204 protein-coding genes, 2 tRNA genes, 3 rRNA genes, 2 pseudogenes and 1 riboswitch (1 of these 212 running past the window's edge) are annotated in these 230,686 nt (G+C 30.9%); of the genes and pseudogenes, 124 read left to right on the top strand and 87 right to left on the bottom strand.

What is annotated here, in order from left to right; all coding sequences use genetic code 11:
* Positions 1 to 44: 44 nt before the first annotated feature.
* Positions 45 to 896 (top strand): VOC family protein, encoded by an 852-nt coding sequence (locus AXE85_RS01250; RefSeq protein WP_062172673.1) that lies wholly within the window; start codon positions 45 to 47, stop codon positions 894 to 896.
* An 85-nt stretch (positions 897 to 981) separates the two neighbouring features.
* Here AXE85_RS01250 and AXE85_RS01245 read toward each other — a convergent pair whose 3' ends face one another.
* The 3 genes from AXE85_RS01245 to nrdD all read right to left on the bottom strand — a co-directional run bounded on the left by AXE85_RS01245 (position 982) and on the right by nrdD (position 8,382).
* Positions 982 to 1,614 carry a hypothetical protein gene (locus tag AXE85_RS01245; protein ID WP_062172262.1) on the bottom strand — a complete coding sequence of 211 codons (633 nt, stop codon included), beginning with the start codon at positions 1,612 to 1,614 and terminating at the stop codon, positions 982 to 984.
* 305 nt (positions 1,615 to 1,919) lie between these two features.
* Positions 1,920 to 5,144 (bottom strand): Spy0128 family protein, encoded by a 3,225-nt coding sequence (locus tag AXE85_RS01240; RefSeq protein ID WP_062172260.1) that lies wholly within the window; start codon positions 5,142 to 5,144, stop codon positions 1,920 to 1,922.
* Between the two features lie 1,054 nt (positions 5,145 to 6,198).
* The gene (nrdD, locus tag AXE85_RS01235; RefSeq protein ID WP_062172258.1) at positions 6,199 to 8,382 is read right to left on the bottom strand and encodes an anaerobic ribonucleoside-triphosphate reductase; all 2,184 of its coding nucleotides are present in this window, start codon (positions 8,380 to 8,382) and stop codon (positions 6,199 to 6,201) included.
* 367 nt (positions 8,383 to 8,749) lie between these two features.
* On the opposite strand from nrdD, the gene AXE85_RS01230 reads away from it, so the two are divergent.
* The 3 genes from AXE85_RS01230 to AXE85_RS01220 all read left to right on the top strand — a co-directional run bounded on the left by AXE85_RS01230 (position 8,750) and on the right by AXE85_RS01220 (position 12,017).
* Positions 8,750 to 9,481, top strand: coding sequence for a GTP pyrophosphokinase (locus tag AXE85_RS01230; RefSeq protein WP_072520099.1), 732 nt, complete (start codon positions 8,750 to 8,752; stop codon positions 9,479 to 9,481).
* A gap of 417 nt (positions 9,482 to 9,898) precedes the next feature.
* Complete coding sequence (locus AXE85_RS01225; RefSeq protein ID WP_062172256.1) at positions 9,899 to 10,744, top strand: aldo/keto reductase; 846 nt, start codon at positions 9,899 to 9,901, stop codon at positions 10,742 to 10,744.
* 433 nt (positions 10,745 to 11,177) lie between these two features.
* Positions 11,178 to 12,017, top strand: a complete 840-nt coding sequence (locus AXE85_RS01220; protein WP_062172254.1) for a DegV family protein — start codon at positions 11,178 to 11,180, stop codon at positions 12,015 to 12,017.
* Positions 12,018 to 12,102: 85 nt separating this feature from the next.
* Here the strand turns inward: AXE85_RS01220 and AXE85_RS01215 are convergent, their stop codons facing one another.
* The 9 genes from AXE85_RS01215 to AXE85_RS01175 form a co-directional block, all read right to left on the bottom strand.
* A complete protein-coding gene (locus AXE85_RS01215; protein ID WP_062172252.1) occupies positions 12,103 to 12,714 on the bottom strand; it encodes a sugar O-acetyltransferase in 612 nt (203 codons plus the stop codon).
* 12 nt (positions 12,715 to 12,726) lie between these two features.
* The gene (locus AXE85_RS01210; protein ID WP_062172250.1) at positions 12,727 to 14,454 is read right to left on the bottom strand and encodes an ABC transporter ATP-binding protein; all 1,728 of its coding nucleotides are present in this window, start codon (positions 14,452 to 14,454) and stop codon (positions 12,727 to 12,729) included.
* Positions 14,447 to 16,204: an ABC transporter ATP-binding protein gene (locus AXE85_RS01205; RefSeq protein WP_062172248.1), complete on the bottom strand. Its 1,758-nt coding sequence runs from the start codon at positions 16,202 to 16,204 to the stop codon at positions 14,447 to 14,449. The genes AXE85_RS01210 and AXE85_RS01205 overlap by 8 nt, the downstream gene beginning before the upstream one ends.
* Before the next feature lie 181 nt (positions 16,205 to 16,385).
* A complete protein-coding gene (locus tag AXE85_RS01200) occupies positions 16,386 to 17,387 on the bottom strand; it encodes a glycosyltransferase family 2 protein (RefSeq protein ID WP_062172247.1) in 1,002 nt (333 codons plus the stop codon).
* A 59-nt stretch (positions 17,388 to 17,446) separates the two neighbouring features.
* Complete coding sequence (locus AXE85_RS01195; protein WP_062172244.1) at positions 17,447 to 19,132, bottom strand: glucosaminidase domain-containing protein; 1,686 nt, start codon at positions 19,130 to 19,132, stop codon at positions 17,447 to 17,449.
* A 387-nt stretch (positions 19,133 to 19,519) separates the two neighbouring features.
* Complete coding sequence (locus tag AXE85_RS01190) at positions 19,520 to 20,209, bottom strand: sugar phosphate nucleotidyltransferase (RefSeq protein WP_062172240.1); 690 nt, start codon at positions 20,207 to 20,209, stop codon at positions 19,520 to 19,522.
* 14 nt (positions 20,210 to 20,223) lie between these two features.
* Complete coding sequence (locus AXE85_RS01185) at positions 20,224 to 21,099, bottom strand: DMT family transporter (RefSeq protein ID WP_062172238.1); 876 nt, start codon at positions 21,097 to 21,099, stop codon at positions 20,224 to 20,226.
* Positions 21,089 to 21,958 carry a choline/ethanolamine kinase family protein gene (locus AXE85_RS01180; RefSeq protein WP_062172234.1) on the bottom strand — a complete coding sequence of 290 codons (870 nt, stop codon included), beginning with the start codon at positions 21,956 to 21,958 and terminating at the stop codon, positions 21,089 to 21,091. The genes AXE85_RS01185 and AXE85_RS01180 overlap by 11 nt, the downstream gene beginning before the upstream one ends.
* 313 nt (positions 21,959 to 22,271) lie before the next feature.
* Positions 22,272 to 23,003 (bottom strand): hypothetical protein, encoded by a 732-nt coding sequence (locus AXE85_RS01175; RefSeq protein ID WP_114889575.1) that lies wholly within the window; start codon positions 23,001 to 23,003, stop codon positions 22,272 to 22,274.
* 134 nt (positions 23,004 to 23,137) lie between these two features.
* Between AXE85_RS01175 and AXE85_RS01170 the strand changes: the two genes are divergently transcribed.
* Positions 23,138 to 24,121: a DDE-type integrase/transposase/recombinase gene (locus tag AXE85_RS01170; protein WP_062174648.1), complete on the top strand. Its 984-nt coding sequence runs from the start codon at positions 23,138 to 23,140 to the stop codon at positions 24,119 to 24,121.
* 603 nt (positions 24,122 to 24,724) lie between these two features.
* On the opposite strand, the gene AXE85_RS01165 is transcribed toward AXE85_RS01170, so the two are convergent.
* The 4 genes from AXE85_RS01165 to AXE85_RS08810 form a co-directional block, all read right to left on the bottom strand.
* The gene (locus tag AXE85_RS01165) at positions 24,725 to 24,931 is read right to left on the bottom strand and encodes a hypothetical protein (protein ID WP_062172227.1); all 207 of its coding nucleotides are present in this window, start codon (positions 24,929 to 24,931) and stop codon (positions 24,725 to 24,727) included.
* A 25-nt stretch (positions 24,932 to 24,956) separates the two neighbouring features.
* Positions 24,957 to 25,955, bottom strand: a complete 999-nt coding sequence (locus AXE85_RS01160) for an acyltransferase family protein (RefSeq protein ID WP_062172225.1) — start codon at positions 25,953 to 25,955, stop codon at positions 24,957 to 24,959.
* Between the two features lie 237 nt (positions 25,956 to 26,192).
* Positions 26,193 to 27,551, bottom strand: a complete 1,359-nt coding sequence (locus AXE85_RS01150; RefSeq protein WP_062172221.1) for a hypothetical protein — start codon at positions 27,549 to 27,551, stop codon at positions 26,193 to 26,195.
* Between the two features lie 1,016 nt (positions 27,552 to 28,567).
* Positions 28,568 to 28,690 (bottom strand): hypothetical protein, encoded by a 123-nt coding sequence (locus AXE85_RS08810; protein ID WP_256386960.1) that lies wholly within the window; start codon positions 28,688 to 28,690, stop codon positions 28,568 to 28,570.
* Between the two features lie 188 nt (positions 28,691 to 28,878).
* On the opposite strand from AXE85_RS08810, the gene AXE85_RS01140 reads away from it, so the two are divergent.
* Positions 28,879 to 30,351: an oligosaccharide flippase family protein gene (locus AXE85_RS01140; RefSeq protein WP_062172217.1), complete on the top strand. Its 1,473-nt coding sequence runs from the start codon at positions 28,879 to 28,881 to the stop codon at positions 30,349 to 30,351.
* Between the two features lie 11 nt (positions 30,352 to 30,362).
* Entirely contained in the window at positions 30,363 to 31,775 is a 1,413-nt protein-coding gene (locus tag AXE85_RS01135; protein ID WP_231723789.1) for a ComEC/Rec2 family competence protein, read from the top strand.
* Positions 31,776 to 32,028: 253 nt separating this feature from the next.
* On the opposite strand, the gene AXE85_RS01130 is transcribed toward AXE85_RS01135, so the two are convergent.
* The 8 genes from AXE85_RS01130 to AXE85_RS01095 form a co-directional block, all read right to left on the bottom strand.
* Positions 32,029 to 33,387, bottom strand: a complete 1,359-nt coding sequence (locus AXE85_RS01130) for an ISL3 family transposase (RefSeq protein WP_062172215.1) — start codon at positions 33,385 to 33,387, stop codon at positions 32,029 to 32,031.
* A gap of 161 nt (positions 33,388 to 33,548) precedes the next feature.
* Positions 33,549 to 34,469, bottom strand: a complete 921-nt coding sequence (locus tag AXE85_RS01125; RefSeq protein ID WP_231723788.1) for an acyltransferase family protein — start codon at positions 34,467 to 34,469, stop codon at positions 33,549 to 33,551.
* Positions 34,470 to 34,529: 60 nt separating this feature from the next.
* On the bottom strand, positions 34,530 to 35,246 hold the full coding sequence (locus AXE85_RS01120) for a LicD family protein (RefSeq protein WP_062172213.1): 717 nt from the start codon (positions 35,244 to 35,246) through the stop codon (positions 34,530 to 34,532).
* Positions 35,246 to 37,396: a LicD family protein gene (locus AXE85_RS01115; protein WP_062172211.1), complete on the bottom strand. Its 2,151-nt coding sequence runs from the start codon at positions 37,394 to 37,396 to the stop codon at positions 35,246 to 35,248. Before AXE85_RS01115 ends, AXE85_RS01120 begins: the two co-directional genes overlap by 1 nt.
* A gap of 9 nt (positions 37,397 to 37,405) precedes the next feature.
* Positions 37,406 to 38,368, bottom strand: a complete 963-nt coding sequence (locus AXE85_RS01110) for a glycosyltransferase family 2 protein (RefSeq protein ID WP_062172208.1) — start codon at positions 38,366 to 38,368, stop codon at positions 37,406 to 37,408.
* A complete protein-coding gene (locus AXE85_RS01105; RefSeq protein WP_062172207.1) occupies positions 38,358 to 39,194 on the bottom strand; it encodes a LicD family protein in 837 nt (278 codons plus the stop codon). Before AXE85_RS01105 ends, AXE85_RS01110 begins: the two co-directional genes overlap by 11 nt.
* Positions 39,187 to 40,404 carry a DegT/DnrJ/EryC1/StrS family aminotransferase gene (locus AXE85_RS01100; RefSeq protein ID WP_062172205.1) on the bottom strand — a complete coding sequence of 406 codons (1,218 nt, stop codon included), beginning with the start codon at positions 40,402 to 40,404 and terminating at the stop codon, positions 39,187 to 39,189. Before AXE85_RS01100 ends, AXE85_RS01105 begins: the two co-directional genes overlap by 8 nt.
* A 486-nt stretch (positions 40,405 to 40,890) precedes the next feature.
* Entirely contained in the window at positions 40,891 to 41,574 is a 684-nt protein-coding gene (locus AXE85_RS01095) for a sugar transferase (RefSeq protein ID WP_062172203.1), read from the bottom strand.
* Between the two features lie 197 nt (positions 41,575 to 41,771).
* Between AXE85_RS01095 and AXE85_RS01090 the strand changes: the two genes are divergently transcribed.
* Complete coding sequence (locus AXE85_RS01090; RefSeq protein WP_062172201.1) at positions 41,772 to 42,479, top strand: IspD/TarI family cytidylyltransferase; 708 nt, start codon at positions 41,772 to 41,774, stop codon at positions 42,477 to 42,479.
* Position 42,480: 1 nt separating this feature from the next.
* The gene (locus AXE85_RS01085) at positions 42,481 to 43,503 is read left to right on the top strand and encodes a ribitol-5-phosphate dehydrogenase (protein WP_062172199.1); all 1,023 of its coding nucleotides are present in this window, start codon (positions 42,481 to 42,483) and stop codon (positions 43,501 to 43,503) included.
* 314 nt (positions 43,504 to 43,817) lie between these two features.
* Here AXE85_RS01085 and AXE85_RS01080 read toward each other — a convergent pair whose 3' ends face one another.
* The 17 genes and pseudogenes from AXE85_RS01080 to AXE85_RS01005 form a co-directional block, all read right to left on the bottom strand.
* Positions 43,818 to 45,227, bottom strand: coding sequence for an oligosaccharide flippase family protein (locus AXE85_RS01080; RefSeq protein WP_062172198.1), 1,410 nt, complete (start codon positions 45,225 to 45,227; stop codon positions 43,818 to 43,820).
* 218 nt (positions 45,228 to 45,445) lie between these two features.
* A complete protein-coding gene (gene glf / locus AXE85_RS01075; RefSeq protein ID WP_062172195.1) occupies positions 45,446 to 46,546 on the bottom strand; it encodes a UDP-galactopyranose mutase in 1,101 nt (366 codons plus the stop codon).
* A gap of 53 nt (positions 46,547 to 46,599) precedes the next feature.
* A complete protein-coding gene (locus AXE85_RS01070; protein ID WP_062172193.1) occupies positions 46,600 to 47,601 on the bottom strand; it encodes an acyltransferase in 1,002 nt (333 codons plus the stop codon).
* Between the two features lie 13 nt (positions 47,602 to 47,614).
* Positions 47,615 to 48,805: a hypothetical protein gene (locus AXE85_RS01065; protein ID WP_062172191.1), complete on the bottom strand. Its 1,191-nt coding sequence runs from the start codon at positions 48,803 to 48,805 to the stop codon at positions 47,615 to 47,617.
* On the bottom strand, positions 48,802 to 49,647 hold the full coding sequence (locus tag AXE85_RS01060; RefSeq protein ID WP_106388761.1) for a LicD family protein: 846 nt from the start codon (positions 49,645 to 49,647) through the stop codon (positions 48,802 to 48,804). The genes AXE85_RS01065 and AXE85_RS01060 overlap by 4 nt, the downstream gene beginning before the upstream one ends.
* Before the next feature lie 13 nt (positions 49,648 to 49,660).
* Positions 49,661 to 50,533 (bottom strand): annotated as a pseudogene (locus tag AXE85_RS01055) (Gfo/Idh/MocA family protein); the annotation flags it as partial.
* Between the two features lie 75 nt (positions 50,534 to 50,608).
* A pseudogene (locus AXE85_RS08525) lies at positions 50,609 to 50,986 on the bottom strand (adenylyltransferase/cytidyltransferase family protein); the annotation flags it as partial.
* A 13-nt stretch (positions 50,987 to 50,999) separates the two neighbouring features.
* Positions 51,000 to 52,073 carry a pyridoxal-phosphate-dependent aminotransferase family protein gene (locus tag AXE85_RS01050; protein ID WP_062172187.1) on the bottom strand — a complete coding sequence of 358 codons (1,074 nt, stop codon included), beginning with the start codon at positions 52,071 to 52,073 and terminating at the stop codon, positions 51,000 to 51,002.
* Positions 52,066 to 52,923 (bottom strand): LicD family protein, encoded by an 858-nt coding sequence (locus AXE85_RS01045; protein ID WP_062172185.1) that lies wholly within the window; start codon positions 52,921 to 52,923, stop codon positions 52,066 to 52,068. Before AXE85_RS01045 ends, AXE85_RS01050 begins: the two co-directional genes overlap by 8 nt.
* Entirely contained in the window at positions 52,904 to 53,767 is an 864-nt protein-coding gene (locus tag AXE85_RS01040) for a LicD family protein (protein WP_062172183.1), read from the bottom strand. Before AXE85_RS01040 ends, AXE85_RS01045 begins: the two co-directional genes overlap by 20 nt.
* Before the next feature lie 11 nt (positions 53,768 to 53,778).
* Entirely contained in the window at positions 53,779 to 54,846 is a 1,068-nt protein-coding gene (locus tag AXE85_RS01035) for a glycosyltransferase (RefSeq protein ID WP_062172181.1), read from the bottom strand.
* A 214-nt stretch (positions 54,847 to 55,060) separates the two neighbouring features.
* The gene (locus AXE85_RS01030; RefSeq protein WP_062172180.1) at positions 55,061 to 56,422 is read right to left on the bottom strand and encodes a sugar transferase; all 1,362 of its coding nucleotides are present in this window, start codon (positions 56,420 to 56,422) and stop codon (positions 55,061 to 55,063) included.
* A gap of 24 nt (positions 56,423 to 56,446) precedes the next feature.
* On the bottom strand, positions 56,447 to 57,142 hold the full coding sequence (locus AXE85_RS01025) for a polysaccharide biosynthesis tyrosine autokinase (protein WP_062172178.1): 696 nt from the start codon (positions 57,140 to 57,142) through the stop codon (positions 56,447 to 56,449).
* Positions 57,143 to 57,151: 9 nt separating this feature from the next.
* Positions 57,152 to 57,850, bottom strand: coding sequence for a Wzz/FepE/Etk N-terminal domain-containing protein (locus AXE85_RS01020; RefSeq protein WP_062172176.1), 699 nt, complete (start codon positions 57,848 to 57,850; stop codon positions 57,152 to 57,154).
* A gap of 17 nt (positions 57,851 to 57,867) precedes the next feature.
* The gene (locus AXE85_RS01015) at positions 57,868 to 58,617 is read right to left on the bottom strand and encodes a CpsB/CapC family capsule biosynthesis tyrosine phosphatase (RefSeq protein ID WP_231723787.1); all 750 of its coding nucleotides are present in this window, start codon (positions 58,615 to 58,617) and stop codon (positions 57,868 to 57,870) included.
* 3 nt (positions 58,618 to 58,620) lie between these two features.
* Positions 58,621 to 60,093, bottom strand: a complete 1,473-nt coding sequence (gene cpsA, locus AXE85_RS01010) for an LCP family glycopolymer transferase CpsA (protein ID WP_062172174.1) — start codon at positions 60,091 to 60,093, stop codon at positions 58,621 to 58,623.
* Between the two features lie 236 nt (positions 60,094 to 60,329).
* Positions 60,330 to 61,181 carry a diacylglycerol/lipid kinase family protein gene (locus AXE85_RS01005; RefSeq protein WP_062172172.1) on the bottom strand — a complete coding sequence of 284 codons (852 nt, stop codon included), beginning with the start codon at positions 61,179 to 61,181 and terminating at the stop codon, positions 60,330 to 60,332.
* 574 nt (positions 61,182 to 61,755) lie between these two features.
* Between AXE85_RS01005 and AXE85_RS01000 the strand changes: the two genes are divergently transcribed.
* On the top strand, positions 61,756 to 62,955 hold the full coding sequence (locus AXE85_RS01000) for a DUF805 domain-containing protein (protein WP_062172170.1): 1,200 nt from the start codon (positions 61,756 to 61,758) through the stop codon (positions 62,953 to 62,955).
* Positions 62,956 to 63,344: 389 nt separating this feature from the next.
* On the opposite strand, the gene AXE85_RS00995 is transcribed toward AXE85_RS01000, so the two are convergent.
* Both AXE85_RS00995 and AXE85_RS00990 read right to left on the bottom strand, forming a co-directional pair.
* On the bottom strand, positions 63,345 to 64,271 hold the full coding sequence (locus AXE85_RS00995) for a DUF561 domain-containing protein (protein WP_062172168.1): 927 nt from the start codon (positions 64,269 to 64,271) through the stop codon (positions 63,345 to 63,347).
* Between the two features lie 32 nt (positions 64,272 to 64,303).
* Entirely contained in the window at positions 64,304 to 65,290 is a 987-nt protein-coding gene (locus AXE85_RS00990) for a YeiH family protein (RefSeq protein WP_062172165.1), read from the bottom strand.
* A 221-nt stretch (positions 65,291 to 65,511) separates the two neighbouring features.
* Here AXE85_RS00990 and AXE85_RS00985 point away from each other — a divergent pair, with 221 nt between their 5' ends.
* From AXE85_RS00985 to AXE85_RS00975, 3 genes are read left to right on the top strand one after another with little or no spacing between them, the layout of a single operon-like run.
* Positions 65,512 to 66,441 (top strand): SAM-dependent methyltransferase, encoded by a 930-nt coding sequence (locus AXE85_RS00985; protein ID WP_062172163.1) that lies wholly within the window; start codon positions 65,512 to 65,514, stop codon positions 66,439 to 66,441.
* Positions 66,434 to 66,991 carry a tRNA 5-(aminomethyl)-2-thiouridylate-methyltransferase MnmM gene (locus AXE85_RS00980; protein ID WP_062172161.1) on the top strand — a complete coding sequence of 186 codons (558 nt, stop codon included), beginning with the start codon at positions 66,434 to 66,436 and terminating at the stop codon, positions 66,989 to 66,991. The genes AXE85_RS00985 and AXE85_RS00980 overlap by 8 nt, the downstream gene beginning before the upstream one ends.
* A gap of 3 nt (positions 66,992 to 66,994) precedes the next feature.
* Positions 66,995 to 67,576: a CYTH domain-containing protein gene (locus AXE85_RS00975; RefSeq protein ID WP_062172159.1), complete on the top strand. Its 582-nt coding sequence runs from the start codon at positions 66,995 to 66,997 to the stop codon at positions 67,574 to 67,576.
* Positions 67,577 to 67,726: 150 nt separating this feature from the next.
* Here AXE85_RS00975 and AXE85_RS00970 read toward each other — a convergent pair whose 3' ends face one another.
* The 3 genes from AXE85_RS00970 to AXE85_RS00960 all read right to left on the bottom strand — a co-directional run bounded on the left by AXE85_RS00970 (position 67,727) and on the right by AXE85_RS00960 (position 73,014).
* Positions 67,727 to 69,271 carry a thiol-activated cytolysin family protein gene (locus AXE85_RS00970; protein WP_062172157.1) on the bottom strand — a complete coding sequence of 515 codons (1,545 nt, stop codon included), beginning with the start codon at positions 69,269 to 69,271 and terminating at the stop codon, positions 67,727 to 67,729.
* Between the two features lie 408 nt (positions 69,272 to 69,679).
* Positions 69,680 to 71,293 carry an ABC transporter ATP-binding protein gene (locus tag AXE85_RS00965; protein ID WP_062172155.1) on the bottom strand — a complete coding sequence of 538 codons (1,614 nt, stop codon included), beginning with the start codon at positions 71,291 to 71,293 and terminating at the stop codon, positions 69,680 to 69,682.
* On the bottom strand, positions 71,293 to 73,014 hold the full coding sequence (locus AXE85_RS00960; protein WP_062172153.1) for an ABC transporter ATP-binding protein/permease: 1,722 nt from the start codon (positions 73,012 to 73,014) through the stop codon (positions 71,293 to 71,295). The genes AXE85_RS00965 and AXE85_RS00960 overlap by 1 nt, the downstream gene beginning before the upstream one ends.
* Positions 73,015 to 73,338: 324 nt before the next feature.
* Between AXE85_RS00960 and AXE85_RS00955 the strand changes: the two genes are divergently transcribed.
* Positions 73,339 to 73,632: a PspC domain-containing protein gene (locus tag AXE85_RS00955; protein ID WP_062172151.1), complete on the top strand. Its 294-nt coding sequence runs from the start codon at positions 73,339 to 73,341 to the stop codon at positions 73,630 to 73,632.
* 216 nt (positions 73,633 to 73,848) lie between these two features.
* Here AXE85_RS00955 and AXE85_RS00950 read toward each other — a convergent pair whose 3' ends face one another.
* Entirely contained in the window at positions 73,849 to 74,409 is a 561-nt protein-coding gene (locus AXE85_RS00950; RefSeq protein WP_062172149.1) for an ECF transporter S component, read from the bottom strand.
* Between the two features lie 148 nt (positions 74,410 to 74,557).
* Positions 74,558 to 74,670: riboswitch (FMN riboswitch) on the bottom strand.
* Positions 74,671 to 74,944: 274 nt separating this feature from the next.
* Positions 74,945 to 75,376 (bottom strand): Dps family protein, encoded by a 432-nt coding sequence (locus tag AXE85_RS00945; RefSeq protein ID WP_062172147.1) that lies wholly within the window; start codon positions 75,374 to 75,376, stop codon positions 74,945 to 74,947.
* Between the two features lie 359 nt (positions 75,377 to 75,735).
* On the opposite strand from AXE85_RS00945, the gene yidD reads away from it, so the two are divergent.
* Together yidD and hemH are read left to right on the top strand one after the other, a co-directional pair.
* A complete protein-coding gene (yidD, locus tag AXE85_RS00940) occupies positions 75,736 to 75,978 on the top strand; it encodes a membrane protein insertion efficiency factor YidD (RefSeq protein WP_021753478.1) in 243 nt (80 codons plus the stop codon).
* 408 nt (positions 75,979 to 76,386) lie between these two features.
* Positions 76,387 to 77,460: a ferrochelatase gene (gene hemH / locus AXE85_RS00935; RefSeq protein WP_231723786.1), complete on the top strand. Its 1,074-nt coding sequence runs from the start codon at positions 76,387 to 76,389 to the stop codon at positions 77,458 to 77,460.
* Between the two features lie 632 nt (positions 77,461 to 78,092).
* Here hemH and AXE85_RS08805 read toward each other — a convergent pair.
* On the bottom strand, positions 78,093 to 78,221 hold the full coding sequence (locus AXE85_RS08805; RefSeq protein WP_256386959.1) for a hypothetical protein: 129 nt from the start codon (positions 78,219 to 78,221) through the stop codon (positions 78,093 to 78,095).
* A 715-nt stretch (positions 78,222 to 78,936) separates the two neighbouring features.
* Here AXE85_RS08805 and AXE85_RS00925 point away from each other — a divergent pair.
* The 10 genes from AXE85_RS00925 (at position 78,937) to AXE85_RS00880 (ending at position 90,205) form a co-directional block, all read left to right on the top strand.
* Entirely contained in the window at positions 78,937 to 79,455 is a 519-nt protein-coding gene (locus AXE85_RS00925; protein ID WP_062172144.1) for a rhodanese-like domain-containing protein, read from the top strand.
* 448 nt (positions 79,456 to 79,903) lie between these two features.
* Entirely contained in the window at positions 79,904 to 80,236 is a 333-nt protein-coding gene (locus AXE85_RS00920; protein WP_062172142.1) for a PadR family transcriptional regulator, read from the top strand.
* A gap of 378 nt (positions 80,237 to 80,614) precedes the next feature.
* Entirely contained in the window at positions 80,615 to 81,520 is a 906-nt protein-coding gene (locus AXE85_RS00915; RefSeq protein WP_062172140.1) for an ABC transporter ATP-binding protein, read from the top strand.
* 1 nt (position 81,521) lies between these two features.
* Entirely contained in the window at positions 81,522 to 82,721 is a 1,200-nt protein-coding gene (locus AXE85_RS00910) for an ABC transporter permease (protein ID WP_062172138.1), read from the top strand.
* A 356-nt stretch (positions 82,722 to 83,077) separates the two neighbouring features.
* Positions 83,078 to 84,271: a dicarboxylate/amino acid:cation symporter gene (locus tag AXE85_RS00905; protein WP_062172136.1), complete on the top strand. Its 1,194-nt coding sequence runs from the start codon at positions 83,078 to 83,080 to the stop codon at positions 84,269 to 84,271.
* A gap of 211 nt (positions 84,272 to 84,482) precedes the next feature.
* On the top strand, positions 84,483 to 85,109 hold the full coding sequence (locus AXE85_RS00900) for a superoxide dismutase (RefSeq protein ID WP_062172134.1): 627 nt from the start codon (positions 84,483 to 84,485) through the stop codon (positions 85,107 to 85,109).
* 174 nt (positions 85,110 to 85,283) lie between these two features.
* Entirely contained in the window at positions 85,284 to 86,381 is a 1,098-nt protein-coding gene (locus tag AXE85_RS00895; RefSeq protein WP_156439977.1) for a metallophosphoesterase, read from the top strand.
* 190 nt (positions 86,382 to 86,571) lie between these two features.
* Complete coding sequence (locus AXE85_RS00890) at positions 86,572 to 87,327, top strand: DeoR/GlpR family DNA-binding transcription regulator (RefSeq protein ID WP_062172132.1); 756 nt, start codon at positions 86,572 to 86,574, stop codon at positions 87,325 to 87,327.
* On the top strand, positions 87,327 to 88,244 hold the full coding sequence (locus AXE85_RS00885) for a 1-phosphofructokinase family hexose kinase (RefSeq protein ID WP_062172130.1): 918 nt from the start codon (positions 87,327 to 87,329) through the stop codon (positions 88,242 to 88,244). The genes AXE85_RS00890 and AXE85_RS00885 overlap by 1 nt, the downstream gene beginning before the upstream one ends.
* A gap of 17 nt (positions 88,245 to 88,261) precedes the next feature.
* Positions 88,262 to 90,205 (top strand): PTS fructose transporter subunit IIABC, encoded by a 1,944-nt coding sequence (locus tag AXE85_RS00880; RefSeq protein WP_062172128.1) that lies wholly within the window; start codon positions 88,262 to 88,264, stop codon positions 90,203 to 90,205.
* Positions 90,206 to 90,298: 93 nt separating this feature from the next.
* Here the strand turns inward: AXE85_RS00880 and AXE85_RS00875 are convergent, their stop codons facing one another.
* From AXE85_RS00875 to AXE85_RS00850, 7 genes are all read right to left on the bottom strand, one after another.
* Positions 90,299 to 90,979: a CHAP domain-containing protein gene (locus AXE85_RS00875; protein ID WP_062172126.1), complete on the bottom strand. Its 681-nt coding sequence runs from the start codon at positions 90,977 to 90,979 to the stop codon at positions 90,299 to 90,301.
* A 2-nt stretch (positions 90,980 to 90,981) separates the two neighbouring features.
* Complete coding sequence (locus AXE85_RS08840; protein ID WP_082729109.1) at positions 90,982 to 91,137, bottom strand: YvrJ family protein; 156 nt, start codon at positions 91,135 to 91,137, stop codon at positions 90,982 to 90,984.
* 39 nt (positions 91,138 to 91,176) lie between these two features.
* The gene (locus tag AXE85_RS00870; RefSeq protein ID WP_062172124.1) at positions 91,177 to 91,389 is read right to left on the bottom strand and encodes a DUF2922 domain-containing protein; all 213 of its coding nucleotides are present in this window, start codon (positions 91,387 to 91,389) and stop codon (positions 91,177 to 91,179) included.
* A gap of 17 nt (positions 91,390 to 91,406) precedes the next feature.
* Entirely contained in the window at positions 91,407 to 91,601 is a 195-nt protein-coding gene (locus AXE85_RS00865) for a hypothetical protein (protein ID WP_062172122.1), read from the bottom strand.
* 204 nt (positions 91,602 to 91,805) lie between these two features.
* Positions 91,806 to 94,166 carry a V-type ATP synthase subunit I domain-containing protein gene (locus AXE85_RS00860; RefSeq protein WP_062172120.1) on the bottom strand — a complete coding sequence of 787 codons (2,361 nt, stop codon included), beginning with the start codon at positions 94,164 to 94,166 and terminating at the stop codon, positions 91,806 to 91,808.
* A gap of 26 nt (positions 94,167 to 94,192) precedes the next feature.
* A complete protein-coding gene (gene ytpR, locus AXE85_RS00855; RefSeq protein WP_062172118.1) occupies positions 94,193 to 94,801 on the bottom strand; it encodes a YtpR family tRNA-binding protein in 609 nt (202 codons plus the stop codon).
* A 25-nt stretch (positions 94,802 to 94,826) separates the two neighbouring features.
* Entirely contained in the window at positions 94,827 to 95,627 is an 801-nt protein-coding gene (locus AXE85_RS00850; RefSeq protein ID WP_062172116.1) for a DUF1444 family protein, read from the bottom strand.
* A 435-nt stretch (positions 95,628 to 96,062) separates the two neighbouring features.
* On the opposite strand from AXE85_RS00850, the gene AXE85_RS00845 reads away from it, so the two are divergent.
* From AXE85_RS00845 to rpmF, 6 genes are all read left to right on the top strand, one after another.
* Positions 96,063 to 96,779, top strand: coding sequence for a YebC/PmpR family DNA-binding transcriptional regulator (locus tag AXE85_RS00845; protein WP_021753449.1), 717 nt, complete (start codon positions 96,063 to 96,065; stop codon positions 96,777 to 96,779).
* Between the two features lie 9 nt (positions 96,780 to 96,788).
* Entirely contained in the window at positions 96,789 to 97,349 is a 561-nt protein-coding gene (locus tag AXE85_RS00840) for an RDD family protein (RefSeq protein WP_062172114.1), read from the top strand.
* Positions 97,350 to 97,366: 17 nt separating this feature from the next.
* Positions 97,367 to 98,116 (top strand): DeoR/GlpR family DNA-binding transcription regulator, encoded by a 750-nt coding sequence (locus tag AXE85_RS00835; RefSeq protein WP_082729108.1) that lies wholly within the window; start codon positions 97,367 to 97,369, stop codon positions 98,114 to 98,116.
* 926 nt (positions 98,117 to 99,042) lie between these two features.
* On the top strand, positions 99,043 to 100,212 hold the full coding sequence (locus AXE85_RS00830) for a CD0519/CD1768 family membrane protein (RefSeq protein ID WP_062172110.1): 1,170 nt from the start codon (positions 99,043 to 99,045) through the stop codon (positions 100,210 to 100,212).
* Positions 100,213 to 100,358: 146 nt separating this feature from the next.
* Positions 100,359 to 100,862, top strand: a complete 504-nt coding sequence (locus tag AXE85_RS00825) for a YceD family protein (protein WP_062172108.1) — start codon at positions 100,359 to 100,361, stop codon at positions 100,860 to 100,862.
* A 36-nt stretch (positions 100,863 to 100,898) separates the two neighbouring features.
* Complete coding sequence (rpmF, locus tag AXE85_RS00820) at positions 100,899 to 101,075, top strand: 50S ribosomal protein L32 (RefSeq protein WP_021753442.1); 177 nt, start codon at positions 100,899 to 100,901, stop codon at positions 101,073 to 101,075.
* A 130-nt stretch (positions 101,076 to 101,205) separates the two neighbouring features.
* Here rpmF and AXE85_RS00815 read toward each other — a convergent pair whose 3' ends face one another.
* Complete coding sequence (locus AXE85_RS00815) at positions 101,206 to 102,582, bottom strand: ISL3 family transposase (RefSeq protein WP_062171995.1); 1,377 nt, start codon at positions 102,580 to 102,582, stop codon at positions 101,206 to 101,208.
* A 278-nt stretch (positions 102,583 to 102,860) separates the two neighbouring features.
* On the opposite strand from AXE85_RS00815, the gene AXE85_RS00810 reads away from it, so the two are divergent.
* Both AXE85_RS00810 and AXE85_RS00805 read left to right on the top strand, forming a co-directional pair.
* Positions 102,861 to 104,186: an FAD-containing oxidoreductase gene (locus AXE85_RS00810; RefSeq protein ID WP_062172107.1), complete on the top strand. Its 1,326-nt coding sequence runs from the start codon at positions 102,861 to 102,863 to the stop codon at positions 104,184 to 104,186.
* A gap of 190 nt (positions 104,187 to 104,376) precedes the next feature.
* On the top strand, positions 104,377 to 104,643 hold the full coding sequence (locus tag AXE85_RS00805; RefSeq protein WP_062172106.1) for a hypothetical protein: 267 nt from the start codon (positions 104,377 to 104,379) through the stop codon (positions 104,641 to 104,643).
* A gap of 134 nt (positions 104,644 to 104,777) precedes the next feature.
* Here AXE85_RS00805 and AXE85_RS00800 read toward each other — a convergent pair whose 3' ends face one another.
* From AXE85_RS00800 to AXE85_RS00780, 5 genes are all read right to left on the bottom strand, one after another.
* Positions 104,778 to 106,763, bottom strand: coding sequence for an ABC transporter permease (locus tag AXE85_RS00800; protein WP_062172105.1), 1,986 nt, complete (start codon positions 106,761 to 106,763; stop codon positions 104,778 to 104,780).
* A 1-nt stretch (position 106,764) separates the two neighbouring features.
* Positions 106,765 to 107,517 (bottom strand): ABC transporter ATP-binding protein, encoded by a 753-nt coding sequence (locus AXE85_RS00795; RefSeq protein ID WP_062172104.1) that lies wholly within the window; start codon positions 107,515 to 107,517, stop codon positions 106,765 to 106,767.
* A gap of 193 nt (positions 107,518 to 107,710) precedes the next feature.
* Positions 107,711 to 108,697 (bottom strand): sensor histidine kinase, encoded by a 987-nt coding sequence (locus AXE85_RS00790; RefSeq protein ID WP_062172102.1) that lies wholly within the window; start codon positions 108,695 to 108,697, stop codon positions 107,711 to 107,713.
* Entirely contained in the window at positions 108,697 to 109,365 is a 669-nt protein-coding gene (locus AXE85_RS00785; protein ID WP_062172100.1) for a response regulator transcription factor, read from the bottom strand. The genes AXE85_RS00790 and AXE85_RS00785 overlap by 1 nt, the downstream gene beginning before the upstream one ends.
* A gap of 509 nt (positions 109,366 to 109,874) precedes the next feature.
* Positions 109,875 to 111,152: an O-acetylhomoserine aminocarboxypropyltransferase/cysteine synthase family protein gene (locus AXE85_RS00780; RefSeq protein WP_062172098.1), complete on the bottom strand. Its 1,278-nt coding sequence runs from the start codon at positions 111,150 to 111,152 to the stop codon at positions 109,875 to 109,877.
* Positions 111,153 to 111,797: 645 nt separating this feature from the next.
* On the opposite strand from AXE85_RS00780, the gene AXE85_RS00775 reads away from it, so the two are divergent.
* Positions 111,798 to 112,082, top strand: coding sequence for a GNAT family N-acetyltransferase (locus AXE85_RS00775; RefSeq protein ID WP_062172096.1), 285 nt, complete (start codon positions 111,798 to 111,800; stop codon positions 112,080 to 112,082).
* Between the two features lie 296 nt (positions 112,083 to 112,378).
* Here AXE85_RS00775 and AXE85_RS00770 read toward each other — a convergent pair whose 3' ends face one another.
* The 7 genes from AXE85_RS00770 to rpmH all read right to left on the bottom strand — a co-directional run bounded on the left by AXE85_RS00770 (position 112,379) and on the right by rpmH (position 117,166).
* The gene (locus AXE85_RS00770; RefSeq protein ID WP_062172094.1) at positions 112,379 to 112,906 is read right to left on the bottom strand and encodes a GNAT family N-acetyltransferase; all 528 of its coding nucleotides are present in this window, start codon (positions 112,904 to 112,906) and stop codon (positions 112,379 to 112,381) included.
* Positions 112,907 to 112,908: 2 nt separating this feature from the next.
* Complete coding sequence (locus tag AXE85_RS00765; RefSeq protein ID WP_062172092.1) at positions 112,909 to 113,673, bottom strand: exodeoxyribonuclease III; 765 nt, start codon at positions 113,671 to 113,673, stop codon at positions 112,909 to 112,911.
* A gap of 41 nt (positions 113,674 to 113,714) precedes the next feature.
* Complete coding sequence (mnmE, locus tag AXE85_RS00760) at positions 113,715 to 115,097, bottom strand: tRNA uridine-5-carboxymethylaminomethyl(34) synthesis GTPase MnmE (protein ID WP_062172090.1); 1,383 nt, start codon at positions 115,095 to 115,097, stop codon at positions 113,715 to 113,717.
* A 129-nt stretch (positions 115,098 to 115,226) separates the two neighbouring features.
* Positions 115,227 to 115,595, bottom strand: a complete 369-nt coding sequence (locus AXE85_RS00755) for a response regulator (RefSeq protein ID WP_062172088.1) — start codon at positions 115,593 to 115,595, stop codon at positions 115,227 to 115,229.
* 18 nt (positions 115,596 to 115,613) lie between these two features.
* A complete protein-coding gene (gene jag, locus AXE85_RS00750; RefSeq protein ID WP_062172086.1) occupies positions 115,614 to 116,396 on the bottom strand; it encodes an RNA-binding cell elongation regulator Jag/EloR in 783 nt (260 codons plus the stop codon).
* Positions 116,397 to 116,409: 13 nt separating this feature from the next.
* A complete protein-coding gene (rnpA, locus tag AXE85_RS00745) occupies positions 116,410 to 116,742 on the bottom strand; it encodes a ribonuclease P protein component (RefSeq protein ID WP_062172084.1) in 333 nt (110 codons plus the stop codon).
* A gap of 289 nt (positions 116,743 to 117,031) precedes the next feature.
* Positions 117,032 to 117,166, bottom strand: coding sequence for a 50S ribosomal protein L34 (rpmH, locus tag AXE85_RS00740; RefSeq protein WP_062172082.1), 135 nt, complete (start codon positions 117,164 to 117,166; stop codon positions 117,032 to 117,034).
* A gap of 523 nt (positions 117,167 to 117,689) precedes the next feature.
* Between rpmH and dnaA the strand changes: the two genes are divergently transcribed.
* The 9 genes from dnaA to rrf all read left to right on the top strand — a co-directional run bounded on the left by dnaA (position 117,690) and on the right by rrf (position 130,213).
* Positions 117,690 to 119,162, top strand: coding sequence for a chromosomal replication initiator protein DnaA (gene dnaA, locus AXE85_RS00735; RefSeq protein WP_062172078.1), 1,473 nt, complete (start codon positions 117,690 to 117,692; stop codon positions 119,160 to 119,162).
* Positions 119,163 to 119,302: 140 nt separating this feature from the next.
* Positions 119,303 to 120,442: a DNA polymerase III subunit beta gene (gene dnaN / locus AXE85_RS00730; protein ID WP_062172074.1), complete on the top strand. Its 1,140-nt coding sequence runs from the start codon at positions 119,303 to 119,305 to the stop codon at positions 120,440 to 120,442.
* Between the two features lie 137 nt (positions 120,443 to 120,579).
* Positions 120,580 to 121,770 (top strand): MFS transporter, encoded by a 1,191-nt coding sequence (locus tag AXE85_RS00725; protein ID WP_062172073.1) that lies wholly within the window; start codon positions 120,580 to 120,582, stop codon positions 121,768 to 121,770.
* 614 nt (positions 121,771 to 122,384) lie between these two features.
* Complete coding sequence (locus AXE85_RS00720) at positions 122,385 to 123,338, top strand: L-lactate dehydrogenase (RefSeq protein ID WP_062172069.1); 954 nt, start codon at positions 122,385 to 122,387, stop codon at positions 123,336 to 123,338.
* A gap of 348 nt (positions 123,339 to 123,686) precedes the next feature.
* Positions 123,687 to 124,727: a LacI family DNA-binding transcriptional regulator gene (locus tag AXE85_RS00715; protein ID WP_062172064.1), complete on the top strand. Its 1,041-nt coding sequence runs from the start codon at positions 123,687 to 123,689 to the stop codon at positions 124,725 to 124,727.
* Positions 124,728 to 125,184: 457 nt separating this feature from the next.
* Positions 125,185 to 125,258: transfer RNA gene (locus AXE85_RS00710), tRNA-Gly, on the top strand.
* Between the two features lie 118 nt (positions 125,259 to 125,376).
* Positions 125,377 to 126,932, top strand: a 16S ribosomal RNA gene (locus tag AXE85_RS00705).
* Positions 126,933 to 127,145: 213 nt separating this feature from the next.
* Positions 127,146 to 130,026, top strand: a 23S ribosomal RNA gene (locus tag AXE85_RS00700).
* A 72-nt stretch (positions 130,027 to 130,098) separates the two neighbouring features.
* Positions 130,099 to 130,213 (top strand): 5S ribosomal RNA (gene rrf, locus AXE85_RS00695).
* Together the 16S, 23S and 5S rRNA genes with 1 tRNA gene alongside form the textbook arrangement of a ribosomal RNA operon.
* 131 nt (positions 130,214 to 130,344) lie before the next feature.
* On the opposite strand, the gene nagB is transcribed toward rrf, so the two are convergent.
* Together nagB and nagA are read right to left on the bottom strand one after the other, a co-directional pair.
* Positions 130,345 to 131,064: a glucosamine-6-phosphate deaminase gene (gene nagB, locus AXE85_RS00690; RefSeq protein WP_062172059.1), complete on the bottom strand. Its 720-nt coding sequence runs from the start codon at positions 131,062 to 131,064 to the stop codon at positions 130,345 to 130,347.
* Positions 131,065 to 131,068: 4 nt separating this feature from the next.
* Positions 131,069 to 132,223, bottom strand: coding sequence for an N-acetylglucosamine-6-phosphate deacetylase (nagA, locus tag AXE85_RS00685; protein ID WP_062172057.1), 1,155 nt, complete (start codon positions 132,221 to 132,223; stop codon positions 131,069 to 131,071).
* A gap of 217 nt (positions 132,224 to 132,440) precedes the next feature.
* Between nagA and AXE85_RS00680 the strand changes: the two genes are divergently transcribed.
* The 11 genes from AXE85_RS00680 to AXE85_RS00630 all read left to right on the top strand — a co-directional run bounded on the left by AXE85_RS00680 (position 132,441) and on the right by AXE85_RS00630 (position 144,318).
* Positions 132,441 to 133,049, top strand: coding sequence for a S1 RNA-binding domain-containing protein (locus AXE85_RS00680; RefSeq protein WP_062172055.1), 609 nt, complete (start codon positions 132,441 to 132,443; stop codon positions 133,047 to 133,049).
* Complete coding sequence (tilS, locus tag AXE85_RS00675) at positions 133,039 to 134,355, top strand: tRNA lysidine(34) synthetase TilS (protein ID WP_062172051.1); 1,317 nt, start codon at positions 133,039 to 133,041, stop codon at positions 134,353 to 134,355. The genes AXE85_RS00680 and tilS overlap by 11 nt, the downstream gene beginning before the upstream one ends.
* 4 nt (positions 134,356 to 134,359) lie before the next feature.
* Complete coding sequence (gene hpt, locus AXE85_RS00670) at positions 134,360 to 134,908, top strand: hypoxanthine phosphoribosyltransferase (protein WP_062172046.1); 549 nt, start codon at positions 134,360 to 134,362, stop codon at positions 134,906 to 134,908.
* Positions 134,909 to 135,051: 143 nt separating this feature from the next.
* Positions 135,052 to 137,031, top strand: a complete 1,980-nt coding sequence (gene ftsH, locus AXE85_RS00665; RefSeq protein WP_062172040.1) for an ATP-dependent zinc metalloprotease FtsH — start codon at positions 135,052 to 135,054, stop codon at positions 137,029 to 137,031.
* 286 nt (positions 137,032 to 137,317) lie between these two features.
* On the top strand, positions 137,318 to 138,136 hold the full coding sequence (gene cdaA, locus AXE85_RS00660; protein ID WP_062172032.1) for a diadenylate cyclase CdaA: 819 nt from the start codon (positions 137,318 to 137,320) through the stop codon (positions 138,134 to 138,136).
* A gap of 11 nt (positions 138,137 to 138,147) precedes the next feature.
* Positions 138,148 to 139,107, top strand: a complete 960-nt coding sequence (locus tag AXE85_RS00655) for a CdaR family protein (RefSeq protein ID WP_062172028.1) — start codon at positions 138,148 to 138,150, stop codon at positions 139,105 to 139,107.
* Positions 139,108 to 139,113: 6 nt separating this feature from the next.
* Positions 139,114 to 139,368 carry a hypothetical protein gene (locus AXE85_RS00650; protein WP_062172025.1) on the top strand — a complete coding sequence of 85 codons (255 nt, stop codon included), beginning with the start codon at positions 139,114 to 139,116 and terminating at the stop codon, positions 139,366 to 139,368.
* 298 nt (positions 139,369 to 139,666) lie between these two features.
* A complete protein-coding gene (locus AXE85_RS00645) occupies positions 139,667 to 141,538 on the top strand; it encodes a polysaccharide biosynthesis protein (RefSeq protein ID WP_062172022.1) in 1,872 nt (623 codons plus the stop codon).
* 341 nt (positions 141,539 to 141,879) lie between these two features.
* Positions 141,880 to 142,443 (top strand): hypothetical protein, encoded by a 564-nt coding sequence (locus tag AXE85_RS00640; RefSeq protein ID WP_062172020.1) that lies wholly within the window; start codon positions 141,880 to 141,882, stop codon positions 142,441 to 142,443.
* 171 nt (positions 142,444 to 142,614) lie between these two features.
* The gene (locus AXE85_RS00635) at positions 142,615 to 143,079 is read left to right on the top strand and encodes a hypothetical protein (RefSeq protein ID WP_072520280.1); all 465 of its coding nucleotides are present in this window, start codon (positions 142,615 to 142,617) and stop codon (positions 143,077 to 143,079) included.
* A 99-nt stretch (positions 143,080 to 143,178) separates the two neighbouring features.
* The gene (locus AXE85_RS00630) at positions 143,179 to 144,318 is read left to right on the top strand and encodes a tRNA(Met) cytidine acetate ligase (protein WP_231723785.1); all 1,140 of its coding nucleotides are present in this window, start codon (positions 143,179 to 143,181) and stop codon (positions 144,316 to 144,318) included.
* Between the two features lie 121 nt (positions 144,319 to 144,439).
* Here AXE85_RS00630 and AXE85_RS00625 read toward each other — a convergent pair whose 3' ends face one another.
* Positions 144,440 to 145,003, bottom strand: coding sequence for a flavodoxin family protein (locus AXE85_RS00625; RefSeq protein ID WP_062172014.1), 564 nt, complete (start codon positions 145,001 to 145,003; stop codon positions 144,440 to 144,442).
* A 173-nt stretch (positions 145,004 to 145,176) separates the two neighbouring features.
* On the opposite strand from AXE85_RS00625, the gene AXE85_RS00620 reads away from it, so the two are divergent.
* The 9 genes from AXE85_RS00620 to AXE85_RS00580 all read left to right on the top strand — a co-directional run bounded on the left by AXE85_RS00620 (position 145,177) and on the right by AXE85_RS00580 (position 157,091).
* The gene (locus AXE85_RS00620; RefSeq protein WP_062172010.1) at positions 145,177 to 146,229 is read left to right on the top strand and encodes a Tle-like phospholipase domain-containing protein; all 1,053 of its coding nucleotides are present in this window, start codon (positions 145,177 to 145,179) and stop codon (positions 146,227 to 146,229) included.
* Positions 146,230 to 146,726: 497 nt separating this feature from the next.
* The gene (yycF, locus tag AXE85_RS00615) at positions 146,727 to 147,428 is read left to right on the top strand and encodes a response regulator YycF (protein WP_062172007.1); all 702 of its coding nucleotides are present in this window, start codon (positions 146,727 to 146,729) and stop codon (positions 147,426 to 147,428) included.
* Complete coding sequence (locus AXE85_RS00610; protein ID WP_062172003.1) at positions 147,428 to 149,380, top strand: ATP-binding protein; 1,953 nt, start codon at positions 147,428 to 147,430, stop codon at positions 149,378 to 149,380. Before yycF ends, AXE85_RS00610 begins: the two co-directional genes overlap by 1 nt.
* Before the next feature lie 12 nt (positions 149,381 to 149,392).
* Positions 149,393 to 150,709 (top strand): two-component system activity regulator YycH, encoded by a 1,317-nt coding sequence (yycH, locus tag AXE85_RS00605; RefSeq protein ID WP_062172001.1) that lies wholly within the window; start codon positions 149,393 to 149,395, stop codon positions 150,707 to 150,709.
* Positions 150,709 to 151,500: a two-component system regulatory protein YycI gene (locus AXE85_RS00600; RefSeq protein WP_062171998.1), complete on the top strand. Its 792-nt coding sequence runs from the start codon at positions 150,709 to 150,711 to the stop codon at positions 151,498 to 151,500. Before yycH ends, AXE85_RS00600 begins: the two co-directional genes overlap by 1 nt.
* Positions 151,501 to 151,710: 210 nt before the next feature.
* The gene (locus AXE85_RS00595; protein WP_062171995.1) at positions 151,711 to 153,087 is read left to right on the top strand and encodes an ISL3 family transposase; all 1,377 of its coding nucleotides are present in this window, start codon (positions 151,711 to 151,713) and stop codon (positions 153,085 to 153,087) included.
* A 498-nt stretch (positions 153,088 to 153,585) separates the two neighbouring features.
* Positions 153,586 to 155,718, top strand: coding sequence for a DUF1542 domain-containing protein (locus tag AXE85_RS00590; protein ID WP_062171991.1), 2,133 nt, complete (start codon positions 153,586 to 153,588; stop codon positions 155,716 to 155,718).
* A 360-nt stretch (positions 155,719 to 156,078) separates the two neighbouring features.
* The gene (locus AXE85_RS00585) at positions 156,079 to 156,504 is read left to right on the top strand and encodes a sigma-70 RNA polymerase sigma factor region 4 domain-containing protein (protein WP_062171988.1); all 426 of its coding nucleotides are present in this window, start codon (positions 156,079 to 156,081) and stop codon (positions 156,502 to 156,504) included.
* Between the two features lie 68 nt (positions 156,505 to 156,572).
* Positions 156,573 to 157,091 (top strand): sigma-70 family RNA polymerase sigma factor, encoded by a 519-nt coding sequence (locus AXE85_RS00580; RefSeq protein WP_062171985.1) that lies wholly within the window; start codon positions 156,573 to 156,575, stop codon positions 157,089 to 157,091.
* A gap of 268 nt (positions 157,092 to 157,359) precedes the next feature.
* Here the strand turns inward: AXE85_RS00580 and AXE85_RS00575 are convergent, their stop codons facing one another.
* The 3 genes from AXE85_RS00575 to AXE85_RS00565 form a co-directional block, all read right to left on the bottom strand.
* A complete protein-coding gene (locus AXE85_RS00575; protein ID WP_062171982.1) occupies positions 157,360 to 158,058 on the bottom strand; it encodes an N-acetylmannosamine-6-phosphate 2-epimerase in 699 nt (232 codons plus the stop codon).
* 23 nt (positions 158,059 to 158,081) lie between these two features.
* Positions 158,082 to 158,786 (bottom strand): GntR family transcriptional regulator, encoded by a 705-nt coding sequence (locus tag AXE85_RS00570; RefSeq protein WP_062171979.1) that lies wholly within the window; start codon positions 158,784 to 158,786, stop codon positions 158,082 to 158,084.
* 310 nt (positions 158,787 to 159,096) lie between these two features.
* Positions 159,097 to 159,960 carry an ROK family protein gene (locus tag AXE85_RS00565; protein WP_062171975.1) on the bottom strand — a complete coding sequence of 288 codons (864 nt, stop codon included), beginning with the start codon at positions 159,958 to 159,960 and terminating at the stop codon, positions 159,097 to 159,099.
* Positions 159,961 to 160,234: 274 nt separating this feature from the next.
* Between AXE85_RS00565 and manA the strand changes: the two genes are divergently transcribed.
* Positions 160,235 to 161,188, top strand: coding sequence for a mannose-6-phosphate isomerase, class I (gene manA, locus AXE85_RS00560; protein ID WP_062171972.1), 954 nt, complete (start codon positions 160,235 to 160,237; stop codon positions 161,186 to 161,188).
* Between the two features lie 158 nt (positions 161,189 to 161,346).
* Here the strand turns inward: manA and AXE85_RS00555 are convergent, their stop codons facing one another.
* Positions 161,347 to 162,381 (bottom strand): cyclically-permuted mutarotase family protein, encoded by a 1,035-nt coding sequence (locus AXE85_RS00555; RefSeq protein WP_062171967.1) that lies wholly within the window; start codon positions 162,379 to 162,381, stop codon positions 161,347 to 161,349.
* Between the two features lie 247 nt (positions 162,382 to 162,628).
* Here AXE85_RS00555 and AXE85_RS00550 point away from each other — a divergent pair, with 247 nt between their 5' ends.
* The 3 genes from AXE85_RS00550 to tnpA all read left to right on the top strand — a co-directional run bounded on the left by AXE85_RS00550 (position 162,629) and on the right by tnpA (position 165,794).
* Positions 162,629 to 163,507 (top strand): N-acetylneuraminate lyase, encoded by an 879-nt coding sequence (locus tag AXE85_RS00550; protein WP_062171964.1) that lies wholly within the window; start codon positions 162,629 to 162,631, stop codon positions 163,505 to 163,507.
* A gap of 25 nt (positions 163,508 to 163,532) precedes the next feature.
* On the top strand, positions 163,533 to 165,086 hold the full coding sequence (locus AXE85_RS00545; protein ID WP_062171961.1) for a sodium:solute symporter family protein: 1,554 nt from the start codon (positions 163,533 to 163,535) through the stop codon (positions 165,084 to 165,086).
* 243 nt (positions 165,087 to 165,329) lie between these two features.
* Complete coding sequence (tnpA, locus tag AXE85_RS00540) at positions 165,330 to 165,794, top strand: IS200/IS605 family transposase (protein ID WP_062171958.1); 465 nt, start codon at positions 165,330 to 165,332, stop codon at positions 165,792 to 165,794.
* Positions 165,795 to 165,943: 149 nt separating this feature from the next.
* Here the strand turns inward: tnpA and AXE85_RS00535 are convergent, their stop codons facing one another.
* Together AXE85_RS00535 and AXE85_RS00530 are read right to left on the bottom strand one after the other, a co-directional pair.
* Positions 165,944 to 166,522, bottom strand: coding sequence for a TlpA disulfide reductase family protein (locus AXE85_RS00535; RefSeq protein WP_062171955.1), 579 nt, complete (start codon positions 166,520 to 166,522; stop codon positions 165,944 to 165,946).
* 23 nt (positions 166,523 to 166,545) lie between these two features.
* On the bottom strand, positions 166,546 to 167,274 hold the full coding sequence (locus AXE85_RS00530; RefSeq protein ID WP_062171952.1) for a cytochrome c biogenesis CcdA family protein: 729 nt from the start codon (positions 167,272 to 167,274) through the stop codon (positions 166,546 to 166,548).
* Between the two features lie 342 nt (positions 167,275 to 167,616).
* Here AXE85_RS00530 and AXE85_RS00525 point away from each other — a divergent pair, with 342 nt between their 5' ends.
* The 7 genes from AXE85_RS00525 (at position 167,617) to AXE85_RS00495 (ending at position 176,142) form a co-directional block, all read left to right on the top strand.
* Positions 167,617 to 168,543 carry a LysM peptidoglycan-binding domain-containing protein gene (locus tag AXE85_RS00525; protein WP_062171949.1) on the top strand — a complete coding sequence of 309 codons (927 nt, stop codon included), beginning with the start codon at positions 167,617 to 167,619 and terminating at the stop codon, positions 168,541 to 168,543.
* Between the two features lie 388 nt (positions 168,544 to 168,931).
* On the top strand, positions 168,932 to 169,585 hold the full coding sequence (locus AXE85_RS00520; RefSeq protein WP_062171946.1) for a response regulator transcription factor: 654 nt from the start codon (positions 168,932 to 168,934) through the stop codon (positions 169,583 to 169,585).
* Positions 169,585 to 170,925, top strand: coding sequence for a sensor histidine kinase (locus AXE85_RS00515; protein WP_072520265.1), 1,341 nt, complete (start codon positions 169,585 to 169,587; stop codon positions 170,923 to 170,925). Before AXE85_RS00520 ends, AXE85_RS00515 begins: the two co-directional genes overlap by 1 nt.
* A gap of 318 nt (positions 170,926 to 171,243) precedes the next feature.
* Entirely contained in the window at positions 171,244 to 172,014 is a 771-nt protein-coding gene (locus AXE85_RS00510) for a threonine/serine exporter family protein (RefSeq protein WP_062171940.1), read from the top strand.
* A complete protein-coding gene (locus tag AXE85_RS00505) occupies positions 172,014 to 172,466 on the top strand; it encodes a threonine/serine exporter family protein (protein WP_062171936.1) in 453 nt (150 codons plus the stop codon). The genes AXE85_RS00510 and AXE85_RS00505 overlap by 1 nt, the downstream gene beginning before the upstream one ends.
* 770 nt (positions 172,467 to 173,236) lie before the next feature.
* Entirely contained in the window at positions 173,237 to 174,262 is a 1,026-nt protein-coding gene (locus AXE85_RS00500; RefSeq protein ID WP_062171933.1) for a thioester-forming surface-anchored protein, read from the top strand.
* Positions 174,229 to 176,142 (top strand): SpaA isopeptide-forming pilin-related protein, encoded by a 1,914-nt coding sequence (locus tag AXE85_RS00495; RefSeq protein ID WP_231723826.1) that lies wholly within the window; start codon positions 174,229 to 174,231, stop codon positions 176,140 to 176,142. Before AXE85_RS00500 ends, AXE85_RS00495 begins: the two co-directional genes overlap by 34 nt.
* A gap of 20 nt (positions 176,143 to 176,162) precedes the next feature.
* Here AXE85_RS00495 and AXE85_RS08740 read toward each other — a convergent pair whose 3' ends face one another.
* Both AXE85_RS08740 and AXE85_RS08735 read right to left on the bottom strand, forming a co-directional pair.
* Entirely contained in the window at positions 176,163 to 176,501 is a 339-nt protein-coding gene (locus tag AXE85_RS08740) for a transposase (protein WP_250636706.1), read from the bottom strand.
* A gap of 154 nt (positions 176,502 to 176,655) precedes the next feature.
* A complete protein-coding gene (locus AXE85_RS08735) occupies positions 176,656 to 177,540 on the bottom strand; it encodes an ISL3 family transposase (protein ID WP_062171920.1) in 885 nt (294 codons plus the stop codon).
* A gap of 329 nt (positions 177,541 to 177,869) precedes the next feature.
* Between AXE85_RS08735 and ybaK the strand changes: the two genes are divergently transcribed.
* Complete coding sequence (gene ybaK, locus AXE85_RS00480; protein WP_062171917.1) at positions 177,870 to 178,358, top strand: Cys-tRNA(Pro) deacylase; 489 nt, start codon at positions 177,870 to 177,872, stop codon at positions 178,356 to 178,358.
* 43 nt (positions 178,359 to 178,401) lie between these two features.
* Here the strand turns inward: ybaK and AXE85_RS00475 are convergent.
* A tRNA-Thr gene (locus AXE85_RS00475) sits at positions 178,402 to 178,472 on the bottom strand.
* A gap of 164 nt (positions 178,473 to 178,636) precedes the next feature.
* On the opposite strand from AXE85_RS00475, the gene AXE85_RS00470 reads away from it, so the two are divergent.
* The 4 genes from AXE85_RS00470 to AXE85_RS00455 all read left to right on the top strand — a co-directional run bounded on the left by AXE85_RS00470 (position 178,637) and on the right by AXE85_RS00455 (position 185,535).
* Positions 178,637 to 179,620, top strand: coding sequence for a DDE-type integrase/transposase/recombinase (locus tag AXE85_RS00470; protein ID WP_062174635.1), 984 nt, complete (start codon positions 178,637 to 178,639; stop codon positions 179,618 to 179,620).
* Between the two features lie 544 nt (positions 179,621 to 180,164).
* Entirely contained in the window at positions 180,165 to 181,058 is an 894-nt protein-coding gene (locus tag AXE85_RS00465; RefSeq protein WP_062171914.1) for a DMT family transporter, read from the top strand.
* A gap of 165 nt (positions 181,059 to 181,223) precedes the next feature.
* Positions 181,224 to 182,282, top strand: a complete 1,059-nt coding sequence (locus tag AXE85_RS00460) for an exonuclease/endonuclease/phosphatase family protein (RefSeq protein WP_062171911.1) — start codon at positions 181,224 to 181,226, stop codon at positions 182,280 to 182,282.
* Positions 182,283 to 182,937: 655 nt separating this feature from the next.
* On the top strand, positions 182,938 to 185,535 hold the full coding sequence (locus tag AXE85_RS00455) for a Cna B-type domain-containing protein (RefSeq protein WP_062171908.1): 2,598 nt from the start codon (positions 182,938 to 182,940) through the stop codon (positions 185,533 to 185,535).
* A 76-nt stretch (positions 185,536 to 185,611) separates the two neighbouring features.
* On the opposite strand, the gene glmS is transcribed toward AXE85_RS00455, so the two are convergent.
* Together glmS and AXE85_RS00440 are read right to left on the bottom strand one after the other, a co-directional pair.
* On the bottom strand, positions 185,612 to 187,414 hold the full coding sequence (gene glmS, locus AXE85_RS00450; protein ID WP_062171905.1) for a glutamine--fructose-6-phosphate transaminase (isomerizing): 1,803 nt from the start codon (positions 187,412 to 187,414) through the stop codon (positions 185,612 to 185,614).
* Between the two features lie 569 nt (positions 187,415 to 187,983).
* Positions 187,984 to 188,784, bottom strand: a complete 801-nt coding sequence (locus AXE85_RS00440) for a DUF6612 family protein (protein ID WP_062171900.1) — start codon at positions 188,782 to 188,784, stop codon at positions 187,984 to 187,986.
* A 334-nt stretch (positions 188,785 to 189,118) separates the two neighbouring features.
* Between AXE85_RS00440 and AXE85_RS00435 the strand changes: the two genes are divergently transcribed.
* Together AXE85_RS00435 and nox are read left to right on the top strand one after the other, a co-directional pair.
* The gene (locus tag AXE85_RS00435; RefSeq protein ID WP_062171897.1) at positions 189,119 to 189,505 is read left to right on the top strand and encodes a DUF1310 family protein; all 387 of its coding nucleotides are present in this window, start codon (positions 189,119 to 189,121) and stop codon (positions 189,503 to 189,505) included.
* 362 nt (positions 189,506 to 189,867) lie between these two features.
* Positions 189,868 to 191,250 (top strand): H2O-forming NADH oxidase, encoded by a 1,383-nt coding sequence (gene nox / locus AXE85_RS00430; RefSeq protein ID WP_062171893.1) that lies wholly within the window; start codon positions 189,868 to 189,870, stop codon positions 191,248 to 191,250.
* A gap of 151 nt (positions 191,251 to 191,401) precedes the next feature.
* Here nox and AXE85_RS00425 read toward each other — a convergent pair whose 3' ends face one another.
* Entirely contained in the window at positions 191,402 to 192,505 is a 1,104-nt protein-coding gene (locus AXE85_RS00425) for an ArsR/SmtB family transcription factor (protein WP_062171891.1), read from the bottom strand.
* Between the two features lie 356 nt (positions 192,506 to 192,861).
* On the opposite strand from AXE85_RS00425, the gene AXE85_RS00420 reads away from it, so the two are divergent.
* From AXE85_RS00420 to AXE85_RS00390, 7 genes are all read left to right on the top strand, one after another.
* Positions 192,862 to 193,647, top strand: coding sequence for an MBL fold metallo-hydrolase (locus AXE85_RS00420; RefSeq protein WP_062171888.1), 786 nt, complete (start codon positions 192,862 to 192,864; stop codon positions 193,645 to 193,647).
* A gap of 291 nt (positions 193,648 to 193,938) precedes the next feature.
* Positions 193,939 to 194,937: an ABC transporter ATP-binding protein gene (locus tag AXE85_RS00415; RefSeq protein WP_062171884.1), complete on the top strand. Its 999-nt coding sequence runs from the start codon at positions 193,939 to 193,941 to the stop codon at positions 194,935 to 194,937.
* The gene (locus AXE85_RS00410; protein ID WP_062171881.1) at positions 194,937 to 195,869 is read left to right on the top strand and encodes an ATP-binding cassette domain-containing protein; all 933 of its coding nucleotides are present in this window, start codon (positions 194,937 to 194,939) and stop codon (positions 195,867 to 195,869) included. The genes AXE85_RS00415 and AXE85_RS00410 overlap by 1 nt, the downstream gene beginning before the upstream one ends.
* Positions 195,869 to 196,834, top strand: coding sequence for an oligopeptide ABC transporter permease (opp4B, locus tag AXE85_RS00405; protein WP_062171878.1), 966 nt, complete (start codon positions 195,869 to 195,871; stop codon positions 196,832 to 196,834). Before AXE85_RS00410 ends, opp4B begins: the two co-directional genes overlap by 1 nt.
* An 11-nt stretch (positions 196,835 to 196,845) precedes the next feature.
* Positions 196,846 to 197,751, top strand: a complete 906-nt coding sequence (locus tag AXE85_RS00400) for an ABC transporter permease (RefSeq protein WP_021753109.1) — start codon at positions 196,846 to 196,848, stop codon at positions 197,749 to 197,751.
* A gap of 435 nt (positions 197,752 to 198,186) precedes the next feature.
* Positions 198,187 to 199,989: an ABC transporter substrate-binding protein gene (locus AXE85_RS00395; RefSeq protein ID WP_062171876.1), complete on the top strand. Its 1,803-nt coding sequence runs from the start codon at positions 198,187 to 198,189 to the stop codon at positions 199,987 to 199,989.
* 612 nt (positions 199,990 to 200,601) lie between these two features.
* Positions 200,602 to 202,404, top strand: coding sequence for an ABC transporter substrate-binding protein (locus tag AXE85_RS00390; RefSeq protein ID WP_062171875.1), 1,803 nt, complete (start codon positions 200,602 to 200,604; stop codon positions 202,402 to 202,404).
* Between the two features lie 456 nt (positions 202,405 to 202,860).
* On the opposite strand, the gene AXE85_RS00385 is transcribed toward AXE85_RS00390, so the two are convergent.
* On the bottom strand, positions 202,861 to 203,844 hold the full coding sequence (locus AXE85_RS00385; RefSeq protein ID WP_062174635.1) for a DDE-type integrase/transposase/recombinase: 984 nt from the start codon (positions 203,842 to 203,844) through the stop codon (positions 202,861 to 202,863).
* 207 nt (positions 203,845 to 204,051) lie between these two features.
* Here AXE85_RS00385 and leuS point away from each other — a divergent pair, with 207 nt between their 5' ends.
* From leuS to AXE85_RS00360, 5 genes are all read left to right on the top strand, one after another.
* A complete protein-coding gene (gene leuS / locus AXE85_RS00380; protein WP_062171873.1) occupies positions 204,052 to 206,481 on the top strand; it encodes a leucine--tRNA ligase in 2,430 nt (809 codons plus the stop codon).
* Positions 206,482 to 206,491: 10 nt separating this feature from the next.
* Positions 206,492 to 206,716, top strand: a complete 225-nt coding sequence (locus AXE85_RS00375) for a KH domain-containing protein (protein ID WP_062171870.1) — start codon at positions 206,492 to 206,494, stop codon at positions 206,714 to 206,716.
* 589 nt (positions 206,717 to 207,305) lie between these two features.
* Complete coding sequence (locus AXE85_RS08350) at positions 207,306 to 212,459, top strand: MiiA motif-containing surface protein (protein ID WP_062171867.1); 5,154 nt, start codon at positions 207,306 to 207,308, stop codon at positions 212,457 to 212,459.
* Between the two features lie 387 nt (positions 212,460 to 212,846).
* Positions 212,847 to 213,548 (top strand): peptidoglycan editing factor PgeF, encoded by a 702-nt coding sequence (pgeF, locus tag AXE85_RS00365; RefSeq protein ID WP_062171864.1) that lies wholly within the window; start codon positions 212,847 to 212,849, stop codon positions 213,546 to 213,548.
* Between the two features lie 14 nt (positions 213,549 to 213,562).
* Complete coding sequence (locus tag AXE85_RS00360) at positions 213,563 to 214,090, top strand: hypothetical protein (protein ID WP_062171861.1); 528 nt, start codon at positions 213,563 to 213,565, stop codon at positions 214,088 to 214,090.
* Between the two features lie 78 nt (positions 214,091 to 214,168).
* Here the strand turns inward: AXE85_RS00360 and AXE85_RS00355 are convergent, their stop codons facing one another.
* Positions 214,169 to 214,690 carry a hypothetical protein gene (locus AXE85_RS00355; protein WP_062171857.1) on the bottom strand — a complete coding sequence of 174 codons (522 nt, stop codon included), beginning with the start codon at positions 214,688 to 214,690 and terminating at the stop codon, positions 214,169 to 214,171.
* 94 nt (positions 214,691 to 214,784) lie between these two features.
* Here AXE85_RS00355 and AXE85_RS00350 point away from each other — a divergent pair, with 94 nt between their 5' ends.
* The gene (locus tag AXE85_RS00350; RefSeq protein ID WP_062171854.1) at positions 214,785 to 215,204 is read left to right on the top strand and encodes a hypothetical protein; all 420 of its coding nucleotides are present in this window, start codon (positions 214,785 to 214,787) and stop codon (positions 215,202 to 215,204) included.
* 99 nt (positions 215,205 to 215,303) lie between these two features.
* Here AXE85_RS00350 and AXE85_RS00345 read toward each other — a convergent pair whose 3' ends face one another.
* Positions 215,304 to 216,692, bottom strand: a complete 1,389-nt coding sequence (locus AXE85_RS00345; protein ID WP_062171851.1) for a rhodanese-like domain-containing protein — start codon at positions 216,690 to 216,692, stop codon at positions 215,304 to 215,306.
* A 512-nt stretch (positions 216,693 to 217,204) separates the two neighbouring features.
* On the opposite strand from AXE85_RS00345, the gene rpsJ reads away from it, so the two are divergent.
* From rpsJ to rplQ, 29 genes are all read left to right on the top strand, one after another.
* Positions 217,205 to 217,513, top strand: a complete 309-nt coding sequence (gene rpsJ / locus AXE85_RS00340; RefSeq protein WP_003147624.1) for a 30S ribosomal protein S10 — start codon at positions 217,205 to 217,207, stop codon at positions 217,511 to 217,513.
* 18 nt (positions 217,514 to 217,531) lie between these two features.
* Positions 217,532 to 218,194, top strand: coding sequence for a 50S ribosomal protein L3 (gene rplC, locus AXE85_RS00335; protein ID WP_021753555.1), 663 nt, complete (start codon positions 217,532 to 217,534; stop codon positions 218,192 to 218,194).
* Between the two features lie 32 nt (positions 218,195 to 218,226).
* Positions 218,227 to 218,850 carry a 50S ribosomal protein L4 gene (gene rplD / locus AXE85_RS00330; RefSeq protein WP_021753554.1) on the top strand — a complete coding sequence of 208 codons (624 nt, stop codon included), beginning with the start codon at positions 218,227 to 218,229 and terminating at the stop codon, positions 218,848 to 218,850.
* A complete protein-coding gene (gene rplW / locus AXE85_RS00325) occupies positions 218,850 to 219,131 on the top strand; it encodes a 50S ribosomal protein L23 (protein ID WP_021753553.1) in 282 nt (93 codons plus the stop codon). The genes rplD and rplW overlap by 1 nt, the downstream gene beginning before the upstream one ends.
* A gap of 39 nt (positions 219,132 to 219,170) precedes the next feature.
* Positions 219,171 to 220,001 carry a 50S ribosomal protein L2 gene (gene rplB / locus AXE85_RS00320; protein ID WP_062171848.1) on the top strand — a complete coding sequence of 277 codons (831 nt, stop codon included), beginning with the start codon at positions 219,171 to 219,173 and terminating at the stop codon, positions 219,999 to 220,001.
* A 90-nt stretch (positions 220,002 to 220,091) separates the two neighbouring features.
* Complete coding sequence (rpsS, locus tag AXE85_RS00315) at positions 220,092 to 220,370, top strand: 30S ribosomal protein S19 (RefSeq protein ID WP_021753551.1); 279 nt, start codon at positions 220,092 to 220,094, stop codon at positions 220,368 to 220,370.
* Positions 220,371 to 220,407: 37 nt separating this feature from the next.
* Entirely contained in the window at positions 220,408 to 220,743 is a 336-nt protein-coding gene (rplV, locus tag AXE85_RS00310) for a 50S ribosomal protein L22 (RefSeq protein WP_021753550.1), read from the top strand.
* 42 nt (positions 220,744 to 220,785) lie between these two features.
* On the top strand, positions 220,786 to 221,439 hold the full coding sequence (rpsC, locus tag AXE85_RS00305; protein WP_021753549.1) for a 30S ribosomal protein S3: 654 nt from the start codon (positions 220,786 to 220,788) through the stop codon (positions 221,437 to 221,439).
* Between the two features lie 3 nt (positions 221,440 to 221,442).
* Entirely contained in the window at positions 221,443 to 221,868 is a 426-nt protein-coding gene (gene rplP / locus AXE85_RS00300; RefSeq protein WP_021753548.1) for a 50S ribosomal protein L16, read from the top strand.
* The gene (gene rpmC / locus AXE85_RS00295) at positions 221,868 to 222,077 is read left to right on the top strand and encodes a 50S ribosomal protein L29 (RefSeq protein WP_003147630.1); all 210 of its coding nucleotides are present in this window, start codon (positions 221,868 to 221,870) and stop codon (positions 222,075 to 222,077) included. Before rplP ends, rpmC begins: the two co-directional genes overlap by 1 nt.
* Positions 222,078 to 222,091: 14 nt before the next feature.
* Positions 222,092 to 222,355, top strand: a complete 264-nt coding sequence (gene rpsQ / locus AXE85_RS00290; protein ID WP_062171844.1) for a 30S ribosomal protein S17 — start codon at positions 222,092 to 222,094, stop codon at positions 222,353 to 222,355.
* Positions 222,356 to 222,394: 39 nt separating this feature from the next.
* The gene (gene rplN, locus AXE85_RS00285; RefSeq protein ID WP_021753546.1) at positions 222,395 to 222,763 is read left to right on the top strand and encodes a 50S ribosomal protein L14; all 369 of its coding nucleotides are present in this window, start codon (positions 222,395 to 222,397) and stop codon (positions 222,761 to 222,763) included.
* A 36-nt stretch (positions 222,764 to 222,799) separates the two neighbouring features.
* Positions 222,800 to 223,105 carry a 50S ribosomal protein L24 gene (gene rplX / locus AXE85_RS00280; RefSeq protein WP_021753545.1) on the top strand — a complete coding sequence of 102 codons (306 nt, stop codon included), beginning with the start codon at positions 222,800 to 222,802 and terminating at the stop codon, positions 223,103 to 223,105.
* Positions 223,106 to 223,137: 32 nt separating this feature from the next.
* Positions 223,138 to 223,677 carry a 50S ribosomal protein L5 gene (gene rplE / locus AXE85_RS00275; RefSeq protein WP_062171841.1) on the top strand — a complete coding sequence of 180 codons (540 nt, stop codon included), beginning with the start codon at positions 223,138 to 223,140 and terminating at the stop codon, positions 223,675 to 223,677.
* A gap of 20 nt (positions 223,678 to 223,697) precedes the next feature.
* Positions 223,698 to 223,967: a 30S ribosomal protein S14 gene (gene rpsN / locus AXE85_RS00270; protein ID WP_021753543.1), complete on the top strand. Its 270-nt coding sequence runs from the start codon at positions 223,698 to 223,700 to the stop codon at positions 223,965 to 223,967.
* 29 nt (positions 223,968 to 223,996) lie between these two features.
* A complete protein-coding gene (gene rpsH, locus AXE85_RS00265) occupies positions 223,997 to 224,392 on the top strand; it encodes a 30S ribosomal protein S8 (protein ID WP_021753542.1) in 396 nt (131 codons plus the stop codon).
* A gap of 23 nt (positions 224,393 to 224,415) precedes the next feature.
* A complete protein-coding gene (rplF, locus tag AXE85_RS00260; protein ID WP_062171838.1) occupies positions 224,416 to 224,952 on the top strand; it encodes a 50S ribosomal protein L6 in 537 nt (178 codons plus the stop codon).
* A 27-nt stretch (positions 224,953 to 224,979) separates the two neighbouring features.
* A complete protein-coding gene (gene rplR, locus AXE85_RS00255) occupies positions 224,980 to 225,336 on the top strand; it encodes a 50S ribosomal protein L18 (protein ID WP_021753540.1) in 357 nt (118 codons plus the stop codon).
* Positions 225,337 to 225,357: 21 nt separating this feature from the next.
* Complete coding sequence (gene rpsE, locus AXE85_RS00250; RefSeq protein WP_021753539.1) at positions 225,358 to 225,855, top strand: 30S ribosomal protein S5; 498 nt, start codon at positions 225,358 to 225,360, stop codon at positions 225,853 to 225,855.
* Positions 225,856 to 225,870: 15 nt separating this feature from the next.
* Positions 225,871 to 226,047: a 50S ribosomal protein L30 gene (gene rpmD / locus AXE85_RS00245; protein ID WP_021753538.1), complete on the top strand. Its 177-nt coding sequence runs from the start codon at positions 225,871 to 225,873 to the stop codon at positions 226,045 to 226,047.
* A 28-nt stretch (positions 226,048 to 226,075) separates the two neighbouring features.
* Positions 226,076 to 226,516 (top strand): 50S ribosomal protein L15, encoded by a 441-nt coding sequence (gene rplO / locus AXE85_RS00240; protein WP_021753537.1) that lies wholly within the window; start codon positions 226,076 to 226,078, stop codon positions 226,514 to 226,516.
* A complete protein-coding gene (secY, locus tag AXE85_RS00235; RefSeq protein WP_062171835.1) occupies positions 226,516 to 227,820 on the top strand; it encodes a preprotein translocase subunit SecY in 1,305 nt (434 codons plus the stop codon). The genes rplO and secY overlap by 1 nt, the downstream gene beginning before the upstream one ends.
* A gap of 6 nt (positions 227,821 to 227,826) precedes the next feature.
* On the top strand, positions 227,827 to 228,480 hold the full coding sequence (locus AXE85_RS00230) for an adenylate kinase (protein ID WP_062174633.1): 654 nt from the start codon (positions 227,827 to 227,829) through the stop codon (positions 228,478 to 228,480).
* Positions 228,481 to 228,495: 15 nt separating this feature from the next.
* Positions 228,496 to 228,711 carry a translation initiation factor IF-1 gene (infA, locus tag AXE85_RS00225; RefSeq protein WP_003144387.1) on the top strand — a complete coding sequence of 72 codons (216 nt, stop codon included), beginning with the start codon at positions 228,496 to 228,498 and terminating at the stop codon, positions 228,709 to 228,711.
* 26 nt (positions 228,712 to 228,737) lie between these two features.
* Positions 228,738 to 228,851 carry a 50S ribosomal protein L36 gene (gene rpmJ, locus AXE85_RS00220; RefSeq protein ID WP_021753534.1) on the top strand — a complete coding sequence of 38 codons (114 nt, stop codon included), beginning with the start codon at positions 228,738 to 228,740 and terminating at the stop codon, positions 228,849 to 228,851.
* 22 nt (positions 228,852 to 228,873) lie between these two features.
* A complete protein-coding gene (rpsM, locus tag AXE85_RS00215; RefSeq protein ID WP_006364579.1) occupies positions 228,874 to 229,239 on the top strand; it encodes a 30S ribosomal protein S13 in 366 nt (121 codons plus the stop codon).
* A gap of 25 nt (positions 229,240 to 229,264) precedes the next feature.
* Complete coding sequence (gene rpsK, locus AXE85_RS00210; protein WP_006364578.1) at positions 229,265 to 229,654, top strand: 30S ribosomal protein S11; 390 nt, start codon at positions 229,265 to 229,267, stop codon at positions 229,652 to 229,654.
* Between the two features lie 35 nt (positions 229,655 to 229,689).
* Positions 229,690 to 230,631 carry a DNA-directed RNA polymerase subunit alpha gene (locus AXE85_RS00205; RefSeq protein ID WP_062171830.1) on the top strand — a complete coding sequence of 314 codons (942 nt, stop codon included), beginning with the start codon at positions 229,690 to 229,692 and terminating at the stop codon, positions 230,629 to 230,631.
* A gap of 23 nt (positions 230,632 to 230,654) precedes the next feature.
* Positions 230,655 to 230,686, top strand: partial view of a 50S ribosomal protein L17 gene (gene rplQ / locus AXE85_RS00200; RefSeq protein WP_062171819.1) — the start only. Its footprint extends 337 nt past the window's final position; 32 of the gene's 369 nt are visible here — the first part of the coding sequence; the start codon lies at positions 230,655 to 230,657; its stop codon lies beyond the right edge, outside the window.

Here is a 230,686-nt window from a genome sequence, read left to right as displayed (position 1 = left end):
ATATATATATAATAAATTAATAAATATAATTGAGGTGAAAATTTATGAAAAAATATAATTCTGGCATCGTACTTGGTACGATCACATTAAATGTTAATAATTTAGATAGTCAACTTAACTTCTATACACATACAATGGGTATGCACATTATTTCTCACAATGAAACATCTGCTACATTAGGTACAATTGATAATAAACCGCTTTTAATATTGAATAAGGTTCATACTAAATTTATTCGTTCGTATGGCTTATATCATGTTGCTTACCTTGTACCGAGCGAGCAGGATTTAGCCAATATCCTAAACCATTTTGTCTCAACTAAAGTTTTATTAGAAGGAGGGGCAGACCACGGTTATAGCAACGCTATATATCTTTCAGACCCTGAAGGTAACGGTATTGAAGTCTATTATGATAAAGATGAAAAATTTTGGGATAAACGTGAAGACGGGCGTATTATTGGTATAACAGAAGCACTTGACGCCGAACATCTTCTTAATATTTCGCAACCAAGATCCCCTTATCAATTGCCTGTCGGTACATCAGTCGGTCATGTTCACCTAAGTGTTAAAAATTCTAAAGAATCAAGTAACTTCTTCCAACACATTCTAGGGTTCAAAGACAAATTTACCGTTCCTAGTGCAAGTTGGATTGCTTATGGAAGTTATCATCATCATCTTGCCGTTAACAACTGGGCAGGCCCTAATTTAAACCTACGTAAAAAAGGAACACCGGGTTTAGAGAAATTTGATATTCATTTTATTGATAGTGATACTTATAACTCAGTTTTACAACATATTAAAAGTCATAATGTAAATATATTAAAAGAAACCGGTGATAGTATTACTATTAGTGACCCGAACGGTATTATAATAAACTTGATAAATGGTATAAAATAATTATAAAAAGACAGGTAACAATACTCAACTTCTAAAGCTATTCTACTTTTAAAGTTAGTATAAAAAACCTGTCTTTTAATATATTTTATTTATCTTCTTTTGATGAAAATAGCGATACAATCGAATCTAATGTTGTTTTATTTGCAGCTTTATCTTCAGTCACATCTTTATCTTCTGTTTTTTCCTGTGATCTTTCTTCAATCAAACGACCCAGTTCAATTTTAGCATCTTCTACTTCCTGTTCCAATTTCGAAGTTTCCTCTTGTTCATCACCAATAACTTCTTCTATTGTTGTATCTTCTTGAAGATCTTCTGATGTTTCTTCACTAACGACTTCATCAACTTCTTCGCTTTTTTCGATTTCTTCTTTTAAATCTTCTGCAGTTTCCGTTAGTGGTTCTTCTTCTACAATTTCAACCTGCTCGATTGGTTTTTCATCTGTTTTCAGTTCAACAAACGGTTCAGCTTTTTCTTCTTTATTATACGCAGCTGTCAATTTATCCAGACGTTCTTTCGCTATATCTTCTCCGGTACGATCCACACCATCTCTTTTACAACAACAGTCACCATTAATAAAATCGTTCACCTTATTCAAACCTAATTTTACATTTTCTTTTAATAATTCTTTATGTTTTTCTAATTCTTTTGGATTTTTATAATAGTATGCTCCCACCGCTGAAGCAACACCTAAAAATAACCCTTTAGTTAATTTACCCATTTGAATTTCCTCCTAATATATACTACATAAGATTTTATCAGAAATATATCTTAAAGTAAAGATTTATAATGATACTATTTCATTACATTTTGTATATTTTCTATACATAATAATTATAAATAATAAGTTTTTGTCAATTTTAAAAAATAGAAATTTATAAAAGTATATATTCACCATCTCAATTTCGTCAGCTATCCTTGGAATATATAACAAAAAACGGTTGTATAAAATTAAAGAAAACAGACTTGATATAGTGAATTATCAAGTCTGTTTTTTGTTTAAAATCTAAACTTTGTCCTTAGATTTTATTTTTCTTCTTGACGTTTTCTTACTGCTAATGCAATACCCGCTAACAACACTCCGAATCCTGCCGTACTACCTGTTGTGTCAAGACCGGTTTTTGGTAATACCGGTGTTGGCGGTGTTGGCGGTGTTGGTGGTGTTGGTGGTGTCGGTGGTGTCGGTGGTGTTACTTTGTTATTAAACTCAGTATCTTTCGGTAATTTAGAAGTTGCTGTCAATACTTTACCTTCTTTAGTAACAGTTACAATCACTGTCGCTACCATTCTATCATATTCTATACCTACTTCTGTTCCACGCACTTCTTCTACTGTGTATTTGTAAGTACCTTCTTGACCTTTTTTGTACTCAACTTTGAATTTAACTTTTCCGTCAGCATCATTTTTCACAGTTTCGATTACATTACCTTTTTCATCTTTTAGTACGAAGCTAAATTCACCTTGTTTTAACTCACGTCCTTCAAGTTTCTTAGTAAAGTCAAACTCCAGCTCTACCGGAATATTATTTACACGTTTTTGAGTTGGTTTTTCAGGTTTTTCTACGTTCTTACTAACTGGGTTGTATTGATGTACTGTTTGTTTTGCTGTGTTCTCAATATCTACTCCATCAGGAGTGTCCGCTTTAATTGTCGCAACGATGTCAAATTTGTAATAACGCCCGAATGAAAATTGTGTTAAATCTAATACATTATCTTTGATTAAACTTTCTTTAGAGGTTGCTGTAATCTTACCGTTTTCAACAGTAATATCGAATAAATCTGTTACGTCATTACCGGTTTTACTATCATATACTTTAATACCTGTTTTTTCAACCGTTAAATAAGCACTATCGTATTCATCTGTAATGCCTACTTGTTGAATCTTATGAGCGGCTTCAAATTTATTTGTATCTAACCATACTTGATAAACAATTTTTTGTCCACGTTTTAGAGTCTTAGTATTTAAGTTTTCCGCTTCGTTATTGTCAGTTTTGTCTGTATATGGATCTTTATTTGTATCTCCATACTTGTCAGTCAATTCTTTATCATCATCTAGAAGTTTTTCACCGGTAATGTCAAATTTTTCACGATCTACAACATATTTCTCCGATTGGAATTCCGGTTTTGGCGGTTTTGCAGTATTATTAAATTCTGTATCTTTTGGAGGTGTTGTCACAACTGTTAAGACATGACTTTCATCTTTAGAAACAGTTACTGTCACTTCCGCTTTCATCGGATCATAACCCGTTTCTTTATCATCAACTTTTTGTACTTCTTCTACTGTATATGTAAATGTTTTACCGGCATCGGCTTTTTTATACATTGGCTTTTTACCATCCACAAATGTGAATGTAATCTTACCGGTTGTATCGTTCGTACCGTTCGCAATAATTGTTCCGTCTTTATCTTTCATCGTGAATGAAAACTCTCTATCTTTTAACGGACGACCATCAAGAACTTTTGTGAATTCAACAGAAAAGTCCAGTTCTTTTGGAGCTACATAATAGTTGTCAAATTTCCCGTTTGAGTTTGCATCGTTTGGATACGAATATTTAGGTTTCTCTACAGTTAATTTACCATCTTTTTCTACAACCGTTACGACAGCTGTTACTGTCATTGCATCGTAGTCAACATCTGTGTCCGTACCAACTTTTTCAGTAATCGTATATGTGTATGTCCCAGCTTTATAGAATGATATTTTATCAAATTTTACAGTTCCATCTGTTGCATTTGTTTTATCCTGATTTAAAGCAGGGGTTTTATCATCAGCATTTTTAATGTTGAAAGTAAATTCATTTTCTTTCAATTTACGATTGTTCAACACTTTTGTAACACCTAATTCTACTTCAGCCGGTTCATTTTTAACATAGTAATACACTGTTGGTTTATAAGGCGCCAACGAATTTCTTAAGAAAACATTTGTCCCTATAGCTCCGTTATTTTGTACTCCATTCACCAATTGATCATTTTGTGAATTATGTCCAATTTTATCTCCTAGGAATGGTATAAAATAGTTATCCGGGCCTCCTAAGTGTCCCGTGCTTGTGTGACCTTTAACAGTAATTCCATTCGGATGTGCTACACCATTTTTATCTGTAAAAGCTATTGTTTGGACTTCCTTATCCGGAAGACTTACAGTATTTTTCCCACCCGGAGGTATCTCACCTGTTTCAGCCATCAAAATATAACCATCAGTTTCTAATGTACCATCTGAACGTTTTTCTTGTTGACGTGGATCTAATACATAAACTCGAATACCCACTGTCCCATCTTCTTTAACCACTTCTTTTATACGTTTAATTCCATTTGCATTAGCATCCAAGAATTTGGTACCTACAACATATGGACGCGATACATAACCACTTAGTGAATCTGCAGCTGCTGATTGATATAGTCGATAACCCTCAAACTGTCTTACACCTGAAGCAGTGAAATTTTGCCCTTCCATTGTTTTTAGTGTATAGCTCGCCAAATCAGTCTCTTTCCCATTTGGAACATAATCCTGAACAGAAGTATCAGTTTTATCCGACTTATAAGTTTGGTTAGCCTTATCAACTACCCTATAATAAGTTGTTTTTCCTAAAACACTAGGAATAATAACATCTGAGTGTGTAATTTCACGCCCATTATATGTAGGTTCTACTGCGTTAAAAATATCATTCATTGAACGAGTGTTCATTACCTTAGTATATTTAGCTTTTTTCTCTTTTTCATCTTGTGTATTCCCTGACATCTCCGCATAAGAAAGAATAGTAGGATTGATATCCCATTCAATATGTAAGAAAGGTAATTTTTCTTTAGTTGCACTAGCTCCTTCAACACTACTGATAGTTAATGTCATATCTTTATTTGAAGCTTCCGTAGTTTTGGTAAATGATTGCTTAGCCCCGCCTTGAGCTATATTGATAGTTTCAATAACTTTATTCGTTGTTTTATCAACTAACTCGACAGTAGCATTTTTAGAATTATCATAGTTTTTGTATGCTCGAATATAATAATTTACATTATAATTTTTATTAAAACGAGTAAGATTAATCACTTCAAAAGTATATTTAGTTGTATCTTCTACTTTCTTATAACTGCTGTCAGGAATCTCCTGTGATTTTACAGAAGCTCCATTCGGATTGCTCATTTCGGGAGTAACCTTTTCTCCATCTTTCAATATAGTTTCAACAGAAATAGGATTACTAGCATAATTATCTGTTGCATCTCGTTTTGTACGTTTTTTTGGTGCTTCGGCTTCAGATTTCACTGTTTCTTCTGCTTTTTTTGTTTCCTCAGCTTTTACCGTTGCAGTTTTTTCCGCTTTAGTTTCTGTCGCTACCGCAGTAGTAGTATTTGCTACTTTTGCCGTAGTTTCGGTTTTTTCTTCCGCCTTTGCTACTTCACTTGTAGTTGGAGTTTCGGCTTTTTCATTAGCATCAGAAGCTTGTGCCTCTCCAGAACTGGCTAAGACAAAACTAAGACCTAAACCTAAAAATACAGATGCGACACCAACCTTATATTTTCTTAAAGAAAATCGTTATTGTTCTTTTTTTATCATAATTGTTTGTTCTCCTTAAAACTTTAAATCAAATTTTTAATTATATGAAGTAGCATTTTGGCATACTATCTTACTATAATGATAACTAATTATATCACAGATATATACAACAGGAAAATAAAGACTGAAATAATTAATTTACTATTTATTAACTTTTTTAGTATAGATTTTTCCCTTTATTCTCATAATAAATGATATATACATAGATAATATAAAAAATTTTTTCAATATTTATTGTAGTTTTAATACATAAAAAACCGTTATTTTATTAATTTTTTTCTAAAACACATATTTCGTTGTACTAAACAGTTCTTATAGATTTTGAATATTTTTTATCGTTTCTCTGTATAAAAACAAAAATTTCATTTCTTTTGTTTTCTTTCTTTTTATTATCCAATCTCTTTACTTCATATCTATTTTATCTTTTTACTAAACTTACGTAAAAAAAGATATTCTCTTAAGAAAAAAATATTAATAGATCTGCACATCTCTCTGTTATATTATTGTAACGAAAATTACAAAATAAAATGGAAATGTTTAATTAGCTATAGATATATAAATACCGAATAATATAAAAAATACCCCAGTTATCTAAGAATTAGTATATACAATTAAAATTCTTTCTTTATTATAATATTATTTTAATGGCAATTAAAAAAATGCCAAGTAACATTTTGTTGCTTAGCATTTTATCCTTATTTTTTCTTATGCCCCGTATTTGACACAGAAGCCTTAGTTTTTACTGTAATTACTTCTAAATTATTTATTTCATATGTTTTACACGAGCTACAATTTCTTTATGACGCCCTTTTATCATCGGACGTGCTTGAGGATTTCCTAAATAACCACAAGTTCTTTTAACAACGTCACAACTTTTTGGATCATTATTACCGCACTCCGGACACTTAAAGCCTTTTTTTGTCGGTTCAAATTCTCCCTCATAATTACATTTGTAACAACGGTCAATCGGTGTATTTGTTCCTAAATAACCCACACGTGTATAAGCAAAATCCCATACAGCTTCTAATGCTTTCGGGTTTTGTTTTAATACCGGGTATTCGCAGTAATGAATAAACCCGCCACTTGCATAATATGGATAGTCTTTTTCAAATTCCAATTTTTCAAACGGTGTTGGATTTTTTCTAACATCATAGTGATATGAATTAGTATAATATTCTTTATCTGTAACATCTTTTATAATTCCGAATTTTTCAGTATCCATTCGACAAAATCTATCTGTCAACGATTCACTCGGTGTTGAATAAATACTATACCAATAATCACCATCTCGTGTCCATTTATCAACATTATCTTTCATATGTTTCATAATTTCTAACGTAAATGCCTTAGCTTCGGGATTTTTTTCCCAATCTCCGCCATAAAATACACTTGCTACTTCATACAATCCGATGTACCCTAATGATAACGTTGCACGTTGTTTATCGAAAAGTTGTTTAACCTTATCTTCAGGTTGTAGTCTTTTCCCAAACGCTCCATGCATATATAATATAGGTGCATTTTTCGGTTTTGCTTCTCCGCAACGTTTTGCACGATAGTCTAATGCTTCTTTGCAAATGTCTAAACGTTCATTAAAAATATTCCAGAATAATTCTTTATTTCCTTTTGATTCTATAGCGATACGTGGTAAATTCAGTGTCACCACCCCTAAATTCATACGACCACTTTCTACCAACTCACCATTTTCATCACGCCATGCCGGTAAGAATGATCGACAACCCATCGGTGTTTTACAACTACCTGTGATCTTCACTAAAGTATCATACATTAAAATATCCGGATACATACGTTGTGTTGCACATTTCAATGCCAATTCTTTTACATCATAGTTAGGATCTGTCGGTTTTAAATTTAACCCATCTTTTATGACAAAAATTAATTTCGGGAAAATCGCCGTTCTTTTCTCGACACCAAGTCCTTCTATTCTTACTTGTAATATCGCCTTTTGAATTTCTTTTTCAAATTCTCCTTCTCCCAAACCGAAACCTAAAGATGTAAAAGGGGTTTGTCCTTGAGAAGAATACAACGTGTTTATTTCATACTCTAACGATTGCATTGCATCATAAATATCTTTATTTGTTTTTTGACGGGCAAAGCGTTCTTGTTTTTCTTCACCCTCTATCCACTCGCGTGCCATTTTTAAGTTTTTCTCATAGTTCAACTTAGCAAACGGTGCTAATACTTCATCTATTCTATCAGCACTACATCCACCGTATTGACTTGAGGCAACGTTAGCAATAATTTGTGCCATTTGAGCTGTTGCCGTTTGAATACTTCTTGGACTGCTTACCTCGGCATTCCCAATTTTAAACCCTTTTGTTAACATCTCTTTAAAATCAATCAAACAACAGTTGGTTAGCGGCTGATATGGTGAATAATCTAAATCGTGGTAATGAATTTCTCCTTTTTGGTGTGAATTAGCCACATGCTTCGGCAACATTTTAAGCCCAATTGCTTTTGCCACAATGCCACTTGTTAAATCTCTATGAGTGTTGAATACTAAACTATCCTTGTTGGCATTTTCATTAACAAGACTCTCATCACGATTTACGAGTTTTTCTATTGCTACATTAATATCCAGACTCTGTTCACGTTCAATATCACGCTTACTACGATAACCTACATACTCTTCATAAATGGCAACTTCTCCCAGTTGCACAAGTGTATGTTCTACTATATTTTGAATTTCATAAATTTTAATATTTGTATTAAAACGATTAGCAATTTCCAGTACAACATTGTCAACTATTTTTTGTATATCAACACTATGCTTTTCTCCAAAAACTGAAAATACCGCTTTTTCTATAGCTTTATAAATTTTTTCTGCATCAAAACGTGAAATTCTACCATCACGCTTGATTACTGATAGTTTTTCTTTTAATATATCTAGTTTTTTTTCTGTATATGAATAACATTTTTCTACCTGCATCAAAATTCCTCCCATATTTTTTTCTATATTATATATCTTATAGTAAAAAAAGTGATTTGTCTATACCTAAATTATTCCCCGGAAATTGAATTTGCGATTATATAGCCATCCTCAGTTAGTTGTGAAATTTTTGTGTAAACTGTTTTTTTATCACAAACTTATTATTTATTGTTGACATAGGAATTTTCTTAAATTTTATTACAATCTGTATTAATTTTTATTAACTCATTTTCTTAGTACAGTTTCGCTTCTCCTTATATTATCTCCTTTTTTTATAAAAAATTATTTTTATCCATTGTTTAAACTTTATTTTAAGAATATTATATATTATGATAAGTGTAATAAAATATAAAAGTGAGAGTTACGAATGAAAAAAAGTCACATTGAAACATTAACAGAACAATTATTTCCTGCTGAAAATAATGGTAAAAATATTCTCTTTAACGAGATACAACCATTTATCGAATTATTTATGCACTATGAATGTGCGATGCTTGAAATAGAGACAAAACTTAATGTCTTCGATAAAGAATTTTCACTGCATGGAGAAAATAATCCAATAGAATCAATTTCTACTCGTTTAAAAAGCCCCGTAAGTTTGATGAATAAGTTACAACGTTTAAATTTAGATTTCGATGTTAATACCATAAAACAAAATATTTACGACGTTGCCGGAGTACGTGTCATATGCTCATTTAAAAATGATGTATATAAACTTGTTTCCGCTTTGAAACAACAAGATGATATTACGGTTATAGCCGAAAAAGATTATATAAAAAATAATAAGGACAATGGTTATCGCAGTTATCACCTTATTGTAGAAATACCGATATTTTTATCAGGTAGTGTTGAACATGTGGCTGTAGAAGTTCAATTCAGAACAATCGCAATGGATTTTTGGGCAAGCCTTGAACATAAATTACGTTATAAAAAAAATCTCAGTGTTGAAAAAGAAAAAGAAATTGAACGTCGTCTTTTATTGTGTGCGGAAATTAGTGCAAAACTGGATAATCAAATGCAAAAAGTTAAAGAAATTATTGAAGAAGATGAAGAAGTAAAATTTATTGATTATAACGATATTGACACTTCAAAAGTATAATACATACCAAAATACCTTAGAAAAATTTTTCTAGGGTATTTTTATTAAGGTAAATCTTGTAAAATATCTTCACCTGTAAAAAACAAGAAAAATTATTTATAAACAACTTAAAATCAATTTTGCCAAGCTTTTTCCATAAATTTCAAGAAAAGTTCTCTCAAATCAATAAATTTCAACGTTTAACTTATCAATAAATAAATTCCACCGGAGTTTTTAACTTTTAAAGTTAGTTATTCCGGGAAGCTAAAAATAAATTTGTTTTTTACGACAAAATTATAATACAACCCATATAATTTATTAAATTATTTATTATATTTATCAAATATTATTAAAATATAAAAATATTATATAATTACTTGACTTATCTTCTTATATCTGGTTTGATTATAGTAGACTACAAATAAAGGAGAATTGCTTATGAAAACTTTAAAATTAAATAATGAAGTAGAAATTCCCGTTCTAGGCTTTGGAGTTTTTAATATTTCAGATGAAGAAACAAAAGATGCCGTAGCAAGTGCTATCAAAGCCGGTTATCGTCATATCGACACAGCTCAACTATATCTTAATGAACGTGGTGTCGGTGAAGGTATTAAGGCTTCCGGTATTCCGCGTAAAGAATTATTTATAACTACAAAAATTTGGATAAACAATACCAATTACGAAAATGCTCGTTCATCATTTATGCGTTCATTAGAAAAATTACAACTGGATTATGTTGATTTATTATTAATTCATCAACCGTATAATGATACATTCGGTGCATGGCGTGCAATGATCGAGCTTAAAAACGAAGGAAAAATTCGTGCAATCGGAGTTTCCAATTTCGGCATTGATAAACTAGTTGACCTTTCACTATTTAGCGAAGAAAAACCGGTAATTAACCAAATAGAACTTAACCCTTTCTGTCAACAAAAAGAAGCTGTTAAACAGTTTAAAGAAGAAGGTGTTGTTGTTGAAGCATGGTCAACATTCGCACGTGGAAAAGATGATATTTTTAATAATAAAACTCTAGTTGATATTGCTAAAAAGCACAATAAAACTGTTGCACAAATAATCATTCGTTATTTTATTGAACAAGACATCGTAGTATTAACAAAATCATCACATCCTAAAAGAATGAAAGAAAACCTAAACGTTTTTGACTTTAAATTAGATAGTGATGATATTCAAAAGATTTCAGCGTTGGACAGAAAAGAAAGTCAATTCTTCAGTCATAAAGATCCGAAAGTTATCCGCTCTTTAGCCCAACGTAAAGCAGAATAAAACCGATTAAAATATTTATAAATAGCTAAAAACTTCGCCTATCTCACCTACGGCGGGATTTTTAGCTATTTTCTTATATAGTTTTCCCTACTGATATTTTTTTTATTCGGTTGTAATTGACTTTATTTTATATATTATTTTAGTAAAAGTCGATAGTAGTATAAACGTCTGTCGCTAACTTTATTATTTGAAAAATAATAAAAAATTAATTACTAATTACTGAATTTTTTATATTGTTAGTTAAATATTTTAAATTCTTTACAAACCCTGTAAGAGATATTTAAAATCCCTATTCTAATTAAAATATACATTTCAATTAGATAACTATATTTTATTCTTTTTATTTGGAAAAATTTAATTTTTAGTATATTATATGTATTATTCAATATTTAAAGAATAGTCTTTAAAAATTTTAATATTAAGTGAGGGAAAAATGAAAACAGCATTTTTATGTGATTCAACATTACAAGTAAGTGAAGAATTTACAAAAAATTATCCATTAACAATAATTCCTTTGGAGGTAAGGTTAGATAATAGGGTTTATGAGGATAATATAACAATTAAATCTGAACAATTTTATGAATATATAAAAAAAGGTATGAAACCGAGTACCAGCCAACCATCAGTCGGAAAAGTGTTAGAAGCCTTAAATGCCTTAAAAGAAAAAGATTATAAAAGGGTAGTAATTTTTAGTATTTCTGAAAGATTATCAGGAACATTCTCATCTTTTACTCAAGCTAAAGCATTGATAAAAGATTTAGAAATTAAAATTATTGATACTAAACAAGTTGCACGAATAGCAGGACGTGCTATTGAAAAAATCATTAAAGATTTTTCTAACGGTTTAATCTCTTATAACAATATTGAAGAAGAATATAACAAACTTTACAAAAAACAAAATGTATTGGTTACCGTTGAAACAATGGACTTTCTATATGCCGGCGGTCGCCTTGGTAAAACACAATTTATTTTATCAAATATGTTAAATATTCTGCCAATTATTACTGTAAAAGACGGCGCTCTTCTAGTAAGCGGTAAACAGCGCGGGATAAAAAAAGTTATCAAAAAAATGTGTGAAGAAATTAAGAAAAAAAATCCACAGTCCCTTATTATATTCCACACAAACAACAATAATCTGTTAGAAAAAACACAAAATATAATTAAAGAAATATTCGGAGAAATAAAAACAGAAATAGTTACAGTTTCTCCGGTTATCGGGGCTCATGCCGGCCCAAGGGCAATAGCAATAGGTTATTTAGAGTATGAGGACTAATGGATAGCATAAATATAATACGAACTAACCCTTTTTAAATTAACGTAAGGTTAGTTCGTATATTTAGATATTTTCAGGGCTATCATTATTTATAATCATATACATCGAATAGCCTGTTTTTATAATAATAATCGATTTCTGCTGCTGTTATTTTTCTTATAATCTTACATGGATTACCGGCTGCTACCACATTATCCGGTATATCTTTAACCACGACACTCCCGGCAGCAATTACGCTGTTAGCACCTATCGTTACCCCCGGCACTACAGTTACACTGCCACCAAGCCAAACATTATCACCTATTGTAATTGGAAACCCGTACTCATAACCCGAATTACGACTTACTGGATGAATAGGATGCCCCGCCGTATAAAGACTTACATTAGGCCCAAACAATACATTATTCCCTATTTTCACCTTAGCAACATCTAATATCGTTAAACTATAATTCGAAAAAAAATTATCTCCAATTTCTATATTATACCCATAGTCACAATAAAAAGGTGATTGAACAACTGTCCCATTTCCAACTTTTCCGAAAAACTTATCTATCATATTTTTTCTTTTTTCTTTTTCAGTAGGAGAAATATTATTGTATTTAAAACAGAACTCTCTTGCTCTTTGTCTTTCTTTTTGCAACTTGTCGTCAGATGCTAAATAAGGTAATCCTGCCAACATCCTTTCTTTATAATTCATCTTTTATCCTTTCTAACCTTTGATCTGTGTTTCGTACATTTTTCTATAAACACCGTTAAGTTTTAACAATTCCTCATGATTTCCACTTTCCACTACTTTCCCTTTATTTAACACAAAAATCATATCGGAATTTTTTATCGTTGATAATCTATGGGCTATTATAAGTGTTGTTCTTCCATCTTTAAGTTCATCAATCGCCCTTCCTACTATTTGCTCCGTTTCACTGTCAATATTGGCAGTTGATTCATCTAAAATTAAGATTTTCGGATTTTTTGCCAAAGCTCTCGCTAAACAAATTAGTTGCTTTTCTCCGGTAGAAAAATTATTACCCCCTACTTCTACTTTAGAATTCAACGATCTTGTTTTTAAAATAAAATCTCCTCCAACTCTTTTTAAAGACGTTTTTGCCAATTCCTCATTGCCGGTTGTTGTAATATTTTCAAGAAGAGTTCCCTCAAATAAAAAAGTATCTTGGAGAACAATCGCTGTTTGTCTTCTTAGATATTCTCTACTATATTTTTTTATATCACGACCTCCGATTAAAAGTTTTCCTTTAGTAGCCTCATAAAATTTGACAATCAAGTTCATAATCGTACTTTTACCGCTACCGGTATGTCCAACAAAGGCAACCGTTTGATTTTCTTTAATATCAATATTCAAATCTTTCAAAACATAGTTTTCTTCCTTATATGCAAAAGAAACATTTTTAAATTCAATATTACCTTGGAAATGTTCTATCTCTTCCATTTCAATGTCTTCTTCAATTTCCAATTTCAAAATTTCTTGAATATTATTTGCCGCTCCTACGGCACGAACGTAATTAGAAATACTAAATGTGAAATCGGCAATACGATATATTATATCCGTTGTATAATTAATAAATAGATAAACCATTCCGAGCGTTATACCAAAAACATTATTAAAGTGTGAATAAGCATAATAGTAAACTATTCCGATAAAAATAATAATTCTAATTATTCCTGTTATATTATGTAATAATAAACTATCTACGATATTAAGGCTTTTCCAATAACCGAAACGTTCTTCATTATGTTTATTCCAATCACATAGTGCCGCTTCTTCTTGGTTAAATGCTTTTATTATTTCTAAATTTTGATAATTTTCATTAACAATACCATTGCTTTCAGAAAATTTACGGCGATACCCTTTTATACTACCAATAGTCATTTTATTATAAAACTTCAAAATAACATACATTATCGGTAACAAAAGCAACATATACATTCCAAATCTAATATCTACATAAAACAGGACAATATAAGAAAAAATAATTTTCATCGCAATAATCATAATCTGAATAAAAGTAGATACAAAAAATATCCTTATCTGATTAACATCACTTGTTATCCTTGATACAACAGAACCCGCAGGCATATTATCAAAATAACGAATCGGCAAACTTTGAATATGATCATACACTTGCGTTTGTATACGAACATATATTTCATTGGCACCCTTTACCAAATAAATATTTCTTATATAGTTGGAAATACCTGAACATAGCAAAATTAAACCGTAACCTGCAGCTATTACCAATGATTTTTTTACTACTTGAGTTGTTACATCACCATTAACCCCGTCAAAAACTTTTGATAAAACATAAACTCCGCCTACACCAAATGCAACATTCAATATTGAGAAAATTGTTCCAAGCAAATAATCTTTTTTCGCTGTTTTTAAATAAGGTAGAAATTGTAATAATGGATTTTTATTATTCATCTTCTTCTACCTCCTTATTTTGATAAGCATCTAAATCTCTATACCATGCACAATTTTCCAATAACTCACTATGTGTTCCGATATTTAAAATCCTGCCGTTTTCCATTACAATGATTTTATCAGCATGTCTTATCGCAGAAATTCTATGCGAAACAATTATATTGGTCTTTCCTGTTCGATGATTTTTTATATTTTCGATAATTACTTTTTCAGTGTTGGCATCAACTGCACTTAAGCTATCATCAAGAATCAGTATATCAGGATTTGTTAAAATAGCCCGTGCTATTCCCAAACGTTGTTTTTGTCCCCCTGATAACGAAACTCCATTCTCTCCGATTAAAGTATCTAAACCATCTTTAAAATTATCAATATCCTTTTTTATATCGGAAAGAATTAAACTTTCTTCCAAATTATTTTCTAAATTTTCTCTGTAAAATAAAATATTTTCTCTAATAGTCTTTGAAAATAATTGGTACTCTTGCGGGGCATAACCTATCTTTTCACGAATAGAATAATCGTAATACTCTTCTATCGGTTTACCATCAATAAACAAAGTCTTCTCTTTTATCGGATATAGTCTAAGAAATTGTTTTATAAGAGTTGTCTTACCGCAACCGGTTTTTCCTATAATACCAACTGTTTCTCCACGATTTATTACCAGATTAATCTTCTTTAAAACCTTTACATCATTATAACTGAAATCAAAATCTTTAAATTCAATATTATCACCAAACTTAAAAACGGTATCCGCTCTATCGTTATTTACTTCAGGCTTTCTTTTCGTGATTTCAATAACACGTTTTGTTGCCTGACGAACTTCTATAAGCATAACAATCAACTCGGATAAAGCTATATATGGCCACTGAAGCATACCTACAACAACACAAACTGCAATAAGTTCTCCAAGTGTCATACTCCCAATATTAATTAAATAAAAACCATAACCGACAGCTAAAACATAAGTTATAGCCAAAGATACCGTATTAAGCGATTGGTAAAGAAGTGTTGTTTTCATATATCTTACATTAGTTTTTGAATAACTGCGTAATTTTTTTATAAAACTGTCTCTAACTTTTGAAAGTAAGCTATATGTTCTTATAACCCTAATTCCCTTTACATTTTCTAATGTTTCTTCGGTAATTTTATCCATCGTTTTAGCCATTTTATTGTAGTATTTTTCCTGTACTTCTCTTCTGCTAACTAAATAAATAGTCTGTATAATAAGCGGTAGATGTATTAATGCTAAATACCCTAAATTAGACTTATTAAATATTAAAATACTTATAAAAATATTATAAATAATACCGTCAAATATAAGAAGTATTCCATAGCTGAAAAAAACAGCAATGTAGTTTGCGATATCATTGGTTGAACGGCTAATAACTTCCCCTATGCTAAATTTATTAAAAAAGATAGGTGTATGGCGGTAAACATCACGTTGCACTTCATAGCCTAAATCTTTTATTATTTTATCATACCCGATAAAAGTATAATATTCTTTAAAATAATAGACGAAATATAATGCTAATCCTATAAAAATAATATTAATTATCTCTTTTATTACACCGTCAAAGGTGATAGAACCGTTAGCTATTCCGTCTACTATAAAATTTAATCTATTGGCAGGATATAAAGTAAAATAATATGAAAAAAATGAAGCTACTAATGCAATTCCAATTCTAATTTTATCCCTATAAAGCAACTGTGATAATTTTTTTATTATTTCTTTGTTGCTTACGCTACTTTCCATTTCTTCACCTTCTTTCAAGTATATTTTATAATTATATCATATAAGAAAGTGAAAAAGAAATTATTGTGAGATAATGGAAAGGTATAAAATAATAAGGGTATAAATTTTTCCCCATACCCTATATTTGACACAGAGCCAAAAGAACTGTTTTCGCAATAATAGCGAAAAACAGTTCTTAAAGTTATTTTTTAAAATAAACTTTCTTCCAAGAAAAACCTTTGACTAATCCTACTAAAGTTCCTAGCCCATAAGAAATGTGTACTAAAAATAAAATAATCGGCATTAACAACAATGTTAAATTAAATTTATTCGTTAATATAGTTGCAATAGTTATTATTATCGTAAAAAATACATACACACCCATTAATAATTCCAATAGTATCCATGTCCAAGGCAAAGCCAATAAACTTACGACAATCACCACTACAAATACAAATGGTACAAAGTGAAATATTGAAAACGCTTTAGGGTAAACATGGCTGACTTTTCCTATCCAATAACCATTGGAATATTTTTGCTTTAACATACGTTTTAATGTTGGACGTGTATACTGATAAGACAAAATATCATTACTATATCGAATTTTGTACCCATGTTTTCTTAAGCGATAGTGCAATTCATTATCTTCTGCACGACCTACATACTCATCTAATAAACCTACTTTATCAAACACTTCTTTTCTGTACATTCCTTGAAAAACGGATCTAACATACTTCTTTGAAGTTTTTTTTCGATAACTTGCCACACCGCTGCCAAACATATTTTCTTCTACAAACAATAAAGTTTTACTAAAATTGTTCCCACCATTTATAATATTAGGTCGTGGCCCCCCACAAACATATTCTCCTTCGTTAATCACTTTTACATTATTTTCTATAAAATTCTCCGTAATATGAGAATGACAATCCACTTTTAAAATACATTCTCCTTTTGCACTCTTTATACCTATATTCATTCCTGCTGATAAAATGACTTTAGGATTTTTTAAAAGTACCACATCATAAAATTCGTGATTATTATCTTTAAATTTTTTTAATATATCCCAACTACTATCAGACGACATACCATCAATAAATATCAATTCTATTTTTTTATGATTATACGTTTGCTTTTTAAAATCTTCAATTAATTGCGGTAAAAATTTTTCTTCATTAAGTAGCCCAATAACTACTGATACTAACATATAGTCTCCTTGCCAAAAGTAAGGGAGCAAGGCAATTTACCTGCCCGGCTCCTACTTTTTTATTTATCTTTTCTTCCTAAACGTTCGTTAGCTTCAAACATTATACTTGCGATTGATTCGCCCCAATACGGTGCTGTTGCATAGTTTACATTCATACCGCCGGCTTTATTTCCTAAATATGCACCATGTGCAGGGTATCTACCATTAGTTAGATATTTCTCACTAATCCAACGTGCAGCCCCCAATATACCGGCATCAACATTATCAAAACGTTTAGCTGAATTGAAAGGATTTGAATCATAAGCGGCAATACCGAAGAAATTATTTTTTCTCTTCGCTATATTACTTTTACCCCAAGCACTTTCTAAAGCACTATGTGCCACTAAATAAAGTGCATTAACTCCATATCTTCTTTCAGCTTCTTTGAATGTTGCACCTCTTCCAGCCAACATACTGTTGCTCGCTCCCATTAAGTTATAAAGGCGATTAAGATCTGCTGCCGAATAATTTGTTTTTGATTTTAAATTATTAAATTGGAACGGATGCTCAAGTTTAAATGTTCCGAAATTAACACCATCTGCTGAATAATAAGCTTTACCCACTACCATATTCGGATTATGATATGCAACTTTTACTTTACTATATCGCGAATAACGATGATATACATATTTACCATCACTTACATAATCCGGAATAAATGTTGTATTTTCCGTTACGGCTTGTACTTGAGAAGGATTTACATACCCCGTTAAACCTGCTACCTGTACCGGTATTCTTCCGTTTGAGGTTGCTCTACTGTCTCTAAATAAGACCGTTCCTTGTGATACATGTGATAATATTTTTCCGCTAGCATCATAAACCGGAATATACAATCCTTTTACTTTATAATATCCTGAGTAAGTATTACCGCTATAGGTTTTATTAGATTTTCCTGCATTTGCTACCCATTTTCCGTTATTGTCTACATAATAACGTCCACTATCTACCCAGCCGTTTGTTGCCATCTTTCCGTCTGATCCTAACCAGTAGTTTCCTACCCATTGATTCCTTGCCAATGTGTTATTTTGGTTATAATAATACCATGTAGTTCCTCTCTTCACCCAACCTTTTTGGGCATTTGCTATCCATTTTCCATTATTATCAACATAATAACGTCCACTATCTACCCAGCTGTTTGTTGCCATCTTTCCGTCTGATCCTAACCAGTAGTTTCCTGCCCATTGATTCCTTGCCAATGTGTTATTTTGGTTATAATAATACCATGTAGCTCCTCTCTTCACCCAACCTTTTTGGGCATTTGCTACCCATTTTCCATTATTATCAACATAATAACGTCCACTATCTACCCAGCTGTTTGTTGCCATCTTTCCGTCTGATCCTAACCAGTAGTTTCCTGCCCATTGATTCCTTGCCAATGTGTTATTTTGGTTATAATAATACCATGTAGCTCCTCTCTTCACCCAACCTTTTTGGGCATTTGCTACCCATTTTCCGTTATTGTCTACATAATACTTCCCTTGTATCCAAGTATTCTTTACCATGTATCCATTACTACCTAGATAATAATCTCCTACCCATTTATTTTTTACTTGTGCACCATTATAGTAGTAGCTCCATGTACCATGCTGTTGTACCCAACCTTGAGCCGCCGCATGTGCTTCCATCCCTACTACTTCATTTATTACTATCGGTGTTGTTAATACTGTTAAAAACATTAAGCCACTTTTTACACTTTTTGAATTCATTTTTCTATATCCTCATTTTCAACATTTTATTACATAAATTTATCATATTAATTATATCATAAGCTTGTTATTGTTCTTATTACAATTAAATGATTTTTATTACAAATTTGTTACGTATAATAGAAAAAGTAACCCAAAAATCATGATTTCATTAGAAATCAATTTTGTCGAGTTACCCCTGTATAATTCATTAAATTTACGAAAATTCTTTAAAGCAAATTTTTAAATTAGTGAACCCCTTCATATAACTACTGATGAGTAAATTCTACTAAAATTTTTACTTTTTAGATCATTCCACCTTTTTTAGGATTCTCTTTTGCACCAGTTCCGTAAGCCACCCTGTATACTTTTTTAATTCATTTTGTTATAACTTCATTGTTTGATACCTTACTTATATCTTTTTAAAATTTCTTCTAACCTATTATAATCCTTAACGCTATCAATCTCATAAATCGTATTATCTTCTAATTCTTCAACATAAACATCAAGTTCTTTAATATTATCCTTAACTATATTATCCCAGTACAAATCCATGAATTTCTTATCAGTATATGCTTTATCAATAAACTTAATTATTTTTTCTGCTGTTTGTTTATCCCAAAATGATACACCACTTAAAATCCTTCCCCCCCTGCTGTCAACAATAATATCTGTTACTTTATAGTCATCACCATATATTAAAAACCACTCATTATCACAATCTTCTCGATAAACACTAAAGTATGTAGAACGATCTATATTTGTTCTAAATAAATTTTTAAATAAATAATTATCTGCATCAATAACATAACTATCTGCTAATAGATTTTTCACTAAATACAATGAGTAAAAATTATTATACTCAGCATACTTATCATTATATACTAATTCAACATTATAGTTTTCTGTTAAATATTCAAACTGCTCACACAAATATCCTGTTACTATAACTATATCTTCTATACCTGTCTCTTTTAAATATTCTATTTGATATTCTATTAGCGGTTTCCCCTTTACTTTAATAAGTGATTTAGGTGTATTGTCAGTCATTGGTCTTAATCTTGTTCCAAGCCCTGCTGCCAAAATAATTGCTCTCAATATTATATTCTCCTTTAATCTTTTATAATAATATAAACTCCTACCACAATAATTAACGATGTTATCACTACTTGTGCACTTAGTTCTCCGCCAAGTAATAACGCAGTAAAAATTATTGTCCACACTGTATAACTAACATTAAGCCCTGTTGCTTTAGCTGGTTGCAAACGATTAATAGCAATATAATACATAATATAAGAAATCATGTTGCTAAGTACAAAAATAAAAATTATGCCACCTAATTTTATGTCAGTAAAGCTACTAAAATCAAAACCATTGAAAACTATAATAATAAGATATGATAAAAACGATGTAACTTGTCTTATTAATAATGTTTCTATCTCACTAAGATTATTACTCATTGCATATGAGCTAAGTACACTCTCACTTCCCCACGCAACTGCACAACCAAAAGCAAATATTATTCCAATATAAAATGATTGAACTTGCTCGGTCTTGTAACTTTGTATAAAAATTCCTATAATAATTAATGTAATCCCTAAAATTGTTTGTTTGGAAATTTTATGTTTTAAGACAAAAAATGCTAAAATTACAGATACTGCCGGATAAATAGCAGTAACCGATGATGTCAATGCACTACCGATGTACTTAACAGCATATAAATTACTTTGCATTCCAACCGGTCCTGCTAAAATAGCACCTATTATTACACTCATATTTTTTATATTAAGAAATATTCTAAAATCTATTCTTTTATATTTAATCAACAATATTGCTCCTAATATAAAAATACTAATAAAATCATGTACAAACGCTACAATAAACGGAGAAATATTGTATGAAGAAAATATATATGCACTAATTGTAAGACCTAATCCCCAAAATAAACCTGAAAATAGACCAAATGATATACCACTTTTATTTTTCATAACTGTTCACATACTCTTTCAAATTTTTTAATGCTCTTTGATATCTATCTTTACCATATGTACCAAAGTCTGCACCTTGTTCTTCTTTATAAATCGTCCAAAGACTCCAGATAAAATCTTGAAGTATTTTATAAATCAATATTTTCCCAACACTAACAGGTGTTTTTTCACTATTATAATACCTGAGAAAATCTCCTTCTTCTGATTTTTCAAAATCAGATTCTAAAAATAACGCTGCTAAATCCCACATTGGATCATTCATAGTTGAATATTCCCAATCGATTAGATAAATGTGCCCTTTTTCATCTTCTATAAAATTTTCTGGTACTAAATCAATATGACAAGATTTTTTTTGTATACCTAATTCTTCTAGTGGTTTTTTCAACGACATTACTTTTTCTCTTATTTTATTATAATAAGGGAAATATATTTTCCCTATTATCAAACTCTCATACTTCAAAATTTCAGAAAATGGATTAAACTCACCTTTAAGCTCTTTTTTTGAACTATGCACTGTTTTTAAAATTTCCGCTACACTCGGTAATTTTGTTTTTATATAATTTTTATCGAAAGTTTTGGCATTTTCTATATATTTATTAACTTTTATTCCTGCTTCTATATCAAACACATAATTTTTCACATCGAGTTCCAAGTCCTGCAGCAACTCTAAATTATATTTTTCAGCTTTACGGTCTATTAATTTTTCTGTACCTTTCCCAAAAAATTTAACAATATACTTTTTATCCGTAGTTTCGACTAGGTAATTGTTATTGGTCATTCCACCTAAACGTTCTACATTTATTATTTCTTCTTCAGGAGATAACAATATACTTATTTTATCACGTATTAATTCTTTCACTTTATCTTCTCCTTATTTGCATAATATTATTTATTATAACATAAAATTGAGATTTTTTAATTGTTTTTAAAGGTTTTTGGTTTTATTTCCTCGGTAGACAGTTTTTTTACACATTTCACATTGTTCTCTGATATTATATATTGATATTTATACACTACCCCCGTAGGATAAATAATTACTAAATTTTTCCTATTATCTATTTCAATCACATCTTCAAAAAACACTTGTATATCTTTAGGGATGGTATCTTTATTATCTATAAGCGTCCCAGGTTTTATTTTAGCAATACTTTTAATGCCTATAGGTAAACTTTCTATAACTTCAGGCTTCTCTTTTTTGCGTCGGAAATTTCATTTTTGTAAATTTTTGTTTTTACAACTTCTAATAATAAACCCTTTCTCTTTCTAAAAAATTCTTTTATTGCAAAAATTACTAATACCACTGCGATAAGGTTTATCTCACCCTTAAATAAACTTGCTAAAAACTTATTATTTGATTTTGCTATAAAATCATATACTCCAAAATAACTAAAAAGATTAAAAATAATACACAAAATAATAATGGTTAGCATTATATACATTTTAAATTCAAGTTGTCTTTCGTTTATTTCTCTGATATTTCTTTCTGAAAAATATTTTTTATCACTCAACTTACTACTTAAATTTTCAGTGTCAACTAAAGCAACACATAACAAAAACGCTAACACACTCCCCGTCAACAACTCTGGTGTTAAAACATTTGCTATAGAAAAAACTATAATTATTATCATTATACTCCATTTATCAAGACTGAATATTTTCTTAATTTCATTTAAGACGACTGCAGTTACTATAATAAGAGCTATTGTAGCATATCTATATTTATCTATGAAAACCCCTAATACAATAAGATAAATTATTGAATAAAAAATTTTATATTTCGATAACTTCACATCTAATCCGGCAATATAAAGTAAATTATGTATTTTTTCTATTATATTACTCCCTTTTGGTTTATAACTTCCTTCTTTTTTATATATACAGAATGATTTTAAAATAAGAAACATAGTTAAAACTATAATTAAAACCGAGAAAAAAACTAGTGTAGTGTTACAATAGATGTGAGACATATAATAAAAAAAAGAAGAGTAAATCCTGTATAATGAAGTTACCTACAAATCAAAAAAAGGAATTTACTCTTATGAAAACTATTATAACAGAAAATATAGAAAAAACACAACGATATATACCTCATACTTTACAAACAAGAATAGCTGCAGTTAAAACTTATAGAAATGGTAACTCTATCCGCTTTATTTGTAGGCGCTATAAAATATCAAAAGCCTCTCTTTTGCGTTGGAATAAAAAATATGACGGTACTAAAGAGTCTCTTATAGATAAGTCTCATAGACCTCATTCTATTCACCCTAACGCCCATACAGTTGAAGAATTGTCTTGGATTAAAAATCTTATTAAACGTAACCCTAATATTTCTATGATTGAATTATATGCTAAACTTAAATTCAACAAAGGTTATAAAAGACATCCTTGTTCTTTATTTAGAGTACTTAGAAAATTAGGTTTTTATAAAGATACTAAGAAAAAAGTAATTCCTTATAAACCTAAACCTTATGATACACCTACTGAAATTGGTAAAAAATGGCAACTTGATGTGAAATATGTTCCTAAACGTTGTTATGTAGGAGAAATTCCAGATAAATTTTATCAATATACTATCATTGATGAAGCTACTAGGGAAAGATTTATTTTCCCTTTTAAAGAACAATCATCATACTCTACTGTTCAATTTGTTAAAATGGCTATTGATTATTTTGGGTATAAACCCAAGATAATTCAAACTGATAATGGTTTTGAATTTACACATTTTAAAGATACTAAACGAATACACCCTTTTGATGTATTGTGTAATAATCTTGGCATTAAACATCAACTTATTAGACCTAGAACTCCTAGACATAACGGTAAGGTTGAACGTAGTCATAGAAATGATAATGAACGTTTTTACAGGCGTTTATCTTTCTTTTCGTATGATGATCTTATATCTCAGATGAAAAAGTATCTATATCGCTCTAACCGTCTTCCTATGCAGACTTTAAATTGGCTTTCTCCTGTTGAAAAAAGAAAAGAGTTACGGAAAGAGTCTATAAAAATATGCCGGCTTTAATTCCTTGTTAGATAATAGATTTCACAACTTATTTGTCAAGGACAAGGGCTACGCCTTTTTCAAATCCTTGACAAATAAGTTTTAGAAATCTGAAATGTTCTCTAAGGAATTAAAGCTGGCAAATCTAATCAAATAATGTAATTTACGTCGGGGGCTTCATACGGTTTACATAGAAGCTAGCTTCTATGTAATTCTATTATATCCGGTATTTATTTTTTACTTTTTTTGTCTCACATCATTTACAAATGTACATAATTAAAACCGAGAAAAAAACTAGAGGTTCCTCTATGGGTAAAACTATAGTTTTAATTGAAATTGAACCTACTGCTGTAATTGGACTTAAATATATATGTAAAATAAAATTAACAATTTTATAAAGTATACTAATTTTATTTATTTCTAAAAAATAAATACGTAATATAAATAATCCAATAACAATAGGATAAATATATACACTAAAAATATCTAATATTTTATTTGTTCTTTCATATTCTATTAATTTTTTATAAAATAATTTATTATCCTTGTAGTAAGCTATTATCCCTAATTTCCCCGAATCAATAACTATATCCCTTTGAAAATATTTTTCATCTAATATTTCTATTATTCTTCTTTTTTTTCTACTTTTTCCTTCGGTTTCAAAGCTTTTTTTATTTCGTTGTTGATTTCTTTTTCCTTGTCAGCTATTTTCTTTTCTAAATCTTCTTCATCTTCTCTTTCTTTTAAAATTCTTTCTTTATCTTTCTTATATTCATGACCTTTTACAACAGTGTACTTATTTTCTTCCACAACTTCTAATTCTTTTCCCATACTTTTCTCACTTTCATTTTTCTACTTATCTTCTCCCTACCAAAACTGGAAAAGTTCTGTTAATTATAAGTGCTATTAATTCACAAATCCCAACAGCACAAATAATTTCAAACATCATAATTACATAGTTGTTAATAAATATACCAGTGTATCTACCTGCCAGTTGTTCAAATATTATATCTAAAATATACAAAACTATCGGCGAATGATAGGCGTAGTATATTAATGTATTTTGTCCTATTTTTTCTATAAAGTTAATCTCTGGTATATTTTTAAAAAATATTAAACATGCCCAAATACCAAAAACAGCGGCAACAAAGTATAATATTATATTGTTTGTCTCTTGATAGTATAAGTCTACTCTCTTATTAACTACACCTAATGCTATACTTATTAAAACAGCTATTAGAAAATATCTCTTTTTCAAAACGTTATTAAAAATTCTCATATTATTTTTCACGTAGTACCCTAATAATATGAATAGCACAGCATACGGTGCTAAATCAATACTCCAAATCAACCAGTATTCATTGGCGTATGCTATTTTCCCTACATATATCGATAAAAATAACCCTACCACCACCATTAGCCATTGGTACCACACTTTACAATATTTCACAATAAGATAGCTGATGATTTCTGATACGAATAAAGCATTTAAAAACCATAATTGATAATAAATATGCATTCTGTCCGCTAGTACTAGAGATTTTATGAAGTATACAATATCTATCTTCAATATCAAATTTGGTTGCAATAATATCGATTTCACTGCAAATACTGAAATATTTAACAAGAAAAACAGTATAACTATCGTTTTTGCTTTTCTTTTAAAGAAACTCCAAAAAGTATTATATTTTTCTACACTAAAGACCAATCCTGATAAGAAAAAAAACAATGGCATATGAAAAATATATAAAAGCAATTTTACTTTTGAGGGCGTGTACGACATATGCCCTAAGATAACAAGTATTATAGCTAACGCCTTTAGCATATCTATATATTTAATTCTCGTTTTTTGCATAAATTACTTCTCCTTTAAAATGTATATAGCCGCTTCTTCATTAATCAAGTCTTGCTTTTCAAAAATTACATCTTTATTATAATGTTCTCTAAATAATGTTTTAATTTTTTGTTCAAATGAAGAATTATTAGGTATAACATATTTAATTTGATTATTATTTAATGAACTCGATAATAAGTTATCTGGATTATTTATTTTCAATTTATTTAGTTTAGTATAATACTCTGGCGAAAATGTCTACCACGTTCCTAACGTAGTAGAGTTTGAAAACAAATTATTTCTATCCACAAACACTTTAGATACATTGGCTTGACTATTTATTATATTACTATACCCTAAGAAAATATATAAATTCTCCTTGTTGTTTTTCAAAACATTATTGTATTCAGGATTCAACTGATGTTTTTGGTAAGTAAACCAATATAAGTTATTTTTTCCAAAAGAAATTATATAAGATAAAAATAAAAAACATAATATTCCAAAGCTAATACCTTCAGTATTTTTTAAAATTTTGTATCTTTTTCTTTCAAAAAAATCTTCTCCAGATAATATAATGGCTAAAATTGCCACACATATTATCGGTATATAAACACGCTCTACTAACCTTTGTCTTATTACTAATGCAATTAGAGATAATATTGGAGTCAAAATTAATAAATACCCATATCTATTTTTCACTCTAAAAAATATTAAAAATAATATAACAAAATAAATAAACACTTTTATTAACTCACTAGAGAATAATTCCAATGCGGTTTCTCTTATAGAAAAGTTATACTTTTCACTTATAGAGCGCATATTATCTAGATTACTTAGCATATTTTCATTAAAGACATTCTTCTCGGCAAATATCCAACTATTATAAGTATCCAGATCATTTTGAGAAATATTAATCTCTTGAAGTTGTTTTACGTAGTCTTCATAATTTATAGCTGGATAATCTCTTATCTGCGTACTTTTATCATTCCATGATAAATACTCCGAAACTGTCTGGTTAGAAGTAGTAACCATCTTATTCGATAAGAAAATCGCTATTATTATCAACGCTAAGGAAAATACTTTCCTTTTTTCCTTCTTTACAATCGTTTCATAAAGAATTATCGATATCAATAATATTAAAATACTTGTTATTACCTGAATTCTGAGCGAGAATCCAACAAAGATAACAACGTACGACAGTAAAGTATGCTTATTTTTATACAATAAGAGCACGCCTGCCAAAGACAATAAATAAGCCACTACAGAATATGTAAAATACTTTAAAATCAAAATTTCTAATATTAAAATAACTGAAAATAACGCATACTTATTCTTATGTTCTTTCACCAAGTATAAAAAAATAGAAAAACTTAAACTATAAGCTACTATAAGAAAAATAAAATAAATATTTATAGCTGGTATTATACTTTGAATAATCACTAATAAATAACTTAGTACAATACCGATATAAGGAAGTAACATATACTCCCCGTTTAATATAGAATAATTTATTGCCACATCATCTACAGCATGATATAGATAATTGTAATTTATTCTATATAGATATACTATTAAAATCGGTAATATTAACATCAAAATATTATAATATTTTTTCACAATAATCTCCTTATATACCTAAAAAGGAGGGACAAGTGCCACACTCCTTTTTTTATTTTCTCCAAATTCTTTCTGTTTAGGATACGAGATTTTATCTCCATTCCTTCCACATTAAAACAACTAATGTTCTACTTCTTTCTTGGTATTATACGATAACCTATTTAAAATTTCAAGGAAAATAATGCTGTAACAATACTAAATAATTACTACCCTTTTAAAATAGTACTATTGCTACTTTTCTCATGAAGTTTAAACAATAAACTAAGATATAAAAAATATTCATATTGTTTAACGCAGAAACACTTAAAAATCCCCATATTTATATTTTAAAATGAATAAATGATAAGAATATAATATATAATTAACAATATAGAAAATTGATATTATTTCAATCGCCATAACAGTATGTTTGAATAAATATGATGCATATAGTATTATTAAACTTAAAAAAGGTATTATGCTAAAAAACAGCATCTTTCTGTTAACAGCAATACTTATAATAAAAAATACATCTAATAAATAGGAATACCTATCATGCATGTTTGGTAAAAAAAGAACACAAGTATATATTGTCCAAATAGCAATATAACATACTATATCACCTTTAATTTCAATTTTCTTATGAATAGTATAAAACAATCCTAAACTTAAAATAATAAACGCTATTATAATTGCAATTTTTTTGAATAAACTATGTGTTTCTAAAGTTGATGGAGAAATAATTGCCCAAAAACTTGGAAAGTTAGCCCATAAATAACTATATCCTGACTGTTGTATATATATTATAAATATTGAAAAAATACTTCTTCCCATTAGCAAACCAGGTAAACTTAGAAAATACATTGTTGCTATTATTACACTAATCATTTTAATAATACTAAAGTCTTTATTTCTAAAATACTAAAAAGAAAATAAAGGTACAATAAAAATAGTTTGTAATTTAAAAGAAAAAGCCACACCTAATACAATAAACGATTTTATAAACTTCCTTTTCATTAATAAAAGAATACTTATAATTACAAAAGAACTATATATCTAATAATAATTCCCAATATGCTCATTAAAATAACAAAATAATAAGTAATATATTTTTCTATATGATTAATAATACGTTTTTCTATATTAAACATAATTCTCAACTAAAACCTCCTCAATTTATAATAAAATTATACTATACATAAATATACAAAATCAATTATAAGTAAAACTATATGAGATAAAATATTATAGTATTACAATAAATGTAAGATAATATAAAATAACTTCTACTTTCCTTTCTAAATATGTTATAATAGTCAAAGAACTTTCGAAAAGGACGAATTACAATATGAAAAATATTAAAATTAATGCATTAGCTAGTTTAATGGTTAATGTGCTAAATATAGTATTTCCTTTAATAACAAACCCTTATTTAACACGTATTCTAAGCAAATCAAGCTATGGTTATTTCAATACTGCAAATACTTGGGTGAGCTTTGTTATACCTCTGGCCGCATTTGGAATTTATAACTACGGGATACGTTCTATAAGCAAAGTAAAAGATGATAAAAACAGAATAAACTATATTTTTTCAAAATTATTTTATATATCAATACTAACATCTGTAATAACTACTATTTGTTATTTCTTATTTATTAATAGTACAGAGATCGAAAATTTGAAAATACTTTATTATATACTCGGCATTCAAGCTTTCTTCCAATTTTTAAATATAGAATGGATGAACGAGGCTTATGAGAATTATACATTTATTTTATACAAAACACTGTTTATACGAATAGCTATGCTAGTCTCAATCTTCGTTTTTGTAAAAACAGCAGATGATATAATCCCTTACACTATTATTATGAGTGCTACAACTATTCTAAATTATCTTTTAAGTTTTATCTGGATAAAACGTGAAGTAAGATTCGTAAAAGTACCTTTAAGTGATTTACTTGCATCTTTTAAAGGATTAACTACTATGCTCCTTTTAGCAAACGCAAATATGCTATACACTTTGCTCGACAGAATGTATATTACTAAAGGCCAGGATGAGAATTTTATATCATATTATACTATTGCTTCTAGTATCGTTATGCTAATAGCAAATGTACTCGGGGGGGCACTTAATGTTAGTCTCCCTCGTCTTGGGTATTATTTAGGGAAAAAAGACTATAAGGCATACGAAAGTCTAGTTAACCAAGGTAGCGCACTGTTTTATTTTCTAATTATTCCTACTAGTATAGGGATTTCTATTTTAGGAACTTATGCTACTGTCATCTATTCTTCAGAGAAGTATTTAGAAGCTGGAATCGTTACTAGTGTTTTTGCCGTAAGAACTATAATTTGGGCTGTCGAGCTAATTTTAGGAAAACAGATTATTTTTATCAATAATTACGAAAACAGATTAACCTCCTATTACTTTATAGGAGGCGGAATTAATATACTATTAAACTCGCTACTTTTCTTTAATCATTTATATAGACCTGAATACTATATAGCTACGACTATGCTTGCTGAACTTTTTGTTGTGATATTAGAAATCTTATTTATTGTTAAGCATAAACTTATAAGTTTAAAAACTTTATTTAACACTGTTTTTAAATATACTGCAATTTCTCTAGGATTTATTCCTATATATTTTATTTGCAAAACAATATTTAATATAAATTCTTATGCGATTACCTTTAATATGTTGTTAATGATCATTTGTGTAGTTGTAATTTCTGGTATTTACTACTTAATAGCATTATATATATCAAAAGATAAAACACTTAACTATGTTATAAGTATAGCTAAAAATAAAATACAACGTTAAAAGGAGTTTATATGAAATTTACTAAACGCTGTATATATTTTTTATCACTACTTTTTCTTTTGTTAATTTTTTCTAAACAAATCTATGCAAAAGATAGAGTGCACATAATAACTGTTTCTTCTTGGTCAGACGCTATAATTTTAGAAAGCGATGACCATTTTGCAATGATTGATACCGGAGAAGATTACAGTTATCCTGATGGAAACAATCCTAAATATCCCGTCCGCGAAGGAATAACCAAAGATCCTAATCTAATAACAGAAGACAGATTGTTTGCACATATAAAGGAGTTAGGAATTAAAAAACTTGACTTTATTCTTCTTACTCATGTGCATTCTGATCACACTGGGGCTGCTGCCGATATTTTAAAATCGATTCCTACGGACAAAATTTATTTAAAAAAATATAGTGATGAAAGAATTTCAGATAAAGAGAGACTATGGGATAACTTATATTCTTACGATAAAGTACTTAATGCTGCAAAAGAAACTAATGTAGACATTATTCAGGATATAAAAGATTCAGATTCTCATATAAAACTAGGAAATATTTCTATTAATTTATTAAATTATAAAAATGAATATGATAGTGACGGAAACTTAAAAAAAGTATATGATGATAATTTGAATTCTATTCTATCAGTTTTAAATATAAATAATGTTAAAGTGTTTTTAGGTGGAGATTTAGAAAACACAGACTTAAAATTAGAGGATTACTACGCCCCATTAATAGGACAAGTTGATGTCATGAAATTTAATCATCATGTCGAAACAACAAAATCTAATGCAACAAATTTTATAGACACTCTAAGACCAAAATATATTATCAAAACCGGAATACGTCCAGTCGAAGAAAATTATAAAAAATATCTTGATAACAAAAATATCAAAATTATTAATGCTGGTCGTAGTGATATTAAAGCCGTTGTTCTTGATTTTGAAAATAACTCTATTAACGATGTATCTACACAATACACTCACTACGGCTTTTATAACGAGAATAATACTCTAAAATTTAAAAATTGGAATAACAACTATCCAGAAAAGGGATGGCTTCAAGAAAATGATAATTGGTACTATATAAAAGGCAACGGAATAGTTACAGTAGGATGGGAGTCTATAGACGGAAAATATTTTTATTTTAATGAAAACGGAACCTTACATAATGGAATTTTAGAGGATAACGGTAATACATATTATATTGATAAAAACACAGGTGTGTTATCAGATAGTTGGAAAAAAATTGATTCTTCTCTAAAATACTTCAAAAAAAATGGGATAATGCCAAAAATGAATGGGAAAACTTTTATCATTTTGAAAAAGATGGTAACCTTAGTAAAAATCGATGGGTGGGCTTTATTCACACAAATAACGAGGGAAAAATTAGTTTCTCTGATTACAGAAATTACCCACTTATTATATTAATTTTAATTCTTGTTGGATACATTTTTTATTTAGTAACAATTAAAAAGAAAACATCGTGATTTTAATGGGTCTACAAAATATAAGACTGATGAAGAGGAATAAGAGTTTTGAACTTATATTCCTCTTTTTTTTAAAAAAGAGGAGAAAAAGAGAAATTTTATTATATAGATTTAATACATAGTATTTATTTTAAATAATAATAAGCAGACAGTCAATAAAGTAATACAAACTTAGAATAATTTCGTGTACCTAATTAAGCAATATTAATACTGTAATCTATTACATCTTTATTGATTCTATCAGTATTAGAGTAGCCTAAGTTAAATATTATTAATACTCTAGCTTTTAAACTGAAGAAGTTTCTATATCCATAGCTAGTGCGTTTAATATTTTTCACCTTATTAATAATTCCCTCTATTGGACCGTTAGATAAATTATATCTTAAAGCATTTTCTATATACTTTTTGTTTTTAATAAAAGTTTTAAAAGTAGCTGAAAATTCCTCAGCGATAGTAGTTTTACTTAAATTAATAACATCAAAAAATCCTGTAAAGTCATGAGTATCATATGCATCTAAAAGCATTTGTACAGTATAGTATGCTTCTTTTAACTCATTATCTTGTTTAATAAGGTGTTCTACTATTTTTCTACTTGTAATCCATTGTTTAAAATGATATTTTCTTCCATAATCATCACTAGGCACATCATCTTCTCTTTTCAATAATAACTTCCAATATCTTTTAAATTGCTTATATATTCTATCGTTATCATTATCTTTAAATCTTCTCATAACACGTGTTCTTAAGTTATTTAAAGTGTTATTAAAAGCTTGAATAATATGGAACCTATCAATAATTACAGATGCATTAGGGAACAATACTTTTACCATAGCCATATATCCGGCGTTCATATCCATACAGACCATTTTTACATTTAATCTATCTTTAAATGTATATCTCTTTTTAAAATGATCTATTATAGTTGACTTTCTGTTGTTTGTAAGAATATCTATAACCTTATGGTTTAAAGCATCGCAATATATAAAGCTGAGGTGTCCTTCTACATCTTTAGTCGCTCTAAATTCATCGAAACAAAGATATTCCGGTAATCTGGTAGATGGTCTTTTAGATAAAGAGTTACATAGTTCTTTTTGGATATTATATACCGTTGTATCACTAATTTTACATTCTCTAGCTATTGATTTACGTGATGATTCCAGTGTTAATCTAGATATAACTTCTCGTTTTAATTCAAGGGAGATAGTACATTTTCCTTCGGTAACGGTTGTTTTAGCTGTTGTGTATTTATTGCAGTTTTTACAGTAGTATCGTTGTTTGGTTAAGTGTAGATAGGTAGCTTTTCCTCGGCATTTTTGAAGTTTTATACGTGAGAGTTTACTACCATTTTTTAAAACTTTTGCACAACCTTTTACTCCGCAGTTATTACATTTAGGTTGAGGATATTCTACCTTTGCGTGAACTATTTTGAATAGTATCTTAGGAAGTAGTTGTGTTGATTGTTTCGTACATTTTACATCTTCTACTCCTGTAATTTTTATATTATTATCATTAACCCCTAGTAATATTTTTAAATCTGTATTATAATTATTCATGACGTAAGTATCCTTTCTTTAGTTTTAGACGATTAAATTATAACGGATATTTACGTTTTTTTCTATATTTTTTTGTGAATTTGTCATAAAAAAATCGGACTTGATTTTTTCATCAGTCCGTTTTTTTGTTGAGCCATTTTAATAACCACGATGTTTTTTTCTTATAAAACAAATTTTCTAATTTGTTTTATAGGAAAACTAAATGCATTTAAAGACAATAATAAACTAATTATGATAGCTAATAGTAAAAATGCAAACTTCCCTTGTATTCCATAGAAAAACAAGTTCAAAACTCTAAACAATTTATTTAAAATATAATATACATTCATATGCCAAAAATAAACATTTATTGAGTTTCTCCCCATATCACTGATAATTGGAATTTTATTATTAGGTATTACCATTACAATCGCAGCTCCTACAATAAAAGACACTACATAACATCCTAATCTAATAATAGGAGCAATACTCATAATTTTTGGAAAATATGAATTTCTTCCTGTAAATAGATATCTCAATCCATAGAATGTATCAACTTTAAAAAAGCATATACCTAACCATACAGCTAAAATAATTATCCCCAAAATTATATACTGATTATTGTTTTTCCTAAACTCTACTATATCAAATTTTTTTAGAAGTACACCAATCAAATAAAAAGGAAAGAATACTATTATTCTTGACAAATATAAAAAATCACCTATAGATTGATCATATCCAACAAATAATGCTAAAAGAATAGAAAACACAAATATAAATTTAATATTTTGATTTTCTAATACTTTCGTTGTTATTAGATATACCGCTATCGCAAACATAAACCATGAGATACCTCCATCCCATAAAAGATTAAATTCTACATTTATAGTACCTAAAAACCTTTCTATAATAGCTGAACATATCTTATATGCAAAACCAATACTTATAAAAAATATAGCTTTTCCTGTGATATTTTTATTCTTATAAAAATATCCTGATATAAATATAAATAATGGAATATGAAATGAATAAATAAACAAAAATATACTATCATAAATTCGAGATACATCAGTAAACTGATCTGCAAAATGTCCAATTATCACACATGTGACAAGTTATCCCACAAAGCTACTCTTTGCTTCATAAATCTATCTCCCAATAATTTACTTTCTATTTTTTAATACAACTGACGCATTATTTGCATCAATTTTTTTATAAATTGGGTTTCCTTTCCAATTATAATTTGTATTAGGAATTTCAAAATCTTTCCCATATAAAGCTGAAAGATATTCTTTCGCATTATCTGGAACTTTTATATCTATCCCTTTAAAATCAACTTTTTTTAACTCTGAAAAAGGTAGACTGTAGTCATAAACTTCTAGACGAGTCGGTTTACCTAAGGAATTTTTCATATAAAAGATAGTTTTTGAATTTAAGCTGTTTCCTTGCCGTTCATAAACTATAAAATCAACATTTAACCCTTTATAATCGTATGATAATTCTACTAATTTTTCATCATAGTAAAATTCTTTAGTTTTTGCAAGCCCTTTTTGAAGTAATGTTTTTTCTATTTTATAAAATTCTTCTAAGTTTGGTATTAAAATACCAAAATCCATATCTAAATCATGGCTTATAAAATCATTTTCTCTATAATACCCTAACAATGTCCCAAAATCTAACCATAATGAATAATCTTTTAATTTAGAAGAATAAACTACGTCCAAAATCTCTACGAAATTATCACTTAATAACTCACTTCTTTTGGTATCTAATTCTATATTTGCTTTTTTATTCAAAGATTTTATAATAGGAAAATTTTTAACTATGTCTTTTTTATCACCTAAAAAACTAGCCAAACTTCTTTTTAACCACTGTAACACTAGATATTCCCACCTTTTTTATATGCTTTAAAATTATCATGTTTTATTCTATCTTCTTCCTTAGGAATTTCCATATAGTTTTTTCCATATATAGTGCTAAGTATATGATTATACTCTTTCGAAATATAATATTCTCTATCCTCAAACTTGACTTTTATCGTATTATCTAATGCATTTTTTCTAATTTTAGTATTTTTTGATTTTTTTTCCATAAGATAATCTATATACTCTTCATTACTACCAGTAGAAGCTAAGTTATTCATTTTTTCATTCCATTTTCTTACAGAAAATATTCTAAATCCTAAAACTAACAAATAACGAAATATATTTTTTAAACCATTTTTTTTATTAGTCACGCCATACATTGTATAAACTGATAACTGTCTATATATATCTAATTTCGTCATCTCTTTGTTTACATCATTATATGCATCAAAAGGAAAAATGTCCACACAAATCCCTAATTTTAAATCATTATTTATATAATTGTTTTCATAGTATGTTGTTTTATCATATACTCTATAAAATGGATATGGATATTTTTTGTTGTTTTTATATGAGACTACTCCATATTGGGTATTCTCATCTTTTACTATAGCTTCATATAATCTATCATATTCTTTTCTTGTTAAAGATATATCTATATCATCATCCCAAGGAATAAATCCTTTATGTCTTACAGCACCTAGTAAAGTTCCATAAGCTAAAGTATATTTAATTTCTTCTTTTTTACAAATATTGTGAATATAGTCCATCACTCCTAATTCTACTTCTTTTAACTGAGTTTCATTTAATTCTACATACTCTTCTTTGTCTACCAAAATAATATTAAAATAATAACCTACCGCTAAGAATAATATTATTCCTAAAAGAGAAATTCCATAAAATGTAGAACTCAAAAACAAGTTAGAAACTAATATTACTATGGCTGTCAATAAGACTTGCTGTAAGGGCTTATTCTCTATACCATTCCCTTTTTTTTCTATAGTATTTTTTAACATACTTCTCAAAAATGAAACAAAAAATACAGCTATTGATAAAAATCCTAAGAGACCATTATAAAATAATATCTCTAAATATCCATTATGAGTTAAATAATGTTCTCTTACTATATAAGCATCTTTATCTTGTTTTTTTGCTACTTCATACCAATTTCCTGAAGAATACCCTAATAATGGTTTTTTGGGTACAAACTGTAAAGTTGACTTCCAGATTGCAAATCTATTGTTAGAAATATTTTCTTCACTAGTATCCGTTCGTTCTAGTGTTAAATCTTTTTTATCTTTTTCTTCTGTCTGCTTAAATTCATTGCTGTAATGTTTTAGATACTGATCACTAGAAAAATTAATAGCCTTATAGCTAAAAAGTACCACAACTATCGCTAAGAATATTTTTAATACACCTTTATAATATTTTCTATCAAAAAATTTAATAATTGAATATACAACTGTCACTATCATTAAACTCAATAGTGTTGTTCTTGCCCCTGAAAGAACTACATATGTAAAATTGAAGAAGATAGTTACTAGTATAATTATCTTATAATTTTTAGTCACTTTTAACAAGATACTTCCTAAGTATATAATTACTATTAACGAAACTATAGACAAGTAATTAGGACTTGCTAGGATACCAAATAACCTTGATTCCATAAAACCTTGTCTTATTAGCAAGCCTTTGTAGTCATGAACCCTGTAGCCTTTTATCATCAAAAATTGAACTAGTGATATAACTACACCTACAGTATTTATAAATGAAATTATAATAAAGAATACATTATATAATTTTATACTGTTTTCTCTAGAAATAACTTTAAATATAGGATATATTGCGAAAAAGTATATATAAAAAACTACCATGTTTTTCACATTAGCTACATACCCTTCTCTTATTACAAATAAACAAGTTACTATATTCAAAATAAAAAATAGTATTAAATATTCTATATTTTTCACATTAAAAAATATTTTTTTTGTACATAAATTAAATGTCGCTATTAGTACTCCTAACAAAGTCATAGAGGCTGTAATTATTTTATTTGCTGAAATAAATTGCAGTGGTACAATCAAACCACACATACAATACACAGAAATTGTTACTATAAACAAAAGATTTATTTTGAAGTAATTTTTATCTATTAGTTTTATCATGATTATCTCCTAATTTGTTTTTCTTTTAAGTATTTTTTTATACAAATTCTTATGAATTAGTAAGAAAACAAAACCTATTTTTCTTCCCCTAGTAAACAATTTATCCTCTAATATATTTTTTCTATTTGTTTTTAAATAATTTATTAATTTATTTTCTAATTCTTTATCTGTATAATCTTTATCTACTAATAATCTATCTAGAACATAAAAATACGCCCAATTCAGCCTAGTTATAGCTACATTTAACAAATTCGGATAGTTATTTTTAATAATATCGTAATTTTGCTCATATGCTTCTATTACATTTAAAAATTTTGGAGAAAATTTTTGTGTAGTAATGCTATTTCCTCTGTGAATATAGTAGTATTTTTTTTCATTTGTTGCTGCTATTATGTTGCACTTATCTAGAAGTTTCACCATTATAAACGCGTCTTCTGCTATTTTTCCAATTTCAAATTTTAAATCTTCAAATAAGATCTTTTTATATAATTTATTAACAGCCGTAACTGAAAGAATTTTTGCTTCCATTACCATTTTTATAGCTTCCTCTTTAGTTAATTTCCACTGCTGTATTTTTGTAACTTGATTTTCTACAACACCGCTAAACACATCATAATGTCCGCACATAGAGATATCCGCTTCTTCTTTTTTCAGGTTATTTAGCAAGAGTTCATACATATCTTTATCAATATAATCGTCGCTATCTATGAACCCTATTAAATCCGAAGTAGCTTCTTCTATTCCACGATTTCGCGCAGAGGAAAGTCCACCATTTTCCTTGTGAATTACCCTAATTCTGTCATCTTTTTGAACTAGTTCGTCACAAAGCTTTCCACTATTATCAGTGGAACCATCATCTACTAAAATAATTTCAAGATTTTTATATGTTTGATTAATAATAGAATCAACGCAACGTTCTAAATATTGCTCTACATTGTACACTGGAACAATGACACTAATCTTATCTCCCATATTCTCCTCCGTATTCTAAGTAACTTTTCTCCATATCCGTTACAAGAGCATCATGATGAGGGACTTGTTTTTCTTTCGGCGGTGGAGTCATATAATCACCGAAGGCTGTTTTTAAATATACATCATAACCTTTAGGAATCGGCATTTTTGTCTGTTCGAACGGCATAAATATACTTTCGTCAAAAGCATCCAACGGATATTTTTTTTTCATATATCCCGGTCCTGAACAAAGTTCTGTTATACCATCGCTTTCTGCTCTAGTGTATTTCGTCATCTCATGTTCCGCTTTTTTCCAAATTTTATAACGTAAAGTTTTCGGAGTAATACCTAATAAAACTGTACTTCCTATTTGCATTAATTTCCCATGATTTGTTGGAATAGTTTGAGCACAAAACAGCGAGTATATTAACGCCCAACGCACTTGTTTTTTTCTACTTGTGCTATCTTTAGGATAGTAATCAAGCGGCAGCACATCTAACGCTAAACCGTGCGGCATATTTAAATCCTGTTGGTAAGGTTTAATACATGTAGTTTGAGTATCACGAATAGTAATAAATAAATTCCTATCAACAAAATCTCTATTACTTTTTGACAAAAAATATCTTTTATCAGCATACTTCTGCCACAACACCTGTAATTTTTCGTAATCTTCACGAGGCATAAAAAAATCTAAATCATCATCCCACGGAATAAACCCTTTATGCCTTAAAGTACCAATCGCACCACCGCCACACAAGTAACATAGTAAGCCATGTTCATTACAAAATTCTACAAAATACTCAGCCATTTCTAAACTTCTATTTTGAATTTCCTGTAAATTACTCACCCACAACCTCCGTTACAATTCGTTTAAATTTATCTATTATTACATCAATATCACTGTCACTTAAGCATGTATGAAGTGGCAAAGTAATCTCGTTTTCGTAATAAGCATACGCATTTGGATAATTTTTTATATCAAAACCGAGGTTATGATACGCTGTTAATAATGGTAAAGGCTTATAATGAACATTACAGCTAACGCCAATCTCTGCCATTTTTTCTATAATTTTACCTCGTTGTTCAAACGTTGCACCTTTTATATGAGTAATGTAAAGATGCCTACATGATTCAAAATTCTCCGTTTTATGCACTAACGGTACTATGCGTGTACCTCTAAAAGCTGTATCATATTTTTCAACTATTTCTTTTCTTCGCTTCAACAGATCCGGATAGCGTTTTAGCTGTACAAGGCCTATTGATGCCGCCAAATCAGTTAAATTACATTTATAACCAGGTAATATAATATCATACTCCCAAGACCCTGCTTTCATTTTAGACAAAGCATCTTTTGTTTGACCGTGCAATGATAAAATTTGAAACTCTTTATATAACTCATCATTATCAAATACCGGATTATTTCTCCACGTAACACTACCACCTTCCGCTGTAGTAAAGTTTTTTACCGCATGAAACGAGAATGTGCTAAAATCGGCAACACTACCAATTTTTTGCCCCTTGTACACACTTCCTAACGCATGTGCCGCATCAGCAACAACAGCCACTCGCCCTAGCTTTTCTTGATATTTTCCATTCGGTTTAAACAAATCTTTTTTACTATCTACAATGCTGAATATACGTTCATAATTGCAAGGTATTCCGGCTAAATCCACCGGAATAATGGCTTTTGTTTTAGATGTAATGGCTTTCTCCAATTTATCATAATCCATCTCATGACCATTTTTTTGAATATCAACAATAACAGCTTTCGCGCCAACATGATAAATAACACTACATGATGCAGTATAAGTCATTGCCGGAACAATTACCTCGTCCCCTTTACCGATACCTAACACACGCAATGCCAATTCAAGAGCAGCCGTTGCAGAATTAAAACAAACCGTTTTCGGTGTATCGGTAAATTCTGACAATCTACGCTCCAATTCTTTTGTTTTCGGTCCTGTTGTAATCCAACCTGACTTTAAAGTGTCAATTACTTCGTTAATTTCTTCTTCGCTAATATCCGGCGGAGAAAATGGAATATTGTATCGTTTCATTATTGTTCTCCTTAGTTACATAGTAAGTATCACTAATACCATTATTACTTTTATTACTGTAATTATTTTCTTAAAATACTCTTCTAATTTCTACTCATTGTCCGTTTTAATAATACAAAATATACTGCTTAAAACCGCTTTAATCAAATATTGTATTACTATTTTAAACCAGCAGAACGCTTTTTTTAATTACTGTAATTCTACATTTTTATACTCTTGATTATATCAAATTACAACATAATAATCAATTATAGGTTTTATATGAAAATCAAAGTATATATTATTTTACAAACATTGCTATTAGGCTCGTTTCTATCCTTTGTGGTTGATTTCTTAAGGTTACCACTACTATAGAATTAGCAACAAATAATATTTTGTATATAAATATATAATTTTACCTACATAACAAAAATAAGCTCCATATCACTCAATAGATACAGAACTATTTCTATTCACATTTTGCATTTTCTTAACTGTTATTAGTAGTTATCTTAATACTACAACCACAGTTTTTATCATAATTTTAATATCATTTAAAATACTGAATTCTTTAATATATTGTAGATTATATTTCATTTTCTCCGGTAATACTTTTTCCATATAGATATCATCAATGGATAAATCACTATCCTTATATCGTGCAATCACATCATCTTCATCTTTATATTCAATACTGGCAGGGGAAGTAATACCCGCCGGAAGCAAAAGTGTTGCATTCATCTCATCGGTATATTTATCAACATATTTCGCAACCTCCGGTCGGACACCTACAAAACTCATATCACCTATAAGAACGTTAATAAGCTGTGGCAATTCATCAAGTCGCAACTTACGTAGTTTTCTGCCCGCTCTACTAATACGTGGATCATCTTGAAGGGTAACGGCTGAACCGATTTTGTCGGCATCTTGCACCATCGTTCTAAATTTGAAAATTTTAAACGGTCGACCGTAAATCGTAATTCGTTCCTGTCTATAAAAAATAGGTCCCTTACTATCTACTTTTATCCATAATGCTAAAAATAATATTACCGGTGACAGTATTATTAACAAAAATAATGCCAACAACTTGTCAAAAAACAACTTCAAATACAACGACATTTTGCGTTGTTCTATTATTTTTTTATATCTATCTACTATTTCAGTTTCAAATCGTTTATCAATACTACTCATTTCGCACCTTACTACAAAATTATTTCTATTTATTATACCATAAATATTCTATCATGTGTTATGAAAATGTTAAGATCATGTACTATACGGTTAAAAATAAGCAAATACAAAACTGATAAGATATGGTAAAAATATAACGTTTTATGTTATAATGGTATTAATTAAGTAAAAAATGAGAATATTTAAGGAGAATATATATGATATATGCTGGAATATTAGCAGGCGGGACAGGAACTCGCATGGGCATAAGTAATATGCCTAAACAATTTCTTGATTTAGGGAATAAACCTATTATTATTCATACGATAGAAAAATTCGTTCTTGAACCTGAAATTGAACGAATTGTTGTTGGGGTACATGAGGACTGGGTTAGTCATGCAGAGGATTTGATTGATAAATATTTACCTACATTCCGTGGAAAAATAATTATTACCGCAGGAGGTAGTGATAGAAATACAACAATAAAAAAAATAATTGAATCTATTAACGATTATAAAAAGTTAGAAGATGATGATATTGTCATAACGCACGATTCTGTACGCCCGTTTATTACATTACGTGTTATAAGAGATAATATCCGACTGGCAAAAGAAAACGAAGCGGTAGATACGGTTGTGGAAGCGGTGGATACGATTGTAGAAAGTACAAACGGGAATTATATTACAACTATTCCCAATAGAGCACATTATTATCAAGGGCAAACTCCTCAAAGTTTTCGTTGTAAAGATTTTCTATCATTATATGATTCGTTGAGTGCGGAAGAAAAATCAGTGCTTACAGATGCTTGTAAAATTTTTGTTATCAAAGGGAAAAAAGTTGCTTTAGCTAAAGGAGAATATTCGAATATTAAAATAACAACGGTAACGGATTTGAAAATAGCTAAAGGGATGTTAGAGGACGAGTAAAATGATTAATCATATATACCAACTAATAAAACCGAAATTTATTAATGTTAAATATAAGGAAGAAGATTTATCCAACGGAGATAAAGTTATTATTCGCCCGAATTATATGGCTGTGTGCCATGCCGATCAACGTTATTATCAAGGTAAGCGTGATCCTAAGATACTTGCCAAGAAGTTGCCAATGGCACTTATTCATGAATGCTGCGGTGTAGTTATTGCAGATCCGACCGGAACATATAAAGTAGGACAACACGTTGTAATGATACCAAATCAACCGCCTCGTGCAAGTGATGAAGAAATGTATGAAAATTATATGCCGGGGACTCACTTTTTATCCAGCGGATTTGATGGCTTTATGCGTGAATTTATTGCTTTACCTGCAGATAGAGTAGTACCTTATAACACAGTTGATGATAGTGTTGCCGCAATAACTGAATTTATAAGTGTCGGAATGCACGCTATGGAACGTTTTTTGAAAGATTCACACAGTAAAAAAGAACGTATTGCGATAATTGGTGACGGTAGTCTTGCGTTTGTTATGGCAAATATTGTAAACTACACATTACCGGAAACGCAAATTATTGTGATAGGAAGACACTGGGAAAAATTAGAGCTATTCTCGTTTGCCAAGGAAACATATTTAACAGATGATATTCCTGCTGATCTTACATTTGATCATGGATTTGAGTGCTGTGGTGGAGATGGAAGCGGATATGCTATTAATGATATTATTAAATATATTAAACCGCAAGGTAGTCTTGTCTTAATGGGAGTTAGTGAATATCATGTAAGCATAAATACACGTGATATCCTTGAGAAAGGTCTAACCTTAATCGGTTCATCACGTTCCGGACGAAGTGATTTTGAAAAAGCAATAGCGATGCTTGAAGATAAAAAATTTGAACGTAGATTTAAAAACATTATCTACTTAGAACAATCTGTAAAAAATATCGGTGATATTCATAAAATATTTGCAAGCGACTTAAACAATGCTTTTAAAACAGTGTTTAAATGGGATATATAGTAAAGATATGAGCGAAATAATTAATACAAGAAAAAATATCTAAATTGTTGAAGAAATACTTCCTGTAAATTATACTATAAAATTTTTTAATAAATAATCAAATAAGGTAATATGCTCTATGTCAAATACTAAACATCGAAGGTACTAGTTTCCAAAACTTGGATAAGTTTTGGAAACTAGTACCCTTTCATTCTCAATATTATTTATATTTTACATAAAACCGTTTTCCCCATAATTTTCGTGAAAAAAGATAAAAAATATTTTAAAATAAAACTAGCCATTTGGTATAAAACTCATTAATTTAACCAATCAACTTATTTTATCATCTCTCTTAATTCCTTTATATCTATAACTTTTAAATATAAAATTAAGCTGATGTATACCATTCCACCTACTAAAATATACATTACTAATCCTATTATATTAGATAATCCAACCAATACTTTTAATAATTCTATTACAATAAACATTATTATTGTAGAAAACAATATTTTAATAAATTTGTTATTAAAAATGATACGAATATCTACTATTTTTCTACTGTAATTCCATTGTAAGATAAATACTAAAAATTCTACAATAACCGATGTTATTGAAGCACCGATGTACCCCAATAAAGGAATTAATGCGATATTTATTAAAATACTGACAATCGCCGGTATAGTTGTAGACAACATAAATTCCTTATTTTTATTTCTAACAACAAGCACTTGATATCCTAAAATATTAGTCCAACCTATAAATAAAATATTAAAAGAAATAATATATAAACTGTATTTTACATTTCCAAAATTCTCCCCTAAAAATAAATTAACGAACAATTCATTAATAACCATCAACCCAAAAATCATAGGAAAAATTATTACATTATAAACCAAAAAAGAAAATTCAACCATTTGTAGAGCTTCTTTTTCTTTTTTTTCAGCTAACAAATTAGCAACTCTCGGCAACATCACAGCCCCTAACGAACTGACAATCGTAAGCAAGATACTTATTAATTTTTGACTTTGGTCATAAATACCGACATCATAAAAAGACCCAAATATTCCCAGTAACGTTCTATCCATAACAACATACAATGAAATTGCAATCTGTGGTAAAAATAGTAATATTGTAGGTTTAATATTTTTCTTTATGCCGTCCCATCTAAATTCAGGTTTTCTTATATACTCTCTAGCAGGAAACCACATTATTAATTGCCCTAAAAAATCAAAAATAACTAGAATAAAAACATAAAGGTAAATCTGATTTTCATTTTTAATAAATAGAAAAATACTAATAACCCCGAGTAATCTTACACTCGCATTTCTTATTGTGATTCTTTTAAAATCTTCTCTGCCGGTAAATAACCAAGATATATCTAAAAGTTTTGAAAACAAACTAATAACTAACAAAACAGCTATTTTATTATTCATCGTCGGAACTAAGTTAAGTGCTCCACAATACAATAAAATTGATACTATACTTGTTGTTACCTGAATAGCATAAATATTCCAAAATGTTTTGTTTACGTTGGTTGATGAAGCTATCTGCTTTGTACCGTAAATATTTATTCCCAGATTAGCCAGTAAAACAAAATAGCTGACAATAGAATTATAAAAACCGTAATTCCCCAAATTTTCGCTTGTAAAAACACGTGTTACATAAGGTACCGTTATAATTGGCAATATAATATTTAATAATTGGTATGATACATTGTATAAATAATTTTTTAAGAGTTTCACAATAAGTCCCCTTTTCAAAATTTTCGTAACTTTTTATTGAAATTATTTGTTTTATACAAAATTCTTTGTTGATTATTCTTTGTAGCGGTAACGGTAAAATATTTTGCATTTTACTTGGAGATTTTTGAACCTTAGTCAAAATCAATTCTCTATAAGTCAATTATAGGTATCTATTTCATTACAAATCTTTATCGAAAATTTAGCCTGAAACATACCCGCTACTTTTCTAATTCATTTCTCACCACATCTAATACTCGTTCAACTACTACGTGCATATCGTAATATTTATAATCTGCAAGACGCCCGCAAAAAATAACATTATTATTTTTATTCGCCTCTTCTAAGTATTTTTGATATATCGCATTATTTTTTTCGTCATTGATTGGATAATATGGTTCGTCTCCACGTTGCCAACTAGTTGAATATTCACGTGTAATAACAGTTTTTTCTTGAGTTCCGTATTCAAAATGTTTATGCTCAATAATTCTGGTATATGGTATTTCTCGTTCGGTATAATTGATAACTGCATTTCCTTGGAAATTATCTTCATCTAATATCTCATGCTCAAAACGAAGACTTCTGTATTCCAATTCGCCATATTTATAATCAAAATATTGATCTATCATTCCGGTGAAAACTACTTTTTTAGCACAGCCTTCCAATTCCTGTCTATTTTCAAAGAAATCTACATTCAGTTCTACTTCTATACCTTTTAACATATTTTCAATAATAACGTTATACCCACCGATTGGTATACCTTGATAACGATCATTAAAATAATTATTATTAAACGTAAATCTTACCGGCAACCTTTTAATAATAAACGGCGGTAATTCTGTTGCACTTCTTCCCCATTGTTTTTCTGTATACCCTTTGATTAGCGTTTTATATACATCTGTTCCAATCAGTTTTATCGCCTGTTCTTCCAAGTTTTTAGGTTCAGTATCTTGCAAGTGACCGGTTTGCTCCGCTATTTTAGTTTTTACTTCAGCCGGAGTTTTAGTCCCCCATAAAGCATAAAATGTATTCATATTAAATGGCAGGTTATATAATTTTCCTTTATAATTTGCTACCGGTGAATTTATATAGTTATTAAATTCGGCAAATTGATTGATATAATCCCATACTCCCTTGTTTGAAGTATGGAAAATATGTGCTCCATACTTATGCACATTAATACCTTCTATATTTTCACAATAAATATTTCCGCCGATATGACTTCTCTTATCTATTACTTTTACTTTTTTTCCTTTTTTCGTTGCTTCATAGGCGAAAATTGCCCCTGAAAGTCCTGCACCTACTATTAAATAATCGTACATGTTAAAACCCCTTTTAATAATATTCAAAAATATATTTTAGTTATATTATTGACTTATATCTTAATAATATTCTTTAAAATCGGAATTCTATATATTATTCCCGATATTAAAAGACTTATTCCTATCGTTAATCCAAATACCAATATTGTATCATACCAATACCCTATTTTTATAATCTTCACTAAGAATTTTATCACATAAGTATGCAATATGTATACCCCCATCGTTAAGGCGGACAAATGATAAATAGTATTTTTGTAATTTTGTTTAATTGTAGAAAAATCCAACTTTAAAAATATAATAAAGATACCTATGCTGAGAATTTTTATAAACAAGCTGTCATAAAAATACTCTGCAAAAATATTATGATGAATACTTTTGGCTACAGAATATAAAAATATCGGAGAAACAAATAACATAATTAAGAAAAAGCAAGTTATATATTTATTTATCTTAAGTTTAATTATAAATTCTTTTCTACTACCTATGTAAGCTCCAATAATATAGTAAAAATACCACGTCCATAATCTAAAAGTTTGTGGAATGTATCTTTGTATCGGTTCCACTATTACAAATAAATTGATAATTTCTATTATTATTCCTACTGTCAGCAATAATAACAATATTCTCAAATAATTTTTTTTATTATTTAGTAACTTCTTTAAATATGGTAATGTTAAATATATTATTATTAATGAACCGAAGAACCAAAATTGAAAAAAATAACCCCTTTGCAACAAAGAGCCGACAATTTTCTTTATAGGATTACTATAGAAATCCCTCTTCATTATCCATAAAATAATATTCCAACTAAACACTACAATTACTATATTTTTTATTTTTATAATCAAATATTTATACGATAAATTTAATTTATTCAATAAAAAATAACCATTAATCATAAAAAATAATGGTACAGAAAATGTACCCATGTAATATAAGTACGCACTCACGTTATTACCGCCGAAAAAATCAAAACCTAATATCATAACATGTAACAAGACAATACCCAAACATGCTATAATTTTCAACATATCTATAGTAATATCTCTCATAAATCTTTTCTCCTTAGTAATTTAAGTTACGCTGTTTTTTATGGATATTAATAAATTTTGTTGAGCTATTGTAATATATGTGTCCTAAAATAAACCAAAAAGTATTATAATAAGGATATATAATTAAATCATCTATAATCCCATGAATAGCCAATAATGCAAATATTACTAATAAATAGTTATCCTTTAATTTAGTTATATAAAACATAACTACGGTCAAAATTATTATAAGTAAAATTATAAATATAATTCCATACCTTTGTAATACCTGTACATATAAATTATCTACATAATTGTATGAAGTGAAATTTATTTCTCCGTTTACATCTAACCCGTTTCCTACTAAGTACAACTTCTTCCAAAATAAACCATATCCATATGTTTGTATAGAATCTTGACCTAAAGACAATCTTCCCGAAAGCATACTATTTAAGTTGTATTGCCAATTACTTAACATTTTATAATTTATTGTAAAATAAATACTTATTGTTGAACAAATTAAATACATGAACGGGAAAACATAATATAATAATCGCAGCTTTACATTAGGAAGATATTTTATAATTATTGCAAATATTATAAAACATAAACTTATAAATGAAGTTAGTCTTGAATCTGTATAAATATAAATTAAATAATTTATTATAAATAGTATCCCTAATGTTTTTAGTTTTATTTTTTCTTTGTCTATATATATTTTTAAAAATACTATATTCGAAAAAATAGTAGCTGAATTTAAAGCATACCTAAATCCCAAATATTCTCGAGTTCTATCCGCTTTATTTACGAAAAAATTTTCAATTATGTTAAAATAACTGCTCACTATTACAAAACCCAAAACAAAACTGCTGATTACTAAAGATATTTGTGCTATTTTTTTAAAATCTATATTCCTTGCTGAATAGATAAATACTATCATTAGCGGGATTGTTTTTTGTTCTGTATTGGTAGCCGCCATAAATGTTATTACAGACGATATTATTACTAGTAAAAGTAATATAATATCCTTGTAATTGTACTTATTGTGTGTTAATTCTTTTAATATCAAAAATAAAAGACATACAATTAGTATTGTTTTATATGTTGCTCCATAAAAATATTTATAATATAACGATGTACTTAAAAGAGAAAACAATAAAAATATACTATATGAAAAATAAAAGCATAGTTGTCCTATATGATTTTTTGATATTCTAATTTTCATTGCTTTTCTCCTAAATTCTTATCAATTCTATACCCTTTGGAATTATGTGCCACCTGTTTATCCTTTGGAGGTAACTTTCTATAATTTCCGTACAAATTAGTTAAATATATATCATAATTAGCATACCCTTTAACTTTGTATTTCTCAAAAAGATATTCTTTTTGTGGCAGCATTTCTTTTTTTAACCATTTTTCTTTTTTGCCGTACATACCTGTTATAATTCCTACATATTTGGCATCTTCAAATTTAACAATTTTACATACCGACTCTAACAATCTTACTAAATTATATGAACCTATCTTCTTCAATATCGGTCTATATAAATTTTTTACTTTTGCACTAAATTTTCCGCGTCTGCTTGTGTTCTTTCTTTCCACAGAAGTTAATAGCAATCTTCTTAATTGTTTTATGATAAATACTTGCATACTAAATAAAGATTTATTACTAGGAATACCATCAACTACAAAAATATCTATTCCTATATACGGACAATCCTCTTTCTCCGCCATTTCATCAATTCTGCCTACATCTTTTCTTATATATCTGGAAAAATGACGTGCAAAAGATTTATCTCTATTAGAAATTATTTTTCTGTCATCTGATATAATCAATGAATTGGTTATATTTAACTCCAATAATTTTTCATAATCTGTACGAGGCATGGCAACATCTATATCATCATCCCAAGGTATAAATCCTTGATGTCTTACTGCACCCAACATCGAGCCTCCGCATAAATCATACCTTAAATTATATTCTTTGCAAAGACTATCGAATTCAATTAATAATTCCAGATATGCTCCCTGCAATTCTTTCAATGTCATTAATTTTACAATCCCCAAAAAATTCTCCTTTCTATTCGTATAAACTAACTTTAGCTTGTGAATATTTCTCCATTATGTCTAAAAATAACATACAGTATTCCTTATTGTTTGCGTTATTTACATTAATATTATTTATCAATTTTATAAATTCCAACATTAAATAACGGAAACCATTTCCCTTGTATTCATAAAAGTATTTCTTTGTATCTCTTAAATCCTCATATCTTACTTCAAAATAGTCTATTTTCCACCAAGGAGATGGTACATACACATAACCTTTTGTTCCGGTAATAACCAAGTGCCCTTCTGTCTTTACACCTATCCCCGCTTTAAATGTAGCTGTAGCTTTTCCGTAATCCAAAATGCCTTTTGTTAGATAACTGAAATTATTTTTTTCAAAGCTATACATTTTACATTCACCTATATTTTTTCCCAATATACTGATTATAGGAAACAACACAGTTGAACTCCAATCATAAAAACTTCCTTCATATTTATTTTTAACTACATTATCCATATTATTTAAGATTTGGCTACACGAAATATCTATATCTTTAACCTCTCCTATTATTCCAGATTTCAACTGTAAAAGAAGATGAGTTAACGCAGGAAAATAACGTGTTTTTTCCGCTTCAAACAAAATTAAACCTTTTTTGTACGCATAATCATATAATTCAATCGCTTCTTTTCTATTCAAAAATAGCGGTGGATTACACAATACGTGACAATCGTTTTCCAAAGATTCTTTTATCATAGAATAGTGTTTATCCGCAGAACTATCTATATAAACTGCATCTATACTATCAAAAAATTCTTTTTTATTTGAATAATACTCTAATTCATCGTTGTTATAACCATATGTGTTTTCTTGAGCATATACAGATTTTACACATAATGACCCCACGGTGGTGCTTTCTTTGTAAAATCTATCCGTAGTTCTTCCTGTTCCTAAAAACCCTACCTTTAAAATAGGATTCTGTTCTGTTCTTATTTTGGTACTGCTAATTCCCTCTGTTCTCGGTAGATATACAACCTCGCAGTATTCTTTTAAATAATCAAATTTACCAATCCAGTCAGAACCTACAGTAAATACGTCTATATCATAACTTTGAATATCTATAATCTTTTGACCTACATATTCTTCAATTATTATTTCATCAGCTAATCCGGTTTTTCTTATAGCTTCTATACGCTCTGCTAACGGTTGTTTTACATTTAGCTTCCCTCTCCTCTTATCAAAAGCATCTGCCGTAACTCCAACTATCAGATAATCTCCTAACTTTTTCGCTCTTTCCAAGAGTGCTATATGCCCATGATGTAATAAATCATACGTTCCATATGTTATAACTTTTTTCATCATTATATCCTCACTATTTTAAAATATTTCTTTCTTTTAATTCATATAATGCACTTATTAACTCATTATTTTTCTCTACCGATAAGTTTCCGATGTGTCCTACTCTAAATAATTTTTCTCCTAATTCTCCACCATTAGGGCAAACCCATATTTTATATTCATCTTTCAGTATATTAAATATGTCTTTTGCAGAACAATTATTAGTCAATAAAGGTGTTACCGTGTTAGATAACTTGTATTGCGGTATTGTTAAAGGTAGTTCCTTTACTTTTCCCCTAAAATCATTTGCTAATTTTTCTATTTTTTTTCTTTCCGCTTCTACACCGCCCGTAGAAGAAATTTGTTTTAATCGAGCGTTTAATTGTAACAATATCCCTACTGCCGGAGTAAATGGTGTTTGTCCTCTCTCTCCATCTTTTAATGCTTTTTTAAAATCAAAATACAATATGTCGTGATTTATATTTTTTATTCTATCAATCGCTCTTTCGCTTAATACAATTATTGCCACGCCGGGAGGACAAGCCAACGCCTTTTGAGAACCTATTATCAAAACATCAATACCGTGTTTTGTCACATCAATTTCATCTGCTAAAAAAGCACTTATTGCATCAACAATTAAAAATAAATTATTTCCCTTGCAAAATTTACTTATTAATTCTATATCATACAGTTTCCCTATAGATGTTTCATCCAAATTAACTACGAGTGCTGTAAAATTTTTATTACTATATTTTTCTAATTTTTCAAGAGTTAATATTTCTTCAAACCCTACAACTATTTCTTCATAATTTAATTTTTTCAAACTACAAATTTCTGCAAAACGTGTTCCGAAACTACCGCCATTTATTATTAATATCTTATCTTCTAAAGTCAGAGTATTTATTACGCTTGATTCCATACCGGCTGTACCCGATCCTGTTAAAAAAATTACTCTATCATTATCACTCGCATTGGTTAATTCTTTAACCAACTTTTCATTTTCCAACATAATATCGGAAAATTCATTTGTTCTAAAATACGGTATATCTCCATATGCCTCCATAACTTCCTCTGTTAAATGTACCGGTCCTACCGAAAAATTAATCATCGACTTTTTCTCCTAATTTATATTTTCCTAAATCATATTCTATATATTGATTCCATACTCTTTCTTTTTCCGGGGGGATCTTCATATAATTTCCATATCTTCTCATTAAATAATCGTCGTAATTAGAAAATATATAACAATTTCTTCCTTCAAAATTTACAGAAATAAGCTTTTCTACATCACTTCTTTTTTCAATTTCTCCATAAAAGTGAAATTTATCAACCGGTACCGTAACCTCTTTGGAATTATTATTTTTACACATTCTATTCCACATATCATAACGAGTTGCAAGTGTCTCTATTCTTATAAAACTAATCAATCCTCCTATATACTTTCGTATATTTTTATCATCATTTTTTTTATTTTTATATTTTCTTCGACAAGATAGTAAAAAACCTAAAACTAATGAACCTATACCATGAATATGTTTTAATAGTTTATTATCAAAAACATTTTCTATTATAAAAATATCAATAAATACTCCAACATCATCTAAATCTTGTTCCAAGACCGTTCTATATGTAGTCCCTTTAAGTCTTATCTTAGGGATAACACGACCGTAATTTTGTTTTTCCTCCGGATTTAACATAGAGTATTTATGAGAATATTGTACGTTAATTATATTAATAAATTTTTCAAAACCTTCTCTTGTCATAGCTATATCTATATCGTCATCCCAAGGTATAAATCCTTGATGCCTTACCGCTCCTATGGCACTTCCCCCTATTAATACAAAATCTATCTTATTTTTCTCACATATTTCAATAATGTCATCCAATATCACAAGCAATACCCTTTGTATATTTTTCAATTCCGATTCGGTTAACTGCTTAGCTATTTCTCTCATCATCTTTATCTACCTCAACAATAATTGTTTTATGTGCATTTCTATCTTTCTCTTTCGGAAGTTTCATATAATCTCCATATAAGGTTCTTAAATATGTATCATATTCTTTCGGTCCTATTACTTTTAAATTTTCAAATTTATATTCTTCACAACTACTGTAGATTTTTTTGGGAAATAATTCATTAAATTTATATGATGTTTGACCCATAAAATTAATTGCCCAATCTGATTTTTCATATGGATATTTAGTCAATAATTTATCAAGTTTTATCAATCGATTATTAGTATCAAAATATTTCCCTATAGGAATTACACTCGCTACTTTTATAATAACTTTTTCCAAAAAAGAACGATCCGGTCGTTTTGTATTTACTTTTTCTAGACAAGATATATGATATAATAATCTATTTACTAATAATCTTCCTTTGTGGATCTCTCTTTTTATTCTTCCGCTAGGCATACCGTCTAATGGGAAAATATCCACCCAAACATTTTCTATTCTATTATCTTTACTTCCTAATCTTTTGACTTGATGATTTTTATTTACTATTCTTGAAAAATAATAATGATGATCTGAATTATCATCATATACCCTAAGTTCTAAATTTTCCCCCAAGTATCTTTCTACATTATCTAAGAAATATTTATATTGTTCCCTTGGTATAGCTATATCTATATCATCGTCCCAAGGTATAAATCCCTGATGTCGCACAGCTCCCAGCATTGTTCCGCCTTGGATATAATAAGTTATATTCATATTATCAAATATTAGTAATAGTTGTGAAAAAATATCTAAAATTTCTTTCTGCAATGTATTCAAGTTACTATTATTCTTATCGATTTTCATTTTATACCTCACTACAACTCACTAAGAGTCTTATCCAGAACTCTTCCAAAATAGTATCCCTCTCTAATTTTTTGAGATATACTTTTTACATTTTCTAAAATCTCAGAATAACTTTCTGTGTCAAGTGATATTAATTTTTCTTCTAATTCACTTAAATTACTCACAGTAAATCCTAAATTATTATCCTTAATAAAATCTGATATTGCCGCTTCTTCCCAAACAATAACCGGAAGTCCTGCTGCTAAATATAGTGACGTCTTATGCGGATTATTAAACTTTAAATATTCTCCTGTATTTCCTGTACAAGTTTCAAGTGAAATACCATCCCATACTAAACCGAAATCTCCCTTAATATTTTTTATTAAATCATTAGGAGGAAATGAACCAACATATTTAGCATTGTCTGTTAATTTTTCTTTTTTTAAATTTGGTCCATATAGATTAAACATAACTTTTTTAGAGTTTTTTATTAAATCATAGATATAACTACTCTTACCTGCTGCTAAGTTACCTGCTATGACAATTGTGTTATATTTTATTCCAATATTATAACTAGGTTCTATTTCACTAAGATAATCAAATATTTGTAATTCTTCTAATTTTTCTTCTTCTATTCCTGCTTCAACCAAATAATTGTGCATTTTAATATTATGACATATTATTTTGTCGAATTTTTTCAATAATTCCGTATCTGCAAGTTTGTTTGTATTTTGATTGTTTTTTATAACTCCATCTATCCCTTTTCTCAAAGATTCCAGATCATGTATAACAGATATAAATTTTATTTTTTTATATTTTTGTAATTTAGGAATTAAAAAATTAGCTACTCTTACGCCATACATCGGGTGTTGAAAGATTACCCTATCACCTTTTTTCAACTTCCAGAACATCTTTAACCAATTATACCCTACTACAAAAAATAGCCACGCTTTTTGATAAAATTTACTTTTATATGTAGGGAATTTAGGAAATAAAATTTCTCCCATTCCTCTTTTTTTAGCTATATTAGAGATATCTTCAGGAGCTTTTATGCCCGCAGTATCTCTCAATTCTTTTTTTATACTTATACAATAATCCATTTTGTCATCTATCCTTATATTATATATTTCACACTCTACATTTTTGTTGTCTCTTCATCTATACTTAATTACACTCTACGTACCTTTGATTCTTTGTTCTGAAAAGATAAATTCTCACAGAAAACCAAATTAATCGGTCGTATAATCAGCTATAATATTAACTTTAAGCATATTTCTCCTTTTCTATCCTTTTGCACTTCTTATTCACTTCCCTTTATTTACTTCCTTCTCTTTTTAATACTACCATTATTGTTTTTACGATTATTTTTATGTCCAATCTTAATGACCAGTTTTCAATATACTTCATGTCAAGTTTTATAACTTCTTCAAAGTCTGTTATGTCACTTCTACCATTTACTTGCCACATTCCCGTAATTCCCGGTTTCACTCTCATTCTCTTGAACTGATGCAAATTGTATTTTTCATATTCATCTACTGTTGGTGGTCTTGTCCCTACCACACTCATATCGCCTTTTAAGACATTTATAAATTGTGGCAACTCATCTAATGACCAATCCCTCATTTTCTGACCGAATGGAAAAACCCGCGGATCATTGTCCATTTTAAACATAAGATTTGTTGTATGTTCATTTTGTACTAATAACTCTCTTTTTCTCTCTTCCGCATCTAGGTACATACTTCGAAATTTATAAATTTCAAATCTTTTCCCGTTTTGCCCTATTCTTACCTGCTTAAATATTAATGGTCCGGGTGACTGTCTTCTCACCTTAGGATAAATTATTACAGCTACCAATGCTGTTAAAATTGTTCCCGATATTCCTAAAGTAATATCTATTACTCTTTTTAATATCATTTGCCTCAATGTTGATATTTTTATTGCCGACGTAAGATATACGTCATCTCCTTGAAAAGTTAATGTTGAATTACTTTTTATTCCCTTAAAAATCGGTGTTATATTAATTTTTAACGGTATTCCTAAAATATCAAAACCCTCCAAAATTTCTACAACGTTTGATTCATGGCTCACACTAGCATAAATCTCATCGACTCTATTGTGGGATAAGAACTCTCTCATTTCCTCCATATTGTGAACAATAGGTATATTATTATAAATTTTCTTTTCAGAATTATTAAAATAGGCTACCACCTGATAGTTGGCAGGAAAAGCCCCGAACTTATTGAGATCTTCAAAATTTGACAAAATAATTATTTTTCTACTATCATCTCGATATTTTAAATTTATTATTTTAGCTATTGTTCTAAATATATAAATAATAATAAATAATGCTATACTAAAAATCGGAAGCGATAAATCTTTAATAGATATTAATAACATGGCATTGTGAAATACTACTAAATATAACACAAAAAGTGATATTAATTTTAAAACATATAAAAACGTAGACTTTAATTCTAATAAATACCCTCTATCCGTTATCGTCCAGTATTCTTCTGAAAATAATGAAATACTTACCGCTATTAAAGACAATACAAAGAAGAAATACAGATTGTATTTACCCGAAATAGAATCGAAACACGTCATGTATGAAATGAACAGCGCTAATATATCAAATACTAAAAACAAAACTTTATTATTTCTTCTTACATAATACATACTTTTTCCCTATTAAATTTGTTACTAATTTTCTTTCCCATATTCTCCGTAACCTCCATATGCACCATAGCCACCGTAAGTTACTTCTTTAACATCTACTTTATTTAAAATTACACCGAGGAATTTTGAACCTGCTTTTTCCAGTTGTTCTTTTGATTTTTCCAATACTTTTTTCTTAATTTTGTTTGATTCTACAACTATTGCAAAACCATCACATTTTTGGGAGATGATTGCGGCATCCACTACTGCTCCGATTGGAGGAGTATCAATAATTATATAATCATAATATTCTTTAAAGACATCTATCATAACATTAAAGTTTCGATTTTGCAGTAGTCCTGTAGGATTTGGAGGCACTTGTCCTGCCGGTATAATATTCAAATTATTAACATCCGTTTCATAAATAATATCCTCGATTGGTGATACTCCTGATAAATAGTTTGTTAAACCGTTTATTTTATTTTTAAACTTAAATCTACCTGCCATTACCGATTTACGAGTATCGGCATCTATTAATACTGTTTTTAATCCAAGTTCCGCCAGTGAGATAGCCAAGTTTATAGACACCGTACTTTTCCCTTCGTTCTCACTTGTTGATGTTATGGCTATTACTTTAATATCTTTACCAAGAAATTGCACATTTGTTCTTAACGCATTGTAATATTCTTTTATAGATGAATCTACTATTTTTTCATTATTCAGTACACTTATTTCCGCCATATTATCCTCCTATTTTTTATTTCCTTTTGTATCAGGTATTATCCCTAACAACACCATATCTAATCCTTCTTCTATATCTTCAGGTCTACGTATTCTGTCGTCCAGTAGTTCTAATAATATAACACCTAATACCGATATGATAAAACCTAATACTGTAGCCAAAACAGCGTTTTTCACTATATTCGGTGAACTTGGTACCACTGCCGGTTTTGCTTCTTCCAATGTTGTTACATCATCAATTTTTGTTACTTCTTTAATTTTAGCGGCTGATACTTCTTTTACGGCGTTTGCTAATTTACTGGCCGCTTCCGGATCTTTATCAGTTACCGAAATAGAAATAATACGAGTATCTTTCGGTGCATCTACATTAATTTTTGAAGCCAATGTTTTTGTCGACAATGTCAAACCGTTCTGTGAAATGACATCTTCTAATACTTTATTAGAAAGAATGATTTCTTTATAGTCTTTTACCAAAAGCGTTCCCAGTTGAACATCTTGTGTTGTTATCGCTTTATTGTCATTTTTTTGATTAACAACATATACTTTGGTTGTACTTTGGTATTTCGGTGTCGCAACAAATAGACTGTAAGCTAACGCCACCACCGTAAATGTTAGCGAAATTACCGCTATAACTAATTTTTGACTCCATAACTTTCTCAATAGAAATAGTATATCTATTTGCACAAAATCTTGTTCGTTGTTGTTCATTATTATTTCCTTTCGCTTTATATAATTTTATTCATTAGTAGCCTTTCGGCATTTTTTTCAAATAATTCATAAGCCACTGTCGTTCCGTATTTCTTTTCTATTATATCGTATGCTTCTCTCATATGGGGTCTTCGTAAGGTCATATTGTGCATATCCGATGCTATAAAATGTACGAGTTCGCCGTCCAAATATTTTTTTGCACGCTTTTTATAGTGTTTATGTTTATCGCCAAAAAGTTTCGTTTTTAAGACACTTGCCGCATTAACCTGCATATAACACCCCATATTTATTAATTCTTGAACATGATTTAAATCTTTTTCAAGACAAGCGTATCTTTCTATATGAGCTATCACCGGTGATAATCCTAATAAAATTATTCCGTTTAATGCTTTGTACATTTCTCTATAGCTGATTCCGTAAGAAAATTCTACCAATATATAATCAGTGCCTGCCAATGTCGGGTATTTTCTACTTTCAATATTAGCAAGTTCCCCTTCCTTGTAGAAAATCTCACTCCCCAAATAAACATTCAAATCTTCCGAAATATTTTTAGCTATTTTTTCTACTTCTTTAAAATTTTCTTTTATGGTTTCGATACTTTCTTCAAACATCCCGCGTCTACGGTGAGGTGTCGCTATTATTGTTCCGACACCTTGTTTAAAGCTTTCTCTAAGGAGATCTTCAGTATCTTCTTTTGTTTTAGCTCCGTCATCCACTCCAAACACAATATGGGAGTGAATATCTATCATCCTGTGTGAATCTTTCATTAATTATTTCCCATCCAATACATTTTTAATATTTTCACTAACTTCTTTTAAACTGTTATTATCTATTTGTGTCATATAAAGATTAGCCCCCGGCATTGCATATGACGGTAGTCCCATTGTACCATGTCCTGTTAAAGCTTGTGATGATACGGTGTAATCTTTTCCTGCACTAAGTTGCTCGTTTGCCAAGCTCATCGCTGTTTCCAACGGCATATTAGTTTGGATAGATTCGCTAAGTTCTTTAATTATACTGTTATAGTTTGCCAACCCTTCTTTAGAAGAAAGTTTTTTGATAATTGCCGCAATAACTTTTTCTTGATTTTTACCACGATCATTATCTCCACCGGTTAAACCGTAACGTTCTCTAACAAAAGCAAGAGCATGTTGTGAGTCAAGGTGAACCATACCGGGACTGAAATCATAACCGCCAATATGTGATTTAAAACTTTGATCGTTATAAACATCTATTCCCCCAAGTGTATCAATTAACTTCAAGAACGATGTAAAATTAAGCCTTGCATAATAATCTATTTTAATTCCATATAGATTTTCGAGAGTATGTATAGAAGCATCCACCCCATAAACTCCGGCATGGGTCAGTTTATCATATTGATTATTACCGCCGTCTGCAATTTTCACGTAAGAATCACGCGGTGTAGTCGTTAGTAATATTTTTCCGGTGTTTTTATTTACAGTCATAATTATATTGACATCTGAACGTGATACCGATGAGATAGGCCCGTAAGTATCAATACCGCTGATATAAACGTTAAAGGTATCCCCTGCTTTCGCATTATTTTTTGCAGTTACCGCTTTTGTTATCTTAAATTCATAAATTTTCTTAGTATTTTCTAAAAACTCCGGATATTGCGCTGTGATGAAACTCTCATATGAACTATTTAATATCATCGCTTGAGTTTTCCCACTTTTGAGCTGTTCATAACCGGTTACATAGTTTTTTACTTCTACCAAGTTTAAACTTAGCTTCTCATTATCACGAATATTTTTCATCAGTTTATTAATATTTTCACCGTCTGCCGAAACAGGTGCGGCTATTTGTTCACCGGCAATATCTTTTAAGTTATTTGCTTTATTATTTTTTAATACTACAACACTCATGGTATATTCATTGACACCGGCTGTGTTGTTCAGGTTATTAAATAAGTTTATCGCTGTTCTGAATTGTAAAAATGTAAATATTAATATTACATTTAAAATCAATAAAGCTATGGTTGTAAAAAGTTTTGCTTTTCTTTTTATTAATAACACTATAGAAATAATAAATACAAAAATAATTACAGCTAACAGTATATAATTAACACCTCTAAAATTTAAAAAATTATACTTCAGCATGGTGTATCCGACCAGTACCCCGCTTATTAACAGCACAGCACTTAATATACCGTTTATGATATCAAAACCACCTATTTTTCTACCGGATTCCTCTTCAAAATTTCTTTTATTTCTTCTTGACATTTCTCTAATTCCTAACTTTATAAAATTATCTTCTATCCATTCTATCACTTATTTTAACTGTTGTCTATTACATTAATGTTACACACATAGATACGTACAAAATTTTAAAAAGTTTCTATAATTTCTATAAATAATTGGAACAATTTAGGAGAAATTACCTTAATATTTTAAATTAGCTCAAAATATTTACAACTATAACTACATATTACCAATATAATATTTTTAAAATTTCTATTTTATTTTTTAATTTTATAATATTTCTCTAAACATTTTAGCATTAGTTGTTTTTTATTTTTTATTAATTCTCCGTCAACTTGGTAATAATTTTGATTTGTTTTTACCGTTAATGTTTTAGCAGTATATATTTCCACTTTTTTTAATTTGTCATGACGTTTTAATAGTAAACATAAATAATTATAAACAAAAAGTGGCGGATTCATGTTTCTCATAATTAATATATGGAACATGCCGTCTTTACCGCTTGCAGTATGGGAAAATTTTACTCCTCCCCCTTCATAAGGTTGTAACATCACATTTAATAGATACAGTTTAGTAGTTTCTATTTTTTTATTATTAAAGATTATTTCAGCATTATATTTTTTTAAATTTAAAATACTTATAATCCCGCAAAATAAATAAATATACTTCCTAAAATATTTTTTAAACTTCGAACTTTCAACCCTTCTGATAACATCAGCGTTATACCCTATATCAAAACCTGTACAAAATTTTCTTCCATCTATCTCACCAACATCATAATAAGTGATTTCTCCGTTTTCTAAAAGTTTCGTTACCTTTGATACTTTTTTATCAAGTTGCAAAGAACGACCTAAATCATTTCCGGATCCACTGGCAAAATAAATAATATTTTCCTTGTGGTAATTATTCATGACTTCGTTTATCGTTCCGTCACCACCTATAACAATAAGATTATCACCTTTTATTTTGTCCATAAGCGATGTTGCATTTTCTTTTTCTGATGTTTTTAATACTTTATAAACTATTCTTTCCTGTTTTAAACAACATTCAAGTTCCGCTAATTTTTTTAGCGAATTTTTATTATTTGAATTAACAATTATCTCAATCATCACATAAATCCTAAACTATATTCTTCTAAACAATTATACCTTAAAAACACTCTACTTTCAAATTTAATATCATTTACTTTAACTTTTTAACAACAAAAAATATCAATCAAAAAATAAAAAATAGTGAATTATAAAATTCCATATCTAATAATTCACTATGTTTCCATTTATAATTTTATTCTATATATAAATTTTAAATATTATTTTTTATCTAAATATATTTTCTTACTATATTATATTATTTATGGTAAAAGTATAACCAGACTTAAGATTGGATAAACAAATTATCCCCCTTATTGTAAATCTATATATTTATATACAAAATATTATTTTTTGCTGATTTTATAGTGGTGTGGCAACCTTAAGAACTAACTGCTACGCAGTTTCCTTAAGGTTCACCTGAGCTTATAATCTCAGGTGAAGCTAGTATTCCACCACTAAGAACAGCAACGAACTTAATAGCAATGTTTGTAGTGGTAATCACTTTATAAAATTCCTTGTTTTAATTGACTTATTTATATAGATATTATATTATTAGTATATTATTCTAAGTTTATTTTTTAAGGAGGATTTTATGATAGATCAAAGAAAAAAACACGTTACCTTTGGATCCGCTTTTAGTGATTTTTTTAAAGGTTTTGTAGATTTTAACGGTTATTCTTCACGTGCCGGGCATTGGTTTCCGGTCGGAACTATTCACGTTGGATTTTTAATTGTATTAATTGTATTTTTTTATAGTGTATTTGCTTCTTTTGCCGGAATTACATCTCGTGCTTATCGTAATTATGATTACTTTTCCGGTAATTCTTTCGCTGATGCGGCATCTACCGCAACCACCAGTATAGCGGTTATTTTTATTTTAATAGTTATAGGTATTATTATATTAATTCCTATAACAGCAAGCTATGCACGTCGCTTAAGAGATGTAGGTTTTACTAACTGGGGATTGGCTATTTTAATTGTATTGTTTTATTTATTAAATTACTTTACAATATACATAATATCATTTATTTATGTTATAGGATTTTTCTTCATACTAATGTCATTACCTTCTAATGCGCTTGAAACTAATAAAAATGATGATTTTATTAAATTTTTTGTAAGACAGACACCGCAAGCTAAGGCGTACTACTCACAATTTGTTCAATATGATCAATTTGGTAATCCTATTCCAAACTTTAAACAAGGAGGGCAATTTGACCAGTTCGGTAATCCGATAAACCGCAACACAGCTTACGATAGAAATAATCAAAATGCTCAAAGTTTTAATTCTAATAACCAAAGAGGACAAGGAAATTTTGCAAGCGGACAACCAAGACCTAACAGCCAAGGTGTTAATCCAAGATTTAATGGACAAAATTCTCAATTTAATAATCAAGGTCAAAACTTTAATCATTCTCAGTTCAATGGAGATGGTCGAAACGTCAACCCTAATAATCAAGGTCAATTTAACACTAACAATAGAACAGCTCAAAGTTTTAATCCTAACGAACAGGTAAATCCTAATAATCAAGGTTTTAACCCTAGATTTAATAACCAAAATGTAGAGTTTAGCGCACAAAAACAGGATTTTAACTCTAATAATAGTCAATTTAATACGGAAGAAAATGAAACCTTCTCTAAAAATATTGATATTCAAAAAGAAGAGATTAATGTTGAACCGACATTAAAGGAAGAAAATTCTCAAAAAACCGCTCAAATAAATTCAAGAAATGATCGTCTTCAAAAACGAAATACCGGCGATCAGGTAATATATAAACGTAGAAAAAAATAAATTCTAATATTAAAAGAGATTACTCAGCATAAATTGAGTAATCTCTTTTTAACGGTTATCGCAATACTAATAAAGATTAAAAATGGCATATATAAAGTTTTCAGTATATTATAATTAATCTAATTTTGTTAAATAAAATTCACTATCTGTTATTAACTAATTTTGTTTTCATATAGACATATTCTTACTTTAATTTTTTTATTAGTTTGTAGATTATATATATGCCTATAATAACTATTATTATACCAATTATAGACACTAAAATATTACTATAATTAACCATAACTTTAACCTCCCCTTGTTACACAAATAATGGACCTAGGTGAAGAATAAATTATACACAAAGTTTTTTGTTGTTACTTCTGTAGTTGTGAAGTAGTAGTAAAAACTTAAATTTTAGTTTTTTCCAATACTTCATTGGCTTCTTTAAATAATGTTTGTATAACCGTTTTAACCGGTTGTATTTCTTTGACTAATCCGGCGATTTGTCCTGACATAACAGAGCCGTTTACTATATCTCCTTCATATACCGCGCGTCTTAAAGAACCGAGTGTTAATTCTTCAAGTTCCATTAAAGTATTCGATTTTTCTTCTAATTCATGGTAACGTGTTGTTAAGTCATTTTTTAAACAGCGAACAGGAGCACCGAATTTTGTACCCGTAAGCGTTGTTGATGTATCTGTTGCCGAGATAATTGCTTCTTTGTACTCTTTTGAAATCGGACATTCATCAGTTGCTAAAAACAAAGTTCCAACTTGAATGCCGCTGGCACCAAGACAAAAAGCTGCAGCGACACCACGCCCGTCACCTATGCCTCCTGCTGCGATTACAGGGATAGACACTGCACTGGCTACTTGCGGTACTAGGGACATTGTTGTTGTCTCGCCTACGTGACCGCCGGCTTCCATACCTTCTACTATTACAGCTGTTGCACCTAAGTCTTCCATTTTTTTTGCAGTTTTTACTGAAGGGACTACAGGTATTACTTTAACACCCGCTTCATTTAAACGAGGCATAAATTTTCTCGGTGTTCCTGCACCGGTAGTAACTACTTTGACACCCTCTTCTATAAGAACGTCTATTAGTTCTTCAACATTAGGCATCATTAACATTAAGTTAACGGCGAACGGTTTTGATGTCAGTTTTTTACATTCTTGTATTTGAAATCTTAACTCTTCAGCCGTACTACCGCCGGTAGCTAATACACCTAATCCACCTGCGTTTGACACTGCACTGACTAATTCATATCTTGCTATTTGTGCCATACCCCCTTGGATAATTGGATACTCAATATTTAAAACTTCTGTAATATTCATAAGTATTTCTCCTTTCAATATTTATATATTTGTTAAAAAATAAATTTTGCGACCAAATAACAAACGCCCATTAAAATTACTGAAGATAAAAAGCACGCAGAAAACACTCTAAGCCCACGTTTTTTTATTACGGTAAAATTGACACTCATACCAAGTGCTGCCATTGCCATTCCGAGGAAGATATAAGCAACATCGACAAAATAAGGTGCTAACGGTTTTAGTATATTAACGTAACTGCCTAAAATACTCATTAAGATAAATCCGATAATAAAATAAGGCATAGGCATTTTTCCGGTCTCTTTTTCTTTTGAACGAAGATTAATTACAACGAGAACACCTGCAACAACAATAAGCATCAAAACACGTGATAATTTAGCTAAAATAGCCGTATCCAGTGCAACTTGTCCACCGGCACCACCTGCTGCTACGGCGTGAGCTATTTCGTGAAGACTGCTTCCTGTAAAAATTCCATACTCATAAGCGGAAAGTCCTAGATATGGTTTTAGAGTTACTTCAATAAGGGTAAAAATAGTTCCTAATATAGCAACTACCGCTACTGCAAGAACACTGTTTTCCGTTTTAGCACGTAGTTGGGAGCTTACACCCATAACGGCAGCAGCACCGCATATTCCGCAACCACATGATGACAGTAGAGCAAGTTCTTTATCAACTTTAAAAATTCGGCATAAAACATAGGTAAGCACAATCATGAACAATACGACGCAAAAAGCTAATAATAGAGTTTTTTTACCCTCAACTAGTAATTTATCCAACGCCAATTTGAACCCTAATAAGATAATTCCCAGTCTTAAAAATTTATTGCTGATAAATGGAATATCTTTTTTTGTCTGTTCTTTTAGCGGAGCGGATGTTTGCAGCAACATTCCTATTACGAGTGCTATTACCAAATGTCCGAATAATTTTAAAAATGATACATGAGAAAGCTGTTTAGCAATCATTGAAATAATAAACATTAAGACTAATGTCCAGTAAAACCAAATACTTTTTAACCTTTCCATATAATCCTCCTTTTATTTTGCTTCTCTATATTTATTATACTAAGTTGATAGCATTATTTCAATATGATAGTGTAGTAAAATTACTTCTTTATTACGACATTATGTAATATAATATATAGATAAAATTTCTCCCATAAATAATTATAAAAAATATTCTTCTCTATTATTATTTTAGGAAACATAGTATAATAAATTTAAGATTTTTTAATAGGAGATTAATTATGATTTATATTGTTGGGCTTGGTCCTAATGACAGTTACAATATTAAAGAAAATATTAAAACACTTATTCTTGAAAATAAAAATGCAAAAATTATTGCCCGAATTGATGAGCATCCCGCTATGAATTTTTTGCGTGATAATAATATTTTGTTTGAAACTTGTGATAGATTTTATTTAGAAAATGATAATTTTGAAGATACTTATAAACAAATAGCTAAATATATCGTTGATGTTGCTAAAAGTAATGATGTTCTTTATCTTTTGCCGGGGCATCCTATGGTAGCGGAACTTACTACTCAGCTTTTAATAGAAAGTGATGTTGAAGTAAATGTTGTCGGTGGAGAAAGTTTTCTTGATGTTTGTTTTAATGCTTTCAGATTTGACCCTGTTGAGAGTTTTACATTGCTGGATGCAACGAATCTAAAGTCATTTAGCAATATTAATCCATATCATCACATAATAATAACACAATGTTATGATGATTTGACAGCGGCAAATATTTCCACAGAGCTTATGAATTATTATCCATATGATTATGAAGTTAAGATTGTTGAACAAGCCGGTTCGAAGAATGAAAGACTTTATACATCTGCCTTAAATGAATTATCGGCGACCGTAGGAGAAAAGATAAATAATTTACGTGCCGTATATATACCACCGTTTAAAAAAGGGCAGAGTTTTAATATTAAAGATTATACTCTAGAATTTGATGAAAATGCCAATATAACCGAAGTACAGCTTATAGAAAAATTAGAAAATATTATCAAAAAACTTAGAGAAAATAGCAAATCTAGTGATTTATCTCAAAAAAATACAGAGTTGCTGGCAAAGTTAATAAATACAGCACTGGATTTTACAATAGCGGGTGACAGCTATTATGAATTTTCGGATATTTTAGATGAAATGAAAAAGGATAGAAAAAATGGATAATGTTTTAATTTTTTCCAAGAAAATATTAAAAGAAAAAATTGATAAAAACAGCATAGTTGTAGATGCGACATGTGGAAATGGAAATGACACGTTATTTTTAGCGAAAACCTCCGCTAAAAAAGTTTTTGCTTTTGATATTCAAGAACAGGCTATTTTTAATACAAGACAGTTACTCCTAAACAATGAGGTAGACAGTAAGTGTGAACTTATTTTGGATTCTCATTTTAATTTTGATAATTATATTAAAAGTAAAGTACGTGCCGTAATGTTTAACCTTGGATATTTACCTAAAGGAAATCACAATATCACGACGACAGCTGATACAACCGTTACGACAATAGAGAAGTTTCTGAAAGTTTTAGAAATTGGAGGAATTATTGTTATTGTTGTCTATTGGGGTCATGAAAATGGTAAAATAGAAAAGGCGGCACTTTTAGATACGCTAACCGCACTTAATCAGCACAATGTTGAAGTTTTGCAGTATCAATTTATTAATCAAAAAAATAATGCACCTTTTGTTATTGCACTTGAGAAGAAAAAGGAGTTTTAGGCGATGAGAGAAAAAGAAATAGAATTTAAAAATTTATTGACGGAAGATGAATATCAAAGATTATTCACAGCCTTTAATTTAGGAGAAATTAATACAATTATTAATAAAAATTATTACTATGATGATAATGAAAAAACATTAAAGAAATTCGGTGCGGCATTACGATTGAGATTTAGTGGGAGAAAAAATGAAATAACACTAAAAACAAGAAAATTAAAGGGTAATATTGAGATTAATGTTCCGATAGACAACAAGCTTTATCCTAACGCTCCGCAAGTTTTATCGTCATTGCCGGAAGTAATAATGGCGGAATTGAAAGCCATGAATGTAAACATTAAAACACCACTCCTTTTTCAGAAAATAACAACCATACGTAAGGAATTAAGACTATCGCAAGGGTTATTAGTTTTGGATAAAACAATATTTTTAAATGATGTTGTAGACTACGAATTAGAATTTGAAGTTAGTGATTATAACGATGGGAAATTAGCTTTTGAAAAAATACTAAGGGAATTTAATATAATAAAGCGTTCGACAAAACCGAAAATCGCAAGGGCGGAGGAATATGCTAAAAACAAATTATAATACTATATTAATAACGTATTATTCCTTTGAAGTTGAATTTTTCAAAGGAGTGTTAGCATCTTGTATTTATTATACAACCATAAAAAACCTAACTCCATTAAATTATGGAATTAGGTCTTTTTTTCTTTTTAAATTAATTTTTCGTTTTAACTAGTTATTTTTAACTTCTTCAGATAATCTTGGGCTTAAAGTAGTTCCCCAATGACTGATAGTTCTATTTTGTACTAGAGGTATATCGGTTTTGTCATAAATAGTTCTCCACCATTCCCAAGCAAGACCTGTACATTCTTGTACTTGAACGTGTAAGTTACGAACATTTCCTTTAAATTCAAGGGTTGTTGAGAATCCTGAAGTACGACCGTATCCGTTATATGTCCAAGATTTAGGAGTTAGAATTTCGTTTCCTTTAGCATCATAGCTAACTTCATTCCAAGTAACATAGTATCTAGCTACATAAGCACCGCTGTGGTTTAAAGTAAGATAACCATTTTTGTAAGAAGTTACTTTTGTTTCGATGTAATCTGTATTATTTTGAATAGTAGCAGGTTGGTTGTCTTTTAAGAAGTTAGTTGTATAAGAAATAGCAACGCCGGGGTTATTTTTATTAAACATACTACCCTCTTGGATAAGTTTTTTGAAATCATCAATATTTCCTGTAACGACTTTGCTGGCACCATTAGCGTTACCACCTAGAATAACCGCTGTAATAGAGGTGTTTTTCAAAATGTTGCTATATTCACTGTTAGCTTTAATGTCAACTCCTTTAATAAGTGCATTAATAGCTGCTTTTACTTCTGTACTTTTACTTGTAGTTTCAAATTTTACGTACATACTTCTACCATAAGAAACATTTGAAACATATACAGGAGGTGTTTTTTCATTAACGCCACGATTTATTAAATCTTGAGTAGTTGTATTTTTTCCTAAGAAATCTGCAGGATTGTTAGGAGCATCTACACTGGCATTAAAGTACACTTGTTTAAAGTTAACGACTTGAACTTGTTTTTCTCCTGAATGTACAGCAGAGAAATCAATATTAAGAGGTACACCGATTTTTTCAAAGTCAGCACCGAATTTTGCTTTTAATTGGCTCATACTATAAGCGGTAGTTTCATCGTATTGCATTTTTGCAGGGATACTATAAGAAGAACCGTATTTTGAAAACCATCTGTCTACCAGTGCATTAACTCCACCTCTTACTGAACTTTGTGTAGGATTATCAACGGTTAAGCGTCCGTCTTCGCCGCTCATACCCGGAAGATCAACACTTAGTGTAACAGGCCCACGATTTAAAGAGATTAAAGTAGGGTTATTTTCAAGAAGAGCACTATCCCCTTTTAATAAAGCTCCCGGAAAAACTACGTTGCTGTTATTAGCGTTTATGCTGATGTCGGAAGTTCTTTGTGATAATGAACGTTTGATTTTTTCAACAACAACAAATTCTCCATTTTTGTTCGTACCCGTTTTGTTAAACATATTAGAAAGAGTTTCACCCTGACGTGTTAAAACAGTGCGACTGTCGTAAGAAAGACCATATAAATACTTATTAAGGTCAGCTGAATTATCTTTCTCTTTTTCTGTAACGGAAGTTCCGGCATTCTGAACAGGAGTATCATTTGCAAGAACTTGCACAGTTAGTAAAGACATAGTGGTACTTAATGTTAAAAAAGTTTTGAATAATAATCTTTTATTCATAGTTTCATCTCCTTATATAATATTTTATATAAATAATATAATATATATAAAATAAGATGTCAAATATTTTGAAAGGGAATTCATAAAAAATTATTAATAATATTAGATAGCGTTATTAGAAGCAACAGACAAATACATTGTGCTACAATAGAAAATATCTTCTAAATGTATTTTGTAGATAATTATAAAGTAAAATCAAATAATAAAAAAATAAATTTTCCAAGATTAACAAGGTAGAAAGTTATACATAATATCTTTAATATAAAAAATTGTTTTTTGAGTAAAATATATTATTTTATTTATAAAATAGGATAATAATTTTATTATTTAGAAAATTATTTTAGTTCCAACATTTTGAAAATAATTCAGAAAAAAGTACGAGCAATTTACATATTGCCCGTACTTCGGTTATTCTCCTAATTTTATTACTCTATCACAGATAGATAAAGTGCTTTTATTATGGGATATTATTATAGTGATTTTGTCATTTTTATCTTTTTCTAACGCTTTTAATACCTCGATTTCGCTAAATATATCGATATTTGCAGTAGCTTCATCTAAAATAAGTAGCTTGCTCTCATTGTAAAACGATCTGGCTACGGACAATCTTTGTTTTTGTCCTGAGCTTATATTAGCGCTACGCTCACTTATAGTTGTATCAGTTTTATTACGCAGGCTATCAACATGATTTTTTAGATTTGTATTTTTTAACGCTTTATCAATTAAATTTTTATTAATAGTTTTATCAAAAAAAGTAAGATTATTTTTAATAGAGGTGTTAAAAAGATAACTGTCTTGTAAAATAATAGATGAATGTTTTCTAAAATACGCATTATCAATATCTTGTACGTTAACACCATCAATAATAATATTACCGCCCATTTTACTATTGTCAATAAATTTCATAATAAGTTTTGCAATAGTTGATTTCCCACAACCGCTTGGGCCGCTAATACCGATAATTTCACCTTTATTAACTGTAAAGTTAATATCTTTAAATACAGTTTTATCATCATAATGATATGATAAGTTTTTAACAGTTAAGGTATTAAAAGGAACTTTTACACCGTCATTAACATTTTCTTCCGGTGTATTCATAAGTTCAAGAAATCTTTTACCGCTTGCCATAGTTTGACTAAGTGTTGAAGCTAAGTTACCCATATACAAAATCGGAATAAATGAAACTATAAACATTGCCGATAAGGTGATTATTATATTAGGGTTGTTTATGTGTTTAGTTGCAGCAAAAATAAATGCAAGAACTCCAAAATTATAAGTTACGATATTAAGTGCATTCAAATCAACAAGAAATTTATTTTTTAAATAAGCACTATATGTTAATTCCTCAGTTTCGCTGACTAAATCTTTTTTGGTTTCTCCTATTTTATCATATTGGACGGTTTCAAAAATACCATATGCTTCTTCTGATGAGTGGTTATTAACCTCTGCTAATTTCCTTCTATAACTATCGCCTACCGCCTGTCCTTTATTTTTAAATGTCAACGGGTAGATAAGTCCGATAATAATATAAATGACCAACGCCAATATACCTAGCGGTACGCTAAATATCATAACAAATATTGAAACAACACATGCTTGGACAATATATATCATAAATGGAGTGATAGTATGAGCGTAAAATACTTCAAGTAATTCGATGTCCGTTGTAATCATCGTCATATAATCACCCGAACTGTTTTGTGTGAAACTGTTGATGGATATTTTTTTGAATTTATCCATAACCTTAATACGCAATACATGTAGTACCTTAAACGCAACATAGTGGTTAAGCAGTTGTTCTATATAGCTGAATAATCCTTTCAGTATTGCTAATGCAAGGATTATAATAAAAAGTATAGCTGCTACAGTCGTAATTTTTGCAATAAAGAATAATGTAAGGAAGTAAGTGAAAATAACAAGTGTTAAATGTCCTAAACTCCCAAAGAGTGTTGCACGTAGTAGAGGGCGTTTAAACTCTTTTGTGATATTAAGCAATTGTTTTAATTCTTTTAATGATGTCATTACTCTCCCTCTTTAATTAAAAATTTTGTTTTTAATTCTTGTTGCTCGGTAAACAGTTTTTTGTAAAGTGTTTCGCTATTCATAAGGGATTTATGCGTGCCGGTTTCAGCCACTTTATGGTCGCGAAGTACATAAATATTGTCGGAATCTCTAAGAACATCAAGATCGTGAGAAATAACGATAATTATTTTATTTTCTTTTACGGCATTAAAAGCATCTAAGACAATACGTTTACTATAATCGTCAATATTTGATACAGCTTCATCCAAAATATAAATATAGCTGTCCTTTAATATAGCTTTAGCAGCGAGTAGGCGCTGTTTTTGTCCTCCGGATAGATTACCTGCACCGGCAGAAAGCGGATAATCAAGCCCGCCGTTATTTAGGACAAAATCTTTTAAATTCACCTGTTCCAAAGCGTGCCACATTTTATCTTCTGTAATATTTTTATTAACTGAAAGATGTTCGCGGATAGTTCCTTTTACAAGGTAGCTGTCATTGGTGATAAGTGTGAATAATTTCGAGATTTCTTTTGTAGGAACAGTATCAATATCGATATTATCGTAACGGATAGTTCCTGAATAATTCGAGTATAAACCTAATATTAATTTTATTAATGTAGATTTTCCGCTACCGCTTTCTCCGACAAGCGCTATTTTAGTGCTTGGTTTAAATATCATATTGATATTTTCTAATATCGCTTTATCATTGTATGCAAAACCTACATTAGTTAATGCAATATTTTTTCCGGGTTCAATGAAAAGGGAGTTATCTTTTTCCTGTTCAGGATAATCAAGCAGTTTATAAATATTTTCCAGTTCAACATTTCCTTTCATCGAAATATGGAATAGACCGCCTAAGGCACGAAGAGGTTTAAAACATTCCAAACTTGCTACAATAATAAAAATAATGTATTTATTGTCTTTTATTGTAAAGATTGCGATAATTGATAAAATAAAAATCGAAATATAAGTAATCGCATCCATAACATTAATAGAATTAAGTTGATGGCGAAGTAACTCCATTGTAGATTTTCTATAGCGAGAACTGCGAGTATCAACATCACGGGTAACATTATCTTCTTTTCCATAAATTTTCGCTGTTGTAAAGCCGGATAACCTATCATAAAAAACTTCAGATAAACTTAGGAAATCACTAAAATTTTTCTTATTAGTTTTTTTTGATTTTTTCACAATTACCATAATAGAAATAGGTATTAACGGATACAAAACAAGCATTGCAACAAATAACCAAATATTAATGCTGCCGTAAATGATAAATGAACTTAGAACGATAAATATAGTCGCAAACATCTGAGGAACAAATTTATTAAAATAAAATTCAATATTAACGATAGATGATGAGTTCATTACGAGTAGTTGACCGGTATTAACGGCGTTTGTGTAGTTAAGCGACAGCTTTTCAACCTTATTATAGATCTCCGAACGCAATGCGGTTCGTACTTTGCGTGAAATATTGTGGCTAAAATAATTATCGCCGGTAGTTGCCAAATAGTAGATAATTAAGCTGAGTACAGTACGCAGTGTAAATATTAGAATAAAATTATCGTCGTAGTTATTATTGAGTAGATAAAATAATAAATCGACAAAATTATAAACAAAGTATAATGAACACCAAAATGTGAGTAATTTGCATAAAGCAACGATATATACTTCCCTTTTTATATTAAAGAGTGCTAAAGCACGTTTATCGATTTTCATAGAAACTCCTTTCCGATGATAATAGTTATCACTTGTTGTAGCCTTAATTATACTATATAACTTCATTAAAGAAAATGAAAAATAAGAATGTTACGAAAAAATTCAAAAAGATAAAAAGATGACAAAAAATTATTATTTGACTTGTTTATTAACGGTGATATAATTAAATTATAAAATACGAAAACAAGACATATTGTTGAAATTTTTTATTTAACGAAAAAATTAATGATGTAAAAAACAGAAATTGTTAGATTTATTAGGGAGTTTAATGCACATTTTAAGTGTTGATGTTACAATCTTCAAAAGAATAGGAGTGGTAGATTTATGATTAATAATTTAAATAAATTGTGGGAAAGATTTTTAGGTTACTTGGAAGATAAAAAAATTTATAAAGAACCTAGTGGAGCGATGATTGCCGGAGTTTGCCAAGGACTATCCAATCGTTTCGGTATCAATATAACATTGTTGCGTGTTCTATGGCTTTGTGTCAGTTTAATTTCATTCGGTGGAGCGATAGTGGTATATATTATTTTAGCGATGACGCTTCCGACAAAGCCACGTAAAAATAATTATCAAAAATCTAATTATATTAACGGTAATGCTTGGGAGAAAAAATAGAATATAACGGAAAAGCACGTTGAAATAATGATAAAATAGTATAGAGAACTGTTTTGAAGTAATTGAAACAAATACCTATTTAACAGATAGGAAATACCAAAAAATAAAATTGGGTTTAAACAAAGGTAAAATGTAAAATCTCGTCGTGCGAGCGAGTAATCTTTGAATTATACCCGTAAAGAAAAAGCCACCCCTTAAAAAAGGGGTGGTAATTTTTTAAGCAAATCTTGTTTTAATACTCGCCGGTATAGACTTATAAACTCTTTTCGTAACAAAGAATAAGAAAGTAACCAACGAACCTTTTATAAGATTAAACGGAATAATCCCAACACTAACTATAGTTTTAATATTTTTTACAATGTCGCCTAAATTCATAATATAACCATAAGCCGGCAACAAAACGAAGTAGTTAAATAGAGCCATGAAAAGCGTAATTGCAATTGTTGCGACAATACCGCCTATTATAATTTTGAAAATACCTTTTTTATAAACCAGTATAATAATACTAAGGAAAATAAATTCTACCGCAATATTTGCCACAGCTCCTACCGGTTCATGAGAAACAAGTGCGAAGTGTAAGAAGTTTTTTAAAAGAGAAACTACCAACGCTTCCTTATAACCAAGAAGTAATATTGCCATAAATAATGGAATAAACGTAAAATCAAATTTTAGAAATGGTGGCAAAAACGGCACAGCAAAACTAAAAAAAGATAGAAGTAGAGCGATAACTGCAAGCATTCCGCTAAGAACCAGCGAATGAACATTTTTTTTATACATATTAAACCTCTTTCCTATCTTCATAGGCAAAAAAATAACCGTATTCTAAAATACGGGACTAAAGGTATGAAAATAATTTTATTAGAGAAAAGTACAACAAATATACGTACGCTAAAAAGAGTACCACTTCAAATCAAAAATTATTATTCTATATCTTCTATCATCCAGACTATACTGTCGGTTTTGGAATTTCACCAAATCAACTTTCGCTCGCGGACTTTAACCGCCGGTCGGGAATTACGCCCTGCCCCGAAGATAATTTATATTATTTTTATAGTTTCATTATACAACTATAAAAGTTAAATGTAAATAATTATGTTTTAAAAAATTTAATTAAGTTTCAACATAGATGATAAAATATTGAATATTGGTAGAATTTTTCTTGTATTATAATAATGTAATAACCCTTTTAATTTTGAAATTTTGTTGTAATAAAATATTATTTTTCAGTTAAGAATACAATTTATTATGTAAATTAAAAACCTAAACGATGATTTTATCAAAGTTCAGGTTAATAAAAAATTTTAAATAAATATTATGCTAAGTATGCTTTTAACATCCACACATTTTTTTCCAATTCTGTTTTTACCCCAAGTGCAAAGTCAGAAGTTCCTTGGTCTCCTTCGTTTTCTGCTACGCTCATTAGGTAGGTAAGATCATTGATTAATAATTCGAAATCTTTTAACACTTGAGCGACCATTTCTTGTGTTGTTTCTTTTTCTGTTGCTTCCTTAATAGTTGCCAATTCTAAAGAACCTTTTAATGTAGAAACCGGATGCCCGCCAATAGCTAGTAATCTTTCAGCTGCTTCGTCTAAAGTTTCAGTTACGTTATTATAGTAATTTTCAAATACTTGGTGAAGAGTATAGAACGAATGTCCTTTAACATACCAGTGAAAACTGTGTAATTTCGTGTATAATACTGTTAGATTTGCTACTAATTTATTTAATTCTTTTTTATGTGTCATATTTAAATCTCCTTTGTAAAATTTATATAGGTTATATATCAACATTTTGAAATTAAAAGCTGATTAAGAATGATTAATATTCTTAAAACCATAGTTCGATTATAACATCGTGAAAATTTGATGTAAAGAAAGACGGGTTTTGAAAAATAATGAGAATTATTATCGTATCTTTTGCCGGTGAAAAAACACTAAGTTAAAAATTTATAATGAAATTTAAAAAATAATTAACTTAAATAAAAACTTTTGGTAATTAACTGATTTAGAAAAGACAAAAAAACCAATAGACATTCAGCAAGAGTTTTGATTAGTTGAAATAATAATTGTCACTTGGTAGAATTAGTGTAGAAAAGAGGTGTACGATGGCAAAACTATGTATATTTTTAATTAATTTATATCGAAAACATTCTGCCCATACTCCAAGTACGTGTCGATTTTCTCCGACTTGTTCGGCGTATGCTTTGGAGAGTTATCAAAAATTCGGATTTTTTCTGGGAACATACTTAACTGTAAAAAGATTACTAAAGTGTCACCCACTTTATAAGGGTGATTATTTTGACAATGTACCTTTATTTAAAGAGGATATATTTAAGAAGAAAAAATAAAAAATATAAACGGGAGTGACTTGAAAATCTTGATTTCGTTAGAAATAGATTTTCAGTCGCTCCCGTCCAGTTTATTAGATTTTAGGGAAGCTCTTTAAAGCGAATTTCCAAACTGATGAACCCTTATGTTTAATTGCTAATAAGAAAATTCTATTAGAAATTTCAGTTTTGAATTCGTTTTAAGTTGTATCTATCAATACTAGGCGGAAATATATGGAATATTATTTTATAATTTTTATTTTGGTTATACCGCTTTTAAAAATGATATAATATCTTTAATAATTTTCTTCAACTCGAGTTTATTTTTTTTATAAAATATAAAATTTTGTTATCTTTTGTAACATTTTTTCGCTTTTTTAATTTATAAATGCTATAATGTAAATATAAAATAAAAATGAGGTTTTTAGTATGGTGAAAAAAGCAATTTTAGTTATGACATATGGTTCTCCTGCAGAATGTACTTTTGAGGGCATTGCGGAATTTTTTACAAATATTCGCCGTGAGGTTAGGCCAAGAGATGAAGAAATAAATATTTTATTAAACAATTATTTAAAAATTAATGGTTCTCCTTTGCAAGAAATTACTAAAAAAACTGTAGAATTATTTACAAAAAAAGTTTCAGATGAGTATCAAGTATATTTTGCAAATAAATTTTCTGCTCCGTTTATTCCGGATGCGATATGTCAAATGGAAAATGATAATATTGATGAGTGTATTTGTTTAATACTTGAACCGCATTATTCTTTTTATTCCATAATGGGGTATGAGAAGTTTATTAAAAGTGAAAAAATTAAATTTAATATTATTAAATCGTGGTATGATGAAGAAAAATTGATTAATTATTGGGCAACGGAGATTGGAAAAATAATTGAGAATAAGGTTAAAGGTGATAGTTATAAAGTTATTTTCTCAGCACACAGTGTACCGGAAATAGCTTTTAAATATAGTGATCCGTATATCGAACAAGTTTTTAATATGACAGATTTAATCGCAAATACCATTCGACTTGAACCGGAAAATTACGTTAATACTTGGCAGAGTGAAAGTGATATTGGTATGCCGTGGGTTAAACCTGATGTGTTGGAGTATTTAAAAGGACAAAGTTCTCATCCGGAACACTACATTTTTGTTCCGCTTAGTTTTGTCAGCGAGCATATAGAAGTATTGTTTGATAATGATGTAGAATGTAAAGACCTTTGTGAAGATTTTGGTGTTAATTATCACAGACCGCCGATGCCGAATTTTGATGAGCGTTTTATTGATATTTTGGTCAGTGTTGTTGAAAAAAATAAACATAACGAGTTTAGATTTTCAAATCCGGAGAAAAGTACCTTTGATGAGATGAATCCTGATAGTATGGAAGACAGTGTACCTGAAATGCCGGAGTTCGTTAAAGAACTTATCGCTAAAAAGGGTGGAAATGTGGAAATGCCGGAGTTTGTTAAACAGATGTTAGGGCGTACCGACAAATCTGCAAAATAGAGAAAAAGAGAGTGGAAAAGGATAGTTGATTTATCAGGAGGATACTCCTTGCGGCATAAACCGCAAAATAAGAAATGGAAGCCAAAAGAGAAATTAGAATTAATCTATTAAAAATATCCGGCTTATCTTTATACTTAGAATTAAAAAAAACAATGTTTTAAATATAAATCCTGTAATAAAAAGTTTATAGTTATTATACCGTTCGTAGATAAATGATGAGAACAATGTCACTTATGACAAATTTATATTTAATAGGGATTTTAGGGGTTTGGTAACAAGATGTGATATTTTAGATTACATATTTTAGTTGTTTCTAGGTGTAAAAAATTTTTATTTAAATAGTAATTAAAAAAATGCTAAACAATAGGGTGTTGCTTAGCATTTTATTCTTATTCTTTCGTTCTTCGTATTTGCTAATGAAGAAAATTTAATTGTATCTGTTTATTTAATTTTTTTATTCTTGTTCCTAATTTCTTCCAAAGTATGCCAATTTTCTGCGTTGTCATTCTTATTAAGTTCTAATATTTTCTTGAAAATAGATATAATCAAATCTACTCTACTTACCCAAATCCGTGTAATAAAAAACCATATAATACAAATGACTAAAAAGATTAAAAAATATGTTAGCCACCTCATAGCTTATTTACCAGAAATTTTTTTGAAAATGTATCAAATTTGTCATATTCTTCCGGTTGGTATACATAAGCAAGAAATTTTTCATCATTTCCTGCCAAAGTTGCAAATTGAGTATATCCTGCCATCAATCCGCCTTGATGATAAATGGTATACATACCTGTAGCAATTTTTGCTTTTTTAATATTGTCTTTTCTAAAAATTTCAGCTTCACTGCATCCCTCAAGTACCGGAGTTGTTTACAAGAGAGCTATGCTCAATAATTAAACTTGTATATGTGTATGTGGTTTTACGCGCCAAAATATAATCACTATTTTTATATTTAAATTATACTCATAAACAATATCATAGGAGTCTCCGTCCTCCATAACCCTATTAAATAATTCTCTTAATCTGCTCTTGTTTGCGTCGGATTTTTAAGTATCCCATTCTTTCTTCTTTCCAAACCAGCCCATAATATATTCCTCCTGTGTAATTGTAATTTTACTCCATAAGATTATAATATATAAAAAATGAAGCGAGTTTTTATAAATTAATTATATTATTTTAAAAGTAAATTTTATAATATAAAGGTGTAAAAATTAGTTTAAGATAATAAAAATCCCCTTAATATTTTTTAGGCAACTAATTTAATTTTATAATCTTCATTTAATTTTATTTATAGTTTATGCTTGTATTAATTAGGTGAAATAGCGATCAAAGTTTGAATTACGGCGTGAAGTTATAAAAAATTTTTTTCTTTAACTATTAACCTTATTTATAGTTGTTATACATCATTATTTTTACTTTGTTTTTATGTTATAATTGTAGTGTAACTATATAAATATAAAGGAGATATATTATATGAAAAAATTTAAAAAAATCAGCACCGGAATAATGGGGTATCTTTTAGCAGTTACTATTGCGGGATGCAGTAGTGGGGACGGACTTAATCGTTCGGCAAAAGACGGTAAAGAAAATGCTGTAGAAAAATCTGCGATTAGGTTGGTAAACGCAACTAAAGAGGGAGATTATAATCTTATCAGTACAGATGAATTAAAAAAAGCGATTGATTCTAACGAAGATATACTTTTGATTGATACAATTCCTGCAGAGCGATTTGCTGAAACTAAAATTAAAGGAGCGGTTAATGCTGGGCTTCCTAAAGAGATGAAGGATTTAAAACAAGAAGAAAAAGATAATTTCTTGAAAATTTTAGGAGATAATAAAGATAAAAAGATTATTCTTTATTGCGGATTTACATCATGTGAAAGATCTCATGTCGGTGCTGTGCTTGCCAGACAAGCAGGATATAAAAATGTTTATAGATACCCCGGAGGTATTGCGGCGTGGTTAGATGCAGGGAATAAAGTTGATAAGTAAAACTCTTTGGTAATGATTTTATAAGGTGACTTTAAAATTGAGGTTTAGAAGAAATCTATTTTGTAAAGCTGGCTTTGGAGATTATTAGGTATTTAGAAGTTTTTGTTAAGTAGATTTGGACAACGGTTAAATCAATTATAGACATCTTTATAAAGTTGTTGGTTTAAGACAAGTCCACGAGAAAAAATAATTGATAAATTTTGTATTAAGTTTAATATGGAACATGAAAAAATTCAGGTTCCATATTTTATTATGCAATCATTTATTAATAAATTCATTGCAGGGTTTATGATTAAGAAATTACAGAGATATAAGAATGTTTTAAACAACAATTATTTTAATTTGAATTTTTCTTGACATATATTCATAATGGATATACAATAATATCAATGATGGGTATATCTATTATGGATATAGATAATCTCTAATTAGCGAAAGGAGTGTAGTAATGGCAAAGTTAAGCCCCTATGAAACAGGAGAGTTAACTGATAGCATCTTCTTTACGTTATTGGTGTTAACTGAACCGATTCATGGGTATATGATTATGCAACGGGTGAACGAGTTAACGCAAGGTAAAGTTATTATAGGTCCTGCTACAATGTATACAACACTTGCAAAAATGGTTGCTGCTGGGTGGATTGTCGAACAAGAGGTTGATAATTCGAAAAAAGAATATTACATAACAACTAAAGGACGTGAAATTTTAAATAATAACTATAAACAACGTGTATTTCTGCTTAGTGTAGCAGAAAAAATATTAGGAGGTGCGAACAATGAGTAAAAGGAAGTGGTTGGTTAATTTTTCTTGGAGTAATAAACATTGTATTCGTAGACCGGAATATATGAGTAGCCTAGGATGGCATTTTAATTGTTTGGGCATTTTATTATAGCTAACTTATATATGGATATATTATATATAATAGCCGCCTTACGCAGTGGTATATTTGAGTTTGGTGTAGGAGGTCTATGTATTTTTATTCCAAAGTATATTAGATTGAAAAAAGAATTAAGTGGCGAGTAATTAAAATTATTATGAGCTGATAATAAAAAATTTTACACGCTATATATGTACTTTGTTTAAAATAGATTTTTAAGTTGTATATTAAAAAGTTTTAAGAAAACTATTGAATAGAATAAAAAATGAAGAGGAGTTACGAATATGATTTTGGAATTTAGAAATATAGAAAAAAAATTTGGTGATAAAAAAGTCCTTAAAGGAGTAAATTTCACCGCTAAAAGTGGTGTTGCAAACGGATATTTAGGGAGAAACGGTAGTGGTAAAACGACGAGTTTTCGAATATTGTTAAATATATTCAAGGCTGATAAAGGAGAAATTTTAATTGACGGTAAACCTATTAATCATAATGACATAAAAATAGGATATCTTCCGGAAGAGCGTGGTATGTATGACGGCATCGGTTTAGTAGACCAATTAGCGTATTTCGGAATGTTAAAAGGGATGACAAAATCGGCAGCAAAAACCGAAGCGAAACGTTGGTTAGATTTTTTTGAATTGGAGGATAATAAAAAAGCGTTAAAAACTTTGTCAAAAGGTAATGCCCAAAAGGTACAAATTATTCAGAGTGTTATTAATAATCCGGATATTTTAGTTTTTGATGAACCTTTTAGCGGACTTGATCCTGTTAACGTCGGAAAATTGAAAGAAATTATTACAAACTTTATAAAAAAAGATAAACTCGTTATTTTTTCTTCACATCAAATGCCGGTCGTTGAAACTTTCTGTGAAGATATTAATATATTGGAAAAAGGAAAAATAGTTTTGAGCGGTAACTTAGATTACATAAAAAAACAACTTGGGCATGGTAAAATGCTGTTAAGTGTCAGCGATATTCAAGCAGAAGAATTACTTGCTAATCTTAAAACTATTCCGCTCGGGATTGATTATTCATTGAACAACGATATGGTTCTCCTTGATTTTAAAGAAGAAGAAGCTAAGAAAAAACTTTTTTATAAGTTGTCACAAAGTAATTTTAATGTTGAAGAGTTAAAACTTTATAAACCATCTTTAGAAGAGATTTTTGTAGAAAGTATCGGGGGTAAGTAAGATGAAGAATTTCAGTACGGTTTTTAATTTCGAATTTAAACAGTTTTTCGCAAAAACTTCAAACAAGGTTATTCTTTTTGTTTATCTTATAATTGCTATTGGAATAACTTTTGTTCCATCTATAATGAGCAGCAGTATTTTTAAAGGTGAAGATAATTCAAATTTTCAACGTAGTGCCTATGTCATAAAAGATGTGACCGTTTCAACGGATAATTTAAAAGAGGCGAAAAAATATGACAGTAAGGAAGCGGTTGAAAAGGATATTAAAGAAGATAAACTGGATGAAGCGATTGTTTTAACTAAAGACAGTTATGAATATATTTCTAAAAAAAGTATTTTTGGTAACTCATCTTCTGAATTTTCTAATGCTTTTAATCAAAATATAGAGCGTTTAGTCTATTCTCAAAACGGCTTGGATTTAACTAAGATTAATGAAGTTAAAGCCAGTGTACCGCAACCTAAGATTATAAATGTAAGTTCGACGGATAACCAAGAAAGACAAGCTGTTAATACGGTAGTTGTTTATGTGCTAACATTTATTATTTATATGACAGTTATTCAATTCGGTAGTGTTGTTGCTTTAAATGTTGTTAAGGAAAAAAGCAATCGTGCCATGGAGCTTTTAGTAATTACTGTAAATCCGATAACCCTTATTTTAGGGAAAGTTCTTGCACTTTCTATCGGAGTTTTAATTCAAATGGGAGTTATTATAGGTGGACTTGTGGTAGGTATAAAGTTAAATTTATCAAATTATAGTGATAAGTTAAAATTTGTTGTTGAAAACTTAGATTACAAAGTTGTCGGCGTTGGATTGCTGTTTACTTTAACGGGATTTGTAATGTTTATGTTCTTGTATGCGGCATTCGCTTCGTTAGTTAGTAAGGTGGAAGATGTTAACGGAGCTATAACAATACCTATGATATTATTTATCGCAGCATTTTTTATTAATTTTTATTTGATGGGTTCAAGTGCTAATACAAAATTATCAGAAATATTATCGTATTTTCCATTAACTTCATATTTTGGAATGGTTACTCGTTATGCACTGACTGATGTAAGTTATTCTAGTTTATGGTTATCATATGGAATATTAGCTTTAACAACTTTTGTTTGTGCTTTGGGTAGTGTTAAAGTTTATCGCTTGGCAACATTAAGATACGGGCAAAAATTAAACTTTTTTAAACTATTGCTAGGTAAATAAAAGTATATATTTATATACAAAATATTATTTTTTGCTGATTTTATAGTGGTGTAGCAACCTTAAGAACTAACTGCTACGCAGTTTTCTTAAGCTTCACCTGAGCTTATAATCTCAGGTGAAGCCAGTATTCCACCACTAAGAACAGCAACGAACTTAATAGCAATCAAATGGGTGATAATGAAATAAATTTTTAATAATATAATAATAATTTTGTGTTGTTTATTATTTATTATTTACAAAATTTGTAGAATATTGGCTTATTTTAGAGATTATTTCCTTTACAAAGTCGAAAAATTCTTGTATAATACACATATGTCTTTTTAGAAAATACAATAAATTGTAAAGGAGATTTGTATATGAGTATTTATAAAAGAATTCCATTGCTCGTTAAATTAATAGCAGCTATAGCACTAGGTATTATTTTAGGGGGTATTTTACCAACATCTATTATCCGAGTATTCGTGACATTTTCATCAATATTTAGTTCATTTTTAGGGTTTACTATTCCACTAATTATCGTCGGATTTATTGTCCCGGGGATTAGTCAAGTATCAAATAACGCCGGAAAACTTCTGGGACTTTCAACCGGAGTGGCTTATATTTCTACTTTGATAGCGGGAACGTTCGCTTTTATCGTGGCTAAACTGGTTCTTCCGGGCATATTGGCTAATGCAACCCTACAAACATTTCAAAATCCGGAAGAGCTAATGCTTAAAGGTTATATCGAATTTAAAATGAACCCTATTTTTGATGTAACAACAGCACTTATTATTTCGTTTGTTTTAGGAATAGGCATTTCTGCTGTAAAATCAGAAGGTTTAAAACAAGGATTTAATGATTTTGGCGAGATTATTGAAAAATTACTTTCAGTTGTAATTATTCCGTTACTTCCATTGTATATCCTAGGGGTATTTATGAATATTACCGCTTCAGGTGAAGTATTTAAAATTTTAAAAATCTTTATTTTTGTTTTTGCGGTGATTTTAGTCTTACATATTATCATTATTCTTGCTCAATATACTCTTGCCGGAACCGTAAATGGACGTAATCCGTTTAAAATGCTGGCAAACATCATTCCGGCTTATATGACAGCCGTAGGAACTCAGTCATCAGCAGCAACTATTCCGGTAACACTTCGCAGCACTAAAAATATGGGAGTAGATAAAAATATTGCTAATTTTACAATTCCCTTATTTGCTACTATTCATTTATCAGGAAGCACAATCACATTAACCACTTGTGCAACAGCTGTTTACTGGCTACAACACGGTGCAATATTCCCGACAACAGCAGTAATGATTAAATTTATTATTCTTCTCGGAGTAACAATGGTAGCCGCTCCCGGTGTCCCCGGCGGTGCAGTTATGGCAGCTCTTGGTTTATTGCAATCAGTTTTAGGTTTTAATGAGATTATGTTATCATTAATGATTGCTTTATATATTACTCAAGACAGTTTTGGAACAGCTTGTAATATTTCAGGTGACGGTGCATTATCTGCAATAGTGGATAAATTAAATCAGATATTATTTAAAAAGAAAAAAACAACTTAAAATATAAAATCAAAATAACAAAAATAAAGAACTATATGTATCTCAAAAATCTTAATTTTATTGGAAGTTGATTTTGGTCAAGTAGCTTTCTATAATTTAAAATACTTTTTCCAATAACGTGAAAAAAATATTTATTAAGCAAGTTTGTTGTTAAATTTTAAGTTTTTTCTTATAATTAAACTATAAATGTTTACCTTAGGAGGATTTTAAAATGACATTCAAATTACCAGAATTACCTTATGGATTTGATTTTTTAGAACCGGTTATCGATGCTAAAACTATGGAAATTCATCACGATAAACACCATGCTACATATGTTAATAACTTAAATGCGGCATTAGAAAAACACCCTGAATTCGAAGCGAAGTGTGTTTGTGGTTTACTTCGTAACATAGAAAAAGTTCCAACCGACATTCGTCAAGCTGTAATAAATAATGGCGGCGGACATCACAATCACTCACTATTTTGGAAATCTTTAACTAAAGTAGACAGCTCAGAATTTTCAGGATTAATTAAAGAAAAAGTTGATGCTGAATTAGGTGGATATGAAGAATTTGTAAAAAGGTTTTCTACTGCTGCAGCTACAAGATTTGGTAGTGGTTGGGCATGGTTGGTACTGAATAAAGAAGGAAAACTAGCAGTAACTTCAACAGCTAATCAAGACAGCCCATATTTGAGCGGTTTATACCCATTATTATGTCTTGATGTATGGGAGCATGCTTACTATTTAAACTACCAAAATCGCCGTCCGGATTACATTAGAGAGTTTTTCCGCATCGTAAATTGGGACTATGTAAATGAACGTTTAACAAAAGGTTTAGAATATTTTAAAAAATAATTATTTATAGAAGGAGAGTTGGAAAACAATTTTTAACTCTCCCTCTATTAAATTTAATAAAAATTTTTTAACTTTATTTTAACATCTTATTTTATACTATTAGTTACTTTAGGAGTAGGGCAACCTAACTCCTAATTTTTATTAGAAAAGTAAGTTAAGTTTGGAGGATTTTTTATGTTGGGTAATTGGAAAACATTCGCCGTATTTATAGGGGTTGCTGTTTTTTATGAATTTTTGATACTTCTTCTCTGGTTTGGTTTAAAATGGATGATAACTCCATATACAACGCAAAAAGTTAGACTTTGGCTTTGTATAATATTGTTTATAGTTGCCGATTTTTCAATATTAAGTTATATACTGAGACTTGGTGCACCTATTGTAAATTATGGAAATATTTGGTTTTTCTATTTCAGTCACGGCTTTGTGGCTTTAGTTGTTTTGACTATTTTATACCGGATACTAAAATTATTTAAAATAAGTTTATCACAAGGCATAAGTTTAACACTTACAGGTATATTTTTACTAAATATGACTGCACTGGGATTATTTTGGGCATATTCACCGACAGTAAAAAATCAAACTGTAAAAGTTAATAAACACCTTGAAAAACCACTTAAAATCGCTATGGTAGCCGATTTACATCTCGGAACCTTCTTCGGTAACAATCAACTTGAAAAGTTAAACACAATAATAGAAAACCAAAAACCTGATGTTGTTATTATTGCCGGGGATATAATGGATGATGATATGGTTATGTACAAAAAACTTAACATGGGAAAAACTCTTAGCAAACTTCACGCTCCCCTCGGTGTTTATACTGTAATGGGAAATCACGATCATAACACGGAAGATATTATTAATGAAATTTCTAAAACAGGGATAAAAACTCTTGCGGATGAAACCGTAAAATTAACCGACGATATAACACTCGTCGGGCGTAAAGATAGAAGTGTTAGTAGAGATAGATTAACGACTATGGATTTATTAAAAAATGTTGATACCGATAAGACTACAATTTTAATAGATCATCAACCGAATGCCGTAGAAACACACAGTTTATTACCGATTGACGTACAATTATCCGGACATACTCACCGTGGTCAAATTTGGCCGTTTAATTATATAACAGATAAGGTCTATGTTTTAGATCATGGCTATAAAAAAATCAATAATAAACACTTCTTTACTACAAGCGGTTACGGTTTCTGGGGTCCACCATTCAAAACAACCGCTCGCTCGGAAGTTTGGATAATAAATTTAGAAGGGAAGTAAAGTTAAACTTACTAAAATATTAATTCACTGCATAATAAAACGCTCCTCATAATGAAAAACATTCAAGTAAAACAAAACAAACACTCAAAAACAATCTATAAAATGACTGTTTTTGAGTGTTTTTACTTGAAAAAGATTGTACAACTGTATTACATTAGATATAATAAAAGAAGAATAAGGAGATTAGTTGATGAGAAACGAAAGGCACAATAAAATATTAGAGTTATTAGAAAAAAACGGTTTTGTTACTCTTCAAGAATTAATAGAAAAACTCGGGGTGTCAGAGGCAACCGTTCGTCGTGATTTGACCTTGCTTGAAGAAAAAAATCTACTTTACAGAACTCATGGCGGTGCATCTAAAAAAACATCAGCACGCGGTTTAGAAGAAAGTGTTATTATTAAACGTTCAGAAAATATTAAAGATAAAAAAGAAGTTGCAAGATATATAGCAAACAATATTATAGAATCCGGTCAAACAATTTATCTTGATGCCGGGACTTCAACATTTGAAATAATTGATTTTCTTCGTGATAAAAGAATTACCGTTGTAACTAATTCAAGTTATCACTTAGCAAGATTAATACACAACAAAATCCACACTATTATTTTAGGTGGAACAATTAAACACTCAACACAAGCTGTAATCGGTCATTCCGCAATAAAACAACTTGAAAATTACAGTTTTGATATGTGTTTTGTCGGTTGTAACGGTGTAGATGCGAAGTTCGGGCTTACTACCGCCGAAGAGAGTGAAGCATTTATTAAACAAATAGCCCTAAAAAATAGTAAAAGAAAATTCATCTTGGCTGATAAAACAAAATTTGGGCATAGAAAATTTCAAAAATTTGCAGATTTAAAAGATGTAACGATAATATCATATTCCGTTCCGGAAGAATTTAAAATATATGACAACATAATAGAAGTAAAAACAAAGGAGGATAAATAGTGTATTATACAATAACTCTTAATCCGGCTGTCGATATGCTAGTTAGTGCTGAAAATTTCGAACTTGGAAAACTTAACAGAACAAAAGAAGCGCAATATGTAGTCGGCGGCAAAGGAATTAATATTTCAATGTTATTAAATAATGTTAATGTAGAAACTAAGGCACTTGGTTTTGTGGCAGGTTTTACAGGTTATTTTATAAAATCAGAACTAGATAAGCTAGGTATTCATTATGATTTTGTAGAAACTGCCGGAGTAACAAGAATCAATATGAAACTTAAAACCGAAACCGAAACTGAAATAAATGGACAAAGTAGTGCTGTAAATAATAAAAATATCGTAGAATTTTTTACGAAATTGGAAAATCTAACAGACAATGATGTCGTTTTTCTATCAGGAAATGTTATTAGCGGTATGAATATTGAAAATTTTAAACGTATTGCTAAAACTATTTCACAAAAAGGTGCCTTACTCGTTGTTGACAGTAATAAAGATCTGGTATTGGAAACATTACAATATAAACCGTTTGTAGTAAAACCGAATGAATTTGAACTGGGAGAAATGTTCGGAGTAAAAATTATCAACGAAAAAGATATTTTGACTTATGCAACGAAATTAAAAGACCACGGAGCAAAAAATGTCCTTGTTTCACGTGGAGCAAAAGGAGCAATACTTCTTACAGAAAACAATGAAGTTTATTCGGTTAATGTAGCTAAAGGAGATATTATTTCAACGGTGGCAGCAGGTGATAGTATGCTTGCTATGTTTGTTGCTATGTATAATAAAACAAAAAATTATGAAATAGCGTTAAAATATGCCTCTGCGGCAGGGGGTGCTACGTCATTTTCGGTCGGTGTCGGCAGTAAAGAATTAATTGAAACGGTAGTAGAACAAATAAATGTTAAAAAAATAAAATAAGTTATAAGGAGAATAAGATGAAATTAACAGATGTTATAAATTTTGACTTAATACAATTTAATTTCAGTGCAACTGATAAACAAGAAGCATTGGATAAACTTACAACATTATTAGTTGAAAAAGATATTATCGCTAACAAGAAAAGCTTTTATGATGCTTTAATGACACGTGAAAAGCAATCAACAACAGGTGTTGGTGAGGGTATTGCTATTCCTCATGCTAAAAGTGCAGATTTTAATAAAGCTATGATTATTTATGCAAAAAGTGATACCGGTGTTGAATGGGAAAGCTTTGACGGTCAACCTGCCAACCATATCTTTATGATTTGTGCACCGGACAGTGGTGCTGATGAACATTTAAAGGCGTTAGCTTCACTTTCGCAAGCATTAATGGATATTGATGTGAAAAACGGTTTAAACAAAGCAACTACAAAAGAAGAAGTAGAAAAAGTATTTACAAACTTTATAGCAAAAACCGAAACTACAAAAAAAAGAAAACCAAGAAAAATTATCGACCGAAAAAAAACTTATATTATCGCTGTAACAGCATGTCCTACAGGTATTGCTCATACATTTATGGCAGCTGAAAAAATTAAAGAAACAGCAAAAGAGATGGGATTGGAAGTTAAAGTTGAAACGAACGGTCAAATCGGTATTGAAAACAAATTGACAAAAGATGATATTAATCGTGCAACAGGCGTTATTGTAGCTGCGGATAAAAAAGTTGAAACAGCACGTTTTGCAGGTAAACCGACTATTATAACAAAAGTAGCAGATGGAATTAACAAACCGCAGGAATTAATTCAAACAATTTTAGACGGTGAAGCACCTATTTACATTCATGACGGAGCAAATGAAAAAATACCGGATAATACCGGTGATGAAACAGTTTGGCGTAAAGCCTACAAACACCTAATGGAAGGTGTTAGTAATATGTTACCGTTTGTTGTTGCAGGTGGTATACTAATCGCTTTATCATTCTTCTGGGGAATTAATGCTTTTGATCCGAAAGACCCATCATATAACAAAGTAGCAGAAGTATTATTCTATTTCGGTAAAATTTCATTTAGTATGATGTTACCGATATTAGCAGGATTTATCGGACGCAGTATTGCGGATAGACCCGGATTTATCGTAGGTATGATCGGCGGTATATTGGCAGACCCAAGTATTTTAGGATTAAAATCTGATTTATTAGCTTATATGCCGTCAGGATTTTTAGGTGCATTGGTTGCCGGGTTCTTAGCAGGCGGTATTATCCAAGTATTAAAAGCGGCGTTTAGCTGGATGCCTCGTTCATTAGACGGTATTAAACCTATCTTCTTATTCCCAATTCTCGGGTCACTTATTATGGGATTATTAATGATCTATGTAATCAACGCACCGATGGCAAGCGTTATGGAAGGTTTGAAACACTTTATCGAAAGTCTTAACGGTAGTGGAAAATTTGTTCTGGGATTTGTTGTAGCATCAATGATGGCTATAGATATGGGTGGTCCTATCAATAAAGCATCTTATGTAACAGGAACAGCACTGGTAACAGCAGCTGGTACGGCAGGCAGTGATGTAATGGCAGCTGTAATGATAGGTGGTATGGTTCCGCCGTTAGCGATAGCAGTCTCAGCGACAATTAATAAAAATATTTGGCCAACATCACAACGTAGCGGTGCATTGGTAAACTATGTAATTGGCTTATCGTTTATCACTGAAGGAGCAATACCGTTTGCAGCAAGCAATCCGGCGCGTGTTATTCCACCATTGTTTATTTCCAGTGGAGTAGCGGGAGCATTAAGTATGACATTCGGTGCAGTATCAAAAGCACCACACGGAGGTATTTTTGCTATAATTGCCGGAGCGGTAAGTAATTGGCAGATGTACTTGCTGGCTTTAATAATAGCTTCAATATTAGGGGCGGTATTATTAATAGTTTCATTAAGTTACGGTAAAAAAACAGAAAAATAGAAAATAAAAACCAAGATTTTGAGAATTATACATTTCTCTAATCTTGGTTTTTACGTTATCAAATTAGCTGTTTTCAAAAAATTCCACTAATTTTTATTGTTCTTTAAATTCACCCCAGCTACTGGTACATTTGTTTCCATCATGTGTTCCGGTTGCTACATAATGACGTTCTCCGCCAAAAGAAATATAACTAATCCAGATAAATCCTTCATTAATAACATAGTTGTCATAATAAATAATTTCTCCTTGCGAATAATTATCTACTATTTTTGCTGTAACGCTGGGTTTAACCCGAACATTAATAGAAGTAACAAGAACAGTAAATTTTCCATTTTCACTTTTTAATTCCCAGTTACGACTTTCGTCATAAAACGGGCGTATAAAACCTACCAAATGAGCATTATCTCGAGTTTTAATTCTAGCAACTCCGCCACGTTCCGGCGTGCCGTCAACATTTTGTTCAACTGAGGTTATAAGGTTATTATTGACAGAAATTACAATACCGACGTGCCCAAAAATATCATTAGCACTCCATTGCCAAATAGCAATATCTCCGGCAGCAATTTTTTCTTCTTTTGCAGAGTACCTTATCCAATTTTTAGGAATAGGATTTTTTAAATAATCAAGGGCATTACCGTACATTTGGTATCCACCGAATATTTTAGTATAAGCCATAGTTAAATCAACACATTGCGCTCCATAATAACCGTCAATATCAATCCAACGATAAACGCAATCTTTCGCCCAATTAATCATTTCTTCTTTTGTTGCCATACTTATTCCCCCTTAGAAAGCAATTTTTCTTTAATAATATTAGTGAGTTCATCGACATTGTTGCCAATATTTTGTAAAGTTTTATCAAGCTTAACCAAGAAAAATACAGCAACAAAAATCGGAAAACCGACAGTATTAATAAAATTTAATATATCCATAATAAAAAAGGTGTGACGTTTGCCACACCAACCTCCCTACTACTCTAAGACCGCTTCTTCACGAGTTACATAAGCAACTTTTTTTAAAGAAGTAAGAACACGTTTATCGCTATTAAACACTTTGCTGTCAATAATTTTTTGTGCTACAGGTTCAACAGCAGCTTTATTCAAATTATCTTTAGGGTGATTAATATTTACACGATAACTTTTTTTGTCTTCAGTAATAAAATCTAAAATTAATGTTTTTTCCATAATAAATCTCCTTTATATTATATTAGTGCAGTGGTAGTAAGCGATACATTCTCAATATTTTTTTCAACTAATTTAGAAAGTTCATCCCCTACTTCTTTAAGCACTGAATCTTCAATATTTGTATTTGCTTCAAAGTTGTAACTTTTTTGAACAGTTTTCTCACCTTTTGGAACTGAATAGTTAAGGTGCAAAGTTTTTTTAAGTGTTTTCATTTTTAAAATCTCCTTTTATTTAAAATATATTTTGTGTCTTTGGCCTCTGACATTATATATATCGTACTAAAAATAAAAAATTCTCAAAAATAAAAAAAGAAACGACTTAAAAATCGTAATTTCATTAGAAATTGATTTTTAAGTCGTATCCGTACAATTCATTAGATTCCCGGTTTTCAGGTCAATCACTTAAAATTGGAAAAGTTATTTTTTTGTTTTTTTGTTTTTTACTTTATTTTTTGGAACACGCTTTGCTGATCCGATATTCCAAACAGTTTCTTCTTGAGAAGCAATTTCTTTATAAAGATTCGCATCCGTTAATTTTGATTTTTCTTCTTTTTTTTGAGATAATTTGGATTTTGTCGTTTTTTTGGTAGAATTACTATTAACAATATTTCTAGGACCTGATCCATACACAGAAGAATAGACAGGTGTAGGTTTAAATTTTCCTACCGGAGCCTTAGGAGTAATAGTATTTGTTTCCATTATTGTAGCGGTCACCGATTTTTTTGAAGGTGTCAGATTATTAGAAGAATATTTTTCAAAAATAGCCTCCAGTATTTTTTGATTATTTTCGATTTTTTCCTTACTAACAGGTCTATAGCCTCTATCTACAGTTTTATATTCCCCTAAAGTATAACCTTTAGATTTTTTAAAATAATCATCCACTTCATTACTGTAAAGTTTTTCGGTATATTCAATACCACGTTCAATATCCTCCTCTTTATTTTCCTTATCCTCGGTTTGTTCTACCGTTTCGGTTTGTTCAGCTGTAGAAACTTTTACTTTCGCCGGCATTGTTTTTTCCTCAACAAATTTATCAATATCGTTGTTTAGATTAACACTCTTCACACTCGGTGCCACTTCACGTGTTAGACTGTCAATATCCATATCATCGGCGTAAGTTTCAATTTTATTTTGTTTTTGAAGTTCTTTTATTTCATCTTCGTCCAAATGATAATCGCTATAATCCGCTAAAATATCTTTAGAAGAATTTTTTATTTCATCATAATCTTCGATTTCAATATCTTCTATATGAGCAGCCCTTTGAATAAGTTCTTCATCTGAAATTTGTTTTTTAGTATCACTTACTTCAACCGTATTTTCTTTTTTCAATTCTGCTAAATTAGAATTTAATTTTTCAATTTCTGAAAGAGTTTTTGTTTTCTTATTAGCCAAATCTATGTTTTCACTAATAATTAAATTATCCAGTTCAGTTTTTTCCGGTTCTTCTTCATTTTTTTGGTAAACATCTTTTCTAAAATTCATTACATCTTCAGTAGGCAGCTGATTTTCTTTTTCAAAATTTTCACCAATAGTTTTTTTGCTGGTACGATCAATATCATCTTCAAACAAATCCTCTGAGCCTTCCAATACATCATCAACACTTGTATATTTTAATTTTTCACGACGATCTTCTATAGATTCCAACTCTCTTACGTCAATATCTTCTACCAGTTTTTCTTTTGTTTTTTCTTCTTTTTCTTTAATATCGGAGAAGATTTTCTCCAACTTATCGTCTTCTTTTTTTGTTAAAGGTATGTCCGAAGTAACTCTGTCTTCTTTTCTGGCAATTGTATTAAAATCCGAGTTCAGTTGATTGCGTTCTTCCTGATGTTTAGAATTACGTTTTATTTGTTCAGAATAGCTGTCTTCAACGGTATTTGTTATTTTAGGGGTGATATTTTCTTTAAACTCTTTGCTGTCTTTTTCAAGAATCAAATCGTTACTTAAATTATCCATTTGATGATCTTGTTTAAGTCGTTTAGTTCTCACAGCTGCAAGTGTAGGATGTGTTCTTCTTTCAGTTTTATCAGCAAAAATATCAACATCTTTTATTTCAACATCATCAACTCCAAGTTTTCTCAATGTCGAGTTTAAATTTTGAGTATCTGTTTTTTCAGATTCATTGAAATGTTCCGGTATTACTTCGCTATTATCAACGTCTTTTTGGACTGTTTCAAATTCTTCTTCGAAAGTTTCCTGTTCTACATCTTTCGCTTTATTATTTTCTTCTTCAAAATCATCAAGGATAGTATCCAACTCTTCTTTTTCAATATCTTTATCAGAAACAGCAAAAAGTTTATCCTTTAACTTTTTCAAACTGTTTAAAAAGCCGCCTTGTTCTTGAACGTCATCTTCTTCGGTCTGTATATCATTATCCGATTGCGTAGTTTCTTTTTTCTGACGTTCTAAATAAGTTTTATAATCTTCCGTCTTTTCGTCTTTTTTAATATCGTCAAATTCTTCTAGTAAAGTTTCATCTTCATCATCATAACCGACCTGATCTTTTGTACTGAATAGATTTTTTAATTTATCAAAAAAACCGACTTTCTTCTCAGCACGAATATGGTCATCTTCATTATCTTCTAAAACTTCATAATCTTCTAAATAAAGATCATCTTCACCGGCGTCTTTGTCAGATGATGTATCGTAATTTTTAGAAAAAATTTCTCCCTCGTCATCAGCAAACTCTATATCAAATTCGTTATCCTCTTTTACCTTTTTTTCTTCAAAAACAGTGTCTTCATCTTCTTCTGAAAACCATTTTTTCCAGTTTACCATAATATTGCTCCTCCTTATCTACAGTTTTATTTTAGATTTAAGTCCTTAAAACGAGTTCCTACTTCCGTATTTTTATCCAAAATTAAGATACCTTTTACCCCTTCTTCATAAGAAAGTCCCAATTCCCTACGAGAACAAAGCATACCGTCAGATTCGACACCACGAAGTTTAGATTTTTTAATCAATAATCCGCTCGGTAACATAGCACCGATTAGGGAAACTACAACTTTTTGTCCCACATCAACATTAGGTGCACCACAGACAATTTGCAATACTTCAGTATCTGAAACTTTTACCGTAGTTACTGATAATTTATCGGCGTCGGGATGTTTTTCTTTTGTAAGAACCTCTCCAACGACAAAATAATCATCATTATTTCCTTCCGAATCAATTTTAATACCGTTTTTTTCAAGGCTAGCTTGAAGTTTTTCTTTTTGTTCGTCAGTAAGATCAATACTTCCTTCTCCGGATAATTTTAAATTTTCAACGTTAAAAATATTTAAACCGACAAGGATATTATCCTTATCTCTAATCAGTGTAATATTCTTTTTATTTTCAAAAGTAACTCTGTCTTCATTTTTAATAGTGATTAATAGCGTTTCACCTAACATTTTTTTATTGTAAAAAAATAACATAACACAATCTCCTAAATTATTTCTTTTATTCTATAAATATAAACAAACTTTCGATATTGCTGCCGTCATATTTAAAAGTAATTGTTGTAATAGGAACCAACCCTTCGGTAAAAAAATGAATCATCATTTTTTGCAAAATCTCCAACCCTTTTTTATTTTTTATGTCAGCTATAACGAGAACATCCTGATGAGGCAATCCCAAATAATATTCACCGCCAATTTTATCATAAAAATAATTAAGAACTTTTTTATCAAGAATTCTGGCGCCGTCATAACCGTCTTTAGCATTTAAAAAATAAAATGTATTGCCTGCTACAATGTCCGTATTGAATTTTAACGGTAATTTCTCCAAATTACTTTCTGCAATTTCCAGTAAGGTTTTTTTATTTGTATTTAGCTGTTTCAGTATGTCTTTGTCTAATAATTTATATCCTGTATCAAAATCATAAGCTAAGTATATAGCCGTTTCATTGGTATGACTGAATTTAATCAAATCTACCTTATTATCTTTATTAAAACCGGTAGATCTGATAACGGGATATATTTTTTTAAAACTATCTTCTTTGACTAATTCATTTTGAGTAATTTTGTTTTGAGAGATAAAATTCTGCTCAAGATGATAAAGAAACTCTTCAAATTTTTTATCACTAATTTTTGTTTTATCATTATTTAATCGTTTAACAAAATTATCAATATCAACCTTAGCCTTATGCCCATTATAATCTAAAATAAAAATACTTTTTTCCTTCAACTTACGTTCATAAATTTTAATTTTAGGTAATTTTTCTAAAATTTTTTCTAAAATATAATCTCTTGTATAAGACATAACGCCCCCTATTAATATATAATATGGCTATTTAATTATATCATAAAATACAACAAGCAAGCAATACTAACAAAGGGGACAATCTATTAAATTAGAATTTAATAAAAAGATAAATTTTTAAAGGCTGACATAAAAAAGATTATTACAATACTTTAAATAAAAAGATTATAAATTTTAAAATTTAGTTTAGGGTTGCGATTTTGTTCAAATAAACAATAATTAAAGTGTTGAAAAACTATAATAAATATTGTAATATAGAGAGGTATATAACATTGTTTTACATCAATATTAGATTTAATATTTTTAGTGTTGTTTAGTATGAAATTTTTATTTAACGATGATGTTTGAGAATGTTTATAAGATAAAATACAATGTGATTATAAAAAAACTATAATCTACTAAGAAAATTTAAAATAATAGAAAGAGAGAATTATTATGGGTCGTAAATGGAATAACATTAAGGAAAAAAAAGCGGCAAAGGATGCGAATACCAGTAAAATTTATGCGAAGTTCGGAAGGGAGATTTACCAAGCCGCAAAAAGTGGTGAGCCGGATCCCGAAAGCAACAGAAACTTAAAAGTTGTTTTGGAGCGTGCTAAAACTTATCGTGTTCCTAAAAACATTATTGACCGAGCTATAGAAAAGGCTAAAGGCGGCAGTGAGGAAAACTACGATGAACTGCGTTATGAAGGATTTGGCATAAGCGGGACAATGATTATTATTGATACGCTTACCAATAATGTTAATCGTACTGCGGCGGAAGTTCGTACAGCTTTAGGAAAAAATGGCGGTAATTTGGGTGTGACTGGTTCTGTGAATTATATGTTTGACAATACGGCTGTTATCGGTGTCGCAGATAAAAGTGCTGATGAATTGTTAGAAATCTTGATGGAAGCGGATATTGATGCACGTGATATCGTTGAAGAAGAAGGATTGGCACTCGTTTACGGAGAGCCTGAAAACTTCCACGAAATTCAAGAAGCATTAAAATCTGCCGGAATAGAAGAATTTGAAGTAGCTGAAATTTCTATGATTCCACAAAATGAAGTAACATTAACCGAAGAAGACAGGGTAAAATTTGAACGCATGTTGGATATGCTTGATGACTGTGACGATGTTCAACAAGTATACCACAATGTTAACTTGGATTAGAGGTTAGCGATGGTAAAAAAAATAAAGAAAAATAGTTCATACAGCTATAATGATAGAAATGTAAAGCCGACTTTTTCCACAGAAGCAACAAGATCTTTAGTAAAAAATTTTCCGGATATAGTAAACGAAAATGCTAAAAGTGGAAAAAGAGTTATCGCTTATGCAATAGATTTATTAACTTACGTGCCGATAGCAGCGTTATTTCATTTTACAACATTAAATTTACGCCAAGCAGGTGGGGCTGAAAATGAAAGAAATGCAATGTATATGATGTTGGCGATTGTTGTCTACGCTTTACTGTTGTTCGGTTATTTACCAAACAAATGGCAAGGGCAAACTATTGGGAAAAAATTACTAAAAATTCGTATGGTTCCGACAAATAACCAAAAAGTAGAATTTTCAAAATATATTATAAGAGAATTTTTAATTAAAATTGTACTAGGTTGGATATGCGTACCCGTTATTTTAGCACATGGTTTATATAAAAAATTATTTGAAAAACAAGCCGATATTACATTATTGCACGATAAATTATTGCAGACAAGGGTTGTGGAAATATCCCAAAAATAATTCTTTAGAGGTGTTATATGATGAAAATGGATAGACATGCTTATATACTGGAAGAATTAAAGAAAAAACACTTAGTCAGAGTCAGTAAACTCGCTTATGATATGAAGGTTACGGAGATGACTATAAGGCGTGATTTACAAGAACTGGAAGATTATGGTCATTTAACTCGTATCCACGGTGGAGCAAAATTAAAACCCAAAAATTTTTATCAGGAAGATAACTACAACAAAAAAATTCTGATAAATGTTGAAGAAAAAAAACAAATTGCTAAAAAAGTAGCGGATATTATAAAAAATAATGAAACAATTTTTATAGGGGCAGGGAGTACAACGAGTTACTTAGCGGAGTTTTTACAAGATAAAAGCATTAACATAGTAACCAACTCCATTACAGTTTTTGAGCAATTTAAAGATAATAATTCATGTGATTTGATTTTTATTGGCGGAAGGTATCGCCCCAAAACAAAAGGTTTTGTAGGTTATTTTACACAAGATGCCCTCAGCAAAATAAGTGTCAACAAAGCATTTGTAGGAGTGAACGGTATTGATTTGGAAAAAGTTACAATTTCCGACGAAGAAGAAGGGCGTTGCAATGACACTATACTAAACAATGCGACTGAACGCTATGTTTTGGCAGACCACAGTAAATTTTCCACTCATGCTTTCTATTCTTTTTATCGCTTAAAAGACTTAACAGCGATAATAACTGATAACATACTGGACGAAAATATTAAAGAGCAGTATAAAAAAGAAGTGGAAATTATTTAACTACAAAAAGCTATATTTAATCATTAGCTATTAAACAATAAAATATACAAATTTTAAAAAAAGCAGAAAAATTAACTATACCGGTTAGTTTTTCTGCTTTTTTCTAAGGTTTTCATTTAACTTGGTCTATTTTGTTACAATATTCAAAAACAAAAGAATTGTTCAGTCTTTATAATAGTTTGAAATTATTATAAAGATTTTTCAAAATTTAGTGGACTGTATGTAATAACTTGATAAAATCAATTTATAATGAAAATACAAGTTTTGAATTGGTTTTATATTTTTTAGATTAAGAAAATTATTAAAACTTAGATAAAAGTTAACCCCACTACAAAATCTCACATAATTTTAAAAATTTTAGTTGAATGTATCTCTCAGTTAGCAAATTTTATTATAAAATATGATACTAAAAATTATAGAAATTATTTTTAAGTAATGTAATATATATTATAAAAATAAGAGTACAATGATTAAGAGGTATTTTTAAATTTTTCTTTTCATTAATATTACAAAAAAAATTTAAGTGTTGAAGATAGATGGTCAATGTTTTTTGGACAAAGACAAAAAATTTCAATTAACGAAAAGATACAGCTGTTTAAAACTGTATTAAATACTGTACTAGGGCGAAATTACCCTTAAGCAATTACTAATTATCTCTTAAATAGAATAACTTTAAGTTATGGATAAATTTTTTTTATATTATTTTCAAGTTATGATAAGTTTTTTTCACAAAAATTATAAAAATAAAGAAATTAAAATCGTAAAATATTAAGGTGTTGATTTAAGAGAACACTAGAGGGTAGTTGAAAAAATATTTTATTGTGATATAATATAAGTACAGAGTTGTAGTATAACAAAAGTTAATATAAACTTAGCAATAAACAATAGTTTTTAAAAATTAAATAATTAAAGAAAGGTTGATTTATATGGATGCAGACAGGAAAAAAAAGAGTAAAAGTATTGTAAAAAAGGCAATCAGTATTGAAACATTTGTTTTTCTTATCGTGTTTTTATTAATCTTCGGACTTATGGCACGTAAGATGGGAACTCCTTTAATGTTTAAAACAATGATGGCAACCGCCCACGACTTGCTACTTAATACAGTATTTTTCATAATGGCGATGGCGGTCATTGCTGGGGCTATCAGTGCATTATTATCAGAATTTGGTGCAATAGCACTTATTAATAAAATTTTCGCACCACTTATGAAACCACTTTGGGGAATGCCCGGTGCGAGTGTAACAGGAGCAGTTGCGACTTATTTATCAGATAATCCGGCTATTATCCCTTTCGCTAAAGATACTCGTTTTATATCATTTTTCAAAAAGTATCAAGTTCCGGCATTATGTAATTTAGGAACCGCTTTTGGTATGGGGCTTATTGTTACTATGTTTATGATGGGACAAGGTACAGGTTTTGTTAAAGCCGCACTAATCGGTAATGTAGGAGCTATTATCGGTAGTATTATTAGTGTTCGTTTAATGTTAAGACAAACGAAAAAATTTTTTGGTGATAAGGCTTACGAACCTGCGATTGAAGTTAAAGATGGTGAAGAAGACCCTAATAAAGTCCGAATTATTCGTGACGGTAATATGTTCCAACGTGTACTGGATACCATTTTAGAAGGAGGTAAAACCGGTGTAGAAATGGGTATGGCTATAATACCGGGTGTTTTAATAGTTTGTACATTTGTTATGATGCTAACTTTTAAAATGCCGGCTAACGGATATACCGGTGCTGCTTATGAAGGTGTTGGTTTCTTACCTTGGTTAGGAGAAAAATTAACATTTATTTTAGAACCGTTATTCGGTTTCAAATCAGCAGAAGCAATAGCGTTCCCAATCACAGCATTAGGTGCTGTTGGTGGCGCAATATCATTAGTACCCGAATTTCTTAAAGGAGGACTTATTGGACCTAATGATATTGCTGTTTTCACAGCGATGGGAATGTGTTGGAGTGGATATTTAAGCACTCATATAGGAATGATGGATGCCTTAGGTGTAAGAAAACTGTCATCAAAAGCGATTGTTTCACATACAATCGGTGGTATAGCAGCAGGGATAGTTGCACATTACTTATTCTTGTTATTAGGTTAAATTAAATTTAGGATATTCATAAATAAACCCGAACCTCACTTTTAATTATTAAAGTGAGGTTTTTTATTACTTAGGTTCAATAAAAAAACTTGACAGCTAATTTTAAAAGATATATAATAAATATTGTGTTTATGGGGTGATATTTAATGAAATGGTTAAGATCTTCTTTATTCAAAAATAATAGTAATACTTTTACTTTTGAAGAGAAAATTAATATTAACGTAAATCACTATAATGCCTCTTTAAAAAATATTAAAGATGTTATTGTTAGTGGAACTTTAACTAGAGGCGGTAAAGATAAAATATACGCCGATTTAAAAATTATTGGAGTTTTCGAAATGATTTCCGGTAGAACACTAAATAGTGTTGAATTGCCGTTTGAAATTCTTGAAAAAGAAGAGTACATTGATAAATCATTAATTGGAAATGACATAATTGATGTAAATCTTATGGATATGTATATTGATTTGAAACCTTTAGTACATGAACTTATAATTTTAAATATTCCGATTACCTCATCAGCTGATGAACAAATGGAGTTGGTTTCCGGCAAAGATTGGAAACTGCTTTCTGAAGATACTTTAGTGGATCTTGCGAAAAAAAAAGAATCTCCATTTGCTGCACTTAACGGATTATTTAAAGAACAGTAAGTATGTGATTTTTATAATAATTGGAGGAAATTAACTATGGCAGTTCCTTTTAGAAGAACATCAAAAACAGCTAAAAGAAAAAGAAGAACTCATAAAAAACTATCTGCACCATCAATTTCTATCGATAAAACAAGCGGTAACTATGTAATGGGTCACCGTGTTGATAAAAAAACCGGTATGTATAAAGGCAGACAAGTTCTAGATGTAAAATAATTAAGTATTACCGAAAAGACTAAGTTACACTTGGTCTTTTTTTTTGTATATATTTTTTCAATAAATTTACACTTTAATTTTATTGGCTCTGTGTCAAATACGGGGCATGAGAAAAAATAAGGATAAAATGCTAAGCAATGCAGTGTTGCTTGGCATTTTTCAAAACGCCCTTAAAAGAAATATTATTTTTATACTCAGAAACAAATAACCTAGAAACAACTAAAATGCGTAATCTAAAGTTATAAAAGCTATTATAACCATAAGAAACTCTCTTTAAAACCTTTATCTTATTATTAATACCCTCCAAAGAACCATTAGAAATAGAATACCTAACACTATTAAGCATATACTCTTTATCTTTTCTCATAGTATTAATAGCCTTACTAACACCATCAGATAAATCGATAGTAGATTTTTCAATTAATTCTTTAAACTCCAACTCATTTCTATACCTTATTGCATATCTAATATCCTGAACTCTCTCATAGCTAGCCTTAAATATACAATCTAATCCTAATAAATAATCTAAAATATCACGTCTAGTAACTAAACTCCTAAAACTCCTATTAAAGAAAAACCTACCATGAGTAACATTACTTTCATCTTCTAATATTAACTTCCAATTATTTTTTAAAAGAGTATAATTAATACCTTTTTGTTTTTTGTAAATATTCATTAGCTTAACTCTAGTTCTATTAAGTTCTCTATTAACATTTTGAATAATATGAAACCTATCTATAACAATTTCAGCATTAGGAAACTTATTTCTAATCAACTTCATATAAGGAGTATAAATATCAATACAAATAGCCTTAACATTACTTCTAGCCTCTTTAGAAAATCTGGAAAAATAATTATTTAAAATATACTCAGTTCTACCATCAACTATATCAATAATCTCATGAGTTAAAGCATCTAAAAAAATAAAACTCATACCATTTTTACTATCTTTAGTAAACTTTAACTCATCAAAGCATAAATACTCAGGTAAGGTATTATAGTTAAGAATGTCTACATGGGATTTACATTTATAAAGAGTTCTTATAACAGTATTAACCGATACATTATTCATTTTGGCTATTTGTTTAAAAGATAAAGTATCAGCTAAATCACTCATTATAGAAAACTTAACATTTTTAGAAATACTACAGTATTTATCTACAAAAGAAGTAGTAGCTACAAATTTTTTATTACAAGTTTTACACTTGAAACGTTGCTTTCTTAGTTCCAAATAAGCAGGGATACCTGATATTTTTAATAGATTAATTCTAGTAAGTTCATTAAAGCCGTTTTTAACTACAGTATAACCTTTATTAAGACAACCACAGCATTCACACTTCTTGGGTTTATATGTTAAGGTACCTTTGAATACAAAGTACTTTTGATTATTTTTTATAGTTTCGTTATGTGTTTTCTCAATAGTTATATTTTTATCTTTTATTTGTAGTAGGTTTTTAATGAATTCTCCCTCTTTTATTTCTTTTGTTTTTGTGTTAAAATTATTCATGACAGATATCCTTTCATAGTTTATTTTTTTTTGCACTTTAATTATATTGGATATTTGTCTTTTTGTATATTAAAAAACAATACGGGGTATGGATTTTTTTTCATGCCCCGTATTTATTATACAACCATTTTATTACAGCAAAAAGATATGTTTTACAAAAATAACTTCTAATTTTGAATTAAACTCTAAGCAAAAAAGTTGTACCGTTCGGTAAAAGAGTGTATTATATTTTATAAAAGTTATTTGAAATAAATTATTAAAATTTTAAGGAGTTAATTATGGTAAAATATGATTTATTAGTAATCGGCTTTGGGAAAGCCGGAAAGACCTTAGCAACCACATTAGCAAAAGAAGGAAAAAAAGTAGCCGTTGTTGAAGAAAATAGTAAAATGTATGGAGGAACTTGTATTAATATCGGCTGTATTCCGACAAAAACTTTAATTGTCGCAGCTGAAAATAAAAAAAGTTATGCCGAAGCAAAAGCTACACGTGACAAAGTCGTTTCAAAATTAAACGCTAAAAACTTTGCAATGTTAAATAATAATCCTAATATTGATATTTATACTGCAAAAGCAAAATTTATCTCCAATAAAGTGATAGAAATTTTCGAAAACGGCGAAACTAAACAACTGGAAGGTGAAGTTATCGTTATTAATACCGGTGCTAAAAATAATACTTTGAATATTCCCGGTTTAACAACATCTAAAAATGTTTATGATAGTACCGAACTTCAAAAGTTAAAAACACCTCCGAAAACATTAGGAATTTTAGGTGGAGGTAACATTGGTTTAGAATTTTCCAATCTTTATTCTAAATTAGGTGTTAAAGTGACACTTATAGACTTTTCACCGACTGTTTTAGGTCGTGAAGATACTGATATTTCAATACTTGCTCAAAAATATCTCAAAGAACAAGGGGTAGAATTTAAACTTGGAACTGCTACTAAAGAAATTCGCAACAACGGTAATAAAGTAATTGTTGATACTGAAAAATATGGAAACTTGGAATTTGATGCCCTACTTCATGCGACCGGACGCCGTGCTAACACCGAAGATTTAGGCTTAGAAAATACCGACATCAAACTAGCGGCTAACGGCTCTATTGTAGTTGATGAATTTTGTCGCACTAATGTAGAAAATATTTTTGCTGTTGGCGATGTAAATGGCGGCTTACAGTTTACTTATGTATCACTGGATGATTTTAGAATAGTAAATAATTATCTACATGGTAATAAAGAATATACACGTCTAAATCGTGAAAATATACCTTACTCAGTATTCATTACCCCTACCTTATCACGTGTAGGTCTTAATGAAAATCAAGCACGCAAATTGTATAAAAATATCGCCGTTGCCAGTCTACATGTAGCAAATATGCCGCGCGGTGCAGTTAATCAAGATCAACGTGGAATTTACAAAGTAATTGTTGACAAAGATACAAATTTAATCCTAGGTGCTACATTATTTAGTAAAAACTCTGAGGAAATAATTAACCTTATTAAACTGGCAATGGATAATAATATTCCTTATACCTATATTAAAAACCAAGTATTTACCCATCCTGCAATGGCTGAAAATTTAAACGATGTTTTTAAATTAATTTAGTATCCCTTTAAATCGTAAATAATTTTTAAAACAATTTTAATAAGAGTAACGACAACTTATAAAAAATGTTAAACAGTTAATATAAAACTCTACACTAAGAAATTGATACTAATTCTTTTTAAATATATTGCTTTGTGGCAATAAACACTATATAATAGAATTAATCTAATAAATTTAAAGGGGTATAACCATGAATCTTAATACATTTTATGTGTTGTTCGGTTTCTTAGCTCTCTACGGAATTATCACTACTCTTCGTGATAAAAAGAAAAAAAGAGATGAAATTAGTAAAGAAGCCTTAACAAGATTGCAAGATAGACAATATAAAAAAGAATTGGAAAAAGTTATAAATTTTAGCCAAGATGATGCCATAAATATTGCTGAACTAAGAAAAAAATACTTCTTAAACTACAAAGATGCAAAGCAATTACTTGAAATTATAAAAAATAAAAGATAATATACAATAAAATTATCCCACCTAATTTTTATAGAGTTAATTAATTGTTTTCTATTTTAAACAGTTAAAAACCAAGATTAAGAAAATATCATTTTCAAAATCTCGGTTTTTTATCTTTTAAATCAACTTCTTTTTTAATCCTTTATAATTCTATAATAGACACGTGATGTTAAAACATAGACTATCAGATAAAATAAGGTAAATACTCCTACTGCACCCGACATTCCTATTAAGAAAGCTGTTGTCTTTTTCAATAAAAACAAATTCATTATTTTTTCAATAAATGGAAAAGCTACCGCTGTATGTATTGTCGCTATGACTAATGGTGCAAAGAAAATCAATAATACTTGCGAACGAATTGATTGTTTTATTTGTTTTTCTGTTAAACCGACTTTTCTCATTATTGAAAATTTATTTTTATCTTCATACCCTTCAGATATTTGTTTATAATACATTATTACCACTTGTGAAACTATAAAAATCAAACTGATAAAAATTCCGATAAATAGAAATGATGCGAACATTGCTTTAAATTCATCTTTATTTTCATATTTTGACTCTGAAAAAACTTCATATTTTTTATTTAAATTATTAATATCTTTTACTATTTCTGCTTCTTTATTCGGATTTTTTATATTAAACATTATGTTTGTTGTCAGCATTTCATCAGATTTACTTTTTTCAGCACTTTCAGTGACCATTAATTTCTCAGCTATTTTTGTCCTAATACTTTCATCTTTTACAACAATATAATAAGTTGGCATAATATTTGCTTCTGTATGCCCGATTTCTCCTGTTATTTGATTCAGTTTTTCTTTTACCTTAAACTTCTCGTTTAGAATTTGTATATCACTATGTTGATATTTTGCCTTTTTGTCAAGATAAAGTAGCACTTCGTCAGGTTTTAACGTTTTATTTTCACCATTCATTTTATTATAATCGCTTAATGTGCTTACAATAACAATTACCAAATTGCTTATTTTATTGTTTTCCGGAGCTGTTATTTTTCCGTCTTCCATTTCTCCTGCCGTCATTAAGGTATTATAGAATACTTCATCAGATTTTTTTACGTTATGTTTTTTCAAAATTTTATCAATTTCTTTTTGTACTTCACTTGCTATTTCTTTATTACTATGTTTCACCCCAACACTTATATCTCTTGGATATCTATTTTCATATGCTTCGTTTACTCCTGCATACATTGTACTGGTAGCTCCCATCGTAACAAGAACCATTGTCGATAGGATACAAATATTTGCAAGCCCTACCGCATTACGTTTCATACGATACAATAATCCCGATACACTGATAAAATGTTTCGGTTTGTAGTAGTAACGTTTATTATTTTTCATTATTTTTAACACAGTAATGCTTACCGTCATAAATATCAGATAGGTACCCAATATTACAGCCATAACGGCATAAAAGAATGATGTTAATGCTTCAATCGGATTTCCTGCAGTAAGTGCCGTATAGTAACCATATCCTACCAATCCGATTCCTATTAATGTTAAAATAAATCGTGCCTTAGGTTCTTTTTCACCCGTACTTCCTTCTTTTAACAAAGTTATTATTTTTAAACGTGATATTTTTATAACAGTATACAATAAAATTAAAAAGTAAATCCCTCCGAACAAACCAATCGTCGTAACAACGGCAATTACCGGTATATCAAATCCGAATACCACACCTTTGCTAAACAATTTTAAAAGTGCCAATAAGGTAACTTTACCGAACATTATTCCAAATGCTAAACCGAACGTTAATGTGATAAGACCGATAAATATTGTCTCTCTCATTAAAATTTTGGCTATTTGCTTTTTAGTCATTCCAAGCACAGCATAAAGACCAAATTCTTTAATACGGCGTTTAATCAAAAAGCTATAGGTGTAGAAAAGAAAAATCATTGAAAATATCGCTATTACTATAAGACCTAACGACAAAATTTGTTTTGTTTGAGCTGAACCGTGTTCCAATTTATTTAAACTTGTACCAAGAGCAATAGAGCCTAATATATAAAACGATGCTATTGTAAAAATTGATGCAAATATATATGGTAATACCAACTGTTTGTTTTTAACTATATTATTCCATGCAAATCTACTATAAAAGAATCTCATTTTACTCACCTGCCTGCATTAATGTTAAAGTATCGTTAATTTTCTGATACATTTCACTATGGTTTTGCGTTCCTCTACGCAACTCATGAAATACAACTCCATCTTTAATAAAAAGTACGCGTTTTGCTCGACTGGCTGTTTTTACAGAGTGAGTAACCATAATAATAGTTTGACCGGCTTCGTTTAACTTATCAAATACTTCCAACAATTGCTCTGTTGATTTTGAATCTAACGCTCCGGTAGGTTCGTCCGCCAATATTAATGCCGGATTGGTGATAATGGCACGTGCTACAGCAACACGTTGTTTTTGTCCACCCGATACTTCATAAGGATACTTATTAATCAATTTATCTATACCAAGCGGTTTTATTATATTATTTAATCTCTTTTCCATATCTTTATAATTTTTGTTTTCTAATACCAACGGTAGTAAAATATTATCTTTTATAGAAAAATTATCCAACAAATTAAAATCTTGAAACACAAACCCCAAATTTTCGCGACGAAAATTTGCCAATTCTTTATCTTTTAGTTTACTTAAATCTGTTCCGTTTAACCTTATATTACCGGATGTAGCTTTATCAAAAGTAGCGATAATGTTAAGTAATGTAGTCTTACCACTTCCGCTTTCTCCCATAACTGCTACATATTCTCCTTTATCTACTGCAAAATTAACATTTTTCAACGCCTCCGTACTATTTGTACTTAATATAGTTGCATATACTTTTCTTAAATTATTTACCTCTAATAACATATTTATAACTCCTTTATCATTTATTCGATATACTTTATTGTGTTTTACAATTATTATTTTACAGCAAAGTTTTCATTCGTTCTATCGAATTTCCTTACAAAATATAAATAAACCTTACAAAATCGTAAGGTTTGTATATTTTTATTTATATAATTGACCGAAATAAAGTTATGTTTTACTTATAAGTATCTTTTCACTCTCTATAATTATAATTTTGAGAAAATCCTATTTCTACCGTTGTTCCAATTCCTGTTGTTGACGTAATTTTTATCGTGTGTTCAAGATTATCAAGTATTTTTTTACACAAATATAAACCTATACCACTTGATTTTTTCTCATAGCGTCCGTTAAACCCTGTAAATCCTTGTTCAAATATCCTTGGTAAATCTTCTTCTTTTATACCTATACCGTTGTCAGTTATTGTTATTTTATTTTCTTCCAAAGTTATCTTCACCGTACCGCCACGTGATGTATATTTTATTGCATTACTGATAATTTGTTCCAATGCAAAACTGAACCATTTTTTATCTGTTATTACAAATGTTTCTTGTGGAACAAAATTAAGAGTTAATTTTTTGTTGATAAATAAGCTGGCATATTTTTTTAATATTTCTCGTGTTATTTCACTTAATTCAATTTTTTCAAATACATAATCGGTATTTTCACTTCCAAGCCTTATATATGTCAGCACCATTTCAACATAACATTCTATTTTAAATAATTCTTGTTCCAACATATAATTATCATGTTCACTGTTATCCAATATAAAATGTATTGCCGCTATCGGTGTTTTAATCTGATGTACCCACATACTGTAATAATCAACTAACTGCGTTTGTTTTTTACGATTTTCTTCAATAGTTTTTTCTAATTCATTAAATAACCTTGTAATTATTTTTTGATAATACTGAACCCTAATATCCAAACTAATCGGCAATTTATCTAAATCATTAATAAGATTATCTTTTAAAAAATGCAACGCACTGAAACTTCTTTTATAATTGTTAAAATCAAAAACACTTACGATTATAGCCAAAGTAAAACACAATAACCCGCTATAGTAAAGAACTTCTCTCGGAATATCATACAGGTAAAACATTATAAAAAAGATTATAATAAAAGAACAAAAAAGTAGGTATATTTTTAAATTTTTCTTTAAATAACTATATAATACTTTCATTAAACTAAATATCCCTTTCCTTTTTTAGTCATTATTAAATCATTAACACCGATTGACTTTAACTTTGCACGCAAACGATTAACATTAACCGATAAAGTATTCTCATCAATAAAATGATCACTCTGCCACAGTGTTGTCATTATCAATTCACGACTTACAATTTGTTCTCTATGTTCTAATAAGACGGTTAAAATTCTACTTTCATTTTTAGTCAGCTGTGCTGTTTTTCCCTGAAACTTAACCTCGTCTTTATTTATATCAAAAATAACATCTTTATAGGTTATTAACTGTGTATTAGCATTAAAGTTATAAACTCTTCTTAACAGCGCTTCTATTTTTGCTTTAAGAACAACAAGTTTAAACGGTTTTTCTATAAAATCATCTGCCCCTATTGTCATAGCCATTACAATATTCATATCGTCACTTGCAGAAGAAATAAACATTACCGGTACTTTAGAGATATTACGTATTTCTTCACACCAATAATACCCGTCAAAATAAGGAAGATTTATATCCATTAATACCAAATCAGGTTTTTTCTCAACAAACTCCGTCAATACCTGTTCAAAGTTATTTACTTCATAAGTAGTAAAATTCCATTTCTCTAAATATTGTGCTATGCTGTTAGAAATTACTTCATCGTCTTCCACTATCATTACTGTATACATATTTATTTACCTCTTATTATTTATCACCTATCACTTTACAAAATTATACCACAAATTAATCTCAAAAGTTAATATTTCCATAATTGTATTTTTTATTTATATAATTAATTTTTTATTATTTATCTCTACGAAGAAATATTTATATAATGATTATTTTTTTATTTTTATATTCTTAAATTTAACCGTTAATCAGGAAAATATTAAAAAAAATTAATTAATTGTTAAATTAATATATTTTTATAAAATAAATAATCTCTCCGTTACCGAAGAGACTATTTATAATTTAAAAAGAGAAAATTGAATTTTTTGTGGGTCAAGATAGAGAGAATTAATTTCCTTTAACAAACTTTATAAATTACGTTCTTGACCCACATTGGAGAACAACTTAAAACTTATGATTTCTTTAGAAATCGACTTTATTAAGCTACCTTAGACGTAGTATATTAGATTACTGTTAATAAGATATTCTACCAAAATTTTAACCTTTAGCATCATAAACCTCTAAAAGATTATATTTGTTCTAATGCCAACCGTAAATCTTCTATTAAATCATCTCTATTTTCTAAACCGATTGACAAACGAATTTGTGTAGGTGTTATCCCTGTATACGCTAATTCCTCAGGACTAAGTTGACCGTGCGTAGTCGAAGCCGGATGTACTACCAAACTTTTCGCATCTGCAACATTTGCTAAATTGGAAAAAATTTCTAAACTGTCTATTACCTTACGTGCGGCTTTCTCTCCACCTACAACATCAAACGAAAAGATTGAACCACTTCCTTTTGGTAAATATTTTTTAGCTAATTCATAATATTTGCTATCTTTTAATCCCGGGTAATTTACATGAGCCACTTTCGGATGATTTACTAAGAAATCTACTATTTTTTCTGTATTTTCTATATGACGTTCAACACGTAGTGATAATGTTTCCAAACCTTGTAATAATAAAAATGAATTAAACGGTGATATTGCTGCCCCTGTATCACGTAGAAGTTGTGTTCTTACATTTGTAATAAATGCCGCCTCTCCAACATCACGTGTATAACTTAAATTATGATAACTTGGATCTTCTTCTACTAATTGTGGAAATTTCCCGCTTGCTTCCCAATCAAATTTCCCGCTATCAACAATTACTCCGGCAATTGATGTGCCGTGTCCACCAATAAATTTAGTTGCAGAGTGAACAACTATATCCGCTCCATGACTAAATACATTAATTAAGTAAGGTGTAGCAAATGTATTATCTACTACAAGAGGAATATTATGACGATGTGCTATTTCCGCCCATTTTTCCAAATCCGCAATATTAGCTAACGGATTTCCCAATGTTTCGACAAACAATGCACGTGTATCATCTGTAATAGCTTGTTCTATTTCTTCAAAATTATCAGGATCAACAAAGGTAGCATTTACACCATAACGAGGCAAAGTCAATTTTAATAAATTATACGTTCCGCCGTAGACATTTTTTGATGACACAATATGATGCCCGGCATGTGCCAAAGTTAAAAATACATATGTTAATGCAGCCATTCCCGAAGCAGTCGCCAACGCCCCAACTCCCCCTTCTAACGCATTAACACGTTCCTCAAAAACTGCCGTAGTAGGGTTAGTTATTCTTGTATAAATATTTCCATTTTTTCGTAATGCAAACGAATCTTCTGCGTCTTGCGTATCGTCGAATACGTATGATGTTGTTTGATAAATAGGAACTGCTCGCGATTTTGTGTCCCCAACCGTTTGCCCTGCATGTAATTGTAATGTTTCAAAACTAAATTTTCTTGTCATAATTATTCCTCCTTTTCAAGTTCATTTACCTTAATAATAGACGTTTTAAGATAAATAAAAAATCGCCCTCATTGCCCTAAGACAACGAAGGCGAACTGTTAATTCGCGTTACCACTTCGATTTATATTAACCTTGCGATTAATACCTTATTCAGTACCATCATACTGCGTGCTTTAACGTGCCACTTTCCGTCATTACCTATTAGATAACGATAACTAAAAGACCATTTTCAATTAACCTTCACCACGTTTTCTCACACCAACCGAAAACTCTCTGTTTTAGCTACGCTATTAATTTACTTATCCTCTCAACGTCCATTATTAAATTTAAACTAATTGTACATCTGTTTATTATTTTTGTCAACACCTTTTTTTAAAATTTTTTTGAAACCTTCTTGCTGTAAGGTGGATTTTTATTTATAACTTTTACGATAATAATTTATCTAAATATTTATTATAAAATATATTTTCTTAATAAAATCATTTATTTATTAATAAAAATTTTATTAAATTTTAATTCCTTAATAATATAATAAAATTAATCTAAAAAATAGTATCTAAAACGTTTTTATGTTATAATTACATTATCAAAGGTTTTAAAGAAATAACAAATTATTACTATTTATTAATTTTTAGGAGGTTTTTTATGGAATTTATTAAAACAGAGAACGGTTTTGTTAAATACGACGAAAACGGTCGTGTTATTGCCGAAATTACTTATAAACAGACTAACGATCCTAATGTAGTTATAGCTGATCATACTTTTGTTGATTCCTCTTTACGTGGACAAGGTGTTGCAAAAAAACTACTTGACACCTTGGTTGCTGATATTTCAACACAAAACAAAAAAATTAAACCGACTTGTTCTTACGTTGTTAAAAAATTTTCAGAAGATTCTTCTTACGATTTTATAAATGCAGAAAAAAAATAATTTTTTCTATATTTTAAAATTTTTAAAAAAATAAAAAACAAGAATAACTTTTTAAATTTATTTTAAAATTCTATTATTCTTGTTTTTTTACCGTTTTTTAGTATATGTTTTATATGAAACAATTAATATTATATGTTTATATAAGTATTCAAAAAATTCTATCCCGAAATAAATATAGCCGACTTAAAAATTTAAATTTCAGATTAACAACACACCGAATATAAGCAACTGCAATAATATTTTGTAAGAAATTATATAAAAAATATGTTATATTTTCTATTTATCTTAATAATTTTTTATAAGTTGATTATTGCTTTTTCTATCTTAAATTCATAGGCTATTCTTTTTTTATCATCTAAATTATTTTTTATTGAAAGTGTTATTTCTCCTAGTTCTCTAAATCCAAAATTTGTTAAAAATCTTCTCATTATAATATTATCTTTATGAGTATCCACTTTGATACTTTTGATATTATTATTTTTAGCATATTCTATAATTGAAAACAAAATTTGTTTAGCAACACCTTTTTTACGAGCAGATTTTAATACTGCAAATCTATGGAGTGCAAGATACTTTTCAGATGTTGACCAAAGCGTTGATTTTTCATAATCAAAATCATAATTTGCTAATTTTAACGTTGCTACAACTTTATTTTCTAATTCATAAACAAAGGCTGTTTTTTCTTTTATATCATTTTTAATATCTTCAATAGATAAAGAGCCGTGTTGCCATTGATTAATATTCTGCTCCTTTAGAAATTTTTTACCGTCTTCCAGTATTTTCTCCACTATTTCTAAATCGCTATACTTGGTTTTTCTCAACATAACTACAATATTTCCTCTTTCAAAATTAATTCCACAGGGCAATGATCACTTCCAAATATATCGTTATGAATTTTTGCAGATTCTAAATAACATTCTATTTCTCTACTGATAAGAAAATAATCAATTCTCCACCCGGCATTATTTTTACGTGCATTAAAACGATAACTCCACCATGAATATACTCCTGTTAAATTTGGATAAAAATATCTGAATGTGTCAATAAAGCCTGCATTTAACAATTCTGTAAATTTCCCACGTTCTTCTTGTGTAAAACCTGCATTTTTTGTATTAGACTTTGGATTTTTTAAATCTATTTCTGTATGCGCTACATTTAAATCTCCACAAACCACTACACCTTTTTTAGTATTTAACTTAATTAAATAATCTTTGAAATCTTTTTCCCATTCCATACGATAATTAAGGTGCTTCAGTTCACTACCTGAATTAGGTGTATAAACCGTAACAAAGAAAAATTTTTCATATTCCAGCGTAATAACCCGTCCTTCCGTATCGTGTTCATCAATACCTAACCCATAGGTCACCCTTAAAGGTTTATGTTTCGTGTAAATAGCCGTTCCTGAATATCCTTTTCTTTCTGCATAGTTAAAATAACTATAATAGCCGTCAAACTCTAAATTTAATTGTCCTTCTTGCATTTTTGTTTCTTGTAAACAGAAAAAATCTGCATCCAACTTTTTAAAATTTTCTTCAAAATTTTTCTGGACGATTGCTCGCAATCCATTAACATTAAAACTAATACATTTCATTAATCATTCTCTCTTTCTTTTTTTTGTTTCATATGAAACTTTTATTTTCCCAAACAAAATCGACTGAACAGTTCGTTAATTAATTCATCACCAGAATTTTCCCCTATAACTTCACCTAATAAATTGAATGTAGCCGTATAATCTATTAATACCATATCAACTTCAAGTCCCGAGCTTGCTGCACTGATCGCCTCATTTAAACTGGCTAACGCTTTTTTTATTAAATTTATTTGACGTGTATTAGATAAATAGGTGGCATCTTTCGGCTTTGTTGTGCCGTTAAAAAACATATCTTTAATATTTTTTTCAAGCAGTTCTATTCCTCTATATGTTGTCATAGAAGTTTCAATAATAGGGTGGTTGTACGATAATTTTTTCACTTCTTCTACGTCAATTTTTGTTTCTAAATCAAGTTTATTTAAAATAATTATGGTTTTTTTCTTTTCTGCCAATTTTAATAATTCTATATCTTCAGTTGTTAGGTCTTCGTTGCTGTTAAGTAAAAATAATACTAAATCCGCTTTTTCTAACGCTTCTCTGCTTCGTTTTACACCTATTTTTTCTACGACATCATCTGTTTCCCGGATACCTGCCGTATCAATCAATTTTATCGGAACTCCTTTTATATTAACATACTCCTCGAGTATATCTCGTGTTGTCCCCGCTATATCAGTAACAATAGCTTTATTTTCCTGTAATAAATTATTAAGTAAAGAACTTTTTCCTACGTTCGGTCTACCTATTATTGCGGTATTTATTCCATCTTTTATAATTTTTCCTTGTTTTGATGTTTCTAACAATTTTTCCAAACGAACTTTAATTGCTGTTGACTTTTCCAATATCGTTTGTGTAGTTTCTATCTCTAAATCATCATATTCAGGATAATCTATATTCACTTCAACTACTGCCAATATATCCAAAATATCCGCTCTCAATTTTTTTATTAAATTTGATAAACGCCCTTGCATTTGATTATTAGCAATCATACCGGCTTCTTCTGTTTTACTTTTAATAAAATCTATTATTGCCTCAGCTTGCGTTAAATCTATACGTCCATTTAAAAAAGCTCTTTTTGTAAATTCCCCCGGTTCAGCCAATCTTGCTCCACATTCCAGACATAATCCCAGTATACGCTGTATTGTAATAATACCGCCGTGACAATTAATTTCTACAACATCTTCTGTCGTAAAAGTGCGAGGAGCTTTCATTTTCACAACCATTACTTCTTCTATTTTTTCTTTTGTTTTAGGATCTATAACATGACCATAGTTTATAGTGTGTGTTGAAACTTCTTGAATAGTTTTTTCTCTCGGTAGTTTTATAAATTTATCCGCTATTTCAAACGCTTTATCTCCGCTTAATCTAACAATACCAATAGCACCTTCTCCTAATGCGGTCGAAATTGCACAAATTGTTTCCGCCATTGTATCACTCCTTATTTTTTCTTCTTTCTTATTATAACGATAATATTATAAATATTTAATTTATTTGCTTATCCACTCGAAAAGAAAGGCAGGATAGAACGTTACTTCTTATCCCACCCGTATAAATTTTTATTTTAATAACTCTATTTCTGATAACGCATCTTCCAAATCATCAATATCATATTCCTTAGATAAAACTCCGACTGCTCCATTATTAAAAGCCTGTCTTTTATATGTAGGAACATGACCTACGCTGCTACAAATCAATATTTTCGCTTTTGTAGGATATAAATCATGGATAATACGTGTTGCTTCTAATCCATCCAATACCGGCATACAAATATCCATCGTAACTACATCCGGTTTTACTTTAGAAAACATTTCTATAGCCTCTTTGCCGTTTTTAGCAAAATAACACTCAAAACCTGCCATCTTTGCTATTTCTGCACCACGTTTGCGATAATATGCACTATCATCAACAATCAATATTTTTGCCATCTGTTTTCTGTTTTACTCCTATCTAGCTGTAATAACCAAATATCTAAAAGGTTCTTCTCCTCGTGATTCCGTTTCTACATTTTTTATGCCGGTTAAGGCGTTATGAATAATTTTACGTTCAACACTTGTCATCGGCTCTAATTCTACAGGTCTCCCCGTTTTCTTAGATTTTTTCGCCAAATTTAATGCCAATTCTTCCAATGTTTTTTGGCGAGTTTTACGATAATCATCACAATCAACCGTTATTCTAAAGAAATGTGAACTGAATTTTTTTGCGTAATTATTTACTAAAAATTGTAAACTATTTAGAGTAGCACCACGTTTTCCTATAATTAAACTCGTATTTTCTTCTGTTTTTATATTTAAAGTAAAATGTCTGTTCCCTTCTTCTTTAAAATCTACATTTACATCAGGGTATCCCATTGCTTTAACTATGTTTGTAAGATAATTTACAATTTTTTCTTTGTTTTTTATTATATAATCTTCTCTTTTTTCTTTTTTTTCCGTTTTTTCTTCTCTTAAGATTTTTTCTTCTTCTTTTTCTTCTATTTCAATATTTTCTTTTTCAACATTTTCTTTCTCTTTTATTTTTTCTGTTGTTTTTTCTAAAACATCAGCGTTTTCCAATTCTAACGGTGTAAGTTTTACCTTGGCATTTTTTTTGAATAAACCAAAAATACCGTTTGCTCCACCTTCAATTACTTCTATCTTTACCTTATCTTCAACTAAATTTAATTCAGCCAAGCCTTTTTTTATGGCTTCATCAACTGTTTTTTCTTCGTATATATATTCTTTTTCCATTTTTAACTCCTCTTTATCTTAATAATTTACAACCTTTCAGTACATGATTTATAGATTTATCGAAATCTTCAAACGATAAATCTACCGCACCTTTCCTTACTATAATAATTACATCATAATTTTTAATAAAATCTTTTCTTATTTTAAAACATTCTCTTACATAGCGTTTTAATTTATTTCTCTTATATGCTTTTCCTAACTTTTTACTTACAGATATACCTAAACGCATATGATCTAATTCGTTTTCTTTAAAATAAATAACAAACTGCCTATTGGCGAAAGATTTTTTTTTTCTTATAATACTATCAAAATCACTACTCTTTTTTATTCTATATTCTTTTTTCATTCTAAAACCTTTCTCACCTTATTATTTTAGCAGTTTATTAACAAATTTACAACTATATTCTCATGTTATATTTTTTAATAAGATAACTTATAAACTAAACTCAACTGAAGATATAAAAAATTGAGCGACTAAAAAATCGTAATTTCACCAGAAATCGATTTTATTAAGTCGCTCTCATATAATTCATTAGATTTAAAAAGCTCTTTTAAGCAAATTCTAAAATCATCGAACTGCTGTTATAAGTAAACTCTATTAGAATTTTTAACTTATAGCTTGCTTACTAAAATTATTAAGCTGAAAGAACTTTTCTTCCTTTAGCTCTACGTCTTGATAATACATTTCGTCCGTTTTTATTGCTCATTCTTGCTCTAAATCCATGTACTTTAGAATGTTTTCTTTTATTAGGTTGATACGTACGTTTCATTTTGCCCTCCTCGAGTTTTCTTTTTCTTATGATAGATGTAATAACCAAATTAGTCTATCATATATATGTGAATTAATCAAGTGAAAAATAATTTTTACATAAATGCTCCTTATTTTATAAATTCTAAACTTTTAAACAAAATAATATTTTTTATGTGAAGTTTTATTAACAATTCTAAAAAAAGATATTGTTAAAAACTTCTAATTTCTTTATTTTTACCTCTTAAATTTAACATTTTATTACTTTTTTATTAACATTTCTAACAATTTCACCTTAAAGTTTTTCCACAGGTTGTTAATACTGTGTTAAAAACTTTTTATTTCTCTATTTTTACTTGTTAAAAAATTTTTAATATATATGATTTTTCTTTTTATTTCTTTTTAATTTTCCAGAAAAAAATATATTTATTACTAAAAGTTATTAACAAGTTTATAACTTTTATTCACAGGTTGTTAATATCTTTTTGTTTTCTTTTTCTTTTTATGTTATAATATTCTATATATTTTTTAATTGGAGGTTTTTTGTGAGTAATTCTAATTTTTTATGGGAAATTATTTTAAAAGAATTAAAATCCGAATTGCCTGAGGAGGTTTTTGAAACTTGGTTTTTAGCCGCCTCTATCGATGAAGTTGATTTTGTTAATAAAAATATTTCTATTACAAGTAAAGAAATTCTGGTTTCTCAATATTTAAAAGGTGCTTTTGATTATAAACTCAAAGCTATCCTTTACAAAACTACCGGACTTAATTTTAATATAGATTACGTTTCTTTAGATTCTTCAGCTATTTCTGTTAAAAATAATCATAATATTAAGGAAAATACTATCCCTGCTGAAGATATTATTAAACAAAATTTTTTACAAGGTGATAAACCTTCCGGTGCTCAAAACTTTTATCAAAAGCAGAGTTTTTCTTTAGAAGGTTATAAAACTCCTACACCTAATAAATCACTTCCTATAAGTAAAACTAATCCTACCCTAAATAAAAACTTTACCTTTGATACTTTTATTGTTGGTGAAGGAAATAAATATGCTCATGCTGTTGCGTATACTGTTGCAGGAGACCCGGGTAAAAATTACAATCCCCTTTTTATTTATGGAGGTGTAGGTCTTGGAAAAACTCATCTTCTTCATGCCATTGGTAATGAAATTGAACATCACTTTCCTGATTTTAAAATAGAGTGTATTTCTTCTGAAAAATTTGTTAATGAATTTATTTCTGCTATAAAAACCAATAATAATACAGATGAAATTTTCAGAAAAAAATACCGTGAAGTTGATGTTCTTTTAATTGATGATATTCAATTTTTAAGTGGAAAAACCGAAACTCAAAATGCTTTTTTCCATACTTTTAATGATTTACAGATGAATCAAAAACAAATTGTTCTTATTAGTGATAGAGAACCTTCTCAACTTAATGATCTTCCTGATAGACTTGTTTCCAGATTCCAACAAGGAGCAACCGTCGATATTACTCCACCGGATTTTGAAACTCGTATGGCTATTTTAAAATATAAGTGTGAACAATTTGAGGTTCCTCTTGATGAATCTACCTTAACTTTTATCGGCAATAATGTTTCTTCCAATATTAGAGAACTTGAGGGAGTTTTAAAAAAAATAAAGCTTATTGCTACGACTAATCATGATGAACCCTCGTTGAAAATTGCCGAGAGTATCTTAAAAAATGTTCGTTCTGCCGGTAGAAAAAATATTTTACCTGAAAATATTATAGGAATTTGTTCTGATTATTATCGAATCAGCAAAGACGATATGCTTTCTTCTACTCGAAAAAAAGAGGTAGTTCAAGCTAGAAATATCGCTATTTACTTATGTAGAGAACTTACAAATCTTTCTTTTCCGGCTATCGGTCAACATTTTAATAAGGATCATACATCTATTCTCTATTCATTTAATAAAATCGCTAATTTGAATAGAGATGATTTTCCTGTTTTATTTGAAGATATTGAAATATTGAAAGAACGATTAAAAAAAAAATAGTTAATTTTTATTTACAAGTTTTTAACAAATTTTTAACAACTGAAAACTTTCTTATTTTATTAGTTTTTTCAAGTTTTAAACAATTTTAACAATACTTATTACTATTATTATATATAAATATATTATATAAGGAGAAAAAAATGAAATTTACCATTCAAAAATCTTACTTTCTTGAAGGCTTAAATCATGTTTCAAGAGTTATTGCACCTCATTCTATTTTAGAAATTTTAAAAGGAATAAAACTAGAACTTATTGATAATAAACTTATTTTAAAGGCGAGTGATTCTTTAGTATCTGTCGAATATGCAATAGATCAATATATTGATGATAAAGAAATTATCAATATAGAAGATGAAGGACAAGTAGTTTTGCCTTCCAGAAATTTTATAGAAATAATAAGAAAAGCTCCTACTGATTTTATAGAAATAGAGAAAGTTTCTAACAATATTTTAGTTTATTCAGGAAACAGTGAATTTAATATTAAAGGATATGATCCTGAAGAATATCCGGAATTTCCTGTTATTTCTAAAGATAACAGTTTTAAATTAGATACAAAAATTTTTAATGATGTTATAAGAGAAACTGTATTCTGTACGGCTCCTAATGATCAAAGACCTATTTTAGAAGGCGTTAATCTTTCGTTAAAAAACAAAATTCTAACCGCTACTGCGACCGATTCGTATAGATTAAGTAGAAGAGTTGTTATTTTAAACGAAGAAAATTCTGAAAAAGAGTTTAATCTTATAATTCCGAGAAAAGCACTACAATATTTCCAAAAAATGATTGAAAACGGGCAAGGAGAAGTGGAAATCTTTTATGAAAATAATCGTATAGTATTATATTATCAAAACGTAGTATATACGGTACTTTTAATAAGCGGAAATTATCCGAATACGGACAAATTAATTCCAACTAATTTTGAATGTACTCTTGTTTCAAACAGCAGAGAATTTTTTAATGCGGTAGATAGGGTTTCTTTAATGAGTAGAGAAGATAAAGACGATATTATAAAATTAATTGTTTCTGAAAATTCATTGGAAATTTCATCACAATCAAAAGAATTGGGTAGTGCGGTAGAAGAAATGAATGTAAAATCTATGCTGGAAGATGATAAATTTGAAATTTCAGTTTCAGGAAAATATTTAAAAGATGCTGTGAATGCCGTTGCTTCAGAAGAAATTATCATTAAATTTTCCGGTGAATTAACAGCATTTATAATCCAACCGAGCGATTATCATAGGGATATAATTGAATTAATATTACCTGTAAGAACATACTAAAGGTTAAATATTATAAATGTAAAAATTATAGAAAATTTTTTAGAAAGTTCAATTTTCTTATATTTAATAATATTATTATAACTTTCACAATAAATAAAATAAAAAAGAAAGCTATATTTTATATAAAAGGTAAAAAAATGTCTAGTAAAAAAAATAAATTAATTATTTTGTTAGGAATTATTGTTTTAGGAATGCTTTTAAGAACACCTATTACATCGGTAGGTGCTATATCCGGAAATTTAAAACAATTACTTAATATTAATAATACTATGGTCGGCTTTATTACGACTATTCCATTAATAGCATTTGCTTTATTCAGTTCTGCTGTTATTAAAATTTCACATAAAATAGGACTTGAAAAAACAATTCTTTTAGCTGCAATAGTTACTACATTGGGTTTAACTTTAAGATTTTATCTTAATACGTCTATATTCTTTTTGGCAACATTTATTATAGGATTAGGTATTACGGTAGGTAATGTATTATTACCCGGTTTAACCAAAAAATATTTCCCGGAAAATCTTGGAGTTATGACAGGATTCTATGCTGTTGTTATGACAATAAGTGCTTCTATAGCGGCAGGAATAAGTTATCCGATAGCCAGTTCAAATATAATAAATGAGAAATTTTCTACAGCACTGGCAGTAAATATATGGTTGGTCGTAGCTGTAGTAAATGTAATAATATATTCAGTTATAGCAAAAGGAAAAAAAGTGGAAGTTTTTGAAAATGAGGAGAAAGTTAATAAAAACTTATTAAAAAATCTAAAACTTTGGTCTATTACTATAAGTATGGGATTACAATCTGCACTATTTTATTGTAGTGTATCATGGTTTGCTGAAATAATGATAAGTAAAGGATTTAGTCCGGAAATGGCAGGCTTGTTATTATCTATCAGTCAGTTCGCTCAGTTTCCATCAACATTTTTAGTTCCGGTAATGGCTGATAAATTGAAAAATAAAATGATAATACCTGTAACTATTACAGTAGGATATATAGTTGCGTTGTTAGGAATAGTAATAACCAATGCTAATTTCAGTCTAATGGCGATATGGATAATAATATATGCTTTATCCGGTGGTGGATCATTCTCATATGTGATGTATTTATTTTCAGCAAAATCAAAAAATGAAAAAGAATCAGCAACCGTTTCAGGTTTAGCACAGTCCGGCGGTTATCTGATAGCAGCTATATTTCCACCGTTATTGGGATATATAAGAGATATATCGAACTGGAACATAGCTTTGTATGTATTACTGATAACAGCGGGAATTTTATTTATAAGTTTAATACATTGTAGTTCTAAAGGTAATATAATAGAGAATTAAGTTGATAGGAAAAATAAAAAGTTCTAATAGAATTTACTTACTAACGGTAAGATACAATGGTTCATTGATTTAAGAATTTGATAAAAGATATTTTTAAGCTAATGGATTATAAGGAGCGACTCTATAAAATTGATTTTTTAAGAAATCGTAAATTTTAAGAGGCTCTTTTTTAATGAAAATTTTTGTAAAAAAATCAATTTGTTTTTCCGGTAAAAATTTTATTGTATAAAAATATAGAATAAAAAAGCATAATAGATAGAAAAATAAAGTAATATAGTTAAAAAATAAATTAAACAGTTTAAAAAAATAAAATTAAATTCTATGTTATATTGTTAATAAATCGGTATATATGTTTGAAAAAATAAAATAAATAATTAATAAAAAATTATAGTTAGCACTTTCAAAATATATTCAAATTAAAAGAAAATAATTATTTTAATAATAAATTTAAAGATGTAAAAACACTTTCTTTTTTTCAAAGATTATGATATAATTTAAAGTGAAGTGAATGAAAGTGTTTTTATTAGGGATATGAAACTATTTTGTTCATAAAAATTTAGTAAAAATAATTACTTAAAATATCTAAAACTATATATTATAACGGAGGTTTTTTTATGAAAGCGAAAAACAGAAAAGTAGTTTTAATAGGAGCAGGAATGGTAGGGATGAGTTTTGCTTATCAATTATATTCAAGCGGTGTATGTGAAGAGCTTGGACTAATTGATTTCTTCCCGGAAAAAGCTGAAGGGGAAGCAATGGACTTAAACCACGCAGGTGCTTTAGTACCACCTATTAAAGTAACATCAGGCGGATATGAACAATGCGCTGATGCTGATGTTATTGTTATCGCTGGAGGTCTTCCTCAAAAACCAGGTGAAACACGTCTTGACTTAGTAGATAAAAATATTAAAGTTGTTAAAGATATGTCTGAACAAATTGTTAAATCTGGATTTGACGGAGTTATCGTTATTGCATCTAACCCGGTTGACGTGTTGACAAACGCATTACAAAAATTCACCGGATTCCCAAGAAACAAAATTGTTGGTTCTGGAACAACTCTTGATACTTCAAGATTCCGTTACATGTTAGGTGATAAATTAAATATTGCCCCAAATAGTGTACGTGGATATATCGTTGGTGAACACGGTGATACTCAATTAGCGGCATGGAGTAATGTATATGTATACGGAAAACGTTTCGATGATTTCTTAGCTACTTCTAAATATACTGCAGAAGATTTTGAGGAAGTTGAAGAAAAAGTTATGCGTGCAGCATATGAAGTAATCAACCGTAAACGTGCTACTTACTATGCTATCGGTCTTGCATTATTCACTATCGTAAAAGCTATTTTACGTGATGAAAATACAGAACTTGCAGTTAGTGGTTACTGTGAAGGTCAATACGGAGTTGAAGGATTATACATCGGTACTCCGGCAATTATTGGTCGTGAAGGGGTACGTGAAATTGTAGAACTTCCATTGAATGAAGAAGAAACAGCTAAAATGCAACATTCTGCCAAAGTATTGAAAGAAACTTTAGAAAAAGCATACGCTTCATTAGAAAAATAATTAATTATAAATAGGTAAATATATAGGAGAATTAGATTTTTGTAGTCGTAATTTGTTACGACGAAGAGAATTTAATTCTCCTTTTATATTATATAAAATTATAGAAGGAAAAAAAGTTATTAAAAAATTAATTATCTTAGTTAATGAAATTTAGGTTATAAGAGATTGTTAAATAAAGAAAAAATGAAAACCTATAAAGAAAAATAAAAAAATATTGAAAATATTGTTTTCAAACACTAGACTTTTAATTATTTTTTTGATACAATAAAGCTGAATGAAAAGGTTTTAAATGCTTTTATTTATGAACTTTTAGTTGCTTTTAATAAAAAAATGTAAAGGAGATTTATAATGACAATAACGATTTATGATGTAGCGAAAGAAGCAAAAGTATCTATGGCAACAGTTTCACGTGTTGTAAATAACAATCCTAATGTTAAAGAAGATACAAGATTACGTGTTCAAGAAGTAATTAAAAAATTAAGATATACTCCTAATGCGGTAGCAAGAGGATTGGCCAGTAAAAAAACAACTACAATAGGTATAGTTTTACCTGATATAGCAGATCTTTCCTCTGCAGAAATAGTTAGTGGAATAGAGTCTGTAGCTAATATGTATAAATACAATATAATTTTGGCGAATTCTTGCGATGATAAAGAAATAGAAAAAAGCATATTTAATTCGTTTGTAAGTAAACAAGTAGATGGGATTATTTATTTAGGACATTCTTTATCAGATAGTTCAAAAAATTATTTGCACGATACTCAAATACCGGTAGTATTGGCAGGAAATATAGGTTTAGACTCTGAGTTTTATTCAGTTAATATAAATTATGAAAAAGCTGCATATGAAGTGACAAAAGAATTTATAGAAAAAGGCTCTAAAAATATTTCTATAGTAATAAATAAATACGAATCGCAAAAAGCACAGAGAATTATAAAAGGGTACAAAGAAGCACTTGCTGATTGTAAAGTAGAATTTAAATCTAATTTAATAGTAGATGGTTATAAAACGTATAAAGATAGTAATCAAATATTTAAAACTATACGTAATATAAATGCGGAAGTGGTTATAACCATGTTTGATGAAGTAGCATTATCAATAATGCATCAAGCTTTAGATACCGGGGTTAATATTCCTAATGAATTGGAAATAATTTCATTTGAAAATACTAAGTTGTTGGATATGACAAGACCTAAAATTTCTTCAATATTTCAACCAATCTTTGACGTAGGTGCTGTATCAATGCGTATTTTGACAAAAGTAATTGATGTAGAAAAAGCTAAAAGAAAAGGTGAGCCGTACGAAAAAGAAGATCTGGAAGAATTAGAAGCACACGATAATGAAATGTACTTACCTTACAGAATAATTCATAGACAAACTACAAAATAATTAAAGATAAACTCAAGAGTTGATAAAAAAACTAAGATTTAATTTATTAGACACAGCAGTTTGTCAGCATTAAATTTTATTTTGTTAGATTTGCGAAAATTTTTAAATACATGAAAAATAGTAAGGGTGAGATCTTAAAAAATTTAGGTAAGAACAATTACGATTTTTAAGAATCTCCCCTTTTTCTATATCTATTTTCAAAAAAAGGTATTGACATAATATAACGGTAGTGATAAAATAGTAAAAGTCTTCATAAAGAAGAAAACGAACAATAATTAAAAATAAAGTGATAATTGTTAAGTTTTTAAAAAAGAACTTGACAATTAATGAAAACTATAGTAGAATGGAAAACGTCTTCAAAAAAAGAAATTTTTTAAGGATGATATTAAAAAATACTTGACAAATTATTGTTTATAAAGTATAATTGTAAAGGTGTTTTTACACAAATAGTAAATATGCGGGTGTAGTTTAGTGGTAAAACCTCAGTCTTCCAAACTGATGTTGTGAGTTCGATTCTCATCACCCGCTCCATATTATTTTGAACATTGAAAACTAAACGAATTAAGTCAACGTAATTCCAAAAAAGGACAGTTCAAAAAGGAACTATAAAACTTTAAAAAGAGCTAAATCAAGCAAACAAATAAGAAAATATTTGGAGAGTTTGATCCTGGCTCAGGACGAACGCTGGCGGCGTGCCTAATACATGCAAGTCGAGCGAAGAATTATTGGTGCTTGCACCGATAATTCTTAGCGGCGAACGGGTGAGTAACACGTAAAGAACCTGCCTTATAGACCGGGATAACTATGGGAAACTGTAGCTAATACCGGATAACAGTATTTTCCGCATGGGAGATATTTAAAAGTCGGTCATGCTGACACTATAAGATGGCTTTGCGGAGCATTAGCTAGTTGGTGGGATAAAAGCCTACCAAGGCGACGATGCATAGCCGACCTGAGAGGGTGAACGGCCACATTGGGACTGAGACACGGCCCAAACTCCTACGGGAGGCAGCAGTAGGGAATCTTCCGCAATGGACGAAAGTCTGACGGAGCAACGCCGCGTGAGTGAAGAAGGATTTCGGTTCGTAAAGCTCTGTTGTTAGGGAAGAAAGGTTGTGTAGTAACTATACACAAAACAGACGGTACCTAACCAGAAAGCCACGGCTAACTACGTGCCAGCAGCCGCGGTAATACGTAGGTGGCAAGCGTTGTCCGGAATTATTGGGCGTAAAGCGCGCGCAGGTGGTTTAGAAAGTCTGATGTGAAAGCTCACGGCTCAACCGTGGAAGGTCATTGGAAACTGATAAACTTGAGTGCAGGAGAGAAAAGTGGAATTCCTAGTGTAGCGGTGAAATGCGTAGAGATTAGGAGGAACACCAGTGGCGAAGGCGGCTTTTTGGCCTGCAACTGACACTGAGGCGCGAAAGCGTGGGGAGCAAACAGGATTAGATACCCTGGTAGTCCACGCCGTAAACGATGAGTGCTAAGTGTTGGTCTCAAAAGAGATCAGTGCTGCAGCAAACGCATTAAGCACTCCGCCTGGGGAGTACGACCGCAAGGTTGAAACTCAAAGGAATTGACGGGGACCCGCACAAGCGGTGGAGCATGTGGTTTAATTCGAAGCAACGCGAAGAACCTTACCAAGTCTTGACATACTGTGAGGGCGTGAGAGATCACGTTGTTTGTCTCTTTGAGACAACACAGATACAGGTGGTGCATGGTTGTCGTCAGCTCGTGTCGTGAGATGTTGGGTTAAGTCCCGCAACGAGCGCAACCCTTATATCTAGTTGCCAGCAGTAAGATGGGGACTCTAGATAGACTGCCAGTGACAAACTGGAGGAAGGTGGGGATGACGTCAAATCATCATGCCCCTTATGACTTGGGCTACACACGTGCTACAATGGATAGGGACAAAGAGAAGCGAGCTTGTAAAAGTAAGCCAATCTCATAAAACTATTCTCAGTTCGGATTGTAGTCTGCAACTCGACTACATGAAGCTGGAATCGCTAGTAATCGCGAATCAGAATGTCGCGGTGAATACGTTCCCGGGTCTTGTACACACCGCCCGTCACACCACGAGAGTTTGTAACACCTGAAGACGGTGACCTAACCGAAAGGGAGGAGCCGGTCACGGTGGGACAGATGATTGGGGTGAAGTCGTAACAAGGTAGCCGTATCGGAAGGTGCGGCTGGATCACCTCCTTTCTAAGGAAAAAAGGATATGTTGGGGAATTCGTTTAGTTTTGAGTGTTCAAGTAATACTCAAGCACAATGAAAACTGAATACAAATATTAGATCAAAAAATTTCTAGAAAAGAAAACAGATTTACAAAACCGAGAAACAGAAGAATAAGGTAAGTAAGAAAAACTTATTCACAAAAAGAGTTCAAGGAAGAAAACGAAGCAAAAAGCTACACACGATTAAGTAGAAAAGAGCGCACGGAGGATGCCTTGGCACTAGGAGCCGAAGAAGGACGTGACAAACGACGAAACGCTACGGGGAGCAGTAAGTAAGCAAAGATCCGTAGATATCCGAATGGGGGAACCCACCGCAAATAAAAAGGCGGTACGCAAAAGCGAGGTAACGCAGGGAACGGAAACATCTAAGTACCTGCAGGAAGAGAAAGAAAAATCGATTTCCCAAGTAGCGGCGAGCGAAAAGGAAGAAGCCCAAACCGATATGCATGCATATAGGGGTAGAAGGACTCTCAAGAAATTGTATTACGAAGTATAGTAGAAGCACTTGGAAAAGTGAGCCGAAGAAGGTAAAAGACCTGTATACGAAATGCTAAGTAAGCAAGAGAGAGCACCTGAGTACGACGGAACACGAGGAATTCCGTCGGAAGCGACCAGGACCATCTGGTAAGGCTAAATACTACCTAGTGACCGATAGTGAACCAGTACCGTGAGGGAAAGGTGAAAAGAACCCCGGGAGGGGAGTGAAAAAGAACCTGAAACCGTGTGCTTACAAGTAGTCAGAGCCCTTAGGGGTGATGGCGTGCCTTTTGTAGAATGAACCGGCGAGTTACTATATCATGCAAGGTTAAGTGGAAGACACGGAGCCGAAGCGAAAGCGAGTCTTAATAGGGCGAGATAGTATGATGGAGTAGACCCGAAACCAAGTGATCTACCCATGTCCAGGTTGAAGTTTAGGTAACACTGAATGGAGGACCGAACCAGGACACGTTGAAAAGTGTTTGGATGAGGTGTGGGTAGCGGAGAAATTCCAATCGAACTTGGAAATAGCTGGTTCTCTCCGAAATAGCTTTAGGGCTAGCCTCGTTAAAGAGTTTACCGGAGGTAGAGCACTGTTTGGACTAGGGGCCCATCCCGGGTTACCGAATTCAGACAAACTCCGAATGCCGGATAAATATAAACGGGAGTCAGACTGCGGGTGATAAGGTTCGTAGTCGAAAGGGAAACAGCCCAGACCGCCAGCTAAGGTCCCAAATTGTATGTTAAGTGGAAAAGGATGTGATGATGCACAGACAACCAGGATGTTGGCTTAGAAGCAGCCACCATTTAAAGAGTGCGTAATAGCTCACTGGTCGAGTGACATCGCGCCGAAAATGTACCGGGGCTAAACATACAACCGAAGCTGCGGATATAACAGATGTTATATGGTAGGAGAGCGTTCTAACGTCGTAGAAGTTAAGCCGAGAGGCGAAGTGGAGAAGTTAGAAGTGAGAATGCCGGTGTAAGTAGCGAAAGATAGGTGAGAATCCTATCCACCGAAAGACTAAGGTTTCCAGAGGAAGGCTCGTCCGCTCTGGGTAAGTCGGGACCTAAGGTGAAGCCGACAGGTGAAGCCGATGGACAACAGGTAGAAATTCCTGTACCACCGAATATCGATTGAGAGAAGTGGGGACAGAGGAGGCTAATTGAGTGCCCTGATGGAATAGGGCGCCTAAGCGCAAAGGTTAAGTAGTAGGCAAAACCGCTACTTATAAGACTGAAGCGTGATGGGGAGCGAAAAAAAGTAGCGAAGTCAATGAAGCCAAACTCTCAAGAAAAGCCGCTATCGAGATAAGAGGTGCCCGTACCGCAAACCGACACAGGTAGTTGGGAAGAGAATTCTAAGGTGAGCGAGAGAACCATCGTTAAGGAACTCGGCAAAATGACCCCGTAACCTCGGGAGAAGGGGTGCCTACGAGAGTAGGCCGCAGTGAATAGGCCCAAGCGACTGTTTAACAAAAACACAGGTCTCTGCAAAACCGAAAGGTGAAGTATAGGGGCTGACGCCTGCCCGGTGCTGGAAGGTTAAGAGGATTGCTTAGCGCAAGCGAAGGTAAGAATTGAAGCCCCAGTAAACGGCGGCCGTAACTATAACGGTCCTAAGGTAGCGAAATTCCTTGTCGGGTAAGTTCCGACCCGCACGAAAGGCGTAACGATTTGGGCACTGTCTCAACGATGGACTCGGTGAAATCATAGTACCTGTGAAGATGCAGGTTACCCGCGACAGGACGGAAAGACCCCATGGAGCTTTACTGTAGCTTGATATTGAATTTTGATGCAGAATGTACAGGATAGGTAGGAGCCAAAGAGGCATGCACGCCAGTGTATGAGGAGGCGATGTTGGGATACTACCCTTTGTGTATTGGAATTCTAACCCACGGAATAGAAAACCGGGAGACAGTGTCAGGTGGGCAGTTTGACTGGGGCGGTCGCCTCCTAAAGAGTAACGGAGGCGTTCAAAGGTTCCCTCAGAATGGTTGGAAATCATTTGGAGAGTGTAAAGGCACAAGGGAGCTTGACTGTGAGAGAGACAACTCGAGCAGGTGCGAAAGCAGGACTTAGTGATCCGGTGGTACCGAATGGAAGGGCCATCGCTCAACGGATAAAAGCTACCCTGGGGATAACAGGCTTATCTCCCCCAAGAGTCCACATCGACGGGGAGGTTTGGCACCTCGATGTCGGCTCATCGCATCCTGGGGCTGAAGTCGGTCCCAAGGGTTGGGCTGTTCGCCCATTAAAGCGGTACGCGAGCTGGGTTCAGAACGTCGTGAGACAGTTCGGTCCCTATCCGTCGTGGGCGTAGGAAATTTGAGAGGAGCTGTCCTTAGTACGAGAGGACCGGGATGGACATAACAATGGTGTACCAGTTGTCACGCCAGTGGCATAGCTGGGTAGCTAAATATGGAAGGGATAAGAGCTGAAAGCATCTAAGCATGAAGCCCCCCTCGAGATGAGATTTCCCACAAAGGTAAGACCCCTTGAAGACGACAAGGAGAATAGGTTAGGAGTGTAAGTGTGGTAACACATTAAGCTGACTAAAACTAATAGGTCGAGGACTTAATCAGAGAGTAGAAGCAGAGAAGTAAAGAAGTTGACAAAAGGAGAGGAATTGATATAATATGAGTATAAAGTTTTCGTCTGGTGGCGATAGCAAAGAGGACACACCTGTACCCATACCGAACACAGAAGTTAAGCTCTTTAGCGTCGAGAGTAGTTGGGTTTACGCCCTGCGAGGCTAGATCGTTGCCAGGCTTTTGTTTTAACTCCCGTTTGGGAGTTTTTATTTTTTAACGAAAATAAAAAAACGAAAGAATAATATATAAAATTTTTAACATAATATAAGAGCAATTAAACAAAAAGATTGTTTAATTGCTCCTGTTTTTTTATTTATAATCTGCTTCTTTATCAACAAAAACATAAACACTAGGGTGTTTTTTTAAAATAGTACAAGGGATATTCTCATCTATTAAATTGCCGGAAGTAAGATATTTAATAGCTTCTTTTTTCTCTTCACCGAAAGCTAGAAGAATAATATGTTTAGCACGCATAATATCATTAATGCCCATAGTAACAGCTTGTTTAGGAACTAAATCTATATTATTATCGAAAAATCGTGAATTTGCTTTAATAGTTTCTTCTTTTAAGTCTACAATATGAACTCCGGTTTCAAAAGAAGTACCCGGTTCATTAAAACCGATATGTCCGTTAGAGCCGACACCTAATATTTGTACATCGATAATGGTATCGTTTAGTTCATTCTGATAATCATCAACAGCCTGTTTTAAATTTTTTGCACCGGCATTGGGAATATGGGTATTATTTTTGTTAATATCAATATGATTGAATAAATTTGTTTCCATAAATTTGTGGTAACTTTCAGGATGATCATAATTAATACCAACGTATTCATCTAAGTTGTATGATTTTATATTTTTGTAACTGAAATTTCCTTTTTTAAAATCTTCAATCATTTCACGGTAAAGATCAATAGGAGTGGATCCGGTAGCAAGTCCCAAAGTAGAATTTTTATTAATAAGTTGTTTCAATATTTCATAAGCCTTTTTAGAGGCTTCTTTTTTTGTTTCAAAAACTAAATATTTCATATTATTATTCTCCTATTTTATTACTATAAGCAAGTTTTCCTCGGGTAAAGGTATTGAGTATTTCATAATCAGAATTTATAACTACAAAATCAGCATCATAGCCAACTTTTAATTTTCCTTTTTTATCACCGAAACCAAGCATTTCCGCAGGATTTTTAGTACATGAATTTATGGCTGAATCTATTGGAACCAACGCTTCTTCAATTAAAATTCTTAAACCGTCAATAACTCGTAAGGTTGAACCGGCTAAACGTCCATCATCACGATGAGCACTACCATCTTCGTAAATTTCCATATTCTCACCACCGAAAACATAAGAGCCACGACCACAGCCTTTTGCACACAATGAATCGGTAATCATAATAGCATGATCACGACCTTTGGCATTAAAATAAGTGTTTAGAGCATCGGTTGTTGAATGAATACCATCACAAATAATTTCTCCGTAAGCGTCTTTAGCACGTAATGCGAAGCCGACCTGTCCGCCGTCACGATGATGAAAACCAACCATACCGTTAAATACATGAGTTTGAGAAGTAGCACCATTGGCAAAAGCTAAATAACTTTCTTTATAGTTGGCAGCCGAATGACCGAGACTAACTTTAATGTTTTGACTTGCCAAGTATTTGGTAAGTTTGTAATCGATGTCCTTTTCACAAGCTATAGTAATAAGTTTTATAAGATTATTACTAGCCTGTTGAAATTTTTTAAATTGTTCAACACTTGGAGTTTGAATACATTTTAGAGGTTGAGCACCTCTTTTTTCAGCATCAAGATAAGGACCTTCAAAGTGAATACCAAGTATTTCGGCACCATCGTAACCTGCTTCATAAATATTAGCAATATTTTTTACAGCTTTTAATAGAACTTCTTCTGTTTGGGTAATAGTCGTTGGTAAAAAGGAAGTTACTCCCTCGCTCGGTATATTTTTAGTCCAATTACGTAAACCGTCTTCTGTTGCATCGTTTGTATCATAGCCATAGGCACCATGAGTATGAATATCTATAAATCCCGGCAAGATACGATTGTTTTCAAAATCATAATCGACGGTATTGAAATGATTATAATCATAGATGGAAATTATTTTTCCTTCTTTTATTTCAAGTGTTAACGGTAAAAATTGACTATTAGACCATACTTTTTTACTACGTATTAGCATATAAAACAAACTCCTTTTAATATTTTAAAATTTAATGTGTTAAATTTCTGTTATCTTAATGGTAACACAGAAAGAGTAGTTTTGTAAAGTAGGAAAAAATTAAATAAAAATCTAATTTTAAAAGAAAAACTATATTATTATTTACCTTAGTTGTTGGATATTTTTTCTTGTGATATAATGATGAATAAAGTTGTATTGAGTAAAGCGTGGTGTTTTTATGGAAAAAGATATTATAGGAAAAGAAATTTCCGGAAAAATTGTAAAAGTTGAAAACTATGGCTTGTTTGTTGAGTTTGATAACAATCAAGGATTTTTACCAAAGCAAAATATGAATATTGGGAAAAAGAAAAAATTGATTGATGTTTTTTCTTTTGGTTTTATTGTTAAAGCAAGGGTGATAAATTTAAAAAAAGATTGCTATATTCTCAGTCAAAAGGATAAAATAAATGACGAAAAGAATGTGGAGAAAAAAGCACCTTTTAAAAAAGAAAAAGTAAAAAAGAAAAAAATAAAAAAAGAGAAGATATATAATATAGAAAAAGAAGAAATAAATCAAGAACCTAAAATTGAAAAAACCAAAATAACAGATTTGCATAAACTGAAATATTTAGGTAATATGAAAATATCTGTTAAAAAAGGAAAAAAAGCTATAATAGAGTTAACACAAGAAAAAGAAGAGAAGCAAGAATTTTTAGAAATTCCCGAAGGTTTTTTAGAAAAAATAATAACGACAACAGAATCAAAAATAAAAAAATTTGAAAATATAAAGCAAGAATTGTTAGAAAAAGGTTGTTTAGATAGTAGAGGACAAAGTGATGAATTTTAATATTTTGTGGGACAAAAAAGAGAAGATAGCATTAGCGCTTTCCGGTGGTGTAGATTCTATTGTTTTGTTTCATCTTTTGGTGACAAAATATAAAAATAGCTATAAAGAACTTGTAGTTTTCCATATTAACCATGGGTTAAGGAGTGAATCTTTTGAAGAGGCGAACTTCGTTGAGAAATTTGTGGGCAGTTATGATGTGAAATTTTATAAAAAAGAATTAAATATGAAAACAGTTGTTAAAAAATCACATATTTCTGAGGAAATGTTGGCACGTGAGCTAAGATATAAAGCATTTAAAGAAATGGCAAAAATGGAAAAAATTGATAAAATTTTAACAGCTCATCATAAAAACGATAGAGTTGAAAATATTTTAATGAGATTGCTAAGTGGGCGAAGTATTGATTACAACCTTTCAATAGAAAGTAAGACAATAATAAACGGTTTAAATATTTGTAGACCGCTCTTAGATACTTTAAAAGAAGAATTGGAAAAATATGCCGTAAGTGAGAGATTAACATATTATACTGATAAAACAAATTTCGATACCGAATATACAAGAAACAACATTCGCCATAATATAGTTCCTCTGTTAAACGGCATTAATAATGCCAGTTTTGATAATCTTATTAATTTTTCGGAGTATTATTTCAATGTGAATACTATTCTAAAAGAGTATATCTTAAAAAGAAAAGATACTTACATAAAAGAAAGTTCAAAAAATTTTGTAGAGCTTGATAAAGAAAAATTACTTTTATTAAAAAGAGAAGAAATATTTTTTATTTTTAAAGAGATTTTTATAGATAATTTTTGTGTTTATGACATCAAACAACGAACTTTGTTTAAGATAATAGAAGATTTAAAACAAAGGGGAGGCAATAAAAGTTATGATGTGAAAAATAATTTTAAAATAGTAGTAGAATATGATAGTATATATATTCATAAAATTGTGAAAAAGTGTTATAATGGTAAAATAGAATTAATTATAGATAAAATTGAAGATAATAAAGAGTATGAATTTTATCAAAATAAGTTTCTAATATCAACAAATACCGAAGGTGCAGAGCTTGGATTTAATAAAGAAGATTTACCACTTATTATTACAACAAGGCGTCAAGGAGATGTAGTAAAGAGAGGCAATATTAATAAGAAATTGTCAAGATTATTTATTGATGAAAAGATTCCGGCAAGCTTGCGTGATGAGTTGGCGGTTGTAAGGAGTGGAAATAGTATTTTGGGAGTTTTAGGTATCGGTACTAAGGTTAACAAAAATATAAAATATGACTATTACATAAAAACGAAAGGATAAAGCAGTGGAAAATTTAAAGCAGGATATAGAAAAAATTCTATTTAGTCATGAGAAAATCGTAAATGCTTCCAAAAGAATAGCAAAGCAGATAGAAGAAGATTATAAGGACAAAGAGCCGGTGCTTTTATGCACATTAAAAGGTGCGTTACCTTTTATGGCAGAGGTTATGAAACATATTGATATACACGTTGTAACTGATTTTATAGATGTTTCAAGCTATCATGGCGGAACTTGTTCATCAGGATCAATAAAAATTAATAAAGATGTAGCTATGGACGTTAAAGATAAAGATGTCATTATAATTGAGGATATTGTTGATACAGGCAGAACGTTAAAATGCCTTATTGAATATTTAAAAGAACTTGGCGTGAACAGTGTAACCTGTGCATCTTTAGTAGATAAACCGGAAGCACGTATTGTTGAAGTACAAGCGGACTATATTGGAATAGAATCTCCAAACGCATTTTTAGTAGGTTTCGGATTAGATTATGAAGAAAAATATCGTAATCTTCCATATATCGGGGTGCTGAAAAAAGAAATTTACACCAAGTAGATTAGGTATTATTAAAAACTGAAAAAAAGAAAAGAAATTTTTAGTCAAAAATAGTCAAAACTTTAATTAGATTTAAAGTACATTGTGTTAAAATGAATTACTTTTAGAAAATTAGGATAATAGTAGGAGGTAAAGTTTTTCTTATGAATAATAGAAAAAGGCAGAATCCTTTTCTTGGTATTCTAGCTTTAATAGTTATTGCTATTGGAGTATTTGCTTATTGGCAGCAAGATTTACCGGGGACAACAGAGAAAATAGATTATGCTAAACTTGTCCAAAATATTAATGATGATAAAATTAAGGATATTAGTTTGCAACAAAAAGACGAAAATTACAATGTTAAAGGAACATTAAAAGACGGTAATAAAAACTTTGAAACGGTAGTACCGGCAAGTGACAGTAAAGTAAGAGAACAAATCAACGATAAGGCAAAAGAAGGAAAACTTAGCGTTGTTGAATATAAACCGGCAGAGAAAACGGGTGTAATTCTTCAATTTTTAGGAAATATAATACCGTTTATTTTAATGATGGGATTATTGGTATTCTTTATGTCGCAAATGCAAGGCGGCGGTGGCGGAAAAATGATGAATTTCCAAAAATCGAAAGCTAAAAAAATCGATGGAGATGAAGCAAAAATCACTTTTGCCGATGTTGCCGGAGCTGATGAAGAAAAACAAGAACTGGCAGAAATGGTTGAATTTTTAAAAGATCATCGCAAATTTACCAAAATGGGTGCTAAAATACCTAAAGGTGTTTTATTAGAGGGCCCTCCGGGAACAGGTAAAACACTTCTTGCACGTGCTGTGGCAGGGGAAGCAAAAGTTCCATTCTTCTCAATCTCGGGTTCTGATTTTGTTGAGATGTTTGTCGGGGTTGGTGCGAGCCGTGTTCGAGATTTGTTTAAAGAAGCAGAAAAAAGTGCTCCATGTATTATCTTTATTGATGAAATAGATGCCGTAGGTCGTAAGCGTGGAAGCGGAGTCGGTGGCGGTAATGATGAAAGAGAACAAACGTTAAACCAACTTCTTGTAGAAATGGACGGATTTAACGGCGACAAAGGTATAATCGTTATTGCGGCTACTAACCGTGCCGATGTTCTTGACAGTGCGTTAAGAAGACCGGGACGATTCGACAGACAAATTAAAGTATCAACACCTGATGTAAAAGGTCGTGAGGCAATCTTAAAAGTTCACGCTAAAGGAAAACCGTTGGCAGAAGATGTTGAATTAAGAAGTCTTGCACAAAAAACTCCGGGATTTTCCGGAGCGGATCTTGCAAATATCTTAAACGAAGCGGCTTTACTTGCAGCACGAGAAAATAAAAAAGCTATTGAAAAAGAAGATTTAGACGAGGCAATGGACAGAGTTATTGGTGGGCCTGCTAAACGCAGTAGAGTCTATACTCCAAAAGAAAAACGTTTAGTAGCATATCATGAAGCAGGACATGCAATCGTCGGAATGGTTTTAGACAGTGCCGATAAAGTGCAAAAAGTTACTATTATCCCACGTGGTGATGCCGGTGGTTACAATTTAATGATACCGGAAGAAGAAAAATACTTCCAAACAAGAACGGATCTAATCGATAAAATTTGTGGATTGTTGGGAGGACGTGCCGCTGAGCAAATCTTCTTTAATGAAGTATCAACCGGTGCTCATAATGACTTCGAACGTGTTACGGCAATTGCTCGTGCAATGGTAACGGAGTACGGTATGAGTGATGCTGTAGGACCGATGCAAGCACCGTTTCATGATCCGTACAGCGGACGTCAATTATCAAGTATCGGTAATTATTCGGAAGATATGTTGAAAGAAATTGATGGAGAAGTACGAAAAATAATTAATGAATGTTATACAAAAGTGCTTCATATTATAGAAACTCATAGAGAACAACTGGAGTTAATAGCTCAAACATTGGTGAAAGTGGAAACAATTGACAGAAAAGAAATCGTTGCTTTATACCAATTCGGTAAAATGCCGAAAGAACTTAGCGAAGAAGAAGCTGAGCAATTAGATAGAATAGTCAATAAAAAATATTATGAAGAACAAGCTCGTTTGGAAAAAGAAAAACAGCAAGAAGAAATAATTGATGTTTCTGCAACTGAAAATATAATAGATAATGAATAAGAAATTTCCCCATAAAGACGTATCTTTGTGGGGATTTTTGGTTGTACAATAAATATGTGATATGGGAAAAATACATACCGATATTTGATAAAGAACCGATTTTTTTAATCTGTTCTTTGCAGTAAAGAAAATTTTAAAATAAGTTTATATGATACAGAAGAAAAAAGAAAAAAACTACAGCATAACCTTTTTATTTATGTTATAATAAAAAGTGGATTGTTATGGGTATTTAATATTAATAAAAAATATTTGTAACAAAGAATATTAAAAAGAAAGGAGCTTTGAAATGATAGCTGATTATTTATCAAATATAGGAACTTTGACACTTATTATTCACCTGCTTGATATATTATTGGTTTGGGTAGTAGTTTATAAATTGCTGACACTGTTAAAAGGAACACGTGGTATGCAACTTGTTAAAGGTATTTTAATCGTTATTGGATTAAAAATATTTTTTAGCTTTATAGGCTTTACAACAATGACTTATATATTTGACCAAGTGGTAACATGGGGAGTTCTTGGTATAATGATTATATTCCAACCGGAGTTAAGACGGGCGTTGGAGTATATCGGTCGAGTTCAGCTATCTAATATCCTTAACCTTAATATTAAAAAAGAAAAAGATAATAAAGCTGATATTATAAGTTCCATCGTCGAAACGACACGTCATATGTCACGTAGAAGAATAGGAGCTTTGTTAGTTTTGGAAAATTATACCGGTCTGGATGAGTATGTTGAAAGCGGGATAATAATCAATGCAACTGTTAGCAATGAACTTATTATTAATATTTTTATCCCTAATACACCTCTTCATGACGGTGCGATGATTTTAAATAAAGATAAAATTCGTGCGGCGAGTTGCGTTCTTCCTTTGTCGGATAATAGAAGTATTGCCAGCAGTTATGGAACAAGACATAGAGCGGCGTTAGGACTTTCGGAATTAACCGATGCTATTGTCGTTGTTGTGTCGGAGGAAACGGGAAAAATTTCTGTTTGTCAAAACGGTATTTTAACGACAGACTTTAAATCCGACGAACTTTCAAAATATTTAACAGAAAATTGGCTTACTCAAAAAGATAATCTCCTTAGAGATAAATTAAAATAGGGGGTGATATTGTGAGACTAAAAGAAAATAACCAATTAAAATTAATATCATTTTTGATAGCGGTACTACTTTTTATTTCGGTAAATGAAAATTTCAAAAATATTTCCGTTATCGGAAATAATGACAACATAGCGGCTGCTTGGATAACAGATGTACCGTTGGAAGCTGATTATGATAGGGATAAACTTTATGTAGTAGGAATACCGAATACGGTGTCTGTAAAATTAAGCGGGCCTCCATCAAAAGTACAAAAAGAAAGTATTGCTAAAAATTTCAAGGTGAAACTTAATTTAAAAAATGCCCAAATCGGCGATGATCAGAAAGTTAAGTTGGAAGTGGAAGGATTGGAAAAAGGGCTGGAGGCTACCGTTGAGCCTAGCAGTATTACTATTTCCATTCGAGAAAAAGTAACACGTGAATTTAAAGTCACTCCGATAGTTAAAAAAGAAAGGTTATTGCTCGGTTTTGAAATTGATAAACTAAGTTTAAATAATGATACGGTAAAAATTTCCGGAGATATAGACAGTATTAATAGAATTAAAGAAGTACGGGCAGAAAGTGCTACAAAAACTAAAATTAACAAAAATACACGAGAAGAGGCTAAAATTGTCGCTTATGACAGTGATTACAACAAGATAGAAGATATTCAAATAGAAACGGAATCAACTGTAATGACAATTGATCTTAAAAAAATAGAAAAAGAAGTACCGTTACTTGTTAATAAAGTGGGGGAACTTTCTTCAGATTACGAATTGGTATCCATAACACCGGATTCAACAAAGGTAACCGTAAGAGCGGAAACACAAGAAGAGCTTGATAAAATATCAGCGATGTATGTTGATGTTGATTTGAGTGATGTTAAAGAGGAAACCGAAGAACGTAGTAATTTAAAAATTTATCCGAAAGAAGATGTAAAAACCGCTACTGATACTCCAATAGTAAAAGTAACAATTAAGGTAAGGAGAAAATAGAGGTTTATGGTAGATAAAAAACTAATATTTTTAGCTATAAGTATGTTGATTACTGTAGTTGCCTTAGTTATTATAATAGGCACGACGTTTATTGATAACGAAAAAATGAAAAATATCCTTATTGCAGTAGGTTTTGTTATTCTAATTGTTCAAAAAATTGTTGAGATAATAGTAATAAAAGAAACTCGAAAAGTGAGCTTCGTTATCTTAGGAGTAATAATTATTGCGGCGGCTTACTTAGGATATAGGTTAACTTTATAAAAAGTATATTGGTAATATTTTAAGATAAAAAAGGGATGGCTAACTGAAGACGGCGCAAAAATCATAATTTTTTAAAGTAGGATTTTGTTAAGTCATCCCTCAAGTTTAACAAGGACAAAAAATTTCATAAAACAAATTTGAATACAGGTAGGTTGCTGTTGCTAAATTAATATAAAAACTTTTAAAAGGATAGATTGTGAAAAAGTTGGTTGTAGGTGTTTATATCGCTACTAACCATTGCCGGGATATTTGTAAAATAATATATTTTTTTATTGAATTATTATATTAGGAGTTGAACATGAGAAAATTATTTTCATCAAAATTATATATATATCATCGTTTTAAATTAATAATGATGATAGACTTGTTTATAGTAGCACTTGGTACTTTAGCCTCTATTTTTTTAGGGCGAAATTCTTACCCGCTGGAGATGTTGGAAAATCATGGTGTAAGTATTTTAGAGTTTGTAGTGCTGTCACTTTTTATTTACGGAATATTATTTAAAATATTCGGTATTAACAAGTCTTTATGGTCTTATCTTGGAGTTACCGAGATAGTTAATATTTGTACTTCAATATTGATTGCAGATTTATTTTGCGGTGTGTTGTATCAGTTTATGTTACCTGACACATTTTCTAATGTAAGATTTGTTATTTTTGCTCCATTACTTATTGTTGCGGGGATAATGTTTATTAGAATGTTATACAGAGCATTAAGAGAACGTGAAAATAATATTCATGGAAAAAATGCCTATAAAAATACATTAATCATAGGAGCGGGAGATGCCGGTTATATTCTTTTAAAAGAACTTTCTAAAAACAATGTTTTTAAAGCCAATGTTATCGGACTTATTGATGATAATAGAAAAAATTCAATTATCAGCGGTGTAAATGTTTTAGGAACAACCTATGATTTGTTAAAAATTATACCTAAGCATGAAGTAGAACAGGTATTTTTAGCGATACCGTCTATTTCTACCAAGGATAAAAATAGAATATTAAATATTTTAAAAGAAGCGGATGTTCAAGTTAAGGTAATGGGTTCGGGCATTGCACTTGAAGAAGGCGAAAGCATTTCAAAACATCTTAAAGACGTGTCGATAGAAGACCTTTTAGGACGTGGAGAAGTTAAACTTTCGCAAGGAGAAGTTCAGTCATATATAAAAGGAAAAAGTGTCCTTGTAACAGGCGCAGGCGGTTCTATCGGTAGTCAAATCGCAAGAGAAGTGTTTAAGTTTAAACCGAAGCAATTGGTCTTGGTTGATATAAATGAAAATTCTCTATATATGTTGGAGCGTGATTTGGATTTTGAAAAATCTCACGCTAAAGAATACGAACAGGTAAATTATATCTCTGAGATAGTGAGCATTAGAGAAAAAGCCGCTTTAAAAGAGGTGTTTGAGAAATACAAGCCTGATGTTGTTTTTCATGCGGCTGCTCATAAACATGTGCCGTTAATGGAAAGACGCCCGCAAGAAGCTATAAAAAATAATGTTTTCGGTACGAAAAATGTTATGGATGTTGCTATTGAATATGAAGTTGAACGTTTTATAATGATTTCTACAGATAAGGCGGTTAATCCGACCAACGCTATGGGAGCTTCAAAACGTTTAACGGAAATTATTTTACAGTCTAAAGGTGCTAAATACAAAACTAAATTCGCAGCGGTTAGATTTGGAAATGTTCTAGGTTCAAACGGTTCGGTTATTCCTATTTTTAAGGAGCAGATAAAAAAAGGTGGACCTGTAACGATTACTCATAAAAACATAATTCGTTATTTTATGACAATACCGGAAGCCTCACAACTCGTTTTACAAGCCGGATACTATGCCAGTAGCGGAGAAATTTTCCTACTTGATATGGGTGAGCCTGTGAAAATTATAGATCTTGCTACAAATTTGATAAAACTTTCAGGGTTGGAGCCGTATAAAGATATAGATATAGAAGAAATAGGTTTACGCCCCGGTGAGAAAATGTACGAAGAGTTATCACTTGATTACGAAAATAGTGAAAAAACTGATAATAAAATGATTTATAAAAATACAACATTGGATATAGATATTGCTACTTTAGATGAACAATTAGAAAAACTTCGCACGATGTTAAGTAATTCTACGAGTGAAGATATTAGGAAATATTTGTTTGAAGTAATAGGTAAGTATAATAGTTAACAAGCTGATAATAATACAAAATATGTAGAAAATAATGCGAATAATCAACAAAAAATATTAGAGTTAAAATAAAGGCAATTTCTGTTAGGGTAACGCCATATTAATAAAATTTGCTATTGATAATTAGAGTAGCGGTTTACTGAGTTGGGAACTTACTTTAAAGAACTTTTTAAAATCAATGAACCGTGTCGGAGCGACCTTATAAAGTCGCTCCTTTTTTCCATTAATGGAGATTTGGAAAAACCGGAATAAAAGGAAACGTTTACTCTAAATCGCCTATAGAAATTTTTTTAAAAGAGTATTATAATAATAAATAGTAAAAAAAGAAGGACTGATTTAATATGAAAGATAATAAATTACTAAAAACATTATGGGGAATAGTGATTGCTGTATTTTTATGCAGTGCATTATTTATAGGGATAAGTTATTTTTCCAGTGGTGACAAAGAGCCGAAAAAAGATAATGAATCCGGTTTTGTAAAAAAAGATAGTGAAGATAATAAAGATAATGAAGAAAACGTAGATGATAAAAAGTCTGATGACGATAAAACAGAGGAAGAAAAAGGGGAAGAAGAAAATAATTCTTCAGACAACAAAGACGAAACTTCAGATAATAAAAACAATTCATCATCAAATAATAAAAAAAATGAAATTAACATAAAAAATAATAGTCAAAGAAAAGATACCGATCAAGATAAGAAACAAGATAATAAAGAACAAACCGGTTCTTCAGATAACTCGCAAAAACCGTCTTCACGAACCTTTAAAACTTCAGAAGAAGCCCATAAATATGCAAATGAAGAGATGGATAAATTAATTAAGAAAAATAAAACAGGTTATACTTACAAAATTGTTCAGGATCCAAAAGGGGAAAGAACGGTAGTTTTTATACCAAATAAAAAATAGTTTAAAAGTTAATCACCGATAAAAAAGATATTCAAAAGGTAGAGAATATTATAAATTCTTTACCTAAGGGTATCTTTTTGGTTATAAGGGAAAAACTTCGCAAAAAATAGCTAACGGTGGTATAATTAGGGGGTGAATATTTATAAAGTTTAATAAAAAGGACTGATGGATATGAAAAATAATAATTTATTAAAAATACTATGGGGAATGGTGTTTGTAATATTTTTATCAAGTGCACTTTTTCTAGGATATAGTTACTTTTTTGGAAAAAGTTCTACAAAAGAGAAAGATAAAACATCACAAACCAATACTACCAAAAAGGTAGAAAAAGAAGAAAAACAAAATTCAAATACGACAGATTCGGCTCAAAGTTCAACAGAAAATAAAACAAAAAACCAAGATCAAAAAAACAGTTATGAATATGACGGTAAAAAATTATCTCATAGTGCCGGACTTGGGAATACAGGAAAGGTATTTAATTCACAAAAAGAGGCTATGGAATATGGAAATCAAGAGATTGCAAGGTTAATAGAAAAAGATAAAAAACCTCGACAATTTTCAATCAGCAGAGTAACCTCAGAAGATGGTAAGTTAGTTGGTTGGACAGTCGATATATTTGAAAGTAATAATGGATAAAGGTGACGAAAGTTACCTTTATTTTTCTAAAGTTAGGGTAGTCATCTATATAACTGTAAAAAAATTATTAAAATTATAACTGATAAAAGGGACGATAAAATGAGTATTAGAGTAGGTATTATAGCGGAATTTAATCCGTTTCATAATGGACATAAATATTTAATAGAGCAAGCAAAAAAATATATAAAAAATCACGGTGGAGGAGAAATAGTTTGTGTAATAAGTGAGTATTTTACTCAACGAGGAGAAGCGGCAATAGTAGACGGTTATACCCGTGCTGAAGAAGCGGTAAAAAACGGTTGCGATATGGTAGTTGCACTACCTTACGTAGCGAGCGTTTCTTTTGGAGATGACTTTGCTGAAAAAAGTGTGGAAATTCTTACCAAGATGGGAATTACTCATTTAATATTCGGAACAGAAGAAATAAATATGGAAAAATTTTCCACATTGTATAATAAACAACAAGGAAAAGATATTAAATTAAAATATAAAGAATTATTAAAACAGGGTTATAGCCACGCAAAAATAAATAGTTTATTGTTTGATATTGATACAAATGTTCCAAATTTTATTCTGGCTTACAGTTATTACAAAGCGTTAAAAAAACAAGCTCCTAATGTGAAACTAATACCTATAAAACGACAAGGTCAAAGTTTAAACAACTCAAACTTGGAAAAAACAAGATTTCTCAGTGCTACCGCCTTAAGGACAAATATTTATAAAAAAGAGATAGAAAACTATCTTCCTGCCGAAATGCTGGAAAAACTTCGCAATAAAAAAAATATCTACTTGGAAGATTTTTATTCCTTTATAACCTATCAAATAAATATTTTAGGAAAAATCGGTTTAAGTAATATTTACGATGTTAATGAGGGATTGGAAAATAGAATATTTAATGCAGCACGAATATCGAAAACTTATAAGGATTTGGTAGAAAATATAGCGACAAAAAGATACAGTAATAAAAAAATACAACGAAACCTGCTTCATATACTGACTAATACAACAAAGGAAGACTATAAAAAGTATTTTGGAACAAAAGCGTTTAGAGTGCTGGCGGTAAAAAAAGAAAAAACTCATTTAATAAAAGAAATAAATAATAAAAAAGAAATAATGTTGGTTACAGTTTTAAATAGTAAAAATGCTCAATATTTTGAACATGATATAAAAGTTTCGAGGTTGTATAACTTGGTAGCCGGGGACAAAGATATATTTAAAGAACCTGTTGTTATTATTTAGCAACAGGTTTAATAAGTTTAATTAGGACGTTTTTCTAAAGGTAAAAATCCTAATAGAAATGCTTATAGGTATTTAGACACAGTGTTTATTTATTTGAGAATTTACTTTGGAAATAAAATTATTAAACATTAAGCGGTGATTTTTCAAGAGTTATATCTTTTAAAAGCGTGCTGAAACAATCTTGTGCATCTTTTAAATCTTGAGCATCAGGGTGTGTTTTAGACTCATTAACCATCTCCACTAAGTCCGGCGTTACTTTATGAATAAAGTTAGGATCTTTCCATGTTAAAATTCTAAAGACAATCATTACCTTCGGGTCTATTTTCCCTTGGCAAATAAATGTTTTATGAATGCGGTTATTACGCTCTTTCATAAATTCAATATAGTTGTTTATCGAATCATCGGCGTGGTAATGCTCACGAGGAACACCGCAGGTTAAAAATATTGCTACATCTTTGTTGTGAATTTCTTGAATATCAATAAAATGCTGCATATTTTTATTAGCATTTGTTTTATCCGTCCAAGCACCGAGTATATAAAAATCGTACTCTTTATTCATTTTTTTCTTGTGTTTTTTTATATCAATTAAATCAACGTCCCCTAGATTTTTTATATCTTCGTAAATAGCTTCAGCTACTTTTCTTGTGTTTTTTGTTTTGCTAGAGTAAGCAAGTAAAATTTTCATAAATCTAACCTCCGTTTAAGCTGTTATTAAACATCTGATATTATTATAACAAAAAATAATTTTATTTTAAATAGGTAGATGAAAATAATTATCACTTATTGGCAACGGTTATAGTGTTAAAAATATAATAAGTGTGATAGAATACTATTGATTAGTAAATTAGGAGAAAAAAAGTGGCAAAAGAACTAGAAGTAACCAGCTATGCTTCGTTTATTGTATATCGAATAGAAGCTATGGACAGAATTAACACACCTAAAAGAGTAATAAAGGAATTTATAGAATTGCAAAAAATAGTAGGTAAGTTTCCGAAAGAGTTGGAATATTTACACAGCTTTTATGATAAAAATACCGGTAGCAGCGGAGCATTATTTAAAAATATTGATAAAGATAATTATGTTTTATCTTTCACCGGAACGAATTTTTATTTTGATAGAGAAAAAGACTTATACGCTGATATAGTAGGGATTTGTCTAGGGCAAGGAGAACATTATTTAGTTTGTTATAAATTTTATAAAAAAATGGAGAAAAAATATGGTGAAAATATTATTCTCACCGGTCATTCCCTTGGTGGAAATATCGCTCAACGTGTTGCTTTGGAGTATAATGTTGCAGAAACGATTGTTTATAACGCCGCACCGTTGTATCTAATCGGAGGAATAGATATTTTTATGAACAAAAATGCAGATACTGAATTATATCAAGGAAGGTTATCGAGATACAAAAGAGTTGTCAACAGAATAGAGAAAAAGAAACAGTTATTTACGGGTGATGTAAAAAGGATAGTTTCTGAGCAAGATGTATTTACCCGTATAGCGGAGCTTTTAAATATCGGTTATTATATTGGAGAAGAATATATTATTAAAGAGGCGGGTATGCACGGTATAAAAAATTTTCTCGGAGAACGTCAACTTACTTTAAAAGAATTACTTATAGAAGATATTAAGGAAGAAAATCTTTCTACAGAATATAAAGAATTCAGCCTCGCTGAGATTAATATGCTTAAATATTTTTCAGAAGACAAATTATCTTATCTGGAGAATCAACTAACGGGCATGTTGATGAGTGAAACGGTAATGTGTAATCTCAATAAAAATCCATACCATGTTGATTTTAGATACTTCTTAACAAATGTTTTAGAGAAAATAACAGAAACAAAAAATATTAATAATGAAGATGTGGAAAAACAAGAAGTTTTACTATTAGATAAAAAATTAAAAAATAATTAATTTAGAAAAATAAGATTACCGAATTTATTAAGTTTCAATCTGTTTTTAAGTTAACTTTTGATATAGAAAGCAATCGATTTAATATTAAATACTGAAAAAATATTAAAAAAATGATATAATGTAGGTAATTCTATGTGTAATTATTATGAAAAGTATATATTTATATACAAAATATTATTTTTTGCTGATTTTATAGTGGTGTGGCAACCTTAAGAACTAACTGCTACGCAGTTTTCTTAAGGTTCACCTAAGCTTATAATCTCAGGTGAAGCCAGTATTCCACCACTAAGAACAGCAACGAACTTAATAGCAATGTTTGTAGTGGTAATAGTAAAATGCTAAAAGCATTTTACTTGGAGAATTTTAGACCTTGGCTAAAATTCTAGCCGAAAAATCCACCTACGTAGTAGGTTAGTTGTAGGCGTCCATACCACTACTAACCATTGCTGGAATATTTGTAAAATAATATATACTTTCTGTAACAAGGAGGAAATTAAATGGTTGAATATAAAATTTTGGTTGTTGATGACGAAGAACCAATTGCAAAAATTTTAGATTTTAATTTAAAAAAAGAAGGCTATGAGGTAATAGTAGCTAATGACGGAGAAAAAGCGGTAGAGCTTGCTTTTAGTGAAAATCCGGATTTAATACTGTTAGATTTAATGCTACCTAAAAAAGACGGCATGGAAGTATGCCGGGAAGTTCGTGCCCAAAAAAACATTCCGATTATTATGTTAACGGCAAAAAATACTGAAATTGATAAAGTATTGGGACTTGAGTTCGGAGCGGATGATTATGTTACTAAACCATTCTCAACTCGAGAACTTATGGCACGTGTTAAGGTAAATTTACGCCGAGTTACTAAAAACCAAGAAGAAAAAGAAGAAAAAGCCAACGATAATTTAGTTGTTAAAAATATTGTCATCTATCCGGAAGCATATGTTATTAAAAAAAATGGTCAAGAAGTTGATTTAACACGAAGAGAATTTGATTTATTTTATTATTTGGCACAACATCGTGGACAAGTGTTAACACGTGAAAATCTGCTTCAAACCGTTTGGGGTTATGATTATTTCGGTGATGTAAGAACTGTCGATGTAACTGTCAGACGATTGCGTGAAAAAGTAGAAGATGACTCGTCGCAACCGGAGTATATTATGACAAGGCGTGGTGTCGGATATTTTATAGGTGAAGAATAATGAATTTCTTTAATAAAAAAATAAAGAAAAGATTTTTTTCATCAATTAGAATAAAGTTTGTTATAGTGTATGTGCTTGTTAATATTATTTCTTTACAACTAATAGGTTTATTTTTTACAACACAGTTGAGAAATACAAATATTAACACCTTTGAACAAAATATAATAGAACAGGAAAAGGTTCTTAATTATCATATAAGAGAAGAGTTGGATAAAGATAACGCCTCAAAAAAAGGTAACGGAGAAAAACGTGAATCGGTATCGCTGGAAGAAACTCAACGTAATCAAAATAATCCGCAAAACTCACTGCAAATTGACAGTAAAAGCGGTGTAGCTAAATTAATAAGTGAGTTTAATACCCAAAAACTGTTATTAGTTAACGTTATCGACAAAAATACAAAAATATTGGCTTCATCGTCTAAAAACGGGAACAGTGATTACTTCGGAAAAAGATCTTTTGATCCGCTGGTAAGCCAAGTGCTAAAAACCGGTGAGAGTGCAAAAAGAATTCAAACAGATGCCAACACCAATAAGCGTGTTTGGATGTATGTAAGCCCGATAAAAAAAGATAATCAAGTAATAGGTGTCATTTCATTAATGGCAGATATAGAAAGTGTTTATCAAGAAGTAACGGGCATTTCTAAAATATTTATTGTCGGAACTGTTTTATCTATTTTAATAACAACAATAATAGGGCTTTTAGCGTCAAAAACGGTCACAAGCTCTATTGAGAAGATGAGCTCACAGGTTAAAAAAATGGCTTCCGGAAATTACGGTACGGTTGTCGGAATAAATACCAATGATGAAATTGGAGATTTGGCAAAAGTGTTTAACCAAATTTCCAAAAGAATAAAAGAAGAACAAGATGTAACCGAAACGGAAAAAAGAAAACTTGCAACGATTATCAGCAGTATGATAGACGGTGTAATAACTACGGATAACAACGGGAAAATTATTCTTATTAATACAAGTGCTGAAACAATGATCGGAACAAAAGATAATGAGATATTTATCGGAGAAGATGCTCTTAAAGTTTTAAATATAACAGAATATGAAACTATAGGAGAAATAATAGAAGCGGAAGACAGCTTATTGGTTAATATTACTAATAATGAGGGTGAAAATCTTTTGATTCGTGTGGAATTTTCAGAAGTAGTGAAAGAAGAAACGGAAGATTTAACTCAAATGTCGACAGAACTTGAAGGGTATATTATTGTATTATATGATGTAACCGATCAGGAACGTCAGGAAAAAGAACGACGAGAATTTGTATCGACCGTATCCCACGAACTTAGAACACCGCTAACAACGATGAATAGCTATATTGAGGCATTAGAAGAAGGTGTAATGGCTGATAAAGAATTAGCACCGGTGTTTATTGATACAATTCATAAAGAAATCAATCGTATGATAAGAATGGTTAACGAACTTATGCAGCTCGGTAAAATGGATATTCAAGAAGAACATTACGAAAAAGAGTTTATTGATATTAATAAAATGATTGAGCAGATAGTTGGTCGTTTTGAACTAACTCATCCGGAGAAAAACTTTATTAGACACATACCGAAATCTCCTATATTTGTAGAAGGAGATCAGGATAAACTTACGCAAGTATTTGATAATATTATAAATAATGCCGTAAAATATTCTCCAAATGGGAAAAACATTACAATAAGAGTTCGTCAAAATTATAATCATAATAGGGTAAGTATATCAATAAAAGATGAAGGCGTCGGAATACCGCTTGTTCATATTGATAAAATTTTCAATAGATTTTATCGTGTTGATAAAAGCAGACAACGTAGTATGGGCGGAACCGGTTTAGGTTTAGCACTTGCAAAAACAATAGTAGATGCACACAAAGGAAGAATTTGGGCTCAAAGTAGAGAAGGATACGGTAGCATTATTTTTGTAACGCTACCTTGTGAAAAAATAGAAGATGAGTGGCTGTAGGGAGTGAATGCTATGAAGAAAAATAAAGAAACGATTAAATCCATAATACTGGTATTACTTGTCATATCTAGTATTTTTCTGACCTATGTAATAACAACTTATCAGCCGGATTATGAAATATTTACCAAAAAAACCTCTCAAAAAGTAAACGACAATGAAGAAAAAGTCGTAGATGATCTACTTCATTTTTTAACACCTAATATTATAGTAAAAGTCAATGGAGGAGCAAGAGAAGAACCGCCGGTTCAAAACAGTATTACCAAAATTGCAACTGTTGACGGAATAAAAGATAAAAAAACTCAAAAAGAGATTATAAAAGAAGTTACCAAGAGTGAAAGTGTTGAAACAAGGGTTCGAAATAAAGATATTGAAGAAGTTATACATAACGGTGGAGAAAAAATCACCTTGGAATACTCGGCGACACTTGACTCAGCGTTAGTAAAACCGATATTTTTTGCAGAAGAAAATTCGAATATAAGTTTAGAATTTGATACAGTAGTATTTTTAAAAGAAAAACCGGAAAATATCTATCTTTATAAAAAAGGCGAAAAGAATTATCTCCAAATCAAAGTAAATGGGGATATTTATAAAAAAATATCTGAAAAATTCTCTTCTGCTAAGCAGAGTTATGGGAAATATAGTTTGAATAATAATTTTATCTACTTAAAAGAAGATGCGGACAAGTATTATATTGATGAATTTAGTACGGAAAACATCAGTTTAAATAAACTTGGTAGAGATATTTTTGAACCTCAAGGTGGCATAAAAAACAGTAGTGATAATGAAATTTCCGATGGTTATTCCATTTTAAGAGAACAGGGGGACAGATTAACCTATATTAATCCGTCAAACGAAGAAAAAAACGGAACAACCTCTTTAGCATCATTAGGATATGCGGTCAATTTTTTAAATCTCGGGTATGTTAATAACCAAAATTATCAGCTTATTTATTCATATGAAGACTTAACACAGTTTCAAGAAACATATAAAGAGGGTTTGGTATTTAATAAAGAAGAATTAGCCAATATTAGAGTTTTAAGTAACAGTTCAGGAGTATATCAGGTTATTTCACCTAAAAAAATAACGAAAACTTATTTATCCTCTAAAACTGCGGGAGTTTACGACGTAGAACGTGGTGAATATGTAATAAACTACCTATATAATTACGCTAATTTAAAAAGCGTCAGCGATGTTGTTTTAGGTTATGAAAAAACATTTAGCAAAACAAAAATTAATTGTTATTACAAGCCGACTTGGTATGTAAAATATAACGGTAAGTACATAAGTTTTAAAAATCTAAAGGCTAGTTTAGAAAAGGGGGCGGAGTAATGAATTGGAATAAAATAAAAACGATGTTTATTTATTTATTTATTGCTCTGAATGTTATGCTCCTAGGCTTTTATGTTTACACCGTTTATAAAAACAAAGTGGAAATTGTTCAAGAAAAAGAAGTTATTGAACGTGCAATGAAAAATGACGGTATAAAGATAGAAGAAAATCAGCCGAAAAAAGAAAATCTCGGTTATATCAATGTAACAGGTTCAAATTTTAAAGATATAAAAAAAGAAACCGGCGGTTTAAAATTAGAAATAGAAACTGTAGATAAATATAGCAAGCTGAAAGGAACATTGGATACCGCAATTACTAATATTGATAAAAATAATTATAGGGCTGAATTAGATACTTTTTTAGCAGAAAAATACAAAGCGGGTAATCATTATATGTTCTCAAGTTATGACGCTACAGAAAAAACGGTAACTTATGAACAAATAATAGACGGGGTCAGAGTATTTGATAATAAAAATGCAAGACTTGTGTTTAAGGTGGAAGCGAATGGAGATATAAAATCTTTCGAGCAAACAGCCGTAACAAATATAAGAAAAGATAAAAACGAAACATTGGTAACTCAATCGCAAGCCATTAATCGATTATACCACGAAGATTTAATACCGAAAGACAGCAGAGTAAAGGCGACGTTAGGGTACTACACCTATATTTCCCAAACAGAAAATCAAGTATTAATTCCGACGTGGTATGTCGAAATAGTATCAAAAAATGACGTTGTTAAAAAATACTATGTTGATGCTATAGAGCTTAATATATTAAATAAAGGGAATTAGCAATTTGCTGTATAGATAAAAATTTTTTACCAATATAACTATAAGATATAAATCTCCTACTAGGAACTTAAAATAAGATTTTAGGTTGTATAATAAATACGGGGTATGGGAAAAAAATCCATACCCCGTATTGTTTTTTAATATACAAAAAGACAAATATCCAATATAATTAAAGTGCAAAAAAAAATAAACTATGAAAGGATATCTGTCATGAATAATTTTAACACAAAAACAAAAGAAATAAAAGAGGGAGAATTCATTAAAAACCTACTACAAATAAAAGATAAAAATATAACTATTGAGAAAACACATAACGAAACTATAAAAAATAATCAAAAGTACTTTGTATTCAAAGGTACCTTAACATATAAACCCAAGAAGTGTGAATGCTGTGGTTGTCTTAATAAAGGTTATACTGTAGTTAAAAACGGCTTTAATGAACTTACTAGAATTAATCTATTAAAAATATCAGGTATCCCTGCTTATTTGGAACTAAGAAAGCAACGTTTCAAGTGTAAAACTTGTAATAAAAAATTTGTAGCTACTACTTCTTTTGTAGATAAATACTGTAGTATTTCTAAAAATGTTAAGTTTTCTATAATGAGTGATTTAGCTGATACTTTATCTTTTAAACAAATAGCCAAAATGAATAATGTATCGGTTAATACTGTTATAAGAACTCTTTATAAATGTAAATCCCATGTAGACATTCTTAACTATAATACCTTACCTGAGTATTTATGCTTTGATGAGTTAAAGTTTACTAAAGATAGTAAAAATGGTATGAGTTTTATTTTTTTAGATGCTTTAACTCATGAGATTATTGATATAGTTGATGGTAGAACTGAGTATATTTTAAATAATTATTTTTCCAGATTTTCTAAAGAGGCTAGAAGTAATGTTAAGGCTATTTGTATTGATATTTATACTCCTTATATGAAGTTGATTAGAAATAAGTTTCCTAATGCTGAAATTGTTATAGATAGGTTTCATATTATTCAAAATGTTAATAGAGAACTTAATAGAACTAGAGTTAAGCTAATGAATATTTACAAAAAACAAAAAGGTATTAATTATACTCTTTTAAAAAATAATTGGAAGTTAATATTAGAAGATGAAAGTAATGTTACTCATGGTAGGTTTTTCTTTAATAGGAGTTTTAGGAGTTTAGTTACTAGACGTGATATTTTAGATTATTTATTAGGATTAGATTGTATATTTAAGGCTAGCTATGAGAGAGTTCAGGATATTAGATATGCAATAAGGTATAGAAATGAGTTGGAGTTTAAAGAATTAATTGAAAAATCTACTATCGATTTATCTGATGGTGTTAGTAAGGCTATTAATACTATGAGAAAAGATAAAGAGTATATGCTTAATAGTGTTAGGTATTCTATTTCTAATGGTTCTTTGGAGGGTATTAATAATAAGATAAAGGTTTTAAAGAGAGTTTCTTATGGTTATAATAGCTTTTATAACTTTAGATTACGCATTTTAGTTGTTTCTAGGTTATTTGTTTCTGAGTATAAAAATAATATTTCTTTTAAGGGCGTTTTGAAAAATGCCAAGCAACACTGCATTGCTTAGCATTTTATCCTTATTTTTTCTCATGCCCCGTATTTGACACAGAGCCAGATTTTAAGGTTTTAGTAGGGGATTTTAATATTTTTTTGTATTGTCTAAAAAATATTTCTAAAGAGGACATATGTATATTAATGTATTAAATTTTAATCTTGAAAAATATATTTATATGCTTAGCAGAGAATAAAAAATGAGTGAATATTTATTCACCTTTATGTATAATAATATTAATCTAAGTTTATTTAATAAATACTTAAAAAATTTAAAGTTTACATAATTAAAACTAAAAATAAATATAATCTTAACGGCTTTTAAAGTAGAATTTAAGTGGATTTTAATTTTATTTATATAAAACTCATTTCTTAAAAAATGTCACTAAAAAAGTAAAATTTTAAGTATAATTATATTGCATAATATTAAATTATCTGTTATTATAAATATTGTTGTAGGGGAGGACATCCTAATTATAGTGATAATAAAATTAAGAAAAAAGAGGATTATAAAATGCAAAACAAGGAAAAATTTTCTATACGAAAGTACAAGATAGGAGTAGCATCTGTTCTAGTAGGACTGGGAGTAGCGATGGGCGGAAGTATGGCTGTTGCACAGGCGTCAAATACTACCGGTACTCCGGCTCAATCGAAAGTAAAAGATAATAAAAATTCAGAAACACGTGGAAGAGCACTTCTTCCTTTAATAGAAGAGAAAAAAGCAGAATTGGGATCTAATGTAAATTTATCGGAAAAAGAATTAGAAGCTGCTAAAACACAGGTAGTAACAAAAGCAAATGAAGCAATTGATAAATTAGAAAGAAGTAGCAGTGATACTGATAGAGAAATAGAAAAAATAAAAACGGAGTTAAAGGCAGATTTAGCTAAAATTAACCCTGTAGGTAAGGAATTAGTTTTTACAGAGTTAGATGATGTTAAAGATAGTTTAGTAAAAAAAATACTTGAGAATAAAAATCTAACACCTGAAAAAAACCAAGCTTTTACAGATGAAATTATTAAACTGGTGGATAATAAAAAAGCAGAGATAGAAAAATTGGCTAAAAATGCTAATACTTCTGCAGAAGCGGATAGACTTCAAAACGAAATAGATAAAATTGAAAATACCGTAATTAAACGTGCTGCTCAAATAGAAGTAGAATTATTACAAGCTGATAAGGTAGCACAGTTAAAAGCTAATAATCATTTATCAAAATCTGAGTTGAATGAAGCTAATAAATCGGTTGAGTATGAAACAAAAGAGCCAACTGAAAAGATTGATAAAGTTAGTGAAGAAAATATAGATTATGATATTGAAAAAATAAAAGAAGACTTTTTAAAGAAATTAGCAGAAATAAATCCGCTTGGAGTAGATAAGTATCTTGAGGAAATAAATAAAGAAAAAAACAGATCATTACAAGCCATAAAAGATAACAAAAATCTTTCTGACGCTGAAAAAGGTCAACTTAAAAGAAAAATAGAAGATGAACTTAAAAGACTGTTTGACGAAATAAGTGGTATTGCGAACAAAGTGGATACTGCACGACCGAAGTATACACCGGAACAAATTAAACAAGCACAGCAAAAAGTATATGAGGTGTATCTAAAAGCGTTAAAAACTGTAGCAGAAAATGATATTACTTTGGAATCGGCAAATAAACAAGCTGAAATAGATAAAGCGAATGCAACAGAAGATAGTAAAAATGAGGCAAGCTCTAAGCTGGAAGAAAAAACACAACAGATTTATGAAAATATAAATAAACAAACTGATCCGGATAAACTAAAAAAAGTTGTAGAACAAGGTAAAAAAGATATAGCTGATATTAAGGTAAAAGAAGATAAAAAAGGACAAAAACCTGATATGTCGAAACCGGACATGCCAAAACCTGATATGCCGAAACCGGACATGCCAAAACCGGACATGCCAAAACCTGATATGCCGAAACCGGATATGCCAAAACCAGACATGCCAAAACCGGACACACCGAAACCTGATATGCCAAAACCAGACATGCCAAAACCAGACATGCCAAAACCAGACATGCCAAAACCAGACATGTCAAAACCTGATATGCCAAAACCGGACACACCGAAACCAGATATGCCAAAACCGGACATGCCAAAACCGGACACACCGAAACCAGATATGCCAAAACCGGACATGCCAAAACCGGACACACCGAAACCTGATATGCCAAAACCAGACATGCCAAAACCAGACATGCCAAAACCGGATATGCCAAAACCGGACAAACCGTCAGATAAGCCGAACACCCCGCCGGCAACATCAACTCCGCAAGATGGGATTAAAGATTTAACAGAACAAAAATCGGAATTAAAAGTAACACGCTGGGTAGATGAAAACGGAAAAGAACTAAAACCATCAGAGGTAGGTGAACTAAAAGCAGGCGAAATAAAAGGTTATACTTTTGATAAAACTTTGAAAAAAGATGGAATAACAACACATTACTTTAAAAAAGTAAAAGAAAAAACCCCTGATAAATCAACGCCAACACACCCAGGTACGGATCTATCACAAGGTAAAACTTTGCCGAATACAGGGCTAAATACAACTCAAAATGCAGCATTAGGATTAGGGTTAATATCTTTAATCGGTTTAGCTGTAAGAAAAAGATTATCTGATAAGTAAAATATTTACTTAAGATATTAAAAATTATGTAATTTATAAATACTCCTCCAAAAAATTTCTGTGGGGCATGGATATATTCCGTGTCCCTTATTTGTATGCACCCAAATCGGTTACGGTTAAACAACAACCGCCATTAAATCAAAACATAATTATTATTTATCAATAATTTAAAAATTGCTTTAAGAGGGTATAGTTTGCATCAACTTGGCTTTTATTTAAAGAAGAAATTAATTATTTCAATTAAAAGTTATATGTTTTGTTAAATATTTTGTGAATATCTTTAATTTTTGCTATATAATGGTATTCCCTAGTATTCTTGTTTGCCCTTTTATTGAAGTGTCTTATAGGAGAGGAATAATTATGACAAAATATATCTATGTTAATAAAGAAAAAGTAATTGTTGAAGATGATGTTTATAAAGCATTAAAAAAAATTTTAAATAGGGAGTATTATTTGTTCAAAGAAAATATCCGCCATGGATTGATTAATATGGAAAGTTTTGATAGCGAAAATCAAAACGGGATTGAGTTGTTAAAGGCAACTACTCCGTCCCCCTACGATAACCTTGAAAGAAAAATAATTCTCCAAGCACTTCGTCATGCTTTGTTAAAACTTACCGGAAATGAACGACGTTTGATTTATTATTTGTTTTTTGCAGAGTATTCACTAAGAGCGGTAGCTAAAAAAGAAAAAACGAATGCGATGGATATTAAAAGAAGACGTGATAAAATATTACAAAAATTAAAAGTATTTCTAAAAAATTACAAAATTTTTGTTACAGAGTAAAGGATTTTTAAGGTTTAGTTATGAAGGGATAACTTCAATATTTTATTTTTATAAGGGAGGATAAGTATATGAAAAATTATGCGTTATCTGATGAACAAGAATCTAGGTTTTTGGAGGTTGTAGAAGAACATAGTTCACTCATTAACATAGCTTTAAGGAAACTTAATATTCCGGCGGGGGTCAGGGATGAATTTTACACTTTCGGTTTGGAAGGATTACTTGTAAGTTTTTTAATTTTAGAAGAAGGGAAGATAGAAAAACAAGATTTTGAGCGTTTTGCTTATGTTGCGATAAAAAGGAAAATTATTGATGAAATTCGTCGCCGTAATCGTAAAAAAGAGGTTGCTTTTGATTTTGTGGAAAATTCTAAGCTGTTTATTTCACCAAATATGGATATGGTTAAATTTGAGTTTTATAACGGTTTTCTTGAAGTATTGTCCCCTAAAGAAAAGAAGTTTTTCTTGGCTTACTTAAAAACATTAAACGTTAAAGAAACAGCAAAAAATTTAAAGATATCTAAAAGCAATGCCTACCGTCTTATTGAAACAATTAAGCTAAAAGGAGCAAAATATATGTTTGTTAAATAGATAGTAAATATTTTCATTTTTATAGACGAAAATTAAACTATATAAAAAGGTTCTAAATTTAAAAAACTGTCTGACATTTTGTATAAAAACGTCTATAACATTAATTTACCGGTGTTCAAATAAGTCTTTTGAACACCGGTAAATCTTGTGGGAGTATTTTGATAAAATCTTATTTAAAAAATTACGATTATTGAGTTACTCCCGTTTTAATTTTTATAAATAATTTTATGCAAAGGCAAGAAAATTTTAAATAAATAGAGAATTTTCTTTATTTAACGGCATTAATAAAACGTTGGGTAATTTCTTTTGGGCGGGTAATCGCTCCGCCGACAACTACGCAAAAAGCTCCTGCTTCGAGTGCTTCTTTTGCATGATGTGGATAATGAATTCGTCCCTCCGCAATAACCGGAATGGAAATAGTATTTGAAAGATTTTTAATTAACTCTAAATCAACTTTGTCGGGACGGTTTTTTGTATTTTCGGTATAACCGCTCAGTGTTGTTCCGACAAAATCAACACCTAATTTTTCAGCATTAATGCCATCTTCTAAAGTAGCGATATCTGCCATTAAAATAATATCCGGATATTTTTCTTTTATTTCAGCGACAAAATCATTAACGGTAGTTCCGTCAAACCTAGGTCTTAAAGTACAATCAAGAGCGATAATTTCGCACCCGGTTTTGACAAGATCATCAACTTCTTTCATAGTAGCTGTGATAAATTGTTCCATACCGTCATAACTTTTTTTAATAATACCGATTATAGGTAAATCAACCATTTTTTTAATTTGCGTAATATCTTGAACGCCTTGGGCACGGATACCTACAGCGCCCGCTTGTTTTGCGGCAAGTGCCATTAGCTGCATAATTCCACCTTTTTCGACAAAAAGCGGTTCTCCGGGCAGTGCCTGACATGAAACGATAATGCCATTTTTTATTTTTTTTAACAGTTCTTCTTTTTTAGTCATACAAAACTCCATTCTTAAGACTTTTAATCTTTTATAGTAATGCTATAATATTTGTAGTTAATATATATTTTTACATATTCAAAAATTTTTCCGTCAGAAAAATAAGTATATCTGTTAAATTCGAAACAAGGTTCACCGCTAGGAGCTATATATTTAGAGATCTCATCAGGAACATCGGTAATAACTTTCATAGTTTTTTTAGATTTCTCCTGATGAATATCAATGCGATACTCCTTACGAATCATTGTTGCTAATTCTCTAAAGTTATCAATATCGGTTATATTAATATTGGGTAAATATTTTATCGGAATGTAATTGGTTTGATAAGCCCAAGGAGTAGTACCGATATATTTAATACGGGTTACCTTTAGTAACTTTTGATTTTTAAGTTGTAATTTTGAACAAAGTTCTTTATCTTGAACCAATTGAACATCAATAACTTCAGAACGTTCAACAACGGCTTCTTTAAATATTTTGTTGAAATTATTGGTTTCTGTCAAATAAACACGTTTGTTAACAAGTGTTTTATTTACGAAACTCCCTTTACCTTGGACTCTAAATATATACCCTGTAACCTCCAGCTCGTTTAGGACACGGACGGCGGTAGTAGAACTGACATTGTAAATTTCTTTAATTTCTCTTTCGGTGTAAAGTTGCTCCCCCTCTTTAAAAATACCGGTTTTTATTTTTAGAATAATATCATTAATAATTTTTTCATATTTTTTCATTTTGTTCTCCATAGCTATATTAAATTTAATGTGTTAACTTATTTTGATTGTATCACCATAGTGATAATTTGTAAAGATAAAATTTGAAATATTAGTAAAATAGACGAATATTTTTAATTAACAATGGAGGAAGATAATATATAAAAAAAGAGCAACTTAAAAATCGTAATTTTGTTAGAAATTGATTTTATTAAGTCGCTTTCGCATAATTCGTTAGATTTTGTAAAGTTTTTTAAAGTACATTATCTAACTGTTAAATAAGTAAATTCTATAAAAATTTTTAACTTTTTGATCGGTACAGGTAGGAATATTATTTTTTAACAAAAGGACTGATCGCTCCGTAAAGAGCGGCATCATTACCTAAAGCGGCTGTTAAAAATTTTGTTTTATCGATTTTTATAGGATTAAGTTCACGTACTTTTTCTTCGATTTTATTTAATAAGTAATCTTTCTGAGCGGAAATAGCACCGCCGATGATTAAATATTTAGGATCTAATATTACGAAGAGATTTACTATACCACGAGCAAGTTCAAATAACCACTCATCAAGAACTTTTAAAGCATTGGCATCTTCTTGTTTACAAAGTTCAAAAAATTCAATAACATCAAGAGTATCATGGATTTCAGTTTTGATTTTTTTATCAAGGGCAATCGTTGAAGCACGTTGTTCATAAGTAGTTTCAGTATCAAAATCGTAGACAGATTGACCGATTTCTCCGACACTAAACTGCGAACCTGTAGGAAGTCTATCAAGATAATAAGCACCGCCGATGCCCGTTCCGAGAGCCATACAGAAAACTTCGTCAAGCCCTTTAGCGCAACCGAGCCACTGTTCACCGAGTAAGGCGCAGTTAACATCGTTATCAACGTAAATGTCAACACCTAATTTATCACCAAATTCACGTCTGAAATTAGTGCCGATATAATTTTTAATTGTCGGAGCGGCACTGATAACTTTCATAGCTATATTATCAATAACTCCTGCCGAAGAAATACCGACTGCATTAAAGTTATACTTTTCACGAATAATACCGGCAACACGATACATTTCATCGGTAATTTTCACCGTAGTATTATCCGGTGTTTTACAAGTTTCATAGTGAATAATTTCGTAGTTGTTATTAAAAACGGCGAATTTAATACTTGTTCCGCCAATGTCGATTCCTAATAGCATAATTTTACCTGCCTTTTAATATTTTATACAACAAATATCTTAACATAAAATTTAACGTTTTAAAATAAATATTTCCAAAAACCTTATTTTCTCTTTGAATTTTTTTTATACTGTGCTATGATAAATTTTAAAGCGGTAGCTACTTGCTAATCTTTACGAACAAAGTAAGTAAAAGATTAGAGTAGCCTTGCATATCTTACTTCTACGAATTTTTACACATTACAATACTAAAAATTCCAAAATTAACCCAAATAGATATATTAAGGAGGTTGGCATGGATAAAATATTATTTTTAAAACCTGTTCTTTGTGAGCGACTTTGGGGCGGGAGAAACTTAGAGCAGTTCGGCTATGACCTACCTGCCGGTAAAATCGGTGAAGCATGGGTGATTGCGGCACATGATAACGGCAGTTCGCTTATAATAAACGGGAAATATAGCGGTAAAACTTTAAAAGAAGCGTATAAAGAAGATTATAAACTTTTTACTCAAAAACAGTATGAAAAATTTCCGTTGCTTATAAAAATATTGGATGCAAGTGATGAATTATCGGTTCAAGTTCATCCGGATGATAACTACGCTAAAAAGTACGAAAATGGTGAATTAGGAAAAACAGAGTGTTGGTATGTTCTTGATGCAGAAAAAAACTCTCAGTTAATATATGGTCATACAGCGAAAAATCACGAAGAATTTAATAAGAAAATTGATAATAAAGAATGGGATAAATTGTTTATAAAGGAAAATGTTAAAAAAGGTGATTTCTTCTATATACCGGCAGGAACGCTACATGCAATAGGCGGAGGGATTTTAATTTATGAAGTACAGCAAAATTCAGATACAACTTACCGGGTTTACGATTATGACAGAGTAGACAAAAACGGCAATAAGCGTGAACTTCATATCGAAAAAACAAAACAAACAACGACAGTACCGTTCAAAAAGATAGTATCTGATTATACAAAAACTGTAAAAGATGATGCAGTAATTACAAACTTAGCACAAGAGCGTTATTTCGGTGTTTATAAAATAGAATTAGACGGTAGTGCTACGCTTGAAAAAAATAAAACAGGTAATCTTTTTACAGTCTTAAATGGAGCCGGTGTGATAAAAATTGATGGACAAACTTTTTCGTTAAAAAAAGGTGACAGTTTTATACTAACGACAGCTTGTCGTAATTATGAACTTATCGGGGAAATGTTTTTAATCGGTAGTTATGATAGGGTGCAGTAAAATTGAGTTCATAAAGTTTAAAAAATAAAAAATTAATTAAAATAAAAACACAGGATAACATAAACTTATTTTCTAAAGTTAGAGTTCTTTTGTCCGGCTTTAGGAGATAGTCTACATGTTCCTGTGTTTTTGTGTAAATTATAGGTGTGAATTAAAAATTATTTTTTACATTGTTGAATAAATGGTGAGCGGACAGCAGGTTTTATCTCGCCCATAATCGAATAAATATATTTTTTTGTTGAAAGAAGGGCATGTCCACAGGGTGCGTAAAAATTTATTTCCCTTAATTTGTACCATTTATCTTCAACAAAATTATAAACTAATTCTTTTTTATTCCAATGATAATCTTCTATCGGCATGGTGAAGTATTTTGTTCTGTACTCAGCACGCTCATCACCTGTTAAAGTGTTGAGATTATAAGTAGCTTCTTTCCAAACGTCTTTATTAAAACCGCCGATAATAAGAAGTTCATTTTCGTTAAGAAGTGTTCGATCAGCACCGAGTAGAGATAATTCTTCATCGTTGATAACAACAGGAGAAAGATTATTCCAAGTAAGAGTTTTGGTATCGAAACTAAAGCCGTCGTTATAAGTAACGTCCGCACCACCGCCGTAAATAATAAGTAAATTTCCTGCGGCATAAGATATAGCTTGTGAACGTGATAACCCCGGAAAGTTTGAAATAACTTCAAAACCGCCATCTTTTAAACTGTAGCGATAAAGCTCATTACTGTTGGTACCATTAATAGAACCGACACCAAAATATAAATAATCACCCAAAACTTCAGCGATAATATTTTCTACCGAAAATGGTAGAGCATATAACTCTTCAAAAAACAACTTTTCATTTTGTACAGAAATTTTAATAATTTTTGATGAAGTTTCATTTTCTGCTCCTATGTAGTAAAGAGCGTTTTTAGTTTGCGCCGTTGCTCCATAGGCGGTTTTAAAAGAAAAATTAGTTTGTTCAATCAGTTTTAAATTATCGTCAATTTCTTTATAAAGATAAATGTCGGAATAAATAACCTTGGTGCCATTTTCGACAGGAGTTCCGTTGGGGAAGTTAGCACCACCGCCTATTATTAAATAATCGTTAATCGTTCCTTTTATTAAACCGGCAGTTCCGATATTTTCTTGTTGATTTTTTTGAGCCGGAACTTTTCCGATGTTTTTCCAAAATAATTTTTTGTTCATACGAATATCTCCTAAATAAATTTTATTTTTGTATTTCAATCAACGTGTTAAATAACTTGCACTTTAATTTTACAATAGAGTTAGAACGTTTGTAAAGTGTTAATATTAAAATAAAATTTGCTGTAAATAGCGTTAAACATCTTATTTTTTAAAAATAGTTCTTGACAAAACAAAAGTAAGCGTTTTATAATATAAATGTATTAAAATTTAATGTGTTAAATAAAATTTAAAACAAGGAGAATCTAAAATGAAAGATTTAAAAGGTATATACTCAGCAGTATTAATCCCGTTTGATGAAAATGGAAACATTAAAGAAGACGGTTTAAGACAAGTTATTGAGTACAATATCGAAGTATCAAAGGTAGATGGTTTATATGTTAATGGAAGTAGTGGCGAAAATTTCTTATTAAATACAACGCAGAAAAAACAAATTTTTAAATTTGTAAAAGAAGTTGTCGGAAGCAGAGTAAAATTAATCGCTCAGGTCGGTTCTCTTGACTTAAACGAAGCGGTAGAACTTGCAAAATATGCAACCGACTTGGGATACGATTCGCTATCGGCGGTAACACCGTTTTACTATCCGTTATCATTTGCCGAAGTAAAACATTATTACGAAACTATTATCAATGCAACGGAAAATACAATGATTTTATATTATATCCCAACATTGACAGGGGTAAAAATCAGCTTAGACCAATTTGCTGAACTTTTGGATAATGAAAAAGTAATCGGTGTTAAATATACAGCGGCGGACTTTTATCAATTAGAACGTTTTAGAAGAAGATTTCCTAATAAATTAATTTGGTCAGGATTTGATGAAATGTTGGTACAAGCTGTAGTGTCAGGTGTTGATGGAGCTATCGGTTCTACGTATAATGTAAACGGTAAAACCAGTAGAAAAATTTTCGATTTGGCGAAAGCCGGAAAAGTTGCCGAAGCTTATGAACTTCAACATCAAGCTAATGATGTGATTGAAAAAGTTTTAGAACTTGGGCTTTATCAAACATTAAAAGAAATTTTAAAAGTAAAAGGTATTGATGCCGGTTACTGTAAACAACCGATGAAAGTATTTGCCTCTGAAAAACTTAAAGAAGTAGAACAGTTGGTAAAAGACTATAACTTATAATTTAAAAAAGTGGAGGAATTAATCTATGGAAAAAGTCGGTTTTGGTACTCTTAATGGTATTATGCTGGTGGTATATTTACTGGCAATGCTGGGTGTTGGAGTGTATTTCACTAAAAAAGCAGGTTCCAGCACGGATGAATTTTTTAAAGCAGGTGGAAGTATTCCCTCGTGGGCGGTAGGTTTTTCGATTTATGCGACGACATTATCAGCCATTACGTTTATGGCGACACCGGAAAAAGCATTTAATGGAGATTGGACATATGCAGCCGGAAATTTTGCGATTATAGCAATTATTCCCATTCTAATTCATTACTATGTTCCGTTTTTTAGAAAGTTAAATGTTACAACAGCTTATGAATACTTAGAAGCACGTTTTAATCCTAGTATGAGAGTAATAGGAAGTGTCTTATTCTCACTGTTTCATATAGGAAGAGTTGCAATAGTTATTTATTTACCGACGGTAGCTATTACATCAGTGTCTACTATCAGTCCTTATTTAGTGTGTGCGGTAATTGGACTTCTTTGTGTAATTTATTCATTTTTAGGTGGAGTGGAAGGAGTTATTTGGACGGACGTTATTCAAGGTATTATTCTGTTGGGAGGTGCTATTTTAGTTATTGTTATTGGGATATATCAAGTTGGCGGTTTTTCTCATGTTGCAAACGACGCTGTTGCCAACGGGAAGATTGTTACTTCAGAAAAATTTAGCTGGTCATTTACAGCATCAACTATTCCTATTATATTTATAGGATCAATATTCAACAATTTACAACAGTACACAGCTTCTCAAGACGTTGTTCAACGTTACAGCACAACAGAATCGGTAAAAGAAACTAATAAATCTATTTGGACAAATGGCTTACTTGCATTTATTTCAATTCCGATATTTTACGGAATGGGAACCGTATTGTACAGTTTTTACAAAGGGGCTCATGCTGTAACAAAATTACCGAACTTTATGAATGCTGAAGTTGTTGGAAAAACTGCGAATACAACAGCGTTAGTTCCTTACTTCATACTGACAGCTCTTCCGGCAGGAGTGGCAGGCTTGGTTATTGCGGCAATTTTAGCGGCGGCACAATCAACAATTGCTTCCAGCTTAAATTCTATTTCCGCTTGTATCACGGTTGATATTAAACAACGTTTCTTCGGTTGCAGCAAAGATGCAAAAACAGACGTTTTAATCGCTCGTATAATTATTATCTTAGCCGGTATTTTCGGAACATTAGCGGCGTTGTACTTTGTTAATACAAACCAAAAAGAAACTTGGGATTTATTCTTGAAATATACAGGGTTATTAGGAGTGCCGCTAGCGGGGACATTTGCGTTAGGAATCTTCACAAAACGTGCTAACGGTGTAGGTGCGTTGGTCGGATTATTTGCGGCAGGAATAGTTTGCTGGTATATCCAAGATTACACACTATACGCTAAACAAAGTCCATTTATATTCTCAGGTTTTTCATTCTTAAGTTCATTAGCCTTCGGTTATATTTTTAGTTTAATATTCAAATTTGATAAGAAAAATATAGTAGGTTTAACTATCCATACAAAAAATGAAAAATATATAAAAGAAAATTAATTTAATAGACGTGTAAATAAAAATAATTAAATATAAAAAACAGCGATGTATTTTGAGATAATCTCATAATTCACATCGCTGTTTTTATTAATGGCTTTAGCCAGTTGAGGAGGCGAAGTCTCCGAAACAATAAACCACCCGCTATGCGGGTGCGAGAAAAGAGTTAAACAATTGAAAAATCATCCTTTCTTGATAAAATAAGAGTAGTTCAAGCACTAAAATAAAGAAAGGATGATTTTAATTATGGCAAATAAACATAATAGTTTATCGCATACAAAGTGGATATGTAAATACCATATTGTATTTACCCCTAAGTATAGACGAAAAATAGAATTTAATCAATACAAACGAGATATAGTAGATATAATAAAAAGGTTATGTAAGTATAAAGGAGTGGAAATAATAGAAGGACATATAATGCCAGATCATATACATTTGCTGTTATCAATACCACTAAAATATAGTGTATCAAGTTTTATGGGATATTTGAAAGGAAAAAGTTCACTGATGATATTTGATATGCATGCAAACCTGAAGTATAAGTATGGGAATAGAAAGTTTTGGGCAGAAGGATACTATGTAAGTACTGTAGGTTTGAATGAAGGTACAATAAGAAAATACATCAAAGATCAAGAAGCGCATGATATTGCAATAGATAAACTGACAACAAAAGAATATACAAATCCATTTGGAAATAAGAAAAAATAGATAAACCCGTTTGACGGGTAGCGGGCGTAAAAATACAATAGGGCTTGAACGAATGTGAAAGCCAGCGCCTTGAGGTGCGTGTTAGTAACAAAGGGTTATACCCGAAGAGAAAACCACCCCTTTTCAGGGGTGGTCATTATTTGGATAACTTAAACTAAAGCGTTAATTTCTTTTTCTAATACATCTTTAGAAATCATACCTGTAATTTTCTTATTAATTGTCCCATTACTATTAATAAAAATATGAGTTGGGAATGAACGGATATTGTAATTAATAAAAAATCTATCATTTACATCAAATAATATGGGATAATTAATACCTAACTCTTTAGCTTTCGCAAGAATAGTAGCTTTATCTTTATCACCGGGATTATCGTTTTTAAATAAACTGTCATTTGGGGACGTCATTGATAAAAACGCAAAGTCGGTTTTATCTTTAAATTTATTATAGGTGTTGATTAATTCTGGAGTTTCCTTAATACAAGGTCCGCACCAGCTTGCCCATGTATTAATATATACCTTTTTTCCTTTAAAGTTACTAAGTTTAACGGTATTGCCGTCTTTATCCATAGCGCTGAAATCAAAAGCCTGTGATTCAGTTTTTTTTGTAGTTTGAGAATTGGAACTGTTCTTGTTATCAGAATCATTATTTTTCGGATTATCAGCCGAACAACCGGTTAAAATCACCGACCCGCAAATAAGTAGAGTAAGTAAAATTTTCTTTTTCATAGTTAAACCTCCATTATAAATAGTTAGTTAAAATATCTCATAATTGTAGCGAAAGAACCGCTTAAAATTAAAATTCCGATAATAATAAGAATAGCACCCGAGATAATAGATGTGTATTTTAAAATATTATCGTTTTTCTTAAAGACCGTAAGTAATTGTGTCGCAAAAAATGCTACAAGAATAAACGGTAAAATAAATCCGAGTGAGTATACGAGAACTAAAATAATACTCATAATTCCGGTATGGCTGCTTGCGTATATGAAAACACCGGCTAAAATAGGGCCTATGCAGGGTGTCCAAGAAAAACTAAAGGTAAAGCCCATCAAAAATGCTAAGATTGGGGTAGTGTTACCTTTTTTTAGTGTCAATTTATTTTTCATCGAAAATTCTCTGTTCAAAGCGGATATTTTAAAGATACCGAGTTGCAGTAATCCCATAAAAATAATAAGAATACCGCTGATAATTTGTAGAATTTTAATATTATCATTTAAAAAGATACTAATACGACTTGTCGCAAAAGCGAGTATAAAAAATGTTGCCGAGATTCCCAAAACAAAAAATAAAGTATTAACAATAATATTACGTTTATTAAATACTAATTCACCTTGGATATTTTTTTCCTTTTTCCCGGCTAAAATCCCTATATAAATTGGTAAAATAGGAATAACACAAGGAGAAAGAAATGACAGTACACCTTCTAAAAATAAAAGAAATATCTTCAAGATAGAAGCTGAAGCTGTGAAATCATACATATATAATCCTCCATAATTTTATAATATATCATTGACCAATCAGTACAATTTACAATATTACTATATAATAAATGTTGCATGAAAGCAATAAAAGTGATTTATTTTCATAGGAACAAATTACTGTAAAGTAACGAAACACAAGCAATGTAACAGAAGATTATCACTATTATTACAAAAGTGTTACAACTATTGAAAAGGTGAAAGATATATAATACAATGTTACTACATTGGTTTGAAAAAACGTTAAGAAACTATAAATTTAGAAATTGAAAATACATTAAAGAAAATTGATAAAAGTGAATATAAGTTCACAAATATGAATTTAAGGAGATTTTAGAACAGATGGGTAAATTACATAAATTAGTAGCAACAACAGCAATAGTATCGACAGTGGCTTTCGGATTGGCACAAGTGGCTGATGCGGATACATATACAGTAAAAAAAGGTGATACACTTTGGGATATTGCTATTAACAACGGAACAACAGTTGACCAACTTATGAAAGATAACAATCTTACAAGTTCACTTATCTTTCCTGGAGATAAATTAACTTATAACGAAACTGTATCACAAGTGGCAAAAGCTAAATCACAAGGATACTACACAGTAGTTTTAGGTGATACTTTAGGTAAAATTTCTAATAAATTTGGAGTATCGGTAGATAAGTTAGTACAATTAAACAATGTTTCTAATCCAAACTTAATTTATGTTGGTGAAGTATTAAAAGTAACTGAATCAGCTCCGGCAAAAGCGGAAAATACTGTAGCGAAAACTAGTGTAGTGGAAAGCACTCCAACTAAAACTGTAGCGAAAGTTGAAGAAAAAGCGGCTGCAACTCCAAAAGCGGAAGTTAAAAAAGCAGAAGCACCAAAAGCACAAACTAAAGCAGTTGCTCAAACAACAACTAAAGCACCTGCTCCGGCAGCAACAGTGAGATCTTCTAGCAAAGGATCTGCAATTTATCAAGCGGCTTTAGCGCAATTAGGAAGATACCAAGACTGTACAATGTTGGTAACAAATGCACTTAAAGCAGTAGGAATTAATTTCCACGACTGGCCGGCTGGATACATGAAATTAGGAACAGTAGTTCCGGCATCACAAGCACAACCGGGTGACTTAATCTATTATGCTAACGGTGGAATAGGATTAGCTCATATTGCCGTATATGCAGGAAACGGTCAAGCAGTTCACGGTGGTTGGTACGGAAACCAAACAGTACTTAACACTGCAAGCGTAGGTAGTGGAGCTGTATATATCCGTGTAAGATAATATAAAGTAAAGTTCAAAGGCATCTCGAATGATATTCGAGGTGCTTTTTTAAATTTATATGGAAATTTTTCTTACAGCACTATCCAAAAACAAGATAAATACTTTTCCTATAAAATTTATAGGTTGTATAATAAATATCCGGCATGGAAAAATTTCATTTTAATATTTAATATAGAGCCTTTTATTGTAAAAAGAGGGTAAATATAAGATAAAGTTTATAAAATATACCAGCATAAATTATTATGTTTTATATGAAACAAATATGAAATTTTGATGATTAGATTGAAAATTTTAAGATAAAGTGATACGATAATACTGTTATAAATTTAAAAAGGATATATTGAAATAGTTGATAGAAACCATAATATTATGATTGGAGAAAGACTATATGAATATACTTATTATTGATAATGAAGAAATAATTTTAGACGGAATAGCAGAGTTTTTCAAAGAAGAAAATTACAATGTATTATTGGCAGAAAATGGAGAACAAGGATTAAATCTATTTAATAGTAATACTGTAGATCTAATTATTTTAGATTTGATGCTACCGAAAAAGCATGGGTTTGAAGTGTTAAAAGAAATTAGAAAAATCAGTAATATACCGGTCATAATACTAAGTGCATTAAATGATGAACAAACACAGTTAATTTGTTTTGATCTGGATGCTGATGACTATGTAATAAAACCGTTTTCTTTGGCATTACTTGAAAAAAGGGTAAAAGCATTATTAACCAGACACTATGGTATACACGATACATGGTCTTACGGTGAAACAATAGTCGATTTTACCAGTTACAACGCAACCAACGGCGGGCATGAAGTCGATATAAAACCAAAAGAATTGGATATATTGAGATTATTGCTTCGCTATCCAAATCAAGTGTTAACCAGAAGCCAGATAATAGAACACGCTTGGAGCGATACCGAAGGTATTCCGTTGGAAAGAGTGATTGATGTTTACATAAAAAATTTAAGAAAGAAATTAGTATTAGACTGCATAATAACTGTTAAGAATGTGGGGTATAAGATAAAATTATAATGAAGAATATGAAAATTTTTCCCAAGACTTTTATTTACACAATAACTATTTTAGGAAGTATATCATTGTTGGCGCATGCAATTTTTTATTGTGTATTCCCTAATGAATATCTTAAACAAGAAAAAAGAGAGATAAGAGAAAGGGCTGATGTTTTAGTTCAAAGTTTAAACGGTAAAAATATTTCCGAAGTACGAACATTTTTAGAAGCCTACTCTAAAAATATAAATTTAACGGCACATTTAAAAAGAGATATAAATGATGGAAAGTTCGAATTAACTCATGATTTGGATATAGAAAACAAGGGAGAAAATAACCAATTACTAATAGAAGAAAGATCATTAACGACAAGTGACGGCTACCGTGTTATTGTTCAAGTCGTCCTAAGTAAAGACGTTAAAGAGAAATTCACGAGAACATTACGGTTAACATTACCGGCAGTGGTCGGAATTACCTTGTTTTTCTCGATAGTATTTTCTTATTTTTATTCAAAAATATTAGTTAGACCGCTGTTATACGCTGCTGATGTAACAGAAAAAATGGAAAAATTAGACCCTAATGCCAGATTCGATATAGTTCAAAAAGATGAAATAGGAGAAGTAGGATTACATATTAATAAATTGTATGAGACATTGCTGGCTGTTATTGAAACTTTGAAAACTAAAAATAAAAATATAGAAAAACTTCAAGAACAAAAAGTTAACTTTTTGCGAAGTGCTTCTCATGAATTAAAAACGCCTTTAACCAGTTTGAAAATTATGCAGGAAAGTATGCTTTACAATATCGGAAAATATAAAAATCATAATACTTATCTTAAAAAGAGTATTTCCGTTATTGATGATATGGACAAATTGCTTAAAGAAATTTTAGAATCGTCAAAATTTCAAGAATGGACTGAAAATAAAGAAGAACTTTTTGTAAAAAAAGAGGTAGAAAATATTCTAAAAAATTATGAAGAGCTATACCTAAATAAAAAATTAAAAATTCAAAACCTACTTTGTGAAGAAAAAACCATTCTAATGAACAAACAGGCGTTTGGCAAAGTACTATCAAACATTATAGGAAATGCCGTAAAATATACCCAATTTTATGGAGAGATAAGCATACACTTACAAAATAACTATTTGGTGGTGGATAACACTTGCGAAGCACTTGAGAAAAGTGAATTGGATAATCTGTTTAAAATATTCTATCGCACCCAAGTATTTGATAATGCCAAAAACAGAGGAACGGGATTGGGTATATACATTGTTAAAAATATTTTAGAAAGCTATGAGTTGAACTATAGTTTTCTACCATATAAAGATGGTATGAGATTTAAAATAGAATTACCGATAAAATAAATCAACCGCGGGGAAACATTTTCCTAAAGTTGATTTTTTATTCTTTAATTTTGATAAAATAAAATTTTATTTTTAAATAATTTAAAAATAACGCCGTAATAATGTTTTTAATAAGTATTTTTAAAAGAAGTATAGTTAGCTTTTTCCAATATACAAAGATATTAAGGGCAACTAATAAAGCCTGAAAAATTCTTAATACTAAATATAAAATATTTTTAAACAAAACTATATTTTTAGTTAAATATTTATGCTATAATATGTTTGTTGAAATTCTAGGAAAGGACTATAAAACATTTTGTTTTAAGATGGATAATTGTTATGAATGAAAAATTATTAATGAAGACAGCATTACTTGCCGGGAAAATTCTTATGGAAAATGGAGCGGAAGTGTATCGAATAGAAGATACAATGGAGCGAATTATTCGAAAGGGTATCGGCGATCCTAGAATGGATATTTATTACACCCACGTCACTCTTTCAGGGCTTTTTGTTAGAATTGAAGATGTCGGAACTGATTTTCGTCGTGTGGAAGACAGAACATATAACCTGACCAAAACAACGGCTGTTAATACACTCTCAAGGGCATATACAGCCGGGAAAATCGGATTAACCGATATGTATAAAAGTTTAAAAATTGTTGAAAAAGAACAAAGTAAAATTCCGGAATGGTTCAAAATTTTATGTGCCGGAATTTTAAGTGGAAGTATCGTTCTTATTTTTGAAGGTAGTTGGTGGGATGTTTTTCCGGGGGGAATCGCCGGAGTTGTCGCCTACTACGTTTTTTTAAGAGTTGCAGGATATTTAAAAGCACCTTTTATTTCAGAATATATCAGTACCTTTGTAGGGGGGGCGGCGGGATACGTAACATATTTACTTTGTAACGGTGTTTCATTAAAATTTGCTATGGTCGGTGCGGTAGTTCCTCTTGTACCGGGAATTACGATTACTAATTCAATGCGTGATATTATGGCAAGACATTATTTATCGGGTATGATTAGATTCGTCGAAACGTTTTGTATTGCCTTTGCACTGGGAGCGGGAATCGTAACGGTTTACTTTATTCTTAGATTGGTAGGAGGGGCGGCATAATGTTAATGTTATTGTATCATTTTGTGTTCAGTTTTATCTCTTCGGTATCATTTGCGATTTTATGCGATGTTCCTAAAAAAACCTTAGTAACCGGTGGTGTTATCGGGGCTATAGGTTGGTGCGGATATTGGGAGATGTGGAGCCACGGTCAAAGTGTCTTTATGGCAAGTTTAGTCTGTTCATTACTATTAGCTAATATCAGCCAAATCTGCGCCATTAAATTTAAAATGCCTTTAACGGTTTACTTTATCCCGGGGCTTGTACCCGTCGTACCGGGGGTAACGATTTACGATGCTTTTAGAACATTGCTGCTTGATGAATACTCAAACTCAGCGCATATATTTTTAAACAGCTTTTACGGTGCTGTAGGTTTAGCAGTTGGGATAATTATTGCGGATTCGTTGTTTAGAGTAATAATAGGATCTTTACTACATAAAAAAGGGCGTATATAAGTCGAAAACCAACGACTTATAATAGCATGAATAAAAAATCGTTTTAGAGAGATTAAAAATATTAAAACTAAACCAAAAGGGAAGAAAATTTCAAATATTAAGCACATAACTTTTAGTTTTAAAGGTTATGTGTTTTTTGTTGAATAATACGATTTTCTTCCATTATAAAAGGTCGTAAAATTTCACACAAAAGAAAATTACTCTTATTAGCAAAATTAAAATAAATGAAAAAAGGAAAAATTCCGTTGTAAAAATGAATAGAATTATCTAAAATATAAGATGGTGAAAAAATTTTATTTTAAATTAATTTTGTTAATAATTTGATAAAAAGTGTAAATGAAAACGATTTAAAAAGGAGTTATACTAATTAAAATTGTGATTTTAGTAAAAATTTTCAAATTATTAATTAAAAGTAATTTTTTTATTACTTTATATAATTAATAGTAATAACACTGTAAAATAAGGTACTTGATTTTAAAAATAGATTAACAATTTATTATTTTGTTTTTGGTTTATTTACATAACTAACATTATTTCATATTTATTTCATATTATTAGTAGTAAAATCAAAAAATATATGGTATAATCTGTAATGGAAAATATGAAGGTAATCTAGGGAAGTAATTTATAAATAGGGTTTAAAGCATTATTTTTTATATTACTTGTGTGGGTTATCTTTTTGTTTTTTATGAGTAGTTATAATAAATACAGGAGGTATATTAAATGAAAAAATCATTTAAAAAATTATTAGTATTGTTCTAACGATACTTATGGTTGTTGGATTAGCTGCTAATTATGTAAAAGCGGAAAATTCTAATGGCGATACCGGTTATCCTAATGATGCCGTAGCTGATTCAGCAGATGGCAAATATTATTCAGCCGGAACAAGTAATCGTTTGGGTATGGTTACATCAGACGAAGAACATAAAATTGCGGAGTATTTTGGTTTTTGCTTAGCCAATGGTAAGCAATTTCCTAGGTATGATTATAATAGTGATCAATATTTTGGTAAGTATGAAAGATTAACAAAACTTAACAAGGATTCTCTTTCTAAATTTGTTAGAGATAATCATACTTATAGCCATGTTTCTACACCTGATGATCAGCTTTGGGATCTTTTTACTAAATTAGTTTATATTTATTTAAAAGATCCAACTAATATTGTAAAAAAAGCAGGTTGGAAAGATCGTGAACATGCTATATATGATTTTTGGCAATTAATTCAAAATGAAATGTGGCGTTATACTGATGGACTAAAAATTGATAATCAAGCCAATCAATACCTATTTGGAAAATATTCAAAAGAATATCAAAAAGCATTATATATATTGCGTGAAGATATGAATAAAATCACCGTGCCTATGGATAAATTTGAACTTCGTGGTTATAAACCGGAATGGCATAGTGGTAAACTTGGATATCAAGCAATTCTTACAGGGCGCTTTAGAGAAACACCGGCAAAAGAAGTACAAATTAGTAAAGTGGACTTAGCCGGAAAAGAATTGCCGGGAGCAAAAATCCAAATTAAAAAAGGTGATGAAGTAGTAGACAGTTGGACATCAACAAATGAAGTTCACAAGGTAAACTTAAAAGAAGGTGAATATACTTTCCACGAAGAAGCAGCACCTAATGATTATACTGTGGTAACTGATATTCAATTTAAAGTTGATAAAGATGGAAATGTAACAATCATTAAGAAAGAAACTAGTGATACTGCAACAACAGAGAATAATAAACTAAAAGTAACAGATCAAAAAAAGATATTGATAAAAATGCTAAATTACAGACAACAGTAAAAGTAAATGAACAGGTTTCAACTACAACAAAATCAGTAGAAGTACCGGAAAATAAAGACGGAGTAAAAGTAGTGGATACGCTACATTATAAAGGTTTAGTTGCCGGTGAAAAATATGAAGTAAAAGGAACAATTTATGCAGTAAATGGTGACAATGAAGAAGAAGTAAAAGAAACAAAAACAGCCGAATTTACTGCAGATGCAAGTGGTCAGGGTGATTGGGATCTTGATTTCGGTAGTGTTAAAAACTTAGAAGCCGGTAAATCATATGTAGTATACGAAGAAGTAACATCAAAAGAAAATCTGGTAGATAAAGATAATAACGGCACTCCGGATGAAAAACAAACATTAGAACATAAAGATCCTAAAGATAAAGCACAGATAATGGTTATTAAACCAAAAACAGAAAAAGAAGTAGAGTTCAGTAAGGTAAATATTGCAGGTAAAGAAATTGCCGGAGCACAAATTGAAATTAAACAAGGTACTACGGTAGTGGAAAAATGGACTTCAAAAGAGAATGAAACTCATAAAGTAAAATTAACAGAAGGAACATACACATTCCACGAAGTGGCAGCACCGAAAGGGTACAAAGTAGTAACGGATATAACATTTACAGTAGATAAAGATGGAAAAGTAACTGTAAAAGATATAAATGGAAATACTGTAAAAGCGGAAGGTAACAAACTAACAGTAACCGACCAAGACGAACCTGTAACACCACCAGCACCACAACCAAAAGAAGTACAATTCAGTAAAGTGGATATAGCAGGAAAAGAGTTGGCAGGAGCAAAAATTAAAGTCTTCAAAGAAGGACAACTGGTAGATAGTTGGACATCAACAAATGAAGTACATAAAGTTAAACTAACAGAAGGAACATACACATTCCATGAAGAAGCAGCACCGGAAGGATACTTAGCGGTAACAGATATAACATTTACAGTAGATAAAGACGGAAAAGTCAAAGTAACAAATGTAAATGGAAATAAGGTAGAAGCTAAGGGTAATAAATTAATTGTAACAGATAAAACAAAACCGGTTAATCCGCCACAACCACCAACACCTGGACAAAAAGAAGTGCAATTCAGTAAAGTTGACATAGCAGGAAAAGAGTTGGCAGGAGCGAAAATTAAAATCTTCAAAGAAGGACAACTGGTAGATAGTTGGACATCAACAAATGAAGTGCATAAAGTTAACCTAACAGAAGGAACATATACATTCCACGAAGAAGCAGCACCGGAAGGATACTTAGCGGTAACAGATATAACATTTACAGTAGATAAAGACGGAAAAGTCAAAGTAACAAATGTAAATGGAAATAAGGTAGAAGCTAAGGGGAATAAACTAATCGTAGCAGATAAAACAAAACCGGTAGTACCACCAACTCCAACACCTGATCAACCGAAAGAAGTACAATTCAGTAAAGTAAACTTAGGTGGAAAAGAAATTGCAGGAGCAAAAATTCAAATTCTAAAAGATGGAAAAGTAGTAGCAAGCTGGACATCAGTTGAAAACAAAACACATAAATTAAAACTGGCGGCAGGAACATACACATTCCATGAAGAAGCAGCACCGGAAGGATACTTAGCGGTAACGGATATAACATTTACAGTAGATAAAGACGGAAACGTAAAAATAACAAATGTAAATGGAAACACTGCAAAAGCAGAAGGTAATAAATTAACAGTTACCGATAAAAACAAACCGGTAACTCCGCCAGCACCGCCTATACCACCGAAAGATAAACCAAAATCAACATTACCAAATACAGGTTTAGCAGATAACGGTATGGCAGAAGTGGCAGGAGGATTGTTACTAGCCGGAGCGGCATTAGCTTATTCAAGAAGAAGAAAAGGTTGGCTCTGTGTCAAATACGGGGCATGAGAAAAAATAAGGATAAAATGCTAAGCAATGCAGTGTTGCTTGGCATTTTTCAAAACGCCCTTAAAAGAAATATTATTTTTATACTCAGAAACAAATAACCTAGAAACAACTAAAATGCGTAATCTAAAGTTATAAAAGCTATTATAACCATAAGAAACTCTCTTTAAAACCTTTATCTTATTATTAATACCCTCCAAAGAACCATTAGAAATAGAATACCTAACACTATTAAGCATATACCCTTTATGTTTTCTCATAGTATTAATAGCCTTACTAACACCATCAGATAAATCGATAGTAGATTTTTCAATTAATTCTTTAAACTCCAACTCATTTCTATACCTTATTGCATATCTAATATCCTGAACTCTCTCATAGCTAGCCTTAAATATACAATCTAATCCTAATAAATAATCTAAAATATCACGTCTAGTAACTAAACTCCTAAAACTCCTATTAAAGAAAAACCTACCATGAGTAACATTACTTTCATCTTCTAATATTAACTTCCAATTATTTTTTTAAAAGAGTATAATTAATACCTTTTTGTTTTTTGTAAATATTCATTAGCTTAACTCTAGTTCTATTAAGTTCTCTATTAACATTTTGAATAATATGAAACCTATCTATAACAATTTCAGCATTAGGAAACTTATTTCTAATCAACTTCATATAAGGAGTATAAATATCAATACAAATAGCCTTAACATTACTTCTAGCCTCTTTAGAAAATCTGGAAAAATAATTATTTAAAATATACTCAGTTCTACCATCAACTATATCAATAATCTCATGAGTTAAAGCATCTAAAAAAATAAAACTCATACCATTTTTACTATCTTTAGTAAACTTTAACTCATCAAAGCATAAATACTCAGGTAAGGTATTATAGTTAAGAATGTCTACATGGGATTTACATTTATAAAGAGTTCTTATAACAGTATTAACCGATACATTATTCATTTTGGCTATTTGTTTAAAAGATAAAGTATCAGCTAAATCACTCATTATAGAAAACTTAACATTTTTAGAAATACTACAGTATTTATCTACAAAAGAAGTAGTAGCTACAAATTTTTTATTACAAGTTTTACACTTGAAACGTTGCTTTCTTAGTTCCAAATAAGCAGGGATACCTGATATTTTTAATAGATTAATTCTAGTAAGTTCATTAAAGCCGTTTTTAACTACAGTATAACCTTTATTAAGACAACCACAGCATTCACACTTCTTGGGTTTATATGTTAAGGTACCTTTGAATACAAAGTACTTTTGATTGTTTTTAATGATTTCTCTATGTGTTTCCTCTATAGTAATGTTTTTATCTTTTATTTGTAGTAGGTTTTTAATGAATTCTCCCTCTTTTATTTCTTTTGTTTTTGTGTTAAAATTATTCATGACAGATATCCTTTCATAGTTTATTTTTTGCACTTTAATTATATTGGATATTTGTCTTTTTGTATATTAAAGAACAATACGAGGTATGGATTTTTCCCATGCCCCGTATTTATTATACAACCAAAAGGTTAATAACTAACCGATAAAAAGGACGGATAATTATTTTATCCGTTCTTTTTTGGCTCTGTGTCAAATATGGAGTATGAGAAAATCAAGTTTTATAGATAATATTTATATAAATTGTTAATATTACTTTGACATAAATTAAACTTTGAAGTAGAATAAAAATTAATAATTAAAAAATAAAATTAATATAACCGAGGGAATATATGGTAAAGAAAAAAGAATTAAAAACAAATGCTATGAGATTTTTAGAGGAACATGGAGTTGAATATAATCATTATGAGTTTGATGTGAAAAGTGATGCGGCAAAAACCGGTGTAGGGGTAGCGGATATTATCGGTAAAGAACACAATCAAGTATTTAAAACAATTATGACAACTGACGGTAAAGGGAATTATGTTGTCGGAGTATTGATGAGTGAAGACAGTATTAATTTTAAAAAATTAGCAAAAGCGGTGGAACTTAAATCATTATCTATGTTACCGCTAAAAGACTTAACAACAATTACAGGATACGTTAAAGGCGGGTGTTCACCGTTTGCTATGAAAAAATTATTTCCAACAATTATTGATATAAAGTGTAATAATGTGGAAACAATTATTATATCAGCCGGTAAAGTCGGGCATCAGATTGAAGTAAAACCTGATGTATTGGTTGAGTTAATCGATGCAAAGATAGCGGATATTTCAGCATAATAAAAAAAGAAGTTAATCAACTTCTTTTTAAACTTTAAAGTTATGCCGCTACCCAGAATTGAACTGGGAACGGAGCATTACCATTGCTCTATTATACCATTTAACTATAGCGGCTTACTAATGATTATAACATAGAAAGAAAGTAAAGTACATAGGAAATTTTTCATTTAGTAAAAGTGTTGTAGTGTTACAATAGATGTGAGACATATAATAAAAAAAAGAAGAGTAAATCCTGTATAATGAAGTTACCTACAAATCAAAAAAAGGAATTTACTCTTATGAAAACTATTATAACAGAAAATATAGAAAAAACACAACGATATATACCTCATACTTTACAAACAAGAATAGCTGCAGTTAAAACTTATAGAAATGGTAACTCTATCCGCTTTATTTGTAGGCGCTATAAAATATCAAAAGCCTCTCTTTTGCGTTGGAATAAAAAATATGACGGTACTAAAGAGTCTCTTATAGATAAGTCTCATAGACCTCATTCCATTCACCCTAACGCCCATACAGTTGAAGAATTGTCTTGGATTAAAAATCTTATTAAACGTAATCCTAATATTTCTATGATTGAATTATATGCTAAACTTAAATTCAACAAAGGTTATAAAAGACATCCTTGTTCTTTATTTAGAGTGCTTAGAAAATTAGGTTTTTATAAAGATACTAAGAAAAAAGTAATTCCTTATAAACCTAAACCCTATAATACACCTACTGAAATTGGTAAAAAATGGCAACTTGATGTGAAATATGTTCCTAAACGTTGTTATGTAGGAGAAATTCCTGATAAATTTTATCAATATACTATCATTGATGAAGCTACTAGGGAAAGATTTATTTTCCCTTTTAAAGAACAATCATCATACTCTACTGTTCAATTTGTTAAAATGGCTATTGATTATTTTGGGTATAAACCCAAGATAATTCAAACTGATAATGGTTTTGAATTTACACATTTTAAAGATACTAAACGAATACACCCTTTTGATGTATTGTGTAATAATCTTGGCATTAAACATCAACTTATTAGACCTAGAACTCCTAGACATAACGGTAAGGTTGAACGTAGTCATAGAAATGATAATGAACGTTTTTACAGGCGTTTATCTTTCTTTTCGTATGATGATCTTATATCTCAGATGAAAAAGTATCTATATCGCTCTAACCGTCTTCCTATGCAGACTTTAAATTGGCTTTCTCCTGTTGAAAAAAGAAAAGAGTTACGGAAAGAGTCTATAAAAATATGCCGGCTTTAATTCCTTGTTAGATAATAGATTTCACAACTTATTTGTCAAGGACAAGGGCTACGCCTTTTTCAAATCCTTGACAAATAAGTTTTAGAAATCTGAAATGTTCTCTAAGGAATTAAAGCTGGCAAATCTAATCAAATAATGTAATTTACGTCGGGGGCTTCATACGGTTTACATAGAAGCTAGCTTCTATGTAATTCTATTATATCCGGTATTTATTTTTTACTTTTTTTGTCTCACATCATTTACAAATGTACAGAAATTTTTCATTTAGTAAAAGTGTTTGTAGGGTCGAAATAGGCGTAGGATAAGAGGGTTAAAAAACAGTAAATTCCGCATAAATAAATACCCGTAAATTACAAAAGAAATTAAGAAAGGTTTTTATCGGTATTTTTTTAATTTTGTTCAAATCGGCACTTCGTCATTGCTTTTTGAATTTTATTTTACAGTGTATTATATAAATGTTAACGGTTGAAATTTTTAATATAACACTATAAAATTACATGGTGAGGTTTTATTCATATACTTTACGGTAGAAAGGAATTGTAATGTGAGAAAATTTATAGCGGAAATATTATTAAGTATTGTAACGATAATTTGGGGAATAGCTTTTGTTTGGCAGAGTTTGGCAAGTAAGGCTCTCGGTCCGCTCAGCGTTGTCGGATTTCGTTCGATAATAGCGGTAATAGCGATTAGTGCTGTTGCACTTCTTTTCCCTACACTTTATAAAACTCAAGAACCGAAGATTAAAATTCAAAAAGTAAAGTACAGCAGGCTTCTTTGGTCGCTTCTTTGCGGTATAGTTTTGTTTTTAGCCATGTATATTCAACAAATAGGTCTTGCTATGACAACAGCGGGGAAAGCAGGGTTTATTACGGTGCTTTATATTTGTTTAGTACCTTTTATCGGGGTATTTCTTGGCGAAAAACTTAATAAATACTTTATTGTAGGTTTAATCTTGTCGGTTGTCGGTTTTTATTTATTATCTGTAAAAGAAGAATTTACCTTTGAAACAGGTGATTTAATAGTTTTTATCAGTGCATTTTTATACGGTGCTCATATTATAATAATCGGTTATGCTACAGTTAGGGTTAACTCAATGTTATTATCTATTAACCAACTGGTAGTAGTTAGTGTTTTAAGTTTAAGTCTAGCAATCTTTAAAGAGAATATTACACTGGATGCCGTGGTAAGTGTAGCTGCTCCACTGCTTGCTTTAGGAGTATTATCAAGTGCCGTCGGTTATACTTTACAAATTATCTCTCAACGTGATATACCTGCCCACACTGCTTCACTTATAATGAGTTTGGAGTCTGTTGTTGCGGCGATAGGTGGCGTTATAATATTAGGAGAACATATCGGGCTTAGAGAAGCGGTAGGAATGGTTATTGTTTTTATCGGCATAATTATTTCTCAGAAAAAAGATAAAAAAATTAAAGATTAATTGTAATTTAACGGAAAAAATTATGATTTTAAAAAAATAAGATGCGTTTTCTTATAAGTGTTATTATATTTAATAAAGTACGATAAAAATTATAAAGAGATTGTTTAGAACTTTTTAGTTTAGAAATTTCAAATTTAATTTTGATATATTTTAAGGAGAAAATTCATGAAGAAAATTTTAAAAATAATATTATATGCAATATTAACCTGTCTTTTGTTATTCGGTGCGTTGGTCGGCTATTTAATGGCGACGGAGTATAAACCGAAAGATATTGAAAAATTATCCGTAGTCGGAACAGGTGGTAAGGTAGTAGAACTTAACAAAGATTACAGTGCATTAGATTGGAATATAGGGTATGCCGGGCTTGATAAAGATGAAGACTTTTTTATGGACGGTGGAGAGATGGTTTTACCTTTGGATAAGAACCATGTTGAAGAAAATTTAGAAAATATTTCAAAAATAATAAAAAATGAAAATGCTGATATAACTTTTATTCAAGAAATCGACGAAGATTCAAAGCGAAGTTACAATATTAATCAGGTAGAATATTTGAATAAGGAATTAGGGTTAAATAGTATTTTAGCTTATAATTTTAAGGTAAAATATATTCCGTACCCGTTGCCGCCGCTTGGGAAGGTAAATAGCGGTATTTATACAGCGACCAAATATAATATAGATAAGGCTGAACGTTATCAAATGCCTATACCGTTCAATTTTCCTGAAAAAATAGCCAATCTTAAACGAGGTTTTTCAGTTATTTACAGTAAGATAAACAACAGTGATAAACAGTTGGTGCTTATTAATGCTCACCTTGATGCCTATGACAAAGGAAATAAAGGGAAAATTGCTCAGACAAAGCAATTAGTTGAATTTATAGAAAAAGAATATAAAAAAGGCAACTATGTACTGGTAGGTGCGGATTTTAACCAATCGCTTAGAGAATTATCAAAAGAAGAATTAGGAAAAGTGCCTCTTGATTTATGGCGTGCTGAGAATTTTGATAAAAGTTTATTACCAAGTAGTTTTAAACTCTATCATGGAACAAATTCAGCGAGATTAACTAATAAGCCGTATAAAAAAGGTGAAAAAGATATTTATGAATTTGTTATTGACGGTTATATAGCCAGTGATAATATTGAAGTAAGTTCAGTAGAAACATTACCATATGATTATCGTTACAGTGATCACAATCCTGTAAGATTAAAATTTAAACTAAAAGGATAAAATATAAGCGAAACAAACTCTTTGCTAAATTATGCAGAGGGTTTGTTTTTTAATGTGGTTGGTGTAATAAGAATAAGAAATTTTAAAAAATATAATTTAGTTAGAAATTGATTTTGGCGGACTGCTTTTGTATAGTTTATTAGACTTGAGAAAGATATTTTAAAGTGAATTTTCAAATAAATAAATCATGTATTTAACTTGTAATAAGAAAATTCGGTTAGAATTTTTAGCTTTTAGATTAATCCCTTAACTGTACGTTTTTGCTTTTACTAAGTATTTTATTTTTTGTAGCTAACTTAATTTTACAATATGTGAATAAATATTTTTTGAGAAAAACTATATTATTTTTTCTTAATTTCACACTTATTACATATTAAAGTTGTATAATGAAAAAGGATAATTAGTGGACCTAGCAACTAATTATATCCTGATATTTATAACACACTCATAAGAAGGGGTGGGGCTAAGTAAGAAATTTACTTAAAACCGCCGCCTTCTTATCTATATATTAGAATATCAACAAAATAGAACAAAAAGTGAGGAAATAAAAATGGCTAAAAAAAAAATTATAGATTAATAACAGAGAAATATAATAAAAAATAATGATAATAATTATAGAAACGGAATAAGAAAGACAGAAAGGATTTAAAAAATAATGCGAAATAAGTTAAGTGCAGGTATATTAAGTATATTACTTTTACTAACTACGCTAAGTGCTTCTTTAGGAATTGGTAAAAGTTATGAACAAGAAAATAATATAAGCGATAAAGTTGTTACCGATTTAACGGTAAGTAATAATAATATTCAAGACGGTGGGAGAACTACCGTTCAATTAAAATTTAAAGAAAACACCGCTCATAATATTAAAGGTGGAGATTTTATAGAGGTTACTTGGCAGAAAACCGGTCAACCTACTTTTGAAGGGTATAGTAAAAAAATACAGTTGGAAGTTAAAGGTCAGCATGTGGCAGATTTGGAAGTAACTGTAGATAAGGCTGTAATTAGATTTAATGATAAAGTTAACAATTTAGATGATGTAGAGGGTTGGGCAACTTTTGAAATTACAGGAAGAAACACTACTCAAACTTCAAAAGAAGATATTAAGACGGGTGATATTGTTTCGGGGAATAAAAGGGTGCAGGTTTCTGTTACCAAGCCGGAATCAGGAACGGAAAGTGTATTTTACTACAAGACAGGTAATATAGATCCACAAGATACGGAGCATATTAATTGGTGGTTAAATGCAAATATGAGAAAAACTCATGTTAATAAAGAAATTAGGATTGAGGATGAAATTCAAGGTGGACAAGAACTTGTTAAAAACAGTTTTTATATCACAGTTGAAGGGACACATTCTAAAATATTCAATGGAGCTAATGCCTTAAATGAATTTGCACATTATTATAAAGGATCATCTATTAGTGTAAATGGTAATAAAATATCAATATACATACCTCAGGGATATGCTTCTTTAAATCATTTTTCAATTTACTACAAAACAAAAATAATAAACAAAAATCAAAAAGAATTTGTAAATAAATCAAAAGCATGGTATCACGAATACAATAAAGAAAAAGTAGTGGGGAAAGATTTTAACTATACTGTAAAAAATATTTATGCAGACGGTGAAGTTACGGGAACTGTAAAAGGCGAACTAAAAATCTTAAAATATTTAAAAGGAACATCAATAGGAATACCGGACGTTGAATTTAGTCTAAAAAAAGAAGATAATTCGGCAATTATAGACGGAAAAGATACTATTATTTTAAAAACAGATAATAAGGGTATCGCTAATATTAAAAATCTTCCTATTGGGAAATATAAAGTAAAAGAGATTAAAGCGCCTAATTGGATTGACTTTAATCCGGCGACAGCTCAGACCATGGAATTTGAAATGAAAGATACGGATATTGTAGGGAAACTTCTAAAAGTTTATAACGATGTAAAACGAACAAATGTCCATGTGAATAAGGAATTTAAAGATGAAAAAGGAGAAAATTTAAAAGACCCTGTAGAAAAAATACTGGTACAACTATATAAAGACGGGGTAAAAGAGGGAGAAGTCAAAGAACTGAATAAATCAAATAATTGGTCATATACCTTTACAGATTTAAAAGAATACGAAAAAGTAGGGACAGACGTTAAAAAACATGTCTATACAGTTCGAGAAGTAGGAGAAATTGACAAAAAAATACAACTGAATGAAAAAACATTTGATGTTGAGTATATAAAAAATTCAGATAACAATTTCACTATTAAGAATATTTTAAAAGAATCTAAAAAGGTTAAAGTTACGGCTCAAAAGACTTGGTCAAACGGTGAAGCGGCAAAAGAAGTGGAAATATTTTTACTTGAGAATGGAGTTTATAAGTATAAACATCAAATAGCAAAACCTGAAAATAATTGGCAGGTAGAATTTTCTAATCTTCCTAAATTTGATAGTAAAAATCAAGAGATAAAATATACCGTTACGGAAGTTAGACCGGATTTAAATACCGTTAAACAAAATAATATCGTTAGCTTAGATAATAAAAAATATCAATTTAGTATTACAGAGTATAAAAAATATAATTTTGTAATTGATAATAAATATATTCCTGAAATATTGCCGAAACCTAAGAAAAAAGATGTAGTAGTAAGCAAAATAAGTTTCAACGACGATAAAACAATATCAGAAGTAGTTGGAGCGAAGATACGAATTTTTGAGGGTGAAGATGGTAGAATAGTAGATGAATGGATAACTGAAAAAGGGAAAAATCATACAATTAAAGATTTGGAAGTAGGGAAGAAATATACCTTTAGGGAAATATTTGCACCAACAGGCTTTAAAGCAGTAACAGATTTTATATTTAGCGTAGATGAAAAAGGAAAGATAACAATTCATTCTACACTTACAAGTGGAAAAGCGGAGTATAAGGACGGAAAGTTAGTTGTTACTGATGATAGGGAAGTAATCCCGACCCCACCTGTACCGACGCCACCAACACCAACGCCACCTGTTCCAACGCCACCAACACCAACGCCACCTGTTCCAACGCCACCAGCTCCAACACCGCCAGTCCCAACACCGCCAACACCCGATAAGCCGACAGATAAAGAAGAACAACCACCAAAATCTAAGGATAATATTCCGAAAAAAAATAAAAAAATTACTAAATTGCCAAACACAGGGGAAGTTCCCAACAGTAACTTCGTTTTGGGTATTTTTGGATTAATATTGGCGTTTGTAATAAAAAGAAAATATATAAAATAGATACATATTAAGGTTAAAATAAGTCCCCTCAAAACGGTTCATGTTTTGAGGGGATATTAAAATTATTATAAATTACTTATTCAACAGTTACTGATTTTGCCAGATTACGTGGTTTATCAACATCAAGTCCACGGCCGACAGCTGCATAGTAAGCGAATAATTGCGTTACAACAATACTTGCAATAGGTGCAAGGTCTTCGTTAACATTTGGAATAGCGTAGTCGCCTTTTCGTGCTAATTTTTCCAATGTGATAATTAGAGTATTTGCGCCACGGCTTGCTACTTCACTGACATTGCTTCGGGTATTAAGATCCAGTTTTGTGCTGGTAATTAAAGCTACTACCGGAGTTTTTTCTTCGATAAGAGCGATTGTTCCGTGTTTTAGTTCTCCACCGGCAAAACCTTCTGTTTGAATATAAGAAACTTCTTTAAGTTTAAGAGCGGCTTCACAGGCACTATAATAATCAATGCCACGACCGATATAAAATGCGTTTCGTTCTGTAAATAACTCTTCTGCCAATTTTTTAATAGTTTTGGTATCATCAAGGATAGATTCAATAGCTGAGGTTACTACTGATAATTCTTTTTCAATATCAAGTTTCGGTTTACTGTTACGTCTTGTTGCTACTTCATATGCTAAAATACTTAGTATTGCTATTTGTGAAGTATATGCTTTAGTAGATGCTACGGCGATTTCAACACCGGCATGAAGAAGTAAAGTATAATCACATTCACGGCTTAATGTAGAAGAATCAACATTAGTTAATACCAAGAATTTATAGTTGGAGTTTACGCTGCGAAGTTTAGTAAGAACGGCACGTAAATCCGCAGTTTCTCCTGATTGTGATAAGAAAATAAACATTGGTTTTTTCGATAAGAGTGGTACATTGTAGGCAAATTCACTAGCTAGGTGAACTTCTGTTGGAATACCTGCCCATTTTTCAAAATAATTTCTACCTACCAAGCCGGCGTTGTAGCTGGTACCACAACCGATAATATATAATCTGTCAGCATCTTTAATGTGATTAATTATTTCTGTATCAATATTTACATCATGTCCATTAAAGTAATGAGAGATGATATTACGCATTGCTCTGACTTGTTCGTTTGTTTCTTTAATCATATAATGTTCGTAAATACCTTTGTCAATTTCACCCGCATTTAAGTTAGTAGAGAAAGGTTTACGTTTTATGATTTTGCCGTCTTTATCTTCAATAGTTACATTGTCTTTTTTCACAATAACGACTTCACCGTCATTAATTTCTAAAAAGTTGTTAGTGTATTTAATCATTGCAAGAGTGTCGCTACCAACATAGTTAGTAGAGTTATCTCCAAGTCCGACTAAGAGTGGACTTTTATTTTTTGCAACATACAAGGTATCTTTATCATCGGTATCAATTAAGCATAAAGCGTATGATCCTTGTAGCTTAGAAATAGCTTTTTTAAAAGCGTCTTTAGTAGATAAGCCACGATCACTATAAATTTGAATTAATTGAACAACTACTTCCGTATCAGTTTCACTAACAAGATTAACATCTTTAAAAAATCTGTCTTTTAACTCTTGAAAGTTTTCAATAACTCCGTTGTGAACTAAAACGAAACGTTTGTTAAAACTTTGGTGAGGATGAGAGTTTGTTACATTAACGCCGCCGTGGGTCGCCCAACGTGTATGTCCGATTCCAATATTAAAATAAAGGTCGGCAGGTGTTAATTTCTCAAGATTTTTAATACGACCGACGGTTTTAATAACCTTAGCTTCTTTATCAACTATTCCGGCAATACCGGCAGAGTCATAGCCACGATACTCAAGACTGCTAAGCCCGTCAATTAAAAATTTTACTCCATTATCTTCTCCGATAAATCCTACGATTCCACACATATATATAAAATCTCCTTGCTTTTTCCTAAATTATTTATAAAACTAAGTAAATTATAGTTTTAGATTATATATTAAAGTATATATTATTTTACATATTTATATACAAAATTTTTTTGTTGCTAATTCTATAGTGGTGTGGCAACCTTAAGAACTAACTGCTACGCAGTGGATTTCTTAAGGTTCATCTGAGCTTATAATCTCAGGTGAAGCCAGTATTTCACCACTAAGAATAGCAACAAGCCTAATAGCAATGTTTGTAAAATAATATATGGGAAATAATACTGCTTTTGTAGTGAAAGTACACCTTTGTACAGCATTTAACGAAATTCCATTTTCCGAAAAAGCATCCGCCGAATTTTCGATAACTTTTTTCCTCGTCAACTAAGCTCCTGTTAATCGTTGGTGCTTAGTTCGGGCGCTATAATTGTAAATAATTTTCTTCCTTTCATATCATGATTATATGACAATAATATAACATATAAAAATAAATATGTAAATAGATTTAATATTTCCAGAAAACTAAATTAACCTAAATTTCTTGTTTTGAAATTTAGGTTAATTAAAAAATATTAATCTGTTTTTAATTCGGTTGCATTTTTTACGTCATCAGGTAGGGAAATGTCCGATACCTTATTTACATTAGTATAGGAAGTTTTTTGAGTTAGTTTCATAGCTGAACCGATGTTGTTTTTAATCTCAAGATCCATAGTTGTTTCAATATCAACAGGTATAAATTTTTTTGTTATAACATATCTAATAGAAACATTTTTAAAGTTAACGTCATTAAATGTATTGGTGTCGACTTGCTGAGAACCAGAAGCAGAATTAACAATTTCTACCATGAGTTCTTTAAACTGTTCGCCACTTCCCGAATAAGTAAGTACGTAATTTCCATTTTCTTCAGTTACTTTAAAATCTTTGGCAAGTTTCTTATAAAATTCAAAAATTTTTTCAGAGTAAGCAATGTTCTTTAGATTTTGAAATTGCGACATAACGTTGTCGTTGGAGTTTTTAATCCAACTATTTTGTTCAAAAGATTTTGTGTAAATAACATTATCTTTGACATAAAGTTCAGATTTTTGGGTTGTACTTTGTGATTTAGTTTCGGAGATAGTTTTTAAAGTGAATGGTTCAAAAATAATAGAACCGGAAATTTTGCTGTCGACTTTATGAGTTTGTTCACCGTTTACTATTTCAGAAACATTAGTAGAAATAAAATCGGTATTTTTTATACTTTTAGCTGTGTCTGCCGTTTTATTTAAAATGTTTTCGGCTGATTTATTGAACTGTAACATGCTACAAGCACTCAGTACGACTGTTAAAGTTAAAGTGAAAAAAACAGCGATACTACGTTTGATGTTTTTTGGCATATTTTTTCTCCTTGTTCTGTGTATGTTACTATGTATTTTAGCATATAATGACTATTATAGCTAGAAAACCTTCGACTGATGAAAAAATTAATTAAAATTAAATTTTCACAATATAATATAAATAATTCACTATAAAATATTTATTTCATAATCTAAAATAGCATTATTTAAAACTTGTAATAATAGCGATTAATTATTTTATAGTCTAAAATATATAATAAAATAGTTGAAAAAAATATAAAAAAGATATATTATAATGGTTAACTAATAAATTCACCATTGGTTAGATTTGAAAATTTTGAAAATTAAAATAATGTTTAAGGAGGGGTATAATATGAAAAAAAGAATAGTCGGAACGTTTGCTTTTATTGTTGCTATTGGGGGAGTTATTTATATGAAAAATAACCCTAGGTACAAAGAAATAATTAAAACGGTAAAAACTGCTGATACAAAAGGTTTGTATAAAAAAATAATTTTAGAAAAAGATAAACAGGCTTTTACAACAAAATCTAAAATAAAAAATTATGCAATAGATTACGAAAGTATTCGAGGTGTCGGTGAGAAAATTTTTACCAGATTGATTATAAATGATAATTCTAGGTTTAACATTAATACTCTTATCATCCCAAGAGAAAATACCTATAATATAGAAAAAATCGAGTATTCAAAAGAATTGGAAAAGTTATTAAAATCTGATAACAACAATAGCATGATGACATAATAGTTACACAAAAAGGCGATGATACAAAAAATCATTTGCTTTTTTATTTAATTTTAAACATAATTAGCATTAATAATTTTTTATTTTTTAAAGTTAATTTAATGTTTCGTTAATACAGATATTAATAATTATTAATACAGACAATTTGTTTTTAATCTACATCTATAGTTTTAGATAATGGGATTATTAAAAAAATTTTAATACAGAAGTAATACAGATACAAAAATATGCCATTAAAATAATTTTTTAAAATTTATCTTATTTTTATGAGCGGTAAATTTGTAATTGAATTTAATTCTGAGTATAATGGCGGTAATGATAATTATTATCATTAAAAATTTAATAATAAAGAGGTATTTGATATGAGTAAAATAGTAGTAGTTGGGGCTAACCACGCAGGAACAGCTTGTGTTAATAAGATTTTAGCAACATATGGTGATAAAAATGAAGTTGTAGTTTTTGATCAAAACTCAAATATTTCATTTTTAGGTTGTGGTATGGCGTTGTGGATAGGTAAACAAATTTCAGGTGCGGAAGGATTATTTTATGCAAATAAAGAGTCTTTGGAAAAAGCCGGTGCTAAGGTATATATGAATTCACCTGTTGAGTCGATTGACTATGATAAAAAAGAAGTGCATGTGTTATTGGAGGGGAAAACACAACATGTAGAATCATATGATAAATTAATTTTAGCAACAGGCTCAACACCAATTTTACCTCCTATAAAAGGTGCGGAACTGGTACCCGGTAATCGTGAATTTAAAGCAACGTTGGAAAATTTACAATTTGTAAAATTATATCAAAACGCTGAGGAAGTAATTAATAAATTAAACGATAATCCGAATATTAAACGTGTGGCAGTTGTTGGAGCCGGTTATATCGGAGTTGAATTAGCTGAGGCGTTTGAACGTTTAGGAAAAGAAGTAACGGTGGTTGATATAGTAAATACATGTCTAGCAGGTTACTATGATCCGGAATTTTCTGATTTAATGAAGAAAAACTTGGAAGATCATGGTATTAAATTGGCATTTGGGCAAAAAGTGGAGGCTATTGAAGGTGACGGCAAAGTTGAACGATTGGTTACCGATAAAGAAACATTCGATGTTGATATGGTAGTTCTGGCTGTTGGATTTAGACCGAATACAGCACTAGGAAATGGTAAAATAGAACTATTCCGTAATGGTGCATTTTTGGTAAACAAAAAACAAGAAACAAGCATTAAAGATGTTTATGCAATAGGAGATTGTGCAACAGTGTACGATAATGCAATAGAAGATACAAATTATATTGCTTTGGCATCAAATGCGGTGCGTACCGGTTTGGTTGCGGCTTTAAATGCCGGAGGTGACGGTGATGTTGTTGAATCGGCAGGAGTTCAAGGGTCAAACGGTATTTGTATCTATGATTTAAAAATGGTATCAACAGGTCTTACATTAGAAAAAGCAAAACGTTTTGGATACAATGCAGTGGTAACTGAATTTACAGACTTGCAAAAACCGGAATTTATTGAACATGACAACCATGAAGTGAAAATTAAAATTGTTTATGATAAAGATAGCCGTGTAATTTTAGGAGCGCAAATTGCATCTAAAGAAGATGTTTCTATGGGAATACACTTATTCTCATTGGCAATTCAAGAGAAAGTAACGATCGAAAAATTAGCATTAACTGATATTTTCTTCTTACCGCACTTCAATAAACCGTACAACTATATCACAATGGCAGCACTGTCAGCTAAAGAATAGGATAAACTATAAAGAATTAATTAACCTTAATAAAAAAGATTAATTGTTTTAAATATTTAAAAACCAAGATTTTAGAAGTATGTTTCTTTAATCTTGGTTTTAATTTTTAATTAAATTTTTTTATAGCTTATCGCAATATTATTATTTAAGATTATGTGTTATCGTCATTATCGGTTTCTCCTACCAACAAGAATAAAAATTCTATTGATTTCAAACCTAATTTTATTTTCTCGAAATTGACACAGAGTAACCCGTTTCCATAGCTGTCAACAAGTCCGGCTTGTTTTAAAATATTTGTTTGATAAGTAATTGCCGGTGGCGAGATTTGGAAAAAATCGCTCAATTTTTTGTTTGTATTAAAACCGTAGTGAATCATGCGGAGAATTTCGAAACGTGTATCATCGCCAAGAGCTTTTAATAATGATTTGCGAATGTTATCGGCATTTTTTAACTGTGTAGCTGATTCTCTTGTTAACAGTCCAAGGCAAATAACAGGTTGAAACGGACTGTTATTCGTTGTAAATGGTTCGTCGCTAATAATAACAAGACGATTAGCGGAAAACATCAAGGGTATTATTTCGGACTCATGGTTATCTTGCAATAATGCTTTAGCTTTATTATTAATATATTTACGGTACAAAGTATCGAGTTTTTCCGTTCCAAGTATATTTAGAAAATAAGAATTTGTATTTTTATCAACTTCTTTATAAAATTTCGTAAGTTGTGGTTCAAACAATTTTTCAGCATCAATGTAGTGCTTAAGAAAAATTGGGTATAATGTAGAAAAACAGTTTTTAATTTTTTTACGATAAATTCCAAAACTTCTGTAGGCGGAAAACAGTACAAATTTAGTTTCGTTTCCAATATCAAGTAAAGAAAGATTTTCCAGAAAGGTATCGTTATCAAGTATGGTATTTTTATTAAAAGCGTATTTAACTACCGCTAACTTAAACTCATTCGGATCGATAGCATCTAAAATTCGCAAAAAATCATCAACGTTATTAACATTTTGTGTCATAAAACGGCGATAAATCATTTGAACAAGAGGTAGTGACGGTTCGGTAAAAACATCACCGATAAGTGTTTGGTATGCACTGATGTCAGAATAATATTTATAAATTGTGTGTTTAAACAGCAGTGCTTCCGAACTGTTATCAAAATTATCACGTAATGTATTAAGCCATGTAGTTTTAATAAGTTCGTGTGTAATAATAAAATCAAGTAGTATACATTTCTCTCTTTTAGCGATATTCATGCACATTCTCCTATAAAAATTCAATATACTAATTATATATCAGAATAAGCTATAATACAAATGTTTCTTAAAGAGATATTTAATAATAATTACGATTTAAAGCTAGGATATATTAATAATTATTTATTAAATTATAGTTTATATACAGTAATTTTATGATAAGGATATATAAATTTTAATTTAAGTAGCTATTTAATTATAGGATATTTTAAAATGAAATAATGATTTTATAATTATTACTTGATATTTTAAGATAAGAAATTTGAAATAAATTATTAAAGTGTGTTTTAGCTAGTGGAAAAGGACACGAAGTAATGCTATAATAAACAAGAAATATTAATAAATGGAGGTGTAATTTGAAATTATCAGTTTTGGCTAGTAGCAGTAGTGGAAATAGCATTTATATAGAAAGTCCTAAATTCAGATGTTTAGTTGATGCAGGACTTACCGGAAAAAAAATAGTGGAAAATCTGGAACAAATAGATAAAGATATAAAAGATATTAATGCAATTTTTGTTACTCATGAACATATCGACCATATAAAAGGGGTTGGTGTTCTTGCGAGAAAATACAATATTCCAATCTATGCAAATAAACTGACTTGGGATAATATGACAAAAATTGGAGAAGTTAAATCCGATTTGAAATTTCATTTTGAAAAAGAAGAAAGTAAGATTTTTGGAGATATTGTCGTTAACAGTTTTGGAGTAAGTCATGATGCAGCTAATCCGCAGTTTTACACTTTTGAATGTGACGGTAAGAGAGTTGGTATCTTAACAGACACCGGATATATTTCGGATAAAATGATAGATTATGTAAAAGACTCCGACACTCTTGTTTATGAGAGCAATCATGAGGAAAATGTTTTACTCAGCGGCTCATATCCTTGGAAAACGAAACAACGTATTTTATCAGATATGGGGCATTTATCCAATACAGATTCGGCAAATTATCTCACAAGAATTATCGGGGATAATACAAAAAATATCTACCTTGCCCATCTTAGTAAAGAAAATAATACTAAGGAGCTGGCAAGGATGACGGCTGTAACAACATTGGAATCAAAAGATATTGATTGTAACAACAGAATTTGTATTTTTGATACAGATCCGGAATTGCCGACGGATATAATAGAAATATAAAATTTTGGGGAAGAGGTTATTTAATAATTTTATATTTTTCAAATTTGTAGTTGAATAAATGCAGGGAAAAAATAATAAAAAAATTATAGCAATTCTCACTGAATATTCAGAAAATTCTAGTTTTTTTAGTGGGAATTGCAACTTTTTTATTGCATTTTTTCGAAAAATCTTATAATATATTACTATGTTTTAAAAAAATTGACTGTGTAGTTAATATAAAAATATAAAAGTTATAAAGTTTGAACAGAAAAGCTATAAAATGATATTAGGTATGTTCGGAAGGAGTAGTTAATGGACAAACTATTAGAGATTAAAAATCTGGAAACAGCTTTTAGAATTAAAGATGATTATTTTAACGCTGTCGACAAGGTGAGTTTGGATTTGTATAGAAATGAAGTGCTTGCTATTGTTGGAGAAAGTGGTTGCGGTAAGTCAACTTTAGCAACGACAATTATGCGACTTCATAATGAAAATTTAACACGTTCTACCGGAGAGATTATTTACGATGGGAAAAATCTTTTAGAACTGACTGAAGAAGAGATGAATAAAATTAGAACGAAAGATATTGGTATGATTTTCCAAGATCCGCTTTCTTCTTTAAATCCCCTTCATAGAATAGGAAAACAAATAGGAGAAGCTTTGATTTATCATACTGAATTATCAAAGGAAGAACGAGAAACACGTGTTATTGAGTTATTAACTCAAGTAGGTATTCCAAATCCGAAACGTTGTGCAAAACAATATCCGCATGAATTATCAGGTGGTATGCGTCAACGTGTTATGATTGCGATGGCGATGAGTTGTAAGCCTAATGTTTTAATCGCTGATGAACCGACTACAGCCTTAGATGTAACTATTCAAGCACAAATTTTAGATTTGATAAAAGGATTGCAAAACGAAATGCACGCCGGAATTATTTTAATTACTCACGATCTTGGTGTCGTTGCTGAAATGGCGGATAGAGTGGCGGTGTTATATGCAGGAGAAGTGGTGGAAATCGGTACTGCAGAACAAATCTTCAAAAATCCGAAACATCCTTATACACGTAGTCTTTTACGCAGTATACCACAATTAGACGATGATGCGGCAGATGATGAATTATATGTAATTCAAGGTATGGTGCCGTCTATTAAAAATCTTGACCGTAACGGGTGTCGTTTTGCGGATCGTATTCCATGGATTAAAGAAGAAGCACATGAACCTAATCCGACTTTACATGAGGCGGAAGAGGGACATTATGTAAGATGTACTTGCTACAAACACTTTGTATTTGAAGGGGAGGATAGCTAATGTTAAAAGTTGACAATTTAAAAGTACACTACCCCATTCGTGGAGGTTTTTTCAATACGATAAAAGATCACGTTTATGCAGTTGACGGTGTTGATATTGAAATTGAAGCCGGAAAGACTTACGGTCTTATAGGAGAAAGTGGTAGTGGGAAAACGACTGTCGGTAAAGTGGTGCTGGGTTTGGAAAAAGCTACTGCAGGGCAAATTATTTATAAAGATGAAGATGTTACTAAGAAAAATGCACGTAAAAAAATAAAGTATAATCGTGATGTTCAAATGATTTTCCAAGATGCGATGTCGAGTTTAAACCCTAAAAAACGCATTATTGATATTATCGCAGAACCGATTAATAATTTTGATAATTTATCGGAAGAAGATACTAAAAAACGGGTTTTAGAACTTTTAAATATCGTCGGTATGGGAGAAGAGTCGTTGTATAAATATCCGTTTGAATTTTCCGGTGGACAACGACAACGTATCGGTGTAGCTCGTGCTATTGCGTGTAACCCACGTTTAATCGTAGCTGACGAACCTGTATCTGCCCTTGATCTTTCCGTACAGGCACAAGTGCTTAACTTTATGAAACAAATTCAACGAGAGTTTAATATCAGCTATTTATTTATTTCTCATGACCTTGGTGTCGTAAAACATATGTGTGATTATATTTATATTATGTATCGTGGGCGTATTGTAGAGCGTGGTACTCGTGAGGATATTTACAATAACCCGCAACACATTTATACTAAAAGATTGATTGCAGCTATTCCGAGTACAAACTTAGATAAAGCGAAAGAAGTTATTGAAGTGAGGGAAGCTGTAGAAAAAGAATATCAGAAACATTACGAAGATTACTTTGACGAAACCGGCAGAGTATATCCGTTGAAAAAGTTAACTGATACACACTATGTTGCGATGAAAGGAGGAGAAGTATAATGTGGAAAGTAGTATTAAAACGTGTTTTAATCATGATACCGCAGCTGTTAATTCTTAGTATTTTAGTTTTCGGTTTGGCAAAACTTATGCCCGGAGATCCGTTTAGCGGACTTGCAGAAAATCCGAAAATATCACAGGAACAAATCGAGTCGATTCGTCGTGCGAGCGGATTTTATGATCCGTGGTATCAACAATATCTAACATGGCTTAAAAATTTTATCCATGGTGATTTCGGTTTGAGTTATACAACCGGAAAATCGGTAGGGACATTACTCGGAGAACGTATTTTCAACACGTTTAATCTGTCATTATTTACAGCGATATTAATGTATGCGGTAGCAATTCCTATGGGAATGTATGCAGGGCGTTATAACGGTTCAAAATTTGATAAATTTGTAACGTTTTATAACTTCTTCTTCCTTGCGATTCCATCATTTGTATTGTATTTATTTATGATCGCGATTTTCGGTTTCGGTCTTGGATGGTTTCCGACAAGCGGATCTGTAGATGTTAATCTTGACCCGGGGGCTTTTAATTATTATATTAATAAATTACAGCATTTAATTTTACCGGGTATTTGTTTAGCATTACTATCAACGGTATCAACGGTTCAATATTTGCGAAATGAAGTAATAGATGCTAAACATAGTGACTATGTAAAAACAGCCCGTGCTAAAGGTGTACCTGTAAATAAAGTATATTCAGGTCATATTTTTAGAAACTCAATCTTACCGATTGCAGCGTTTTTCGGATTTACAATAACAGGATTGTTTAGCGGTGGTATTTTTGTTGAAACAATCTTCGGTTATCCGGGTATGGGGCAATTGTTCTACCAAGCAATACAAGATCGAGATTATAGTGTTGTTACAACGTTAATGTTATTCTCAGGGCTTTTAACTTTAGTAGGTAGTGCATTAAGTGATATTATTATGGCTATTGTTGACCCACGTATTAAACTGGACTAGGAGGAAGTAAAATGTCAAAAGCTAAAGAAACAACAGTTACAACAAAAACTCCTTCCGGATTTTCGGTTGTAGCACGTGAGTTTAAAAAAGATAAAGGTGCATTTGCATCGTTAATCGTGTTATCGGCGATTATATTATTTGTTATTGTTTTTAATATTTACATAAGAGTAACGGATCTTTATGATAGTTATTTTAATGTGGATTTACTGAATATTTTCTTAAAACCCGGTGAAGATGGCTTTTTACTTGGAACGGACGTAGGTGGTCATTCTGTTTTCGGTTGGCTTATGATGGGTATGCTCAACTCAATTTTGATTGCGGTTGCCGTTACAGTAATTACGATTACTTTCGGAACGACTGTCGGGTTGGTAATAGCCTATTACGGTGGACGTGTCGATAATATTGTTATGCGTTTTGTAGACTTTATGGTAATTATTCCGATTCTAATGGTAATTATAGTATTCGTTAGTATTAAGCGTAATTACGGTATTGTGTTATTTATCTTAATACTGGCAGCGTTCGCTTGGATGAGTTCAACACGTTTAGTACGAAGTAAAGCACTTAGTGAATCACGTCGTGACTATGTTCTTGCCTCAAAAACTATGGGAACACCGGATTGGAAAATTATGTTAAAAGGGATATTGCCTAATATCAGTTCGATTATTGTTGTAGAAGCAACTTTAACCTTAGCTGCTAATATGGGTATTGAAGTTGGATTGACATACCTTGGTTTCGGTCTTCCGGCAGGGACACCGAGTATCGGGACAATGTTATCTTATGCCAAAGATGCCGATGTACTTATTAATAAAATGTATATCTGGTTACCGGCAGCCCTTGCGATTTTAATTATTGTTTTATGTATTAATTCAATCGGTGGAGCATTAAAACGTAGTTTAGATGCAAGACAAAGATTATAGCAAATATATTAAATTATTTTAAAGTAAAAAATAGAAAAAAGAAAAGCTAAGCAGCATTTTGTTGTTTAGCTTTTTTCGGCTCTGTGTCAAATGCGAGGCATGAGAAAAAACGCGTAACTAAAAAATCATGATTTCATTAGAAATTTGTTTTGGTAAGTTGCACTTATAATCATGAAAATGCTGCTACTAGGTTAGATGTTATACAGCTATAAAGTAAAATAGTTTGTTTATGAATATATTCGTTTGCTATTTTCTAAATAAAAGCACTTGATAGAAAATACAACTGTAATATTTCAAAAAATGTTTCCTAAGGAGAAACTTTTATGTTAAATTTTCTGACAATTAATTGACCGTGTTAGATTCTTCTGATATAATACCAAACAACAAACGATTAAGAAAGGTCGTGTGCTTTAGACACGATAGGAGGATAAGATAATGGAAAAAAGAAAAATGTTAAAGGTTGTTAGTTCTGCTATGGCGCTCACTATGTTACTTGCAGGTTGTTCAAGTGCAAGTAACAAAACCGGTGGGAGTAAATCTGCCGTAGAATTTAAAACATCTGTTGATAATGGAGGAACAGCGGTAAGTAACGGAAAACTTAAAGTCGGTATTCTAAGTTCTGATCCACTAACAGGTATGTTTAACCCTGTATTTTATTTACAAGCAACAGATCTTTATGTCATGGAAGATACAATGACAGCAACATTCTCAACAGATAAATCATATAGAATGAAACAAGATAATAGTGATGATCCTGTAATGTTCCACATGGATAGAGATAAAAAAGAAGTTACATTAACCGTTAATAAAGATTTAAAATGGAGCAACGGTAAAGATGTAACGGCAGATGATATTATTGCAACTTATAATTTAATGGGTAACCCGAAATATTCTGATAACGTACGTTACAGCGATGAATTTGAAGTTATTGAAGGTATGAAAGAATATCATGACGGAAAAGCAAGCAGTATTTCAGGAATTAGCAAAAAAGACGATAAAACAGTTGTGATTAAATATAAAGAAATTAAACCTGCGTTATTATGGGGTACAGGATTTATAACCACATTCCTTAACAAAGATCAAGTAGAAGCTGCTTCAAAAGATTTTACAAAATTCTCTGAAGCCGAACTGAATACAAAACCATTATCATACGGCCCTTATTACTTTGATAAAGTAGTAAACGGAGAAAGTGTTTTAGCGAAAGCAAATCCTCATTTCTACAAAAAAGATGATGTTAAAGTTAAAGAAATTGAATATAAAGTTATCTCTCCTGCCCAAGCGAGTGCGGCAATTAAAAATGGCGATGTTGATTATATGAAAGCAATAACAACAGGGGTTTATGATAGTATTAAAGATGCTAAAAACGGAACAGTTTTAGGGCAACCGGACTTCTATATGTCATATGTCGGCTTTAAACTTGGTAAATTTGATAAAGAAACAGGTAAAAATGTCGTAGATCCTAATGCGAAAGCGGCAGATGTCAGAGTGCGTCAAGCGTTCGGTTATGCAGTTGATTGGGATCAAATCAACGAAAAAGTCTTTAAAGGATTGCGTTTTACAGCTACTGATTCAGGGTTATATCCTCCACGTGTAGAAATGTTCCACAATAAAGACGGTAAAAAATTTACCAAAGATACAGAAAAAGCGAAAAAATTATTAGATGAAGCCGGTCTGAAAGATACTGACGGTGACGGATTACGTGAAGATAAAAACGGTAAAAAATTAACATTTAACTTCGCAATTCGTAACACAGGGCAGGATTTCGACCAAACATTAGCTGATACATTTATCAAATCATGGAAAGAAGTTGGACTGGATGTAAAACTTGTTGACGGAAAACTAATGGCACCTAAAGACTGGTCACGTCGTGTAACAGCGGATGATCCAAGTATTGATATTTTCCAAGGTGCATGGGGCTTAGGAACCGATCCGAACCCTAGTGAATTGGTGGGAACTACTACACCGTTAAATTATACACGTTATACCAGTGATACTTTGAACAAAGACTTGGCGGCACTTAGTACACAAGAAATGTTCGATGATAACAAATTAAAAGAAGCATACAAAAAATTCGACAGTGATTATGCTAATGAAATACCATGGTTACCATTCAGTTGGACAAATGAAATGACATGGATTAATAAACGTATTAAAAATATTGATATAGCAAAATTGAGTTTAGGAGAAATGAAATTATATCAATTAGAACTTACATCAGATGACAGTGCAAAAGGATAGAAAATACTAATTATTATTAAAAACAAAAAGAGGGCTGCCCTAAAAAGCGGAAATTCTAATAGAATATCTTATTGGCAGTTAGACGCAAAGACTCATTGATTTAGGAATACTCTTTAGAGAATTTTTCAAAAATCTAATGAACTGTGCGGGGTGATCTTACAAAATCGATTTTTAACGAAATCACGATTTTTAAGTCGCCCCTCTTTTTTTATGATTTTTTGCTAAATAAATGTTAATTATATTTGGATAACTATTTTTTCGATTGTATTAATAATTTTAAAAGACTAATTGTCAGATTTGAAAATAATAAAGTTTCTTCTATATAAAATAAAGATAACATTGCAAAAATCAATTTCTCCAATTTAATAAAAAAATATAGAATAAGAATTTGTAGAAATGGAAAAGTAAGTAGAGCTATAATATTTAAACAACGGCTGATATTATTTAATAAAAAAGCAGTTTTGCAGAACGTGTTCTATCAAATTATTGAATTAAATAAACTTAAATATAAATAAAATTTTCAGATAATTATATTGACTTATTATTAAAATGATGTTAGAATATTCTCATATTAACTGAAAATAAACAACTGTATTTTATGGAGGGAATAAAATGAAAAAAGGTAAGTTCTTAAAAGTATTTAGTTCGGCAATGGCGCTTTCGGTGATTTTAGCCGGTTGCTCAAGTTCAAGCAATTCAGGAAGTAAAAATTCACCAAAAGCAAAAGTTGAATTCAAATCAAGTTTTGATAATGGTGGTTCGGCTGTAAAAGATGCAACATTAAAATTTGGTATTCTTTCACCACAACCGTTAACCGGACTTTGGAATCCTATATTCGCAGATAAAGCAGAAGATATGTATGTTAATGATGCTGTTATGGGTGGAACTTTTACAGTCGATAAAGAAGGACGTATTAAACAAGATAATGCTGATGATGCGGTTAAATTCCATTTAGACAGAGAAAAAAAAGAAGTAACGTTAACTATTCATGACGGAGTTAAATGGAATAACGGAGAAGATTTAACAACAAAAGATATTGTTGCTTCATACGAACTTATGGGTAATCCTAAATTCACTACAAACACCCGATATAATGATGCTTTTGAATTTATTGAAGGTATGAAAGAATATCACTCAGGTAGTGCAAAAACAATTTCAGGCTTGCAAGTAAAAGACGATAAGACCATTGTAATTAAGTATACTCAAATTCGTCCATCATTGTTATGGGGAGAAGGATTTATCGCCGATTTCTTAAATGCAAAACAAGTAGCGGAAGCCTCTAAAGATTTTGCAAAATTTGCAGAAGCGGACTTAAACAAAAAACCGTTATCATATGGTGCTTACTATATTGCTAAAGAAGTAAATGGAGAAAGTATTCTTGCAGAAGCTAACCCGCACTTCTATAATAAAGACAAAGTAAAATTAAATAAAATTGAATTTAAGGTTGTATCACCGTCACAAGCAAGTTCTCTAATTAAAAATGGAGACATAGACTATTTGGCTGCTACGCCGGCTGTTTATGAAAACAGTAAAGATTTGAAAAACGGTACATTTTTAGGAGAAACTTCACGTGATATGACATATGTTGGATTTAAACTAGGTAAATTCGACAAAGAAAAAGGAGAAAATGTTGTAGATCCGAATGCTAAATTAGCCGATAAAAACTTACGTCAGGCATTCTTATATGCGGTAGACCGTGACCAAATCAATGAAAAAGTTTATAAAGGTATTCGTTTTACACCGACAGGATCAGGTATGTATCCGCCGGCAGTAGGTAAATTGGTAAATGAAAATGCAACAGCCGTTAAAAAAGATGTTGAAAAAGCTAAAAAATTACTTGATGATGCAGGTTATAAAGATACCGACGGTGATGGATTACGTGAAGATAAAAACGGCAAAAAATTAACATTTAATTTTGCTATTCGTAATACCGGAGCTGACTATGACCAAGCATTAGCGGATACATTTATTAAATCATGGAAAGATGTTGGATTAGATGTAAAACTTGTTGACGGGAAATTAATGTCACCAAAAGACTTCGCTTCTCGTGTTCAAGCAGATGATCCGTCAATCGATATTTTCCAAGCCGGATGGGAATACGGAACAAATCCTAACCGTCAAGAGTTATTAGGTAAAAAAGCACCGTTAAACTTATACCGTTATACTACCGATGCTTTTGAAGAAAGTTTCAAAAAACAAGCAACCGATGAAATGTTTGATGATAATAAATTAAAAGAAGCATATAATAAGTTTGATATGGAAGTAGCAGAAGAACTACCATTCTTCCCATTAAGTTGGAACACAAATATTTATTGGTTCAATAAACGTGTTAAATCTTATGATTTAGAAAAAGTTAAAAAAGGTGATTTTAAACTATACGAGTTGGAATTAACCGCTAACGAAGGTGCAAAATAACAGTTAGAAAATAATTAAGTGAATGCTCGACCGGAAAATTCCGGTCGGGTATTACTGTTTTATATGAAAAATTATTAAAATTAGTGCAATAAATAGCAAATAACCTTTTTGCAAAAATATTATCAAGATATTAGGTTAAAAAGATATATATAACAAATAAAAAACAGTATAATATTTGATGTAATTGTATTTTGAAAACCGGTATGTACATTTGTAAATGATGTGAGACAAAAAAAGTAAAAAATAAATACCGGATATAATAGAATTACATAGAAGCTAGCTTCTATGTAAACCGTATGAAGCCCCCGACGTAAATTACATTATTTGATTAGATTTGCCAGCTTTAATTCCTTAGAGAACATTTCAGATTTCTAAAACTTATTTGTCAAGGATTTGAAAAAGGCGTAGCCCTTGTCCTTGACAAATAAGTTGTGAAATCTATTATCTAACAAGGAATTAAAGCCGGCATATTTTTATAGACTCTTTCCGTAACTCTTTTCTTTTTTCAACAGGAGAAAGCCAATTTAAAGTCTGCATAGGAAGACGGTTAGAGCGATATAGATACTTTTTCATCTGAGATATAAGATCATCATACGAAAAGAAAGATAAACGCCTGTAAAAACGTTCATTATCATTTCTATGACTACGTTCAACCTTACCGTTATGTCTAGGAGTTCTAGGTCTAATAAGTTGATGTTTAATGCCAAGATTATTACACAATACATCAAAAGGGTGTATTCGTTTAGTATCTTTAAAATGTGTAAATTCAAAACCATTATCAGTTTGAATTATCTTGGGTTTATACCCAAAATAATCAATAGCCATTTTAACAAATTGAACAGTAGAGTATGATGATTGTTCTTTAAAAGGGAAAATAAATCTTTCCCTAGTAGCTTCATCAATGATAGTATATTGATAAAATTTATCAGGAATTTCTCCTACATAACAACGTTTAGGAACATATTTCACATCAAGTTGCCATTTTTTACCAATTTCAGTAGGTGTATTATAGGGTTTAGGTTTATAAGGAATTACTTTTTTCTTAGTATCTTTATAAAAACCTAATTTTCTAAGCACTCTAAATAAAGAACAAGGATGTCTTTTATAACCTTTGTTGAATTTAAGTTTAGCATATAATTCAATCATAGAAATATTAGGATTACGTTTAATAAGATTTTTAATCCAAGACAATTCTTCAACTGTATGGGCGTTAGGGTGAATGGAATGAGGTCTATGAGACTTATCTATAAGAGACTCTTTAGTACCGTCATATTTTTTATTCCAACGCAAAAGAGAGGCTTTTGATATTTTATAGCGCCTACAAATAAAGCGGATAGAGTTACCATTTCTATAAGTTTTAACTGCAGCTATTCTTGTTTGTAAAGTATGAGGTATATATCGTTGTGTTTTTTCTATATTTTCTGTTATAATAGTTTTCATAAGAGTAAATTCCTTTTTTTGATTTGTAGGTAACTTCATTATACAGGATTTACTCTTCTTTTTTTTATTATATGTCTCACATCTATTGTAACACTACAATGTAATTGTATTTTGAAAACCGGTAAGGTGTTGCTAAATGACATTAAAATTGATATACTATAAGTTAGACAATAGACAACTTGAAGCGAAGGAGTGTGCTTAAATAATATGGTATATAATCATAGAGTTATAGAAAAGAAATGGCAAAAATATTGGGAAGAAAATAAAACATTTAAAACATTAGAAAATCATAGTAAAGAAAAATTTTTTGCATTGGATATGTTCCCTTATCCGTCGGGAGCAGGGTTACATGTTGGACATCCGGAAGGATATACGGCGACAGATATATTAAGCCGTTATAAACGAGCAAACGGCTATAACGTCTTACACCCGATGGGGTGGGATGCTTTCGGTTTACCGGCTGAACAATATGCGCTCGATACCGGAAATGATCCGAGAGATTTCACAAAAAAAAATATTGATACATTCCGTCGACAAATTAAAGAATTAGGATTTTCTTACGACTGGGATCGTGAGGTTAACACAACAGATCCGAAATATTATAAATGGACACAGTGGATTTTTAAAAAATTATATGAAAAAGGTTTGGCGTATGTTGACGAAGTACCTGTCAACTGGTGTCCGGCTTTGGGAACGGTGTTGTCAAACGAAGAGGTAATTGACGGGAAATCGGAACGTGGTGGGCATCCGGTAGAACGTCGACCTATGCGTCAATGGGTTCTAAAAATTACCGAATATGCTGAACAACTATTAGCTGATCTTGATATTCTTGATTGGCCGGAGAGTTTAAAAGCAATGCAACGCAACTGGATTGGGAAATCTGTCGGAGCGGAGATTGATTTTAAAATCGATAAAACGGAAGAAAGTTTTACAGTATTTACAACACGTGCGGATACTTTGTTCGGAGCGTCTTATTGTGTACTTGCCCCCGAGCATAAATTAGTGGAAAAAATTGTAACTGCCGAACAGCGTTTTGTTGTAGATGAATACTTAGATATTGTTAAGCACAAATCGGATTTGGACAGAACAGATCTTAATAAAGATAAAACCGGGGTTTTCACCGGAGCATACGCAATTAATCCGGTAAATAATGAAAAATTACCAATCTGGATAGCAGATTATGTGCTTGTTTCATATGGTACCGGTGCTGTAATGGCGGTACCTGCACATGATGAACGTGATTACGAATTTGCTACAAAATTCAACTTACCTATAAAGGCTGTTATTAAAGATAGCGGTGAGGTGGTTGTACCGTTTTACGGTGACGGTAAGCATATCAATTCAGATTTTATCAATGGTTTAAATAATGAAGATGCTAAAGTAAAAGTAATAGAATTTTTGGAAAATAACGGAGTTGGACGCAGCAAGGTAACATATAAACTTCGTGATTGGTTGTTTTCAAGACAGCGTTATTGGGGAGAACCTATTCCGATTATCCATTGGGAAGATGGCACTATGACAACCGTGCCGGATAGCGAACTGCCGTTATTACTACCGGAAACCGATAATATAAAACCATCAGGGACGGGAGAATCACCGCTGGCGAATATTGAAGATTGGTTAAATGTTGTAGATTCTAAAACCGGTAAAAAAGGAAAACGTGAAACAAATACAATGCCGCAATGGGCAGGCTCATGTTGGTACTACTTGCGATATATTGATCCGCATAATGATGAAATGTTTGCAGATCCTGAAAAATTGAAATACTGGTTACCTGTTGATGTATATATCGGGGGAGCTGAGCATGCTGTCTTACATCTGCTGTACGCACGTTTTTGGCATAAAGTGCTTTATGATTTAGGCTTAGTTCCGACTCGTGAACCGTTCCAAAAACTATTTAACCAAGGTATGATTTTAGCGGAAGGAAAAGACGGACGTCCGGAAAAAATGTCAAAATCAAAAGGAAACGTTGTTAATCCCGATGATATTATTATCTCTCATGGAGCAGATACATTGCGTGTTTATGAAATGTTTATGGGGCCGTTAGATGCCTCTATCGCTTGGAGTGAAAATGGACTTGACGGATCACGCCGTTTCTTGGATAGAGTATATCGTCTGTTTGTTGACGAAGAAACCGGTATGGTAAATAACAAAGTTAAAGACAAGGATAATTCTAAGTTGGAAATAAGTTATAACTACACTGTGAAAAAAGTATCAGAAGATATAGAAACAATGCAATTCAATACAGCCATTTCTCAACTTATGGTTTTTGTTAATGATTGTTACAAAGCGGAGTATATTCCACGTAAATATGCGTTAGGTTTTATCCAATTATTAGCACCGTTTGCCCCTCATTTAGCAGAAGAAATGTGGTCTATTTACGGAAACAATAAATCAATATCATATATCTCGTGGCCGACATTTGATGATAGCAAATTGGTTAGTGATAATGTAGAAATCGTTGTGCAATTAATGGGTAAAGTAAAAACTAAATTAGGAGTTAAAAAAGATTTAACATCTGCCGAATTAGAACAAACAGTATTGGAAAATGCTGAAGTTAAAAAACTGTTAGCAGGTAAAAATATTATTAAAGTAATTGTTGTCCCGGGTAGATTAGTCAATATAGTAGCAAAATAAGGAGAATAACATGGAAGAATTAATTTATAATATTGTCAGTGAAATAGTTGCACATAAAGATGAAATCAAAATAGAAAAATTGGTAAAAAATGCACGTGAACATTATATTTTAACCGTTCACCCCGAAGACTGCGGACGTGTTATCGGTAAAAAAGGTATGGTCATTAATGCGATTCGTACTGTACTAAATTCAACGACATTTAGCAAAAAAGTATATTTAGATTTAGTGGAGTAAAAGCATAAGTTAGAAAACCTTTAAATCAGCTCTAAAGTATAAAAGTTTAGATGATTTAGAGGTTTTTTATTTTTATAGAATTTAATTAAAAAAAGAAAATCGAAAATTATTTAATGTGATTTTCAATGTAATAGCACTATGTGATAAATTGTAAGTTATAATAGAAGAATTGCAATAAAATGTGCTAAAAAACTATAAAAATATATGGTAAAGGTATAAATTAAAGAGAAAAAAGTGACAATATCTATAATTTAGATAGAAAACTATAAAAGTTCAACAAAAAATACAAAAAAGAGTATTTAAAGCGGTAATAATAAATAATTATTAAATTTACAAAAAAACGTTTAATTACGCTGGAAAACTAAAATATTTTCTGTAAGTTTTTTCATTATCAGTTACATAAAAAACAAAAAATATTAAGGAAACAATAAGGTTTTTGCTTGACAGATCAAATATATTAATAGTAGTATATACATATAGCGTAATTATGTATACTTAAAAAATAATAAATAATATGCAAAAATAAGAAATATATAGAACTATAAAATTGTGTGTTATAAAAGTGTTATAAATGTTAAGGAGGAATATTATGTTTAATAAAAAGAATGCTACACAAAAAAATTGGCGAATGGTCAAAAAGGGGAAAAATATCCTATTTAGCTGTTCGCTTGTTCTCACGTCCGGAGTAGGTGCTTTAGCAACTCAATCGTCTTCAGCAGCTTTGGCGAAGGATACAGCTAAGGTAGATACGGTTTCAGCCGAAACATCAACAAAGTCGTTAAGTTCTGAGAAGAAAGTAGAAAATGTAGGAGAGGGAAGTAGAAGTATTAAATCCGGAGAATCTAACGGGACAACTCATACCGGTAACAATGCAGGTGGTGTGAATTATCTTTTAAATGGACAAGTAACTCCCGCTCCAACTGTAAATACTACTTATTCTAACACATCAATAAATATTAAAATAGCAACAGTAGCCTCAACCGATAGAGAATTAACGGGGACAGGTAAGCCTGGAGCTACTATTAATGTTAAAATTAAGGGACATGTTGTTTATAATGCAAAAGTAGATAATTCAGGGAAATGGGTTGTTAAACTTACGCAAGGTTTAAATAATAATGCCGGAGATGGAGCTACCCTTACTGATAAAGATGGAATAACTGTTACACAAACGCTTAATGGTGTAGAAAGTACAGAAGTGAATGTATTTGTTTCTATCGGTCATTCAAATGTTGAAGCATCATCTTTATCAGCTGATAGCAAAAGTTTAATTGCCGGACAAAAGGAAGTTACTGTAAAAGTACCGCATGACGTTGGTATGGGTTATTTCCAATATAAAAATGATGCTAACGTAGATAGTCAACTTGGTTTTAAACGAGATTCTTTAAATTCGCCTTGGGTTTCTGTTGATGAGTCAAAAGGGAAAGTAAAATCATATAGCTCAGATGGTTTTTATGATACAGTTGTTCTCGAAATGAAACAAAAAATAAAAGAAGGTACTAATGGCGCATCTTCTACATCAAATGCCGTAGAAAACGGTTATTCGAATCTTGATGGCTGGAAGAAAATTAATGTTGTAAATGAAGCGCCGACTATTACTTCAAAAGTAACAGGAAATAAAAAAGAAGTTGTTAAAGGTACTTCTTTAGATTTAATGTCACTTATAACTGTTGCTGATAAAGAAGATAATGCAAATGCTACAATAGGAACACCTGTTCATGCAGAGGTGGTATCTGTTAATGGTGATGTAAATACAAAAACAGTTGATACAAACAAACTTGGAAGTTATAGTGTTGTTTATAAAGCGATTGACAGCCAAGGTAAGGCATCAACAGTTACAATTACAGTAGAAGTTAAGAAAACGCCTACTCCGCCCGTACCACAAGTAGCGGCAAATGATGACGGAAGTGTGGAAATTACTCCACAAGGAGATACTGATAAGGTAGAAATAAAATATACAGATGAAAATAACCAACCACGAACAATAACTGTTAAAAAAGGTTCAGATAATAAATGGAAAGTTGAAGGAACAACACCGACAGGAGTAACAGTTGACGAAGCAACCGGAAAAGTAACATTACCTAAAGAAGCGGTAAAAGACAATTCACAAGTAACAGCTGATGCAACAAAGGGAGACAGTGACAAAGCTACACAAACTGAAACAGCAAAAAGTAATAAAGAAACTATAGTACCGGAACTTCAAATACCTTATGATAACCCAACATTAAAAGAAATTTACGTATACGCTACTGAAGAAACAAATATTACACTAAAAGCCACAGACAACTCAGGGAAATTAGTTCAATTTGGTTTGAAATTACCGGTGAGCGGCTCTTGGGATGATCAAATGAATGGTAATAGCCAATATGCGTTATATCTAAAAGCTGATAAAATAACAACAGAAACAACTGCAACAGTAGCTAATCCGGCATCAATCACAGTAACAGGTAAGGTGCCTAAAGGGAAATACACTGCAGGTACAGGATTTACTCGCTTTTTATATGCAAAAGATGAAGCAGGGAATGAAACAACAAAAACATATGAAAATAAACCATCAGTAAATGGTTATATTCGTTTTATTGTAAAAGAACAAACAAGTAAATACGATGCCAAAGCACCGGCAACACCAATTCTTGTAACTGAACCGACAGCGGATATTACTAAAATCGAAGAAGCTGTAAAAAATGCCAATAGTACATTTAAAGATAAAATAGGTAGTGTAACACTATCTGTTGATGGTAGTAAAGTAATTGTAACTTATAATGACGGTAGTACAGATGAGTTAGATGCACAAAAAGTATTTGTAGTTAAACAAAAAACGCCACTTGCACCAAAAGTAGAAGCAAAAGATAATGGTGTTGTAGAGGTGACACCACAAGGTGATGCAGACAAAACAGAAGTAAAATATACAGATGAAAATGGAGCATCACAAACAGTAATCGTTAAAAAAGGTGCTGACGGAAAATGGAAAGCAGAAGGAACAACGCCGGCAGGAGTAACAGTTGACGAAACAACCGGAAAAGTAACATTATCGGCAAATGTGGTGAAAGATAATACAGAAGTAAGTGCAACAGCAACAAACGGTAACAGTGACCCATCAGAAGTGGCTAAAGCCCAAGCTAAAAAACCGGTAGAAGCACCAAAAGAAGTAAAAATAAAAGAATTTAAACATGGTGACACAAGCGTAACAATTACACCTGAAGACAAACCGGACTTAATTTTCTTAGGTGTAAAAGGAAAAGAAGCTAAACTGGAAAAACAAGCAGACGGAAAATACAAAGTAGTATCAAATCAAGCAAATGTGACGGTAGAAGAACAAGCAGACGGAAGTATTAAATTAACATTACCGACCGGAGAAACATTTGCAGCAGGCGACAGAGTTGTAACAAGAGCGGAAAATAAAGATAATACAATGCCGAAAGGAACAAGACCGTCACAAGAAGTAAGTGGCTATGCTGGCTTAAATCCTATAACAACTAAAGTACCTGTTAAAAATCCAAGTAGTTTGACGGACGAAGAAAAAGCCAAAGTAAAAGAAGAAGTTAAAAAAGCAAATCCGGGAATAGAAGAAGCTGATATAGAAGTGGAAGCTAACGGAGATGTAACATATAACCATAAAGGAGCGGGTTCAGACGCAAAACAACCGCTTAAATTAACCAATACGGTAAAACCTGCAGATGCAAATAACGTTAAAGATCCTGAAACAAAAACACCTGTAAAAGATGCAAGCAACTTAACAGATGAGGAAAAAGCAAAAGTCGAAGAAGCAGTTAAGAAAGCGAACCCTACAGCAACAAAAGTAGAGGTAGGACAAGACGGAACAACAACAGTAACATTCCCAGACGGAAGTACGACAACAATAACTCCTGATAAAACAGTTAAGTCAGCAGATGCAAATAACGTTAAAGATCCTGAGGTAACACCTGTAAAAGATCCAAGTAACTTAACAGACGAAGAAAAAGTAAAAGTCGAAGAAGCAGTTAAGAAAGCGAACCCTACAGCAACAAAAGTAGAAGTAGGACAAGATGGAACAACAACAGTAACATTCCCAGACGGTTCAACAGCAACAATAACTCCTGACAAAACAATAAAATCAGCGGACGCAAACGGAGTAAAAGATCCTGAAACAAAAACACCTGTAAAAGATCCAAGTAACTTAACAGACGAAGAAAAAGCAAAAGTAAAAGACGAAGTTAAGAAAGCGAACCCTACAGCAACAAAAGTAGAAGTAGGACAAGACGGAACAACAACAGTAACATTCCCAGACGGAAGTACAGCAACAATAACTCCTGATAAAACAATTAAGTCAGCAGATGCAAATGGAGTAAAAGATCCTGAAGCAAAAACACCTGTAAAAGATCCAAGCAACTTAACAGATGAGGAAAAAGCAAAAGTCGAAGAAGCAGTTAAGAAAGCAAATCCTACAGCGACAAAAGTAGAAGTAGGAAAAGATGGAACAACAACGGTAACATTCCCAGACGGAAGTACAGCAACAATAACTCCTGACAAAACAATAAAATCAGCGGACGCAAATGGAGTAAAAGATCCTGAAGCAAAAACACCTGTAAAAGATCCAAGCAACTTAACAGATGAGGAAAAAGCAAAAGTCGAAGAAGCAGTTAAGAAAGCAAATCCTACAGCGACAAAAGTAGAAGTAGGAAAAGATGGAACAACAACGGTAACATTCCCAGACGGAAGTACAGCAACAATAACTCCTGACAAAACAATAAAATCAGCGGACGCAAACGGAGTAAAAGATCCTGAAACAAAAACACCTGTAAAAGATCCAAGTAACTTAACAGACGAAGAAAAAGCAAAAGTAAAAGACGAAGTTAAGAAAGCGAACCCTACAGCAACAAAAGTAGAAGTAGGACAAGACGGAACAACAACAGTAACATTCCCAGACGGAAGTACAGCAACAATAACTCCTGATAAAACAGTTAAGTCAGCAGATGCAAATAACGTTAAAGATCCTGAGGTAACACCTGTAAAAGATGCAAGCAACTTAACAGATGAAGAAAAAGCAAAAGTAAAAGACGAAGTTAAGAAAGCGAACCCTACAGCAACAAAAGTAGAAGTAGGACAAGATGGAACAACAACAGTAACATTCCCAGACGGTTCAACAGCAACAATAACTCCTGACAAAACAATAAAATCAGCGGACGCAAACGGAGTAAAAGATCCTGAAGCAAAAACACCTGTAAAAGATCCAAGTAACTTAACAGACGAAGAAAAAGTAAAAGTCGAAGAAGCAGTTAAGAAAGCGAACCCTACAGCAACAAAAGTAGAAGTAGGACAAGATGGAACAACAACAGTAACATTCCCAGACGGTTCAACAGCAACAATAACTCCTGACAAAACAATAAAATCAGCGGACGCAAATGGAGTAAAAGATCCTGAGGTAACCCCTGTAAAAGATCCAAGTAACTTAACAGACGAAGAAAAAGCAAAAGTCGAAGAAGCAGTTAAGAAAGCAAATCCTACAGCAACAAAAGTAGAAGTAGGACAAGACGGAACAACAACAGTAACATTCCCAGACGGAAGTACAGCAACAATACCCGGTAAAAAATTAGTTAAACAACTACAAGGTAATAACGAGAATGCAGGATTAAGAAATGACGGAAGTGGATTAAAAGGATATTTAGCATCAACAGGATTAGAAAGTCAAGCAACATTAGGGGGTTACGGCTTGGCAGGTTTAGCATTATTAGCGTTAGTATTTAAACGTAAAAAAAATAATAAATAAACCCGTAAAAAAATAATTATCATTGAGCATATCCGGTAGGAACAGCTACTTAATAGATAATCAATTCTTTTAAAAATTGAATATTTTTGAAAAATCTCAAGTAATAAATTATTGCTTGGGATTTTCCTTATTCTCCGTTATTTTTGTATTTAGATAATTAAAATTAATAAAAATTTATTTTTCTACAAGGTATTATTAATTAGAAAAAATAAAAAACTGTTTTTTAAAGTGCATAAAAGGTATATTTTAAATAAATAATTAACTATGTTATAATTATTAATAACAAGGGAAAAGTGAAAATAAAGATATTACAAAAGTTACTTTATTTAGGCAATAAGTAAGGATACTTTTCAATAATATAAAAAGTTATTAATAAAGGAGAAGTCAATGAAAGAGAACAGTAACGCTTTTATATTTAATGATGATAATATAAAAGTAATTTTTACTAAACGACAAATTGATTCTAAAAATATAAATGATATGGAAAAAATATCGACTGAATATAATTTTGATTTTGAAAATTTAGCATTTAATACTCAAGTTCACGGAGCAAATGTAAGAAAAATAGAAAGAAAAGAAGATTTAAAAAATAACGGTTTGGAAGCAGACGGTTTAATAACAAATTCGGTAAAAATTCCACTTTTAATTTTCACCGCTGATTGTGTGCCGTTAGTTTTTTATGATAAAATAAGAAATGTTGTCGCTTTAGCTCATGCAGGGTGGCGTGGAACGTATAGTAATATTTCTCAGGAAATAATTCGTTCTATGGTTCAAGATTATAATTGTGATAAAAAAGATATAAAAGTTATTGTAGGACCTTCAATATCAATAGAAAACTATGAAGTATCAAAAGAATTGGTAGATAAGTTTAGTAGCTTAAATGTAGCGGATTATTATATAGAAAAAAACGGTAAGTATTATTTGGATTTGTGGCAGATAAATAAAGAATTGTTAGTAAAAAGTGGAGTATTGGAGAAAAATATTATTTTTTCTAATTTATGCACGGTAAAAAACAACGATAAATTTTTCTCTTATAGAAAAGATAAGGAAACATCGAAAAGAATAGGAACATTAATTCAAATAGACTAGCTAAAGGAGTTAATATGGAAAAAAATATACGTTTAGTTGAGCAGATATCAACTTTTAAAAGATTACCAAAAAGTGATAACAGATGGCGGATAGCATTTTATTATATTGCTAAAGAACTGTGGGAACTTGAAGAAATTTTTGTTGTTTTTGATAAAGAGTTATATAAAAAAGGTTTAAAAATTCCCGTTTTTAGGGAATATAACGAGGCGGAAGGTTTTCAATTATTTTCAAATTATTCCAAAGCGTGTAATTTTGTTCAAAAAAATAAAAATTTATTTGAAATTGATGGGAAAAAATTAATTGGAAGAATTCGTCAAGGTGCTTTCAGAGAAGTTTTTGTTCCTTTTTTCTCAGAACAAAAGTTTAATTATATTCTAAATGAAGATGAGAGTTTATTTATTGATACTTTTACACGACTTCTTGCAGTTATGGAAGCAGATGAAAATTACATTGTTGATGAAGAACAAGAAACGATGTTAAATGCCGGAAATATTCAGCAATTTTTTGCGGATATTTGTAATAAATATATTGTTTTAGTATAAAGTTGTATCCTAATAGAATTAACAATAAAATGTAAAATGTCCTCAAAACTCAGATGAAGTTTGAGGACGGATATATTTTTACTTCTGCTTTAAATAATTTACAGTATATGCAATAATAACAAGGAAAATTATAATATAAACGGTGTAATTTGTATAAGATGTGTTTTTAAGTACATTTACTAAAAAACTTTGGATTGTTATGGGTGCACTTACCGCCAGAATAAAACCAAGAACTTTATCTTTATAGGTTAGAAGAACTAAACTTATAAAAATAAATAATGTCATTATAAAAAATGTAATTCTCGGTATTTCCACAAAAAAGTTTTTGGGATTGGGTAACGGATTATAGTAAAAAAAGATAATTCCAAGTAATACTAATATAAGTGTAATACCGTTACGCTCTTTTTCGTTTGTTTTTAGGATATCTTTAATTAAAAATAAATAACCTGCAACAAGCCAAAGGATAAATGTTAAAAGCGTTAAGCCGAAATTAGCAATATTTAGCTGTTTGGTTAAATCAAAATTCAGATTAAATGTATATAAAAAGAAGAAAGTCAGCACGAGAATGCTTAGTGCGGTGAAGTAACGTTTGATGTTCATAGTTCCTCCGTTTTTGTTGTAATTGACCAATAATTTTTTATAATCTATAATAGAGATTATATCATTAAAAAAACTTAAAAACAAGGAGAACTGGATGTTAAGAAAAATTCATTTTAAGAAATTTTATATTTTTATAGCGGTACTGGAGATAATTTTAATAGTAGCTTTAATTGGCTGGAATTATTTTAAAGATCGTAAAATGGGTATGGTACGCCATATTATGCACAAAAATATTTATAAATTTCCAAAGGTATTAACGGAAAATAATATAAAACTTATGTTGGGTGTATTAATTTTATTTGTTATTATTCAGGTTATTTTAGTTATAGTTTATAAAAAATTTATTTTTTCATTGGTAATTAACATTATTTTAGTCATCGGTTCAGCGTACTATATTTTAACAAACAATGTAGACAGTGAGTTTATCTATTACTATATTGTCATATTTTGCGGGGGATTAAATACTCTTCGTTTTCTTCAATTTTTAACTTTAGATTTAAAAAAAGAAATATAAACTTTATTCGGTAAGGTTTTAAAATAGCAAAAAAGAGAGTGACTTAAAAATCGTGATTTTTTAAAACAAGATTTTATGAGTTACTCTCTTTATTTTTAATTATTTATAATCATTTTTAGCATCAGGTTTTTGCCCTTTGTCTTTATTAATATCTACAGGTAATGAGCCGTCAAGTTGCCAATCGTTCCAACCTCCATCGTAGAAGTAAGTGTTAGCACGTCCGGTAAGTTGAGTCATAAACCATGGTACAGCATTACGCCAACCGGTACCGCAGTATAGGGCAATTTTATCTGTTTCGCTGATACCTTGACCTTTCCATAAATTATAAATTTCTTGCGGATTACGAAGTGTGCCGTCCGGATCGTAATAGTCGCTTAAGTCGGCTTTGTTTTCTCCTGCAAAACCGAAAATTGCTCCTTGAGGTTCACCTGCTTTATCAATATAATCATAACCGCTGGTTTTTCCTAAGTATTCATCCCATGAGCGAATACTTACTAATTTAATTCCTTCATCTTTAACTTTTTGTGCCATTTCTTTAGCACGAGATATATTGTATTCCGGGTGAGCTGGTATTTTTGTACCGAAGTCTGTTTCTTCTTTAGGTGTATTAACGTTAGTTTCCGTTTCAAAGCCTGCATTTTTCCACGCTTTTAGTCCACCGTTCATTATGCGGACATCTTTTACTCCTGCCCATTTCAACGCCCAGTTTACACGAAATGCCGCTGAGGCATCATCTGAATATAAAATAACTGTTTTATCGGCAGTAATACCTTGTTTTAATAAATTTTTCTTAATTTCATCAGCCGAACGTAGGTTCCATACCGGACCATCTTCTACCCAGTCTGTGTTAAAGTGATAAGCACCTTTAATATGTTCTTTATAAGCTACTGCTTTATCTCCCTCACCCCAAGAAACTTCGAAAATGCTATATTTATCATTGGTATAGGTTTCAGGTTTTTTATTATCTTGAACGTCTTTAACCCATTTAGGAGAAACTAAGTTTTGATATTCGGGATAACTAACTAATTTTTCTTTATTAGCATCATTATCTGCAAATTTTTTATAATCTTCAAATTTATAAACTTCATAACCTAAGTTTGCAAATTTATCAGCAACTTTATTTAGGTTATCTTTATTAGTATCATAAACGACAACTTTTTTATTTTTATCAATACCTTTATCGCTAATAAATTTATCTTCTTTATCTTTATTAACATTACCTATAAATGTTGCTGAATATTGAATAGAGTTTTTTAAGTGACCTCCGTTTTTAATATCATCGGTTTTAAATCCGTTGTAACTTTCGTCACTGCGTGTATCAATAAATTGATAATCAGAGTTTCCTATATTTTTTGTGAAATCTTCTAAAGAAATAGATTTAATTTCCTTTTTTTGAGTTTGTGAAGAAGAGTTGTTCTTAGTAGAACATCCGCTAAGCATCAAACCTGCTGCTAAGAAAACTACTCCTGTTTTTTTAAAATCAATCATTATATTATTTGTGACAACCTGCCGCTTTCCTCCTTATATTTGTCCAATATAATTATATACCATAATGTATTTTGTGTAAACAGTAATTTTTTTGTATTAGTACAATTACTTTAGAAAAGTTAATTAATATTTGGAAAAGGTATGCTATAATTGACAAAGCAAAATAGTATATAGATATTTTAATCAAAACTATGACTTTAAAAAATGTTTGGCTTATATTTTGAGCAAATTCAATCTAATTTATAATTATTTTTTCCATATAAATGCAAAATATTTAACTTAAAAATTTGAGAAAACATATTCATGACTTTTTATTTATATTTTTTTGATAAAACACTTGTAATGTAGCGGAATATCATGTATAATAGTGAATGTCGGTCTGAAGAGGACTTGCGTTGAAGCGAAAGGTTACTGACACGCCCGGTCGCTTTGCCATGGCATGGCGTGCTGGAGAACTTTCGTGGAGAAGTTGCTACTCGATAGCAGCGAATAAATGTATAGGAGGAGAAATGATGGCAAAACAAAAAATTCGTATTCGTTTAAAAGGATATGATCACAGATTAGTTGATCAAAGTGCAGAAAAAATTGTTGAAACTGCAAAACGTTCTGGTGCTAAAGTATCTGGGCCAATCCCGTTACCAACAGAAAAAGCGGTATATACAATTTTACGTTCAGTTCACATTTATAAAGATAGCCGTGAACAATTTGAACAACGTACACACAAACGCCTAATCGATATTATTGAACCAACACAAAAAACAGTTGATGCTTTAATCAGCTTAAACTTACCATCAGGTGTTGACATCGAATTAAAATTATAATATAGGAGGTGACTTTCGATGACCAAAGGTATCTTAGGAAGAAAAGTAGGTATGACGCAAATCTTCGCTGAAAATGGGGAATTAATTCCGGTAACAGTAGTTGAGGCGAAAGGGAATGTCGTTCTACAAAAGAAAACAGAAGAAGTTGAAGGATACAATGCAATCCAATTAGGATTCGACGATAAACGTCCTTACGATAAAGAACGTAAAGATCGTTTAGTAAAAGTTGCGAATAAACCTGAACAAGGTCACGCAGATAAAGCGAACACTGCACCAAAACGATTCATTAGAGAAATCAGAGATGTAGAAGTTGCTAGTTATGAAGTAGGTCAAGAAGTCCAAGTTGATATTTTTGCAGCAGGGGACTTAGTTGACGTAACAGGAGTAAGTAAAGGTAAAGGATTCCAAGGGGCAATCAAACGCCACGGGCAAAGTCGTGGACCGATGGCTCACGGTTCTCGTTACCACCGTCGTCCTGGATCAATGGGACCTGTAGCACCTAACCGTGTATTTAAAGGTAAAGCACTGCCGGGGCAAATGGGTGGAGTTACAGTTACAACTCAAAACTTAGAAATAGTAAGCGTAGATGTAGAAAATGGATTAATCTTAATTAAAGGTTGTATTCCGGGTTCTAAAAAAAGCTTCGTAAAAATCCAATCAGCAGTTAAATCTGGTAAATAATCAGAAAATATACGGAAGGAGGAAATTAGAAAATGCCACAATTAGATTTATTTAAACAAGACGGTACTAAAGTCGGTGCAGTAGAAGCTAATGACGCAGTATTCGGAATTGAACCTAATCAACACGTTTTATTCCAAGCGGTAACATTACAACGTGCATCACTTCGTCAAGGTACACACAAAACAAAAGGACGTTCTGAAGTTTCAGGTGGTGGTCGCAAACCATGGCGTCAAAAAGGAACAGGTCGTGCTCGTCAAGGATCTATCCGTTCACCACAATGGCGTGGAGGTGGTACAGTATTTGGACCTACACCACGTAGTTACAGCTTCAAAATGCCTAAAAAAATGCGTCGTTTAGCATTGCGTTCTGCTTTATCTTCTAAAGTAGCGGCTAACGAAGTGTTTGCATTGGAAACATTAGCATTTGATACAATTAAAACTAAAAACTTTAAAACAATGTTGACAAACTTAAACCTGGATAAAAAAGTATTGTTCGTAGTTTCAGAATTTGAAGAAAATACAGTATTATCAGGAAGAAATATTCCGGGGGTTGAATTCGTAGAAACAACCGGTCTTAATGTATTAGACATCTTAGGAAGTAATAAAGTAGTCTTCACTAAAGATGCACTAGAAAAAGTTGGGGAGGTATTAGCATAATGGATGCACGCGATATTATCAAACGCCCAGTATTAACTGAAAAAAGTTATTTATTAATGCAAGAAAATAAATACACTTTCCTAGTAGACACACGTGCTCACAAAACTCAAATTAAACAAGCTATCGAAGAAATCTTCGGTGTTAAAGTTGAGAAAGTAAACGTAATGAACTACAAACCGAAATTCCGTCGTGTCGGAAGATACGGTGGGTACACTAACAAAAGAAGAAAAGCTATCGTTAAGTTAGCTAAAGGACAAACAATCGAAGGATTATTCGCATAAGAATAAATTCCATATACCACTAAGGAGGAACAATGACAAATGGCTATTAAAGTATATAAAGCTATTACTAATGGGCGTCGTAATATGACATCATTAGATTTTGCAGAAATTACAACAAGCAAACCAGAAAAGTCATTATTAGCACCGCTACCGAAAAAAGCGGGAAGAAATAACCAAGGTAAAATTACTGTGCGTCACCACGGAGGCGGTCACAAAAAACAATACCGTATTATTGACTTCAAGAGAAATAAAGACAACGTACCGGCAAAAGTTGCCACAATTGAGTACGATCCAAACCGTTCAGCGAATATCGCTTTACTACACTACGCAGATGGTGAAAAACGTTACATCATCGCTCCCAAAGAATTACAAGTAGGACAAGTAGTAATATCAGGGGTTGAAGCTGACATCAAAATAGGTAATACATTACCGTTATCAAATATCCCGGTAGGGACATTAATTCACAATATTGAACTTAAACCCGGTAAAGGTGGACAATTAGTACGTTCAGCCGGAGCAAGTGCTCAAGTGCTTGGTAAAGAAGGTAAATACGTATTAGTGCGTCTTAAATCAGGGGAAGTAAGAATGATCTTAGCAACTTGCCGTGCTACAATCGGAGAAGTTGGTAATGAACAACATGGATTGGTAAATATCGGTAAAGCCGGTAGAACTCGTTGGTTAGGTAAAAGACCTACTGTACGTGGATCTGTTATGAACCCGAACGATCACCCACACGGTGGTGGTGAAGGACGTACTTCAATCGGACGTAAATCACCTATGTCACCATGGGGTAAACCTACACTTGGTAAGAAAACACGTTCTAAAAAAGCTCATTCAAACAAATTTATCGTACGTGCTAGAACTAAATAATAAAGCATATAGAAGGTTAGGTGGTGAGGAGCAAAAGCTCTTTACCAAAAACCTAATGATAACACAAAGTATCAGAAAGGAGATAACACAATGGCTCGTAGTTTAAAAAAAGGACCATTCGCTGATCACCACTTATTGGCAAAAGTTGAAAAAATGAACGGACAAGAGAAAAAACAAGTAATTAAAACTTGGTCACGTCGTTCAACAATTTTCCCATCATTTATCGGAATTACTTTTGCAGTATATGACGGAAGAAAACACGTTCCTGTTTACGTGACTGAAGACATGGTAGGGCACAAACTTGGTGAATTTGCACCAACAAGAACTTACAAAGGTCACGCAGCAGATGACAGAAAAACAAGAAGATAATTTATAGAAATTTTTAATAACACAAGGAGGCACATTCATGGAGTCAAAAGCAATCGCTAAGACAGTCCGCATCGCTCCACGTAAAGTAAGATTGGTATTAGACCTAGTACGTGGTAAAAAAGTGGGCGAAGCATTAGGAATTTTAGAATTCACAACTAAAGCAGCTTCACTACCAGTAGCTAAAGTAATTAAATCAGCTGCTGCAAACGCTGAACATAACTATGGAATGAATGTAGAAGACTTAGTAGTATCTCAAGCATTTGCAAACGAAGGACCGACACTTAAACGTTTCCGTCCAAGAGCAAAAGGTGCTGCAAGTTCAATCAATAAAAGAACAAGTCACATTACTATCGTATTAAGTGACAATAAATAATTAAAATTAATAAGCTAAACTAGTAAAAGGAGGCTACAAACTGTGGGTCAAAAAGTACATCCAATAGGCTTACGTGTCGGAGTAATTCGTGATTGGGATTCAAAATGGTATGCAGAAAAAGATTTTGCTACTAACTTACACGAAGACTTTAAAGTTCGTGAGTTCATCAGTAAAAAATTAAAAGATGCTTCAGTTTCTAAAGTTGAAATTGAAAGATTTGATAAGAAAGTAAATATTTCAGTACACACCGGTAAACCGGGTATGGTAATTGGTAAAGGTGGATCTGAAATTGACAAATTAAGATTAGAATTAAATAAACTAACAGGCAAAAGAGTACACATTAATGTAGTTGAAATCAAAAAAGTTGATATCGATGCAAAATTAGTAGCTGAAAATATTGCCCGTCAATTAGAAGCACGTGTGTCATTCCGTCGTGCTCAAAAACAAGCTATCCAAAGAGCTATGAGAGCAGGAGCAAAAGGAATTAAAACTCAAGTATCAGGTCGTCTTGGTGGAGCTGATATCGCTCGTGCAGAACACTATTCAGAAGGGTCAGTGCCACTACACACATTAAGAGCGGATATTGATTATGCTCATGAAGAAGCAGATACAACTTATGGTAAACTTGGGGTTAAAGTTTGGATTAACCGTGGTGAAGTATTACCAGCTAAAAAATCTGAAAAAGGAGGTAACTAATTTATGTTAATGCCTAAACGTGTTAAATATCGTCGTCAACATAGACAATCAACAAAAGGTAAATCTAAAGGCGGAAATGTAGTAGACTTTGGTGAATTTGGTTTACAAGCAACTACTGCATCACGAGTTACTTCTCGCCAAATTGAATCAGCACGTATTGCGATGACTCGTTATATGAAACGTGGTGGTAAAGTATGGATTAAAATCTTCCCTCATATGCCTTATACTAAAAAACCTTTAGAAGTTCGTATGGGATCTGGTAAAGGTGCAGTAGAAGGATGGGTTGCAATAGTTAAACCAGGTAGAGTGATGTTTGAAGTTGCTGGAGTAAGTGAAGAAGTTGCACGTGAAGCTCTAAGACTTGCATCTCATAAGTTACCTGTTAAATGTAAATTTGTAAAACGTGAAGAAACAGGTGGTGAAGCATAATGAAAACAAATGAATTCAAATCTATGATTAGAGAATTAACTTCACAAGAGTTAGAAGCAAAAATCAAAGAATTAAAAGAAGAGCTTTTCAACTTACGCTTCCAATTGGCAACAGGTCAATTAGAAAATACAGCTCGTATTAGTCAAGTTAGAAAATCAATCGCTCGTATGAAAACTGTTATTCGCGAAAGAGAATTAGCGAATAAATAATATAGGAGGCAAACATGACTGAGAGAAACGATAGAAAAGTTTACGTTGGAAAAGTAGTTTCTGATAAAATGGATAAAACTATTACTGTTTTAGTAGAAACATACAAAAAACATCCTTTATACGGTAAACGTGTAAAATATTCTAAAAAATTTAAAGCACATGATGAAAATAATGTAGCAAAATTAAACGATATTGTTAAAATAATGGAAACTCGTCCATTATCTGCAACTAAACACTTCCGTTTGGTAGAAGTAGTAGAAGAAGCAGTTATTATTTAAGAAAACTAGGATAAACCCTAAGAAGGAGGCAAAAAGCGCATGATTCAACAAGAAACACGCTTAAAAGTGGCTGATAACTCAGGAGCTAAAGAAGTTTTAACAATCAAAGTTCTAGGTGGTTCAGGGCGTAAAGTTGCTAACATCGGTGACGTAATTGTATGTTCTGTTAAGAAAGCAACACCAGGTGGAGTTGTTAAAAAAGGTGATGTAGTTAAAGCTGTAATCGTTCGTACAAAAACAGGAGCTCGTCGTAATGACGGTTCATATATTAAATTTGATGAAAATGCTTGTGTAATTATCCGTGATGATAAGAGCCCACGTGGTACACGTATTTTCGGACCAGTTGCACGTGAGTTAAGAGACGGTAACTACATGAAAATCGTATCACTAGCTCCAGAAGTATTATAATAATACAAGTACAATAAAGAAGGAGGCTAGCAAGAAATGTTCATTAAAAAAGGTGATAAAGTTGTAGTTATTACTGGTAAAGACAAAGGTAAAGTCGGTACGGTAATTGAAGCACAACCTAAAAAAGATCGTGTAGTTGTTGAAGGTGTTAACATTATCAAAAAACACGTTAAAAATTCTCAAGACGCTCCACAAGGTGGAATCGTTGAAAAAGAAGCGGCAATTCACGTATCAAACGTAATGTTACAAGACCCTGAAACAGGTAAACCGACACGTGTAGGTTTTGAAACTAGAGATGGTAAAAAAGTTCGTATCTCTAAAAAATCAGGAAAAGAAATATAATTAATAGTTGAAGAAAGGAGGCACTATTTTAGATGGCTCGTTTAGAAGAAAAATTTAAAACTGAGATAACAAAAGAATTAATGACAAAATTTGAGTACAAAAGTGTAATGCAAGTACCCAAAATTGAGAAAATAGTAATTAACATGGGTGTGGGAGATGCAGTTCAAAACTCTAAAGCCCTAGATAACGCAGTAGCTGAATTAGCTTTGATTTCTGGTCAAAAACCGTTGATAACAAGAGCTAAAAAATCAATCGCTACTTATAGATTGCGTGAAGGTATGCCGATCGGAGCAAAAGTTACTTTACGTGGAGAAAGAATGTATGAATTCTTTGATAAATTAGTAACAGTTGCACTTCCACGTGTACGTGATTTCCACGGTATTCCTAAAAAAGCATTTGACGGTCGTGGTAATTACACACTAGGAATAAAAGAACAATTAATTTTCCCAGAGATTGATTACGATAAAGTAAGTAAAGTACGTGGTATGGACATCGTAGTAGTAACAACAGCAAACACAGATGAGGAAGCTCGTGAGTTACTAACACTTTGTGGTATGCCGTTTGCAAAATAAGAAAGGTGAGGTAGTAATACATGGCTAAAAAAGCAATGGTAGAACGTGAACTTAAACGCCAAAAATTAGTTGATAAATATGCAGCTAAAAGAGCGGAACTTAAAGCTAAAGGTGATTACATCGGACTTAGCAAACTTCCTAAAAACTCAGCACCGGCTAGACTGCACAATCGTTGCAGCATAACTGGACGTCCTCATGGATACATTGGAAAATTCGGTATCAGCCGTATTAAATTCCGTGAATTAGCTTACAAAGGACAAATTCCCGGAGTTAAAAAATCAAGTTGGTAATATAGTAGAAGAAAGGAGGATTTATCCTAATGACAATGACAGATCCTATCGCAGATATGCTAACACGTATTCGTAATGCTAATATGGTAAAACACGAAACATTAGAAGTACCTGCGTCAAACATTAAAAAGCAAATTGCAGAAATATTAAAAGAAGAAGGGTTTATCAAAGATGTAGAGTACATCGAAGATAACAAACAAGGAATTATTAAAATTTCTCTTAAATACGCTAAAGGCGAAAGAGTAATTAAAGGAATTAAAAGAATTTCAAAACCTGGTCTACGTGTTTATGCTAAAGCAAATGAATTGCCAAAAGTATTAAACGGATTAGGGATTGCAATCGTATCAACTTCAAATGGAGTTGTAACTGATAAAGTTGCACGTAAAAACAATACAGGTGGAGAAGTATTAGCTTACATCTGGTAATATTATAAGGAGGTGCCAATTAAATGTCACGTATAGGTAATAAAGTTATTACAATACCTGCAGGGGTTGAAGTTAACATCGCTGATAACTTCGCAACAGTAAAAGGACCTAAAGGTGAATTAAAACAACAATTTGACAAAGAAATTACTTTCAACATTGAAGGAAGTGAAATTACAGTAGTACGTCCATCTGATTCAAAACGTCACCGTACAATTCACGGTACAACACGTGCTATCTTAGCAAATATGGTAGAAGGTGTGTCAACAGGATTTAAAAAAGAACTTGAATTAATCGGGGTTGGGTATCGTGCTCAAATGCAAGGTAAAAAATTAGTGCTAAGCGTCGGTTATTCACATCCGGTTGAATTTGAAGAAATTGATGGAATCAAATTAGGTGTTGAAGGAAACACTAAAGTTAGTATCGAAGGTATTAACAAAGAAGTAGTAGGACAATATGCAGCAAAAGTTCGTGCAGTACGTCCGCCAGAACCTTATAAAGGTAAAGGTATTCGCTATGTTGGTGAATATGTACGTCGTAAAGAAGGAAAAACTGGTAAATAATAGATAACAGAAAGGAGTGTTTCAAATATGATTACGAAACTTGACAAAAATAAAGTTCGTAAAAAAAGACACGCAAGAGTACGTGTTAAAGTTCAAGGGACTACTGAAGTACCACGTTTAAACGTTTATCGTTCAAATACAAATATTTATGCACAAATTATTGATGACACTAAAGGTGTTACACTAGCTCAAGCATCTTCATTAAAACTTGAAAATGTATCAAAATCAAGTGTTGAAGCAGCTAAAGAAGTTGGAAAACTAATCGCAGAAGTAGCAAAACAAAATGGAATTACAAAAGTTGTTTTCGACCGTGGAGGATATTTATATCACGGACGTGTTAAAGCATTAGCTGAAGCAGCACGTGAAAACGGACTTGTATTCTAATAAAGGAGGGAAATATACAAGATGCGTCAAGAAGAAATCAAAAAAGAATTTGAAGAACGCGTAGTTGCCGTTCGTCGTGTAGCTAAAGTTGTTAAAGGTGGACGTCGTTTTCGTTTCTCTGCTTTAGTAGTAGTAGGTGACAAGAATGGTCGTGTAGGATTCGGTACCGGTAAAGCTCAAGAAGTACCGGATGCAATCAAAAAAGCGGTAGAAGCTGCAAAACATAATTTAATTACCGTACCGGTAGTTAACGGAACTATTCCGCACGAAATTATCGGACAGTTCGGTGCAGGTTCAGTATTAATTAAACCGGCAGCTCCCGGTACAGGGGTTATCGCAGGTGGACCGGTGCGTGCCGTATTAGAATTATCAGGTATTTCAAATATCTTATCTAAATCTTTAGGTTCTAATACTCCGATTAACATGGTACGTGCAACAGTTGATGGCTTAACAAGATTACAAACAGTAGAACACGTTGCAAATTTACGTGGTAAATCTGTAGAAGAATTATTAGGATAAGAGGAGGGATAGAACATGACATTAAAAGTAACCCTAACTCGTAGTATAATTGGTCGTCCGAAGAATCAAAAAAAAGTTGTAGAAGCTCTAGGTCTAAAAAAAATGCACCAAACAGTAGAACATAAAGACAACGCTGCGATTCGCGGTATGATTAATAAAGTTTCACACTTAGTAACAGTAGAAGAAAAATAATTATTAATACAAGGAGGTGCTAGTCTAAATGAAATTACATGAATTACAACCGGTTGAGGGTTCTCGTAAAGAACGTAACAGAGTAGGTCGTGGGATTGGATCAGGAAACGGAAAAACAAGTGGCCGTGGTCAAAAAGGACAAAAAGCACGTAGTGGCGGCGGGGTTCGCCCGGGATTTGAAGGTGGACAAAACCCACTATTCAGACGTATTCCAAAACGTGGATTTAACAACGTAAACAGAAAAGATTATGCAGTTGTAAATCTAAAAGATTTAAATAAATTCGAAGATGGTACTGTAGTATCACCTGCTCTATTATTGGAAACAAAAGTAATCAAAAAAGAACTTTCAGGTGTTAAAGTATTAGCTAACGGTAAATTGGAAAGAAAATTAACCGTTCAGGCACATAAATTTTCATCTTCAGCCAAAGAAGCTATTGAAGCAGCTGGAGGAGTCTGCGAGGTGCTATAATGTTTAATGCAGCACTTAATTTATTTCGAGTTAAAGAAACTCGTAAGAAAATATTATTTACCTTATTTGGTATACTTTTATTCCGTATTGGTTCGTTCTTACCAATACCGGGCGTAGATGCAGATGTTCTTAAAAATCAAGATGCGTCTGGTCTATTCGGAATTTTTAATACATTTGCAGGAGGAGCGTTACAACAGTTTTCTGTATTTGCTATGGGTATCATGCCTTATATCACAGCATCTATTGTAATTCAGCTTATGCAAATGGACGTTATTCCTACATTAACCGAGTGGTCAAAACAAGGTGAAGTAGGACAGAAAAAAACTCAAAAGGTAACAAGAATCTTAGCAATTGTTTTAGCCTTTATTCAATCGCTTATTATGTCTTATGGATTTAACAATGCGTATAAAGGATTAATTAAAGACACATCAATTATAGGATTTATAACAGTGGCTTTAGTATTAACAGCAGGTACTGCATTATTATTATGGTTAGGTGACCAAATTTCTCAATATGGTGTAGGTAACGGTGTTTCAATTATCATTTTAGCAGGAATTATCGCTCGTATGCCGACGGAATTTGTTCAAATTTATGAATCACAAATTAAAGATGCTGAGAATCTTACTCTTGCAATTTTGAAAATTGTGATAGTTGCATTGATAGTTATTTTAATAGTAGCGGCGGTTGTTTATATCCAAGAAGCTATTCGTAAAATCCCGATTCAATATTCACAAGCAAGAGCAGGGCGTAGAATGTTAGGTGCAAGATCAACTTACTTGCCGTTAAAAGTAAATAGTGCAGGGGTTATTCCGGTAATCTTCGCTATTGCATTTTTACAGTTACCTAGAACAATAGCAATCTTCGCTCCAAACAATGAAAAACTACAAAAAGTAGTATCATACTTTGATTTCAGTCATTGGTTAGGTTTAACATTATATGTAGCATTGATTATTGCGTTCTGTTACTTCTACGTAATGGTTCAAGTTAACCCTGAGAAAATGGCGGACAATTTAAGAAAACAAGGAAGTTTTGTTCCAGGGGTTAGACCAGGTAAAAAAACTGAACTATACATTACAGGTATTTTATATAGATTAACATTTGTAGGTTCAATATTCCTAGCAGCTGTTTCGGTTCTTCCAACAATATTCACCAATTTAGCTAAATTACCGGCTTCTGTTCATATCGGTGGAACAAGTTTAATAATTGTTGTCAGTGTAGCACTAGAAACAGTTAAGCAACTTAGTACACAATTAACAGAAAGAAATTACAGAAGTTTTATTACAGGAAGAAAAGGTGGTAAATAAATTATGATGAATATTATTCTAATGGGATTGCCGGGGGCAGGAAAGGGAACTCAGGCAGATCAAATCAAAGTGAATTATCCAATTCCGCATATTTCAACAGGAGATATGTTTAGAGCTGCGATTAAAAATGAGACACCGCTTGGAAAAGAAGCAAAAAGTTATATTGATAAAGGACAACTTGTTCCTGACAGCGTAACTATAGGATTAGTTGAAGAAAGATTGAATCAAGAAGATGCAAAAGAAGGCTTTTTACTTGACGGTTTTCCAAGAACAGTAGAACAAGCTGAAGCCCTTGATCAAATTTTAGCAAAAACTAATAGAAAAATTGATAAAGTATTAAACATTGATGTAGATCCGACTATCTTATTACCAAGATTAACAGGTAGAAGAATCTGTAAGCAATGTGGCACTACATATCACTTAATCTTCAATCCGACAAAAGTTGAAGGTGTTTGTGATAAAGATGGTGGAGAGTTATACCAACGTAGCGATGACAACGAAGAAACAGTTGCAAATCGTTTAGAAGTAAATATTAAACAAACTAAACCATTATTAGACTTTTATAGTCAAAAAGAAGATGTAGTTGAAAATATTAACGGTGATCAAGACATCAAGGTAGTGTTCAAAGACGTGCAAAATATATTAGACAAACTGAAATAGTCAGGGAGGAAAAATATGGCAAAAGATGTCATTGAAGTAGAAGGTTTAGTAGTAGAAAACTTGCCAAATGCAATGTTTAAAGTAGAATTAGAAAATGGTCATATTATTTTAGCTCATGTTTCTGGAAAAATCAGAATGAATTATATAAGAATTTTACCAGGGGATAAAGTTACAGTAGAAATGAGTCCGTATGACCTGACAAAAGGTAGAATAACTTATAGATTCAAGTAAGTTATAAACTCAAGGAGGAAATAACGATGAAAGTAAGACCATCAGTAAAAAAAATATGTGACAAATGTAAAATAATTCGTCGTGGTGGTAAAGTATTAGTGATTTGCGAAAATGCAAAACATAAACAAAAACAAGGATAATTAATTAGGAGGTGCAAACTTAATGGCACGTATCGCAGGAGTCGATATACCTCGTGAAAAACGAGTTGTAATATCATTAACTTATGTATATGGTATAGGTTTAAAAACTTCTCAAAAAATCTTAAAAGAAGCTGGTGTTTCTGAAGATGTGAGAGTTAAAGACTTAACAGGTGAACAACTAGATAAAATTCGTGAAGCTGTAGATAACTATAAAACAGAAGGTGATCTACGTCGTGAAGTTTCATTAAACATTAAACGTCTAATGGAAATCGGATGCTACAGAGGAATCCGTCATCGTCGTGGACTACCGGTAAGAGGACAAAATACTAAGAACAACTCTCGTACTCGTAAAGGTCCTAAGAAAACAGTTGCGAACAAGAAAAAATAATTAGGATAGGAGGAGAAAATAAACTATGGCTCGTAAACAACAATCACGTAAACGTCGTGTGAAAAAAAATATACAAAACGGTATAGCACACATTCGTTCTACATTCAATAACTCAATAGTAACAATTACAGATGAACATGGTAATGCAGTATCATGGTCAAGTGCAGGAGCATTAGGATTTAAAGGTTCAAGAAAATCTACTCCATTCGCAGCACAAATGGCAAGTGAAGCAGCAGCTAAACAAGCTATGGAACATGGAATGAAATATGTAGATGTAACAGTTAAAGGACCAGGTGCAGGACGTGAAGCAGCTATTCGTGCATTACAATCTGCCGGATTAGAAGTTACATCAATTAAAGACGTAACTCCAGTCCCTCACAATGGATGTCGCCCACCTAAACGTCGTCGTGTATAGTAATAACGTAGACTAAACTTAGGAGGTTTAACATAATGTTAGCAATAGAAAAACCAAAAATTCATATCATCGAAGAATCAGATGACAAACGATTTGGTCGCTTTGTAGTAGAACCGTTAGAACGTGGATATGGGACTACATTAGGTAATTCATTGAGAAGAATGTTAATCTCATCATTACCGGGAGCAGCGGCTAGAAGTATTGATATAGAAGGAGTTCAACACGAATTTCAAGCTATAAAAGGTGTAGTAGAAGATGTAACTGAAATAATTATGAATGTTAAAAACATTGCATTCAAAATTCATTCAGAAGAAGATAAAGAAGTATCTATTAATATAAAAGGTCCGGCACTAGTAACAGCTGAAGATATTGCTATTGATTCTGATATTGAAGTAATTAACAAAGATCAGCATATTGCTACGGTAGCAGAAGGTGGACAATTTGAAATGATTATTTCAGTAGGAAAAGGTCGTGGTTTTGTTCCGGCTGACGGAAATAAAAAACGTGACTTAGCTATCGGAGTAATTCCAATTGATTCTATTTACACACCGGTATCTAAAGTAAACTATACAGTTGAAAAAACACGTGTAGGACAAAGTACAGACTTTGATAAACTTATTTTAGATGTAACAACAAATGGTACAATCACAGCTAACGACGCTTTGGCACTAGCATCGAAAATTCTTATTTCTCATTTAGAGTTATTTATGGAAATGTCGGAAGAAGCAAAAGCTGCTGATATATTGGTAGCCAAAGAAGAAGATAATAAAGTTCAAATGTTGGAAATGTCAATCGAAGAACTTGATTTATCAGTACGTAGTTATAACTGTCTAAAACGTGCAGGTATAAATACAGTTCAAGAATTAGCTAGCAAAACAGAGCAAGAAATGATTAAAGTAAGAAACTTAGGGCGTAAATCACTAGATGAAGTTAGAATTAAACTGGCGGATTTAGAATTAGGCTTTAGAGAAGAATAAACTAAAATAAAGGAGGCATACTAATGGGTTACAGAAAATTAGGACGTACATCAGC

It is taken from the genome of Gemella sp. oral taxon 928, from assembly GCF_001553915.1.
In the GTDB taxonomy this organism is placed as follows: Bacteria; Bacillota; Bacilli; order Staphylococcales; family Gemellaceae; genus Gemella; species Gemella massiliensis.
This window is presented reverse-complemented; position numbering and strand designations above follow the sequence as displayed.

What these genes read in the sequence shown, in the direction of transcription:
- mnmE (WP_062172090.1), bottom strand. Translation starts at nt 115,097, where the DNA reads ATGGCGGAAACAATTTGTGCAATTTCGACCGCATTAGGAGAAGGTGCT.
- AXE85_RS00470 (WP_062174635.1), top strand. Translation starts at nt 178,637, where the DNA reads ATGAAAACTATTATAACAGAAAATATAGAAAAAACACAACGATATATA.
- AXE85_RS01225 (WP_062172256.1), top strand. Translation starts at nt 9,899, where the DNA reads ATGAAAACTTTAAAATTAAATAATGAAGTAGAAATTCCCGTTCTAGGC.
- rpsJ (WP_003147624.1), top strand. Translation starts at nt 217,205, where the DNA reads ATGGCAAAACAAAAAATTCGTATTCGTTTAAAAGGATATGATCACAGA.
- AXE85_RS00725 (WP_062172073.1), top strand. Translation starts at nt 120,580, where the DNA reads ATGTCTAGTAAAAAAAATAAATTAATTATTTTGTTAGGAATTATTGTT.
- AXE85_RS00970 (WP_062172157.1), bottom strand. Translation starts at nt 69,271, where the DNA reads ATGAATAAAAGATTATTATTCAAAACTTTTTTAACATTAAGTACCACT.
- AXE85_RS00805 (WP_062172106.1), top strand. Translation starts at nt 104,377, where the DNA reads ATGAATCTTAATACATTTTATGTGTTGTTCGGTTTCTTAGCTCTCTAC.
- AXE85_RS00390 (WP_062171875.1), top strand. Translation starts at nt 200,602, where the DNA reads ATGAAAAAAGGTAAGTTCTTAAAAGTATTTAGTTCGGCAATGGCGCTT.
- AXE85_RS00345 (WP_062171851.1), bottom strand. Translation starts at nt 216,692, where the DNA reads ATGATTGATTTTAAAAAAACAGGAGTAGTTTTCTTAGCAGCAGGTTTG.
- rplF (WP_062171838.1), top strand. Translation starts at nt 224,416, where the DNA reads ATGTCACGTATAGGTAATAAAGTTATTACAATACCTGCAGGGGTTGAA.
- AXE85_RS01170 (WP_062174648.1), top strand. Translation starts at nt 23,138, where the DNA reads ATGAAAACTATTATAACAGAAAATATAGAAAAAACACAACGATATATA.
- AXE85_RS00515 (WP_072520265.1), top strand. Translation starts at nt 169,585, where the DNA reads ATGAAGAATATGAAAATTTTTCCCAAGACTTTTATTTACACAATAACT.
- AXE85_RS00635 (WP_072520280.1), top strand. Translation starts at nt 142,615, where the DNA reads ATGAAAAATAATAATTTATTAAAAATACTATGGGGAATGGTGTTTGTA.
- glf (WP_062172195.1), bottom strand. Translation starts at nt 46,546, where the DNA reads ATGTACGATTATTTAATAGTAGGTGCAGGACTTTCAGGGGCAATTTTC.
- AXE85_RS01025 (WP_062172178.1), bottom strand. Translation starts at nt 57,142, where the DNA reads ATGGCGGAAATAAGTGTACTGAATAATGAAAAAATAGTAGATTCATCT.
- AXE85_RS00400 (WP_021753109.1), top strand. Translation starts at nt 196,846, where the DNA reads ATGTCAAAAGCTAAAGAAACAACAGTTACAACAAAAACTCCTTCCGGA.
- AXE85_RS01140 (WP_062172217.1), top strand. Translation starts at nt 28,879, where the DNA reads ATGAAAAATATTAAAATTAATGCATTAGCTAGTTTAATGGTTAATGTG.
- AXE85_RS08805 (WP_256386959.1), bottom strand. Translation starts at nt 78,221, where the DNA reads ATGGCAGGATATACTCAATTTGCAACTTTGGCAGGAAATGATGAAAAA.
- secY (WP_062171835.1), top strand. Translation starts at nt 226,516, where the DNA reads ATGTTTAATGCAGCACTTAATTTATTTCGAGTTAAAGAAACTCGTAAG.
- AXE85_RS00960 (WP_062172153.1), bottom strand. Translation starts at nt 73,014, where the DNA reads ATGAAAATCGATAAACGTGCTTTAGCACTCTTTAATATAAAAAGGGAA.
- AXE85_RS00785 (WP_062172100.1), bottom strand. Translation starts at nt 109,365, where the DNA reads ATGTATACAGTAATGATAGTGGAAGACGATGAAGTAATTTCTAACAGC.
- AXE85_RS01005 (WP_062172172.1), bottom strand. Translation starts at nt 61,181, where the DNA reads ATGATTGAGATAATTGTTAATTCAAATAATAAAAATTCGCTAAAAAAA.
- AXE85_RS01245 (WP_062172262.1), bottom strand. Translation starts at nt 1,614, where the DNA reads ATGGGTAAATTAACTAAAGGGTTATTTTTAGGTGTTGCTTCAGCGGTG.
- rpmF (WP_021753442.1), top strand. Translation starts at nt 100,899, where the DNA reads ATGGCAGTTCCTTTTAGAAGAACATCAAAAACAGCTAAAAGAAAAAGA.
- AXE85_RS00795 (WP_062172104.1), bottom strand. Translation starts at nt 107,517, where the DNA reads ATGTTATTAGAGGTAAATAATTTAAGAAAAGTATATGCAACTATATTA.
- AXE85_RS00645 (WP_062172022.1), top strand. Translation starts at nt 139,667, where the DNA reads ATGAGAAAATTATTTTCATCAAAATTATATATATATCATCGTTTTAAA.
- rplP (WP_021753548.1), top strand. Translation starts at nt 221,443, where the DNA reads ATGTTAATGCCTAAACGTGTTAAATATCGTCGTCAACATAGACAATCA.
- rplC (WP_021753555.1), top strand. Translation starts at nt 217,532, where the DNA reads ATGACCAAAGGTATCTTAGGAAGAAAAGTAGGTATGACGCAAATCTTC.
- AXE85_RS08840 (WP_082729109.1), bottom strand. Translation starts at nt 91,137, where the DNA reads ATGGATATATTAAATTTTATTAATACTGTCGGTTTTCCGATTTTTGTT.
- AXE85_RS00720 (WP_062172069.1), top strand. Translation starts at nt 122,385, where the DNA reads ATGAAAGCGAAAAACAGAAAAGTAGTTTTAATAGGAGCAGGAATGGTA.
- AXE85_RS01205 (WP_062172248.1), bottom strand. Translation starts at nt 16,204, where the DNA reads ATGGAAAGTAGCGTAAGCAACAAAGAAATAATAAAAAAATTATCACAG.
- AXE85_RS01250 (WP_062172673.1), top strand. Translation starts at nt 45, where the DNA reads ATGAAAAAATATAATTCTGGCATCGTACTTGGTACGATCACATTAAAT.
- nagB (WP_062172059.1), bottom strand. Translation starts at nt 131,064, where the DNA reads ATGAAATATTTAGTTTTTGAAACAAAAAAAGAAGCCTCTAAAAAGGCT.
- AXE85_RS01100 (WP_062172205.1), bottom strand. Translation starts at nt 40,404, where the DNA reads ATGAAACGATACAATATTCCATTTTCTCCGCCGGATATTAGCGAAGAA.
- nox (WP_062171893.1), top strand. Translation starts at nt 189,868, where the DNA reads ATGAGTAAAATAGTAGTAGTTGGGGCTAACCACGCAGGAACAGCTTGT.
- nrdD (WP_062172258.1), bottom strand. Translation starts at nt 8,382, where the DNA reads ATGCAGGTAGAAAAATGTTATTCATATACAGAAAAAAAACTAGATATA.
- AXE85_RS01230 (WP_072520099.1), top strand. Translation starts at nt 8,750, where the DNA reads ATGAAAAAAAGTCACATTGAAACATTAACAGAACAATTATTTCCTGCT.
- AXE85_RS00580 (WP_062171985.1), top strand. Translation starts at nt 156,573, where the DNA reads ATGAAAAATTATGCGTTATCTGATGAACAAGAATCTAGGTTTTTGGAG.
- AXE85_RS01040 (WP_062172183.1), bottom strand. Translation starts at nt 53,767, where the DNA reads ATGAAAATCGATAAGAATAATAGTAACTTGAATACATTGCAGAAAGAA.
- AXE85_RS00530 (WP_062171952.1), bottom strand. Translation starts at nt 167,274, where the DNA reads ATGTATGATTTCACAGCTTCAGCTTCTATCTTGAAGATATTTCTTTTA.
- rpsN (WP_021753543.1), top strand. Translation starts at nt 223,698, where the DNA reads ATGGCTAAAAAAGCAATGGTAGAACGTGAACTTAAACGCCAAAAATTA.
- rplN (WP_021753546.1), top strand. Translation starts at nt 222,395, where the DNA reads ATGATTCAACAAGAAACACGCTTAAAAGTGGCTGATAACTCAGGAGCT.
- AXE85_RS01090 (WP_062172201.1), top strand. Translation starts at nt 41,772, where the DNA reads ATGATATATGCTGGAATATTAGCAGGCGGGACAGGAACTCGCATGGGC.
- yidD (WP_021753478.1), top strand. Translation starts at nt 75,736, where the DNA reads ATGGCAAAACTATGTATATTTTTAATTAATTTATATCGAAAACATTCT.
- AXE85_RS01035 (WP_062172181.1), bottom strand. Translation starts at nt 54,846, where the DNA reads ATGGATTATTGTATAAGTATAAAAAAAGAATTGAGAGATACTGCGGGC.
- rplB (WP_062171848.1), top strand. Translation starts at nt 219,171, where the DNA reads ATGGCTATTAAAGTATATAAAGCTATTACTAATGGGCGTCGTAATATG.
- AXE85_RS00600 (WP_062171998.1), top strand. Translation starts at nt 150,709, where the DNA reads ATGAATTGGAATAAAATAAAAACGATGTTTATTTATTTATTTATTGCT.
- rplO (WP_021753537.1), top strand. Translation starts at nt 226,076, where the DNA reads ATGAAATTACATGAATTACAACCGGTTGAGGGTTCTCGTAAAGAACGT.
- rpsM (WP_006364579.1), top strand. Translation starts at nt 228,874, where the DNA reads ATGGCACGTATCGCAGGAGTCGATATACCTCGTGAAAAACGAGTTGTA.
- AXE85_RS01085 (WP_062172199.1), top strand. Translation starts at nt 42,481, where the DNA reads ATGATTAATCATATATACCAACTAATAAAACCGAAATTTATTAATGTT.
- AXE85_RS00975 (WP_062172159.1), top strand. Translation starts at nt 66,995, where the DNA reads ATGAGAGAAAAAGAAATAGAATTTAAAAATTTATTGACGGAAGATGAA.
- AXE85_RS00680 (WP_062172055.1), top strand. Translation starts at nt 132,441, where the DNA reads ATGGAAAAAGATATTATAGGAAAAGAAATTTCCGGAAAAATTGTAAAA.
- AXE85_RS00900 (WP_062172134.1), top strand. Translation starts at nt 84,483, where the DNA reads ATGACATTCAAATTACCAGAATTACCTTATGGATTTGATTTTTTAGAA.
- AXE85_RS00505 (WP_062171936.1), top strand. Translation starts at nt 172,014, where the DNA reads ATGTTAATGTTATTGTATCATTTTGTGTTCAGTTTTATCTCTTCGGTA.
- AXE85_RS00980 (WP_062172161.1), top strand. Translation starts at nt 66,434, where the DNA reads ATGGATAATGTTTTAATTTTTTCCAAGAAAATATTAAAAGAAAAAATT.
- AXE85_RS08350 (WP_062171867.1), top strand. Translation starts at nt 207,306, where the DNA reads ATGTTTAATAAAAAGAATGCTACACAAAAAAATTGGCGAATGGTCAAA.
- AXE85_RS00910 (WP_062172138.1), top strand. Translation starts at nt 81,522, where the DNA reads ATGAAGAATTTCAGTACGGTTTTTAATTTCGAATTTAAACAGTTTTTC.
- AXE85_RS01200 (WP_062172247.1), bottom strand. Translation starts at nt 17,387, where the DNA reads ATGTTAGTATCAGTAGTTATTGGGCTACTTAATGAAGAAAAATTTTTA.
- AXE85_RS00640 (WP_062172020.1), top strand. Translation starts at nt 141,880, where the DNA reads ATGAAAGATAATAAATTACTAAAAACATTATGGGGAATAGTGATTGCT.
- hemH (WP_231723786.1), top strand. Translation starts at nt 76,387, where the DNA reads ATGGTGAAAAAAGCAATTTTAGTTATGACATATGGTTCTCCTGCAGAA.
- AXE85_RS01095 (WP_062172203.1), bottom strand. Translation starts at nt 41,574, where the DNA reads ATGAGTAGTATTGATAAACGATTTGAAACTGAAATAGTAGATAGATAT.
- AXE85_RS01115 (WP_062172211.1), bottom strand. Translation starts at nt 37,396, where the DNA reads ATGATAAAACTAATAGATAAAAATTACTTCAAAATAAATCTTTTGTTT.
- rpmC (WP_003147630.1), top strand. Translation starts at nt 221,868, where the DNA reads ATGAAAACAAATGAATTCAAATCTATGATTAGAGAATTAACTTCACAA.
- jag (WP_062172086.1), bottom strand. Translation starts at nt 116,396, where the DNA reads ATGGAAAAAGAATATATATACGAAGAAAAAACAGTTGATGAAGCCATA.
- AXE85_RS00905 (WP_062172136.1), top strand. Translation starts at nt 83,078, where the DNA reads ATGAGTATTTATAAAAGAATTCCATTGCTCGTTAAATTAATAGCAGCT.
- AXE85_RS00790 (WP_062172102.1), bottom strand. Translation starts at nt 108,697, where the DNA reads ATGAAAGTATTATATAGTTATTTAAAGAAAAATTTAAAAATATACCTA.
- AXE85_RS00585 (WP_062171988.1), top strand. Translation starts at nt 156,079, where the DNA reads ATGACAAAATATATCTATGTTAATAAAGAAAAAGTAATTGTTGAAGAT.
- manA (WP_062171972.1), top strand. Translation starts at nt 160,235, where the DNA reads ATGGATAAAATATTATTTTTAAAACCTGTTCTTTGTGAGCGACTTTGG.
- AXE85_RS00810 (WP_062172107.1), top strand. Translation starts at nt 102,861, where the DNA reads ATGGTAAAATATGATTTATTAGTAATCGGCTTTGGGAAAGCCGGAAAG.
- AXE85_RS01220 (WP_062172254.1), top strand. Translation starts at nt 11,178, where the DNA reads ATGAAAACAGCATTTTTATGTGATTCAACATTACAAGTAAGTGAAGAA.
- AXE85_RS01135 (WP_231723789.1), top strand. Translation starts at nt 30,363, where the DNA reads ATGAAATTTACTAAACGCTGTATATATTTTTTATCACTACTTTTTCTT.
- rpmH (WP_062172082.1), bottom strand. Translation starts at nt 117,166, where the DNA reads ATGAAACGTACGTATCAACCTAATAAAAGAAAACATTCTAAAGTACAT.
- AXE85_RS00895 (WP_156439977.1), top strand. Translation starts at nt 85,284, where the DNA reads ATGTTGGGTAATTGGAAAACATTCGCCGTATTTATAGGGGTTGCTGTT.
- AXE85_RS00395 (WP_062171876.1), top strand. Translation starts at nt 198,187, where the DNA reads ATGGAAAAAAGAAAAATGTTAAAGGTTGTTAGTTCTGCTATGGCGCTC.
- AXE85_RS01070 (WP_062172193.1), bottom strand. Translation starts at nt 47,601, where the DNA reads ATGAGAGATATTACTATAGATATGTTGAAAATTATAGCATGTTTGGGT.
- AXE85_RS01030 (WP_062172180.1), bottom strand. Translation starts at nt 56,422, where the DNA reads ATGTATTATGTAAGAAGAAATAATAAAGTTTTGTTTTTAGTATTTGAT.
- AXE85_RS01210 (WP_062172250.1), bottom strand. Translation starts at nt 14,454, where the DNA reads ATGAATAATAAAAATCCATTATTACAATTTCTACCTTATTTAAAAACA.
- infA (WP_003144387.1), top strand. Translation starts at nt 228,496, where the DNA reads ATGGCAAAAGATGTCATTGAAGTAGAAGGTTTAGTAGTAGAAAACTTG.
- AXE85_RS00500 (WP_062171933.1), top strand. Translation starts at nt 173,237, where the DNA reads ATGGTTGTTGGATTAGCTGCTAATTATGTAAAAGCGGAAAATTCTAAT.
- AXE85_RS00780 (WP_062172098.1), bottom strand. Translation starts at nt 111,152, where the DNA reads ATGACAAGAAAATTTAGTTTTGAAACATTACAATTACATGCAGGGCAA.
- AXE85_RS00715 (WP_062172064.1), top strand. Translation starts at nt 123,687, where the DNA reads ATGACAATAACGATTTATGATGTAGCGAAAGAAGCAAAAGTATCTATG.
- AXE85_RS00410 (WP_062171881.1), top strand. Translation starts at nt 194,937, where the DNA reads ATGTTAAAAGTTGACAATTTAAAAGTACACTACCCCATTCGTGGAGGT.
- AXE85_RS00455 (WP_062171908.1), top strand. Translation starts at nt 182,938, where the DNA reads ATGCGAAATAAGTTAAGTGCAGGTATATTAAGTATATTACTTTTACTA.
- AXE85_RS01050 (WP_062172187.1), bottom strand. Translation starts at nt 52,073, where the DNA reads ATGATTAATTTTTCGGTAGGACCGGTACATTTAACAGAGGAAGTTATG.
- AXE85_RS00570 (WP_062171979.1), bottom strand. Translation starts at nt 158,786, where the DNA reads ATGAAAAAATATGAAAAAATTATTAATGATATTATTCTAAAAATAAAA.
- rplX (WP_021753545.1), top strand. Translation starts at nt 222,800, where the DNA reads ATGTTCATTAAAAAAGGTGATAAAGTTGTAGTTATTACTGGTAAAGAC.
- rplW (WP_021753553.1), top strand. Translation starts at nt 218,850, where the DNA reads ATGGATGCACGCGATATTATCAAACGCCCAGTATTAACTGAAAAAAGT.
- AXE85_RS01175 (WP_114889575.1), bottom strand. Translation starts at nt 23,003, where the DNA reads ATGTTTCTTATTTTAAAATCATTCTGTATATATAAAAAAGAAGGAAGT.
- AXE85_RS01165 (WP_062172227.1), bottom strand. Translation starts at nt 24,931, where the DNA reads ATGGGAAAAGAATTAGAAGTTGTGGAAGAAAATAAGTACACTGTTGTA.
- AXE85_RS01130 (WP_062172215.1), bottom strand. Translation starts at nt 33,387, where the DNA reads ATGAATAATTATAATACAGATTTAAAAATATTACTAGGGGTTAATGAT.
- AXE85_RS01195 (WP_062172244.1), bottom strand. Translation starts at nt 19,132, where the DNA reads ATGAATTCAAAAAGTGTAAAAAGTGGCTTAATGTTTTTAACAGTATTA.
- AXE85_RS00375 (WP_062171870.1), top strand. Translation starts at nt 206,492, where the DNA reads ATGGAAGAATTAATTTATAATATTGTCAGTGAAATAGTTGCACATAAA.
- AXE85_RS00945 (WP_062172147.1), bottom strand. Translation starts at nt 75,376, where the DNA reads ATGACACATAAAAAAGAATTAAATAAATTAGTAGCAAATCTAACAGTA.
- AXE85_RS00440 (WP_062171900.1), bottom strand. Translation starts at nt 188,784, where the DNA reads ATGCCAAAAAACATCAAACGTAGTATCGCTGTTTTTTTCACTTTAACT.
- AXE85_RS00460 (WP_062171911.1), top strand. Translation starts at nt 181,224, where the DNA reads ATGAAGAAAATTTTAAAAATAATATTATATGCAATATTAACCTGTCTT.
- AXE85_RS00955 (WP_062172151.1), top strand. Translation starts at nt 73,339, where the DNA reads ATGATTAATAATTTAAATAAATTGTGGGAAAGATTTTTAGGTTACTTG.
- AXE85_RS00815 (WP_062171995.1), bottom strand. Translation starts at nt 102,582, where the DNA reads ATGAATAATTTTAACACAAAAACAAAAGAAATAAAAGAGGGAGAATTC.
- AXE85_RS00610 (WP_062172003.1), top strand. Translation starts at nt 147,428, where the DNA reads ATGAATTTCTTTAATAAAAAAATAAAGAAAAGATTTTTTTCATCAATT.
- AXE85_RS01015 (WP_231723787.1), bottom strand. Translation starts at nt 58,617, where the DNA reads ATGAAAGATTCACACAGGATGATAGATATTCACTCCCATATTGTGTTT.
- nagA (WP_062172057.1), bottom strand. Translation starts at nt 132,223, where the DNA reads ATGCTAATACGTAGTAAAAAAGTATGGTCTAATAGTCAATTTTTACCG.
- AXE85_RS00835 (WP_082729108.1), top strand. Translation starts at nt 97,367, where the DNA reads ATGATGAAAATGGATAGACATGCTTATATACTGGAAGAATTAAAGAAA.
- AXE85_RS00985 (WP_062172163.1), top strand. Translation starts at nt 65,512, where the DNA reads ATGATTTATATTGTTGGGCTTGGTCCTAATGACAGTTACAATATTAAA.
- AXE85_RS01020 (WP_062172176.1), bottom strand. Translation starts at nt 57,850, where the DNA reads ATGAACAACAACGAACAAGATTTTGTGCAAATAGATATACTATTTCTA.
- AXE85_RS00595 (WP_062171995.1), top strand. Translation starts at nt 151,711, where the DNA reads ATGAATAATTTTAACACAAAAACAAAAGAAATAAAAGAGGGAGAATTC.
- AXE85_RS01110 (WP_062172208.1), bottom strand. Translation starts at nt 38,368, where the DNA reads ATGGGAGATAAGATTAGTGTCATTGTTCCAGTGTACAATGTAGAGCAA.
- AXE85_RS00545 (WP_062171961.1), top strand. Translation starts at nt 163,533, where the DNA reads ATGGAAAAAGTCGGTTTTGGTACTCTTAATGGTATTATGCTGGTGGTA.
- rpsE (WP_021753539.1), top strand. Translation starts at nt 225,358, where the DNA reads ATGCGTCAAGAAGAAATCAAAAAAGAATTTGAAGAACGCGTAGTTGCC.
- AXE85_RS00755 (WP_062172088.1), bottom strand. Translation starts at nt 115,595, where the DNA reads ATGGCAAAAATATTGATTGTTGATGATAGTGCATATTATCGCAAACGT.
- AXE85_RS00630 (WP_231723785.1), top strand. Translation starts at nt 143,179, where the DNA reads ATGAGTATTAGAGTAGGTATTATAGCGGAATTTAATCCGTTTCATAAT.
- leuS (WP_062171873.1), top strand. Translation starts at nt 204,052, where the DNA reads ATGGTATATAATCATAGAGTTATAGAAAAGAAATGGCAAAAATATTGG.
- AXE85_RS01045 (WP_062172185.1), bottom strand. Translation starts at nt 52,923, where the DNA reads ATGATGAGAGAAATAGCTAAGCAGTTAACCGAATCGGAATTGAAAAAT.
- ftsH (WP_062172040.1), top strand. Translation starts at nt 135,052, where the DNA reads ATGAATAATAGAAAAAGGCAGAATCCTTTTCTTGGTATTCTAGCTTTA.
- tnpA (WP_062171958.1), top strand. Translation starts at nt 165,330, where the DNA reads ATGGCAAATAAACATAATAGTTTATCGCATACAAAGTGGATATGTAAA.
- AXE85_RS00425 (WP_062171891.1), bottom strand. Translation starts at nt 192,505, where the DNA reads ATGAATATCGCTAAAAGAGAGAAATGTATACTACTTGATTTTATTATT.
- AXE85_RS00360 (WP_062171861.1), top strand. Translation starts at nt 213,563, where the DNA reads ATGGAAAAAAATATACGTTTAGTTGAGCAGATATCAACTTTTAAAAGA.
- AXE85_RS00840 (WP_062172114.1), top strand. Translation starts at nt 96,789, where the DNA reads ATGGTAAAAAAAATAAAGAAAAATAGTTCATACAGCTATAATGATAGA.
- yycF (WP_062172007.1), top strand. Translation starts at nt 146,727, where the DNA reads ATGGTTGAATATAAAATTTTGGTTGTTGATGACGAAGAACCAATTGCA.
- AXE85_RS00880 (WP_062172128.1), top strand. Translation starts at nt 88,262, where the DNA reads ATGAAATTAACAGATGTTATAAATTTTGACTTAATACAATTTAATTTC.
- AXE85_RS00950 (WP_062172149.1), bottom strand. Translation starts at nt 74,409, where the DNA reads ATGTATAAAAAAAATGTTCATTCGCTGGTTCTTAGCGGAATGCTTGCA.
- ytpR (WP_062172118.1), bottom strand. Translation starts at nt 94,801, where the DNA reads ATGTTATTTTTTTACAATAAAAAAATGTTAGGTGAAACGCTATTAATC.
- AXE85_RS00875 (WP_062172126.1), bottom strand. Translation starts at nt 90,979, where the DNA reads ATGGCAACAAAAGAAGAAATGATTAATTGGGCGAAAGATTGCGTTTAT.
- AXE85_RS00550 (WP_062171964.1), top strand. Translation starts at nt 162,629, where the DNA reads ATGAAAGATTTAAAAGGTATATACTCAGCAGTATTAATCCCGTTTGAT.
- AXE85_RS00845 (WP_021753449.1), top strand. Translation starts at nt 96,063, where the DNA reads ATGGGTCGTAAATGGAATAACATTAAGGAAAAAAAAGCGGCAAAGGAT.
- AXE85_RS00415 (WP_062171884.1), top strand. Translation starts at nt 193,939, where the DNA reads ATGGACAAACTATTAGAGATTAAAAATCTGGAAACAGCTTTTAGAATT.
- AXE85_RS00525 (WP_062171949.1), top strand. Translation starts at nt 167,617, where the DNA reads ATGGGTAAATTACATAAATTAGTAGCAACAACAGCAATAGTATCGACA.
- AXE85_RS00535 (WP_062171955.1), bottom strand. Translation starts at nt 166,522, where the DNA reads ATGAAAAAGAAAATTTTACTTACTCTACTTATTTGCGGGTCGGTGATT.
- AXE85_RS00590 (WP_062171991.1), top strand. Translation starts at nt 153,586, where the DNA reads ATGCAAAACAAGGAAAAATTTTCTATACGAAAGTACAAGATAGGAGTA.
- AXE85_RS00990 (WP_062172165.1), bottom strand. Translation starts at nt 65,290, where the DNA reads ATGGAAAGGTTAAAAAGTATTTGGTTTTACTGGACATTAGTCTTAATG.
- rpsH (WP_021753542.1), top strand. Translation starts at nt 223,997, where the DNA reads ATGACAATGACAGATCCTATCGCAGATATGCTAACACGTATTCGTAAT.
- rpmJ (WP_021753534.1), top strand. Translation starts at nt 228,738, where the DNA reads ATGAAAGTAAGACCATCAGTAAAAAAAATATGTGACAAATGTAAAATA.
- cpsA (WP_062172174.1), bottom strand. Translation starts at nt 60,093, where the DNA reads ATGTCAAGAAGAAATAAAAGAAATTTTGAAGAGGAATCCGGTAGAAAA.
- cdaA (WP_062172032.1), top strand. Translation starts at nt 137,318, where the DNA reads ATGATAGCTGATTATTTATCAAATATAGGAACTTTGACACTTATTATT.
- AXE85_RS00915 (WP_062172140.1), top strand. Translation starts at nt 80,615, where the DNA reads ATGATTTTGGAATTTAGAAATATAGAAAAAAAATTTGGTGATAAAAAA.
- AXE85_RS01160 (WP_062172225.1), bottom strand. Translation starts at nt 25,955, where the DNA reads ATGCAAAAAACGAGAATTAAATATATAGATATGCTAAAGGCGTTAGCT.
- AXE85_RS00830 (WP_062172110.1), top strand. Translation starts at nt 99,043, where the DNA reads ATGGATGCAGACAGGAAAAAAAAGAGTAAAAGTATTGTAAAAAAGGCA.
- AXE85_RS08735 (WP_062171920.1), bottom strand. Translation starts at nt 177,540, where the DNA reads ATGAATAATTTTAACACAAAAACAAAAGAAATAAAAGAGGGAGAATTC.
- AXE85_RS00230 (WP_062174633.1), top strand. Translation starts at nt 227,827, where the DNA reads ATGAATATTATTCTAATGGGATTGCCGGGGGCAGGAAAGGGAACTCAG.
- AXE85_RS00385 (WP_062174635.1), bottom strand. Translation starts at nt 203,844, where the DNA reads ATGAAAACTATTATAACAGAAAATATAGAAAAAACACAACGATATATA.
- AXE85_RS00860 (WP_062172120.1), bottom strand. Translation starts at nt 94,166, where the DNA reads ATGGTAAACTGGAAAAAATGGTTTTCAGAAGAAGATGAAGACACTGTT.
- opp4B (WP_062171878.1), top strand. Translation starts at nt 195,869, where the DNA reads ATGTGGAAAGTAGTATTAAAACGTGTTTTAATCATGATACCGCAGCTG.
- dnaN (WP_062172074.1), top strand. Translation starts at nt 119,303, where the DNA reads ATGAAATTTACCATTCAAAAATCTTACTTTCTTGAAGGCTTAAATCAT.
- AXE85_RS00205 (WP_062171830.1), top strand. Translation starts at nt 229,690, where the DNA reads ATGTTAGCAATAGAAAAACCAAAAATTCATATCATCGAAGAATCAGAT.
- AXE85_RS00925 (WP_062172144.1), top strand. Translation starts at nt 78,937, where the DNA reads ATGAAAAAATTTAAAAAAATCAGCACCGGAATAATGGGGTATCTTTTA.
- AXE85_RS00650 (WP_062172025.1), top strand. Translation starts at nt 139,114, where the DNA reads ATGGTAGATAAAAAACTAATATTTTTAGCTATAAGTATGTTGATTACT.
- AXE85_RS00850 (WP_062172116.1), bottom strand. Translation starts at nt 95,627, where the DNA reads ATGTCTTATACAAGAGATTATATTTTAGAAAAAATTTTAGAAAAATTA.
- AXE85_RS00355 (WP_062171857.1), bottom strand. Translation starts at nt 214,690, where the DNA reads ATGAACATCAAACGTTACTTCACCGCACTAAGCATTCTCGTGCTGACT.
- rpsQ (WP_062171844.1), top strand. Translation starts at nt 222,092, where the DNA reads ATGACTGAGAGAAACGATAGAAAAGTTTACGTTGGAAAAGTAGTTTCT.
- AXE85_RS00775 (WP_062172096.1), top strand. Translation starts at nt 111,798, where the DNA reads ATGGAATTTATTAAAACAGAGAACGGTTTTGTTAAATACGACGAAAAC.
- AXE85_RS00890 (WP_062172132.1), top strand. Translation starts at nt 86,572, where the DNA reads ATGAGAAACGAAAGGCACAATAAAATATTAGAGTTATTAGAAAAAAAC.
- AXE85_RS00920 (WP_062172142.1), top strand. Translation starts at nt 79,904, where the DNA reads ATGGCAAAGTTAAGCCCCTATGAAACAGGAGAGTTAACTGATAGCATC.
- rplV (WP_021753550.1), top strand. Translation starts at nt 220,408, where the DNA reads ATGGAGTCAAAAGCAATCGCTAAGACAGTCCGCATCGCTCCACGTAAA.
- ybaK (WP_062171917.1), top strand. Translation starts at nt 177,870, where the DNA reads ATGGTAAAGAAAAAAGAATTAAAAACAAATGCTATGAGATTTTTAGAG.
- yycH (WP_062172001.1), top strand. Translation starts at nt 149,393, where the DNA reads ATGAAGAAAAATAAAGAAACGATTAAATCCATAATACTGGTATTACTT.
- AXE85_RS00565 (WP_062171975.1), bottom strand. Translation starts at nt 159,960, where the DNA reads ATGCTATTAGGAATCGACATTGGCGGAACAAGTATTAAATTCGCCGTT.
- rpsS (WP_021753551.1), top strand. Translation starts at nt 220,092, where the DNA reads ATGGCTCGTAGTTTAAAAAAAGGACCATTCGCTGATCACCACTTATTG.
- AXE85_RS00435 (WP_062171897.1), top strand. Translation starts at nt 189,119, where the DNA reads ATGAAAAAAAGAATAGTCGGAACGTTTGCTTTTATTGTTGCTATTGGG.
- rplE (WP_062171841.1), top strand. Translation starts at nt 223,138, where the DNA reads ATGGCTCGTTTAGAAGAAAAATTTAAAACTGAGATAACAAAAGAATTA.
- AXE85_RS00555 (WP_062171967.1), bottom strand. Translation starts at nt 162,381, where the DNA reads ATGAACAAAAAATTATTTTGGAAAAACATCGGAAAAGTTCCGGCTCAA.
- rplD (WP_021753554.1), top strand. Translation starts at nt 218,227, where the DNA reads ATGCCACAATTAGATTTATTTAAACAAGACGGTACTAAAGTCGGTGCA.
- AXE85_RS01185 (WP_062172238.1), bottom strand. Translation starts at nt 21,099, where the DNA reads ATGAAAAATAAAAGTGGTATATCATTTGGTCTATTTTCAGGTTTATTT.
- AXE85_RS00870 (WP_062172124.1), bottom strand. Translation starts at nt 91,389, where the DNA reads ATGGAAAAAACATTAATTTTAGATTTTATTACTGAAGACAAAAAAAGT.
- AXE85_RS00765 (WP_062172092.1), bottom strand. Translation starts at nt 113,673, where the DNA reads ATGAAATGTATTAGTTTTAATGTTAATGGATTGCGAGCAATCGTCCAG.
- AXE85_RS00510 (WP_062171940.1), top strand. Translation starts at nt 171,244, where the DNA reads ATGAATGAAAAATTATTAATGAAGACAGCATTACTTGCCGGGAAAATT.
- AXE85_RS00965 (WP_062172155.1), bottom strand. Translation starts at nt 71,293, where the DNA reads ATGACATCATTAAAAGAATTAAAACAATTGCTTAATATCACAAAAGAG.
- rplR (WP_021753540.1), top strand. Translation starts at nt 224,980, where the DNA reads ATGATTACGAAACTTGACAAAAATAAAGTTCGTAAAAAAAGACACGCA.
- AXE85_RS00520 (WP_062171946.1), top strand. Translation starts at nt 168,932, where the DNA reads ATGAATATACTTATTATTGATAATGAAGAAATAATTTTAGACGGAATA.
- rpsK (WP_006364578.1), top strand. Translation starts at nt 229,265, where the DNA reads ATGGCTCGTAAACAACAATCACGTAAACGTCGTGTGAAAAAAAATATA.
- AXE85_RS00800 (WP_062172105.1), bottom strand. Translation starts at nt 106,763, where the DNA reads ATGAGATTCTTTTATAGTAGATTTGCATGGAATAATATAGTTAAAAAC.
- glmS (WP_062171905.1), bottom strand. Translation starts at nt 187,414, where the DNA reads ATGTGTGGAATCGTAGGATTTATCGGAGAAGATAATGGAGTAAAATTT.
- rpmD (WP_021753538.1), top strand. Translation starts at nt 225,871, where the DNA reads ATGACATTAAAAGTAACCCTAACTCGTAGTATAATTGGTCGTCCGAAG.
- tilS (WP_062172051.1), top strand. Translation starts at nt 133,039, where the DNA reads ATGAATTTTAATATTTTGTGGGACAAAAAAGAGAAGATAGCATTAGCG.
- AXE85_RS00350 (WP_062171854.1), top strand. Translation starts at nt 214,785, where the DNA reads ATGTTAAGAAAAATTCATTTTAAGAAATTTTATATTTTTATAGCGGTA.
- AXE85_RS01065 (WP_062172191.1), bottom strand. Translation starts at nt 48,805, where the DNA reads ATGAAAATTAGAATATCAAAAAATCATATAGGACAACTATGCTTTTAT.
- AXE85_RS01000 (WP_062172170.1), top strand. Translation starts at nt 61,756, where the DNA reads ATGATAGATCAAAGAAAAAAACACGTTACCTTTGGATCCGCTTTTAGT.
- pgeF (WP_062171864.1), top strand. Translation starts at nt 212,847, where the DNA reads ATGAAAGAGAACAGTAACGCTTTTATATTTAATGATGATAATATAAAA.
- AXE85_RS00825 (WP_062172108.1), top strand. Translation starts at nt 100,359, where the DNA reads ATGAAATGGTTAAGATCTTCTTTATTCAAAAATAATAGTAATACTTTT.
- AXE85_RS01215 (WP_062172252.1), bottom strand. Translation starts at nt 12,714, where the DNA reads ATGAATTATAAAGAAAGGATGTTGGCAGGATTACCTTATTTAGCATCT.
- AXE85_RS00625 (WP_062172014.1), bottom strand. Translation starts at nt 145,003, where the DNA reads ATGAAAATTTTACTTGCTTACTCTAGCAAAACAAAAAACACAAGAAAA.
- AXE85_RS00865 (WP_062172122.1), bottom strand. Translation starts at nt 91,601, where the DNA reads ATGAAAACACTTAAAAAAACTTTGCACCTTAACTATTCAGTTCCAAAA.
- rnpA (WP_062172084.1), bottom strand. Translation starts at nt 116,742, where the DNA reads ATGAAAAAAGAATATAGAATAAAAAAGAGTAGTGATTTTGATAGTATT.
- AXE85_RS00575 (WP_062171982.1), bottom strand. Translation starts at nt 158,058, where the DNA reads ATGACTAAAAAAGAAGAACTGTTAAAAAAAATAAAAAATGGCATTATC.
- AXE85_RS00770 (WP_062172094.1), bottom strand. Translation starts at nt 112,906, where the DNA reads ATGTTGAGAAAAACCAAGTATAGCGATTTAGAAATAGTGGAGAAAATA.
- AXE85_RS00995 (WP_062172168.1), bottom strand. Translation starts at nt 64,271, where the DNA reads ATGAATATTACAGAAGTTTTAAATATTGAGTATCCAATTATCCAAGGG.